General features: G+C 44.9%; 207 protein-coding genes, 2 tRNA genes and 2 rRNA genes (1 of these 211 cut by a window edge). 93 read left to right on the top strand and 118 right to left on the bottom strand.

Annotation, left to right across the window (positions count from 1 at the left end):
* Positions 1 to 102 (top strand): 23S ribosomal RNA (locus G395_RS0108450); the annotation flags it as partial.
* A gap of 96 nt (positions 103 to 198) precedes the next feature.
* Positions 199 to 310, top strand: a 5S ribosomal RNA gene (rrf, locus tag G395_RS0108445).
* Positions 311 to 972: 662 nt separating this feature from the next.
* Here the strand turns inward: rrf and dxs are convergent.
* The 4 genes from dxs to mutL all read right to left on the bottom strand — a co-directional run bounded on the left by dxs (position 973) and on the right by mutL (position 6,644).
* Positions 973 to 2,919: a 1-deoxy-D-xylulose-5-phosphate synthase gene (dxs, locus tag G395_RS0108440; protein WP_026629656.1), complete on the bottom strand. Its 1,947-nt coding sequence runs from the start codon at positions 2,917 to 2,919 to the stop codon at positions 973 to 975.
* Positions 2,920 to 2,995: 76 nt separating this feature from the next.
* On the bottom strand, positions 2,996 to 3,913 hold the full coding sequence (locus tag G395_RS0108435; protein ID WP_026629655.1) for a rhomboid family intramembrane serine protease: 918 nt from the start codon (positions 3,911 to 3,913) through the stop codon (positions 2,996 to 2,998).
* 3 nt (positions 3,914 to 3,916) lie between these two features.
* Positions 3,917 to 4,702: a rhomboid family intramembrane serine protease gene (locus G395_RS0108430; protein ID WP_026629654.1), complete on the bottom strand. Its 786-nt coding sequence runs from the start codon at positions 4,700 to 4,702 to the stop codon at positions 3,917 to 3,919.
* 55 nt (positions 4,703 to 4,757) lie between these two features.
* A complete protein-coding gene (gene mutL, locus G395_RS0108425) occupies positions 4,758 to 6,644 on the bottom strand; it encodes a DNA mismatch repair endonuclease MutL (protein ID WP_026629653.1) in 1,887 nt (628 codons plus the stop codon).
* A gap of 240 nt (positions 6,645 to 6,884) precedes the next feature.
* Between mutL and G395_RS32390 the strand changes: the two genes are divergently transcribed.
* A complete protein-coding gene (locus G395_RS32390; RefSeq protein ID WP_169720018.1) occupies positions 6,885 to 7,049 on the top strand; it encodes a hypothetical protein in 165 nt (54 codons plus the stop codon).
* Between the two features lie 69 nt (positions 7,050 to 7,118).
* Here G395_RS32390 and nagB read toward each other — a convergent pair whose 3' ends face one another.
* A complete protein-coding gene (gene nagB, locus G395_RS0108415; protein ID WP_026629652.1) occupies positions 7,119 to 9,059 on the bottom strand; it encodes a glucosamine-6-phosphate deaminase in 1,941 nt (646 codons plus the stop codon).
* A gap of 213 nt (positions 9,060 to 9,272) precedes the next feature.
* Here nagB and glyA point away from each other — a divergent pair, with 213 nt between their 5' ends.
* The 5 genes from glyA to serS all read left to right on the top strand — a co-directional run bounded on the left by glyA (position 9,273) and on the right by serS (position 14,752).
* Entirely contained in the window at positions 9,273 to 10,577 is a 1,305-nt protein-coding gene (gene glyA, locus G395_RS0108410) for a serine hydroxymethyltransferase (protein WP_026629651.1), read from the top strand.
* A 133-nt stretch (positions 10,578 to 10,710) separates the two neighbouring features.
* The gene (locus tag G395_RS0108405) at positions 10,711 to 11,412 is read left to right on the top strand and encodes a tetratricopeptide repeat protein (protein ID WP_026629650.1); all 702 of its coding nucleotides are present in this window, start codon (positions 10,711 to 10,713) and stop codon (positions 11,410 to 11,412) included.
* A 104-nt stretch (positions 11,413 to 11,516) separates the two neighbouring features.
* Positions 11,517 to 12,023 (top strand): 6,7-dimethyl-8-ribityllumazine synthase, encoded by a 507-nt coding sequence (ribH, locus tag G395_RS0108400; protein ID WP_026629649.1) that lies wholly within the window; start codon positions 11,517 to 11,519, stop codon positions 12,021 to 12,023.
* Positions 12,024 to 12,099: 76 nt separating this feature from the next.
* Entirely contained in the window at positions 12,100 to 13,458 is a 1,359-nt protein-coding gene (locus G395_RS0108395) for an aspartate kinase (protein ID WP_026629648.1), read from the top strand.
* Position 13,459: 1 nt separating this feature from the next.
* Positions 13,460 to 14,752, top strand: a complete 1,293-nt coding sequence (gene serS, locus G395_RS0108390; RefSeq protein ID WP_026629647.1) for a serine--tRNA ligase — start codon at positions 13,460 to 13,462, stop codon at positions 14,750 to 14,752.
* Positions 14,753 to 14,821: 69 nt separating this feature from the next.
* On the opposite strand, the gene G395_RS0108385 is transcribed toward serS, so the two are convergent.
* Both G395_RS0108385 and G395_RS0108380 read right to left on the bottom strand, forming a co-directional pair.
* Positions 14,822 to 16,081, bottom strand: a complete 1,260-nt coding sequence (locus tag G395_RS0108385) for a hypothetical protein (RefSeq protein ID WP_026629646.1) — start codon at positions 16,079 to 16,081, stop codon at positions 14,822 to 14,824.
* Positions 16,078 to 17,346, bottom strand: a complete 1,269-nt coding sequence (locus G395_RS0108380; protein ID WP_026629645.1) for a hypothetical protein — start codon at positions 17,344 to 17,346, stop codon at positions 16,078 to 16,080. The genes G395_RS0108385 and G395_RS0108380 overlap by 4 nt, the downstream gene beginning before the upstream one ends.
* A gap of 72 nt (positions 17,347 to 17,418) precedes the next feature.
* Between G395_RS0108380 and G395_RS0108375 the strand changes: the two genes are divergently transcribed.
* Together G395_RS0108375 and G395_RS0108370 are read left to right on the top strand one after the other, a co-directional pair.
* Positions 17,419 to 18,558: an acyl-CoA dehydrogenase gene (locus tag G395_RS0108375; RefSeq protein ID WP_026629644.1), complete on the top strand. Its 1,140-nt coding sequence runs from the start codon at positions 17,419 to 17,421 to the stop codon at positions 18,556 to 18,558.
* A gap of 173 nt (positions 18,559 to 18,731) precedes the next feature.
* Positions 18,732 to 19,661, top strand: a complete 930-nt coding sequence (locus G395_RS0108370) for a helix-turn-helix domain-containing protein (protein ID WP_026629643.1) — start codon at positions 18,732 to 18,734, stop codon at positions 19,659 to 19,661.
* Positions 19,662 to 19,724: 63 nt separating this feature from the next.
* Here the strand turns inward: G395_RS0108370 and G395_RS0108365 are convergent, their stop codons facing one another.
* On the bottom strand, positions 19,725 to 20,159 hold the full coding sequence (locus G395_RS0108365) for a nuclear transport factor 2 family protein (protein ID WP_026629642.1): 435 nt from the start codon (positions 20,157 to 20,159) through the stop codon (positions 19,725 to 19,727).
* A gap of 110 nt (positions 20,160 to 20,269) precedes the next feature.
* Between G395_RS0108365 and G395_RS0108360 the strand changes: the two genes are divergently transcribed.
* Positions 20,270 to 20,662, top strand: a complete 393-nt coding sequence (locus G395_RS0108360) for a hypothetical protein (protein WP_211237754.1) — start codon at positions 20,270 to 20,272, stop codon at positions 20,660 to 20,662.
* Here the strand turns inward: G395_RS0108360 and nadD are convergent, their stop codons facing one another.
* From nadD to G395_RS0108325, 7 genes are all read right to left on the bottom strand, one after another.
* Positions 20,663 to 21,235 (bottom strand): nicotinate (nicotinamide) nucleotide adenylyltransferase, encoded by a 573-nt coding sequence (gene nadD / locus G395_RS0108355; RefSeq protein ID WP_026629640.1) that lies wholly within the window; start codon positions 21,233 to 21,235, stop codon positions 20,663 to 20,665. It lies immediately after the preceding gene.
* The gene (gene gmk, locus G395_RS0108350; RefSeq protein ID WP_026629639.1) at positions 21,232 to 21,798 is read right to left on the bottom strand and encodes a guanylate kinase; all 567 of its coding nucleotides are present in this window, start codon (positions 21,796 to 21,798) and stop codon (positions 21,232 to 21,234) included. The genes nadD and gmk overlap by 4 nt, the downstream gene beginning before the upstream one ends.
* 10 nt (positions 21,799 to 21,808) lie before the next feature.
* Positions 21,809 to 22,099: a phosphohydrolase gene (locus G395_RS0108345; RefSeq protein WP_051350062.1), complete on the bottom strand. Its 291-nt coding sequence runs from the start codon at positions 22,097 to 22,099 to the stop codon at positions 21,809 to 21,811.
* An 84-nt stretch (positions 22,100 to 22,183) separates the two neighbouring features.
* On the bottom strand, positions 22,184 to 22,771 hold the full coding sequence (locus tag G395_RS0108340) for a sigma-70 family RNA polymerase sigma factor (RefSeq protein ID WP_026629637.1): 588 nt from the start codon (positions 22,769 to 22,771) through the stop codon (positions 22,184 to 22,186).
* Positions 22,772 to 23,005: 234 nt separating this feature from the next.
* Complete coding sequence (locus tag G395_RS0108335; protein ID WP_026629636.1) at positions 23,006 to 23,509, bottom strand: hypothetical protein; 504 nt, start codon at positions 23,507 to 23,509, stop codon at positions 23,006 to 23,008.
* Positions 23,506 to 24,345: a rod shape-determining protein MreC gene (gene mreC, locus G395_RS0108330; RefSeq protein WP_026629635.1), complete on the bottom strand. Its 840-nt coding sequence runs from the start codon at positions 24,343 to 24,345 to the stop codon at positions 23,506 to 23,508. The genes G395_RS0108335 and mreC overlap by 4 nt, the downstream gene beginning before the upstream one ends.
* Before the next feature lie 34 nt (positions 24,346 to 24,379).
* Positions 24,380 to 25,405 carry a rod shape-determining protein gene (locus G395_RS0108325; RefSeq protein WP_019946014.1) on the bottom strand — a complete coding sequence of 342 codons (1,026 nt, stop codon included), beginning with the start codon at positions 25,403 to 25,405 and terminating at the stop codon, positions 24,380 to 24,382.
* A 175-nt stretch (positions 25,406 to 25,580) separates the two neighbouring features.
* Here G395_RS0108325 and G395_RS0108320 point away from each other — a divergent pair, with 175 nt between their 5' ends.
* From G395_RS0108320 to G395_RS0108310, 3 genes are read left to right on the top strand one after another with little or no spacing between them, the layout of a single operon-like run.
* Positions 25,581 to 27,083 (top strand): GH3 auxin-responsive promoter family protein, encoded by a 1,503-nt coding sequence (locus G395_RS0108320; protein ID WP_026629634.1) that lies wholly within the window; start codon positions 25,581 to 25,583, stop codon positions 27,081 to 27,083.
* A gap of 18 nt (positions 27,084 to 27,101) precedes the next feature.
* Positions 27,102 to 28,262 (top strand): 1-deoxy-D-xylulose-5-phosphate reductoisomerase, encoded by a 1,161-nt coding sequence (locus tag G395_RS0108315; protein ID WP_026629633.1) that lies wholly within the window; start codon positions 27,102 to 27,104, stop codon positions 28,260 to 28,262.
* On the top strand, positions 28,263 to 28,712 hold the full coding sequence (locus tag G395_RS0108310) for a hypothetical protein (protein ID WP_026629632.1): 450 nt from the start codon (positions 28,263 to 28,265) through the stop codon (positions 28,710 to 28,712).
* A gap of 72 nt (positions 28,713 to 28,784) precedes the next feature.
* Here G395_RS0108310 and G395_RS0108305 read toward each other — a convergent pair whose 3' ends face one another.
* The 7 genes from G395_RS0108305 to G395_RS0108275 all read right to left on the bottom strand — a co-directional run bounded on the left by G395_RS0108305 (position 28,785) and on the right by G395_RS0108275 (position 33,711).
* Positions 28,785 to 29,549, bottom strand: a complete 765-nt coding sequence (locus G395_RS0108305) for a glycosyltransferase family 2 protein (RefSeq protein ID WP_026629631.1) — start codon at positions 29,547 to 29,549, stop codon at positions 28,785 to 28,787.
* Positions 29,550 to 29,593: 44 nt separating this feature from the next.
* Entirely contained in the window at positions 29,594 to 30,418 is an 825-nt protein-coding gene (locus G395_RS0108300; protein WP_026629630.1) for a glycosyltransferase family 2 protein, read from the bottom strand.
* Between the two features lie 15 nt (positions 30,419 to 30,433).
* The gene (locus tag G395_RS0108295) at positions 30,434 to 30,658 is read right to left on the bottom strand and encodes a DUF2283 domain-containing protein (RefSeq protein WP_026629629.1); all 225 of its coding nucleotides are present in this window, start codon (positions 30,656 to 30,658) and stop codon (positions 30,434 to 30,436) included.
* Positions 30,659 to 30,660: 2 nt separating this feature from the next.
* Positions 30,661 to 30,900, bottom strand: a complete 240-nt coding sequence (locus G395_RS0108290; RefSeq protein ID WP_026629628.1) for a hypothetical protein — start codon at positions 30,898 to 30,900, stop codon at positions 30,661 to 30,663.
* 19 nt (positions 30,901 to 30,919) lie between these two features.
* Positions 30,920 to 31,738, bottom strand: coding sequence for a phytanoyl-CoA dioxygenase family protein (locus G395_RS0108285; protein ID WP_026629627.1), 819 nt, complete (start codon positions 31,736 to 31,738; stop codon positions 30,920 to 30,922).
* 136 nt (positions 31,739 to 31,874) lie between these two features.
* Positions 31,875 to 32,810 carry a glycoside hydrolase family protein gene (locus G395_RS0108280; RefSeq protein WP_026629626.1) on the bottom strand — a complete coding sequence of 312 codons (936 nt, stop codon included), beginning with the start codon at positions 32,808 to 32,810 and terminating at the stop codon, positions 31,875 to 31,877.
* Between the two features lie 19 nt (positions 32,811 to 32,829).
* Positions 32,830 to 33,711, bottom strand: a complete 882-nt coding sequence (locus G395_RS0108275) for a class I SAM-dependent methyltransferase (protein ID WP_026629625.1) — start codon at positions 33,709 to 33,711, stop codon at positions 32,830 to 32,832.
* Positions 33,712 to 33,904: 193 nt separating this feature from the next.
* Here G395_RS0108275 and G395_RS0108270 point away from each other — a divergent pair, with 193 nt between their 5' ends.
* On the top strand, positions 33,905 to 35,113 hold the full coding sequence (locus tag G395_RS0108270; RefSeq protein WP_035360651.1) for a M20 metallopeptidase family protein: 1,209 nt from the start codon (positions 33,905 to 33,907) through the stop codon (positions 35,111 to 35,113).
* Here the strand turns inward: G395_RS0108270 and G395_RS0108265 are convergent.
* Complete coding sequence (locus G395_RS0108265) at positions 35,076 to 35,825, bottom strand: polyprenol monophosphomannose synthase (protein ID WP_026629623.1); 750 nt, start codon at positions 35,823 to 35,825, stop codon at positions 35,076 to 35,078. The two genes, G395_RS0108270 and G395_RS0108265, sit on opposite strands and share 38 nt — an antisense overlap.
* Before the next feature lie 34 nt (positions 35,826 to 35,859).
* Positions 35,860 to 36,234 (bottom strand): DUF4296 domain-containing protein, encoded by a 375-nt coding sequence (locus G395_RS0108260; protein WP_051350061.1) that lies wholly within the window; start codon positions 36,232 to 36,234, stop codon positions 35,860 to 35,862.
* A gap of 69 nt (positions 36,235 to 36,303) precedes the next feature.
* On the opposite strand from G395_RS0108260, the gene G395_RS0108255 reads away from it, so the two are divergent.
* From G395_RS0108255 to rnhB, 4 genes are read left to right on the top strand one after another with little or no spacing between them, the layout of a single operon-like run.
* Entirely contained in the window at positions 36,304 to 37,191 is an 888-nt protein-coding gene (locus G395_RS0108255; protein WP_026629621.1) for a DUF58 domain-containing protein, read from the top strand.
* Position 37,192: 1 nt separating this feature from the next.
* On the top strand, positions 37,193 to 38,107 hold the full coding sequence (locus tag G395_RS0108250) for a hypothetical protein (RefSeq protein ID WP_026629620.1): 915 nt from the start codon (positions 37,193 to 37,195) through the stop codon (positions 38,105 to 38,107).
* Between the two features lie 8 nt (positions 38,108 to 38,115).
* A complete protein-coding gene (locus tag G395_RS0108245; RefSeq protein WP_026629619.1) occupies positions 38,116 to 39,135 on the top strand; it encodes a VWA domain-containing protein in 1,020 nt (339 codons plus the stop codon).
* On the top strand, positions 39,135 to 39,764 hold the full coding sequence (rnhB, locus tag G395_RS0108240) for a ribonuclease HII (protein WP_026629618.1): 630 nt from the start codon (positions 39,135 to 39,137) through the stop codon (positions 39,762 to 39,764). The genes G395_RS0108245 and rnhB overlap by 1 nt, the downstream gene beginning before the upstream one ends.
* On the opposite strand, the gene G395_RS0108235 is transcribed toward rnhB, so the two are convergent.
* The 5 genes from G395_RS0108235 to rpmH form a co-directional block, all read right to left on the bottom strand.
* Entirely contained in the window at positions 39,722 to 40,258 is a 537-nt protein-coding gene (locus tag G395_RS0108235) for a DUF2480 family protein (protein ID WP_026629617.1), read from the bottom strand. The two genes, rnhB and G395_RS0108235, sit on opposite strands and share 43 nt — an antisense overlap.
* A 78-nt stretch (positions 40,259 to 40,336) precedes the next feature.
* Entirely contained in the window at positions 40,337 to 41,029 is a 693-nt protein-coding gene (gene tsaB / locus G395_RS0108230; RefSeq protein WP_026629616.1) for a tRNA (adenosine(37)-N6)-threonylcarbamoyltransferase complex dimerization subunit type 1 TsaB, read from the bottom strand.
* Between the two features lie 182 nt (positions 41,030 to 41,211).
* Positions 41,212 to 42,864, bottom strand: a complete 1,653-nt coding sequence (locus G395_RS0108225; RefSeq protein WP_026629615.1) for a S41 family peptidase — start codon at positions 42,862 to 42,864, stop codon at positions 41,212 to 41,214.
* Between the two features lie 6 nt (positions 42,865 to 42,870).
* Positions 42,871 to 43,284 (bottom strand): ribonuclease P protein component, encoded by a 414-nt coding sequence (gene rnpA / locus G395_RS28910; protein WP_035360648.1) that lies wholly within the window; start codon positions 43,282 to 43,284, stop codon positions 42,871 to 42,873.
* 15 nt (positions 43,285 to 43,299) lie between these two features.
* The gene (rpmH, locus tag G395_RS31620; protein ID WP_015813300.1) at positions 43,300 to 43,458 is read right to left on the bottom strand and encodes a 50S ribosomal protein L34; all 159 of its coding nucleotides are present in this window, start codon (positions 43,456 to 43,458) and stop codon (positions 43,300 to 43,302) included.
* Positions 43,459 to 43,735: 277 nt separating this feature from the next.
* Between rpmH and G395_RS31020 the strand changes: the two genes are divergently transcribed.
* Positions 43,736 to 44,224, top strand: coding sequence for a Panacea domain-containing protein (locus G395_RS31020; RefSeq protein WP_051350060.1), 489 nt, complete (start codon positions 43,736 to 43,738; stop codon positions 44,222 to 44,224).
* Positions 44,187 to 44,657: a hypothetical protein gene (locus tag G395_RS0108210; RefSeq protein WP_026629614.1), complete on the top strand. Its 471-nt coding sequence runs from the start codon at positions 44,187 to 44,189 to the stop codon at positions 44,655 to 44,657. The genes G395_RS31020 and G395_RS0108210 overlap by 38 nt, the downstream gene beginning before the upstream one ends.
* 2 nt (positions 44,658 to 44,659) lie before the next feature.
* Here the strand turns inward: G395_RS0108210 and G395_RS0108205 are convergent, their stop codons facing one another.
* From G395_RS0108205 to G395_RS0108175, 7 genes are all read right to left on the bottom strand, one after another.
* Complete coding sequence (locus G395_RS0108205; RefSeq protein ID WP_035360645.1) at positions 44,660 to 45,256, bottom strand: hypothetical protein; 597 nt, start codon at positions 45,254 to 45,256, stop codon at positions 44,660 to 44,662.
* A 308-nt stretch (positions 45,257 to 45,564) separates the two neighbouring features.
* Entirely contained in the window at positions 45,565 to 47,085 is a 1,521-nt protein-coding gene (locus G395_RS0108200) for a RagB/SusD family nutrient uptake outer membrane protein (RefSeq protein WP_026629612.1), read from the bottom strand.
* 25 nt (positions 47,086 to 47,110) lie between these two features.
* Complete coding sequence (locus G395_RS0108195) at positions 47,111 to 50,449, bottom strand: TonB-dependent receptor (RefSeq protein ID WP_026629611.1); 3,339 nt, start codon at positions 50,447 to 50,449, stop codon at positions 47,111 to 47,113.
* 171 nt (positions 50,450 to 50,620) lie between these two features.
* A complete protein-coding gene (locus G395_RS0108190; protein WP_026629610.1) occupies positions 50,621 to 51,727 on the bottom strand; it encodes a FecR family protein in 1,107 nt (368 codons plus the stop codon).
* 107 nt (positions 51,728 to 51,834) lie between these two features.
* Positions 51,835 to 52,443: an RNA polymerase sigma factor gene (locus tag G395_RS0108185; protein WP_051350059.1), complete on the bottom strand. Its 609-nt coding sequence runs from the start codon at positions 52,441 to 52,443 to the stop codon at positions 51,835 to 51,837.
* Between the two features lie 367 nt (positions 52,444 to 52,810).
* Positions 52,811 to 53,245: a hypothetical protein gene (locus tag G395_RS0108180; RefSeq protein WP_026629608.1), complete on the bottom strand. Its 435-nt coding sequence runs from the start codon at positions 53,243 to 53,245 to the stop codon at positions 52,811 to 52,813.
* Between the two features lie 357 nt (positions 53,246 to 53,602).
* A tRNA-Met gene (locus tag G395_RS0108175) sits at positions 53,603 to 53,675 on the bottom strand.
* Positions 53,676 to 53,835: 160 nt separating this feature from the next.
* Here G395_RS0108175 and era point away from each other — a divergent pair.
* From era to G395_RS0108160, 3 genes are all read left to right on the top strand, one after another.
* Positions 53,836 to 54,759, top strand: a complete 924-nt coding sequence (era, locus tag G395_RS0108170; RefSeq protein WP_026629607.1) for a GTPase Era — start codon at positions 53,836 to 53,838, stop codon at positions 54,757 to 54,759.
* Between the two features lie 64 nt (positions 54,760 to 54,823).
* Complete coding sequence (gene der / locus G395_RS0108165) at positions 54,824 to 56,134, top strand: ribosome biogenesis GTPase Der (RefSeq protein ID WP_026629606.1); 1,311 nt, start codon at positions 54,824 to 54,826, stop codon at positions 56,132 to 56,134.
* A gap of 323 nt (positions 56,135 to 56,457) precedes the next feature.
* Positions 56,458 to 56,841, top strand: a complete 384-nt coding sequence (locus G395_RS0108160; RefSeq protein WP_026629605.1) for a hypothetical protein — start codon at positions 56,458 to 56,460, stop codon at positions 56,839 to 56,841.
* A gap of 65 nt (positions 56,842 to 56,906) precedes the next feature.
* On the opposite strand, the gene G395_RS0108155 is transcribed toward G395_RS0108160, so the two are convergent.
* The 4 genes from G395_RS0108155 to G395_RS0108140 all read right to left on the bottom strand — a co-directional run bounded on the left by G395_RS0108155 (position 56,907) and on the right by G395_RS0108140 (position 62,182).
* Positions 56,907 to 57,743, bottom strand: coding sequence for a fumarylacetoacetate hydrolase family protein (locus G395_RS0108155; protein ID WP_026629604.1), 837 nt, complete (start codon positions 57,741 to 57,743; stop codon positions 56,907 to 56,909).
* Positions 57,744 to 57,834: 91 nt separating this feature from the next.
* Entirely contained in the window at positions 57,835 to 60,699 is a 2,865-nt protein-coding gene (uvrA, locus tag G395_RS0108150) for an excinuclease ABC subunit UvrA (protein WP_035360642.1), read from the bottom strand.
* Positions 60,700 to 60,815: 116 nt separating this feature from the next.
* Positions 60,816 to 61,604, bottom strand: coding sequence for a cysteine hydrolase family protein (locus G395_RS0108145; RefSeq protein ID WP_026629602.1), 789 nt, complete (start codon positions 61,602 to 61,604; stop codon positions 60,816 to 60,818).
* A 26-nt stretch (positions 61,605 to 61,630) separates the two neighbouring features.
* Complete coding sequence (locus tag G395_RS0108140; RefSeq protein ID WP_026629601.1) at positions 61,631 to 62,182, bottom strand: hypothetical protein; 552 nt, start codon at positions 62,180 to 62,182, stop codon at positions 61,631 to 61,633.
* A 95-nt stretch (positions 62,183 to 62,277) separates the two neighbouring features.
* On the opposite strand from G395_RS0108140, the gene G395_RS0108135 reads away from it, so the two are divergent.
* The 4 genes from G395_RS0108135 (at position 62,278) to G395_RS0108120 (ending at position 66,516) form a co-directional block, all read left to right on the top strand.
* Complete coding sequence (locus G395_RS0108135) at positions 62,278 to 63,576, top strand: hypothetical protein (protein WP_026629600.1); 1,299 nt, start codon at positions 62,278 to 62,280, stop codon at positions 63,574 to 63,576.
* Between the two features lie 71 nt (positions 63,577 to 63,647).
* Positions 63,648 to 64,625, top strand: coding sequence for a glycosyltransferase family 2 protein (locus tag G395_RS0108130; protein ID WP_026629599.1), 978 nt, complete (start codon positions 63,648 to 63,650; stop codon positions 64,623 to 64,625).
* Positions 64,626 to 64,638: 13 nt separating this feature from the next.
* Positions 64,639 to 65,397, top strand: coding sequence for a DUF5672 family protein (locus G395_RS0108125; RefSeq protein WP_026629598.1), 759 nt, complete (start codon positions 64,639 to 64,641; stop codon positions 65,395 to 65,397).
* A gap of 87 nt (positions 65,398 to 65,484) precedes the next feature.
* On the top strand, positions 65,485 to 66,516 hold the full coding sequence (locus tag G395_RS0108120; RefSeq protein ID WP_026629597.1) for an OmpA family protein: 1,032 nt from the start codon (positions 65,485 to 65,487) through the stop codon (positions 66,514 to 66,516).
* A gap of 5 nt (positions 66,517 to 66,521) precedes the next feature.
* Here the strand turns inward: G395_RS0108120 and tpiA are convergent, their stop codons facing one another.
* On the bottom strand, positions 66,522 to 67,283 hold the full coding sequence (gene tpiA, locus G395_RS0108115) for a triose-phosphate isomerase (RefSeq protein ID WP_026629596.1): 762 nt from the start codon (positions 67,281 to 67,283) through the stop codon (positions 66,522 to 66,524).
* A gap of 299 nt (positions 67,284 to 67,582) precedes the next feature.
* Here tpiA and G395_RS0108110 point away from each other — a divergent pair, with 299 nt between their 5' ends.
* The 5 genes from G395_RS0108110 (at position 67,583) to G395_RS0108090 (ending at position 74,496) form a co-directional block, all read left to right on the top strand.
* Positions 67,583 to 68,851 carry an aspartyl protease family protein gene (locus tag G395_RS0108110; protein ID WP_026629595.1) on the top strand — a complete coding sequence of 423 codons (1,269 nt, stop codon included), beginning with the start codon at positions 67,583 to 67,585 and terminating at the stop codon, positions 68,849 to 68,851.
* 40 nt (positions 68,852 to 68,891) lie between these two features.
* Positions 68,892 to 69,548: a tRNA (5-methylaminomethyl-2-thiouridine)(34)-methyltransferase MnmC2 gene (mnmC2, locus tag G395_RS0108105; protein WP_026629594.1), complete on the top strand. Its 657-nt coding sequence runs from the start codon at positions 68,892 to 68,894 to the stop codon at positions 69,546 to 69,548.
* 14 nt (positions 69,549 to 69,562) lie between these two features.
* A complete protein-coding gene (lpcA, locus tag G395_RS0108100; RefSeq protein ID WP_026629593.1) occupies positions 69,563 to 70,147 on the top strand; it encodes a D-sedoheptulose 7-phosphate isomerase in 585 nt (194 codons plus the stop codon).
* A gap of 39 nt (positions 70,148 to 70,186) precedes the next feature.
* Positions 70,187 to 70,624, top strand: coding sequence for an NUDIX domain-containing protein (locus G395_RS0108095; RefSeq protein ID WP_026629592.1), 438 nt, complete (start codon positions 70,187 to 70,189; stop codon positions 70,622 to 70,624).
* Positions 70,625 to 70,713: 89 nt separating this feature from the next.
* On the top strand, positions 70,714 to 74,496 hold the full coding sequence (locus G395_RS0108090) for a DEAD/DEAH box helicase (protein WP_026629591.1): 3,783 nt from the start codon (positions 70,714 to 70,716) through the stop codon (positions 74,494 to 74,496).
* Between the two features lie 15 nt (positions 74,497 to 74,511).
* On the opposite strand, the gene G395_RS0108085 is transcribed toward G395_RS0108090, so the two are convergent.
* The 6 genes from G395_RS0108085 to G395_RS0108060 all read right to left on the bottom strand — a co-directional run bounded on the left by G395_RS0108085 (position 74,512) and on the right by G395_RS0108060 (position 82,440).
* Positions 74,512 to 74,829, bottom strand: a complete 318-nt coding sequence (locus G395_RS0108085) for a hypothetical protein (RefSeq protein WP_157486617.1) — start codon at positions 74,827 to 74,829, stop codon at positions 74,512 to 74,514.
* 153 nt (positions 74,830 to 74,982) lie between these two features.
* A complete protein-coding gene (locus G395_RS0108080; protein WP_026629589.1) occupies positions 74,983 to 75,366 on the bottom strand; it encodes a RidA family protein in 384 nt (127 codons plus the stop codon).
* Positions 75,367 to 75,399: 33 nt separating this feature from the next.
* On the bottom strand, positions 75,400 to 77,550 hold the full coding sequence (recQ, locus tag G395_RS0108075) for a DNA helicase RecQ (RefSeq protein WP_026629588.1): 2,151 nt from the start codon (positions 77,548 to 77,550) through the stop codon (positions 75,400 to 75,402).
* A 59-nt stretch (positions 77,551 to 77,609) separates the two neighbouring features.
* Positions 77,610 to 79,727, bottom strand: a complete 2,118-nt coding sequence (locus G395_RS0108070; protein WP_051350058.1) for a helix-hairpin-helix domain-containing protein — start codon at positions 79,725 to 79,727, stop codon at positions 77,610 to 77,612.
* A 23-nt stretch (positions 79,728 to 79,750) separates the two neighbouring features.
* Complete coding sequence (nadC, locus tag G395_RS0108065; RefSeq protein WP_026629586.1) at positions 79,751 to 80,614, bottom strand: carboxylating nicotinate-nucleotide diphosphorylase; 864 nt, start codon at positions 80,612 to 80,614, stop codon at positions 79,751 to 79,753.
* Positions 80,615 to 80,670: 56 nt separating this feature from the next.
* Positions 80,671 to 82,440 carry a hypothetical protein gene (locus tag G395_RS0108060; RefSeq protein ID WP_026629585.1) on the bottom strand — a complete coding sequence of 590 codons (1,770 nt, stop codon included), beginning with the start codon at positions 82,438 to 82,440 and terminating at the stop codon, positions 80,671 to 80,673.
* A 125-nt stretch (positions 82,441 to 82,565) separates the two neighbouring features.
* Between G395_RS0108060 and upp the strand changes: the two genes are divergently transcribed.
* Positions 82,566 to 83,210, top strand: coding sequence for a uracil phosphoribosyltransferase (gene upp / locus G395_RS0108055; RefSeq protein WP_026629584.1), 645 nt, complete (start codon positions 82,566 to 82,568; stop codon positions 83,208 to 83,210).
* 8 nt (positions 83,211 to 83,218) lie between these two features.
* Here the strand turns inward: upp and G395_RS0108050 are convergent, their stop codons facing one another.
* On the bottom strand, positions 83,219 to 86,299 hold the full coding sequence (locus tag G395_RS0108050; protein ID WP_035360639.1) for a carboxypeptidase-like regulatory domain-containing protein: 3,081 nt from the start codon (positions 86,297 to 86,299) through the stop codon (positions 83,219 to 83,221).
* A 302-nt stretch (positions 86,300 to 86,601) separates the two neighbouring features.
* Here G395_RS0108050 and G395_RS0108045 point away from each other — a divergent pair, with 302 nt between their 5' ends.
* The 3 genes from G395_RS0108045 to G395_RS0108040 all read left to right on the top strand — a co-directional run bounded on the left by G395_RS0108045 (position 86,602) and on the right by G395_RS0108040 (position 88,273).
* Positions 86,602 to 87,669, top strand: a complete 1,068-nt coding sequence (locus tag G395_RS0108045) for a mannose-1-phosphate guanylyltransferase (RefSeq protein ID WP_026629582.1) — start codon at positions 86,602 to 86,604, stop codon at positions 87,667 to 87,669.
* Between the two features lie 93 nt (positions 87,670 to 87,762).
* Positions 87,763 to 88,032, top strand: coding sequence for a hypothetical protein (locus G395_RS32025; protein WP_157486615.1), 270 nt, complete (start codon positions 87,763 to 87,765; stop codon positions 88,030 to 88,032).
* Positions 87,992 to 88,273, top strand: a complete 282-nt coding sequence (locus tag G395_RS0108040) for a type II toxin-antitoxin system RelE/ParE family toxin (RefSeq protein ID WP_026629581.1) — start codon at positions 87,992 to 87,994, stop codon at positions 88,271 to 88,273. The genes G395_RS32025 and G395_RS0108040 overlap by 41 nt, the downstream gene beginning before the upstream one ends.
* Here G395_RS0108040 and recF read toward each other — a convergent pair.
* Positions 88,270 to 89,373: a DNA replication/repair protein RecF gene (gene recF / locus G395_RS0108035; RefSeq protein ID WP_026629580.1), complete on the bottom strand. Its 1,104-nt coding sequence runs from the start codon at positions 89,371 to 89,373 to the stop codon at positions 88,270 to 88,272. The genes G395_RS0108040 and recF overlap by 4 nt on opposite strands.
* Before the next feature lie 127 nt (positions 89,374 to 89,500).
* Between recF and pdhA the strand changes: the two genes are divergently transcribed.
* Positions 89,501 to 90,532, top strand: a complete 1,032-nt coding sequence (pdhA, locus tag G395_RS0108030) for a pyruvate dehydrogenase (acetyl-transferring) E1 component subunit alpha (protein WP_026629579.1) — start codon at positions 89,501 to 89,503, stop codon at positions 90,530 to 90,532.
* A gap of 137 nt (positions 90,533 to 90,669) precedes the next feature.
* Entirely contained in the window at positions 90,670 to 91,545 is an 876-nt protein-coding gene (gene tatC / locus G395_RS0108025) for a twin-arginine translocase subunit TatC (RefSeq protein WP_026629578.1), read from the top strand.
* 7 nt (positions 91,546 to 91,552) lie between these two features.
* Here the strand turns inward: tatC and G395_RS0108020 are convergent, their stop codons facing one another.
* From G395_RS0108020 to G395_RS0108000, 5 genes are all read right to left on the bottom strand, one after another.
* Positions 91,553 to 92,647 carry an aminotransferase class I/II-fold pyridoxal phosphate-dependent enzyme gene (locus G395_RS0108020; RefSeq protein WP_026629577.1) on the bottom strand — a complete coding sequence of 365 codons (1,095 nt, stop codon included), beginning with the start codon at positions 92,645 to 92,647 and terminating at the stop codon, positions 91,553 to 91,555.
* A 21-nt stretch (positions 92,648 to 92,668) separates the two neighbouring features.
* Complete coding sequence (locus G395_RS0108015; protein ID WP_026629576.1) at positions 92,669 to 93,682, bottom strand: dipeptide epimerase; 1,014 nt, start codon at positions 93,680 to 93,682, stop codon at positions 92,669 to 92,671.
* 11 nt (positions 93,683 to 93,693) lie between these two features.
* The gene (locus G395_RS0108010) at positions 93,694 to 94,569 is read right to left on the bottom strand and encodes an NAD kinase (protein WP_026629575.1); all 876 of its coding nucleotides are present in this window, start codon (positions 94,567 to 94,569) and stop codon (positions 93,694 to 93,696) included.
* A 90-nt stretch (positions 94,570 to 94,659) separates the two neighbouring features.
* Positions 94,660 to 95,331 (bottom strand): CBS domain-containing protein, encoded by a 672-nt coding sequence (locus tag G395_RS0108005; protein ID WP_026629574.1) that lies wholly within the window; start codon positions 95,329 to 95,331, stop codon positions 94,660 to 94,662.
* A gap of 83 nt (positions 95,332 to 95,414) precedes the next feature.
* Positions 95,415 to 96,188, bottom strand: coding sequence for an alpha/beta fold hydrolase (locus tag G395_RS0108000; protein ID WP_026629573.1), 774 nt, complete (start codon positions 96,186 to 96,188; stop codon positions 95,415 to 95,417).
* A 364-nt stretch (positions 96,189 to 96,552) separates the two neighbouring features.
* On the opposite strand from G395_RS0108000, the gene G395_RS0107990 reads away from it, so the two are divergent.
* Positions 96,553 to 97,476, top strand: a complete 924-nt coding sequence (locus tag G395_RS0107990) for an alpha/beta hydrolase (protein ID WP_035360636.1) — start codon at positions 96,553 to 96,555, stop codon at positions 97,474 to 97,476.
* Positions 97,477 to 97,478: 2 nt separating this feature from the next.
* On the opposite strand, the gene G395_RS0107985 is transcribed toward G395_RS0107990, so the two are convergent.
* The 6 genes from G395_RS0107985 to glpK form a co-directional block, all read right to left on the bottom strand.
* A complete protein-coding gene (locus G395_RS0107985; RefSeq protein WP_026629571.1) occupies positions 97,479 to 98,876 on the bottom strand; it encodes an NADH-quinone oxidoreductase subunit N in 1,398 nt (465 codons plus the stop codon).
* A gap of 7 nt (positions 98,877 to 98,883) precedes the next feature.
* A complete protein-coding gene (locus G395_RS0107980) occupies positions 98,884 to 100,332 on the bottom strand; it encodes a complex I subunit 4 family protein (protein WP_026629570.1) in 1,449 nt (482 codons plus the stop codon).
* A 47-nt stretch (positions 100,333 to 100,379) separates the two neighbouring features.
* Positions 100,380 to 102,296: an NADH-quinone oxidoreductase subunit L gene (gene nuoL / locus G395_RS0107975; RefSeq protein ID WP_026629569.1), complete on the bottom strand. Its 1,917-nt coding sequence runs from the start codon at positions 102,294 to 102,296 to the stop codon at positions 100,380 to 100,382.
* Positions 102,297 to 102,326: 30 nt separating this feature from the next.
* Positions 102,327 to 102,680, bottom strand: a complete 354-nt coding sequence (nuoK, locus tag G395_RS0107970; RefSeq protein ID WP_026629568.1) for an NADH-quinone oxidoreductase subunit NuoK — start codon at positions 102,678 to 102,680, stop codon at positions 102,327 to 102,329.
* A 104-nt stretch (positions 102,681 to 102,784) separates the two neighbouring features.
* Positions 102,785 to 103,594, bottom strand: a complete 810-nt coding sequence (locus tag G395_RS0107965) for a 3'-5' exonuclease (RefSeq protein WP_026629567.1) — start codon at positions 103,592 to 103,594, stop codon at positions 102,785 to 102,787.
* 129 nt (positions 103,595 to 103,723) lie between these two features.
* Positions 103,724 to 105,229, bottom strand: coding sequence for a glycerol kinase GlpK (gene glpK, locus G395_RS0107960; RefSeq protein ID WP_026629566.1), 1,506 nt, complete (start codon positions 105,227 to 105,229; stop codon positions 103,724 to 103,726).
* A 104-nt stretch (positions 105,230 to 105,333) separates the two neighbouring features.
* Here glpK and pbpC point away from each other — a divergent pair, with 104 nt between their 5' ends.
* On the top strand, positions 105,334 to 107,631 hold the full coding sequence (gene pbpC, locus G395_RS0107955) for a penicillin-binding protein 1C (protein WP_051350057.1): 2,298 nt from the start codon (positions 105,334 to 105,336) through the stop codon (positions 107,629 to 107,631).
* A gap of 1 nt (position 107,632) precedes the next feature.
* Here pbpC and G395_RS0107950 read toward each other — a convergent pair whose 3' ends face one another.
* The 3 genes from G395_RS0107950 to G395_RS0107940 are packed head-to-tail and all read right to left on the bottom strand — an operon-like array spanning position 107,633 to position 110,555.
* Positions 107,633 to 108,631, bottom strand: a complete 999-nt coding sequence (locus tag G395_RS0107950; RefSeq protein ID WP_026629564.1) for a M28 family peptidase — start codon at positions 108,629 to 108,631, stop codon at positions 107,633 to 107,635.
* 2 nt (positions 108,632 to 108,633) lie between these two features.
* Positions 108,634 to 110,136: a cysteine--tRNA ligase gene (gene cysS / locus G395_RS0107945; RefSeq protein WP_026629563.1), complete on the bottom strand. Its 1,503-nt coding sequence runs from the start codon at positions 110,134 to 110,136 to the stop codon at positions 108,634 to 108,636.
* Between the two features lie 32 nt (positions 110,137 to 110,168).
* The gene (locus G395_RS0107940; RefSeq protein WP_026629562.1) at positions 110,169 to 110,555 is read right to left on the bottom strand and encodes a DUF5618 family protein; all 387 of its coding nucleotides are present in this window, start codon (positions 110,553 to 110,555) and stop codon (positions 110,169 to 110,171) included.
* A gap of 185 nt (positions 110,556 to 110,740) precedes the next feature.
* Here G395_RS0107940 and G395_RS0107935 point away from each other — a divergent pair, with 185 nt between their 5' ends.
* A complete protein-coding gene (locus G395_RS0107935; RefSeq protein WP_026629561.1) occupies positions 110,741 to 111,658 on the top strand; it encodes a PfkB family carbohydrate kinase in 918 nt (305 codons plus the stop codon).
* A 79-nt stretch (positions 111,659 to 111,737) separates the two neighbouring features.
* A complete protein-coding gene (locus G395_RS0107930) occupies positions 111,738 to 112,541 on the top strand; it encodes a glycerophosphodiester phosphodiesterase family protein (RefSeq protein ID WP_026629560.1) in 804 nt (267 codons plus the stop codon).
* Here G395_RS0107930 and G395_RS0107925 read toward each other — a convergent pair whose 3' ends face one another.
* From G395_RS0107925 to kdsA, 4 genes are all read right to left on the bottom strand, one after another.
* Positions 112,542 to 113,093 carry a DNA-3-methyladenine glycosylase I gene (locus G395_RS0107925; RefSeq protein WP_026629559.1) on the bottom strand — a complete coding sequence of 184 codons (552 nt, stop codon included), beginning with the start codon at positions 113,091 to 113,093 and terminating at the stop codon, positions 112,542 to 112,544.
* Positions 113,094 to 113,117: 24 nt separating this feature from the next.
* Positions 113,118 to 113,576 (bottom strand): GyrI-like domain-containing protein, encoded by a 459-nt coding sequence (locus G395_RS0107920; protein WP_026629558.1) that lies wholly within the window; start codon positions 113,574 to 113,576, stop codon positions 113,118 to 113,120.
* A gap of 84 nt (positions 113,577 to 113,660) precedes the next feature.
* On the bottom strand, positions 113,661 to 114,359 hold the full coding sequence (locus G395_RS28900; protein WP_084439482.1) for a phosphatase PAP2 family protein: 699 nt from the start codon (positions 114,357 to 114,359) through the stop codon (positions 113,661 to 113,663).
* The gene (kdsA, locus tag G395_RS0107910; protein WP_026629557.1) at positions 114,359 to 115,171 is read right to left on the bottom strand and encodes a 3-deoxy-8-phosphooctulonate synthase; all 813 of its coding nucleotides are present in this window, start codon (positions 115,169 to 115,171) and stop codon (positions 114,359 to 114,361) included. Before kdsA ends, G395_RS28900 begins: the two co-directional genes overlap by 1 nt.
* A gap of 231 nt (positions 115,172 to 115,402) precedes the next feature.
* On the opposite strand from kdsA, the gene G395_RS0107900 reads away from it, so the two are divergent.
* The 5 genes from G395_RS0107900 (at position 115,403) to G395_RS0107880 (ending at position 120,183) form a co-directional block, all read left to right on the top strand.
* Positions 115,403 to 115,639 carry an acyl carrier protein gene (locus G395_RS0107900; RefSeq protein ID WP_026629555.1) on the top strand — a complete coding sequence of 79 codons (237 nt, stop codon included), beginning with the start codon at positions 115,403 to 115,405 and terminating at the stop codon, positions 115,637 to 115,639.
* A gap of 43 nt (positions 115,640 to 115,682) precedes the next feature.
* Positions 115,683 to 116,936, top strand: coding sequence for a beta-ketoacyl-ACP synthase II (gene fabF / locus G395_RS0107895; RefSeq protein WP_026629554.1), 1,254 nt, complete (start codon positions 115,683 to 115,685; stop codon positions 116,934 to 116,936).
* A 14-nt stretch (positions 116,937 to 116,950) separates the two neighbouring features.
* The gene (rnc, locus tag G395_RS0107890; protein ID WP_026629553.1) at positions 116,951 to 117,697 is read left to right on the top strand and encodes a ribonuclease III; all 747 of its coding nucleotides are present in this window, start codon (positions 116,951 to 116,953) and stop codon (positions 117,695 to 117,697) included.
* A gap of 295 nt (positions 117,698 to 117,992) precedes the next feature.
* Positions 117,993 to 118,424 (top strand): Hsp20/alpha crystallin family protein, encoded by a 432-nt coding sequence (locus tag G395_RS0107885; protein ID WP_026629552.1) that lies wholly within the window; start codon positions 117,993 to 117,995, stop codon positions 118,422 to 118,424.
* A gap of 223 nt (positions 118,425 to 118,647) precedes the next feature.
* A complete protein-coding gene (locus G395_RS0107880; RefSeq protein ID WP_026629551.1) occupies positions 118,648 to 120,183 on the top strand; it encodes a Do family serine endopeptidase in 1,536 nt (511 codons plus the stop codon).
* 81 nt (positions 120,184 to 120,264) lie between these two features.
* Here the strand turns inward: G395_RS0107880 and G395_RS0107875 are convergent, their stop codons facing one another.
* Positions 120,265 to 121,935 carry a pseudouridine synthase gene (locus G395_RS0107875; RefSeq protein ID WP_026629550.1) on the bottom strand — a complete coding sequence of 557 codons (1,671 nt, stop codon included), beginning with the start codon at positions 121,933 to 121,935 and terminating at the stop codon, positions 120,265 to 120,267.
* A gap of 294 nt (positions 121,936 to 122,229) precedes the next feature.
* Between G395_RS0107875 and G395_RS0107870 the strand changes: the two genes are divergently transcribed.
* The 4 genes from G395_RS0107870 (at position 122,230) to G395_RS0107855 (ending at position 128,051) form a co-directional block, all read left to right on the top strand.
* Positions 122,230 to 124,179, top strand: coding sequence for an acetoacetate--CoA ligase (locus G395_RS0107870; RefSeq protein WP_026629549.1), 1,950 nt, complete (start codon positions 122,230 to 122,232; stop codon positions 124,177 to 124,179).
* A 137-nt stretch (positions 124,180 to 124,316) separates the two neighbouring features.
* Entirely contained in the window at positions 124,317 to 126,020 is a 1,704-nt protein-coding gene (locus tag G395_RS0107865) for a S41 family peptidase (RefSeq protein WP_026629548.1), read from the top strand.
* A gap of 43 nt (positions 126,021 to 126,063) precedes the next feature.
* Entirely contained in the window at positions 126,064 to 126,816 is a 753-nt protein-coding gene (locus G395_RS0107860; protein WP_026629547.1) for an SDR family NAD(P)-dependent oxidoreductase, read from the top strand.
* Positions 126,817 to 126,818: 2 nt separating this feature from the next.
* Positions 126,819 to 128,051: an MFS transporter gene (locus tag G395_RS0107855; protein ID WP_026629546.1), complete on the top strand. Its 1,233-nt coding sequence runs from the start codon at positions 126,819 to 126,821 to the stop codon at positions 128,049 to 128,051.
* On the opposite strand, the gene G395_RS0107850 is transcribed toward G395_RS0107855, so the two are convergent.
* The 3 genes from G395_RS0107850 to G395_RS0107840 form a co-directional block, all read right to left on the bottom strand.
* Positions 128,048 to 128,737 carry a peptidoglycan DD-metalloendopeptidase family protein gene (locus G395_RS0107850; protein ID WP_035360744.1) on the bottom strand — a complete coding sequence of 230 codons (690 nt, stop codon included), beginning with the start codon at positions 128,735 to 128,737 and terminating at the stop codon, positions 128,048 to 128,050. The two genes, G395_RS0107855 and G395_RS0107850, sit on opposite strands and share 4 nt — an antisense overlap.
* 20 nt (positions 128,738 to 128,757) lie before the next feature.
* Positions 128,758 to 131,337 carry a zinc-dependent metalloprotease gene (locus tag G395_RS0107845; RefSeq protein WP_026629544.1) on the bottom strand — a complete coding sequence of 860 codons (2,580 nt, stop codon included), beginning with the start codon at positions 131,335 to 131,337 and terminating at the stop codon, positions 128,758 to 128,760.
* A 96-nt stretch (positions 131,338 to 131,433) separates the two neighbouring features.
* Positions 131,434 to 132,369: a Ppx/GppA phosphatase family protein gene (locus tag G395_RS0107840; protein WP_026629543.1), complete on the bottom strand. Its 936-nt coding sequence runs from the start codon at positions 132,367 to 132,369 to the stop codon at positions 131,434 to 131,436.
* A 156-nt stretch (positions 132,370 to 132,525) separates the two neighbouring features.
* Between G395_RS0107840 and rpsU the strand changes: the two genes are divergently transcribed.
* The 3 genes from rpsU (at position 132,526) to G395_RS0107825 (ending at position 136,349) form a co-directional block, all read left to right on the top strand.
* Entirely contained in the window at positions 132,526 to 132,720 is a 195-nt protein-coding gene (gene rpsU / locus G395_RS28895) for a 30S ribosomal protein S21 (protein ID WP_026629542.1), read from the top strand.
* Between the two features lie 104 nt (positions 132,721 to 132,824).
* Complete coding sequence (locus G395_RS0107830) at positions 132,825 to 133,697, top strand: tyrosine-type recombinase/integrase (RefSeq protein WP_026629541.1); 873 nt, start codon at positions 132,825 to 132,827, stop codon at positions 133,695 to 133,697.
* A 66-nt stretch (positions 133,698 to 133,763) separates the two neighbouring features.
* The gene (locus tag G395_RS0107825) at positions 133,764 to 136,349 is read left to right on the top strand and encodes a phosphoenolpyruvate carboxylase (RefSeq protein ID WP_026629540.1); all 2,586 of its coding nucleotides are present in this window, start codon (positions 133,764 to 133,766) and stop codon (positions 136,347 to 136,349) included.
* A 104-nt stretch (positions 136,350 to 136,453) separates the two neighbouring features.
* On the opposite strand, the gene G395_RS0107820 is transcribed toward G395_RS0107825, so the two are convergent.
* Together G395_RS0107820 and G395_RS0107815 are read right to left on the bottom strand one after the other, a co-directional pair.
* On the bottom strand, positions 136,454 to 137,056 hold the full coding sequence (locus tag G395_RS0107820; RefSeq protein WP_026629539.1) for a hypothetical protein: 603 nt from the start codon (positions 137,054 to 137,056) through the stop codon (positions 136,454 to 136,456).
* 7 nt (positions 137,057 to 137,063) lie between these two features.
* Positions 137,064 to 138,788 (bottom strand): M12 family metallo-peptidase, encoded by a 1,725-nt coding sequence (locus G395_RS0107815; protein ID WP_169720017.1) that lies wholly within the window; start codon positions 138,786 to 138,788, stop codon positions 137,064 to 137,066.
* 370 nt (positions 138,789 to 139,158) lie between these two features.
* Between G395_RS0107815 and G395_RS0107810 the strand changes: the two genes are divergently transcribed.
* The 3 genes from G395_RS0107810 (at position 139,159) to G395_RS0107800 (ending at position 140,970) form a co-directional block, all read left to right on the top strand.
* Entirely contained in the window at positions 139,159 to 139,593 is a 435-nt protein-coding gene (locus tag G395_RS0107810; RefSeq protein ID WP_026629537.1) for a MarR family winged helix-turn-helix transcriptional regulator, read from the top strand.
* A 195-nt stretch (positions 139,594 to 139,788) separates the two neighbouring features.
* Complete coding sequence (locus G395_RS0107805) at positions 139,789 to 140,520, top strand: SIMPL domain-containing protein (RefSeq protein WP_026629536.1); 732 nt, start codon at positions 139,789 to 139,791, stop codon at positions 140,518 to 140,520.
* Positions 140,521 to 140,637: 117 nt separating this feature from the next.
* Positions 140,638 to 140,970, top strand: a complete 333-nt coding sequence (locus tag G395_RS0107800; protein WP_026629535.1) for a YtxH domain-containing protein — start codon at positions 140,638 to 140,640, stop codon at positions 140,968 to 140,970.
* Between the two features lie 34 nt (positions 140,971 to 141,004).
* On the opposite strand, the gene nudK is transcribed toward G395_RS0107800, so the two are convergent.
* Complete coding sequence (gene nudK / locus G395_RS0107795) at positions 141,005 to 141,613, bottom strand: GDP-mannose pyrophosphatase NudK (protein ID WP_026629534.1); 609 nt, start codon at positions 141,611 to 141,613, stop codon at positions 141,005 to 141,007.
* Positions 141,614 to 141,756: 143 nt separating this feature from the next.
* Between nudK and G395_RS0107790 the strand changes: the two genes are divergently transcribed.
* Positions 141,757 to 142,275, top strand: a complete 519-nt coding sequence (locus G395_RS0107790; RefSeq protein ID WP_035360630.1) for a cupin domain-containing protein — start codon at positions 141,757 to 141,759, stop codon at positions 142,273 to 142,275.
* A gap of 15 nt (positions 142,276 to 142,290) precedes the next feature.
* On the opposite strand, the gene G395_RS0107785 is transcribed toward G395_RS0107790, so the two are convergent.
* Positions 142,291 to 143,634 (bottom strand): hypothetical protein, encoded by a 1,344-nt coding sequence (locus G395_RS0107785; RefSeq protein ID WP_026629532.1) that lies wholly within the window; start codon positions 143,632 to 143,634, stop codon positions 142,291 to 142,293.
* A gap of 48 nt (positions 143,635 to 143,682) precedes the next feature.
* Positions 143,683 to 145,449 (bottom strand): gamma-glutamyltransferase, encoded by a 1,767-nt coding sequence (gene ggt / locus G395_RS0107780; protein ID WP_026629531.1) that lies wholly within the window; start codon positions 145,447 to 145,449, stop codon positions 143,683 to 143,685.
* 145 nt (positions 145,450 to 145,594) lie between these two features.
* Between ggt and G395_RS0107775 the strand changes: the two genes are divergently transcribed.
* Together G395_RS0107775 and G395_RS28890 are read left to right on the top strand one after the other, a co-directional pair.
* The gene (locus G395_RS0107775; protein WP_026629530.1) at positions 145,595 to 146,836 is read left to right on the top strand and encodes an ABC transporter permease; all 1,242 of its coding nucleotides are present in this window, start codon (positions 145,595 to 145,597) and stop codon (positions 146,834 to 146,836) included.
* A 66-nt stretch (positions 146,837 to 146,902) separates the two neighbouring features.
* Positions 146,903 to 147,352, top strand: coding sequence for a DUF8785 domain-containing protein (locus G395_RS28890; RefSeq protein WP_035360627.1), 450 nt, complete (start codon positions 146,903 to 146,905; stop codon positions 147,350 to 147,352).
* 73 nt (positions 147,353 to 147,425) lie between these two features.
* On the opposite strand, the gene G395_RS0107760 is transcribed toward G395_RS28890, so the two are convergent.
* Complete coding sequence (locus tag G395_RS0107760) at positions 147,426 to 147,761, bottom strand: translation initiation factor (RefSeq protein ID WP_026629528.1); 336 nt, start codon at positions 147,759 to 147,761, stop codon at positions 147,426 to 147,428.
* A complete protein-coding gene (locus tag G395_RS0107755) occupies positions 147,761 to 148,639 on the bottom strand; it encodes a diacylglycerol/lipid kinase family protein (protein ID WP_026629527.1) in 879 nt (292 codons plus the stop codon). Before G395_RS0107755 ends, G395_RS0107760 begins: the two co-directional genes overlap by 1 nt.
* Positions 148,640 to 148,726: 87 nt before the next feature.
* Here G395_RS0107755 and G395_RS0107750 point away from each other — a divergent pair, with 87 nt between their 5' ends.
* Positions 148,727 to 149,158, top strand: a complete 432-nt coding sequence (locus tag G395_RS0107750) for a YybH family protein (RefSeq protein WP_026629526.1) — start codon at positions 148,727 to 148,729, stop codon at positions 149,156 to 149,158.
* A 53-nt stretch (positions 149,159 to 149,211) separates the two neighbouring features.
* Here G395_RS0107750 and G395_RS0107745 read toward each other — a convergent pair whose 3' ends face one another.
* Positions 149,212 to 149,691, bottom strand: coding sequence for a lipocalin-like domain-containing protein (locus G395_RS0107745; RefSeq protein ID WP_026629525.1), 480 nt, complete (start codon positions 149,689 to 149,691; stop codon positions 149,212 to 149,214).
* A 138-nt stretch (positions 149,692 to 149,829) separates the two neighbouring features.
* A complete protein-coding gene (gene meaB / locus G395_RS0107740) occupies positions 149,830 to 150,816 on the bottom strand; it encodes a methylmalonyl Co-A mutase-associated GTPase MeaB (RefSeq protein ID WP_026629524.1) in 987 nt (328 codons plus the stop codon).
* A gap of 137 nt (positions 150,817 to 150,953) precedes the next feature.
* On the opposite strand from meaB, the gene G395_RS0107735 reads away from it, so the two are divergent.
* A complete protein-coding gene (locus G395_RS0107735) occupies positions 150,954 to 152,948 on the top strand; it encodes a M1 family metallopeptidase (protein WP_026629523.1) in 1,995 nt (664 codons plus the stop codon).
* A gap of 66 nt (positions 152,949 to 153,014) precedes the next feature.
* Here the strand turns inward: G395_RS0107735 and G395_RS0107730 are convergent, their stop codons facing one another.
* From G395_RS0107730 to yihA, 5 genes are all read right to left on the bottom strand, one after another.
* Entirely contained in the window at positions 153,015 to 153,959 is a 945-nt protein-coding gene (locus tag G395_RS0107730; protein ID WP_026629522.1) for a 3-oxoacyl-ACP synthase III family protein, read from the bottom strand.
* Positions 153,960 to 154,103: 144 nt separating this feature from the next.
* Complete coding sequence (locus G395_RS0107725; protein WP_026629521.1) at positions 154,104 to 155,228, bottom strand: glycosyltransferase; 1,125 nt, start codon at positions 155,226 to 155,228, stop codon at positions 154,104 to 154,106.
* Positions 155,225 to 155,881, bottom strand: coding sequence for a deoxyribose-phosphate aldolase (gene deoC / locus G395_RS0107720; protein WP_026629520.1), 657 nt, complete (start codon positions 155,879 to 155,881; stop codon positions 155,225 to 155,227). Before deoC ends, G395_RS0107725 begins: the two co-directional genes overlap by 4 nt.
* A 79-nt stretch (positions 155,882 to 155,960) precedes the next feature.
* A complete protein-coding gene (locus G395_RS0107715) occupies positions 155,961 to 156,485 on the bottom strand; it encodes a DUF5606 family protein (protein ID WP_026629519.1) in 525 nt (174 codons plus the stop codon).
* 124 nt (positions 156,486 to 156,609) lie between these two features.
* On the bottom strand, positions 156,610 to 157,218 hold the full coding sequence (yihA, locus tag G395_RS0107710; protein WP_026629518.1) for a ribosome biogenesis GTP-binding protein YihA/YsxC: 609 nt from the start codon (positions 157,216 to 157,218) through the stop codon (positions 156,610 to 156,612).
* A 154-nt stretch (positions 157,219 to 157,372) separates the two neighbouring features.
* On the opposite strand from yihA, the gene G395_RS0107705 reads away from it, so the two are divergent.
* Positions 157,373 to 157,858: a thioredoxin family protein gene (locus tag G395_RS0107705; protein ID WP_026629517.1), complete on the top strand. Its 486-nt coding sequence runs from the start codon at positions 157,373 to 157,375 to the stop codon at positions 157,856 to 157,858.
* A gap of 92 nt (positions 157,859 to 157,950) precedes the next feature.
* Here the strand turns inward: G395_RS0107705 and gmd are convergent, their stop codons facing one another.
* Together gmd and G395_RS0107695 are read right to left on the bottom strand one after the other, a co-directional pair.
* The gene (gene gmd, locus G395_RS0107700; RefSeq protein WP_026629516.1) at positions 157,951 to 159,063 is read right to left on the bottom strand and encodes a GDP-mannose 4,6-dehydratase; all 1,113 of its coding nucleotides are present in this window, start codon (positions 159,061 to 159,063) and stop codon (positions 157,951 to 157,953) included.
* A gap of 62 nt (positions 159,064 to 159,125) precedes the next feature.
* Entirely contained in the window at positions 159,126 to 159,752 is a 627-nt protein-coding gene (locus G395_RS0107695; RefSeq protein ID WP_026629515.1) for an SPOR domain-containing protein, read from the bottom strand.
* A gap of 55 nt (positions 159,753 to 159,807) precedes the next feature.
* Between G395_RS0107695 and murB the strand changes: the two genes are divergently transcribed.
* Positions 159,808 to 160,824 (top strand): UDP-N-acetylmuramate dehydrogenase, encoded by a 1,017-nt coding sequence (murB, locus tag G395_RS0107690; RefSeq protein ID WP_026629514.1) that lies wholly within the window; start codon positions 159,808 to 159,810, stop codon positions 160,822 to 160,824.
* Between the two features lie 33 nt (positions 160,825 to 160,857).
* Here murB and G395_RS0107685 read toward each other — a convergent pair whose 3' ends face one another.
* The 3 genes from G395_RS0107685 to G395_RS0107675 form a co-directional block, all read right to left on the bottom strand.
* Positions 160,858 to 162,852: a T9SS type A sorting domain-containing protein gene (locus G395_RS0107685; RefSeq protein WP_026629513.1), complete on the bottom strand. Its 1,995-nt coding sequence runs from the start codon at positions 162,850 to 162,852 to the stop codon at positions 160,858 to 160,860.
* A 129-nt stretch (positions 162,853 to 162,981) separates the two neighbouring features.
* Positions 162,982 to 163,890, bottom strand: coding sequence for an ROK family protein (locus G395_RS0107680; RefSeq protein WP_026629512.1), 909 nt, complete (start codon positions 163,888 to 163,890; stop codon positions 162,982 to 162,984).
* 73 nt (positions 163,891 to 163,963) lie between these two features.
* Complete coding sequence (locus G395_RS0107675) at positions 163,964 to 164,674, bottom strand: SDR family oxidoreductase (RefSeq protein WP_026629511.1); 711 nt, start codon at positions 164,672 to 164,674, stop codon at positions 163,964 to 163,966.
* 62 nt (positions 164,675 to 164,736) lie between these two features.
* Between G395_RS0107675 and G395_RS0107670 the strand changes: the two genes are divergently transcribed.
* Entirely contained in the window at positions 164,737 to 165,465 is a 729-nt protein-coding gene (locus G395_RS0107670; RefSeq protein ID WP_026629510.1) for an MlaE family ABC transporter permease, read from the top strand.
* Positions 165,466 to 165,505: 40 nt separating this feature from the next.
* Complete coding sequence (locus tag G395_RS0107665; protein WP_026629509.1) at positions 165,506 to 166,252, top strand: ABC transporter ATP-binding protein; 747 nt, start codon at positions 165,506 to 165,508, stop codon at positions 166,250 to 166,252.
* A gap of 5 nt (positions 166,253 to 166,257) precedes the next feature.
* On the opposite strand, the gene G395_RS0107660 is transcribed toward G395_RS0107665, so the two are convergent.
* A complete protein-coding gene (locus G395_RS0107660) occupies positions 166,258 to 167,760 on the bottom strand; it encodes a lipopolysaccharide biosynthesis protein (RefSeq protein WP_026629508.1) in 1,503 nt (500 codons plus the stop codon).
* 150 nt (positions 167,761 to 167,910) lie between these two features.
* Entirely contained in the window at positions 167,911 to 168,516 is a 606-nt protein-coding gene (locus tag G395_RS0107655) for a TetR/AcrR family transcriptional regulator (RefSeq protein WP_026629507.1), read from the bottom strand.
* A gap of 450 nt (positions 168,517 to 168,966) precedes the next feature.
* Between G395_RS0107655 and G395_RS0107645 the strand changes: the two genes are divergently transcribed.
* The 5 genes from G395_RS0107645 (at position 168,967) to G395_RS0107625 (ending at position 174,338) form a co-directional block, all read left to right on the top strand.
* A complete protein-coding gene (locus tag G395_RS0107645) occupies positions 168,967 to 170,292 on the top strand; it encodes a site-specific integrase (protein ID WP_026629506.1) in 1,326 nt (441 codons plus the stop codon).
* A 20-nt stretch (positions 170,293 to 170,312) separates the two neighbouring features.
* Positions 170,313 to 171,104 carry a hypothetical protein gene (locus tag G395_RS0107640; RefSeq protein ID WP_026629505.1) on the top strand — a complete coding sequence of 264 codons (792 nt, stop codon included), beginning with the start codon at positions 170,313 to 170,315 and terminating at the stop codon, positions 171,102 to 171,104.
* Positions 171,105 to 171,197: 93 nt separating this feature from the next.
* A complete protein-coding gene (locus G395_RS28885) occupies positions 171,198 to 171,497 on the top strand; it encodes a helix-turn-helix domain-containing protein (RefSeq protein WP_035360623.1) in 300 nt (99 codons plus the stop codon).
* Between the two features lie 47 nt (positions 171,498 to 171,544).
* On the top strand, positions 171,545 to 174,064 hold the full coding sequence (locus G395_RS0107630) for a tyrosine-type recombinase/integrase (RefSeq protein WP_026629504.1): 2,520 nt from the start codon (positions 171,545 to 171,547) through the stop codon (positions 174,062 to 174,064).
* A gap of 34 nt (positions 174,065 to 174,098) precedes the next feature.
* Positions 174,099 to 174,338, top strand: a complete 240-nt coding sequence (locus G395_RS0107625) for a hypothetical protein (protein WP_026629503.1) — start codon at positions 174,099 to 174,101, stop codon at positions 174,336 to 174,338.
* A gap of 12 nt (positions 174,339 to 174,350) precedes the next feature.
* On the opposite strand, the gene G395_RS0107620 is transcribed toward G395_RS0107625, so the two are convergent.
* Entirely contained in the window at positions 174,351 to 174,980 is a 630-nt protein-coding gene (locus tag G395_RS0107620) for a hypothetical protein (protein ID WP_026629502.1), read from the bottom strand.
* A 102-nt stretch (positions 174,981 to 175,082) separates the two neighbouring features.
* On the bottom strand, positions 175,083 to 176,180 hold the full coding sequence (locus G395_RS0107615; protein WP_026629501.1) for a hypothetical protein: 1,098 nt from the start codon (positions 176,178 to 176,180) through the stop codon (positions 175,083 to 175,085).
* 314 nt (positions 176,181 to 176,494) lie between these two features.
* Between G395_RS0107615 and G395_RS28880 the strand changes: the two genes are divergently transcribed.
* The 5 genes from G395_RS28880 to G395_RS0107585 all read left to right on the top strand — a co-directional run bounded on the left by G395_RS28880 (position 176,495) and on the right by G395_RS0107585 (position 182,562).
* Positions 176,495 to 176,983, top strand: coding sequence for a hypothetical protein (locus G395_RS28880; RefSeq protein ID WP_051350056.1), 489 nt, complete (start codon positions 176,495 to 176,497; stop codon positions 176,981 to 176,983).
* Positions 176,973 to 177,530: a helix-turn-helix domain-containing protein gene (locus G395_RS28875; RefSeq protein WP_051350055.1), complete on the top strand. Its 558-nt coding sequence runs from the start codon at positions 176,973 to 176,975 to the stop codon at positions 177,528 to 177,530. Before G395_RS28880 ends, G395_RS28875 begins: the two co-directional genes overlap by 11 nt.
* Positions 177,514 to 178,905: a terminase large subunit domain-containing protein gene (locus tag G395_RS0107595; RefSeq protein ID WP_026629500.1), complete on the top strand. Its 1,392-nt coding sequence runs from the start codon at positions 177,514 to 177,516 to the stop codon at positions 178,903 to 178,905. The genes G395_RS28875 and G395_RS0107595 overlap by 17 nt, the downstream gene beginning before the upstream one ends.
* A gap of 17 nt (positions 178,906 to 178,922) precedes the next feature.
* Entirely contained in the window at positions 178,923 to 179,312 is a 390-nt protein-coding gene (locus tag G395_RS0107590) for a hypothetical protein (protein ID WP_026629499.1), read from the top strand.
* A gap of 85 nt (positions 179,313 to 179,397) precedes the next feature.
* The gene (locus G395_RS0107585; RefSeq protein WP_026629498.1) at positions 179,398 to 182,562 is read left to right on the top strand and encodes a sbcc family protein; all 3,165 of its coding nucleotides are present in this window, start codon (positions 179,398 to 179,400) and stop codon (positions 182,560 to 182,562) included.
* 7 nt (positions 182,563 to 182,569) lie between these two features.
* Here G395_RS0107585 and G395_RS0107580 read toward each other — a convergent pair whose 3' ends face one another.
* Positions 182,570 to 182,956 carry a hypothetical protein gene (locus G395_RS0107580; RefSeq protein WP_026629497.1) on the bottom strand — a complete coding sequence of 129 codons (387 nt, stop codon included), beginning with the start codon at positions 182,954 to 182,956 and terminating at the stop codon, positions 182,570 to 182,572.
* A 125-nt stretch (positions 182,957 to 183,081) separates the two neighbouring features.
* Complete coding sequence (locus tag G395_RS0107575) at positions 183,082 to 183,726, bottom strand: hypothetical protein (RefSeq protein ID WP_026629496.1); 645 nt, start codon at positions 183,724 to 183,726, stop codon at positions 183,082 to 183,084.
* 217 nt (positions 183,727 to 183,943) lie between these two features.
* On the opposite strand from G395_RS0107575, the gene G395_RS0107570 reads away from it, so the two are divergent.
* Positions 183,944 to 184,225, top strand: a complete 282-nt coding sequence (locus G395_RS0107570) for a helix-turn-helix domain-containing protein (RefSeq protein WP_084439478.1) — start codon at positions 183,944 to 183,946, stop codon at positions 184,223 to 184,225.
* 156 nt (positions 184,226 to 184,381) lie between these two features.
* On the opposite strand, the gene G395_RS0107560 is transcribed toward G395_RS0107570, so the two are convergent.
* The 3 genes from G395_RS0107560 to G395_RS0107550 all read right to left on the bottom strand — a co-directional run bounded on the left by G395_RS0107560 (position 184,382) and on the right by G395_RS0107550 (position 185,764).
* Positions 184,382 to 184,765 carry a hypothetical protein gene (locus G395_RS0107560; protein WP_026629494.1) on the bottom strand — a complete coding sequence of 128 codons (384 nt, stop codon included), beginning with the start codon at positions 184,763 to 184,765 and terminating at the stop codon, positions 184,382 to 184,384.
* The gene (locus tag G395_RS0107555; RefSeq protein ID WP_026629493.1) at positions 184,750 to 185,424 is read right to left on the bottom strand and encodes a hypothetical protein; all 675 of its coding nucleotides are present in this window, start codon (positions 185,422 to 185,424) and stop codon (positions 184,750 to 184,752) included. Before G395_RS0107555 ends, G395_RS0107560 begins: the two co-directional genes overlap by 16 nt.
* A 130-nt stretch (positions 185,425 to 185,554) precedes the next feature.
* Positions 185,555 to 185,764 carry a hypothetical protein gene (locus G395_RS0107550; RefSeq protein WP_026629492.1) on the bottom strand — a complete coding sequence of 70 codons (210 nt, stop codon included), beginning with the start codon at positions 185,762 to 185,764 and terminating at the stop codon, positions 185,555 to 185,557.
* Between the two features lie 394 nt (positions 185,765 to 186,158).
* On the opposite strand from G395_RS0107550, the gene G395_RS0107545 reads away from it, so the two are divergent.
* The 3 genes from G395_RS0107545 (at position 186,159) to G395_RS0107535 (ending at position 189,312) form a co-directional block, all read left to right on the top strand.
* Positions 186,159 to 188,453, top strand: coding sequence for a phage tail-like protein (locus G395_RS0107545; protein WP_026629491.1), 2,295 nt, complete (start codon positions 186,159 to 186,161; stop codon positions 188,451 to 188,453).
* A gap of 150 nt (positions 188,454 to 188,603) precedes the next feature.
* A complete protein-coding gene (locus G395_RS0107540) occupies positions 188,604 to 188,981 on the top strand; it encodes a hypothetical protein (RefSeq protein ID WP_169720016.1) in 378 nt (125 codons plus the stop codon).
* A gap of 82 nt (positions 188,982 to 189,063) precedes the next feature.
* Positions 189,064 to 189,312 (top strand): hypothetical protein, encoded by a 249-nt coding sequence (locus G395_RS0107535; RefSeq protein ID WP_026629489.1) that lies wholly within the window; start codon positions 189,064 to 189,066, stop codon positions 189,310 to 189,312.
* Here G395_RS0107535 and G395_RS31015 read toward each other — a convergent pair.
* Together G395_RS31015 and G395_RS0107525 are read right to left on the bottom strand one after the other, a co-directional pair.
* Positions 189,294 to 190,151, bottom strand: a complete 858-nt coding sequence (locus G395_RS31015; RefSeq protein ID WP_026629488.1) for an SOS response-associated peptidase — start codon at positions 190,149 to 190,151, stop codon at positions 189,294 to 189,296. The genes G395_RS0107535 and G395_RS31015 overlap by 19 nt on opposite strands.
* Positions 190,152 to 190,153: 2 nt before the next feature.
* Positions 190,154 to 190,408 (bottom strand): hypothetical protein, encoded by a 255-nt coding sequence (locus tag G395_RS0107525; protein ID WP_026629487.1) that lies wholly within the window; start codon positions 190,406 to 190,408, stop codon positions 190,154 to 190,156.
* 112 nt (positions 190,409 to 190,520) lie between these two features.
* Between G395_RS0107525 and G395_RS0107520 the strand changes: the two genes are divergently transcribed.
* A complete protein-coding gene (locus G395_RS0107520) occupies positions 190,521 to 190,772 on the top strand; it encodes a hypothetical protein (RefSeq protein ID WP_026629486.1) in 252 nt (83 codons plus the stop codon).
* A 193-nt stretch (positions 190,773 to 190,965) separates the two neighbouring features.
* Here the strand turns inward: G395_RS0107520 and G395_RS0107515 are convergent, their stop codons facing one another.
* A complete protein-coding gene (locus G395_RS0107515; protein WP_026629485.1) occupies positions 190,966 to 191,154 on the bottom strand; it encodes a hypothetical protein in 189 nt (62 codons plus the stop codon).
* 208 nt (positions 191,155 to 191,362) lie between these two features.
* Between G395_RS0107515 and G395_RS33065 the strand changes: the two genes are divergently transcribed.
* A complete protein-coding gene (locus tag G395_RS33065; protein WP_026629484.1) occupies positions 191,363 to 191,593 on the top strand; it encodes a DUF6965 family protein in 231 nt (76 codons plus the stop codon).
* Positions 191,594 to 191,971: 378 nt separating this feature from the next.
* Here G395_RS33065 and G395_RS0107505 read toward each other — a convergent pair whose 3' ends face one another.
* The 9 genes from G395_RS0107505 to G395_RS0107460 all read right to left on the bottom strand — a co-directional run bounded on the left by G395_RS0107505 (position 191,972) and on the right by G395_RS0107460 (position 203,436).
* On the bottom strand, positions 191,972 to 192,661 hold the full coding sequence (locus G395_RS0107505) for an RloB family protein (protein ID WP_026629483.1): 690 nt from the start codon (positions 192,659 to 192,661) through the stop codon (positions 191,972 to 191,974).
* On the bottom strand, positions 192,636 to 193,964 hold the full coding sequence (locus tag G395_RS28865) for an AAA family ATPase (protein ID WP_035360615.1): 1,329 nt from the start codon (positions 193,962 to 193,964) through the stop codon (positions 192,636 to 192,638). The genes G395_RS0107505 and G395_RS28865 overlap by 26 nt, the downstream gene beginning before the upstream one ends.
* A gap of 330 nt (positions 193,965 to 194,294) precedes the next feature.
* Positions 194,295 to 194,879, bottom strand: coding sequence for a PIN domain-containing protein (locus G395_RS0107495; RefSeq protein WP_026629482.1), 585 nt, complete (start codon positions 194,877 to 194,879; stop codon positions 194,295 to 194,297).
* Positions 194,876 to 195,220, bottom strand: a complete 345-nt coding sequence (locus G395_RS0107490) for an STAS-like domain-containing protein (RefSeq protein ID WP_026629481.1) — start codon at positions 195,218 to 195,220, stop codon at positions 194,876 to 194,878. Before G395_RS0107490 ends, G395_RS0107495 begins: the two co-directional genes overlap by 4 nt.
* A 110-nt stretch (positions 195,221 to 195,330) precedes the next feature.
* A complete protein-coding gene (locus G395_RS0107485) occupies positions 195,331 to 196,194 on the bottom strand; it encodes a hypothetical protein (protein ID WP_026629480.1) in 864 nt (287 codons plus the stop codon).
* Positions 196,195 to 196,341: 147 nt separating this feature from the next.
* Positions 196,342 to 196,412: transfer RNA gene (locus G395_RS0107480), tRNA-Gln, on the bottom strand.
* 66 nt (positions 196,413 to 196,478) lie between these two features.
* On the bottom strand, positions 196,479 to 197,357 hold the full coding sequence (gene fabD / locus G395_RS0107475) for an ACP S-malonyltransferase (RefSeq protein WP_026629479.1): 879 nt from the start codon (positions 197,355 to 197,357) through the stop codon (positions 196,479 to 196,481).
* A 95-nt stretch (positions 197,358 to 197,452) separates the two neighbouring features.
* Positions 197,453 to 200,335, bottom strand: coding sequence for a T9SS C-terminal target domain-containing protein (locus G395_RS0107465; protein WP_026629478.1), 2,883 nt, complete (start codon positions 200,333 to 200,335; stop codon positions 197,453 to 197,455).
* A 215-nt stretch (positions 200,336 to 200,550) separates the two neighbouring features.
* Positions 200,551 to 203,436 (bottom strand): T9SS C-terminal target domain-containing protein, encoded by a 2,886-nt coding sequence (locus G395_RS0107460; RefSeq protein ID WP_026629477.1) that lies wholly within the window; start codon positions 203,434 to 203,436, stop codon positions 200,551 to 200,553.
* Between the two features lie 221 nt (positions 203,437 to 203,657).
* Here G395_RS0107460 and G395_RS0107455 point away from each other — a divergent pair, with 221 nt between their 5' ends.
* From G395_RS0107455 to G395_RS0107445, 3 genes are all read left to right on the top strand, one after another.
* Positions 203,658 to 204,329 (top strand): succinate dehydrogenase cytochrome b subunit, encoded by a 672-nt coding sequence (locus tag G395_RS0107455; RefSeq protein WP_026629476.1) that lies wholly within the window; start codon positions 203,658 to 203,660, stop codon positions 204,327 to 204,329.
* A gap of 59 nt (positions 204,330 to 204,388) precedes the next feature.
* Positions 204,389 to 206,377: a fumarate reductase/succinate dehydrogenase flavoprotein subunit gene (locus G395_RS0107450; protein ID WP_026629475.1), complete on the top strand. Its 1,989-nt coding sequence runs from the start codon at positions 204,389 to 204,391 to the stop codon at positions 206,375 to 206,377.
* Positions 206,378 to 206,492: 115 nt separating this feature from the next.
* Complete coding sequence (locus tag G395_RS0107445; protein ID WP_026629474.1) at positions 206,493 to 207,245, top strand: succinate dehydrogenase/fumarate reductase iron-sulfur subunit; 753 nt, start codon at positions 206,493 to 206,495, stop codon at positions 207,243 to 207,245.
* An 84-nt stretch (positions 207,246 to 207,329) separates the two neighbouring features.
* Here G395_RS0107445 and G395_RS0107440 read toward each other — a convergent pair whose 3' ends face one another.
* From G395_RS0107440 to G395_RS0107425, 4 genes are all read right to left on the bottom strand, one after another.
* Positions 207,330 to 207,950: an OmpH/Skp family outer membrane protein gene (locus tag G395_RS0107440; RefSeq protein WP_026629473.1), complete on the bottom strand. Its 621-nt coding sequence runs from the start codon at positions 207,948 to 207,950 to the stop codon at positions 207,330 to 207,332.
* Positions 207,951 to 208,047: 97 nt separating this feature from the next.
* Positions 208,048 to 208,407, bottom strand: coding sequence for a hypothetical protein (locus G395_RS28860; RefSeq protein WP_035360609.1), 360 nt, complete (start codon positions 208,405 to 208,407; stop codon positions 208,048 to 208,050).
* Positions 208,408 to 208,417: 10 nt separating this feature from the next.
* Positions 208,418 to 210,865: a penicillin acylase family protein gene (locus tag G395_RS0107430; RefSeq protein WP_026629472.1), complete on the bottom strand. Its 2,448-nt coding sequence runs from the start codon at positions 210,863 to 210,865 to the stop codon at positions 208,418 to 208,420.
* Between the two features lie 42 nt (positions 210,866 to 210,907).
* Complete coding sequence (locus G395_RS0107425; RefSeq protein ID WP_026629471.1) at positions 210,908 to 211,636, bottom strand: copper homeostasis protein CutC; 729 nt, start codon at positions 211,634 to 211,636, stop codon at positions 210,908 to 210,910.
* A gap of 277 nt (positions 211,637 to 211,913) precedes the next feature.
* On the opposite strand from G395_RS0107425, the gene G395_RS0107420 reads away from it, so the two are divergent.
* Together G395_RS0107420 and G395_RS0107415 are read left to right on the top strand one after the other, a co-directional pair.
* On the top strand, positions 211,914 to 212,135 hold the full coding sequence (locus G395_RS0107420; protein WP_013927448.1) for a DUF2795 domain-containing protein: 222 nt from the start codon (positions 211,914 to 211,916) through the stop codon (positions 212,133 to 212,135).
* Positions 212,136 to 212,285: 150 nt separating this feature from the next.
* The gene (locus G395_RS0107415) at positions 212,286 to 212,939 is read left to right on the top strand and encodes an AlbA family DNA-binding domain-containing protein (protein WP_026629470.1); all 654 of its coding nucleotides are present in this window, start codon (positions 212,286 to 212,288) and stop codon (positions 212,937 to 212,939) included.
* Between the two features lie 80 nt (positions 212,940 to 213,019).
* Here G395_RS0107415 and G395_RS0107410 read toward each other — a convergent pair whose 3' ends face one another.
* Together G395_RS0107410 and G395_RS0107405 are read right to left on the bottom strand one after the other, a co-directional pair.
* Positions 213,020 to 213,373 (bottom strand): DUF3127 domain-containing protein, encoded by a 354-nt coding sequence (locus G395_RS0107410; RefSeq protein ID WP_026629469.1) that lies wholly within the window; start codon positions 213,371 to 213,373, stop codon positions 213,020 to 213,022.
* An 83-nt stretch (positions 213,374 to 213,456) separates the two neighbouring features.
* Complete coding sequence (locus G395_RS0107405) at positions 213,457 to 214,659, bottom strand: cystathionine gamma-synthase (RefSeq protein WP_084439476.1); 1,203 nt, start codon at positions 214,657 to 214,659, stop codon at positions 213,457 to 213,459.
* Between the two features lie 83 nt (positions 214,660 to 214,742).
* Here G395_RS0107405 and G395_RS0107400 point away from each other — a divergent pair, with 83 nt between their 5' ends.
* From G395_RS0107400 to G395_RS0107380, 5 genes are all read left to right on the top strand, one after another.
* Entirely contained in the window at positions 214,743 to 215,426 is a 684-nt protein-coding gene (locus tag G395_RS0107400; RefSeq protein ID WP_229204069.1) for a TVP38/TMEM64 family protein, read from the top strand.
* 127 nt (positions 215,427 to 215,553) lie between these two features.
* On the top strand, positions 215,554 to 217,137 hold the full coding sequence (locus tag G395_RS0107395; protein ID WP_026629466.1) for a sodium:solute symporter family protein: 1,584 nt from the start codon (positions 215,554 to 215,556) through the stop codon (positions 217,135 to 217,137).
* Between the two features lie 24 nt (positions 217,138 to 217,161).
* Complete coding sequence (locus G395_RS0107390; protein ID WP_026629465.1) at positions 217,162 to 218,133, top strand: dihydrodipicolinate synthase family protein; 972 nt, start codon at positions 217,162 to 217,164, stop codon at positions 218,131 to 218,133.
* 30 nt (positions 218,134 to 218,163) lie between these two features.
* A complete protein-coding gene (locus tag G395_RS28855; protein ID WP_051350053.1) occupies positions 218,164 to 218,514 on the top strand; it encodes an RNA polymerase sigma factor in 351 nt (116 codons plus the stop codon).
* Between the two features lie 137 nt (positions 218,515 to 218,651).
* Positions 218,652 to 219,527: an AraC family transcriptional regulator gene (locus G395_RS0107380; RefSeq protein WP_026629464.1), complete on the top strand. Its 876-nt coding sequence runs from the start codon at positions 218,652 to 218,654 to the stop codon at positions 219,525 to 219,527.
* A gap of 44 nt (positions 219,528 to 219,571) precedes the next feature.
* On the opposite strand, the gene G395_RS0107375 is transcribed toward G395_RS0107380, so the two are convergent.
* Positions 219,572 to 220,078: the 3' end of an MFS transporter gene (locus G395_RS0107375; RefSeq protein ID WP_026629463.1), read on the bottom strand. It continues 783 nt past the right edge of the window; 507 of the gene's 1,290 nt are visible here — the last part of the coding sequence; its start codon lies off the right edge, out of view — the gene reads right to left on this strand; its stop codon occupies positions 219,572 to 219,574.

The raw sequence follows: 220,078 nt of genomic DNA, 5'->3' as shown, positions 1-220,078 counted from the left end.
CCACATAAGGGTCGTTGTAGACTACGACGTTGATAGGCTGCAGGTGCACGTGTAGAAATACATTCAGCTGAGCAGTACTAATTACCCAACAGCTTGCACATTAACATCTTAACACTTTTTGATCTCTTCTACTTCCAATATGACATTGATTATACACTCACCAAAATATTGTTGAAAACAAAGACCAACAACGACCTTGTTGGTGGCTATTGGCCTGGTGTTCACCTCTTCCCATCCCGAACAGAGAAGTTAAGCCCAGAACCGCCGATGATACTTGGATCAAACCTGGTAAAGTAGGTAGCCGCCACAATAACATTAAAACTAAAAGCCTTGCAGGAATGTAAGGCTTTTTTTGTGCCTGAGGGGTTCGCTTCTTGCCCGGCTGTGCGCCCCGTCTCAAACAGAAAAGTTAAGCGGGGCTGCCTAAGCCGGGGCGCCCAGGTTGCTCGCGGCCCCAGCCAGAACGGCCGATGATACTTGGATTAGGCATCCCCGATCAAACCTGCGCGGTCCGACCTGATAAAAGTAGGCTAGACGCGCAGTCCGGGGCGCGTAGCCTAGCCGTCACAATACCACTGAAGACCATCTCATAAGGATAGTATTTTTTTGTACTTTTTAAGGGACCGCCGATGGTACTGCGTTGCGCCAGCTTGACCTACGCGGCTCGGATCAAACCTGCGCGGTCCGACCTGGTTAAAGTACACGGGGCGCCTAGTCCGGGGCGTAGCCTTGCCGCAACTATACCACTCAAAGACCATTTCTTAAGAGCGGTCTTTCAATGCTTAGTAAGCTCCTTATTATAGGGCTCATTCATTACATAAGTCCTGTGAATAGCAATCGTAGAACGCCGGTTTTATAATTCTACACAGCAATCGATGAAAGACGCGGCGGTTTATCTTCCTATTAGATGGTTAAAACAAAAATGGCTGCCTAGTTTCCAAGCAGCCACATTCAAACTTATTAAATCAATCCCTAATTCAATACAACAGTCTTAGCATTAGATCTGGCGTTTAAAAACTCTTGAACCGCCTTGCTAATGCCTTCTGTATCGACTCCGCATTCGCGGTAGAGTTCATTCGGTTCGCCGTGTTCGATGATATGGTCTGGGATGCCTAATCTTTTTATGATCGAAGAATATCCGTTGTCTGCCATGAACTCTATGATAGCACTGCCAAATCCTCCTTGTAAGCAGCCATCTTCTAGTGTGATGATCCTGTCATAGGATTTGAATACTTCGTGCAGCAGAGCCTCATCTAATGGCTTTGTAAAACGCATATCATATAATCCGGCGGAAATGCCGTTTAATTCCAACTGTTCACACGCTTTCAATGCAAAGTTTCCAAGAGGTCCGAATGACAGAATCGCAATGTCTTCACCACTTCTCAGTTTTCTGCCCTTACCAATCTGAATTTCTTCAAACGGCGTTTTCCAGTTAGGCATTACGCCCGAACCACGGGGATATCTAATTGTGAATGCTTGCTTTCCTGACTGGAACGAATCCAGCTGTGCAGTGTACATCAGATTTCTCAACTCCTGTTCATTCATAGGCGACGCTACAACCATGTTGGGAATGCAACGCATAAAAGCGATATCATAAAGCCCGTGGTGAGTTGGTCCATCCGCGCCTACCAGGCCTGCTCTGTCGAGACAGAAGATCACAGGCAGCTCCTGAATGCAGACATCATGAATGACCTGATCATATGCCCGTTGCATAAAGGTTGAATATATATTGCAGTAAACAACTTCGCCCCGCGTGGCCATTCCGGCAGAGAATGTAACAGCATGCTGTTCAGCGATGCCGACATCAAATGCTCTTTTGGGCATGACGTCCATCATAATGTTCAATGATGAACCGGATGGCATGGCCGGCGTTACGCCGACAATCTTAGGATTATGCTCTGCAAGCTCTACAATGGTGTTGCCAAAGACATCCTGATATTTCGGTGCTTGCGGCTGATCGTAAACCTTTATTTTAATTTCTCCTGTAATCTTATCAAAAATACCGGGCGAATGCCATTTCGTTTGGTCTTTTTCAGCAGGACCATAACCTTTACCTTTTACGGTAAGGCAGTGCAACAACTTTGGTCCTGGAATACTTTTAAGGTCTTTTAAAACCTCGGTAAGGTGACTGATATCATTGCCGTCAATAGGACCGAAATATCTTAGCCCTAGTGATTCAAAAAGATTACTCTGCCGAAGAATTGCGGTTTTCATCACCGTTTCTACTTTCGAAACGATCTCCTGAGCGCTCTTACCAAAGTTGCTCATCTTACCGAGCATATTCCAAACCTCGTCCCTGAACTTGTTATAAGTCTGTGAAGTGGTAATGTCAGTCAGATATTCTTTCAATGCGCCCACATTCGGGTCAATAGCCATACAATTATCATTCAAAATGATAAGCAGGTTGGAATCCGTTGCTCCCGCGTGGTTCATGCCTTCAAAGGCCATCCCCGCGGTCATTGCACCGTCTCCTATAATGGCGATATGCTGTCTTTCAAAGTTTTTCTCTAATGCGGATGCAACAGCCATTCCTAGTGCCGACGAAATGGATGTAGACGAATGTCCTACCCCAAAGGCATCATAAATACTTTCGCTGCGTCTGGGGAAACCAGAAAGGCCTCCGTATGTGCGGTTGGAATGAAAATTATCCCGTCTGCCAGTTAAGATTTTATGACCATAAGCCTGGTGGCCCACATCCCAAACTAACTGATCATCCGGTGTATTGAACACGTAATGAAGTGCAACACTTAACTCAACTACGCCCAGGCTCGCACCAAAATGCCCGCCATAGACGGAAACGTTATCAATAATAAACTGACGTAATTCGTTACATACTTGTGGAAGCTGGGAACTGTCTAACTTTCGTAGGTCCTCAGGGGAATCAATCTTAGCTAATAACTTCCCAGGTTTTATAAGCATATTCAAGCTTTTGAAATCAAATTTTTGCGGAATTAATCCAGACAAAATTAAGCAAATAAGGACATTAAGTCTGACTTTATTTTTGCTGGCTTGCCTTGAACAGCTTTTGCTTTTCTTCTCTCGTCAAACTTTCATAGCCCGATTTTGAAATCTTATCCAATATGGAATCAATTTCCGTCTGATCAGGCATTTCAATCGTTCCGGATGACGATGTTGAGGAGTAAACACTTGTGCTTCGGTAAACTTGTCTTTCGCGGTAAGTAACCTGCATAGAGGGACGTTTGCGGAATAATCTGGACCATACATTCATCACAGCATATAACGGCTTACCAAGGTCTGTTCCGCTTTGCAATAATTTGATAAATACATAACCAACAAAAGCACCTCCCAAATGCGCTAAATTGCCTCCGGCGTTCGGGCCAACAGTTTGCGCAAGAGAAAGGATAATGTAAAAAAGGGCAATAAATTTGATCCTGATCGGCCCTAAAAAAATAAGGTTGAATGTGTAGTTGGGAAGCAAAGTAGAAGCTCCTACCGCCACAGAAAATGCTGCTGCCGAAGCGCCAAGCATTCTGGATCCTTCTACGTGAGCCTGAAAGTAAGGTAATGCATTGTAAAGGACAATGTAAATCAATCCACCCGCTATCCCCCCAAGCATATACAGCGCAATAACGCGCTTTGCACCCAAATACTCATCAATAAGCTTTCCAAACCAATAGAGGAACAGCATATTGAAGAGGATATGGAAAATATCATCGTGTGTGAAAAAATAAGTGATCAGCGTCCAGGGTCTGTACAAAAACTCATTGGTTGCTGCGGGAAGTTGCAGCGTATTAATCACTGCAGTGTAAACATTTGCGGATTGAGAAAGAGTCAGAATAATCTTTAATAGCAGCAAAGTCAGGAAGACCGCGACATTAACGAGGATTATCTTTACAAGTGCATTCTCTGATTTGGCAAACTCCCTCTTTACGTCATCAACAATATTGCTCATCTCTCAATAGAAATTTGTTCTTTGCGTATTCCAGTAACGCAATAATATATAGGCAAATAGCATTCCTCCGATGTGCGCGAAATGTGCGACATTGTCTGACTGAGCATTCTGAAATCCAGCGTATAATTCGTACAAACCGTAAAAAGCGACAAAATATTTAGCCTTAATCGGAAACGGAACAAAAAGGAGGAAAAGCTCAGTATTCGGAAACAATAAACCAAACGCCATTAGGATGCCGAAAATTGCTCCCGAAGCACCAACCAGCGGTGTATTGATCAAACTTTGATAATAACTATTTACAAACGCTACACTTTGTTGAATGTAGCCAGAATTTGTTGGATTTTCTTCAAACTTATTTAAAAAATCAAGGTTGGCTTCGTAAATTCTTTCAGCATGTTTGCTCATGAAATCCACGAGTCCGTCCGGCGTCGGATTCTGAGTAAATATTTCAACAGCCTGCCTAACCTGACTGTTTTCAAAATAATCAATCCCGGAGAACAGCATTCCCGCTCCTATGCCCGTAAAAAAGTAAAAAAACAAAAATTTCTTTGGCCCCCAGCCTCGCTCTAGCAATGGTCCGAACATAAATAACCCGAACATATTGCTGAACAAATGCCCAAAGCTTCCGTGCAAGAACATGTACGTTACAAACTGAAATGGCAAAAACGCGGGAGAAAATAAAGACCGCAGCGCAAAGACATTAGTAAGATTAAAAATGTAGGAATCGACTACAAAAAAGAGAATATTAAGAATAAGTAAGTTCTTGACAGTAGGGGTTATGGATAACATATTTTGTGTTTAATCAAGATTTATTCAATAACTGATGACCCTATATTTTTGTTCGTCAGGCTTTAAATATACTGGTAAGTTTATCCATTGTGAGCAAAACGATGATTGCTTCTCCGCTAGGAGTTCTGTTAGGATCGGTGGATGCAAAAAGCTGGTCAATCAATGTGTGAATTTCTACAAATGAAAGTTTCACCGCATAACGAACAGAAAAGCGTCTGGCCAGCGAGCGTGAAAGGCTTTCGGGTTTATTGAGTTTAAGGTCGGAGTAGCTTTGTTTTAGTTGCTCAATCAGTTCTTCAAAAAGATCTTGCTCACTCTCTTCCGGTAAATCCGCCGGAATTCCCCGAATGATCAGCTCATTGGATCCAAACTCATCAAATTCAAATCCCAGGCTCCTGATTTCCTTTTTCGTCTCATTCACAAGCTGCATATCCGAATGCGTCAACCGGATGGTTTTAGGAAAAAGCAATTGCTGGCAAGCCCCATTTCGGTTCGTCAGCATCTTACGATATCGTTCGTAGAGAATCCTTTCATAAGCAGCCTTCTGGTCGATGAGCATAATGCCGTCTTTGACCTGTGAAAGAATGTATCTGTTATGAAGCTGAAAAAGAACCGCATCGCTTTCGGGCGCAGAAATAACCTCGGACGCCATTCTGTTAATCTTGCTGGCAATGGTTTTTGGCTGCTCCTGGAATGATGGCCTCGAAACTGTGCTTGCATTGGTTTCAAATGCAGCCAGCTCACGGTTACGGTCTTCTGTATTCTGTAATCCTTCAAAGAGTTTATTCCAATTGGTCAGATTCGATCTGGACTGCCCGCTTTCTCCTTTTTTCGATTGCGCTGCCCAGTCAGGCATGACCGTTCTGGGAATTAAATTATGGTTTTGATCCGACGATGTTGGGTTCAGAAAATTAATGTTATCGTCAAAATCAATAGATTGGGACAAATTATAAACGCCCACAGCCTTTTTGACCGCAGCCATGACAATGGCATACACCGACTTTTCATCATCAAATTTGATCTCCGTTTTCGTCGGATGAATGTTTATATCAATGTGTGAGGGATCAATTTCAATGAAGAGGACATAAAATGGATGGCTCCCTTCCGGTATAGTGCCGTCAAATGCACTGATAACCGCATGGTGCATGTAACTATGTTTCACATAGCGGTCGTTTACAAAAAAGAACTGCTCGCCGCGTGTTTTTCTGGCAAACTCAGGCTTTCCAATATAACCGCGAACGCTGATGTAGGACGTATCCTCCTGACAAAAAGCAAGTTGCTCCCGATAACTCTTTCCGTAAATGTCAACAATCCTCTTAACCAGCTTGCCCGATTGCAGGTTGAAAACCTCCGTATCATTATGGTGCAATGTAAAAGCAACCTGCGGGTGTGCGAGGGCAACGCGCTGAAATTCATCCAGGACATGACGCATTTCAACCGAGTTGGATTTCAGGAAATTGCGTCGTGCAGGAACATTGAAAAACAGGTTCTTAACCGAAAGGTTCGTCCCTTTCAGGCATGCAATCGCTTCCTGCGCCTTAATCTCCGAACCGTCGATCCGGATCATCGTGCCCAGCTCGTCAAATTCTTGACGCGTCCTCAGCTCAACTTGTGCAATAGCGGCAATGGAAGCAAGCGCCTCGCCCCGAAAGCCCATTGTCCGGATCCTGAACAAATCTTCCGACTGCCGTATCTTCGAAGTAGCATGCCGCTCAAAGCTCATTCGGGCATCGGTTTCAGACATTCCCGAACCGTCGTCAATGATCTGGATCAATGCCCTTCCAGCTTCTTTTAAAATAACTTGCACATGGTTCGCCTTCGCATCAATGGCATTTTCCATAAGTTCCTTCACCACCGATGCAGGCCGCTGAACAACCTCGCCGGCGGCAATTTGATTGGCTATAGAATCTGGTAATAATTGTATGATGTCGGAAGACGGCATGTCGGAATTTTGATTTATTTAACTATAACAAATAAACAAAAATTTTTTAAGAGCGGGTTCAATTTCGGCGGGTAGCAACCTTGTAGCACTTGCTTTTAGTAGAATCTACAATAGAATAATTACATTGTTTATAAAAATTTTCTACAATTTTCGAACGTTTTTGGAGAATTACTTTGTTGGCATTAAATAAAAACGCTAACTTGGGATATCAAACTCCTATGTTAATAACCTGAACCTGATATGAAAACGCCGATTTCAAAACGATTTAACTTTACGATGGCATTGCAGTGGCTGATATTTTTGCCAATTATTCTGCCGCTCTGCATAATCTTCGGCGCTATCGAAGGCGTTGTCAAAATGGTCGAAAAAATGGCCCAGCGAATGTGGATGGATATGGAATTATAAATGCAAAATGATATATAAAGTAAAAGCCCGATGTGACAACACCGGGCTTTTACTTTATATATTAAAATCTTAGAATTTCCACCTTACAAAAGCTTCCATCGCCTCGTATTCCGCCAAGCCAAGCTCATCGTACAAATGTGCAGTTGCGCGGTTGCGCTCTTCCGCGCGTTGCCAGAATTCCCTCGAATCTTCGCCTTGAAACACAACGCCATCCTTTTGCGACTGGTGTTTGAAAATTCCCTGACGTTTTTTCAAAACCTGGTCCGGGCTCATTGGAACAGCCATTTCGATTTCATAAATATCCCATTCAGCCCATGCTCCGCGGTATAGCCATACCCAGCAGTCCTTCATGAAGTTTTTATGTTTCGAGCGCTGTAATGCTGCTTCAATAGCATCCCAGCACACCTTATGCGTTCCGTGCGGATCGGCGAAGTCACCGGCTGCATAAATTTGATGCGGTTTTATTTCTTCGATCAGGTTTTCAATGATCTTGATATCTTCCTCACCGATCGGTTTTTTCTGAACGGTCCCTGTTTCGTAAAAAGGCATGTTGAGGAAGTGCGCCTGGCTTGTAGGGATGCCAACAAAACGACAAGTTGCTTTGGCTTCACCCTGGCGAAGCAATCCTTTCACTTTCCTGATCTCAGGCGTGTCGATTTCGCTGTCTTTCGTATGTTTCAAAAACTCCTTCGCATCCAGGAACATCTGATTCGCTTGCGGGCTGTCAATTCCGAATCCTTTATTGAAGTCAACTACGAAATCGATAAAACGTAATGCTTCATCATCGGCAACGGCAATGTTACCGGAAGTTTGGTAAGCCACATGCACCTCATGTCCCTGATCCACCAATCGCTGGAATGTTCCACCCATGGAGATAATGTCGTCATCCGGGTGCGGACTGAAAATCAACACGCGTTTCTTGGATGGCTGCGCTCTCTCAGGACGGTGGGTGTCGTCTGCATTAGGCTTACCGCCCGGCCATCCGGTAATAGTATGTTGTAATTGATTAAATACATTGATATTGATCTCATAGCCAGAACCATATTGCGCCAGCAAATCGCTCATACCATTATCATTGTAATCTTTATCTGTCAGTTTAAGAATCGGCTTGTTTAGCGAGCTGGATAAATGCGTGATCGCCTTTTTGATCATTTTATTATCCCAAACCACCGAATCAACCGCCCATGGCGTTTTAATCCGCGTCAGTTCAGAAGCCGCGCTTTCATCCACAACGAAAGAAACGTCCGGATGCGCCTGCAAGTAAGATGCTGGGTTCAGTTCCGTAACAGGACCTTCCACTGCACCGCGGATCACCGAAGCTTTTCTTTCACCCCAAGCCAAAAGAACGATGCGGCGGGCATTCAAAATGGGCGCAACACCCAGTGTAATGGCTTTGCGGGGCACATTATGCAATCCGCCAAATTCCATCCCTGCGGCAACCCGCGTTGAATGATCGAGTGTAATCAATCTCGTGCGTGAATTGATTAACGATCCCGGTTCGTTAAAACCAATGTGGCCATTTCCCCCGATCCCTAAAAGCTGGAAATCCAGGCCGCCGACAGCATTTATTTTATTTTCGTAGGATGTGCAGTAATCACGTAATAATGCAGGAGGAACTGTGCCGTCCGGAAGGAAGTAATTCTCTTTCGGAATGTCTACATGATCAAACAGCTGCTCTTTCATGAAGCGGTGGTAACTGTAAATCGATTCCGGCTCCATTTGGTAATATTCATCCAGGTTGAATGAAATTACATTTTTAAAACTCAAACCCTCTTCCCTGTGCATGCGCACGAGAATTGCATAAACCGTTTTTGGTGAAGATCCAGTCGCTAAGCCCAAAACACATTTCTTACCCTCTTTCTGCTTCTGGCGGATCAAGTCTGCAATTTCCTTTGCTACTGCATTGGAAGCCTCTTTGGAATCGGCGAAAATTTGAGTCGGTATTTTTTCGTAGGTGATTGGCTGTCCGATCGTTCCGGGCGTTCCCTTTCCGTTGTTGGAAGCTTGCATCAAAATTGTTTGTGAATTCACCGATTGCTGGCTCATATTATGCTTGAATTTATTTATAAGAGTTTATGAATAGACAGGGTAGGAAATCGAGAGCAAAAATACAACTCAAAACGAATATTATTAAAAAAATTTAAAAAATAAACGCATCCAGAAATATTCTTATTTTTGCACCCAAATCTACGAAATCATCACACCATTTTCCCAATACAACCCATGTCTACACTCACCAGCGTTGAACGTGACACCACCATTTTTGATCTTATTAATAGAGAAAAACATCGTCAGGAATCTGGCATCGAGCTCATCGCGTCTGAGAACTTCACTTCCAGACAGGTTATGGAGGCGTCTGGAAGCGTTTTGACAAACAAATATGCAGAAGGATTGCCAGGTAAGCGTTACTATGGTGGCTGTGAGGTTGTGGATGAGATAGAACAAATTGCAATTGACCGTTTAAAGGAGCTTTTTGGAGCAACCTGGGCAAACGTTCAGCCGCATTCGGGTGCGCAGGCAAATACAGCTGTGTTTCTTGCATGCCTGAATCCGGGCGATAAAATCATGGGTTTCAACCTTTCGCATGGTGGTCACTTGACGCACGGCTCGCCGGTTAACATTTCAGGTAAATATTTTCAGCCTATATTTTACGGTGTAGAAGCTGAAACAGGATTGATAGATTGGGATAAAGTAGAGGAAACGGCTGTAAGAGAGCGTCCAAAACTTTTGATCTGCGGAGCTTCCGCATATAGCCGCGACTGGGATTACGCACGTTTGCGTTCGATCACAGATCAGATTGGTGCATTATTGATGGCGGATATTGCTCACCCTGCCGGCTTGATCGCCAAAGGTTTATTGAATGATCCGTTTGATCATTGCCACATTGTAACAACCACAACGCACAAAACACTTCGCGGCCCTCGCGGCGGTGTGATCATGATGCGTAATGATTTTGAAAACCCATTTGGTATCAAAACGCCAAAAGGCCAGTTGCGCACAATGTCTTCGCTTTTGGATTCGGGTGTATTTCCTGGAACACAGGGCGGACCTTTGGAGCATATCATTGCTGCTAAGGCGATTGCATTCGGGGAAGCATTGAGCGAAGGTTACTACAACTACGCAGTTCAGGTGAAAAAGAATGCGCAGGCAATGGCGAAAGCATTTGTAGATAAAGGTTACGGCATTATCTCCGGCGGAACAGATAACCATTTGATGCTGATCGACCTTCGGACGAAAAATGGTCAGAACCCTGGCTTAACCGGAAAATTGGCAGAAAATACATTGATTAAGGCGGACATTACCATTAATAAGAATATGGTGCCATTCGATGACAAATCACCGATGATCACTTCGGGAATCCGTGTTGGAACGGCTGCGGTAACTACCCGTGGAATGGTCGAAACGGATATGGAGCGCATTGTGGATTTCATTGATACTGTGCTTGTTAATCACGATCAGGATGCCAAGATCGCAGCTGTGAAAGGTGAGATCAATAACTGGATGAAACAATTTCCTTTGTATATCTGATATTTAGCTTTTCAAATAGCGACAGCGCATCGGTTATCCGGTGTGCTGTTTTTTTTGTTTATTCCGATGTTTTTTAGCAATAAAATTTCGTTTAGTTTTCATAACTTTGCACTCCAAAATCGAATTAATTGATATGAGCAAGAAAAACACGGACGAATCCGGGCTTGAAATTATTGAAACTCCGGAAGCATTAGCTGGCCAGATCAATAAAGCGGAGGTTTTTTTTATTAAAAATCGCAAGATAGTTTTAGGGATAGCAGGGGCGGTTGTGCTAGCAGTTGTCGCTTTTGCCGGATATCGTTTTTACATCGATGGTCAAGAAGGCACAGCCCAGGATGCACTTGCAAATGTCGTTTACGATTTTGAAGCTGACTCATTACAAAAAGCATTGAACGGAAGCGGTGGCAATGAAGGACTTTTGTCTATTGCTGATTCTTATAAAGGAACTGACGCTAGTAATTTGGCGAATTTCTATGCCGGTGTGGCATTATTGAAACAAGGAAAATATGATGATGCGATCAAGCATCTTCAATCATTCAGCTCATCTGATCTTTTGGTTCATGCGCGGGCGCAATCTTTGATTGGTGATGCATATCTTGAAAAGAACCAACCAGCTGAGGCAATTTCTTTTTATAAAAAGGCTGCGGATTACGAGAAGAACGAATACTTCACGCCGGTTTATTTAATGAAATTAGCTATCGCACAGGAAAAAGCAAACCAGCCCGCTGACGCAGTGTCCACATATAAACGTGTTATCGACGAGTTTCCTCTTTCATCGGAAGTGGTAAACGCGAAGAAATACATGGGAGTATTAGAGGGACAGGTCGGCAAATAATGGTTAACCATTACTGTTTCTGAAAAGGATAAAGCCGACAAAGGTTTTATCCTTTTTTTATTTGCCCAATCAATCATTTACATCCAATAATCCGCTGATCCATTATGTCGAGTGCTGACAAGAATTTAAGTGTTTTCAAAACGGAAGGCCTGCCGGACATTAGCTCAAAAAAGTTTGGAATCCTCGTCGCCGAATGGAATACCGAGGTGACCGAGAAGCTTTTTGAAGGGGCTTACCAAACATTGATCAATCACGGAGCTTCTCCGGAGAACATTGAAAGGGGCAATGTGCCGGGCAGCTTCGAGCTCACACTAGGCGCACAATGGTTCGCAGAACGCAGGGACATTGACGCCGTAATCGCATTAGGCGTCGTGATCCAGGGCGAAACTAAGCACAACGATTATATCAATCACGCTGTGGCACAAGGCATTACCAATGTAAGTCTGAAATCCGGCAAACCCGTTATTTTTGGAGTCCTGACACCCAACAATATGGAACAAGCCCTAGACCGCGCAGGCGGCGTCCACGGAAACAAAGGCGACGAAGCCGCGATAACGGCGATTAAGATGCTAGGCTTATACAATCAGATCGCTACGGCGGGCGCTTATTAAGTGATTACAGATCGTTAGGTCATTAAGTTTTTAAATCATTCAGTCATTCACTCATTCTCTCATTCAATCATTAAATATGCAAGTCTGGAAATTTGGCGGGACTTCGGTAGGAAAGCCGGAACGCATGCATTCAATCCGCGAACTTCTTAACGGCGATCCCAATCGCAAGATCGTTGTTTTGTCCGCATTATCCGGTTCTACCAATGCGCTTATCGCTATTGGTGAGGCTGCGAAGACTTATGACGATGCAAAAGCGAATTCGTTGACGGAAGATTTGAAATCGCACTATCTGTTGTTCATTAAAGAGTTATATGCAACTGATGCAGGCTTAGAGGAAGGAAAGAACATTGTTGAAACTGAGTTTAGCTTCATTAAGTCTCTGATTGGGATCAAGCCATTTACGATTAAACAGGAAAAAGAACTGGTTGCAGAAGGCGAAATCCTGAGCACCAAAATGTTCCAGGCTTACCTGGAAGAAAAAGGAGAAAACTCCGTATTGCTGCCTGCACTCGATTTCATGCGCATCGACGCAGACGGCGAGCCGGAATTGGCAACTATTGAAGATAAATTGGTAACGATTTTAAATCAATACACAGACAAGCAGACGATCATTACGCAAGGTTTCATTTGCAGAAACCCGCGCGAAGAAGTTGATAACCTAAAAAGGGGAGGCTCTGATTACACAGCATCTCTCATTGGTGGCGCGATCCGTGCCGATGAAATCCAGATCTGGACCGACATTGACGGAATGCATAATAATGATCCGCGCATTGTAAAAAGAACTTTTCCAATTCGCGAGCTGACATTTGAAGAAGCGGCAGAACTGGCTTATTTCGGTGCGAAGATTTTACACCCAAGCACGATCACGCCAGCTAAACTTCGCGGTGTTCCGGTTCGGTTGAAAAACACCATGCAGCCCGAAGCCCCCGGCACATTAATCGCAAATCAGACTTCGGACCGCGACATTAAGGCGATTGCGGCAAAAGACAACATTACCGCGATTTACATTCATTCAACCCGTATGCTGAATGCCTACGGCTTCCTTCGTAGGGTGTTCGAGATTTTTGAAAAATACAAAACACCTGTCGATATGATCACCACTTCCGAAGTCTCGGTTTCGGTGACGATTGACAATTCTGAAAACCTGGAACAGATAACTGCGGAGCTTCGGGAATTTGCTGATTTGGAGGAACATGATCGCGATCAGAATATCATTTGTATCGTAGGAAATTTCAGTGCAGATAAAGAAGGAATTGCTTTAAAAGTGCTGGACGCGATGAAAAACATTCCTATACGAATGATTTCGTATGGTGCATCGGAACATAACCTATCGCTGCTCATCCATTCCAAATACAAGGCAGAAGCACTGAATGTGCTGAATGAGCGCCTGTTTTACTACGAAGATGCAATGAAGGACATTTTTACAGCACCCTGATATGTTACAAACGAATTTCATCCGCGAAAACCGTGACTTCACGATCGCCGGATTAACAAAAAAGCATTTTAAAGACGCAGCTGAAGCTGTGGACCTGATTATAGAATTAGATAAAAAGCGCAGAGGTTTACAGCAGGACCTGGACGAAACATTGGCCCAATCGAATGCAAAAGCTAAGGAAATCGGCGGATTAATGAAAGCCGGAGCAACCGCCGAAGCGGAAGCTGCGAAAGCCGAAACTACGGTGCTGAAAGAGCGTTCCAGGTCATTGGACGAATCACACAAGGAGATTGAAGCCAGGTTGCTTCAAGAGCTCGTTAAGCTGCCTAATTTGCCCCATGAAAGCGTGCCGGAAGGGAGAACGGCAGAAGACAATGTAAATGTGTTAGAGGCAGGCAACAAGCCAGTTTTGCCACAAGGCGCATTGCCCCATTGGGAGCTGATTGAAAAGCTTGGAAAAAACCAGGCGCCGATCATTGATTTTAAATTAGGAAACAAAATTTCGGGTGCCGGATTTCCAGTCTATAAAGGAAAAGCAGCCAGGCTTCAAAGGGCAATGATCGCTTTTTTCCTGGACGAAGCAGGGAAAGCGGGTTATACCGAAGTGCAGCCTCCTATTGTAGTCAATGCAGATTCAGGTTTTGCTACGGGCCAGTTGCCGGATAAGGAAGGCCAGATGTATCACGATGCGCAGGACGACCTTTACCTGATTCCAACAGCAGAAGTGCCGGTTACCAACCTTTATCGCGACGTGATCGTTGCGGAAAGCGAGCTTCCGGTGAAGAATGTTGCTTATACACCATGTTTCCGCAGGGAAGCGGGCAGCTGGGGCGCACACGTGCGGGGTTTGAACCGTTTGCACCAGTTTGATAAAGTCGAAATTGTGCAGATAAATAAGCCGGAGGATTCTTACAAAGCATTGGATGAAATGGTGGAGCACGTGAAAGGTCTTTTGACGAAGCTGGAACTGCCTTACCGCATTTTAAGGCTTTGCGGAGGTGACATGGGCTTTACATCGGCCCTTACTTACGATTTTGAAGTCTGGTCTGCCGGGCAGGAGCGCTGGCTGGAATGCAGTTCTGTTTCCAATTTTGAAACTTACCAGGCCAACCGGTTGAAATTGAGATACAAAACTGCCGACAAGAAAACGCAGCTGCTGCACACATTAAACGGCTCTGCGCTCGCATTGCCGCGCATTGTGGCCGCTTTGCTGGAAAACAATCAGCAAGCCGACGGCACCGTTAAAATCCCCGTCGTGTTGGTTCCCTACTGCGGTTTTGATACGATAGAATAGCATTACTATTCTTTCCAATGCAAAAAGCCTTCGTTCATAGCGAAGGCTTTTTTGTAATGTATAAGAAGCTTATGATTTTGAATGATACAATGCCGCTTCTCTTTTAGGGAATGCTAGCCATATAAAATAACCTGTCAGCAATACAATGCAAACCTGCATAGCGTAATCAACAAACAATTCAAAAGAGGCAAATGTATCAAACGGCGTCATATAACAAGGCATACCAAGCCGCCACCAATACGACGGATGCACCACGCACAGCACATTGAAAATAAGCAATAATGTAACCTGAATCGGGCTTTTCCAATCAATTACATAAAAAACCAGCGGGATCAGGAACAGGAAAATGTAGTTGCTGTAAGCGCTTTGCTGGACGATCATCATGGTCGCATAAAGCACAATCCAGACGCGGGATAACATGATCCTGAAATCTGCTTTTTGAAGCCTTAATGCCGCCAGACAAGCTAATCCAACCGAAATAACAAGTCCGATCCAGTTCCAGAACTTCTCACCAACACCAATGTGATTGAAAAACCAAGGGTTGATGATGGCCGGGATGTTTGGCGCCCGCAAGGTTTTGGCTTCGTCCAGCGGTTGCGTAAATTCCCAACCTACCAGCGGATAAAGAATAGCAAGCGAAATCACGCCCACAATGGCCATGGGAATAAACAGCCTTAATTTATGTTTTTCCAAAATAAACAAAGGCACCAGAATGAGCACGAAAATGGCCTTCGTCATCAGCAATCCCAATGCTAAAATCAATGCATACCATTCCACGCGCAATGTCCGCTCGCGAACAAGATAAGCCAGGATCACAAACAGCCACATCCAAACATCTTCCTGGGCACCGATAATGCAAAGCACCAGTCCGCCCGGTAAAAGATAATACAGCAGCGATTTGAAAAGGAAAATGCCGCGCGACTGAAACGGCCGGAAGAAATGGTAAGAAGCCCACAATGCAACTCCATCCATGATAGCCATGGTTAACACGATCATTTTAGGATGATACCAGATTTTCAGGAACGCGCCTAAAAAGTAAGGATATAATGGCGAGTAAGGCGACCAGAAATCGCGGTAAACGACTTGGCCTAATGATGCTTTGCTGCCTTCGTCCCAGAAGCCGTTGACGTCGGAAGTGGGTTCGAGGCCGGCGATAAGATAGATCAATATAAAAGGAGCAAGCCGAAAAAGTGCCCAGCCAGCGGCTAACATTACATTGACCGGCTTGTTTTCCAGCCATTTTGTAAGCGTATCCTTTTTGAAAAGAACAATCCCAACCAGTAAGATACAAATCAGGCTGATGCCCAGTTTTGCCAGGACGATGCTCATGCAGTTGTCAGTTTTTCAGAAACCACCGCGCGGTAAGTTTCTCGCAGGATCCAGAAAAAGCACAGCACATTGAGGATTTGCAGGCAATATTCGAATAAGTAGGAAACGTTGCTGAACATGCCCAGAGATGTGTAGGCAGGCTGTTTGATATAAACCCAAACAAACGGCTGCACCACCGTAAGCCAGTTCACGGCCAGTAAAACCACAACGTGGAATGTTTTCCGGACATCAATGATCTCAAAAAGAACGGCCATTAAGTAAGCGATCAGATAAGCACCCATGGCACTTGCCTGGAAAATCATCATACACACAAAGCAGGCAATGAAAATGCCTGGAAGCACCTCATTAATGTGCCTATGCCTTGCTTTGTAAGCCATAAATGCTGGAACGAAAACCGTGAACAACAGCCCGATCCAGTTGATCATGGTTGATTTTTTCTCGTTCACCGTATAAAAGAGCTCAACAAATGGCCTTGTTATCGAAAACAGATTAGGTGTCATAAGCTGCTCCGTATGCTGAATCGGCATTAAAAACAGGTCGCCGATCTGCCAGTAAAGAAATCCAATTGCCGGCAGCCCAACCGCTGCCATTACCAAAAGCATTTTGATTGGTTTTTTGACAACCAGCAAAAGTGCAGGCAATAAGAAAATAAAGGTTACCTTGATCGTCAGTAGCGCCAAAGCATATAGCAGCCCGATGCCGACTTCGTAATTAACGGGTTTTTTAATGGTAAAGCGCCAGATAATCAATGCAGCGCCCCAAAACCAAACCTCTTCCTGCCCATCCACAAGAATGTACATAAACCCGGCGGGAAGCATATAATAAATGACAGCCAGTTGTAAAGCATTGTTAATCCGGCTTTTATAGGTGCTGTAAGTAAGCCAGAGTATAAAGCTTTCCATAAGGACCATAAACAGCACAATGGCCCGGGAATTATGCCAGATCCAGACCGGTATGCTTATAATGTAAGCATACAGCGGCGCATGGTAAGACCAGAAATCGCGATACACGAAGCCGCCTGCCTTTGCAGCTTCCGCTTTGTAAAAAAAGAAAGGAATGTCGCCTCTCGGATCTTCATTAACGATCAGGAAAATGCCTATCCAGGGAATGAGTCTAAGCAAAACAAAAGCAATCCCTAAAACCACTTTTTCGTTCTCTTTTTGCCATTTAGCGAAGAGCCCCGACTTGCTGATCGTCCAGATTATTCCAAACGTGAGCAGAAGGTTAAGAAAGAGTTTTGTATAAAAAACGGTAAGAACAGGCATTTTTTGCAGCAAAATTTGAGCAAACTTAACATAAATAATCACGTCATGCCATATCATGCACAGTTATTTGGAATGGATTTCAACCTCAGCGAAGAGCATGTCGCCGTTCAGGAAGCAGCCCGCGATTTTGCTGTAAATCATTTATTCCCTGGCGTGATTGAGCGGGATGATGAGCAAAAATTCGACAAAGTTCTCCTCAGGCAAATGGGCGAGCTGGGGTTTCTGGGCATGATGGTTTCGCCTGAATATGGCGGCGGAGGCATGGACACGCTTTCTTATGTGATCGCTATGGAGGAAATTTCCAAGGTGGATGCGTCCGCCGGCGTGATAATGTCGGTCAACAATTCGCTGGTTTGCTGGGGGCTGCAAATGTTCGGATCGCCTGAACAGAAAGCGAAATATCTCACCAAGCTTGCTACGGGCGAAATGATCGGTGCCTTCTGCTTGTCGGAGCCGGAAGCGGGATCCGATGCCACTTCACAGCATACGACTGCCGTGGATATGGGCGACTATTATTTATTGAACGGCACTAAAAACTGGATCACCAGCGGCAACACTTCGGACGTTTGCCTCGTAATGGCTCAGACACACCCGGAAAAGGGACACAAGGGGATCAATGTGTTGATTGTAGAGAAGGGAATGGAAGGTTTTGTAGTTGGTAAAAAAGAAAACAAAATGGGCATCAGGGCATCCGACACCACTTCATTGCTTTTTACAGACGTTAAAGTGCCTAAACAAAACAGGATCGGGGAGGATGGGTTTGGCTTCAAGTTTGCCATGAGTACATTGAATGGTGGCCGGATCGGTATTGCGGCACAGGCACTTGGCATTGCGGCAGGCGCGTTTGAGCTATCGCTGCAATATTCCAAACAAAGAAAGACTTTCGGCAAACCGATCAGCGAGCACCAGGCCATTCAATTCAAATTGTCGGAAATGGCGACAAGGCTCGAAGCAGCACGCTTACTTGTTTATAAAGCAGCCCGGCTCAAAGACGAAGGAAAAGATTACATTCAAGCCTCGGCAATGGCGAAACTATATGCCTCTGAAACCGCCATGTGGCTGACTACGGAAGCGGTACAGATTCATGGCGGTTATGGTTATGTGAAAGAATATCATGTTGAGCGCCTGATGCGCGACGCAAAAATCACCCAGATTTATGAGGGTACCTCTGAAATCCAAAAACTTATAATCGCCCGTGAGCTCCTGAAATAATTTGATTTAGGGCATCCTGGCCGATTTATTCGAAATCTTGGATTTAAATGATACAGAAATATCACTTTTTTTTAGTTTTTTGTCAATATATACTTGTATTAGTTTTGTACAATTTATTAGATTTGTACAAAATTTGAAACAACGGTCAAAAGGGCCCTTAATTATAAACAAGTATGGAAGACTATAATAAGATTATTGAGTCGCTGGGGGTAAAGTTTGTGAAAGCGCGTCACATCAGAATTTTGCAACCGATAACCATCAAAAACTTTTACGACGTCCAGAATTCGTTAACAATTTTATACGACGGGGAGGTTTCTTTTGGTTCTGAAGAGTCGCAAAGAGTTGAGGAGGGCGATATGCTTTTCATCCCGGGTGGTAAGCACGCAACGGTAACATATGGCAATGGGCAGACTGCCAAGACCGTTTCGAATGAGGAGTTCATGACCAACCGTGATAATTACATTGAGGCGGGCCATGATCCGGCATTGATCGGAAAATTGCCTAACTCATTTGGTTTGATATCTTTTGAAGCCAAGGTTTTTGATACAGTAAACTTTTTCACTTCTCTGGACGTTCCGCCGTTTTTGATCAAAAGAGACGATCAGATCGCGATCACAATTAACCAGATCCTGACAGAAGATATGCTTGATACACCGGGAAAAGGCCGTATCATTAAAATCAAGACAGAAGAGGTTGTGATCGAGATCATTCGCTACATCTTGAAAAACAAATTGTTTGTTGAGCAACTTGTAACAAACAGCACGTATTTCAAAGATCCTCGTTTGATCGACATTTTCGCTTACATCAAGGATAATCTGGGTGGCGATCTTTCTAATAAGGTTTTGGCTAATGTTGCGAACGTGTCCGAAGATTACGTAGGACAATATTTCAAAATGCTTACCGGAATCAACCCACAGGATTATATCGAATATCAGCGCATGGAAAAAGCCGTTGACTTGCTGCGTACATCCAAGAAAAGCATTCGTGCGATCGGCTCGGATGTGGGTTACAAAGACACCGCTTATTTCTGTCGTCGCTTTAAAATGATGTTCGGGATTCCAGCCGGCAAAATGCGCCGCCGTGAATCATTGATGAACGTATAGTAATCAGAGATTTGATAAAATGAGAAAGAGAACCACACCGGTTCTCTTTTTTGTTTCTATTAGTCACTGAACCGGCGTAAACTGCACAGCAACCACTTTCCAGCGCCCGCCGGACTTTACACAAGCCGACATATAGGAAAGCGTTCCCTGAAACCCATTGTTTTCAATGCGCGCGCGCACATCCCACATTCCGTTCACGAGCATTACATCCCCGTATGTACGTGTACGTGCACCGGAAAGCATGCCCGAGTCCACGACGATCATGCCTTGGGAAACAGCCTGTATCAATGCGCGGCCTTCAATGGGCTGTCCCTGCAAACCCACCACGCTGAAATCGTTTGAGACGAGGCTTTCCAATGCTTTGGCATCTTCGTCCAGCAACGCTTGGAAAAACAGATTGGAGCAGTCCATTCCGTCCCGGGGCTGCACAGGGGTTGTCTGTGCTCGTGATAGGAAGGATAAAGAGAGTCCCAGGATGATGAATGTAAATGTTTTCATGCAGCGACGTGTATGGTGTGGTGTATCGCTAAAAGTATCAAAACAAATTTACCTCCTGAAATTATATGATTAGATTCGTCTTTGTTTTGGAATAAAATCAGGATAGTGCAATGAATAAGTTGATTTCCAGGAATTTGGTGTTTGCGATGCTTTTGGGCTTTGCTGCCTGCTCTTCACCACCCGATAAGCTCGGAAGCCTGGACCTCGTAAAATGGCGCGGCGACAGAGGCGGCTGCAATGATGTGCGCGCAGGGCTGGAAAAGGATTTCAAAACCGTTGAACCGCAGCTAAAAGGTAAATTTGCCGACGATATAGGCGATTTGCTGGGCCGTCCGGACATTCACCAGCTTGGCGAAAGAAACCAGAAGTTCTACGTTTATTTTCTTTCCAAAGGCGAGCAATGCGATGACATTAAGGCAAAATCAAATGCGCCGAAAGTGATTCTGAAATTCAATGCAGTAGGATTGCTTAGCGAGATCACTTACCAATCGCGTCCTTTGTGATCAGAGATAGAATTTCTTGATCTTAATAAGCTGTTCCACAGGCTCCGGAACAAGATAACGGATAGATTTGCCATTTTGTAAACTGGCGCGAATGTAGGTGGCCGATATGTCCAGCAAAGGCGCTTCGACGAATTTTACAGCAGGATGATTCCCAAATGCATGTACTTTTGAATTCGGGCGGGGATATACGTAAAGGCCGGTATATTCCAATATTTTATCGTGGTTTTTCCAGTTCGGAAACTGCGCCAGATTGTCTTCTCCCATGATCAGCCTGAATTCATGCTGCGGAAATTTCTCCCGCAAACGGATCAATGTGTCAATGGTGAAGCTGGGCCTGGGCATGTGAAATTCCACATCTGTGGCCCGGAATGCAGCATTATCGGAAATGGCGCGTTGAACAAGATCATAACGGTCAAATTCGTGCAGTAAGCTGCTGTTTTTCTTGAATGGGTTCTGAGGGCTTACTACAAACCAAACCTGCTCCAGATCTGTGGATGTGGCCATGGTGTTGGCAATGATCAGATGCCCGACATGAATAGGATTGAATGATCCGAAAAAGAGTCCGATTTTCATTGAATAAAATCCAGAACCAATGCTTCCGCTTTTTTGAGTGTTTCGTCAAGATCATCATTCACGAGCACAACGTCAAACTTATCTTCGAAGCTTAGCTCGTAACGGACCTTTCCAAGGCGGGTTTCCAGTGATTTTTCGGTTTCTGTGCCGCGTTCGCTGAGGCGGCGGATGATTTCGGCTTCGGAAGAGACTTTTACAAAAACGGCCAATGCATTGTCACGGTAAATTTCTTTCAATTTAAGACCGCCCTTTACATCAACATCAAACAAAACCTGTTTCCCCTCATTCCAAAGCCGCTCAATCTCCGTTTTGAATGTGCCGTAATAATTTCCCGCATAAACCTCTTCCCACTCCGCAAACTCGTTGTTGGCAATGCGCTCCCGAAATTCCTTTTTCGGGATGAAATAATAATCTTTTCCGTTCACCTCATGGTCGCGCTGTTCCCTTGTAGATGCAGAAACAGAGAAAGCAAGAAGGTCGGGATATTTTTTAAGAAGATGCCTTACTATTGTAGTTTTTCCGGAACCGGACGGAGCGGAAAATATGATAAGCTTACCTTTCACACGAACAGCATTAACTGTTTATTTTTGAAATAATTGTCTTTAGAATGCTCTCAGGGCAAGGCTTCTTTTCGATCTTAAAATTAAGGGATTCTTTGATGCATTTTTCCAGTCTGTAAGACTCGATGCAAGGCAGGCATTTATCCATGTTTTCACGAAAATGATCCTTCTCGGCCTCGGTTGCTTCATCGTCAAGAATGGCCTGAATTACCTTCATGCATTCAAGATGATGCTCGCATTTCTGCTTCATGGGTTGTTTTTGCGCTTCTTCAGTTATTGAAGGCGTGGTAGGGGATGCATTCATTATTAAAATGAAAAATAAGGAATAATGGAATATATGTACAGTTGTACCCTATAACCGAAGAGGTTACAAAAAAAGTTTCACAACCTATGAATCATATCCCATCGAGCTTGCGTAACTCTTTAATTTTTCTTTCAATAAGTTACGCGCACGGTGCAGTCTTGACCTTACAGTACCAATCGGAATGTCCAGGATCTTGGCCATTTCTTCGTATGTAAAACCTTCAATATCACATAAAATGATCACCGTACGGAAGTCTACCGGCAGCGCATTTAATGCATTTGCAACCTCATCACCTATTAATTCCTGAACTGCATCCGCCCGAAGATCGACCGTGTAAGTTGTATCAGAAGCTTCCTCAGAGTTGTAAGTAGTTTCAACTTCCTGATAATCTACTTTGGAAGGCTCCTTACTTTTCTTGCGGTAATCATTTATAAAACTATTCTTGAGAATACGGAAAAGCCATGCTTTTGCATTGGTGCCTTGCTCAAAAGAAGAAATAAAACGGAAAGCCTTTAAATATGTGTCCTGAACCAGGTCATTTGCATCGTCTTCGTCCATAGTAAGGCGAAAGGCGAAATTATACATGGAGTCAATGTGTGGCATGAACTCACGGTTAAAAACTTCATAACGAAGGTCATCCGTGTATTCATTAGTCGTGAGCGTTTCTGACATGGCAACTAACATAGGAATGCTGAATTTACAAAGATTAACAACAGCTCCAAATCGTACAAATTAAAATTTGATGAATGGCTTATTGAAGCTACTTAACAGCCATCTTTTCACGATAAAAAATAAATCAACCGGGAACCGCATCCTAAAATATTCCAAATTGAATTGCCTCCTGCCGTATTTAATGTATCAACATCAAATTTCGAGCCACGAAAGTTTCGTGTCAAAATGTCATATTTAACGTTTGGAAAAAAGTTCCAGGAGTATAATTAGAAGGGTAGTAAACAGCACACTGGCGCCAATGCGGATCAGTGTGTAAAGGATCATTCCAAAATGATTGATCTCCATTAAAAAGAGCATGGAATGATGCAGCAGGATAAGCGGTAAAACGTAACCAAGAAATGCGCCCAGACCTTGCGCCCTTATGCCAACCTCTGCACGTTCCGCGCCGCGGGATTTCATCTGGTAATGGATGAGGAAAGGTCTCAGGTAAGCGATCAAAACGGTGGCCGAAGCGTGCATCCCAAATGTGTTGGAAAACACGTCTACGGTGAAGCCAATGCCGAAAGCGATCAGCAATAGATACATTCTGTCCACATCGGCAGGAAGCAACAACACGCCGGCAATGTATATAAAACAGAAAGCGTAGTTGAACAACACGACATTCCGCATGAAGAAGATCTGCAGGAACAGATACAACAGGATCATCAGGGAATATTGTATTGCCTCGCGTAAACTCATTTGGTATTTATCGTACGTAATTTAAGACTATCCTGCTCCCCAAGTTGTTGATTTTGTACCACATAAACGTAAGAGAGGTTCCGGAAATCGGTTGCAAGCCTTAATACAATGTTGTAAAAGGTCTGATTCGGATGCACACTTACCGTCTCCACCCTACCCACCATAATGCCGGGAGGAAACACAGAATTTTGGTCAGAGGTAACCGCCGAGTCTCCCTTAAAGATCTTGGTATACTTCGAAACATCGATCATATCAATAAAATTGGGATCCTTTCCAGGCCATTTCGCATAACCAATTTCCTTGCTCCTGACAAGCTTGGACGACACCATAAACTGCGAATGCAGGATGGAAGTAACCACAGAAAAGTTCTCTGAACAAAACCTGACCTTCCCAACTACGCCGGTCGCTGAAATAACGCCCATCCCGGGCTTGATCCCGTCAGAGCTCCCCTTATCGATCGTCAGCACATTGTTGGTCTTGTTGGTCTCATTATCAACCACTTTCGCCACGGTAAAGGTGAAGCGTGATGCAAATGATGAGTCCGGAACGTAGCCAGCCGGCGAATCGATGGGTTTTGTCTGCGTTAATGCTGTAACAGTGGCACGAAGCCGTGCATTTTCATTCGCTAATGCGGAGTTCACCTCGTCCAGTTTCGTATATTCCTTTGCTGAATTCGAAAAAGCCAATGTTTTGGCGACATAATAGTTCGAAGTGTTGAAATAAGTTGCGCCCCAATAAGTGTTACTGCGCACAATTAACCATACACTGAGAACTTCCAGCAAAATAAATACCAAAAAGAAACGATTCCGGACAACGAAATCAACGAGTTGGAGCATGGGCTAAAGTGTTCACATCGTGAACGATCCAATACTACGAAATCAGTACCGGCTTGTACAATTCAAGATTTTTAAGGACTTCGCCTGTTCCTTTCACTACGGCTTTTAAAGGATCATCCGCAATGTGAACGGGAAGCTTGGTTTTCTGAGCGATGCGTCGGTCGAGGCCGTGAATAAGCGCCCCACCGCCTGTCAGATAAATACCATTCTTAAATATATCCGCAGAAAGTTCGGGAGGAGAAATTTCAAGTGCCTTCATGACACCTTCCTCAATTTTAGAGATTGATTTATCGAGAGAATAAGCAATTTCGCTGTAAGTAACGCGGATTTCCTTTGGAATCCCGGTCATTAAGTCACGTCCGCGGATCTGGTAATCATCCAATGGAATTTCCAATTCCGGAGAAGCAGAGCCGATGGCCATTTTAATCAATTCCGCAGAGCGCTCACCGATCAGCAGGTTGTGCTCACGGCGCATGTAATCAACGATGTCTCTTGTAAATACATCACCCGCAATCCGGACAGACTGCTCACAAACGATCCCTGACAATGCTATAACAGCGATTTCCGTAGTTCCACCGCCAATGTCAACGATCATCACCCCATTTGGCTGCGTAATGTCGATCCCGATCCCGATAGCAGCTGCGATCGGCTCGTGCACCATATATACTTCTTTCGCGCCTGCATGCTCGCATGAGTCTTTTACGGCACGTTTTTCAACTTCTGTAATCCCGGAAGGAATGCAAACCACCATGCGGTGGGAAGGTGTAAAAAAACGGCTGCCCGTATCGATCATTTTGATCATCCCGCGGATCATCATTTCGGCAGCAGTAAAGTCAGCAATTACACCATCTTTAAGTGGGCGGATCGTTTTGATATTCTCGTTGGTCTTCTCATGCATTTGCATAGCTGTGTGTCCGATGGCTAAAACTTTGCCCGTGGTTTTGTCCATGGCAATGATCGAAGGCTCGTCAACAACTACTGTATCTTTATGGATGATCAGGGTATTTGCGGTCCCCAAATCGATCGCTATATCGCTCGTCAAAAAATCAAACAATCCCATATATTTTTTTAAAATTTTCGCTCACTTTGATTTCAGGATGGCAAAATTACAGATAAATAACCACAAACAAAGGCATTTAAAAAATTTCGGCTAATGGCCGTTTTGGCCTCAAAAAAGCCTGTTAGGCGGCCTTGTAGAATAGAATTTACAAAACCTGTGTACCTTTGTTTTTACTATGGGAATCAGAGCACTATTGAGTGAGCCGCTGGCTCGATACATTGTACAGCAGCAACAGGATTGGATCTCGCGGAGCGTCGAAGTTCAGGAAAAATGGAGGGGTAATCTGGTCCGGAAAGCGCTTCATACGGAGTTTGGAAAAGATCATTTTTTTAAGGACATCCACAGCTATTCCGACTTCAAAGAAGCGGTCCCGGTTCATGATTACGAAGACCTTCGCAAATATATTGATAAGGTAAAAAACGGGGACGAAGACATTCTCTGGCCGGGCAAGCCCTTATATTTTGCCAAAACGTCAGGTACAACCTCGGGAACCAAGTACATTCCGATTTCCCGCGACTCGATTTCCAACCACATTGATTCTGCCCGCAATGCCATTTTGACGTATATAGCAGAAACCAAAAAAGCCCAATTTCTTGATAATAAGCTCATTTTCTTATCCGGAAGCCCAGTCCTGACGGAAACAGGCGGTGTACTGACAGGCCGCTTGTCAGGTATTTCCAATCACCACGTTCCGGGTTACCTCAGATCCAACCAAATGCCGAGCTACGAAACGAACTGCATTGAAGATTGGGAAACGAAGCTGGACAAGATCATCGACGAAACGCTCGACCAGCGCATGTCACTGATATCGGGCATTCCGCCGTGGGTACAAATGTATTTTGACAAGATTATCGAAAGGACCGGGAAAAAGATCAAAGACGTCTTTCCGGACTTTTCGCTCTTCATATATGGCGGGGTCAATTTCGAGCCTTACCGCGCCAAACTCTTTGAATCCATCGGAAAGAAGATCGATTCGATTGAGCTATATCCTGCTTCGGAAGGCTTTTTCGCCTATCAGGATTCACAAAATGACGACGGTTTACTGCTGCTTTTGGACACAGGCATCTTTTACGAATTCATTCCCGTTGAAAACTACTTCGACGAAAATCCCCGGCGATTATCCATCGGAGAAGTGCAAGTTGGGCAGAATTATGCGGTGATCGTGAATAATAATGCGGGGTTATGGGGCTATTCCTTGGGCGATACGGTGCGGTTTGTCTCTGTAAATCCGTACAAGATCCTGGTAACGGGCCGGATCAAGCATTTCATATCCGCATTCGGCGAACACGTGATCGGGGAGGAGATAGAAAAAGCATTGCGTTATGCCATGGAACGCCATCCTGAGGTTGAAGTTGTCGAGTTTACGGTTGCGCCAATGGTAAATTCTGAAAATGGCGGACTTCCTTATCATGAATGGTTGGTGGAATTCGCCGTCGAGCCTAATAATAAGGAGCAATTCGTGGCGGATGTCGACAGGAAGCTTACCGAACTCAACATCTATTACAAAGATCTGATCAAAGGCAGCATTTTGAAAACACTGGAACTGGTGCCATTACGCAAGAATTCATTTATCGACTACATGCGCGCGAATGGCAAACTAGGCGGCCAGAACAAAGTGCCCCGATTGTCCAACGACCGGAAAATCGCGGATGAACTGATCAAAATCAACCGGCAGTAATTTAACCTAAGCATCAGAATGAGAAAAAATATAGCAATTCTTGGATCAACGGGTTCGATCGGGACGCAGGCCCTGGAAGTGATTGATGCGAATCCTGAGATTTTTTCAGTATCCGTTCTTACTGCCCAGGACAATGCGGATCTGCTGATCGAGCAGGCAGCGAAATTTCTGCCCAAAGAAGTGGTTATCGGAAATGAAAAGCATTTTGATAAGGTTAAATCAGCCCTTTCTTCATTCAATATAAAGGTTTACAGCGGGATCGAAGCACTGGTTTCCGTCGTAGAATCGGAAGAAATTGACACGGTGCTTACGGCGATGGTGGGTTATGCCGGACTTTTGCCAACCATTCACGCCATTAAGGCTGGAAAAGACATTGCATTAGCGAACAAAGAAACGCTGGTTGTGGCCGGCGAGCTTATTACCGGACTAGCCAAACAATACGGCGTAAACATTTACCCGGTCGATTCCGAGCATTCTGCCATTTTCCAATGTCTGGTTGGGGAACAAGAAAACAAGATTGAAAAGATCATACTAACGGCTTCGGGCGGTCCATTCCGCGGCAAGGATCGGGCGTTTTTGGCTAATGTTACCAAAGCACAAGCATTAAAGCATCCCAATTGGAGCATGGGCGCCAAGATCACGATTGATTCGGCCACGCTCATGAATAAAGGGCTGGAAGTGATCGAGGCCAAATGGTTATTCGATCTCGAAGCTTCACAAATAGACGTCATCGTTCACCCGCAAAGCATTGTGCACTCGCTTGTGCAATTTGAGGATGGCAGCATAAAGGCACAAATGGGCTTGCCGGATATGAAATTGCCGATCCAGTATGCATTGCGTTATCCTGCGCGACTGAAATCGACTTTTCCAAGGTTTAACTTTATGGATTATCCTTCCTTAACCTTTGAAAAACCCGATCTGGACACTTTCAGGAACCTTGCGATTGCTTATGAAGTTTTGGAAAAAGGGGGAAATGCGGCTTGTATTGTCAATGCAGCCAATGAAATTGCGGTAGAAGCGTTTCTTCAGGATAAGATCGGATTTCTGGATATTTCGGACCTGATCATTGAAAGCCTTGCCAAAATGTCCTACATTTCCGCCCCGACGTATTATGACTACGTTCAAACCAATGAGGCGACAAGGCGTTTTGCTTCAGAACTGATACAGGTAAAAGTTTAAATGAAAACCACCCTACTAAAATATTTATCAGTTGCCCTTGCCAGTACGCTCAAATTTTTCGGAGGGCCCATTGCAGGGGTTGTCCTGAAACTAACGTGGCTTGAAACTGCTATTTGCTCGGCTATCGGCATGATGTTCAGCGTGTTCGTACTTACATATGTAGGCGGCGCGATTCAGAATTTTATCAAACAACGCAGAAAAACGCCGCCGAAAAAGTTCAGCCGGACCAATCGCATTGCGGTCAATATCTGGAAACGTTTTGGGATCATCGGCATCGCATTTCTGACGCCACCATTATTTACGCCGCTTTTCGGTCCCATCCTCGCCGTCGCCTTCAAAGCACCGCGTCCGGCTATTTTCCTGTGGATGTCCGCAAGCGCGATCATCTGGGGACTCGCCATTTCCTACATTGCGCACAAAATGACATTCGTCCAGGAATGGATTAAGTAAATGTTCAAGAAAAATTAGTGCTGACGGCCAGCGGATTAAGGTAACCCTGTCAATTCGCAAGTAATGATACTATTAGCGGCTGACTTCCTTTTTAGGCGCAGTGGATTTCTTCATAAAATCGCCTTGCGAGAAGTATTTTTCAATAAGGCAATACATTAAGATAAAGAAGTAACGACTTCCCATTTCCTTAATTTTCAGCTTTGATTCGCCGTATTTCCGGTTTGTCCAGCTATTTGGGACAACGGCATAATTGTAACCGCGCACCATTGCTTTTAATGGAAGTTCAATGGTAAGGTTAAAATGTGGAGCTAAAAATGGCTTAATGCCTTCAATGGTTTCTCTTTTATAAAGCTTAAATGCGTTGGTCGTATCATTGTATTTGATCCCCATCACCACTTTTACAATAAAATTGGCAACGCGGTTGATGACTTTTTTCAATGCAGGATAGTCAATGACCTTTCCACCCTTCTCCCAACGCGATCCAAAAACGCAGTCGTAATCGCCATCGAGCATTTTGTAATAATATTTTACCAAATCTTCCGGATCATCAGACATATCTGCCATGAAAACAGCCACGCAATCTCCCTTAAAACGCTCTAAACCATATCTAACCGCATAACCGAAGCCATTCGGGCCCGGATTTGTGTAGTAAACCAATGTTGGGATTTGAAGCGAAAGCTCGTCCAGCACACGAAGAGTTCCGTCTTTGGAATTATCGTTTGTGACGCATATTTCGTGAGGGATATTGTATTTATTTAATGTTTGGTGCAGCGATGTCAGAGTGTGTGTTATTGATTCCTCCTCATTATATGCTGGTATTACGACGCTTAGCTTCATAGATTGCAATTGTTGAAAACAGTACAAATTAAAGATTATTAATTTTAACTGCCAATTTTTTCAAATAAGGATAGCTGCTCATCGTAGCGAGCTAATGTCTTTGCGATAACCGCATCATATTTGTTGCCCAGCCATTTACCAACATTTTCAAACATATCCCTTCGGTTCTGCCAAAATTTTTGATTCGTGCTCGCATGCACATTGCTCAGCCCCGCGCTATGCTTGCGATACACGCCCATTGGCTCTGGAAAATAACCGATTTTGCCCTGCGCAGCCAATTGAATGATCACCGCCCAGTCGCCCGCAGCAGCTTTCGCGTGCCAATCGGCGAAGTCGATTTCAAGAAAATAATTCCTGTAAACCCAGCTGGCAGTGGCCATAAACCATTTGTCCTCCAAAATATCTTCAATGGTTGAAACAGCTTTCTGGTCCGGCAAATTAAAAAAATGTTCTGGCGACCCGTCTTCGTAGGTCACCAGAACGTTATGGTGGGATATAGCAAAATCCGGATTAGCATCCAAAAAATCGACTTGCTTCTGTAATTTCAGCGGATCGGTCCAGTAATCATCGCCCTCGCACATCGCCACATATTCGCCCTCGCAGGCTTTCAGCAATTGCAGGACGTTATTCCGCCCCGCAAATTCACGCGGCTCCTTGGGCCCCTGGTTCTCTGAATGTAAAAACGCCCGAATTCGTCCCGGATTTTTCTCCTGATATGCTCGAATGATGTCAGGCGTAGCATCCGTAGAAGCATCATCCCCAACCACGATCTCAAACTCAAAATCCGTAACCTGCATCAAAGCCCCATCAAGCATCTGCCCAATGTATCGCTCATGATTATATGTAGGAACGCAAACGGAAAGTTTCAAAGGAAAAGTAGAGAATTAGATATTAACGAGTTGTTTAACAGAACCTTGGCTGATCTGCTGGAAGGATAAGCCATGCACATTTGTCATATGCTGTGCATGTTCAATCGTCAAAGAAACCGGATTGCCATTCGCATCCAAATCGACCAGCATGTTCTCATTTACATCATCAGTAGACACTACCTCATTCTGATTAAAAACCAGTAAAAGCGTATCCGTATCTTGAAAATACCTGATATCCATGTCTAGCTTTCGGTTTTAAATGAGCGGTCGAAAAAGGCGTTGTGGACGGTTTCACCGTCGTCGAGTAGAACAATGCGTAAATATTTTTGGTTCTCCTCGATTTTTGCCCAGCGCCTTATCCGACCGTCTGACTGTATTTCCTCTTTTTCTGGAAAATGAAAGACTTGCTCAATCCATTCATTTTTTATTCCCTGACGATCACTTCGCTCTCTTGTGAACAAGAAATACTGTGTGTGTTTCATGAAGATTCTAGCTAAAATTTCAGCTAAAAACCTCTTTCAATTGCTCTACGCTTGGGAAATTTGGCGTTACTAGTTCCGTTTCCGGTTTGTAAATGTATGCCATTGGGTAGCCTCTTTCGATGAATGTTGGCTCGTCGAGGTTGTTGTAGCGGAGTTGTACAGACCAGCGGATGTTGTTGGTAATGTTGTTGCCGGATTGGTGGATCAGGAAGGCGGAGAAGACGAGGATGTCGCCGACTTTGAATTCGGTTTGGACGAAATCTTCTTCTTTTAATGTGGTTGTGATCCCGCCCTGGTAACCCGATGTGTTTGATTCTTGCAAACCGATTTTGTGGCTGCCTGGAATTACTTGTAAAGCGCCGATATCTGCGCCGGCGTCAACCATTGGGAACCAGATTACAGTGCTGTCCAATGAGCCCTGGCCTGTGCGCCAGTCCTGGTGGGCGTCAAGTTTCCAGTGTTTGCTGCCATCTTTTGACAAGAAACGGCTGTTAAATTGCATCGCAGCGCGTGCGCCAATGATCGGGCTGGAAAGACCAACTTGTTTCAGAATGTCTTCAATTTTTGGATCAAGACCCAGTCGGTGTAGCGAGAATGTATGCTGAACAGTTTTACCCGTGTTCACAAACGCATTGAAGTCTTTTTCAAAAAACTCAAACATTGCATTTTCAAACTCATCACGGTTGTCGATATCCGGCGTTCTGCCAGTGACGTGCTTGATTTGTGTTGCGAATATTTTTCTGGCGTCCGTGTAAATGTTATTGACAACGTCTTTGTCCAAAAAATCTCTTAAAAGGACATAGCCGTCATTATTGAATTGCTCTTGAAGTGTGCTCATTGTATGACACTTTATGTGGTTTGAAAAAAATTGAGAACCTAATCAGTCAGATAATGTAACCGGCTCTGAATAAGTTCTCAAATTTATGTTTCTCTTGAAATCAAATAAATGACTATTGTTGCCTTCTAATAGGATCTTAGTCCTCCCAGACTGCATAAGCAAATCCGGCAGCGCCAAAGCCATTGCCATTATAAAGCAGATATTTCTTGCCGTTATGCTGGTAAAAGTTAGCATAATCGATCATCTGATAATCAAAATCCTCCGGATTCTCAGACTTTGCAATTCCAACCAGATTATCCTTCCGCTCCCAGTTTGTGCCGTCCACTGATTCTGCATAACCCAATCTGTAACTCTGGTTGCGATCCGTGCGATAGTCACGCGTATGGCGGTAAGAATAATACATTTTGTAAATCCCATCTTCCTTAAAAACGCTCGGCCGGCCTACCGCATGCAGAAAATCGTCAAAATCCAATGCTGGAATGTCGCTGATATCCCAATGAATCCCATCCTTACTCGTGGCAGACTGACCTCTGTAAAAAGGCTCAGGATAATCGTGAATGTATTCGCATTTGTGGCCAGAAATATACCACATCCGCCAGGTTCCATCCTCATCGATCATTACCGAAGGCTGCGCGGCCCAAAGCGGGTTTTGAATGCTGCGGTCCATGATTGGTCCAACGAACATTTTTTTGAATGATATGCCGCCGTCTGTGCTGACAGCCAGCCCCATGGAAAGTCTGTACGAATTCCAGGTGCGGTTCCAGCCCGTGTAATAAAGCCAAATGTCACCATTCGGACGGTTTACAAACCAGGAAGGCATGGCACCAGTTTCATCATATTCACCCGGGCCGCCGAGTTCCAAAATTGGCTTGTCATGAATGTAAAGGATCTTTTTAGGATCGTCATAATCTACATCTATGAACGTCGGGCGCGATTGGCCGTCTTTGTCTCTGGACGAAAAATATATGCGTAAAAAATCTTCGTGCTTATATGCAAACGGAACCTGCGCGTGTGACAAACTGTGCGGCAATGTTCCGTCCGGCTTATATATAACTCCTTTTTTAACCCACATGTAATGATAATGTTATTGATTAATCAACCGCCTTTTCGGCGCGTAAACGCCAGTTATCCACGAAATCTTTGCCTGGTATCGGCAGGTCGATGTCCACTTCCGGAGCTTTCGCGGTAACCCTGTATTCCATCACATAAAAAGCATTTCCAAACACATAATGCAGCTTGAAATTCTCAATGTTGGCCGGAACGTCTTCCAGAGGAACTTCGGCACGGAAAAGCGGATTGGCTTTTAATAATGTAGCGTAAGTAGGCGTGTTCCGTAACCAGGGCGCAATGCTCTCGTCACCCACAACCACTTTGCCGCCAGGACGAACTACGCGTGTAAGCTCGTCAAATGCACGTTTTCTTTCAGAGAATGTATTGATTCCGCCAAAATGGAACACCGCATCAAAAGTATCGTCAGGGAATGGCAGATAAGAACCGTTTCCAAGGAAATAATGCACATTAACGTCCTCCGTTGAGAGTTTTTCTTGTGCTAGTTTCAACATATTAGGAGAAAGATCGGACAGAACTGCTGTTCCGCCTGGTCTTACGCGGTCTAAAATCAACGATGAGTCTTTACCAGTTCCAGCGCCCACTTCGAGTGCTTTCATGCCTGGTTTCAATTCCATCAGGTCGATGAAGAATTGTCTGGTCGATGCTTCGTCCGAATGGTTCAATGTTTCAAAAACCCAGGAAACGCCTTTGTCGTAGCGAAGGAACGCTTGGTCATACAAATATTGCTCGCGGGCGTCTTCTGGTAACAACTCTTTGGGATAAAGCATATTAACGATGCCCGTGTCGCCTACTTCATATATTGTTCCGTCTTCACTTTTCAGTGATTTTCCGTCTTCTGCTATTGTTAGTGCGGTTCCTGTAAGCGGACAAACCAACGATTCTAAAAACTCCTTTTGATTCATTTGTGCTTGGCTGATTGATATATATCTGGTCAAAATTACTTTTTTCTTTGGAACAACATTCAATATCAACCCGCTTATTACCAAAAGGGCGGCACATTTGTCTTGTTTCCGGACTGCAGCACGCCAATCTAATTATTCTTACCTTTGAAAGATTTGAATGCTAACAGTCTCTCAGAATAGATTTTCATTGAATATGTCTCAGCTGCAAGAAAAAATAAAAGCCCTCGCCAAAGATCAATCCGCAGACATTATAGCGCACCGCCGCCATTTGCACAGCAATCCCGAGTTGTCTTTTGAAGAATATAAAACAGCGAAATACGTAGCCGGCGAACTTACGGCCATTGGCTTACAACCCGAAGAAGGCATTGCTGGAACGGGCGTTGTAGCGATCATTGAAGGCAGAAATCCAGGAAAACGCGTTGTAGGCTTGCGTGCAGATATGGATGCGCTCCCGATTTTGGAGGCTAATGATGTTCCTTACAAGTCAACCGTTCCGGGCGTTATGCACGCTTGCGGGCATGATGTGCATACTTCTTCTTTGCTGGGAACTGCAAGGATTTTGAATCAATTAAAAGAAGAGTTTGAAGGGACTATAAAACTGGTTTTCCAGCCTGCTGAGGAAAAAGCACCGGGCGGAGCTTCCCTAATGATCAAAGAAGGCGTTTTAGAAAATCCAAGACCAGCCAGCATGGTTGGGCAGCATGTCGCGCCAAACATTCCTGTTGGTAAAATCGGCTTTCGCGAAGGCATGTACATGGCTAGCACTGACGAACTTTACTTAACCGTAAAAGGAAAAGGTGGCCACGCAGCGGCTCCACATCAGTTAGTCGATCCGGTTTTGATGGCGTCACACATTATTGTCGCATTGCAGCAGATCATTAGCCGCAACCGAAATCCTGCTAACCCTGCTGTGCTATCGTTCGGCAGATTTATTGCAGATGGTGTTACCAATGTGATTCCAAATGAAGTGACTATTCAGGGAACATGGCGTTGCATGGATGAAGAATGGCGGGCAGATGGTTTGAAAAAAATGAAAAAAATGGCCGAAGGCATTGCCGAAGCCATGGGCGGAAGCTGCGAATTTGAAATCGTAAAAGGTTATCCTTTCCTCAAAAACCATCCTGAGCTAACCCGACGCACCAGAAGCGCAGCCACAGATTATATGGGTGCAGAAAATGTCATCGACCTCGATCTCTGGATGGCTGGCGAAGATTTCGCATTTTATTCGCAGGTTGTGGATTCTTGCTTTTACAGATTAGGGACCCGCAATGAAGAGCGCGGCATCATTTCCGGCGTGCACACGCCCACATTTGACATTGACGAAAGCGCATTGGAAATTTCAACCGGATTAATGTCCTGGCTGGCTATTTCTGAACTTGCCCATGCGGGATATAACGCTTAAAAAAGCTGTTGACTTTCAATGTAATCACTCCAAGGATCGCTTCTTTAAAAATGCCCTTTGACATTTTGGAAGCACCTTTGGTCCTATCTGTGAAAATGATGGGCACTTCTACAATGTCGAAGCCGTATTTCCAGGAGTTGAATTTCATTTCAATTTGAAACGCATAACCGATGAACCGAATGTTGTCCAGATTGATGGTTTTCAAAACCTTGCTCGTATAGCAGATAAATCCGGCAGTGGGGTCCATGATCTGCATTCCTGTAATCATTCTCACATAATATCCAGCAAAATAGGACATTAACACCCTGTTAATGGGCCAGTTAACGACATTAACTCCCGTAATGTAACGTGAGCCAATGGCCACATCGTGACCCTCCACAGCGCAGGCATGATGCAAGCGGATCAAATCTTCCGGCGGATGGGAGAAATCCGCATCCATTTCAAAAATATACTCATAACCCCGCTCCATGGCCCATTTAAAGCCGTGAATGTAAGCTGTTCCCAATCCTAATTTTCCTTTTCTTTCAACCAGGTGAAGTTGGCCTTCATACGTCTTCATAAGGTCTTTCACAACGGCCGCAGTGCCGTCGGGCGAGCCGTCGTCGATGATAAGCACATGAAATGGCTGACTTAAGCTAAATACTTTGCGTATGATTGCCTCGACATTTTCAATCTCGTTGTAGGTAGGGATTACTACAATACTGTTATTCACAACTGGTGATAGGGTTAAATTAAATGTGTGATGTTCAGAGCTTAATATTATTTGTTTTCTCCCGGATCTCCACATTCTTGTTCACTTTTTCATAGATCCGCGTCATCGTTTCCGGACGGGTCATATAGTAATCGTAGCTTTTGCGGTAAGCCACGGTATCCACTTTATGTTTTTTCCAAATGTCGCTTTTGATCTTGTTGAAGATCATCAGCGACGAATCCAGCGATCTCAGCTGCAAGCGGTTGATCCGCGACTCGGCCAGATGAATGTCTGTCAGGATCTTTGCCATTTCCTCCTCGCTCAATGTGTCCTTAGGCGGCTTTTCGTCGCTAACACAGCTAGCAAAAACCAGCATAGCAAGCAAAAAGTGGATCAATCCGTTCGGGAAATTAACTGTCGGACACCTCATAAAACGCAAAATGTATATCTTTGTTTAGATACGCCGGGTAGCAAAGGTGATAATTTTTTCGCAAAACTAATGTTTGAACAGTTTCTTGGAAAGCTAAGAAAGTATGAAATCCGCATGCGGAAAGCGGTGACCAGCGAGCGTTACGGCAATTTTCACTCCGTTTTCAAAGGCTCGGGACTCGAATTCGACGACCTGCGGCTTTACCAATATGGCGACGACGTGCGCGCTATCGACTGGAATACGTCGGCCAAAGGCCACGGCACATTTGTCAAGATTTTCAAAGAAGACAAAGAGCAGACGGCTTTCTTCATGCTCGACGTAAGTGCCTCACAGCAAGTAGGAGAGCTTAAAAGACTTAAAATTGACATTGCAAAGGAGATTTGCGGTGTTTTAACATTATCCGCGATCCAGGAAGCTTCGCGGGTTGGTCTGCTTTGTTTTTCTGATAAAAATGAGCGTTACATTCGTCCTTCCGATGGGATGAAGCATGGTTATGGCGTGATTTCGGAGCTTTATAAACTCGTTCCCGAATCCGGAAAGACCAACATTGCGGAGGCGATTCTCGTAACGTTAAATGTTGTTAAAAGACGAAGCCTGATATTTCTGATCTCCGATTTCATTGATAATAATTACCAGCATAACCTCAAAGCACTCGCCCGCAAGCACGACCTGATTGTGATCCATTTGTATGATTCGCGGGAAGTGAACCTGCCGGGATTGGGAATTATTCCTTTGTATGATGCCGAAAAGCAGAGCACGGTTTGGGTCAACACGTCGTCCAGGCAATATAAGGAGGAAATGGCGAGCCGGTTTAGCAAGCGAAGCTCCGAACTCGAAAGGCTTTGCCACCAAAACCGCGCGGATTATATTTCCATCAACACGCAGGAAGATTATGTGCCCGCGCTGATCCATTTGTTCAAGGTGAGACGTTATACGAAAAGCAGTTCTTCGTCGTAAAATGGTCAGATCCGTCATAGCGTTTTTCACCCTGTTTTTGCTCCTTAACCTCTTGCCAACAGCAGGTTTTGGTCAAAAAATAAAACCATTAGGCCTCTTCCTGAACGACAGCATTGAAGTAGGTAAGCCCGTCTATTTCTCATTAAGCGTCCGCCACGATCCTAAAACTGAAATCTTTTTCCCGGACACCTTATATGATTTCTCGCCTTTTGAAATCATTTCCAAAAGAGCCTTCACGTCCAGCACAGACGACCGGGGCAGTGTGGACAGCGCGGTTTACCAGCTTATTTCCTTTGATGTAGCGCGGTCGCAGGCACTGAAAATGCCTGTTTATGTCTTCAATAAAAAAGATTGCACGGCTGTTTTTACAAAACCTGATTCTGTTTTTCTGATCAAAAGCAATGTCGTTGAAGCGGTGAAAATGGCGAAGCTTGTGCCAGAAACTTCCCTTTTGCCATTGAGCAGTGAGTTTAACTTTTCTATTTTGCTAGGCAGTATTGCACTCATTATTGGCGTTGTGGGAAGCATTTACTGGGTTTTTGGACAGGATATTTATAAACAATGGCAGCTCATCAAGTTGCAGCGGCGGCATCTGGAATATGTACGCTCGTTCAACCGTCTGATGCGGAATGCCCGAGAAAAAAACAACATTAAGGACGCAGAAAAGGCCATTATTGTCTGGAAAAATTATTTGGAGCGATTGGAAAAAAAGCCTTTTGCAACCTATACAACGCGTGAAATCGTGGACAACATGCCTGACGAAGCACTGGCCGAAGCATTAAAAAACATGGACAGCATTATATACGGACAAGTGATTTCCAAAAACATGGCCGAATCGCTTGAAGTCCTCAAAAGCGGTGCGACGCGGATTTACCGCAACAAAAGAAGATTCATCCTCGACAGCCCCATCGCTTGATCTGACTTATGGAAAAATGGTTTTCATTAAAATGGTTTGGTTATGAGGTCTTTCGGTCTTACGAATGGGTGTATCCGTATTTTTTATATCTGCTGCCCTTCGTTCCGATCCTTTTCTGGCTTCGCAATGCGCTGCATAGGAAGCACAAGCAGCGTTTGGTGATTACTTACAGCCCGGTAAGGGGCACGCGGGACTGGCAAACATTGCTGCGGTTTGTGCAGCCGGTTTCGGTCGGGCTGGGGATTGCACTGATTTTGGTCGCGCTGGCGCGCCCGCAGGTGATTTCCGAAAGAACGGATCAGTACTCGGAAGGCATCGACATTATGCTTTTGCTAGATATTTCGGACTCCATGATGGAAAAAGATCTGAGCCCCAACCGCCTTGAAGCCGCCAAACTCGTTGCGAGGGAGTTTATCAAAGGCCGTTTGCAGGACCGCATAGGACTGATCGTTTTTGCCGGAGAAGCTGTTTCGCTTTGCCCCTTAACAACTGATTATGAATTGCTTTATGGTTTTTTGGATGAAATAAATCCGGCCATGGTGCCCACTGCCGGAACGGCGATCGGGAGTGCGCTTGCGGTGGCGGTGAATCGCATGCGGGAAACGCCGGGCGAAAGCAAAGTGGCAATTCTGATCAGCGATGGCGATAACACGTCCGGGAATTTGGGGCCGGCAACATCGGCGCAGCTGGCGCATGCATTCGGGGTGAAGGTTTATACTATTTCGGTGGGTAAGCAAAAAAAATCGACACGCACCGACAGTGCAGCCGTGTCGAATGCGTTAGTAGATGAAACGGAGCTGAAAAACATTGCAGGTTTGGGAAACGGGAAATATTTTCGTGCGTCCGATAACAGTGCGCTCACGGGGGTTTTCAAGCAAATTGATCAGCTCGAAAAAGTGAAATCCCGCGACGTCGTTTCCCGCGACGTAACCGATTTTTACCGGATCTATTTATATTGGGCAGTGTTGTTCCTGCTAATTGCAATTGGAACAAAAAGTACATTCATGGCAAATATTCTTGAAGATTAATGCTGAAAGCATATTACAATTTTGACGCGATTGAGGCTGGGCTGGACGAGGTGGGCAGAGGTTGTCTGGCTGGACCTGTTGTGGCCGCAGCGGTAATTTTACCAAGAGATTTTACACATTCCTATCTCACCGATTCCAAGCAACTGACCAAAATTCAGCGCCTCGAACTCGAAAAAGACATCATCCGCGAAGCCATTTGCTGGGCCGTCGCGGAGGTTGATAATTTGGAAATTGACAAGATTAATATATTGAAAGCCAGCTTTTTGGCTATGCACCGGGCAGTGGATAAGATGCACACAAAACCCGAACATCTGCTCGTGGACGGCAACCGTTTCACGCCTTACCCAATGATTCCGCACACCTGCATTATTAAAGGCGACTCACATTACTTTTCCATTGCAGCCGCTTCGGTCTTGGCAAAGAATTACAGGGACGAGCTCATGTCCAGACTTTCGGGCCAGTTCCCGCATTACGGCTGGGAAACGAATGTAGGTTACCCGACCATTCACCACCGGAAAGCCATCGGCCTGCACGGCCCATGCCCTTATCATCGCATGACTTTCAAGTTATTGAAGGCTGATTGCGATCAGGCAATGGAGGAAGAAATGGAAGATTTAGGCTTTTTATAAAGAGGAACCGTGCTGCAAGGCTCACCGAACATCAGGCTTTGAACGATTGGTTTGAGCAACCGGCTGATTTCAACGTAAGCCGAAATCGGAACATTAACCTTGCTGCATCCTTTCACAACAACCCTTTTGCCTTCAAATTCGCTAATATCAAGCTTACGGATGGCGTCAGCAAACAATTTGTCTTCCAAAGCATTCAGATCGCCAAAAATAACCGCATTCGCATAAGGCTCCATTTGCACAGCCAGCAACATATAAGCCCAGGTAGGCACAATGGCGTCTTCCGAACAAATGATCGCCACATTCTTACCCTGATATTGGGTCCAGTCATGCGCCTTCAGGAATTCGCGGAAATCCTTTTCTTTCAGGATCATTCCCTGCCACAAATTGTCTTTGATATCGTATAAAACACGCTCGCCGGGATAATACAATTCTTCCAAATCCAGTGAAACAATGCCACTAACCGCAACCCGGTTTACAATTTCTTCAGTTTCCATCTTCATGTTACTTTGCTTAAATGGCTAACACGAAAAAAGCGCAGTTTGTTTATCAGATCAAACAGAAATCGATTTTCACTAAGCTTGCAAGCTGGTTTTTTTCGAAGGTGGAGACATAAAATCCTTCAAATAATACGGCTCAAAGGCAGCCACATCTTCAAACTGCGCATTCTCAAAAGCCTTTACCGCCAATTCACCGATTGTTACCGCAGAAGGTCGAATTTCTCTCTTAGGGAAAACAGCATTAGGATGATCTCCCAGCAACGCTTCACATTTAGCCGCACCATCGCCAAAAAACACAACCTTATGATCAGCAAGCAGCTCCTGAAATGAATTTTCATCCATGATAATGGCCTGCGTTTCTTGTACGAAATTGTTCGTCGAGTCAAAAACAGCCGCATAAACCTCCATCCGCCGCGCATCGATCATCGGACAAAGCAGATGTTCAGGATAAAATGCACTCAACTGCAAAGCCATCGCTTCCAATGTGTTAATGGCAATCATTGGCTTATCCAAGGCATAACAAAGCCCTTTCACAGACGAAACGCCGACGCGTAGCCCTGTATAGGAGCCGGGGCCTTTGGCAACAGCAATAGCGTCAAGATCATTTAATGTAAAACCTGCATGAGTCACGGCACTTTCCATGAGCGTGGTGAGCATGGAAGAGGATGAACGATCTGTATGCAGGTCGGCGCTGGCAAGTAAAACTGAATTCTCGTGAACTGCCACGGAGCAGCCGCGGATGGAGGTGTCGATACTAAGTAGGAGCATATGATTTATTAAAACAAAGAGGAGTAGGACGTCACTAGTCCTATCGCCCGAGCGTGCCGAGGCCCTGTCGCCCTCAGCCTCTATCACTTCAAGCCTCTGTCACCCTGAGCGGAGCCGAAGGGGGCGTTACACCTAGGTAGTAGCGCCCCTTCGGCTCCGCTCAGGGTGACAGGTAGGGTAAGTTACTTCTTTTTCAAAAGATCATTATAACGAGCCGGCTCTTTAAACAAGGCCAACGCCGCTTTCACTTCCGGATCTTCTTTAAACGAGGCTTCTCTCAAACCTTTTTCAAGATAATAATGCTTGATAATTTCTTCTTCCAGGATCTTTTTGATCTCTGGTTTAAAGATTTGCAAATCATTATCCTTGCTGTGTGACAGCTTTGATTTCAATGCTTTAAGCTGATCTTCAATTACTTCTAAAGATTTTTCTTTCTTCGCAGAAGCTTCAAGATCATTCAGATCACGCTCAACCTGCGTGGTGTAATCGTATTCTTTATCACCGAGCCATTTGGTAAATGCAGCGTAATCCGCGTCGGAAAGACTGAATTCTTTGGCTGGTTTAATAGTCGGGTGCTCGAAGTGGAATTTTACTGCGTAATCGAAGAAAAGACGATTGCGGCCCAGGGAAGTGGCCAGTGGCGAGTAAGTTTCTTTTTCAGTTAAAATGTCTGGCAAAATGCCGCCGCCGTCGAAAACAGAACGGCCGTTTTTGGTTTTGAACTCGGTCATGAGCGAATCTGCGATTTTACCAACGCTCCCATCGTCATTTCTGTGGCTGTAATCGATCGCTTGAATGCACCGGCCGCTGGGGATGTAATATTTGGCGGTTGTGATCTTCATTTTGGTATTGAAAGAAAGATCACGCGTGGTCTGCACCAAGCCTTTTCCATAAGTCCGCTGCCCGATCAAAACGCCGCGGTCGTAATCCTGGATCACACCGGAAACGATCTCAGCGGCCGAAGCGCTGCGGTTGTTAGTGAGCACTATGACAGGTATTTCGGTGTCTAGTGCAGGGTTATAAGCGGTGTAAGTTTTGTTCCATTCGCTTACTTTTCCTTTTGTGGAAACGATCTCTTCGCCTTTGGCAATGAAAATATTTGAGATTTCAATCGCCATATTCAGCAAGCCACCCGGATTATCGCGCAAATCCAGCACGACGGATTTCATTCCTTTTCCTTTCAATTCCTGAAATGCATTGCGCACTTCGCGGGAAGCCGTTGCGGTGAAATCTTTCAGATCAATGTAACCCACATCTTCGCTGATCATGCCGTAATAAGGCACATTGGTCACTTTTACAATGTCGCGGTTCAGGGAAACTTCGAGCGGCTTGGTGGTGCCGTAACGCTTCAATGTGAGGGTTACGTTGGATTGAGTTTGTCCTTTCAGCAATTTTCCTGTGTCAAAATCTTCACGCGTTGAAAGGTCCACGCCGTTGATTTTTACAATTTCATCACCGAGTTGCAAACCGGCTTTTTGTGCGGGTGTATCTTCATAAACCATCATCACCGTATGCTTGCCTTCCGCCGAACTAATGATCGCGCCGATGCCGTTGTATTTTCCGGTGGTCATCGTCATGTAATCCTCAATGTCGTCCTCGGCGTAATACACCGTGTAAGGGTCCAGCGAGCGGAGCATATTGTCTATGCTGGTCTTAATAAGCTGATTGGGATTGATCTCGTCCACATAATAAGCATTCAATTCCTTGAACAATGTGGCGTAAATGTCCAGGTTGCGCGCGATTTCGAATAAGCGGTCGTCTTTTTTAAACGAAAAAAAGGCAATCCCTGCCACCACCGGAATGGCCAGCCAGAAGGAGCGAAAATACTTTTTCATGTATGTTCAGGAATTTTGATTTTTTTGAACGGGCCGGGGCAACTTTTCGAGTCTTTTGAGCGATTGCTTCATGGCCGTTTCAATAACGTCGTAAGATGTTATTTCTTTTGCAAGATACAAAAAAGCAATGTAGGAAGGTCTTGATTCCGTGGATAATGCGAGGAGCGACGCCTTGTTCAGGCGGTAAGCTTCACGGCAGCGGCGACGGATGAGATTCCGGTCGACCGCTCGTTTGAAAGACTTTTTGGAAACAGAAAATAAAACCTGCGGAAGGGGGGTAGGCGCCTCTTTTTCAATAATATAAAGCACCCTAAAAGGAAAAAGGTAGAACGTGTTGACTTCCGTGCTACCTCTTTGAAACAGCCGTCCGATTACCCGGGGGCTACATAAGCGTTCATTTTTACCAAATGTATTTTTCAAGTTCTCGAACCTGAATTATTGCTTATGACGTTTTTCGTCTGATACTGTCAGTTTCCAACGGCCTTTCTTGCGGCGGCCAGCTACTACTTTACGCCCATTTGCAGTGGACATTCTTTCACGGAAACCGTGTTTGTTTCTCCTCTTGCGATTCGATGGTTGAAAGGTACGTTTCATCTCATTATCAAATTATTGCGCTATAAATCTCTGTCTACCCCTAATTTGGGCTTGCAAAGGTAAGATAAAAAAATTATATTAGTAAACATTTCATCAAAAACTAAAATTAATGGTTAAGAAAAAGGCACTTTTCCTTGTCGTTTAGATCCAAATAATGACTTAGGGATGTCCGATGCCGGATTTAAATAAACTTTTTTTCTGGTTTTGTACGTTTACTTGTGCTGATACTGTGTACATTGCGTATATTCAATATGATTTTAATAACCTCACATTCACTATGTATTCGTCTGTTTTAATAGCCGGGCAATTTGTAAACCTTGGCGTAAAGGAAAATAATCCTGTGACGCAGATGAAGTTGCAGAAAATGGTCTTTTTCGCGCATGGGCTGCATTTGGCATTGAATAATGGAGATCCGCTGATCCGGGAGAAATTTCTGGCGTGGAAATTCGGGCCGGTTGTGCCGACGATCTATCAGCTTTACAAAAAATGGGGCAATTCGCCTATAATAGAGAAAACTTCGATTACTGTTAACTCGCAGCCACTGGCCAATTTTTCCGAACTGTCGCCTTCGGCCATTGAAGCGATTAACAACACCTGGGAAATTACAAAAGACGTTGATGCCATCACGTTATCAAACTGGTCCCACGCGACGAACTCGCCTTGGGATGTTACTTATAAGAAGGTTGGAGAGAATGGTGTAATTGACGATAACCTGATTAGAAATTATTTTGAGCAGCAAATCAAATCCCCAATCCCGGCTGTCTGAGTCAAAGCTGTCGGTCGACAGAAATACGTTACGCAACTGGGTAACCGCTGCATCGCCGGAATCAACAGAACAAGATATCAGTGAAAAAACCTTCCTTACGCTGCTTCAACAGGTAAGTCTGGAAGGCTTGTCCCAGAATATCCGGGAGCGGAAAAAGTACGCCGAATATATTTTCTGGATGGTCTCCGTGTGGCTAGTAATGGTGATTATGCTTGTGTGGTTGAATGGCCTTGGTGAAGTGTATTGCTATAATTTCCTTGACCCCATCCTGCGCACCGGCGTTAAATACATTAGTTTCAAGTTTCAACTTTCGGATGCCGTCCTTATTGCCTTGATCACGACAGCGACCGTCAACATTACCACATTCTTCCTGGTTGTAACCAAATATCTTTTCCCAAACACGCCCGAAAAAGAAAACCCACCCGTGGAGTAACCTTAGATTTCCGCGTCCTGTTTCGCCCGGACCTTATAATCTGATGAATCTTTATCCGACCATTTGTAAACAACCTTTTTGAAGCGAAGGTCCTGGATAATAGGCTTAATGTTATCTAAAAATGCGTCCTTGCTTTTTTCCGAGCCAAACAATGCACCATTGAAAATCAATGTATCGTTCTTCGGGCCGGAGGTGGCAATTGTAATCTGCTGGGTTCCGAGCACTTCTTTTTTGGAATCGGAATAAGCCTTTCGCATTGACGGAAATTCCTTGGTCTGAATCTGAATGATCTTCGCTTCCAATGTATCCACCTTGGGCTTAATGACCTTGTCCTTACTGCCTTTCACCTCGTTATAAAGCGAAGTGTTCGATTTATGCCATGAAAGCCGGGTCGCAATGTCTGCCTTCGACATGTCGCTTTTCATGTTCCGGTCAATGTCAATGATTTGATTATCAATAAACAAAACTATGTTCTTTCCTTCCGAAACCGTCAGTTTTTTAGGGGTTAAAAAGTATATTCCAAAACCCACCACAGCAGCAGCGATGAGGGCATAAGCGATATATCTGAATATATTTCCTTTACGAGGGGTCTCTTCCATTTTGTGTTCATCAAGTTTCAATACAAAGCTAAAAAAACCCTGTTCCAGGCTTGAATAAGTATCACAAGTTACCCCTCGTGCACCTATTTCCCCAGACTGTATACGTTGTTTTTGCGGGAGTTTAGGACAAATAATATCAAAAACAGGCCAAATCCCGGAGGGATGTAATATTGGTAGCAATGCGGTGAATGAATACATTAAAAAAATCCCGGAGGGATGTAACGATGTGCAGGTCGTTGCATCCCTCCGGGATTTTAATGTATTAAACAATTCTCCTGCTACCGATATTATATCCCTCTGGGATTTAATTAATAACCTGGGTTTTGCGGCCCTAAGTTGGGGTTCACCTGCAACTCAACCCTCGGAATAGGCATCAGATAATCCCTTGCTGGGTTGAAGCTCGTATGCGGTTCCAATGATTTTGGCCCCAAAAATACCGTTTCACCCAATTTCCGGCGCTTAATGTCGAACCAGCGCTTGTATTCAAATGCCAGCTCGATGCGTCTTTCTTCCATGATGAGGTCGATGAGGGCGGCTTTGGATAGACCTGTTGTGACATTAGCTGGGAAGGCGGTTTGTTTGCCGGCCCAGTTTCTGGCTCTTGCGCGAATTTCGTTGATGTAGGTCAGCGCTTCTGCGTTAGGGCCGTTTACTTCTACGGACGCTTCGGCGGCGATTAGCAGAATTTCGGCGTAGCGCATGGCGGCGTAGTTGTGGTCGGAATAGCGGCCTTCGGAATTGGATGTTCCGGCGAAACGGGCGTATTTGGCAATGTGTGGCCTTTTTGTATTTGGGAATTCGGTGTAAGGGACGAACTTGCCGCCAATGAGCAGCGAATCGTCGAAGCTTACTTCTTTGCGGTAATCGCGGTTATCCCAGGTGTTGAACACATTCATCGAAGGAACGAGCACGCTCCATCCGCTGCGTGGGGCGTCACCGCCACGGATTCCTGTCATGGGCGGCATAATGTCGTCATTTGCGCCGCCTTCACCGCTTTTTAAACCCAGGAAATCGATGTCGAAAATGTGCTCCTTCATGTTAGGCGCTTGCGGTGCGACGAACAATGTCTGAAAATCCGCTTCTAATGCATAACCAAACTTGTCTTTGTTGTCGATCACATATTTCGCCTCTGCATAAGCTTTGGCATAATCCGCCAAGGTCAGATGCACCGACGCCAGATACGAAGCTGCCGTTCCTTTTGAAGCGCGACTTCTTACTTCTGAAGGCTGTTTTTCGGGTAACCATTGTTTGGCAAATTCAAGATCGGCAATAATGCTTCCGTAAACCGTCGCGGCGGGTGTTCTGGAAATTTCCTTAACGGCTTCGGGATTGCTGATAAAATAATCAATGTAAGGCACGTCGCCGAAAACCTGCACCAGATTGAAATACGCGAATGCACGCACAAAACGCGCTTCCGCGATCAACGGATTAATTTCCGCCTCAGGCAATCCAAGCTGCTCTCCACCCGAAATGGCAGCATTAGCAGCACTGATTGTCTGATACCAATATGGCCAGAACTGGTTGACCATGTTGTTGTTATCATCCATATTGAAATCATTCACCTGCTGCCGCTCAGCAGGCGTTCCACGGTCGCCAATGTCGACCATATCACTGCGCAACATCAAGGCGGAAACAAATTGCCGCCCGTAAAGCCGCTCTGTCGCAATCCAGCCATAGGCACCAAAAACCGCCGTTTCTACGTCCTTAGCAGTGCGGAACAAGGATTCAGGGGCGAGCAGCCCCACCGGTTTTTCGTCCAGGTCGGCGCAGCCCAGCGAGAAGCTTGCGGTAAGGATAAAAAGGAATAATTTATTTTTTAAATGCTTCATTTTAAGTCGAATTAAGAGTCAGGAATTAAAAACCAACATTCAAGCCAATGGTGTAAGACTTGGCATTCGGATAACTGCCATAATCCAGTCCCAGGTTACGGTTACTATCCGTATTTCCATCCGACGAGTAGTTCACCTCCGGATCAAAACCTTTGTATTTCGTGAAAGTCAGGATATTTTGTGCACTGGCATAAATGCGCAACTTGCTGATATGCAGCTTATCCGTCACCGATTTTGGAATGTTGTAGCCTAATGCTATGTTTTTCAAACGGACAAAACTTCCATCTTCAACCCAGCGCGTTGACACACGTCTAGTGCGACCTGCCATGGCTTTTGGAACATTCGTATCGGTATTGGTTGGCGTCCAGCGGTTCAATGCTTCTGTGGTTGCATTGTTAATTCCTGACAAAAGATTTAGCTCCATGAGCGTATAATTGAGCATATCATTGCCCTGCGATGCCTGGAAAAATATGTTAAGATCGATGCCTTTCCAGCTGAAATCGTTGCTTAATCCCCACGTATATTTCGGATGCGGGTTACCAATGATCGTGCGGTCGTCGCTGTTCAGCGTGCCATCAGGCTGGCCGGTCAGCTGACCATCTTTTTTGCCATCAATATCCCTGAATTTTTCACCACCCGCAGCCGTTTCAAAACCACCACCCGGAACAAAGCTGTCGCCTTCCTGATACACGCCGTCATAAATCCATCCATAAAAAGCGCCCACCGGCTGGCCTTCACGCAGGATTTGTGTTTGACCTAATCCCACCAAATGCCCCGGTCCTGACGCATACAGAATGTCCGTTCCGTTTGGTAAGGACAAAACTTTGTTGCGGTTCAGCGAGAAGTTAATGTCCGTGTTCCACTTGAACTCGCCCACCAGATTTCGCGTGTTCACAGTAAGTTCAAATCCTTTGTTTTCCACCGATCCAATGTTCTGCAACTGGTTGCTGTAACCAGAATACTGCGGCAGTTGAACACTGAAAAGCAGATCCTTGGTCACGCGACGATAGTAATCTGCGGTAATGTTCAGGCGGTTATTCAGCATGCTAAAATCGGTTCCGATGTCGAACTGGTGTGTGGTTTCCCAGGTCAGGTCGTCGTTAGCAACGGTTGTCGGGCGCACGGCATTGACCGGCACGCCATTGATAATGGTGTAAACGTTCGAGAACCGCGACATGGTTTGATAAGGCTCAATGGCCTGATTACCAGTCAATCCATAACTCACACGCCATTTCCACTGACTGATCGCCGTCACATTTTGCATAAATGGCTCGCTGGAAATCTTCCAGGCAAATGCACCCGAAGGGAATGTCGCCCATTTATGATTTTTACTAAAATTCGAAGAACCGTCCTGACGAATGTTGGCCGTGAAAAGATAACGATCCAGCAAACCATAAGTCAACCGCGCATAATAGGAAGCCAGCTGCCATTCGGTAAGGCTGGAAACCGGACTCTGCCACACCGAAGCGCCGCCCAGGTTCCAGTAAGAAACGGCATCCGTAATGAATGACTGGCCCGTTCCGCCCCATCTTTCGCTCGAAGACGTTTGATAGGAATAGCCGAGCATGGCCGAAAGGTCATGGTTCGTGCCGATTTTTTTGGTGTAGGTCAAATAGTTTTCGTTCAGCAGCAATGTGCTTTTTGTGCCGATAACAGATGCCGACCCGCCTACATTACGACCGTCGTTCAATGTTGTAGGCGTGAATTCGCCCGTTCTGCCACTGTTTGTGGTCGCGCCTAATGTGATGCGGAATTTCAAATCATCCCAAAAGCTGTATTCTGCATAAAGGTTGCCCTGCACGCGGTCACTAAGTGATTCGTTCTGCAATTGCGTGGCGATTGCGTAAGGGTTATCGATCGGGTCGTTTAGGCGCGCCACCGTAAAACGGCCGTTAGCACCCATGATCGGCTGATCGGGTTCAAATTTAAATGCAGAGGAAGTTACTCCCGGCGTAAGTCCGCTCGAACCTTCCTGCGTACGCGACTGATTACGTGAAACGCGTTGTGCAAACAGGTTAAGTCCCAGTTTCAAACGCTTGGCAGCCTGAATGTCAATGTTACTCGTGATCGAGAACCGGTTGTAATCCGAATTAAGGATGACGCCTTTCTGATCATAATAAGCCCCAGATACATAATATTTCACAGCCTCGCTTCCGCCCGCCACCGAAAGCTGGTGATTCTGAATGCCGCCGCGACGGAAAACTTCATCCTGCCAATCCGTGTCCGCACCCTGGTCAATCACATTCGGCCGCACTTCTTTTACGTAATCCAGAAACTGGCTCGCATTGAGCAGGTCCAGCCTGTTGATTTCTTTTTGCGTAGAAAATGAAGTGTTAAACTCAATTTTTGGCTTACCCGACTGACCTTTTTTAGTCGTAACCATAATCACCCCATTCGCTCCCCTCGAACCGTAAATAGCTGTGGCAGAAGCATCTTTCAATATTTCAATCGATTCAATGTCTTCCGGAGGCGGAATAGCGCCGCCTACAAAACCGTCGACCACATAGATAGGATCGCTGCTCGCATTGATAGAAGTCCCGCCCCTGATCCGCACTTTGAAATTGGACCCCGGCTCACCATTATTTGACTGGATCTGAACCCCGGCCGCACGTCCCTGCAATGCCTGAACCGTTCCTAATGCGGGATATGCCGTCAATTCCTGGGATTTTACAGAAGAAACAGAACCAGTAACGTCACTTTTCTTCACCGTTCCATAACCCACCACAAGCACTTCTTCCAGCGATTTTTGATCGGTTTTCAGCATAATGTCAATCTCCGTGCGGCTGCCGACTTTCACTTCCTGCGGCTCGTAACCCACAAAACTTAGCACGAGGACCGTATTCGCATCCGGCACAGACAATGTATAACTTCCCGTAGCGTCCGTGGACGTGCCCGATTGCGTGCCTTTGATCAGAATGTTTACACCCGGCAAAGGCTCCTTCGTTTCCGAATCGGTGATCTTTCCCTTAATGGTGATCTCGGCAGGTTTTGAAAATTCCGTTTTCAGCGAGGCTTCGGCGTTATCCGTCGCCGGTTTTGCCGCTTCCGAAGGTCGGATCACAATGTTCTTTCCCGAAACTTCATAAGTAAGTCCCAGCGGAACCAGGAAATCATTCAGCACTTTGGAAAGCTCCTGATTTGATTGCTGAACCGTCACTTTCCTGCTCGACTGAATCACTTTTGAGCTGAAAATAAACCGAACGCCAGCCTGCTTTTCGATGAGGCTGAGCACTTTTTTTACATCCTGCTCCTGCGCTTGCAAACTGATTTTCTTGGTCAGCAACTCCTGGGCGCGCACGTCCACAGCCGTGGCCGTTCCGATGAACCACAGTGAAATCACGAGCTGAACCAAACTTATCCGCATAAGAAACAACAGTTTACGATTGAACTGTACTGGTATTTTCATAGTTTTGAACAGTTTTGTTAATTGATTATTGGCAAAAACTTTCCCCCGCATCTTTCCAAGGATGACAGTCAGCAAAACTTCGGGGGTTACTTACACAGCCGGTAATGTTCCACCATTACCGGTCATTTTTTAATGATCCTTACAACCTTCTCCTTCAATAATAATGCGGCCGTCGATGAGCTCGTAACGCGCGCCAACTGCCTTACATACAAGGTCTAATTTTTCGTATAATGTCATTTCCGTAAGCCGCGCCGTAATGGGGCAGCCGTTCATGACGTTTTTGTCAAAAATGATTTCAATGCCATAGGCCTTCTGCAATTCCGCGAAGACATTGGAAACGGGTGTTTCGTCAAATTCAAAATTATGGGGGCTAACATTGCTATCCACCAATTCCGGGCTGGGAATGAGGCTTTTAGTGATTTTTACCGATTCACGTACCACGACAATCTGCTGATTAGGCTCGATCACCACGCCCGTCAGTTCCCTGGAATCCTTTTTTTCATTGATTTCCGGATCTTTCCGCGTAAAAACCGCCACGCGCCCGGTTTTCACTGCCACCGAAACTTCCTTCTCGTTTGCATAGGACCGCACAGTAAAGCTCGTGCCCAAAACTTTGGTAATCACCTCATTAGCATACACAAAGAACGGCCGGGATGGATCTTTAGCAATGTCAAAAAACGCTTCTCCGGAGAGATAAACCTCTCTTTTTCCTGTTTTAAAATCTGCGGGATAACTCACCTTGCTGCCCGGATCGAGTTGCAGGCTGCTGCCGTCCGCAAGTGAGATTAGCAAAGGCTTTTGGGTCTGATTTGTCTTTTCAATGAGCGGGGCCGCGGCGGTGGAAACGAGTTCGTCGTAATTGATTTGCTGATTGTGGCTGTAAGTCCAGAAAGTGTAACTCAGTCCGGCTACGACAATCAGTAGGGCGGCAATGCTCATTAAGGGCTGGAAAAGGCGAATTCTCCGGGAAGTTTCGACAAATTCGTCTTCGCTTTTCATGTTGCCAATGATCTGGCGAACCGCATTTTCCTTTTCAAAATTTGACAGGGGAGCCGAAGTTGGTGCAATCGCCAGCACCAGATCGCGGGCGCTGCGGACCATTTCCGTTTTGTCGGGATGGGCTGCCAACCAGTTTTGCCAGTTTTCCTCATCTTCTCTGGTCGGTTTCAGCACCCAGTTCCGAAAAGCCGGGTCCCAAAGAAAATCCTCCAAAGTAAAATTATGGTATTGATCCATGTCAAAATGTTGTCATTTAAATAGCATTAGACAACACACAAGATCTGATACTGTATTTTTTTATCTTTTTTTAAAAATTTATTGGGAATGCGAAAGCTTGGGTTCGATTAAACAATAAACCGAAGAAGAAGAAACAGCGATACAACGGACCGCCATTGTGTTTTGAGGAATTTAAAGGCAGTTTGCAGCAGGTTAGACACCGACTGCGGGTGGATTTCCATAATTGCCGCGATCTCATCCCGGTCCATATCTTCAAAAAATTTCAGGTAAACCGCCTCTTTTTGCCTTTTGGGCAATCCGTTGAGCATATGCGTGATTTGGGAAGCAAGCTGCTGGTCGTGCTCGGACTCTATAAATGAATGTTCTGCATAAAAACCAATGTCGAAACCTTCGTCCGGCAGCAAATGGTCAAGAAATAGCATCCGGTTTTTCTGAACCATCCGGTGCAGCCGCCGCCTTAATGAAGCCAGTAGATAGGCTTTGGGCGGAATTTCAGGATTAAGACTTCCCTTTTTCTCCCAAATTTCCAGAAACACATCCTGAATGCAATCCTTAATCAGCTCCCTATCCCGGCAGAATTTATTTCCATATTGAAACAAAAGATCATAGGTAACATCAATCAGCATTTCAAAAGCCGCAACATTCCCAGCCAGCATTTCATGCCACAACAAAACCTCCTTTTCCTCCTGCTGAATGCTACTAGTAACGAACCTCATCGAATGTCACAGAATGGGTTACGAAAATGAAAAAAAACCAACGAAATCATCTTTTATCGTCGATTATTGATAAAAGGCAGTAGTTGTTGGTTTCTGCTTATTTCGTGGAGAAGGTTTTTATTGAAAATTTTTCAAGCTTGTCTCGTTTGATTGCCAGGTGGCATTTTTAGCCAAGTAATTTTCGAACTGAACATTGATTTTACTTAACCGCCTTGATTTTAATTCCCTCGAATTCGGGGGAATTAAAATCAAGGCGGTTATTGTCTTCCTATGTTTCATAAACCCAATTGTGTCAGAATTTTAGCCATCTCCACTAGAAAAAAATGATATGGACATTATCTGCATTGTATGAAGTCTTTTAGCCTGGTTACTTCTTTGTGAATTCAAGATTAGGGCTCCCATGCGTTTGACCCGTACCTTTCTGGGTGGTTTTACAATTGGCAAATAATTTGCCTTGTGATATTGAAAGCGACACATCTATTCCGTAAGCTAAGTCATCAATGGCTTTGTCGAAATGAAATGTTGGATCTTTATCATTGGAAATTCCAACTTTATCGACGGTATAGGTTTTATTGGTTTCAGATTCATAACCCTCAACATTAAACTCTGTATGCTCAAGAATGGAGATCTTAATCTGATTGTTCCCTGTTTTCTCAATTGTCCAGATATGGTCAGTGTTAGCCGTAGCCAAAGGTGCTTCCCAGATACCGACATATTTTGCTGTAAGATCAGAATCAACATCGTCATTTTTACAGCTGATAATGGCAAAGATGGAGAGACAGAATATTAGCAATCGTTTCATGGTTGTTTATAAATTTTAGATTTGTTTCTGTCGACAATTATGCTGATCGTTATGAACACAAAAATTTGCTTGACTAATCGGCAGAGATGGTTTATTTAAAGGTTACCAGTTCGGCTGGATAATGAGGAACGTATCTGTATAAAGGCAGGTTTTCGAGTTAAAGGCCAAGATTTTCGGACGCGAACGTGTAAGTAATAATGAGTGGAGAGATTAGGTGCTGATGGGCCTTAATTTCAGCGCCTTAGGATTAGGACGGGAATCGCGTTCGACCCAGCGATCTTTGGGTTATGGCCAGGCCAGCGAACTACCCCAAAAACGCAAAAAGGCCGCGAACTTTCGTTTGCGACCTTTTTCTTGTAGCGGGAGCTGGACTCGAACCAGCGACCTTTGGGTTATGAGCCCAACGAGCTACCAACTGCTCCATCCCGCGGTGTTGTTGAATTGGAGTGCAAACATACGACTATACTCGATATGACGCAACTTTTGACCGATAAATAATTGAAGTTTTTTTGTAATTACCCTCCTTCACAACCTTTTATAGCAATTTCATGGGCGGAAAACCGTACTTTTGTGTGATTTTTAAGTAACACATGGAAGAAAAGACAGAAATAACAGTTCCTTTTCGCAACCACCGCGCCGGTTTCGTCAGCATTATTGGTAAACCAAATGTTGGTAAATCCACCCTCATGAATGTCCTGGTGGGCGAAAGGATGTCAATCATAACATCGAAGGCCCAGACGACGCGTCACCGCATTATGGGGATTCTGAATGGGAAGCATGAAGATATCCCGTTTCAGCTGGTTTACTCGGATACACCGGGTGTGATCAAGCCGGCTTATAAGCTGCACGATTCGATGATGACGTTTGTAAAAGGCTCATTGGAGGATGCGGACGTGGTTTTGTTCGTGGCGGAAATAGGAGAGAAGGTGGCGGATCATGAGGTTTTGCCTTTGCTGAAACGCGCCGATGCCCCGGTGCTGCTGGTTTTGAATAAAATAGATTTATCGGATCAGGAGCACGTTGACGCGAAAATGGCGGAATGGCAGGCGGCGATTGAACCGGATGCGATCGTGCCGATTTCGGCCTTGCACCAGGCGAACATTGCGACGCTTTTTGATGCCGTAATCACCAGATTACCATTCCATCCGCCGTATTTTGGCGAGGATGAACTTACGGATAAACCCGAGCGTTTCTTTGCTTCTGAAATGATCCGCGAGAAGATCTTTCTGAATTATCGCCAGGAAATTCCATACAGCTCCGAAGTTTTAATTACAGAATTCAAAGAACGGGACGACATGATCGTCATCCGCGCGGAAATCCTTGTGGAACGCAAGAGCCAGAAAGGGATCATTATTGGAGAAAAAGGAGAAATGCTCAAAAAGATCGGGACGCAGGCCAGGATTGATATGGAAGCGTTTTTTGGTAAAAAGGTGTTTTTGGAACAACATGTGCGGGTTGAGCCGGATTGGAGAAGTAAGGAAAACAAGCTGCGACAGTTTGGCTACGACGAATAATTTATAATAAAAGAAAGAAGGGCGGTTGATTGCGAACCGTTTGGACCACATTAATTAATACAAAATGGCAAATATTATTTCAATTGTTGGGCGTCCGAATGTGGGCAAATCCACATTATTTAACCGTCTTACGGAAAGTCGTAAGGCAATTATGGACAACCAGAGTGGCGTTACCCGTGACCGCCATTATGGTTACGGTGAATGGACCGATCAATATTTTACGGTAATCGACACCGGCGGCTATGTCGTTGGTTCAGAAGATATTTTTGAAGGAGCAATCCGTGAGCAGGTTGAGCTTGCATTGGAAGAATCCACGGTTGTTTTGTTCATGGTGGATACAATGACGGGCCTTACGGATCTGGACAAAGATTTTGCAAATGTGCTCAGACGGGTTAATAAGCCGGTTTATCTGGTTGCTAACAAAGCCGAAACGCAGGAACGTTACCAGTCTGCTGCTGAATTTTACGAGTTAGGACTTGGCGATCAGATATTTGCTATTTCTGCACAAACCGGTTTTGGAACGGGTGAATTGCTGGATCAGGTGATCACACATTTTGAAACACCGGGCATTGAAGATCCCGAGGCTGGAATCCCGCGTATTGCGATCATGGGTAGGCCGAATGTGGGTAAATCTTCTTTCCTGAATGTGCTTACAGGCACAGACAGAAGCATTGTGACGGACATCGCAGGCACAACCCGCGACGCCATTCACACGCATTACAATGCATTCGGTATGGAGTTTATCTTAACGGATACTGCCGGACTTCGCCGCAAATCACGCGTTAACGAAGACATTGAGTATTATTCCACATTGCGTTCGGTGAAGGCGATGGAGGAATCCGATGTTTGTATTATTCTTTTGGATGCGACATTGGGCCTTGAAGGTCAGGACATGAACATTATCGGCCAGGCTGATAAGGCGAAGAAGGGCATTGTGATCATGGTCAACAAGTGGGACTTGGTTGAAAAGGATTCCAAAACGGCTGATACATTCAAAAAAGCGCTTCTGGAAAGACTTGCTCCAATGAACTACATGCCGATCATTTTCGCTTCTGTGGTTGAAAAACAGCGCATTCACCAAGTGATGGAGAAGGCAATGGAAGTTTATAAAAACAAAACCAAGAAAATCACGACTTCGAAGCTGAATGAAGTGATGCAGGCTGAAATTGAGAAATATCCGCCGCCGGCAGACAGAGGAAAGTATATCAACATTAAATATATGATCCAGCTGCCTACGCCGTCGCCGACGTTCGTGTTTTTCAGCAGTAATCCGAAGCACGTGAAGGAGCCTTACCTGCGTTACCTGGAAAACAGGATGCGCGAGAACTTTGATTTTTCAGGGGTTCCTATTACGATCTTTTTCAGGGAGAAGTAAGATAATCAATGTTATATGCAAAACGCCGGGCCTTCGAGTCCGGCGTTTTTGTTTTATCGGGTAACTACTACATTTCAGCCGGTAAAATACGCGTTTCGTCTTTTTTTGGTCAGCCGCTGCAACCTTTTGAATTACCTTTACATCTGTTAATACGAAGGATCTGCCGTTCAACATTTTTAGTCTGCAAAAAATATTTGCTAAAAAGTGTTAAAAACAAGGTACTATGTATTGCAAGATACCTAGGAAAACATATATATTTGTACAGTCAATTAGTTACATCGAAATCGCATCCTGATTTTTCTTCTGAACGACCAAACATAGCCATGAAAACACTTAAAATAGTAACACTCTTAGTTCTGTTCAGCTTGCAAGCTGGCGCAACCGGCTACTCGCACAACATGTTTGTAGCCCACAAAAAATTACAGGCAGGGAAAGAGTGCGTGCAACCCAGCGAACGCATTGTTGCGAAAAAAGCAAAACCAACAAATGTCGTGAAGCACCACGCAAGTGTGAAGCGCGTTACAGCAATCACTGCTCAGCTTACAAGCAATTCGGAGCCTATGACATTGAACGAAAGAATTTTGGAAGCGGGTCCTTCTTCATTCTTTTCAAGTGAAGAAAATAGCGATGCTGACGATTCAATTGTTACAAAACTGATCTCATTCGTTCGCTGCGCGATTTACGCATTCATCGGATTGCCAAGCTGATCCGATCCCATATTCACCATGAATTAAAAAGCTGCAACCTTAATAGTTGCAGCTTTTTTCGTTTTTCAGCCGACCACATTCGTCAATGTGCCGATGGGCTCAATGGAAATGTGAATGATATCGCCTTGTTGTAGTGTAAAATCGGATGGGGGAATGATGCCGGTGCCGGTCATCAGGTAAGCGCCGTGCGGGAAAGCCATTTCGAGGAAAAGGTAACGAAGCAGTTCGTCGGGCTTGCGTTTCATCTGGGATAATGTCACTTCGCCGCTGAAAACTTCTTCGCCTGAGCGGACAATGGCAATGTCGATCACCGTGTTCTCGCCAAGCGGAAATTCCGGCACATACAGGCACGGACCAATGGCCGCACTTCCCGTATAGGACTTAGCCTGAGGCAAATACAACGGATTTTCACCTTCAATGCTCCTGGAACTCATATCATTGCCAATGGTGTAACCTACCAATGTTCCGGATGAGGAAGCAAATAATGTGAGTTCCGGTTCGGGCACATCCCAGGTGGAATCTCGGCGGATGCGGACGGTTCCGTGGTTGCCTACAACCCGCCAGGCGGTCGATTTGAAGAAAAGCTCGGGTCTTTCGGCTTCGTAAACGCGATCGTAGAAACTTCCGCCGCCTGCTTTTTCGGATTCTTCCATGCGGGCCGTGCGGCTTCTGAAATAGGTTACGCCCGAAGCCCAAACTTCCTGAGAACCAATGGGCGCCAGGATTTCGGGCATAGGAAGATCATCTGTGAAAGTCATCGGAATTAGGCTTTCAATTTGTATTTCAAGCCAATCGTACAGATCGTCGCGGTTCACAGCAACGTCCCAGTCGGTTTCATGCAAACGATAAAAAAGATCGTCCCTTTCCAGCAGGATGCCGTTTTCTGTTTTATATAACTTCATAAGAATCGCATTTGGTTTCGGTTCAATAAGGCTTTTCCCTATTGTCTTTACTGCATAATCTACGATTCTTCGCTGTAATCAGGCTATTTGATCAGATTTTGTCTTTCAGGAATGTGGCAGTGTAATTGTCGTCGATCTTGGCCATTTCCTCCGGCGTTCCGGCAAATGTAAGGTAACCACCGCCATCGCCGCCTTCAGGACCAAGATCAAGGATCCAGTCGGCGCTTTTGATCACTTCCATATTATGCTCAATAATGATTACACTATCACCCTGGTCTACCAATGCATTAATGGCTTTCAGAAGCTTCTTAATGTCATGAAAATGCAGACCGGTTGTGGGTTCGTCAAAGATAAAAAGGGTTTTTCCTTTGTTGGAAGAGCCTTTTCCCAGGAACGACGCCAGCTTCACACGCTGCGCTTCCCCACCCGATAATGTGTTCGAAGATTGTCCTAACCCTACATAACCCAACCCTACTTCTTGCAAAGGCATTAGCTTTTCAACCAACTTTGGTTCAGTGGGTTTGAAAAACTCAATGGCTTCATCCACGGTCATATCCAGGATTTCGGCTACATCTTTATCATGGTAACGCACTTCCTGGATTTCCTGCTTAAATCTTTTGCCATTACAGCCTTCACATTTAAGGTAAATGTCGGCCATAAACTGCATTTCAATCTTCACCTGGCCTTCGCCCTGGCAAATTTCACAGCGCCCGCCATCCACATTAAAAGAGAAATGGGAAGGTTTATAGCTGCGTGCTTTCGACAATGGCAGATCGGCCATCATCTGGCGGATGTAATCGTAAGCTTTAATGTATGTAACGGGGTTAGAACGGGATGATTTTCCAATCGGATTCTGGTCAATCATTTCCACGGCTTCAATGCGGTCAATGCTGCCCGTGAGCTCGTCGAACTTCCCAACTTCCTCACTAAATTCCCCCTTCATACGCATTAGCGCAGGATAAAGGATTTTTCGGATCAATGTTGATTTTCCCGAACCGCTGACGCCCGTAACGACCGTTAACGTGTTCAGTGGAATGGTAACATCGAGTTCTTTCAGGTTATTTTCCCGTGCGCCTTTGATTTGCAAATGGTGCAGCGACTGACGTCTGATCTTCGGAACCGGAATGGAGTCATTTTCCAGCAGAAAATCCAATGTGTGGGATTGAATGCCGTCTTCGCTGTTTTCGGTATAACCATTGTTTTTCAACTCAGAAATATCTTCCCAATTGCCCTGAAAAACAACGTGTCCGCCGCCTGTTCCGGCTTCCGGACCAATGTCAATGATCTGATCGGCGGCGTGCATAACCTCTTCCTCATGCTCCACAACGATCACTGTATTGCCAAGATCGCGCAAAGATTCGAGTACGCCAACCAAACGTTGCGTGTCTCTCGGATGCAAGCCAATGCTCGGCTCATCCAGAATGTACATCGAGCCCACCAATGCGCTTCCGAGTGAAGTCGCCAGCTTAATCCGCTGAAATTCACCACCGGATAATGTGCTCGTAAGTCGGTTTAATGTTAGATAACCCAAGCCTACGCGGATCATATAATCCAGACGCGTCTCAATTTCGGTCAAAACCCGCCTTGCGATTTGCCGGTCGTGTTCGCTGATTTCCAGGTTTTTGAAGAATGCTGAAACATCTTTGATCGGCATTAAAACCAGATCTGTGATAGAAGCACCGCCCAGTTTTACGAACGAAGCGTCTTTCCGCAAACGCGATCCGCGACAATCCGGGCAGGTTGTGCGTCCGCGGAAACGCGAAAGCATAACCCGATATTGAATTTTATAGGTCTGCGTTTCCAGCTCAGCGACGAAATCATTTAGTCCCTGAAAATATTGGTTACCAGTCCAAAGCAGGTCTTTTTGCTCGTTAGAAAGGTCTTTGTAAGGTCTGTGAATGGGAAAATCAAACTTAGCGGCATTGCGGACGAGCGGTGTAAGCCATTCCCCCATTTTTTCGGTCCGCCAGGGAGCAATCGCCCCTTCATATATAGATAAGCCCTTATCAGGAATGACCAGATCAGGATCAATGCCTAATATTTTACCAAAACCCTCACACCTTTTGCAGGCGCCGTAAGGGTTATTGAAACTAAAAAGATTGACCGTAGGCTCTTCAAACGACATGCCGTCCAGCTCAAACTTATCCGAAAAAACCCGGCGCTCGCCATTCAGCACCTGCACAATGCAAATTCCTTCTCCTTCGAAAAAAGCAGTTTGAACAGAATCTGAAAGCCGATATTGCGTGTCTTCATCGTCGTGCTTTATGCCGGCACGGTCTATTAAGATAAAAACCTGGTTTCCGGCCTGCGGATAATTGTCAGGGTTTTCGAGAATGTCTTCAATAGAAACGACCTCATCATTGAGATAAATTCTATTATAACCTTTTGATAATAAAATTGTTAACTCCTCTTCCTGCGTGCGTCCCTCGCGAATGTGCAATGGTGCCAGGATCATGACGCGCGTTCCCTCCTCATGGCCAAGCATGAAATTGACCACGTCCGTAACCGTATCTTTCCGCACCAGTTCGCCTGAAATCGGTGAATAAGTGTGCCCTATGCGCGCAAAAAGCAATTTGAGATAATCATAAATCTCCGTCGAAGTCCCCACCGTAGAGCGTGGATTCCGTGTGTTCACCTTTTGCTCAATGGCAATGGCAGGCGAAATGCCTTTGATATACTCCACTTCCGGCTTCTCCATCCGGCCCAGAAACTGCCGAGCATAACTGCTCAGACTTTCGACATACATGCGCTGCCCTTCGGCAAACAATGTATCAAAAGCTAGCGAAGACTTGCCCGAACCGGAAAGTCCCGTGATCACCACAAGCTTGTTCCGTGGAATGGCAACATCAAGATTTTTAAGATTATTAACTCGGGCGCCTTTGATCAGAATGTATTGTCTCGGATCCAGATCATCGAATTGGGCAGCTTCAATCCGCGGCACAGGTAATTGCATCATAGGAGAAATCAATGGGATAGCCGGCGCATGTTTGGTCACACACCGATCTTTATATTAACCAAAAGTACATTTATTTAGTTTGGCATTTCAGGGCGGAATCTTCCAATGCGGCCCTGTTACAGCTGGACTGCGTTTGCCTTCAAAAAAGTCATTCCCTTTTGCGCCGCTTCTTCATAAATAGGGTCGGCGACATCTTCGAAATTGGTCACATTGGACATGCAATCCGTCAGAATGGTCACCTTCGGGGCCAATTCAGGGGAATACTTTAAAATTTGATTGATGCTCGTCGCCACACAATGTGAACGCGCTTCGCCCGCTATGAGAATTTCATCAAACGTAGCAAGCTCGTTCAAAAATGCCTGATCCAGTTCTGTTTCGGGCGCATTAGCAACCGGGACCTGTGCACGAAAGACGCCAAAATGCTCGGTTAAGGGGTTTGTTCCTTTGATAACCGCCTTATAATCCCGGCCTGTCCGGTGTGTCCAGGCGAGCAATGCGTCCATGATGGTATCATCCAGTGCAGCGCCTTTGGAGCCGATCAGGCAATGTTCCGGCCAGATGAAATGCATGAATTCGCCTTCGGCTTCCAGCGTTTCCAGATATTGAATCACATAATCGCTTTCGTAGCGCGGCGTCCACTTTCCGGCTTTCACATTGGCAGCCGTAATCCGGGTGAAAGGCGCCACCGTGTTTCCATTCGCATCTTCCCAAAACAGCGGATGCGCAATGTCCAGGACTTTATGCGTATCCAGCGTCGCGAAAATGGCGTCGATCTTTTCGCCTTCCAATGCGATCAGTTTCGCAATCCTTTCCACGTCCTGCTCGGCACCGGGCACAAATAGTGCACCTTTTGGATTACAAAAATCAAACTGTGCGTCGATGAGCAATAGTGCTGTTTTTTTCATTTGGGACGATATGGGATTGAGGCCGTTTAATGTTCCAGTTCTTTCGGGATTTCCATCTGGCGCGCATACATTTTGGAACATAGCGTGTAGAGTGAGGCTAGCATGCGGTTGGTGTCCTTCATGTAGTCCACGCGATAATCTTCGTCGAGCTTATTATATGCATTCAAAATCACCTGCGCTTTTTTGGCCAGATACAGCGCGCAAGTGTCTGCACGGGAAGAATAGGTTTTCAATATATCCGCATATTGCTCCATGAAAGTGTTCATCAGGAACAGATTAAGCTCAATGCTGCCGATTTTATCCTTAGTAACCTTCACATGATAAGAAATATCGCCGCTCAGGTTGCGCATATCCATTAACACCCAGCCAGGCGTATTTTGGTTGGATTTCGAAGTCCTGGTAATGCGGCCGATAATCTCCTCCCGCCGCTCGGGAATAGTGGCGCTGTCTTCGATCAGCTCAAAGTGGAGCCGGTCTGAAAGCGTTTTATCTTTCGTGATCAGCCTTAGCAGCAGCTTATCCTTTTCTTTGGCCGGCATTTGGATAATCGCTTTTTTAAGTTGATCGGGTAATGCCATAAAGTAGATTTAACATACTTAAATTTACAATCCAGGAATACGCGGTTAACTTTATACAACTCAACATTCCTTCGCTTTTGACAAAAATATCAGATATGCCTAAATATCTTTCTATCGGTTTAAGCATTGCTATCTTTTTGGTCTTCTGTGTGACGCTTTTCTCCAACACGCTCAACATGCCGTCTTTCGACGACTACGACACGACCATCGGATTTATCAAACGCATCTTTTTTGACGATTATACTGCCAAAGGAAAAGTTGAAATCCTGTTTGGCAGACACAATGAACACCGGATCATCATAACAAGGCTCGCTGCCGCAGCATATTTCAGCATTTTTCACCAGGTCGATTTTGCTAATCTCGTGTTTTTTCAAAATCTGATGCTCCTTTGTTTCTTCATCTTAATGTTGGTAATTATGGACAATAACAGGCTGCTACATGCTGAAAGCATCCTTTTAGCCTCGGTATTTTTGTTCAGTCTCGGGTTCTGGCAAGTTTCATTTTACTATTGGGCCGGAAGCCAGCATTACGCGGTGTTTCTTTTCTGTTTCCTGAGCCTTTTTTTCCTGAATAAATCACAAACCATTAACAGCAAGCATTTTTTCCTGGCGGTCCTGTTCGTCATTATTGCGGTTTTTTCTTTTGGGAACGGGTTTCTTGGCTTGCTACTGGGTGCATTTATGCTGTTGGTTCAAAAAAAATGGCCACAACTGATTGCCTGGACGGGCTTTTCTGCTGTTTTGCTCTGGATTACATTCGTCCTGGGTACGCAAGTGGTTGTCGGGCGCGACGTTCCTTTCAACTTCAACTGGATGAAAAGCCTGCTGCTGACTTTCCTGGGCAGTTTCGCTTATGTTAACCCAGCCAATTATTCCGACATCAACATTAATTTTTGCATGATCCTGGGAACGACCGTGCTTTTGGTCTGGATATGGCTGTTTTTTAAAGGTTATCCGCGTCAGAATCCGCTGCTATACTGCATGCTTTCCATGCCCATATTCACTGGCTTCGTGATATCTGTTTCAAGGTTCGAGTACCAGGCCTTTGGTGGTGTGGCGCCGCGCTATATGTTTTTCACGGCGACGATTCCGGTAATCCTGATGCTTATTTTTCTTGATCTTAAAATACTGCGCATCCGGCACTTACGGATTTTGGCCTGGGCGGGTGTGCTGCTTTGGGGCGTCGTTTATGTCAATAACCGGAAAGCGTTGAAAGAAATGAATAAGGATCTGGCACAAAGGGTGCTTGCCTGGCAGAGCGATCCCGAAACGCGCCTCATTCATTTCAACGAAGCGAAGCCTTCCTCCGAGGCGCTGCAATGGGCCATTGACAATAATGTGGTGAAGATTCCTGATTTAAATGAATTCCAGGACACAGAAACCGTTCAAAACTGAGGTCGCAGTTGTGGATAGTGTAAATTGACTGCTAACTTGCAGCGTTTTTTAAATTCTTTTGCAGATTTTTTATGATTTCAGTGGCTTTGTGTACTTACAACGGGGCAAAATATTTGTCCGAGCAGTTGAAGAGCATTGCTGATCAGACACTGCCGGTTGATGAGTTGGTTGTTTGTGATGACCGGTCGAAAGATAATACCATTGAAATTATCCAATCATTTGCCGCAGGAAGTGCTTTTCCGGTTCACATTCATATCAACGAAACGAATCTCGGCTCGACTAAAAATTTCGAGAAATGCCTTTCCCTATGCACGGGTGACATTATTTTCCTTTGTGATCAGGACGACAAATGGCGCCCCGACCACGTTCAGAAACAGGCGGATTATCTGAATGCACATCCCGATAAAGATGCCGTTTTCTGTGACGCCATGAAAATGGACGACGATTCAAAGCCAGTCGGCAGCACAATCTGGGAGGAAATTGAATTTGATTCAAAAAAACAGAACAAGTGGAAAGAGGGCAAAGCGCATGAGATCCTTTTCACAGGGTTTATTGTGACGGGGGCAACCTTAGCGATCAGACAATCGTGTCTGGCGCGGTTGATGCCATTTCCAACCAATGTTCCTGACCTCATTCACGACGCCTGGATGGCCATAGTGCTCAGCCTCGAAGGCAAAATTGATTTTATTCCCGAAACACTCATTTATTACCGCATTCACGCCAGCCAGCAGGTTGGTTTCGGAAATAAAGTGGACAAAGTTCAGCTCAAAGACCGGCTGAAACGCGACCGCACCAAGAAATTGATCCCATTGAAGGAAAAAGGGGAAAAGCTGCTCGGAATGTACAGGCTTTTGCAGGCACTCCCTTTTGTGCCGCAAGAAAAACTAGTCAAGCTGGACCTTGCGCAGAAACACTTTTTTAAACGCGCCGCATTGCCCGATAACCGGCTTTTGCGCCTTCCCACGGTTGCCAGCCACGTCATTCAGGGCCATTATCATTTTAGCAGCAAAGATTGGTGGTTGCCTGCCATGGGCGACTTACTCGAATAATGATCCGGTTATAGTGAAATCAAGCAAATCAAAATCTTCCGTTGCAGTTGTTATCCCGGTTTATAAATCGGTGATGAATGAGAATGAAAAACTGTCATTGAAGCAATGCATGAAGGTTTTGGGAAATTATCCTATCAAAATCGTCAAACCGGCAAGCCTGGATTTGAGCGCTGTAACGGGCGCTTACCCAAACATTGAGCTTGTTAGTTTCGAGGATGCATTCTTCAAAGACATTGCAGCCTACAACCGGTTGATGATCTCCATTGATTTTTACAAAACATTTCTTGCCTACGAATACATACTGATCTATCAGCTAGACGCTTACGTTTTTCAGGATTCACTTTTGGCATGGTGTGCAAAAGGTTTTGATTATGTAGGAGCCCCCTCGCTGCATATGCCTGCGCTTGACGCACTGGGAGCAGGGGCTTATCAGCAATTTGCCGATGCGCTTTCCACGCACCGCGTTGTGTTCAATGGTGGATTATCATTAAGGCGCATTCCGGCTATTATTCGCTATTTGAAGATTTATAATGCAGTTTATCCGGCTTGGGTAGGGAATGAGGATATGCTTTTTTCGCAGGAAGCAACGCGGTTAATTCCTATGAAATTGTTTCTTAAACTACCTTCCTGGCATGAGGCGTTGGGTTTTGCATTTGAAAAAAGCCCGGCTGCAACATATGAGATCACGCAGCACAAACTGCCTTTCGGATGCCATGCCTGGGAGCGTTATGATCCGCAATTTTGGTCTGCCTTTATTTCTGACAATCAATAAGTTTCATTGTTTAACAAATTTTAACAAACTATCAGGAATGTTAGGACGTTCTTGCAGTTAGTTTCAAAAAGTTAAAAAAGTAATGTCATGAATTTCAAAGTGCTTTTGGCAGGAGCAGTTGCCATTGTATTTTCATTCAGTCCTGGTTTTGGACAAATCACAAATAACCCCAAAGTTGAGGAGCAGTCTGTGCCATATGTGACGATCAGGCGTGTAGAACTTACAGATCAGCAGACCATTATCCATTTTCAGTTTGTTGAAAAAAAGGCAATGCAGGTCCAGCCGCGCAATCTTCCATTCCCTATTCCCAGGAAACAGCAGCAGCAATTTCAGCAGCCTAATGCCGGTGCCATCTGGCTCGATCCGGAAACCCGGCTTTACAAGCCCGGAGAAATAGGTATAAAGTTCAAGTTTATCAAAGCGGACAACATTCCTACTTCGGGATCAAAAGAGATTATGCCCGGCGACACCGTCAATTTCGTGGCTTATTTTGAGCGACTGGATCCTGGAATTGAGGTTTTTGACTTTTATGAGGGGCGTAGCACGGGTGGAAGCCAGTCGTGGAATTTTTACGGCATCCACATTAAAAACCCGCTGAAAAAGGGAGTGAAAGCGCCGCAGGCAGCTGCAAAAGTAGAAAAGCCAGTTAAAAAGCCCGTTCAGCCCGCACCAAAGCCAAAAGTGGTAGAGAAACAGGAGCCAGCCGAAGAGCCGGTTGCGGTGGAACAGCCAAAAAGTGGTTTGGAAAAAATGAAAGCGGGGAAAATGGCAGTAGGCGAGACGATCAGCTTGCCGAATGTGTATTTTGAAACCTCAAAAGTGGACCTGCTGCCCGAATCATACGAAGAGCTGAATACGCTCGTGGATTTGCTGAAAGAAAGCGAGAGTATGAAAATCCGGGTTGAGGGACACACGGATAATGTGGGGGACTTTGACAAAAACCTGGACCTGTCCCGAAAAAGAGCAGAATCGGTTCGGCGATATTTAATTGAAAAAGGCATCGCTGCCGACCGGATCGAGGCGAAAGGCTACGGAGGCACCCGGCCATTGGCAAAAGGCACCTCCGAAGTCGAACGCAGCAAAAACAGACGGGTAGAATTTGTGGTTACCCAAATGTAACGTGCTTATCTCGCCTTGATAATGTTTGTAAACTCCCTGGATTTCAAGGATGCGCCACCTACCAGGCCGCCGTCGATGTCCGGGGAGCTGAATAATTCGGGAGCGCTTGCTGCTGTAACACTTCCACCGTACAGGATCGAAATTTCTTCCGCAACAGCCGCGCCATATTTAGACGCAATGTGCTGACGCAAAGCCGCATGCATTTCCTGCGCCTGCTCCGCCGAAGCAGTTAAGCCCGTTCCGATCGCCCAGATCGGCTCGTAAGCGATCACAACCGAAAGCAACTGTTCTTCCGAAAGGTGGAAAAGGCTTTCTGTGATCTGGTTTTTTACAAATCCGATATAATCTTCATTCTGACGCTGATCCAGCGATTCACCGCAGCAGAAAATCGGTGAAACGCCATTTGCAAGCGCCGTATTCACTTTTTCAGCCAGAAGCGCATTGTTTTCATTAAAATACTGACGGCGCTCGCTGTGCCCGATCAACACATATTCCACGCCGATCGATTGCAGCATTTGTGCCGAAATCTCTCCCGTATATGCACCCGAGACCTTGTCTGAACAGTTTTGTGCAGCCAGGGCAAAATTCGGGGCGCTCTCCAGATATTTTTTGATAGTAGTAAGATAAATGGAAGGAGGGCAAAGGATCACTTTTACATCACTTTGAACCTCATCATTCGCCATATTAACGAGTTCGGAAGTCAGCGCAACTGCTTCATCCAGAACTTTGTTCATCTTCCAGTTACCTGCAACAATTTTTTTTCGCATGAGAAAATTTTTATTGTGAAAAACGCCTTTTAACGCAACAAAATTACCATAATTTCCTCATTTACATTATTATCTATAAATGTTCTGAAAAATGTCAGAAACTTTGCACATATAAAGAATTTTTTGTGTTTAATTGAGATAAAATGCATTAATTTTACTTAGATAACCGATCGTGCCGTTTTCGGCACTTACTGTTCACCGAGGATAATAAAGACAGAGTTAAGCCATTTATAATCAACGTGTTCTATAATGTTTCTACCGGAGTTCAGAACTTAGCATTTTAAAGAAAGGAGGCCACGATGAAAACGTCTAAGTGGTTATTTGTAGCGATCATACTTTTTACGAGCAGCATAGCATTTGCTAAATCAGAAGATGTGCCCCCCGTTTCCGAGGAGAAGTATGGCTACTTTTTGGATAAAAATCACAAATCCACCCGCATCCCTTTTGAGCTGCATTCAAACCTGATCCTTTTGTATGCAAAAATTAACGACACCGACTCCCTCCGCTTTATTCTGGACACGGGAGTAAGTTCCATCATTATCACAGACCCCCACATTCTCAAACCGGACAAGCTGCGCCTGACCAGGAAAGTAAACCTCACCGGCGCCGGCGAAGGCAACAGCATTTCCGCGCATGTTGCGATCGATAACCGGTTTTCTATGGGCCGCCTCAAAGCCAATCACCAGAACATTGTCGTTTTGGAAGATGATTTTTTAAGACTTTCAGAATATGTCGGCGTGCCTGTGCATGGCATTTTTGGCTACGAAATCTTCAACAACTTTGTGGTCACCATCGACTTTTCGAAGAAAGAACTGATATTAATGCGCCCCGATAAATATCGTTATAGGACAAGAAAAGGCGACAAGCACCCGCTGATCATTGAGGATACCAAGCCATTTACAGATGCGGTAACCCTTTTTGCCGACGGCCGCGAGCACCCGATCCGGGTTTTGATTGATACGGGAGCCGGACATGCATTGCTGCTCAATAACACGCCGAAAGAATCATTCAGGCTTCCCGAAAAGGTCATACGGGCGCAGTTGGGACGTGGTCTGAATGGGGTGATTAATGGCAATCTCGGCAGGATAGACCGGCTGCGGCTGGGCCGTTTTACGATGGACAACATTGTGGCGTCGTTTCCAGACAGCATTGCATTTGGTTCCAAATTGCGCGCCGGGCAGTCGCGGCAGGGAAATATTGGGTGTGAACTGCTGCGCCGTTTTAAGGTAACAATGAACTATTCGCAGAGCTATATGGTGCTCAAACCGGTTAAAAGCCGTTTGCGTGAGAAATTTGAACATGATATGAGCGGAATGGAGATCCGTGCGGAAGGCATCGACCTGCGTTCTTACATTGTCAACCACATTGCCGACGATTCACCGGCTCGTAAAGCGGGGCTTTTGGAAGGCGATCAGCTTTTGTTTATCGATGATCATGCGGCTACGGACTTGAATGTCAGTGAGATTTATAAGCTCTTACAGCGTGGCGACGGGCGGAACATTGATTTGCTGGTAAAACGGAAGGGAGATATTTTCTTTACCCAAATTACCCTCAAAAGAATGATTTAGTTTACTTTTAAGCCAAATTCAATTAAATACGCGGCTTAACTTGGAACGCCTCATCGTAACCGAAGACGGTTCACATTCGCTGTATAGTCCACAGTACAATCAGCAATATCATTCATTACAAGGTGCGCTGGTCGAAGCAGAGCACATTTATGTTAATCTCGGTTTGCGTCCGATCCTTGAAGAGTCGGAATCTACGGTTTATGTTTTTGAAATGGGTTTTGGAACAGGATTAAATGCTTTCCTGACCTGGAAACTGGCCGACTTGCTCAATAAAAATATTTATTACGTCGCAGTAGAAGCCTTTCCCGTTACGCGGGACGAGGCTTTTTCTTTGAATTATGCCGCATTAACCGGCTACTCCGGCTTTATGGACCTGCACGACTGCCTCTGGTCCGCCGATTGCCCGCTTTCCGAAAATTTTACACTGCGGAAAGAACATTCCCGGCTCGAAAATTTTAAGTCAACCGAAAAATTTGATGTTATTTACTACGATGCCTTTGATCCGAGAGCGCAGCCGGAATTGTGGACAGCAGAAATATTTTCACAAGTAGCAGCCCAAACCCGGCAAGGCGGCGTATTGGTAACATATTCTTCTAAAGGAATTGTGAAACGTGCGTTGAGGGCAGCGGGTTTTGAAGTGCAGCGACACAGAGGACCGGGACGGAAAACCCACGTTTTGAAAGCGATAAAAATTTAAAAATCTTAATATAAATGGATTACGCCAGCATTATTAGCCAGGAATTAAAAGAAGCGCAAGCGGTCTTAGATCAGTTTTTGAATGACCCCATCCAAATTGAAAAAATAGAAAAAGCGGCGCGGTTAATGGCCGATGCGATTTTGGCAAACGGAAAGATTATTTCCTGCGGAAACGGTGGCTCACATTGTGACGCTATGCATTTTGCGGAAGAACTAACAGGCCGTTACCGTGATAACCGCCGTTCATTGCCGGCCATAGCCATTTCCGACGTAAGCCATTTGAGTTGCGTAAGCAATGATTATGGTTACGAATACGTGTTTTCAAGGTTTATTGAAGGCTTGGGACAACCCGGCGATGTGCTTTTCGGACTCAGCACCAGCGGGAATTCTGCGAACATTATCAAAGCCACCGAAGCAGCGCGTGCGAAGGGCATGAAAGTGATCATTATGTCAGGAAAAGACGGCGGTAAACTGGCCGGAGCCGCCGACATTGAAATTCGTGTCCCACACTTTGGCTATGCGGACCGCATTCAGGAAATCCACATTAAGGTGATCCATATTTTTATGCTTTTGATTGAAAAAATGGTTTTGCAGGAATAATAGGGCTATATTATCCCCTGCACACCAACTCCCAGACCCATGAATGTTCGTCCTTCTGCCATTATTTTACAAGATGAGCGCGTGCTCACTTTACGCTATTGCTATGGCGATCAGGAGGTTTATGCATTGCCCGGCGGCAATCCTGATCCCGGCGAAAGTCTCCAAGCCGCACTTGACCGCGAATTGAATGAGGAATTGGGCGTTATGTCGGATATCAACGAAATGGTGATCTGCGGGGAAGTGATCTGGAAAGAGATCGAAAAAGAAACCCTGCACATGGTTTTTCATACCAAAATCACAGGAGATCCAAAGTTGAACCCGGTCCATACAACTGCCGAGGAAATGGTTTGGCTTCCTATCCATGAACTGGATAAAAAATTGCTATATCCCAATGTCGGGAAGCAGATTCAGGACTTTGTGACTATGCTCACCAAATCGGGCCACATTGGCGTGATCGACCAGCCTTATATTAAATAGCGGAAATTCAGATTTTCCATATATTTTCTCTTCATTTCTATAAAAGAGAAACATACCGTACTTTTGCATTTTAAATGGCAGCAGGGTAAATGGAAAACGAAAAGAAGGAGAAATTATCCAACTTCTTATTAAGACGGACGGAGAAGGATGTATTGTCAAGAGGGCGTTCCATTTATAGCAGCGGGGGATTAAAGGTTTCCAAGCTTGACTACAATGGTCCGGGTAATGCCGAATTTAAGGTCAAGAGCGACTATTCTATTCAATTTTACCAAATATACATCCGGGATTTTCTTACGCCGCAGATCACCACCGAGTGTTCTTGCCCGGATAAAAATGGCCTTTGCAAGCACCGCGTGGCCAGCATTCTGTACATTCTCGATAAGATGCCGACCATCAAGCAGGTTGTTCATGAAATGAGCAGCACGGTGATCGAGCTGGCAGAGATTAAGGAACTTCAACTAAGAAATCTGGTCCTGGAAGATACCTGGAAAAACAGGGAATCGATCCAGAATGTCATCATTGTTTCGGCCAAAGAAGGTGAAGCTCAATGCATTGTGCGCGAAAATGAACAGGACTTCACAGTTGATTTTCAGCGGATCAAGAGCACCAAGCAGATCCATACTTCCTGCACTTGCAATCAGCAACTGTGGGTCCCCTTGTGTCAGCACAAGCTGGCTGCGTTGCTCAAACTGCGGGAGGAGCTCGGCCATCGCGCATTCGAAGTCATGCGTGATCTTACAGTTGAAAAAAATAATCTGCTGGAGGAATACGGCTATTCGCTGGAAGACGACATTAAGGGGAAGTTTGAATTCAAACTCGATGAAGAAGGCGGCCTATATCTGATTAAAGCCGATCCGGCATTGCAGAAAGTGGGTCCTTACCAGGATTGGCAAACATTAAGGGACCGCATTTTGCCCGCGCAGAACGTTTCTTTTAGTGTGTCGTCGGATAGTCAGCAGGAGGATGAGGACCGGATCTCTATTTTTGTTTTTTGGCCAAAAGGAAAAAATCATTTGCTGGACATTGGTTTCGGTGTTTTTTCGGTTAAATACAGCTCCAAATCGGAGAAGATTACCAACATTAAGAACATTGCAGGCGGTTCGAGCCATTACTATTCCGCGGACGAAATCCCTGTTTTAACAGACGCCGACGCACGCCTCGTTCGCATCGCGAAGCATTGGGAAGAAGGTTTGCAAAAATTTATCCGCAAGCAGGGCTGGGCTTACAATGCATATCTGCATTTTGATGACGTGAGTTCGGAGCAGCGTTATGAAGCCAGGAACTACGTTGGGAAGAACCTGAACAGGATTTTTAACGACCTGGATGCCGAGCGCATTTATCTGGCGGACGGCGATTATGTAACAAGTAACAACCAGCTTACGCAGCTGGAACTACATCGCGAGCCCGTGAAGCTTTTCTTTGTTCTTACTGAGGATAAAGAGTTTATCACATTAAATCCATACGTTGAACTGAAAGCTGGAAGTCCTTTGGAACTACAAAAAGTGGTTTCCCTGGATAGTTTCTGGCTGGGCATTCATAATGAAAAGACACTTTTCCGGTGGGCTGGCATCAGCGAGGCCGAAATGGTCGCTTACCTGGGTCAGACTGGATATAAAATCAGGGTTAGGAAGGAGTTTTCGGAAGAATTTCTGCGGGATTGGATCATTCCGGTTGCCGAGCAGTTCGATGTTATTTTTCAGACGCGGCACGAGGTGCTATCCCGTCCTTTAGCTTTTAGAAAGCCAAGGATTTATCTGAAAGAAGACGATGCTAACCTGTTGATCGTTCCCAATTTTGTTTATCAGGACGAAAACGAGGAAGGCTCCGAGGTTGTCTTCATGCACGACCAGCGTCGGAGCAAAACCGGCTTCGAAGACAATAAGATTACCATGCTGGAACGTGACCTGCCTGCTGAAAATGCAGTATGGGAATGGTTGAAATCCTTGAGCCCGGCTTTTGCGAACCAAACCGGCCAGCCGTTTTTCTATGTTCCCCTGGATCAGGTGATGAAAGGCGGATGGCTTTTTAGCTTCGTAGAGGCAGTCGGCAAAAAAAAATACGAGCTTTTGGGTTTCAAAGACCTGAAAAAAATGCGCTTCAACCCGAATCGCGGAACCGTGAAAGTGAATGCTTCCTCGGGGATCGACTGGTTTGATATGACGGTGGAAATCACATTCGGCGACCAGCGGGTTTCCCTGGCGGATGCGAAAAAAGCATTGTTGAAAAAGCAGAATTACGTTCAGTTACAGGACGGTTCGCTGGGTGTCTTGCCCGACGAATGGATCAGCAAGCTGGAACCATTGCTGCAATTCGGTAGGGTGAACGGAGATAAAATCCATTTGTCGAAAATCCACTTTTCACTTATCGACGAACTTGTTTCGGAAACGGATAATGAAGAGGTGTTCCGGGAACTTCATGAGAAGAAACAAAAACTCCTCAATTTCAAGCAAATCCCTAATGTTGCATTGCCGGAAAATGTGAATGCGACATTGCGGCAATATCAGGAAGAGGGTTATAAATGGATCCATTTTCTGGATGAATTTGGTTGGGGTGGTTGCCTTGCGGATGATATGGGTTTGGGAAAAACCCTGCAAATGCTGACCTTCCTGCAACAGCAGAAAAACCTTAATCCGCATAATACGAATCTCGTCGTAGTCCCTACTACGCTCATTTTCAACTGGCAGGCAGAAGCCTCGAAATTTACACCTGACCTAAGCCTTTACGTGCACAGAGGCATGGCGCGCCGGAAAGACATTGATATTTTCCGTGAATACGACATTATCCTCACCACTTACGGCACTATGCGCAGTGATGTGGAGCTGCTTCGGAAATTCGATTTTAATTACATTGTCCTGGATGAAGCGCAGGCTATCAAAAACCCGGATTCGCTGACCTCGAAGGCTTCCAGACTGCTGCACGCCAAGAATCGTCTGACGATGACGGGAACGCCGGTGGAGAACAATACATTTGACCTTTATTCCCAATTTGAATTCCTGAATCCGGGCATGCTGGGCCATGCAGACTTTTTCCGTAGCGAATACGCGACGCCAATCGACAAATATCAGGATAAAGAGAAAGCTGCTGAATTGCGTAAGCTCGTGTATCCATTCATGCTGAAACGCACGAAGGAGGAGGTTGCGACGGATTTACCTGACAAGACGGAAACCATTCTGTTTTGTGAAATGGGACAGAAGCAGCGAAAAGTATACGATACATTCCGCGAGAAATACAGACTGGAAATTGCCGAAAAACTGGCCACGGAAGGGCTTAATAAAAGCAGTTTCCTGATTCTGGAAGCATTGTTGAAATTAAGACAGATTTGCGATTCACCTTCGATCTTGTCCGGTGACGAAGATTTCGGCAACGAATCGGCTAAGCTTGAAGAAATTGTAAGGGAGATCGAGGAAAATGCTTCGAATCATAAAATTTTGATTTTTAGCCAGTTTCTTGGAATGCTGGATCTGATCCGGCAGCATTTGGAAAAAGTGAACATTCCTTATGAATATCTGGATGGACAAACCGTCGATCGCGCGGGTCGCGTGAACCGTTTCCAGAATGATCAGACTTGCCGGGTATTCCTGATGAGCTTAAAAGCAGGCGGTGTGGGCCTTAATCTCACGGAAGCGGATTACGTTTATCTTGTGGATCCCTGGTGGAACCCGGCGGTAGAAAGGCAAGCCATTGACCGGACGCACCGGATAGGCCAGACGCGCAAAGTGTTTGCCTATAAAATGATTTGCAAGGATACGATTGAAGAGAAAATTCTTTTGCTTCAGCAGCGGAAGCAAGATCTCGCGGAAGACCTGGTTGGCGGGGAATCTGGCTTTATCAAAAAACTTAGTCAGGAAGACATTATGGGCCTTTTTAGTTAAGCGCCCATAGTGTCTTTAATTATTAAGCAGTTTCGTTCCCGACGAAATGTTAAGCAGGCTGTTGTTCATCAATTTTACCGAACTCACCGACTGCGAAGAACTATCTAAGGAAGTAAAATCAAATAAATCGGATTTTGACAGAATAGTCACTTCCTGCGCCTGGCGTGATTTGGATAATTCCTGGTTTGCCAGTTCACCACTTCTATCTATTGAGGGAATATTGTACATTTTTTCCACATTCCCACCCGTCATTGCTTTGTAACGTGCCTCTTTTTGTAATACACAAAGTCCTAGTAAAAAGGTGGCTATGAGCAACGTATGTTTATTTTTCATAATTAAGATGTCTATTTTTTAAGGGTCCTTTTCAGACAACTACTACACAAAGAGCAATTTCCGCTCCAGATGGTTGTAACCGTTAAAAAATTATTTTAGTACAAAAAAGTGCCTTATGATTATGCAAAGGCCTTTTTTAACTATTTCAATATATTACGACACAATGGCCGTGAACTCTATTTCAATTAAATATTCCGGCGCAACGAGTTTGCTGATCTCGTAAAGCCCCGTAACAGGCTTGATATCCCTGAAAAAAGCGCCGTGCGCTCTTGCGATCTCGTCAAACAGGCTTATGTCAGTTGTAAAAATGCGTGTGCGAACAACATCATTTAAACTGGCTCCGGCCTCCTGCAAAACCTTTTCGATTCTTTCAATAATGTTATTCGTCTGGGCAAAAGCATCATCTGCCTTTACCTTTTCTCCATCAACAATGGCAACAGTGCCGGCAACTTCTATAATGTTACCAATGCGCACCGCGCGGCAGTATCCCATTTTGTCTTCCCAGGGAGAACCGGATAGTATATTTTGTCTTGACATGGCATTAATAGTATAATGATGTAAATATAAAACTTAATTCCGTGATTCCTCGAAAAGTGCAAGTGCGAGCCGGATCTGTCCGTAGTCGAATTGCTCATTAAGCAGCTCGAAAAGGGGTTTGAGCGGATCATTTTTTCCAACCTGAATTTCTTGTGCAGCTTGGATTATCGTATTATATGCCTGATTATCAATGAGTGATCGCAAATCAATATTGTGCCCGTCTTCTTTTAGCTTAATTAAATGCGAAATAATGGTGACTGTACTAAGATCACGTTTTTCTGCAATTATTTTTAAAGAGTAACCTTCCAGATACAAATCCAGCGTTTCTACATAGGTCATTCCCTTTACCACGCGTGTTCCGGGCTTCGTATTTTCCCTTGCAAAGGCCAGAATTTCGTTAATGAATGTTTCGCCATAACGACGGAATTTCTCTGCACCAATCCCTGAAACGGCTTTCATCTGCGCCTCAGAAATTGGCTTTTTCTGCGCCATCTCTGAAAGCGTCGCGTCGCTGAAAACGACATAAGGCGGAACGCCCAGCGCGTCGGCCATTTGCTTTCTTAGTATGCGCAGGCGTTCGAACAATGCATCGCGAATGATTTCCTGCTTCGGTTTTTCTTTCGGAACCAGCGCTTCTTCCTTGGCTTTGCGTTCGGAGATTGGAATGAATTTCACGAGCTCCACCTTGCGTTTGCCTTTCAAAACCTGCTTGCTGACCGGATTTAGCTTGAATGAATGTGCTTCGTCGTACGCAATGTCCATCACGCCGGAGTTGAGCAGCTGGCCAATGTATTCCGCCCATTCTTCCCCGCGAAGCTCATTCCCGACGCCAAAGGTGGGAAGCCGGTCGTAGCCGTGTTGCAAAATGTTGCGGTTGCGGCTGCCCCGCAAAATATCGATCAGCATCCCCATCGCTATTTTCTGGTCGGTGCGGGCAATGCCGGAAAGGGCTTTCTGGGCGATAACGGTGGCATCGAACCGCGTTCTTGGGTTTCGGCACACGTCGCAGTTTCCGCAGTCGTAATCCACAGCTTCATTGAAATAGCTGAGTAAGATGCGCCTCCGGCAAATGTCCGCTTCCGCATATTGCTTCATCCGGTTCAGTTTGGCGTGCAAAAGCTCTTTCTGCTCCGCCGACTGATCCGAATTGTTGATCATATCTTGCCTGGTAATGATATCCAGGAAGCTGTAAAAAAGCACGGTGTCCGAAGGAGAGCCGTCGCGCCCGGCACGCCCGATTTCCTGGTAAAAGCTCTCCACATTGGATGGCAAATTATAATGGATCACCCAGCGCACATTGGATTTATCAATCCCCATTCCAAATGCAATGGTGGCTACGATGACCTGAATGTCATCTTTCAGGAACTGTTCCTGCACGCGTGACCGCTTATCGGGAGCTAATCCTGCGTGATAATATTCGGCTTTGAAGCCGGCGTTTTTCAGGCTCGCCGCAACAGTTTCGGTCCCTTTACGGCTCAGACAGTAAATGATGCCGGCTTGTCCTTCGTGTTTTTTCAGAAACTCCTGGATTTGCTGCATGCGTTTTCTACCCGGAAGCACGCTCAGGTTAAGGTTCGGCCGGTCAAAACTGGCGATGAATGTTTCTGCAGATTCAATGTTCAGCTGTTTCAGGATGTCGCGGCGTGTTACCCGGTCGGCGGTTGCTGTTAATGCAATGACCGGAATGTCGGGAAAGCGCATTTTTAAAGTGTTCAGCTGGCGATATTCCGGGCGGAAATCGTGGCCCCAGGACGAAATACAGTGCGATTCGTCCACAGCAAACAACTTCACATTCCACTCGCGTAAAAAATCAAATGTATTTCCCGAAAAAAGGCGTTCGGGTGCAATGTATAGCAATTTCAATTCGCCTGTTTTGGCTTGCCACATCACGCTATCCTGCTCAGCGCCAGACAGGGACGAGTTCAGAAATGCAGCATTCACCCCGTTCCCACGCAATGCTTCCACCTGATCCTTCATCAATGCGATCAGGGGTGAGATAACAATGGTCAGGCCGTCTTTAAGTATGGCGGGAATCTGGAAACAGACTGATTTTCCGCCGCCGGTTGGCATAAGGACGAGGCAATCTTTGCCTGCCATGACGGTGTCAATGATTTCGGCTTGCTGCGGTCTGAAGGAGTCGTAACCAAAATATTTTTTAAGTGCTTCTAGTTTGTTGTCTTGCATTGGATCTTGAAAAAGAGGTCAAATTTTGGGATTAATTACGGGCAATCAAAAACATTTAATCAAAACTGATACATTACCTGGGCCTTCAACTCACTGCGTTTGTCGCCCTGAATTTCATTTAGGCCGGAGCTGATTTTATCTAGTTTAGCATAGCGCGTTTGTGACCACCTGAGCCACAGCTTCATATTTTTGGAAACAGCATAACGCGCCATGAGATAATGCCGGGTGCCGGCGTCGTAATAGGCGGGAATGGAGAAGGCGTAAAGCATATCTTTTTCATACACATATTGTCTGCTGTCGTAATCATCCGTTTTGAAATAGGCCAGGCGGGCACTCAGTTCCAGCCTGGGAAATTGCCAGCTTACGTCTTGTAAAAGGGTAAAACCATTTGATTTTGAAATCTTTATATAGGCCAGATTGCCGCTTTGCAAACGCGTTTTGAGCGATAAGCGAAGTGGTTTCTCATATTCAACAGTGATTGTTGCCGTTTTGCGGATTGTGGAAACGAGCCCGTCGCTATCTGATGGCGAGTTACGCTGTTTTTTCTTGTGGTGATATAAAGCATAAGCATTGAAGCGCTTGTTAGGCTTCCAGAGAATGTGGAAATAATAATCATAACCTTTCGAAGGCGCATCGACCAGATATTTCAGCCATGGAAATTTGAAATAATCATAGTAGGCACTCAGCTTCCAACGGCGGTTTGGCGCGTATCGAAAGCCCGCATAACCGCCCGTTTCATTGATCGGTCGCGTGGATTCAGCAATGGCATTTCCGTAAAATGTGTGAAAATCGCGGTCGTAATGACGGCCTAGCAAGCTGAGATCTAACTTTTTACCAAATGCTGCTACTAAGCCTGCAATGGCGCCGTAACCTCCGCTTTTCGAGCGCGCCGCTTCTCCGAAAAAATGAATGTTTTGCCATCGGTAATCACCATGCAGGCCAACAACAAGATTGTCTTTGCCGGAAAATTCATAGCGATTGTAAGCCGCATTCCGCTTTTGCAGTCTCATGTCATAGCTTGTACTGAGCAGTGTCAGGCCAAGCTGGCCAGCCTTAGAAGGCAATTTGTAAAGCCAATGTGCGCCGATATTTTGTTCTAAGAGATTATTATGCTTGTCCCGCTCGCTGGCTGTGCGATGATAACCTGTCACAGGCAAAGAGCTGGCAATGTGCTCATTATTGTGTGCGGCGTCATTAATGGTTGCATCCCTTTTGGCATAGGAATAAAAAGTTGTAAGCTCCAAATGCTTCGATACGCCAAAAGTCGCCGCGGCTCCGCGAAAAAAGTTGGATTCCGACACGGATGTGTAAGGTTTCAGACCTAATGTGCTTCTGTATGTGGAGCTGATGACCTCTGCACCTTTGCCCAGCGAAAATCCCGCGGCCATTACAAGTCCTTGACCGGCCTGCATTTGATAATCGCCTATAATCAGGTTTTTGATCTTGCCCTGGTTCATAATCTGTACATGAAATGAGGAAAAATCTGAGCCGAGAATTTGGCGTTTTGCATTCCAGTTCCACCACACTTCGCCCGCATCTTTCTCCATAGCGAAGCCGCAACTGTAAACTCCGGCGCGGGAATTCCTGTATTTCAAATATCCGTAAACTGGTTTTCCGTTATATCTTGGAGCCGCAGAACCGGAATCGGCGGGTAGGAAGCCTTTTTGTTTTTCCAACAATTTACCGGACCGGACGATCAGGAAATGTTGCGAAGGGTTTTTCAGCGACTCTGCCAGGGACAATGTGCGCGAATGGACCGTCACAAAAGGCAGTAACCGATAAATGGCGGCCAGATCAAAATCAGGAATGGCTTGTAGTTCGTAAAGGGAAATGAGCGGGCCGAGCTCCTCGCGGTATTTAAAGAAAGAATTCAGCTGCGTTTCCGAAAGCAGCATCAGCGCTGCCAGTTCGTCGCGGGTGGCCTTGTTTATGTCCAGCGGCTCTGCATATAAGACAAAAAGCGATTCATATAATTCGCTGTAATCGGCGTCTTCGGAAGGATCGGCGATTAGGTTTTGGATGAAGGCATCAATGTCAATCTCCCTGCGCGGCGGCTCCTGGGCAAAAAGGTTTTTGGGACTCAATAAAAAAATGAGCGTAAGGACAATGCACGGCAGAACCGCCCGATCCCGGATTTTTGACCTAAAAGCGTATGTTAATGTATTTAGTTTAATCATACGCTTTTGGTTTTAGTGAAAGGTTAAAAGGCTTTTAAACTCAAATCCAGACTCCTTGCCTGGTGTGTTAATGCACCGCTGGAAATGCCGTCAATTCCGGTTTCCGCCACGGCTCGCAATGTTTTTTCAGTAATATTTCCCGATGCTTCCGTTTCATATCGTCCGCCAATGCGTTTTACGGCCTCGCGCAAGTCATCGAGCGAAAAATTATCCAGCATAATAATGTCGACCATCCCCACACGCAGCACTTCGTCGACTTCATTGAGATTCCGGGTTTCAATTTCAATTTTCAGGTTTCTGCCGAGTTCCTGCCTGTAAGCACTCGCGCGCAAAATGGCCGGTTCAATGCCGCCTGCATAATCCACATGATTGTCTTTCAACATGATCATGTCGTACAAGCCCATCCTGTGGTTTACCGCACCGCCGATTTTTACAGCTAATTTTTCAAAAACCCGAAAATTAGGTGTCGTTTTTCTGGTGTCGAGCAGCTTTACGGGCAAGTCTTTGATCAAATCTGTCATTTGGCGGGCATAGGTGGCAATGCCGCTCATGCGCTGCATTGTGTTGAGAACCAGCCGTTCAGCTTTCAGGATTAATCTTGCATTCCCTTCAACCGTAAATACCACATCCTTGCTTTTGACGTAAGTTCCGTCAAGAAGTAACACATTTATTTTTAGTGGTGGATAATTATAGGCAGCGGCAGTCTCGTCAAATATGATCTGGGCAACTTCAACGCCCGCCAAAATTCCATCCTGCTTTACGAGCAATTGTGCGCGCTTGGTCGCATTTTCGGGCACGCAGGAGAGGGAAGAATGATCGCCGTCTCCGATATCTTCCAGCAAAGCAAGTCGGATCAGATCGCGAAGTTCATGGGGGTTCGTTTCCATATTACTTATGGTTATTGATAAAATTTATCGGTGTGAATAAAGGAAGTCGTTGATTACTAGTAAGTCTGCTGGCGGAATGCCATGTTATAGCGCAGTGCCAGAGACCAAACCGTAGATTTGGCGGCTATTGATTCGTCGGGAGAATTAATTCTTCTTTGGAGAAAACGGCCGTCAATAAATAAATTGTGTGCCAAGGAATAGCTTGCCCGCAAGTCCGTGTAAGCAGTGGAAGCTTTAATGCCCTGCCCGATCTTTTGTTTCAGGTCACCATTCCTAAGCTCGTAACTCTTTGTAATGTCGCCGCCGAAGTTTGTGTTTTCATCCGGATCTTTTCCTTGGTTCGCCATCATGACTGTTCCGTAAAAAGACAGTCGCGAAGTAGCTTTATAGCGGATTATGCCCAGATATTCACGGAAATTCGCGCCTAACGGATGTGTTAATGATTGTCCGTAATGCACGTAATTGGCCCCGCCATCCTTGTGTGAGTAAGTGTAGGGACGCACAACATTATATTCTGCCTGCAAATCCAGGTTAGGCACTCCAAAAGCATCCACATACTTCCCCCCAAGCTGAAAACTGTATTTATTCGTCCAGGAACCGCTTCCGTTGAAAAGGAATTTTGTCAAAAACTCATCGAGTACAAACTGGCTGTAAATGGAAGCCTTATTTGCAACCAGCCAGCGAAAATCGAAACCCAAAAGCGCATTGTCCTGGCTTCCAAGGTAAGATTCAACATACCGGTAAAAGATGATAGGGTTCAGATAATTCAGATCATAACCGCCGCCTACGGAATCGCGGTTAAAGACTTCTGCCTCGAAGACGCCAATGTTGATCTTATCCGTTAAGTTGACGCTTAAATGGTGGATTGCTGCAAACTTTTTACCTCTTAGCAATCCGTCATTAGCATTTTTATATGAATTGATCATGCTGGTGTACAAGTTGGTATAATGAAACTTACCAAGCTGTGTATCAAGCCTCAAAAACAAATATGGACTGCTGTTATCAGATAATATAAGCGACCGGTAACCGCTTCCGAAGACGTTATGATCGTGGCCGAATTTAACATTGATACTCTTCAATGGCCTGAAAGTAATGTAACCCCGGGCCGTGAGGAAGTCAATGCCATTGTTGCGGGTTGTCTTAGCAAGCCCTTCGCCAGGAAAGCCGTATTCCGAAGACTTAAAATCAGTCATGTATCGTGGATAACGGCCCTGGCTATCTGTAACATATGTATAGAACCCCAGCTTTTCATTGATCATTCCCCGGATTTCAACGCCACGGCTGGTTCCCCATAATTGGTTTGGCGTTGAATCCTCATTTTTGCCGAAGTTTTTACCGTAGCTGTTATCGCTGCCTATAAAGTTCGTCGTAGTAAAATTAAAATGCAGGTCGAAATCTTTGTTGTGAATGCTGTAAAGGTCGGCGGGGTGATTGAAAAATTTACGTTTCTTACCCGGCGGCGGATCTTTGAAAAGGCCTAATCTGGCCAATTTATCATATTTCAGGGAATCCGTAGCGATCATTCCTTTCGTCCATTCCCAGCTATCTTCCCGTAAATAATCGATGGTTTCCCAGTCGCGGTCGGTCAGGTTTATCGTCCCTTCCTTTAATATGGAGTCTGTTAACGCAACAATTGCTTTACGCTCGAAGGGCTTGACATTAGAATGAAAACCTTCTGTAAATTTGCCCCTTTTGATCTCCAAACGATCAATTAAATGATAATAATCGTCATTGAAAGGAACAAAAGAACTTTGTGCACGTACGTATGACAGGGATATCAGTGATAAAATCAATATTTTGAAAAGCCGGATAATTCCTTGATCCATAGGCAAAAAAAATCTACTGTTCACACCATTCACCGTTTGCGGATGATTTTTCAAATAACTCTTCCAAATTACGTCAATGAATTTGTATTATCTTGCATGGAGTAGTTTAAAAAACTGTCCTTCCTATGTTTTTACTTTCCCAAAAACCTTCCATCGCCGATCATTATCTGGCCGAATTGCGTGACGTAAATTTGCAGAAAGACAGGATGCGATTTCGGCGTAATTTGGAGCGGATAGGAGAGTTGCTGGCCTATGAACTGTCTAAAACGCTCACATTCAAAACGGAAAAAGTGGAGACGCCTCTCGGACAAGCGTCGTCCCGGTCATTGCTACAACCTGTTGTCCTGGCCACGATTCTGCGTGCCGGATTGCCATTGCACGAGGGTTTTTTGAATATGTTTGACAAAGCGGATAATGCATTTATCGGCGCTTACCGCGGTCATCATATCAATGCGGAAGAGGAGTTTGAGGTTGAAATGGACTACATTACCAGCCCGGACCTGACGGGTAAAATATTAATATTAATAGATCCAATGCTTGCCACGGGACGCTCGATGGAGAAAGTATATCACGCTTTGCTCCGCTTCGGCATACCCGCACAAACGCACATTGCATCAGTGATTGCCAGTCCCGAAGGCGTTGAATATCTGCAAAAACGCATTCCGCACTGCCGGTTATGGCTAGGCGCAATCGACCAGAAGCTCAACGAGCACTGGTACATTGTTCCCGGACTCGGCGATGCGGGCGATCTGTCTTACGGCGAAAAGTAAGCCGGTTTCTAGTTCAGCAATTCATCAAATGTAATCGAGACGTAATAAGTTGAGCCTACATTAGGGCTTCCGTAAGCCTGAATGTAAGATTTGCCCAGCAAATTGGTGCCGCCCAGCTTGATAATCGATTTTAATGCATTGACTTTATAACTCACCTGCGCATCCAGCACGCTCACCGCAGGCACACGCGTGTTTGAGAATATCGGCACATTCGTAGTGCTGGGCAAAACGAAGCTTGACTCCCACAAAAATGCCTGCTGATATTTATAGGCAATGTTGAACCCTACCGAATTGTTGCTTGTAATCCGTCTGCCAAATGAGAGGTTATAGCGGTATTTCGGTGTGTTAAACTGTGAATACTGCACTTCCGGCGACGGTTTGAAATCATTCAGCTCGTTATTGGCAACATTACCGGCTACATTAAATCCTTTTGGTAAAGCATAAGTCAGCCCTAATGCAAATCCCCGCGTCGTAATGGTTTCCGTGGTATTCACCGTTCTTGAATAACCATTGAAATTTCCAACGCCAATGCCGGATTCAATCGGCAGGCCAGGAGCCGCAGCAGCGGTTGGCACTACAATGACCGTTCCGCCGATGAAATTTTTGTATTTGCTGATGTAATAATAAGCGTCTATGAAAAGTTTTTTCCCAATAACTGCTTTATAACCAATTTCATAGGATGCTATGCGCTCAGGTTTTAGTTTAGCGGGTTTGTATTTAGGCAGTTTTTCCAATGCATAGGCTTTGGCCAGCGTTGGGACCAAGCCAGGAACCTGCGCTGCCAAAATTCCGGGAAGCTGGGCCGAAAGAACGCCCGGTAAAGCCTGGTTCACACCCGCAGTAATCGCTGCCTGAATGGCGCCCGGATTGTTGGGAATATTTCCGGAAGCGACACCCTGATTCACGGCCGTTGTCACTTGTGCCGTTACGGCTGCGGTGATGGCTACCGTCGCCTGTTGCGTAACAACCGCTTTGGCATAGTTCGTCGCATTTTGTACAATGCCCGGATCGCTTGCAATGACTTGTTTGATAGCATCTTCTGACAAATTTTGCCTTAAAATGCCGCTGGAAAGGTTATATCTGGCATCAAATTCAGGTAGGCCACCGATCAATGTCCCTGATGGTGTTCTTAGGTCAATGTATTGGTTTTGAGTGGTTGGAATCCGGAAACCTGTTTGGTAGGACAAGCGGATGTTGTGTTCGCCGAATGTGGTGACTGCCGAAATCCGGGGCGTAAACTGTCCGTCAAAATTTTCGTTTTTATCATATCGGATAGAACCGGTCAGTTTTAAATGGTCGCTTAACAGGTTCTTCCCTGCCTGTAAAAATGCCCCGAATTCCGAAATCGGGATCTTGCCATTGCGACCTTCCTTGGTGTCTGCAAACAGCGTCCCGGCTGATCTCAGCTCATAAAGCCGGTAATTGGCGCCAGCCAGCAACTCTACGAATTTGACCTGGTTTTTGAAATTATAAAATCCTTCAATGTGGTAAAGGTTCGTTTTATCAGCAAAACCGCCTCCACCGTTTACAATCGCCAAATTTCTGTATTTATCCAATAACTGGTCATAGGCTGCGGTTCCGGGCATAGGCATGCCTTTATCGGCTACGCCGCGAGCTGCTAAATGAGCTTGGTCTTCCGGCATGCCGGCACCGCGTGCAGTTGCAAATGCACCTACATATTCACCAAACCAGGTAGCATGCGGCTTGAAGTCATTCAGCATGGAAACGGCGGCAAGGCCGGCCAAGTAGGATTTTCCCGAACGTTCCTGTGTGGTGTAAGCGCGGACCGTAAAATTATCCGCTTTCAGTTCCAGCTTGGCTTGCGTCAGGTTAAAATCCCGGAGCGAATAGCGGCCTGTTCCGGTGTAAACCGTTGTGCCATAGCCGTAATTGACTTGCGCAATGGCTTCAATCTTCTCATTGAGCCGGTAATGGACGGCCGCGTTTGCTTTAAAACTTTTAGTATTATAATCGACAATGTCTTTTTCCTGGTACCCTGTGCGGCTCACAAAAGTATTCGGAACCAGCGCCACAGCAGCCTGCGGGATCAAACCATTGGCAGCCAGAGTGCTTGCAACAGAATTGATATTGGTCTGGACCTCGTCGCCGTAAACATTTACACCGTCATAATCATTATCTGTTCCTGCGCCACGCCTGGGATCAGATGCGCCGCCTACATTTAAATTGTTGTAATTTGTTGCTTCCCAGTCTTTTGCTGTAATGTAAGAAAGGTTCACTTTGAAGGCCACTTTGTTGTTAAATGCTTTGGCATAACGAATGGTGCCGTCTATAAACGGGGTTGTGGCTTTGGAGCGGTTTGACTCGTGCATCACACCCGATTTAACATTGGCACTTAATCCCTGATATAAAAATGGGCTTTTGCTGTTCATAAGGATCAGCCCGTTGATCGCATTTGGCCCGTAAAGCGCGGAGGCGGCTCCTGGTAAGACTTCTACGTTTTCGACATCCAGCTCAGACATGCCGATGATATTATCCAAAGGAAAGTTCAGACCAGGTGCCTGATTATCCATTCCATCAATCATTTGAACTGTCCTGGGGTTACCCGTGCTGCCAAAACCACGCATGTTTACGGATTTGAACAAAACACCCTGCGTGGTCATATCAATGCCTTTCAGGTTTGCCAATGCATCGTAAAAGTTGGCCGAAGGCGTTTCCCGGATGTTTCTGATGTCCATTTTTTCGATGGCGACAGGCGACTTCATAACGCTTTCTTCTACTCTGGAGGCTGCAACAATTATTTCCTGGCCCAGAATCACTTGCTCGGCAAGCTCAATGTCGAGTTTGGACATGCCGCCGGTCACTTCTATTTCCTGGGTTTGAAATCCAACCGATGAAACGATCAATGTAAAAGGCGGACTGGATGTAGTAGTGAGATTGAACGCGCCTTTATTGTCCGTAATGGTCCCGGTTACTTTTCCCTTAATCTGAATACTTACACCTGCGAGTGGCTCGGCAGTTGTAGATTCTGTAACTTCTCCACGGATTGTAATCTGTCCGTAAGCAGCAGAAACAAGCATTATGAACAAAATAACCGCGTACAATTTTAGGATTGTAGACAAATGTTTCATGGTTTTTAATGGGCTGATGTTGTCTAGCAAGTTATAAGAATATTATATCATCGCATAGCATAATTATACTATTTTTTCTTTAAATCATTTTAAATTTATACATTTTGATCATTCTTTAAATTTGGCCGAAACTTGGATTTCTATGGTTCGGTTAATCAGTGAAAAATGGGGTTATAGTGCGAAAAGCGGGTATCACTCCCAATTTATAAGTCCATTGATTCCTTTACATTGGTCATAAGTGGGCGTTTATCCGTAGCTTTGAGTAGTTTTTCATAGTGTAGATAATAAAATTACCTTTCACAATGCAGGATTCTTATGTTATTATAATGGCCGGTGGAGTTGGTACGAGGTTCTGGCCTTTCAGCAGAACAGACTTTCCTAAACAATTTCACGATGTGCTAGGGACCGGCAGAACACTTTTGCAGCAGACAGTTGAGCGTTTCGATGGGGTTTGTCCGATCGAGAATATTTATATCGTAACCAGTTCGGAATATAAAGATATTGTTAAAGAGCAAATTCCGGTTTTAACGGATGATCAGATCCTTTGTGAGCCTAACCGTCGGAACACTGCGCCGTGCATTGCTTACGCTTGTTACAAAATCGCTGCTAAAAATCCGAATGCGAATGTGGTTGTTGCTCCGGCTGACCATATCATTTTAAAGGAAGAGAATTTCAGGGACACCATCAACATTGCCCTGGGCGCAACGCGCAACGAGGATATTTTGGTAACGCTGGGGATTCAGCCAAGCCGTCCGGATACGGGGTATGGCTATATTCAATACATTCCGGACAAGCTGACCGTTAAGAAAGTAAAGTCCTTTACCGAGAAACCACATCTTGAATTGGCGCTTCAATTCCTCGACAGTGGCGATTTCGTATGGAATGCAGGCATTTTTGTGTGGAATATCAATGCTTTCAAAAAAGCCCTGAAAAAGTTTCAACCCAACATTGCCGAGATTTTTGAAGGTGGCGACAACCACTATTATCTCGAAACCGAAGATGCATTTGTTCAAAGGGCCTACCAGCATTGCGGCAGCATTTCCATCGATAATGGAATTATGGAAAAGGCTGATAACGTGCATGTTGTATTAAGCAACTTTGGCTGGTCCGATCTGGGAACCTGGAAGTCGCTTTACGAAGTTTCAGATAAAGACGAGAACCAGAATGTAATCGACGGAAAGCTGATCCTGCATAACACCACCAATTCCATCATCAAAACGCCAAAAGATAAGTTGGTCGTAGTAAACGGCCTCGACGGCTTCATCGTCGCCGAATACGCCGGTGTTTTGCTAATATGCCGAAAGGAAGACGAGCAGAAAGTAAAAGAATTTGTTGCCGAGGCGAAGGAGTTGGATGTAAAGTATGTGTAAAAAACAGCTTACTTAAAGCCAGATCGAGCGGTCTGGCTTTCTTATTTTTAATGTGTAGATTTGTCATAGTATTGCAATTTAAACAATGCTTCTATGTCTAACCGGGAGTTGAAATCTGAGGTCATCCGACTTGTTAATCAGTTAGATGAAAACCGTATGGAAGACTTACTGCTTTCGATACGTTCTTTTATGGAACATCAAAACGTGGACAACGGCATTGACGCAAATTCCCCAGAATTACTCAAAGAACTCAACCAATCTTTACTTCAAGCAGAATTAGGACAACTGATTTCCAACAACGATGTCTTAACGGAAGTAAAGCGTGGCTTACGAGATAAAATGGACTCTGCTCGCAAAGGATAATTACTTTGAAACGGTATCTTACATTTATGATACCTGGGGAGAAACAAGTGCCGAGAAATTTACAGACAATCTTGAAGCCAGTTTAAAGAACCTGGAACGTTTTCATTTTATAGGCAAACCTTACCCTTTATTGCCATCTGTTCGCCAGTTGGTATTAGGCAAGCACCAAAGCTTGTTTTATACTGTATTTGAGAATACAATTTTGATCCTAAACCTGATCGATTCGAGAAGGAAGATTTAATTTTTGACAGGCAACACCTTTTCAACGTCAAAAAACCTCACATCCGCTTTTACATTCTCTAAAATCTTCTGCGACCGCTCGGGACGGGCGTCGGTGATGAAGACTTGGCCCAGGAAGCCGGTGTCTATTAGTTCGATGAGCTTTTGGATGCGGCGGTCGTCTAGTTTGTCGAAGATGTCGTCGAGGAGCAGGATGGGGGTTTTTTCTTTTTCTTCTTTAAGTAATTCAAATTGCGCCAGCTTTAATGCGATCAGAAAGGACTTTTGCTGACCCTGGGACCCGAATTTTTTTAATGTAACGGCGTCAATTTCAAATGTGTATTCGTCTTTATGAATGCCTTTTCCGGTGCGTTGTGCATGTAAGTCGCGGGCGCGGTTCCTGCGAAATTCAGCGGCAAAATTTTCACTGGCGACTTCGCTTTCGTAAATCACTTCCACCTGTTCATGCCCGCTGCTCAGGAAATCATAGCTTTTGAGAAACAAGGGCACAAACCGCTCCATGAATTTGCTGCGGTGATTGTAAATCCGCTGGGAAAGGATGATCAGCGGCTCGTTATAGGTTTCCAGCAGATCTTCATCCACATAATTACGTTCGGCAAAAAGCTTCAAAAGACCGTTTCGCTGGCTTAGAATCTTATTATATTGAAGGAAATCAGTGAGATAACCCGGAGTGGCCTGGGCCAGGACGCCGTCAAAAAAGCGCCTGCGCTCCTCACTGCCGTCGCGGATCAGGTCGGTGTCGTTGGGTGCAATTAACACGAGGGGGAAAAGGCCGATATGGTCGCTTAGCCGGTCGTAGTTCTTTTTATCGGCCATGAAAATCTTGCGCTGGCCGCGCTGCATACTGCAAGTGATCTGCGTATTTCTGCCAGAATCTTTGAATACACCATCCAGCACAAAGAAATCAGCTGTATGGCGGATGCCCAGCGCATCCTGATTATGAAAGGCGCTTTTGGTAAGACTCAGGAAATAAATGGCGTCCAAAAGGTTCGTTTTTCCACTCCCATTCTCCCCAACCAGACAATTTACATGTTCCCCAAAGGTGAAGGCTTTCTCTTCATAGCTTTTAAAGTATGTAAGATGGAGCTTTTCTAGCCACATGAACTTCTTTGTTATTTAGTTTATGCTTATTTTCGCAAATCATATGCGTGAGTACGGCAAAAACAGACTCTGTTCAAACCTCAAACTTTAAGACAAAGTTCTGTCTTTATAAACGAGAACCAAATACATGGCCACCGTTACTGAAAAAAAGAAAAAATCAGACCCAAAGAGTTTACAGCATCCGAAGGAACAATATATGTTCTGGTTCGAGAATATGCTTTTACAGCGTCGTTTTGAAGAAAAAGCCGGCCAGTTATACGGCCAGCAGAAAATCAGAGGATTTTGTCACTTGTACATTGGCCAGGAAGCCTGCTCTTCCGGAGCCGTTACTGCGCTGAAAGAAGGCGACAAATACATTACTGCTTACCGCGATCACGGCATTCCGCTAGCACTGGGAACATCTCCCAATGCGATCATGGCTGAACTTTATGGAAAAAAGACAGGAACTACCAAAGGAAAAGGTGGTTCAATGCATATTTTCGATAAAGAGAAAGGCTTTGTAGGAGGTCACGGAATCGTAGGTGCGCAAATCCCGCTGGGAGCTGGAATCGCCTTTGCTGAGAAATATAACAAAACCGGAAATCTTTGCATTTGCTATTTCGGTGATGGTGCAATTCGCCAGGGAGCTTTTCACGAAGCATTGAATATGGCCATGAGCTGGAAATTGCCTGTTATTTTCGTTGTTGAAAACAACGGATATGCCATGGGAACTTCGGTGGCAAGGTCGTCCAATGTTACAGAGCTTTACACATTGGGTGAGGCTTATGACATTCCTTCTGAACCAGTTGACGGAATGAGCGTTGAGGCGATTCACGAAGCGGTTGGCCGTGCAGCAGAACGTGCAAGAAGCGGCGAAGGCCCTACATTCCTGGAATTCAGGACCTACCGTTACAGAGGTCACTCGATGTCCGATCCTCAGAAATATCGTTCTAAGGAGGAAGTAGAAGAATACAAACACCGCGACCCGATTGAGCAGATACGCGCTGTAATCCTGGAAAACCAGCTGGCAACGGAAGAAGATCTGGAAAACATTGATAAGAAAGTAAAAGATATCGTTGCAGAATCTGTTCAGTTTGCGGAAGATTCAGAATTCCCTGACGCGAAAGAAGCTTACACAGATGTTTATGTAGAGAATGACTATCCTTTTGTAATGGATTAATCAGTCATAAAGCAATTTAAAAAAAACCCGCCGGATTATTTCGACGGGTTTTTTAAGTAAATTCGGCTTTTATAAATACAGAACAATCTTGTTTTTGCTTTTCAACGTAAATAGAATTTTAGTAATAATATAAGAATATGCCCTTAGACCAGGAACTAGAAAGCGAAGAAGAAGAAGTAGGCAAAGAGATGTCGTTTATCGGGCATCTTGAAGAATTAAGATGGCATGTGATTCGGGCAGGTGGATCTATTCTAGTTTTTGCTATTCTGGCGTTTATATATATTAAAGAGATTTACCATTATGTAATCATCGCGCCTTCACAGCCGGATTTCTGGACTTACCGGATGATGTGTAAGCTGGCAGAAAAAGTACAATACGACGATCTGTGTATCAAGGCATTAAACTTTAAATTGCAGGCTATTGGCGTAGGTGATCAATTCACGATGAGTATGACTTCCGCTGTTATCGCGGGTTTGGTTTTTGCTTTTCCCTATGCTTTCTGGGAGGTTTGGCGATTTATCAAACCAGGGTTGCGGCCGTCAGAAAGGAAGTCGGCGAGAGGAGCTGTATTTTATGTAACATTCCTTTTCTTTTCCGGTGTATTCTTTGGTTATTACATTGTAACGCCATTGGCTATCAACTTCTTAGCTAATTTCACGCTGGATCCTTCGATCATTAACGAATTCAGCTTATCCTCATACATTTCACTCGTTGCGACATTAACATTGGCTTGCGGAATCGCTTTCCAGCTTCCTATCGTAGTTTATGTGCTGGCAAAAGTTGGAGTGCTTACACCTTCATTTATGCGTGAATATCGCAAGCACGCCATGATCGTGATCCTGATCGTAGCAGCGGTTATCACGCCGTCTCCGGACATTTACAGCCAGGTAATTGTGGCTATTCCATTGTTCCTGCTTTATGAATTAAGTATTCTGGTTGCAGGAAAAGTAGAAAGAGAAAAGCTTGCTGAGGAAAAAGCACTGGCTAATTCATCAGGTAACGGAGAAATCTAAAAGGGATTTAAGAAATAAAGTTATTACAGACCTCGGCCAATCGGTCGAGGTCTTCTTTTTGGTGGAGCGTGGTGACGGCGATCCTGGTGACGGGCGCATCGTTGACGCTCGGGTAAGAAAAGCATGATGCCATAATGCCTTTTGCCAGCAATGTTTCAAACAAAGCGGAGCCTTCGCAGCAAAATACAGGATAGCCTGGGATGCTTTGAAACAGGTGAGGAGACTGCAAACGATTCGAGAAATGTTCAACATTTGTGATCAGCAGATCACTTTGGGTCTTGTAATGTTCTATTTCCAAAAGCCTTTTCAAAGCGTAGGCATAAGCGGGGGCGGTTGGGGATGCTCCCGAGAACCAGGCGGAACTGCGAATCGTTTCGGCTGTCCGCGCATCACAGGCGATCACGCCAGCGGGAATGCCTAATGCTTTGTTGAGCGAGGAAACCATAATGACACTGGCCTTTCCAAACGCCACAATTGATTTATACAGGCCATTTGCTGATTCTCCGCATACGCCTAATGTGTGCGACTCGTCCACCACAATCCAGACATTGTCCCGCAATGGCAAGCTTGAAAAAACGGAAAAATCAAACGCTTCAACAAGAGGCGAGCCAACGGCATCTGTACAAATGATGTGAGCAGTATGCTCAGCGCCTTCACGGATTTCCCGGTTAACATTTTGCGCCCAGTCCATCCAGGGACCATCATATACTTTGTGCTCATTTCCCCATAATGCGGGATGCACCTTGGGTGCGTAATGATATTGAATGAATTGAGAGCTGCCCGTTTTATAAATCACCTGGTCAATGATTTTCATCACACATTGCCCTGCCCACATTCCTGCCGAAACCAATAAAGCAGATTCTGATCCTATCCAATCTGCCAGTTTTTCTTCCGTCTCATTATAAACAGACAATCGGAGTGTGTTACTTCGTGAGCTTCCAAAATGCATTCCGTATTGTTCCAAACCTTCATTTAGCAAACTACGAAAAATTTCGTCGTGTCCCATCCCCAGGTAATCTGTTCCGCTGAACCAGAGATATGCCTCGCCATCGCTGGTAAGCACAGTACGGCCGGGAAGATGGTTGGTTTGAAAAGTTTTCACTGAAAACTACAGATCACAAATTTAGGCATTAAGTATTGCGCCGGAGCCCGTGCGGTTAGGAAAGATAATGCGTCCGTAGTCAAAGGTTACACCGGATGCCGGATCATTGTTGATTAACAGTGACCCGTCCATATCTACATAATCCAGTAAGGGCAAGAAGTGTGCGATGGAAGAAATACCAACGCTTGTCTCGGTCATACAGCCGATCATCGTTTTCATTCCTAGACTTTTAGCTTCCATTATCATGCGTTTAGCGGCAGTAGGTCCGCCGCATTTTGTAAGCTTTACATTGATGCCATGAAACAAGCCGTGGCAGGATCTTACATCACTTTCTACAATGCAGCTTTCATCGGCGATGACAGGAAGCACACATTCGGTAAACACTTTTTTCATGCCTTCGATGTCATTCGCAGCCAGCGGTTGTTCGATAAATTCAACGCCAAGCTTCTTCAATTCCGGTGCAAAAGAAATGGTTTGCTCCGCCGTCCAGGCACAATTTGCATCGACGCGGAAAAGTGCACTCGTATGTTTACGTAGTTCAGATACAATACGAAGGTCTTCGTTGGTGCCTAATTTTATCTTATAAACAGGCCAGGGAAGCTCTTTCATTTTGGAAACCATTTTCTCAACCGTATCAATGCCGATCGTGAAATTGGTGAGCGGGATGTTATCAATATTTAACCCCCAACTTTCATAAAGCTTTTGATTTTTCTTTTTGGCGAAGAGATCATGCGCGGCTTCATCCAAGGCGCATTGTGCAAAAGAATTGTTTTTCAAAAATGGATGCACCAGGTTCCAAAGTTCTTCGGCACTTTGATAGGCGCCACTTTCAATAATCGTTTTCGCAGTTTCAAGCGACTCGATCATATTCCGGATCGTAATGCCGTAGTAGGGGTTGCTGGTCGCTTCTCCCAGGCCGCTCAAATTGCCGTCACGGAGTTCCACAATCAATGTTGGTTGTAGATCGCGTGAATCGTGCGCAATGGTGAATGTGTGCCTGAGTTGCAGGTCAAATGTGTGATAGATCAGTTGCATCGGTGAATGTGTTAATTCCGCATATCCAATCCCCAGGAAAGCTTGCTTCTCAATGTATTCAGGAAGCTATCGTCATGCATTTTTATTAATCGTGCGATGAACCCGGCTTTTCTGACGGTTAGTAAGGTGTTTTCATCAACAACCCTTGACCTTGCATCCAGGGAGACCAAAAAATTGTTACTGCGGCTTTTTACTTCCAGTCTGATGACTGCAGTATCTTCCACAACCAAAGGCCGGACATTCAAATTATGCGGGCTGATGGGCGTAATAATGAAATTCTGGGAATGTGGAACGAGCACCGGTCCGCCGCAGCTGAGGGAGTATCCTGTGGAGCCCGTGGGTGTTGAAATGATCAGGCCGTCGGCCCAGTAGGAGTTCAGAAACTCATCATTGAGATAAGTATGAACCGTAATCATGGACGAAGTATCGGTTTTTGTGATCGTGAAATCATTCAAACCGAAGTTCTGACCATCAAATAAATCGATATTGGATTCTATTTCTACTAAGGTCCTTTCGTCGATCCTGTATTGGCTGTTTTCCAGCGCCTGGATCATATCTGTGATCCGCTCGGGAGGAACGGTGGCCAGAAAACCAAGTCTGCCTACATTGATCCCGATGGCCGGAATCTGCCTTTTTCCTACATGCGAAATGGTTTCGAGCAATGTTCCGTCCCCGCCCATGCTTACGATCAGACGTGCGTCAAAAAGTTCGTCGGGTTTTTCGTAAACAAGCTCTGAGTAGTGCGTGATCCCGTTCTGATCCAGAAAATTCCGAAAGGGTTTGGAGAGCTGGACTTCAACTTTCCGGCGAGACAGCTCATTGAACATGTTTTCAATGAACGGGCGGGCGGACTCATTAAAGTTGCGTCCGTGAATTGCTATTTTCATGGAAGAAAAAGTAGATCATCTTGTTTCTTCCGAAAGATACGCGCAAATATGCCGATTCAAAATACCGGCTGTTGAACTAATGTGAAGAAATCAGGTGGCAAGGTATCTCAAAAGCATATCCAATCGCTCCTGATCTACGCTTTCGATCGGGTCATTGGCATGCGCTTCTTCGATTTCATAGCCAAAACGCTCGAGTGTAGCGATAATAGGCGTAATGTGCGTCCGGTTGAGTTTCAATGTAAGCTTCGCTTCGTTCAGCGGATTGTAGCTTTCTCCGGACGAATAATAGCTGCTCAGGACCTTCGTTCCATTGGATTCGATCAAGCGGCTGATTTCAGAAAGGGAATAGCTGCGTTCGGCTATTTTAAGTACGATAACAGCCCCTTTTTCCTGAACACCCAGCTCATTGACGAAATGTTCGATCAAATCATTTACCAAAATACTTCCTGCGAAACTCCGGTCGTCATGCAAAACCGGTATAATCAGCAATCCAAATTGATTTACAAGCCGTAAAAGTTCGTAAGGATGCTGGTCTTCGGAAGCGAAAATATCCTTGTGCTGGATAATGATCTTGGCAAGCGGATCCGAATTATCCGTGACATCATAAAGAATGTCCTCGGACACGATTCCCTGATAAATGCCGGCATCTGCCACGACAAGCTGTTTTACACCAAATTCATCCATCCAGTCCAGTGCCGTGCTAACCGAATCGGTCAGTTTCAGAACTGGGATCATAGGATTAATCAGGGTAGCAGCAAGCATATTCAGATCGTCATTTTTCGAATCTATAAAAAAACTATATATGTAACAACTTTCGTATCAAAAGAAATTCCCTCAGAAAAATGTCAGGCAACAGGCACTGAAATATGTTTTTCCAAAAAGCTTTCCAGTATCACGTTAAATTCATGAGGGCGTTCCATCATGGGCGCATGGCAGCAGTGATCAATAAAATGCAGCTCCGAACCCGCAATAAGCCTGTTAAATTCATAGCCCACATGCGGCGGCGTGATCGTATCATTCAATCCCCAGACCAATAACGTAGGAACATTGATTTCATGCAGATCTTTCGCAAGATTATGTCGCTGCGCAGATTTTGCAATGCCCACAATGCTCATGCATTTAGGAATGCTGGACGTTGTTTCGAAAACTTCGTCAACCAGGTCCTTGGTCGCCACCTTCGGATCGTAGAATGTATATGCAACACGTTCTTTGATGTAGTCATAACTGCCGCGCTTCGGGAAAGAGCCGCCCATTGAGTTTTCAAATAAGCCCGAACTTCCCGTTAGAACCAGTTTGTGAACGTTTTCCTGGTTCTTTAAAGTATACAATAGTCCAATGTGGCCGCCCAGAGAGTTCCCGATCACGGTCACATTCGTCAGGTTTTTAAAAGACACAAAATCTTCCAAAAAAGCTAAAAGCGCTTCCAATCCGGCTTCTCGCGGAGGCAGTTCGTATATAGGAAGCAAAGGAATTATAACGCGGAAGCGACTGGAAAAATGATCTATGATGCCGTCCCAGTTGCTCAACGCACCGAAAAGACCATGCAAAAGCAGTAATGTTTCGCCTTTTCCCTCGTCGATAAACTGAAACCTACCTTCTGCATGTACTGGATATTTCATTCTGTTATTTGTGGATTGATTATGATATGGCTCATTTTATAACACTTCAAAGAAACTAGTGCATGATTTCCATAAGCTACAAAACTAGTTAAATTTTTTTATTGGTAACAGACATAAAGTAACAAAGCAAATTCTATTTTCTTGTAAATATTATATTAATAATGTCAAAATTTGAAGCATAACGTAGAATGGTGCAATTTGGTTTATGTTGAATGCAGATGTGCCTGCGATTCTGCCCACTTTCAGGTCCAGGTAAAAAAATGCCATCTCATGCTTCGTTTCAGGAAAGGCAATGTGTAACCGAAATTTAGTTACATTTTAGACTTATCCTGATTAGAAAAAAATTAAAACACGATTAATTAACATGACGCCCCGAAAAGCATTTTCTACAACTCTCGGATTCTGTATTTTACTCCTCTCATCCGGCACTTTTCAGGCGCTTGCCCAGACAGTCATGCCGCTTTACCCTGACAAAATTCCGAATTCCATTAATGTGCCGGATGAGGAGACGAATGTTGATCAGATCGCTAGGAAAGTGTCCCGGCCGACATTAACGGTTTATCTGCCGCCGGCGTCAGCCGCAACCGGAGCAGCAGTGATCGTTTGTCCGGGCGGTGGTTACGGCGTGCTCGTCATGGAGCGCGAGGGATATCAGGTGGCCAAAGCGCTCAATAAAGCGGGCATTGCGGCGATGGTGCTGAAATACAGGTTGCCGGACGACAAAATTATGCCCGATAAGTCGCTGGGGCCATTGCAGGATGCGCAGCAGGCCATCAAAACGGTCCGGGAGCAGACGGAAAAATGGAAGATTAACCCGGCAAAAATTGGCATTATGGGCTTCTCAGCTGGCGGACATTTAGCCGCGACCGCAGGGACACATTATGACAGCACATTTATCGCTAACCCAAGGAAAACCAGCCTCAGGCCGGATTTTATGATCCTGGTATATCCGGTGATCAGTTTGATGGACATTATCGGGCATAAAGGTTCGAGCAGCAATCTGCTCGGAAAGACGCCCACGAAGGAGAAGCTGAAATATTTTTCCAATGAACTGCAAGTCACCAAAAGCACCCCACCCACGTTTTTGACGCATGCCGGCGATGACACGGTTGTGCCGGTTTCCAACAGCATTCAGTTTTATGAGGCTCTAAATGCGGTGGGCATTCCAGCCGATATGCACATTTATTCCAAAGGCGAGCACGGGTATCTTAAAACGCCTGCTTTCAGCGAGTGGTTTGGTCGTTGCCTGCATTGGATGAAAGCCAACGAATTTTTGCCTTCGAAATAAACTTATAACAGGCCTTCAAACACGCCGGGAGCAAGTCCGAAGAGGATCGTCAGGAATGTGGCAAGCAATAAAATTACCTGATAAAATGGTGCAACGCGGATTTTGATCAAATCTCCTTCTTTTAGATAAGAAGAAATGATCACGCGGAAATAGTAATAAATACCCATCGCAGACATCAACACGGCAATAACGGTGATCCAGATAATTCCTCTGTCTGCCGCGCTCGTGAAGATGAAGAATTTACCCCAGAAACCGGCTGTCAGGGGAATCCCGGCCAATGACAGCATGGAAACCGCGAGCACGAATGCCAGCATAGGATTTTGTTTAGCCAGACCATTGAATGCTTCGTAGCGCTCGTTTGGCTGTCCTTCGAGTGTTTTTTCTCTGGAAACCAACATTAATACGCCAAACGCGCAGATCGTTGATAATGAATAAGCCAGGGAATAAAATACGATTGCATTTTGGGAAGGCTTGGTCAATGCGGTCAAAGCGATAAGCATATAACCCGCATGCGAGATCCCGGAATAGGCCAGCATTCTTTTGAAGCTGTTCTGACTCGTTGCGCCAATGTTCCCGACAAGTAATGTGAGGACTGCAATGGCGGCGATAACAATCCACCAGAAGCCGTAAATTTCACTGAATGAGGTGTTCAACAAGCGGAAAAGTGCAGCAAAACCTGCTGTTTTTACGATAGTTGACATAAATGTTGTAAAAATCGTAGGCGCGCCTTCATACACATCCGGCGTCCAGAAATGGAATGGTGCGGCGGAAACTTTGAACAACATGCCGATCAGCAACAGTAATAATCCGGCATACATTAGGTAAGGCTGTGTTCCTGCCTGAATGTTGGAAGCGAAGCCGTGAATATGGCTTAATTTGAAAGAACCGGTCGCCCCGTAAATCAAGGTCATACCAAAAAGCATAAAACCCGTTGCGAAAGCGCCCATCAGGAAGTATTTCAATGCAGCCTCATTGGAACGAAGATTACGCTTGTTGCTTCCCGTCAGAATATACATGGCAACAGACAAAATTTCCACGCCTATAAAAAGCATGATCATATGCTCAAAGCCGATCATCATTAATGCTCCTACAAGTGAGAAGAGCATTAATCCATAATATTCTGCCGGTTCGGAATCGGGGTTGTCCTGAAAACCTCCTGAAATGGCCACAATCATAAAAGCCGAAAGCAAAACAATGCCGTTAAATGCAAGTGTCAGATTATCAACACGGAGCATGTCATAGAAATAGAGCAAAGGCCCTTTGTTCCACTCCACGAAATTGCTGGCGATGGCAAGAACAAGGAAAAATAATGTGGCAGGAAGCAAAATATTCTTTGATTTCGAAAAGCCCAGAAACAGGGTTACGACGCCAAGAACAGACAACAATATTATGGGATACATATTTTTACTAGTTATTAACCATTTGTAAAAGTTGACTTACAGCTGGCTCTGTTAATTTCAGAAACGTGTTGGGGTAAATGCCAATCCAGAAAACCATGATCACCAACGGCAAAAGCACAGCGCGCTCGCTCATTGTCAGATCCTGAAAACCTTCAACCCATTTGGAACGAGGCCCGAACATGGATTTTTGAAACAGGCGCAGCATATAAACCGACCCTAAAATGATGGTAAGACCAGCGATCGCGCCCAACCAGCCGTCGTATTGGAAAACGCTCGATAACAGCAGGAATTCGCCTACGAACCCATTTGTCAGCGGCAGCGCAACGCTGCCCAGCAGCAATATCATAAAATAGACACTCAAATGCGGCGTGCTTTGCGTAATGCCGCCCAGCTGATCCAGATACCGCGTTTTGGTGCGGGCATAAATAATGTCAATAATGAAGAACAACCCGATTACATTGATTCCGTGGGCAAGCATTTGAATCAGTGCGCCTTGCAGACCATTGATTGAATAAGAAAAAACGCCAGCGGCCATCAAACCCACGTGCGCAAAGGACGAGTAAGCGATCAAACGCTTCATATCGCTTTGCTGAATGGCAATGATAGAACCGTAAATGATGCCGATCACCGAAAGGACCATCGCCATCATGCCCCAGGTTTCCATGCCTCCCGGAACGATCGGCAATAGAAAACGGATCAGACCGTAAACCCCCATTTTCAACATAATCCCGGAAAGCAACATGGTCGCTGGCGTCGGGGATTCCGTGTAAGTGTCTGGTTGCCAGGTATGGAAAGGGAAGAGGGGCATTTTAATCGCGAAGGCAATGAAGAATGCCCAGAAGACAAAGCCCTGAACCTGCTTGCTAAGTTGTAAGGCGTAAAATGCAGTGATTTCAGAAGTATGCGTGCCGGGTGTTTGGTAATACAAATAAACCAGCCCAACCAACATGAGCAAGCTTCCGAAGATGGTGTAAATGAAGAACTTGAATGTTACTTTCAAACGGTTCTCTCCGCCCCAGACAGCTGCAAGGAAATAAACCGGAATCAGCGCAGCTTCAAAGAACAGATAGAACAAAAACGCGTCCGTTGCCGTGAAAACGCCGATCAATGCGGCTTCCATGAATAAAATCAGGGAATAAAACGAAGCCGGCTTTCTGTAATCGTGGTTAAAAGCGGATAGAATTATAAGCGGTGTCAGAAATGTTGTAAGCAGGACCGGAACCAGGCTGATTCCATCGATGCCGGCAGCAAAGGATATGCCTCCCGAAGCCAGCCACGCATATTTGAAACTAAATTGTGTACCCGCAGCCGGATCAAATTGCAGCCAGGTGGCAATGGCAACGCCAAGCACAGCCAAACCGCTCACCAAAGCAACTTGCTTCGCGAGGCGTTCGCCTGAGAGAAGCGTAAGAACACCTGCGGCAATGGGTAAAAGTATTAACAGAAGAGTAAGCATATTTTCAAGTCAACGGTCAGCAACAAATGGTGAACGGATTTTATAGATCAAAGTAAAAGCTTCCAAAACAGGATAACCACAATGCCCAGAACCATGGCAAACACATAATCGCCCGTGGAACCGGTCTGCGTTTTCTTCAAAAGCCCTGCAAAGAATTGTGTAAGTCTTACGAAAGCATTGACTACCAGATCAATAAAGAACTCTCCGAAACTGTAAAGGATATTGGATAAGGTTTTGATAGGCTTGACAAATACATTATCGTAAAGCTCGTCTACATAATATTTATTGTAAACCAAACCTTTCAACGCTGATTTTGGCTGAGAATCCGGTGCCGGAACCGAAGCCTTTTGCACATACATAACATAAGCCACCACTGCCGAAACCAGCGCCACAGCCACCGAAACGCCCATTAGCAAATATTCTTCGGAATGTGAAAGTTCTGTTGGCAGGAACGCCGATGGATTCACCTGACGCGAGGCGTCATACAACGGGCTCATGAATTCAGCCAGATGATGCGTGCCATGCAATGCTTCCGGAACACCAATAAAACCGCCTAACGCAGACAGAACCGCCAAAATAACCAGCGGAATCGTCATAGAAGCAGGCGATTCGTGCAAATGATGCTCCTGCTCATGCGTGCCCCGGAATGTTCCGAAGAATGTTAAGAAAAGCAGGCGAAACATATAAAAGGAAGTCATCAGAGAGCCCAAAACCCCGATTACCCAAAGCAATTTGTTGTGCTCGAAAACGTGCGCCAGGATCTCATCTTTGGAGAAAAATCCTGCAAATGGCGGAATTCCGGAGATGGCAATGGTTGCAATCAGGAATGTCAGGAACGTGATCGGAAGCTTTTTCCGCAAGCCGCCCATCGAACGGATATCCTGCTCATCGGACATGGCGTGAATCACGCTTCCTGCTCCAAGGAACAGCAATGCTTTAAAGAATGCGTGCGTAATAACGTGGAACATCGAAGCGGAATAAGCCATCGCACCCAAGCCCATAAACATATAACCCAGCTGACTCACAGTGGAGTAGGCCAGGACTTTCTTAATGTCATTTTGTAAAAGACCAATCGAAGCCGCAAACAACGCCGTCGCCGCACCGATAATGCCGACGATTTCCAATGTGGAAGGCGCCAGTGAATAGAGGACATTGGAACGGATCACCATGTAAATCCCGGCCGTAACCATCGTAGCCGCGTGGATCAGCGCCGAAACAGGCGTAGGACCCGCCATCGCATCCGGTAACCACGTGTACAACGGAATTTGAGCCGATTTTCCCATAGCCCCGATAAACAGGAACAATGTAATCATAATGATCACGGGATCACCGATTTCAAAATCCGTTGCCTGGCTGAACACCTCAAGATACTCAACCGAACCGAATGTGGAGATGATTGTAAAAATCCCCAGTAAGAAACCTAAATCTCCTACCCGGTTCATAATGAATGCCTTGCGGGCAGCATTGTTGTAATTTGTGTTTTTATTCCAAAATCCGATCAGCAGGTAAGAGCACAAACCAACGCCTTCCCAGCCAATGAACATGATCACATAATTGGAACCCAGAACAAGCAGCAGCATGAAGAACAAAAACAGGTTCAGATAAGCGAAAAACTTACCAAAACCTTCGTCGTGATGCATGTAGCCAATGGAATAAATGTGGATCAGCGAACCGACTCCGGTAATGATCATCAGCATTAAAAGCGAAAGCTGATCGACCTGGAAAGAGAATGGAATGTTGAGGTTGCCAACTGTGATCCAATCGAAAAGCGGCACGATAACCGGCTGACTGCCAGTTGCGATAAAAGCTTGAAAAGTCATCACCGACAGCACGAAACTCGCCACAACAGCCAATGTTCCAATAATGCCGACAGCGCCTTTGGGTATAGTCTTAAATCCGATTCCGTTGATCAGAAAACCAATCAGCGGTAACAATGGAATCAGAATGAGTAATGATGCAGACATGTTAAATATTTAATCTTTACTGGCAAATGCTTACCACTTCAATTTGTTAAGGAATCCAATGTCCGTATTTCTTGTGTTCCGGTAAATCATAACGATAATCGCCAGTCCCACAGCCACTTCCGCCGCGGCGACAGCCATGATAAAAAACACAAAAACCTGCCCGGAAGGGTCAGATCTATAAGAAGAAAACGCGATCAAGAGCAAGTTGGCAGCATTCAGCATCAATTCCACAGACATGAAAATGATGATCGCATTGCGACGTGTAAGTACGCCGATAATGCCGATTACAAAAAGTAAAGTGCTGAGAATTAGATAATGTTGAAGGGGAATATTCTGAATAACCGCCGGTATATTGACCTCTGGAATATTGGGGTTTGGGATCATAGCAGGTTTACCTTGTTGGATATTCGGTTAAAATAGTCAAAAATAGATTTCCGGCAAAAATAGACATAAATACTACTTACTCAAGTGCGTTCGCAACGATTATGTCAGCGCTGGGTCAGTGCGCGCAGTTTAATTTCGGTTAGTTTTCTTTTGGTATCCAAAGGAAAATCGCCCTTCATCATCCAATCGTAAAACGAAGGTTCGGCTTTCAAAACATCCGCAATGCGTTTTCCATTGTGTTTTCCAAAATTGAAAACCTCTTCTCCTTTGTCGTTATAGGTCATCCGGCCTGCAAAATCGATCAGTTTGGAAGCCGTAAGCTCGTGAAGCGCAGCCACATCGTTCTTGATCGGTTCTGTTTCCACGCCGTGGGAATCAACCACTTTAACGCCTTCATAACGAGCAATTTGTCCTTGCAAAACTTCAAAAGTGGCAATTGTGTCTGCCTCCGCGCTATGCGCATTCACAAGCTCTTTTCCGCAATAGAATTTATAAGCAGCGCCCAGGTTACGCGGTTCCATCATGTGGTAAATGCGCTGAGCGTCAACTGTTTTGCGATTTTTTACATCAAATTCAACACCCACCCGCAGGAATTCTTCCACGAGCATGGGAATATCAAAACGATTAGAGTTGAAACCGGCCAGATCGCAGCCTTCCAGGAATGTTGCCAGGTTTTTTGCAATGCCTTTGAAGGTAGGCGCATCCTTAACATCTTCGTCGTAAATGCCGTGTATGAGGCTGCTTTCCAGCGGGATAGGCATTTCCGGGTTGATTTTCCGGGTGCGGATTTCGGTTTCTCCATTCGGAAGCGCTTTCACAACGGACAGCTCGACGATTCGGTCGCGGCAGATATTGACTCCGGTTGTTTCAAGATCAAAAAAAGCAAGCGGCTTCTTCAGACGGAGGGTATGCATAAGGCACTGAAATTTGATTTTCGAGCCGTGAAGTTACGCCTAAACCTAAGATAGCGCAAGAAAGAGGTTAGTTTATATAGATTATAAAAAAGTTAAAACTGCTAAGCCTGGCATACTAATAAATCAATGCTAATCCATCCAGCCGTAAGACTTGGTAACCGCTTTTTGCCAGCCTTTGTAAAACTTTTCTCTTTTCTCGTCATCCATATCCGGGTTCCAGGTGTGGGCGATGGCCCAGTTTTGTTTCAATTCATCCGTATTTTTCCAATAACCGACGGCCAGACCAGCTGCATAGGCGGCGCCTAACGCAGTGGTTTCAGCCACAGCGGGTGACACAACTTGCGTATTCAGAATGTCCGATTGGAATTGCATGAGAAGTTCGTTTAAAACCATTCCGCCATCCACGCGCAGTGAGGCCAGCTTGATGCCTGAGTCCTGTTCCATGGCACGTACGACGTCAACGGTCTGATAAGCAGTTGCTTCCAAAACTGCCCGCGCAATGTGGCCTTTGTTTACGTAACGCGTCAATCCTGCAATCACGCCGCGGGCATCATTGCGCCAGTACGGAGCATAAAGTCCTGAAAATGCAGGCACAAAGTAAGCGCCGCCGTTGTCTTCGACTGTTTTTGCCAATTTTTCGATGTCACTGCTTTTTTTGATCAAACCCAAATTATCCCGCACCCATTGCACCAATGCGCCGGTGACTGCGACGCTGCCTTCCAATGCATATTGAACCGGATTGTCGCCAAATTTATAGGCAATGGTTGTTAGCAAGCCATTTTCCGATGTTTTAAGCTCGTTACCTGTGTTCATCACCAGGAAGCAACCGGTTCCGTATGTGTTTTTGGCCATGCCGGGTTCGAAGCAAGTTTGTCCGACCAATGCGGCATGCTGATCGCCCAAGTCGCCTGCAACGGGCACGCCAGGCAGGATTTCGTTGTTGACATAGCCGTAAATTTCACTGCTGCTTTTGATTTCGGGCAGCATATTGGTTGGAATGTCGTAAGCGGCGAGCATTTCCTGATCCCATTGCAAGGTTTTCAGGTTCATGAGCTGTGTGCGGCTGGCGTTGGTCACGTCCGTTACGTGGATTCCGCCGTCGCCGTGCGTCCCGCCCGTGAGGTGCCAGATCAGGAATGTGTCCATGTTGCCAAAAATAGCCTCACCTTTTTCAGCGTCTTCGCGGATGCCTTCTACATTGTCCAGAAGCCATTTGAGCTTCAAGCCGCTGAAATAGGTGGAAACCGGAAGGCCGGTGATTTCGCGGAATTGGTTGAGGCCGCCTTCGCGCTCGTATTTTGCGACGAGCACCGTCGTGCGCGTATCCTGCCATACTAATGCATTATAATAAGGCTTGCCTGTGCGCTTGTTCCAAACAACCGTTGTTTCCCTTTGATTAGTAATGCCAATCGCCGCAATGTCCGCCGCCGTTGCCGACACATTGATCCGCGCTATTGCGATCACTTCCAATGTATTTTTCCAAATCTCGGTCGGATTGTGCTCCACCCAGCCCGGATGCGGGTAAATTTGTTCGTGTTCCTTTTGTCCTACTGAAACAATATTTCCCTGATGATTGAAAAGAATGCAACGCGTACTCGTGGTTCCCTGGTCAATGGCGGCTACGTATTTCGACATGGTGGTATTTTGATTGGCTTTTTTTGCAATAAAGTCAGTAATTAGAGAAAATTACCTGATAGCGACAAATCAGCGCCAAATGAACCCTCACACACATTCCGGAAATGAAGCGTAAACTCAAAATAACTGGACTGGCTTTGCTGTCTGCCGTTAGCCTGTTTCTGATCCTCGATTTCGCCTTTCCCTTTCGACCCAAAATCCATTACGCCACGCAGGTTACCGACTATAAAGGCAATGTGATTCATGCTTTTTTGAACAAAGAAGATAAATGGCGATTATATGCTGGCGTTTCGGAAATTACGCCGCTGCTGCGTAAGACATTGATTTACAAAGAAGATCAATATTTTTACTATCATCCTGGCGTCAATCCTTTCGCCATTGCTCGCGCTGGCATCCGTAACATTTTTACGGGCCGCAGAACTTCCGGCGCTTCCACCATTACCATGCAGGTGGTGCGGCTTATGGAGCCGCGGCGTCGGACTTATTTTAATAAAATCCTTGAAATTCACCGTGCATTTCAGCTGGAATTGCATTATTCAAAAGCCGATATCCTGCAAATGTATCTTAATCTGGTCCCGTATGGGGGCAACATTGAGGGCATTAAGGCGGCTTCGCTGCTTTATTTCGGAAAACCGCCTCAGCTGCTCAGTTTGTCGGAAATTACGGCGTTGACCATCGTTCCTAACCGGCCATCGAGCCTGCGGCCGGGGACACGTAATGATGCCTTGGTGGTTGCGCGCAATGTGTGGCTGCGCCGGTTTGAGGAAGAGCGGCTTTTTGATAAAAATATTATTCAGGATGCGTTGAATGAGCCTTTGGTGGTGAAGCGCCTGCAAGCGCCGAAGCTGGCGCCGCATTTGGCATTGAGATTAAAAAAAGAGAATCCGGATGAGCCGGTGATCCATAGTCAGCTTAAAATTCAGTTGCAGAGCCAGATCGAGGAGCAGGTTAAAAATTACATTAACCGACGAAAAATGATGAACATTCACAACGCGTCGGTGCTGGTGGTGAATAATGAGACGATGGAAGTGGAGGCTTATGTGGGCTCGGCGGATTTCAATGATGTGTTCGATGGCGGGCAGGTGGACGGCGTCCGGGCGGTGCGTTCGCCGGGAAGCACCCTGAAACCATTGCTCTACGGGGCTGCATTTGATCTGGGATTAATCACACCGAAAAACATTGTGAATGATGTTCCGAGCAATTTCAGCGGTTATGAGCCAGAGAATTTTGATCAGCATTTCAATGGTCCGGTTACTGCGGAATTTGCCTTGGCTAACTCGCTGAACATTCCGGCGGTTAAGATTTTGAAGGAAGTCAGTACGCCCGTTCTGATCTCCAAATTGCGGAAAGCAGGATTTAAAACCATTGACAAACAAGCCAAAGATCTGGGCCTTTCGATGATCCTGGGTGGCTGCGGGGTATCATTGGAAGAGCTAACCCGCTTATTTGCAGCATTTTCCAATGAAGGGGAGTTGAAAAAATTGCGTTACACTTCCGAAACGCCTTTGGACGAAAAAGGAACGCCCGTCATTTCCCGGGAAGCATCCTACTTACTAACCAACATTCTGACCCAGATCACCCGCCCTGACTTGCCCACAAACTTTGATAACACCTATCATTTGCCCAAAATAGCCTGGAAAACAGGCACTTCGTATGGAAAACGGGATGCGTGGAGTATTGGGTATAATCGCCGATATACGATTGGCGTTTGGGTCGGTAACTTCTCGGGGGAAGGCGTTCCCGAGCTGAGTGGCGCAAACACGGCCACGCCTTTGCTGTTTTCCATTTTCAATGCATTGGATTACAACTCACCTAAAGGCTGGTATGAAACGCCTGCTAATGTTTCATTGCGGAAAGTATGCGCAGAGAGCGGTGACATTCCATCCGAGTTTTGTACGCATCAGATTTTGGATCAATACATTACGGGTGTGTCGGCTTATAAAAGATGTCAGCATCTGCGGTGGGTTTTCACAGATAAGCCGGGCAAGATTTCTTACTGCACTTACTGCCTTCCTGAAAATGGTTTTGACAAACGCGCTTACGCCAATCTGGCACCCGAACTGATTGCCTATAACGAGCTCCAAAAGATCCCTTACCAAAAAATCCCACCGCATAATCCTGATTGTGAACGTGTCTTCCATGAAGGACCGCCATTAATCGTGAGTCCGAATGATGGTAGCGAATATTATCTACGCCCCGACGAGCCGCAGCAGATCCAGCTTGCTTGTCAGACGTCCAATGACGTGCAGGAGGTTTTTTGGTATATTAATGATAAGCTCAAACAAAAATCCGCCCCGCATGAAGGCGTTTTTGTGAGCCTTCCGCTGGGGCGGGTTAAAATTTCGTGTAGCGACGACAAGGGCCGGAATTCCAATATCTGGGTGACCGTCAAAAAAATGTAGCCTACAAAGGCTGATCGGCCGCCTCCTGATAAATCACCTGCATCAATGTCTGCCCAACTGCCTTCAATGTCTTAGGATCAATGTGTTCCATAGTGTCATCATTCGTGTGCCATTGGTCAAAGAATGTTTTCGACATGTTATTTGGCTTGGTATGAATGATGTCGATCATCGGGATTTTTGCGATTTTGTTGACAGCCACATGATCGTCTGTAATGGAACCGCCTCTTTCGTTAATAAAGAAATTGCTGTATCCAATTCTGCTTGCAGTGTTCCATACCGTATTTACAAAGCGCTCAGCCATTTGTACAGAATAGCCTTCCTTAAAAAATGTGGCACCTTTCGCACCAGCCATATCGAGCAAAATCCCGAAATAGGCGGTGTAATTTGGAATGTGTTTGTTGGCTGCCCAATATTGGGAACCTAAGCAAAACCCGCTGTATTCATCCGTTGCAGCTTCCGAATTCCCCCAATCCTCTGCATCAAAAAATATAATATCAACGCCAATTTCAGGAGATGGTTTTTGCGTGGAAAGCACGCGGGCAACTTCCAGCAAAATCCCAACGCCGCTTGCGCCATCATTTGCGGCCAGTACGGGTTTGTTTTTAACCAAAGAATCCTGGTCAGAAAAAGGCCGTGAATCCCAGTGCGCGGCTAGCAGAATACGTTTCTGCGCTTTTGGGTTAAAGCTGCCGATAATGTTAGTCGAGTTGAGCGTCTGATTATCGTAAGTCTTCGCTTTAAATTTTTGTTCAATAACATCCAGACCGTAACCTTTAAGTGTTGCTGCCAAATAGGCTGCGCAAGCATCGTGTTGCTTCGTATTAGGAACCCTGGGGCCAAAATCAACTTGCTTCTGCACAAACTTATAAGCCGAATCTTCACTGAACGCTGGGCTTTTCACAAGGGCGGGCGCTTGCTCGGCGGCTTGTTCGGAACTGTCTTTGGTTTTGCAGCCGTAGGCCAGCACGAAGACAAACAATAACAATGTTAACTTTTTCATATTTACTCTTCGTAAGCCCAATCGATCCGTGTTTTGGAATCGCGGATCACCAGTCCCTGGTTTTTGAAATAAGAACGGATTTCGTCTACTTTTTCGTAGTTCATCGATAATTTATATTCCTTATAAAGCTTCAACATGCCCTCCAGAATGGCATAACCTTCGTTCAGCTCTTCTTTCAATCCCAAAACATCTTCAAAGAAAGTGACGAAGTTGTTTTTCAAAGCATTGAATGTTTCTTCCCCAAGCGCCGCCGATTTCAGCTGGCCCATGTTGAGCATATTAATGTATTTCAACATGTTAAACAGGTTCGCAAATGCAACGGCCGTGTTCAGGTCATCATTCATCGCACCATAGAAGCCCTCAATGGCTTTCTCGATCTCAATTTTCTTGATCTCGTCCGTGCTCACGCCTTCTTCCGGCACATAGGAAAGCAGTTTTGCGTTTCTGAGGCCATTAGCAAGCTTTTTGTAACCCTTATGCGCTGCCTTTAATGCTTCATTGGAGAAATCGAGCGTGCTGCGATATTGGCTTTGCAGCATGAAAAACCGCACGGTCATCGGGCTGTAAGCTTGTTCCAGCAAATCGTGGTTTCCCGAAAACAGTTCGGCAGGCAAAAACGAGTTATTGAGCGATTTGGACATTTTTTGTCCGTTCACCGTCAGCATGTTGGTATGCATCCAGTAACGCACCGGCTCTTCATTGGTAAGCGATTTCCCTTGCGCGATCTCGCATTCGTGGTGCGGGAATTTCAAATCCATTCCACCACCGTGAATGTCGAATTGCTTTCCTAAATATTTGGCACTCATGCAAGTACATTCTAAATGCCATCCGGGAAAGCCCATTCCCCAAGGAGAATCCCATTGCATAATGTGCTCAGGGCTGGCCCTTTTCCAAAGTGCGAAATCCAGCGGATTGCGTTTTTCAGACTGCCCGTCCAGCTCACGCGTTTCATTCAAAAGATCCTCAATAATGCGCCCCGAAAGCTTGCCATATTCATTGCCGTCTGCCTGGTATTTATTGATATCAAAATAAACAGAGCCATTCGACTCGTAAGCCGCGCCTTTTTCGATCAAAGTTTTTACCGCCTCAATCTGCTCGATCAAATGTCCCGTTGCAGTAGGCTCAATGCTGGGTGGAATTAAATTGAAAATGGCCGAAACATCGTGAAAATCATTGGTATAGCGTTGCACGATCTCCATCGGTTCAAGCTTTTGGAGCTTGGCCATTTTGCCAATTTTATCTTCACCCGCGTCCCCATCGCCCACCAGGTGGCCGACGTCCGTAATGTTGCGCACATAGCGCACTTTGTAGCCAATATGCGTGAGGTAACGATACAGGATGTCGAAAGACAAAAACGTGCGGATATTTCCTAAGTGTACATTATTATAAACCGTTGGACCACAGACATACATGCCGACATAGGGAGGGGCAATAGGAACAAATACATCCTTTTTACGGGTCAATGTATTAAATATTCTAAGCGGCTGAAAAGTTTGCGCGGTCATCTATGTTTTTACTTACTTAAAAACTGATTGTACTAATGTTGTGTCTTTTCAAGCCGGGTTTCAACCCACTTGATGATTTTTTCTGCTTCTTCAAGTCCTACGGACGCTAGCTTGGCACTTTTGCTTCCTTGATAACCCATATCAATGTGTAAAACCTGATACGCTGTCGTAAACTTGGCAAGTAAGCTTTTGTCTACTTTGCTAAGCTCCATTTGATACCACTCCACGCTTTTCGGAGTTTTCTTGTTTTTCTCTCCTAAAAACTCGTTCAATGCTAACAGGATTCCAGTATAAGCAGTGTGTCCGGCAATCTTGACATACTTTTTGTCCTGATACATTCCATCCTGCTTCTTAGCATTGTTGCTCAAAAAATCCTTTGCATTGTCAATGTGCCTTCTGGCTTCGCTGATCGCTTCCATAGTAATGTGTTAGTGGTGAAAGTGGTGAATTTCACAAAAATAGCAAATAACCTATGATTGAGTTAAACAGTTTGGCATAATAGCGTGGGGCCGGGGCGCTATTCGGGCGTTTTGATTATCTTCGCAGCGCTTTTACATAGAAGGCCCAGTTTGAAACTATCTTAAAATCAATACAATACTTATTTATGAGTTTATTAACCGTAGGATCTGTTGCATTCGATGCGCTTGAAACACCTTTTGGAAAAACAGATAAAATTATTGGCGGGGCGGCCACTTACATCACACTAGCAGCATCATATTTCACCAAAGAAAATAATCTCGTAGCCGTTGTCGGCGGCGACTTCCCGGATGAAATGATCTCCCTTTTGCAAGACCACGGCGTTAATACAGAAGGACTTGAAATTGTAAAAGAAGGAAAAACATTCTTCTGGTCGGGGAAATATCATGAGGATATGAACACGCGTGATACGCTTGTTACGGAACTGAATGTGATGGAACATTTCGATCCGATCATTCCGGACTCTTACCAGGGAACGACATTCTTGATGTTGGGAAACACAGTTCCTGCGACGCAGAAAGTAATTATCGAGCGCATGAAAAGCCGTCCGAAGCTGATTATGCTCGACACGATGAACCTTTGGATGAACATTGCGATGGACGATCTGAAAGCGGTTCTGAAAATGGTGGATCTGATCACGATCAATGACGAGGAAGCGCGCCAGCTTTCAGGAGAATATTCGTTGCGGAAGGCTGCGAAGAAGATCATGGAAATGGGCCCGAAAACATTGATCATCAAAAAAGGCGAGCATGGCGCACTGTTGTTCCAGGGCGACCGCATTTTCTTCGCTCCGGCATTGCCGTTGGAAGAAGTTTTTGACCCTACCGGCGCAGGAGACGTGTTTGCAGGCGGATTTATCGGTTATCTGGCGAGCACAGATGACATTTCATTTGAAAACATGAAACGCGCTGTCATTTACGGATCTGCAATGGCATCATTCTGCGTAGAAAAATTTGGGACAGAGCGACTTGTGAAACTAACGCAGGAAGAAATTAATAACCGCGTGCAGGATTTTGTGAACCTTTCGAGCTTCGAAATTCAATAATTACCATTTGATCATGTACAAGTCTATGAGTTAAGAACTTTTTATTCTTACTTGTAGACTTGTTTTTTGATAAGCCACCATGCCCAGCAAAGCCACAAACCTGTTTTTTCTTTTCATCCTAATGTCTTTGAGTGCCATTGCGCAGCAAGTTTTGCCCGAAGCAAGGCATAAGCTCGTCGTGATTGCGCACCGTGGAAACCACATTAATGTTCCCGAAAATACGCTCGCCGCAGCCCGGGAAGCCATCGCAAGCGGAGCGGATTATGTGGAAGTGGATTTGAGGACTACGAAAGATGGACATTTAGTCGTGCTACACGACGCAACGGTGGACAGGACCACCAATGGAGCCGGAAAAGTGCATGCAATGACGCTGGACGAGGTCAAGCATTTGCAGGTTTTTAACAGAAATAAAAAGACGAATAAAATCCCCGAGTTCCGCGAAATGCTGGCAGTTTGCAAGGGCAAAATCAACATTTACCTCGATTTCAAAGCCGCAGATGCAGCCGAAACGTGGAAGCAGATTAAGGAAGCGGGAATGGAAAAGCAGGTGATCGTTTATTTAAACAAAGAAAGCGATCATAAAGAATGGCAGGAAGTGGCGCCCGAAGTCCCACTAATGTCGAGCTTGCCGAAGGACGTTGATAGCAAAGAAAAATTGACGGCTTTTTTGGAAAACTTACCTTTGAAAATCGTCGATAACCTTCCACATCCGCAACTTTTGGATGCATTGAATGACGCAGGTGTGCAGGTTTGGCTGGATGTGCAGAGTGCGACCGAGGGGCCGGCTTCCTGGAAAGTGGCTTTGGAAAAGGGCATTCAGGGCTTGCAAACCGATCAGCCTGCTGCATTAATTAAATATCTGGAAGATAATGGTGTGCGTTGATTACGCTTTTGCCGTTGCTTCAATCAATTTCACCTTCTGATAAATTGGGCAATCCGGGTCGTGCGCGCCGGGCAGGTAACCTGTGCTCATAAGGAACTCATTTACGATCTCCCCGCCGGTAAATTTGAACGTCTTTTTAAAAAGCTTGATCCATTCTTCCTTCGTCAGCGGATGATGCGCTTCGATCCAGCCCTTGAACGATCCGAAATCTTTTTTCAGTTCCAAGATCTTTTGCGCATTTACAATCGCTGCATTCACTTTCAGCCTGTTACGGACAATGCCTGGATCCAGCAAAAGCCTTTCCCGGTCTGTTTCATCATACTGAGCAATTTTCTCAATTGAAAAATTGTCATAAGCTTTTCTGAAACCATCCTGTTTCCGCAGCATTAACGTCCAGCTCAGTCCGGCCTGATTAATTTCCAAAATCAAACGCCCAAAAAGCTCATCGTCATCATTGATTTCAAAGCCGTATTGATGGTCGTGATAATGCTTGTGAAGCAGATAATCTGCTGTTTCGGTAATGTTGTTGTTGATGAAGCTGCAATATGACATCGCGAATGTGTTTTGAAACTTAATTTAATTAATCCCGATCTGAACTTCTGTAATGTTGTTTTCCGGATTCTGAAAATCCATATTCAAATATATTTCCCGATTCCGGCCAGTCATAACCAGATTTTCCGATGTTAGTTCTGAAATCAGTACACTATATATTTGTCCCAAACCTTCCCAGCTTCCATAAAGCTGCCCTGCAACGCATTTGAATGGTTCCAGATATTTGAGCTTAAATTCAGAATCGGTCAAAGGTGTTTCGGAAACGGAAACAGGCAATGCGATAGTGAGGTGAAACCTTGTTTCGGGATTGCCATCGGCACCTACGTAAATCCAGTAAATAGGACCCGTTATCTCCATTTCTTTCCGGATCGCCTCCCGATATAAACGGTGTGCAACAATGCGCACATAATCCATTAGTTCATTCAGGGAAGTTTCGGTTTCAAAATATAGCACATGGATAGGCTGGATAGTTTTCGTTTGCATATTTGAAAGGGATAAATTGTTTTATGCAAATGAAGCAGCCGACTGTGACAGCCCTATGTCAGCAGGTTATTTAAACTTTCAAAATTAATGTTTCATTCTCCGAACGGTCCGTTGCAGCCAGGGATAACTAATGTAAAGCGCTTTGGTCGCACCTATGCCCACGCCTGCGCCCATGAGCACATCAGCGAGCCAATGTTTGTTGTTTAAAATCCGCAGTCCGCCAACTGCTGTGGCCGTTCCATAACCGCCTATGCTGTACAAAACGCTGCGCTGGCCATATTCTTCGTGCAAAATGGTGGCATTGGCAAATGCGGTTGTCGTGTGGCCGGACGGGAAAGAATAATAATCGGACTGGTCTGGTCGGGGATATTTAATGACCCGTTTCAAACTTTGCGTTACGCCTTGTGCTATAATGTTTGAAAGCAACGCAAGAATAACCTGATCGCCCAGTTTGTGCTTTCCTTTGACACCCGCAGAGGCCAGCCCGAGGCTGATTACGCCCGGCGCATAAGGAAGAAATTCATCGGCTTTCGAATGAAAGTTCGGATATTTGGAGTGCACCTCCCGTTGAAAATGCCTGCTGATCCTTCCCTGCGCCACTAATCCCGCCAAAGCGAGCGTAACGGGTGGAATCACATCGCCAGCCTTAATAACCCAAAGCGTCGAATCCTTTTCAGTTTTATTTTTCTCCTCAAAACTGCCCTGCGCAATGACTTCCGGAGAAACAATTTGAAAACAGAAAATGACGCAAAAGAGCTGCGTTCTCAGGATGCGTGCCACCATTACATTATCGCTTCACGAACCCGCACCAATCTTGCCAAAAGTCCTTCCAACTGATCCAAAGGTAGCATATTCGCCCCATCCGATTTTGCTTCCGACGGATTGAAATGTGTTTCTATAAATAATCCGTCCGCACCAACGGCTATCGCAGCTTTTGCAATGGTTTCAATCAGCTTGGGTTTGCCGCCCGTTACGCCTGAGGCCTGGTTGGGCTGTTGCAGAGAATGTGTGCAATCCATCACAACCGGAACACCGAAGCTGCTCATTTCCGGCAGGTTACGATAATCTACAACCAGATCGCCATAGCCAAAGCTGTTGCCACGGTCTGTGAGAATGACGGGACATTCGGGGTTTACTTCATTGATCTTTTCAACGGCGAATTGCATGGAAGCGCCGGACAGGAACTGTCCTTTTTTGACATTAACGGCCTTTCCGGTCCGTGCAGCGGCGGCCAGCAACTCAGTTTGGCGGCATAGGAAGGCTGGGATCTGCAGCACGTCCACATATTCGGCGGCGAATGCTGCTTCGTGCGATTCGTGAATGTCGGTCACTACGGGCACACCAAAAGTATTTCGAACCTCTTCTAAAATCTTCAATGCCTTTTCGTCCCCAATCCCGGTGAAGGAATCGATCTTGGTGCGGTTGGCTTTGCGGTAAGAACCTTTGAATATATAAGGGATTTTAAGGCGGTCGGTGAGGTTGGTAATGTGCTCGGCAATGCGTAACGCCATGTCCCTGCCTTCAATGGCGCACGGGCCGGCCATGAGGAAAAACAGGGGAGAATCGGCGTTTTTTATATTGGATATGGGAATCATACTATACTTTTTCTGGTGGTCAATAATCAATTTGCGAATGTACGGCTATCCGCTTTGTTCTTTATACAATGGAAAGATTTACTGGGACGCATCCGTGGTAAGCATTTGATTTTCTGGTTTTTTTATTTCAACAACATTAAAAGCAATAATTTGAAAGGACTAAAAAAATTTTGTCAAAGTGAATCGAAATTTCTTTCTTTGTTGCGATTTTAACCAAAAAGTGAATATAAAATGTCAGCAATTGCAGAAAGAGTTAAGCAAATTATCGTCGAAAAACTTGGCGTAGAAGAGTCGGAAGTAACTTCGGAAGCAAACTTCCAGAACGACTTGGGAGCGGACTCTCTAGATACCGTTGAATTAATCATGGAATTTGAAAAAGAATTCAATCTATCTATTCCTGACGATCAGGCAGAGAACATTGGTACAGTTGGTCAGGCTGTTGCATACCTGGAAGAAAACGTGAAGTAATTCGGTTTTTTAGCCAGTATCATTTTATTTCTGTCCCCATTTTATGAGTTTGAAGAGAGTTGTAATTACCGGAATGGGCGCATTAACGCCCGTTGGAAATGATGTTTCTACCTTTTGGAAAAATTTGGTTGCGGGTGTGAGCGGAGCTGCTCCTATCACACGTTTTGATGCTGAAAAGTTTCGCACCAAGTTTGCCTGTGAAGTTAAAGGTCTGGACGTTACTAGTTACATTCCTCGTCAGGAAGCCCGTAAAATGGATCCATTTACCCAATACGCCGTCATTGCAGCAGACGAGGCAATGAAGGACGCCGGCTTTGACGCAGATACGCTTGATCTCGACAAAGCCGGTGTAATTTGGGGAACCGGGATCGGCGGATTGAAAACCTTTGAAGAAGAGGTGATGAATTTCGCGGAAAACGGCAAAACCCCCAGGTTTAACCCATTTTTTATCCCCAAGATGATCGTGGACAGTGCTTCGGGAGTTCTCTCGATCCGCTACGGTTTCCGCGGTCCCAATTTCATCACCGTTTCAGCCTGTGCTTCGGCCACCAATGCCTTGATTGATGCATTTAATTACATCAAGCTCGGGATGATGAACGTTTGTATTTCCGGCGGTTCGGAAGCAGCGGTTACCATTGCCGGTGTGGGTGGTTTTAATGCATTAAAAGCATTATCCGAAAGAAATGATTCTCCTGAAACGGCTTCCCGTCCTTATGATAAGGATCGTGATGGTTTTGTATTGGGAGAAGGCGGCGCGGCGTTGATCCTGGAAGAACTGGAACACGCAAAAGCACGCGGCGCTAAAATTTACGCTGAAATGATCGGTGCGGGCATGTCTTCGGACGCCTACCATATTACAGCTCCCCATCCGGATGGCCTGGGCGCTCATATCGTCATGAAAAATGCGATTGAGAACGCAGGAATCAAGCCGGAAGATGTGGATTATATTAATACGCACGGCACATCTACGCCGATCGGTGATCCACAGGAAATTAAAGCAATTGAAAAATTCTTTGGCGAACACGCTTATGAACTGAACATCAGTTCAACCAAATCCATGACCGGCCATTTGCTGGGTGGCGCTGGTGCGATCGAAGCTGCGGCTTGCATTCTGGCGATCCGTGATCAGGTTGTTCCGCCTACTATTAACCATTTTACCGACGATCCGGAAATCAATCCGAAACTGAACCTGACATTTAACCACGCTCAAAAACGCGAGATCAACATTGCACTCAGCAATACATTTGGCTTTGGCGGACACAATGCATCAGTCGTTTTCAAAAAGTATGAAGACTGATTAACTAATTACACTTGGCAAAGCGAATTCTTATACCGATACTCTCTCTTTTCAGAACCGGAAGTGCTGAGGATAAAAAATTTAAGGAATCGATTGCGCATGTAATTGGCGACCGGCCTTCGAATCTCGGTGTCTATCAACTCGCTTTTCGCCACACTTCTGCTTCCCGGGAAACGGCTATCAAAGGTTTTCGTGAATCCAATGAGCGTTTGGAATATCTGGGCGATGCTGTTTTAGGAATGGTGGTCGCAGAGTTTCTTTTTACCAAATATCCTTACAAAGACGAAGGTTTTCTTACCGAAATCCGCTCCCGCATTGTCAATCGGGAATCCCTTAATCAAATTTCAAAGAAGCTTGGCCTCGATCGCCTGATCGAGTATGATGGCAACCGCCGCGGCATGTCGCCCCGCTCATCCATGTATGGCGATGCGCTGGAAGCGTTTGTTGGTGCCATTTATCTGGATAAAGGCTTCCGTTTTACGCGAACTTTCATCATTAGTAAGCTTATTACGCATTACGATCTGGATAACATTATTCAGAACAATGCCAATTTCAAAAGCCTCATTATCGAATGGGCACAACGCGAAGGCAAGGAAATCCGCTTCGAAATTCTTGAAGAACGCGGCACCCGCCACCATCGCGAATTCATCTCCCAAATTCTGGTCAACGACGAGCCTTTCGCACAAGGCAACGGTTTTACCAAGAAAAAAGCTGAGCAGTCTGCTTCTGAACAGGCCTGCGCAATGTTAGAGCTTCGTTAATTGCCCTTTTAGCTTCATTAATCTTCTTTCAAGCTTCGCTAATAGTCCCGGCGTTTTGCTCATTATCATTTTTGCCCAGTGACTTTTGCAGTGTCAACGGCAAAATATGTCCGTTTGTCTTATAGTTTTTAGCTAAAACAAGACATTATGTCTGCTTTAACAAGACTATAAATTTTTATCGGACATTGTGTCTGCTATTTTTTAGCTTTTCGCCTCAGGAACGAGTATTGATAATTACCCATCATACCGCAGAGGTAAACTGAAAAATAAAATAGACCATTAAAACTTTATAACAATGAGCACTCTAGTAAAAACCCATTTCGCAAATCCTTCTTACTTAAACGGATTTTTTGGCAAAGATTTATTCAACGAAATCGCAGCCCCAGCATTCTCAGGAAGCGTTCCTGCGGTGAATGTCGTTGAAAGCACAGACGGTTTCAGGATCGAAGTGGCGGCTCCCGGCTTGCAGAAATCCGATTTCAAATTGAACCTTGAAAAAAATCAGCTGACCATTTCTGCTCAGAAAGAACAGAATGAAGAAGAGAAAAACGAAAAATATACGCGTCGGGAATTTAAATACACTTCTTTCCAACGCACCTTCACATTGCCTAACACCATTGACGGCGACAGGATTGAAGCCACCTACAATGAAGGCGTGCTGAGCATTGCGTTGCCAAAACGTGAAGAAGCAAAAGAAAAACCAGCTCGTCAGATCGAGATTGCGTAATCAGCATAATATAAGTTTGAAAGGCGTTATTAATTTTGATTAATAGCGCCTTTTGTTGTGAACAAAGATTCGATTAAATTGTTAGTGACATTGGCAGGATATTTTAGTAAAATCGCATTTGGAATAACTGCAGTTAAAATATGTTAAATGCGCGTTGTGTGGGAATAAAATAGTAAATGCTTTGCGTTATTCATTCATAAAAATATAACCCCAACAAATGTATATGAAAACAAATTGGAAAGGTTTAGTGTTGGTTGGGTTGATTTCTAGTGCATCAACTCTTGCCGGCTTCAAACTATTTAGTGATAACGATGGTAAAGATGTAATTTTTAAAGAGGCTCCCGCGGAGTCGATTACGCGTTTCACGTCAACGGGCACACCGGTGGGCGCACCCGGGGATTTTGTTTACGCTGCTGAGGCTACAACGCCCACGGTGGTTCACATTAAATCAACGATGACGCGCCAGGCCTCGCGTGGCGGTGGTCAGCAGATTCCGGATATTTTCAGAGATTTCTTTGGTGACGAATTTGAAGGCGGATCACGCGGTCCTCAGTCACAGGAAGCATCTGGTTCGGGTGTGATCATTTCTGCGGACGGATACATTGTAACTAACAACCACGTAGTGGAAGGCGCTCAGGAACTGGAAGTTACATTACATAACAAAAGCAAGTTCAGAGCAAAAGTGATTGGTACTGACCCGTCTACGGATATCGCGGTGATTAAAGTAGAAGCGAAAGACTTGCCAGCAGTAGTTTTAGGCAACTCGGATGCTGTGAAAGTAGGAGAGTGGGTTGTGGCGGTTGGTAACCCTTTTAATTTGGAATCAACTGTAACAGCCGGTATCGTCAGTGCAAAAGGACGCGGGTTAGGCATCATTGGCCAATCGAGACGAGGTCGCGGTGTTACTCCTGCTTCGGCATCATCTGTGGATTCTCCGCTTGAATCATTTATTCAAACTGATGCGGTTGTGAACCCTGGAAACAGTGGTGGTGCATTAGTGAATCTGAAAGGTGAATTGATTGGTATTAACACTGCCATTGCCAGCCCAACAGGAAGCTTTGCAGGTTATGCATTCGCAGTTCCTTCGAGCATTGTGAAAAAAGTGTCAAGCGATTTGATCAAATTCGGTAATGTGCAACGCGGTTACCTGGGGATTGCCCTGGATGATCTGGATAGCAGAAAAGCCGAAGAATATGGTGTGAAAGTGAACGACGGTGTATATGTTCGTGAATTCACAGAAAACAGCGCAGCGAAGGCAGGCGGAGTAGTGAAAGGCGACGTGATCGTGAAAGTGGACGGTGTGAATGTTCACTCCATTCCTGAATTGCAACAATCAATCGGCTTGCATAAGCCTGGCGACAAAGTGGCAATCACTGTGAACCGTGATGGCAAAGAGAAAGAGCTGGACATCACATTGCGTAACCGCACAGGTGGTTCAGATATCCTGAAACGTGACGAATCTGCTGCGATCATGAATGCTCTGGGTGCACAATTCGGCAATCTTAGCGACCAGGAAAAACAACGTTTGTCCCGTTACAAGCTGGATGGCGGCGTGAAAGTGGTTTCGATCGACGGTGGCAAGTTTGCCCGTTCGCAAGTGGAGGAAGGTTTTATCATTACCAAAGTAAATGGTAAGCCGGTTCGTTCCGTGAAAGAATTCCAGGCCGCTATTACTGGCAAGGAAGAGTCAATGGTGCAGTTTGAAGGGCTTTATCCTGATGCTCCATACGATGTTTATTCTTTCGGATTCAGACTTTAATAAGGAAGTAAGGTTCAAATAAAAAACCGGCTGTTATGTTTATCATAGCAGCCGGTTTCTTTTTGTTTTATTTCAAAAATCTTAGAGCATAAATTTCAGTTTTACAACTTCCTTTTCGCTCAGAAATCTCCACTTTCCTCTCGGAAGATCTTTTTTATTCAATCCGGCAAAAACCGTCCGATCCAGCTTTTGAACTTCGTAACCCAAATGTTCGAACATCCGCCGAACGATCCGGTTGCGGCCGCTGTGGATTTCCAGGCCAACCACCATTGCGTCTGGCGTTACAATCCCAACTTCATCAGGGTGAATAAAACCATCTTCGAGTTCAAGGCCATGTTGCAGCTTTTCGAAATCTTCCGTTGTAATCGGCTTATCCAATTCCGCCTGATAGATTTTCTTGATCCCGCCGGATGGATGCGTCAGCTTTACAGCCAGTTCTCCATCATTGGTCAAAAGCAATAAACCCGTTGTATTCCTATCCAAGCGACCCACCGGGTAAACACGCTCAGCACAAGCACCTTGAATGAGGTCAAGCACGGTTTTGCGCTCTTCCGGATCATCGGTTGTGGTGATGTAATCTTTTGGCTTATTAATTAATATATAAACCATTTTCTCCGGGTTCAATGCCTTTTTGCCATATTTTACAACGTCAGTAGGCAATACTTTGTAACCCATCTCTGTAATCGTTTTACCATTTACAGAAATCTGACCCGAAGCGATAAGATCATCCGCCTCGCGACGCGAGCAGATGCCCGCATTTGAAATGTATCTGTTCAAACGAATCAGCGCTGATTCCTCTTTTTCCTTTCGTTTCGGCGCATTCTTCTTTTCGTAGCTGGACAAATTGTAACGTGGAGCACTTTCAAATCGGCCCACTCTTCTATCTAATCCACTGCGATCTTCTGCTTGCTCTGCGTTTTCATTATGGGCAGACTTTTCGAAATCACGCTCTACATTCGCGGTCTCACCTTTTTTTTTAAATTCTGACTTGCCGTCTCTGCTGGGACGACCAAAAGAACGCTCAGCTGATGGGCGTGAATCACGTCTTTCGCCCTCACGCGCCGGTCTTTCAGCACGAGGCTTGAATTCTCTGTCGCCGGTGGGTCGGTCACCTTCACGTCTTTCAAAACGTGGTTTGAATTCCCTTTCTCCGGAAGATCTTTCTCTTTGTCCGGATTCTTCCCGCGAACGGAATGGGCGGGACTCTCCGGATTGAGCAGGACGGTCATCGCCTCTTCTCTCAAAGCGCGGCCTGTCGCCTTCGCGCGCCGGTCTTTCGAAGCGCGGTTTGAATTCCCTATCGCCGGATGATCGTTCTCTTTGTCCAAAATCCTTTTTATCAGCAGGACTGCGGAAACCGCCTTCTTTTTTAGGGAAGCCAGGCCGGTCATTTCCAGGCTTATCGAAGCCCGGCTTGTCGAAGCCCGATTTGAATGATGGCTTGTCGAAACGCGGTTTGTCAAAGCGTGGCTTACCGAAGCCCGGCTTATCGAAGCCAGGCCTTTCGCCGGGTCCTTTTTCGTGACTGAAGCTTGGACGCGCTTTTTGGCCTGCATTGTCTCCGTTCGCAGAACCAGTCCGTAAACTTGACTTTTTGATGCTTGGTTTACTAAAACGGCTTTCTGCCTCAGGGCGAGCCTTTTTGAATGGATGGCCTGCGCCGTCATTGGATTTGCGGAAGGATTTCTGTCCGCCGGTCGAAGGCTGCGAAGCTTTTGGCGCCTTCGAGGGTGTTGATGTTCTTTTTCTCATTAGGAATGCAGTATCACTACTGGAATTTGTTTCCTCTTACTATTTGCCGTGTACTGACAGCGGTTTTTCGATCTGTATTTCAAAGATGCCACTAAAACCCGCTAATCAACGTATCTGATGATCAGAGTACTAACTGTTTTAATTAAGTCTGCAAAGATACAGGAAATTTTTAAGTAAATATTTTCACTTCGGTTTATGCCATTTTTGGTAACCAAACGTTTATTAGTACTATTGGTTCAATGCACTGAAAAGCGCTTTTTCCATAACCTAACCTTCACCTATAAAGATGTAAATATGCCTACTGATGTCCTGCCGCAACCGCTATGGAAACCAGGAAGAACGCTTCTGGAGCAATCCAATCTCAAAAAATACATGGATTGGCTTTTTGTCAAAAGAGGCCTTTATTTCCGCTCCTACCATGATCTTTGGGATTGGTCGGTGACGGATCTGGAAGATTTCTGGGAGAGTTTGTGGCTTTACTTCAATATAAAATCCCATGACCTTTACCTGGAAGTGTTGCAAAGGCCAAAGCATGGGATGATCGGCACAAAATGGTTTACGCGTTCCAAGCTGAATTATGCCGAGCATGTTTTCAGAAATAAAACGAAGGACCGGCCAGCCATTCTTTTTCAATCAGAACAATCCGGATTAACGGAAATTTCCTGGGAGACGCTTGAAACGGAAGTTGCCGCTGTGGCTGCCTGGCTCAAACAGCGCGGCGTGCGTCCGGGTGACCGCGTGGCAGCCATTTTGCCAAACATTCCGCAGGCCGTTGTGGCTTTTCTCGCGACCAATGCTGTGGGCGCTGTGTGGTCGTCCTGCTCACCTGATTTTGGTAAAAGAGCCATTACAGATCGTTTTTCGCAGATTGAGCCCAAAGTGCTTTTCGTGGCTGATGGTTATGTTTATAATGGTAAAACTTACGACCTTACAGCATTCGCACAAGAGCTATCCTTCACATTACCAAGTGTTAAAGACACGGTTTTAGTGAATAATATCAATGCAGAGAACCGCCCGGAAAGATTAACTTCCTGGGAAGACATTCTGCATCTTGAAAATTTCGGGCTCGATTTTGAGCCGCTTCCCTTCGATCACCCGATCTGGATCCTTTATTCTTCGGGAACCACGGCTAAGCCAAAAGCCATCACACACAGCGTAGGCGGCTGCCTTATCGAACATCATAAGGCATTGATCTTACATCAAAATGTGAAACCGGGCGATCGCTATTTCTGGTATTCGACCACAGGCTGGATGATGTGGAATTATGCATTGGGGTCACTGCTTTGTGGCGCAACGCTTGTGCTATATGACGGAGCGCCTGCTTTTCCATCATCACAAACGCTCTGGACTCTGGCCGAAAAAGCGAAAATAACACATTTCGGAAGTGGCGCAGCTTACTTCAATGCGTCCATGAAAGCAGGTGTGAGCATTACTTCTGAAAGTCTTAATGCATTGGAAACCATCGGTTCAACCGGCTCGCCGTTGCCGCCGGAGGCGTACGAATGGATTTATAAATATGTAAAAAAGGACGTCTGGCTCATTTCGCTAAGCGGTGGAACGGACGTTTGCAGTGCATTCGTGGGCGGCTGCCCGATTTTGCCGGTTTATCCTGGTGAAATTCAATGTCGCATGCTCGGCTGCAGGATCGAGGCTTATAGTGAAGATGGAAAACCGTTGACCGACCAGCTGGGTGAAATGGTGATTACGCAGCCTATGCCTTCCATGCCCATTTATTTTTGGAATGATGAGGATGACGAGAAATACATCAGCAGCTATTTCGAAATGTATCCCAATATCTGGCGTCACGGCGACTGGATCAAGGTTACCGACCGCAATTCCGTCATCATTTATGGCCGCTCGGATGCAACATTAAATAGAGGAGGCGTAAGGATTGGAACTGCCGAAATTTATCGCGCTGTCGAGAGCATTCCGGATGTGAAAGACAGTCTTGCCGTGTATCTTGAAAAGGCGAACGGCGATGGGACAATTTCGCTATTTGTGGTTTTAAGTAAAGACAAAACCTTGACGGAAGAGCTGAAACAGCGCATAAAAGATGTTTTACGAAGTGAATACAGTCCGCGCCATGTCCCGGATACAATAGAACAGGTTAGCGACATTCCCTACACGATCAACGGGAAAAAAATGGAGGCGCCTATGAAGCGGATTCTGATGGGACAGGATCCTGCCAAATGCATCAATCCCGAGACAATGCGCAATCCGGAGTCTTTAAAGGCATTTGTCTGAGGGTAAAAGTTGGACTAATATCTTATAAATCACCTCTGATACACTTGCTTTAGGCAACCAAAATCGCTTACTTCACGTTAGAGAAATGTGCCTACTGCAACAGGCATGTATACAACGCTTTCAAATATTTTATTGGCATGAATCAACAAAAATCTCCTAATCCGATTCATAATTCCCGGTCAGTGGTTCGCCTGCCTATCATTATAGCCATTACATTGGCTGCTGGGGTGCTGCTGGGAAGCACTTTTTTTAGCGGGGGGCGCAAGCTTTCAGACGTAGCGAAGGGTTATGCCAAATATCGCGAAGTGCTCATGCTTGTTGAGAATAATTACGTAGATTCTGTTGATACTGAGGAGCTTGTAGATTTTTCTATCTCAAAAATGCTCGAAAAATTGGACCCCCACACAGCCTACTTTAACACGGAAGAAGCCACTGCGGCCCGTTCGCAGCTGGAATCCGGATTTGACGGGATTGGTGTGGAGTTCAACATATATAATGACACGGTTTATGTGGTCACGCCATTAAGCGGCGGTCCTTCGGAAGCGGCCGGAATACAGAGCGGCGACCGCATTATTTCAGTTAATAAGGAGAATTTGTCTGGTCCCGGCGTTACTAATGCACAGGTTTACAAGCTGTTGCGTGGAAAAAGAGGCACTAAGGTTGATCTGGCCATTGAAAGGGTTGGTTTAGATGAAAAAATGAACTTCGCGGTGGTCCGCGACCGTATTCCGACTTACTCTGTCGACGCGTCTTATATGGTCGATCAGGAGATCGGCTACATTAAGGTGAGCCGTTTCTCGGAAACTACTTATGACGAATTCAAATCAGCATTAAAAACACTGAAAGCCAATGGCTTGAAAAACCTGATCCTTGATTTGCGGGGAAATCCGGGTGGTTACATGGAGCGTGCCACAAGCATGGCCGACGAATTTATTGCAGGCGATAAACTCTTGGTTTATACAGAAGGCAAGGACAGCCGGTTTGACAGAAAAACACGTTCACACGTAGACGGAATGTTCGAGCAAGGACCGTTGATCGTACTGGTGGACGAAGGAAGTGCATCTGCATCCGAAATCCTGGCAGGAGCATTGCAGGATCACGACCGTGCATTGGTCGTTGGAAGGCGTTCTTACGGGAAGGGTTTAGTCCAAATGCCGATCAAGCTTTCGGACGCGTCCGAACTTCGCCTTACTATTTCAAGATATTTTACGCCAAGCGGCCGGAGCATTCAAAAACCTTATGAGCTGGGCAAAGGCGAGGACTACAGCCAGGACCTTTCGCATCGTTATGAAAGCGGCGAGTTGTTCAATGTGGACAGCATTAAATTTGATAAAAGCAAAGTGTATAAAACCGATGGCGGCCGGGTCGTTTACGGCGGCGGCGGCATTACACCTGATATTTTTGTTCCAAAAGACACACTTCAAAACAGCAAATATTTATTTGAGCTTTATTCCAAAAACATTATCCGCGAATATGCATTGCGTTACGCGAATGAAAATCAAAAAAAGCTTGAAAAACAATCGTTTAATGATTTCTTGACGTCATTCCAGATATCTGACGCGATGATTGCCGAAATGGTGAAGGATGCTTCTAAGGCTGGAATTAAACCAAATGAAAAAGAGTTAACACTTTCTAAACCCATTATTACTTCGCAAACCAAGGCGATCATCGGGCGATATGTCTGGGGCAGGAAGCAGAAGAACGGGCTTAATAATGAGATTTTCCAGGTGTTGAATCCGACAGATAATGTTTATCAGCAAGCGGTCCAGCTATTTAGTCAGGCTGCGCAGTTGGAAAAAGGGAAGTTCAGTAGTTTGAATATTCCCAAAAATAAAAAGTGAGCATCCCCGGAAGCGCACATCTTTTGACGAATTTGATTTTATAATGTCTCGAATTGCATTGATTACCGGAGCCACTTCCGGAATTGGAAAGGCCACTGCGGAATTATTTGCAGTCGCCGGAATTGATCTTATCCTCTGCGGCCGCCGCCAGGAACGGTTAGATGAAGTTTCTGCTGAATTATCTTCAAAAGTTAATGTTACCACGCTGGTTTTTGATGTGCGTGACAAAGGCGCGGTGATAGCCATGATCGGTTCCTTGCCAGATGATTGGAAAAACATTGATATCCTGGTTAATAATGCTGGTAATGCACATGGGATGGGTTCCTTGGCCGAGGGTGATACGGAGGATTGGGATGCAATGATCGATGGAAATGTGAAAGGTTTGCTATATGTTTCGAAAGCGGTGATTCCGTTGATGCTCGAAAAAGGGGCGGGGCACATTCTCAATATCAGTTCCATTGCAGGAAAGCAGACTTACGTGAATGGTGCCGTTTATTGTGCTTCTAAGGCTGCGGTGGAGGTTTTGAGTGAAGGAATGCGCCTCGATCTGACGCAGCATGGCATTAAGGTGACCAATGTCGCGCCTGGCGCAGTAGAGACCGAATTTTCGCTGGTTCGTTTCAAAGGAGATGAAAGCCGTGCCGAAAAAGTGTATCAGGGATTTGATCCTTTGCAGGCTGTTGATATTGCCGATGCCATTCTTTACGCAGTGAATGCACGGGGCAGGGTTACAATCGCTGACATTACCATTTTAGCTGCTACGCAATCTGCCGCAACGACGATTCATAGGAAGTAAGCATGAAATCTACTGAACAAAATCCCATTGCTGTTGACTCAACGACAGCAATAAATACTTCGCAAACAGTTTTCCCGATTTTGCTTGCGTTAAGCTTCTGTCATTTGCTGAATGACACGATGCAGTCCTTAATCCCTTCCATTTACCCGATGGTTAAGGAATCTTTTCAATTGAATTTTACCGAAATAGGGCTGATCACATTCACATTTCAAGTGAGCGCTTCTGTACTGCAACCTGTCGTAGGCGCGTACACGGACAAGCGTCCGCAGCCCTTCGCATTGGCTGTGGGAATGTGCTTTACATTGCTGGGACTCATTTCATTATCTCTTGCGAACAGCTTTAATCTTGTTCTGCTTTCAGTTGGGTTGATCGGCGTCGGTTCAGCGGTTTTTCATCCTGAGGCTTCCCGCGTGGCGCGTATGGCTTCGGGCGGTAAGCATGGCATGGCGCAGTCGCTGTTCCAGGTGGGCGGTAACGCGGGGAGCTCGTTGGGGCCTTTGCTGGCAGCATTGATTCTGTTGCCTTATGGACGTTTTCAGGTGATCTGGTTTTCGCTGGTTGCGCTTCTGGCGATTGTTATTTTATCCTGGGTAGGCGGCTGGTATAAGCGGAGCCTGGAAGTGGTTGTTGCTAAGAAATCGGTTGCAAAGTCAGCGAATGCGTCACATCTTTCCAGCGGCAAAATCACGTTTGCCATTGCTATATTACTGCTTTTGATTTTCTCGAAATACATCTATATGGCCAGCATTTCGAGCTATTTTACCTTTTACCTGATCCATAAATTCGGTGTTTCCATTCAAAATTCACAAATATATCTTTTCGCGTTTCTATTCGCCGTCGCAGCGGGAACATTCATCGGCGGGCCGGTTGGGGATAAGATTGGCAGGAAATATGTGATCTGGATATCGATATTGGGCGCAGCGCCATTCGCATTGCTGCTTCCATATGTTAATTTATTCTGGACGGGCGTATTAAGCTGCATTATCGGGCTCATTCTTTCCTCAGCCTTTTCCGCGATCCTGGTCTATGCACAAGAACTTATTCCCGGTAAAGTCGGCATGATTGCAGGGCTGTTCTTCGGCTTCGCTTTCGGCATTGCAGGAATCGGATCGGCCATTCTGGGCAGCGTTGCAGACAAGACCAGCATTGAATATGTTTTCTGGATCTGCTCATTCCTGCCGCTTATTGGATTATTGACAGGGTTTTTGCCGAACTTGGAGCGGAGCAAGAGCTAGTTAGGCTTCTCGTTCTCAGCAATCCTCAAAATCAAATTCGGGTCGGGACAGAGATTTAAATAATGTTCCTTATCCTGAATGCTGCTTACACCTGGGAAGTCGCCTTGATAGTTACCCATGTCTTTGACAATCTGGAAATGCAAATGCGGTGGCCAGTCGCCGTTTTCGGGGTAGGAGCCTATGGCTGCGAATTTTTCGTTGGCTGAAATACTTTTGCCAACATATAATCCTTCCAGTGAATCCAGTGACAGATGCCCATAAAGCGTGTAGAAGACGACATTATTTAATGTATGAGCAAGAATAACTGTTGGGCCGTAATCACCATAATGGTCATTGAATGCAAAACTATGGACGGTTGCGTCTAAGGGTGCATAGATGGGTTCTCCGGCATCCGTCCATATGTCCGTGCCGAGATGAATGCTCCTTGGTTGGTTGTCTTCGGTGTTGAAATGTTTTCGCTGCCGATAGATAATGCGGTTTTCTGCGTAGCCGCCAATGCCAGCAAAGGCGTTTCTTTCCAACATTTCTTGGAAAACAAAATCCGAAAAAGCGGAGGTTTCAGACAAGTCACGTTGCAATAGGGCTTCATTTGTTGCGGAAAAATCAAGCTTTTTAAATGGCTTTGCACTTTTGATAACAGGTGCAAAGCCATCGTATTTTTCGAGAACTTCTTGAAGTGTCAGCATTGACGTGGGCATTCGTTGTCCTATTTTGGATCCAGCGCCATCTTAATGCGCTGCAAAACATCCTGCAAATGATACTTGGTAATTTTATCCGTTGATTTCGTGATAGCAGGTTGTAATGTTGCTTTCAGACTTTCCAAATGCGCCCGGGCAACAGAAGGTAAATCCGTTTTTTCAAGTTCAACCACCCGCGTAGAAAAACCATACGTAATGCCAACCGGAACGGACTGCACGTTGGCTTTGCCAGGTTTCAGCAGATCAACCAATTTTTCGATATAAACTTTTTGAAGATTTCTGCGATGCAGGTCAATGCTTTTGCCCGTTTTTGTTTCGGACCAAATGCCGCTTTCCAGGTCTGTAAACATATCGTCCAGCGTATAATTTTTGCTTGAAATTCCGGTTTCCATCAGCCTGACCGCCCTGTCGCCTGCGAAGAGCGTCGTTAATGCATATTCCTGCAATGCTTTGATCGCTTCGACACCGGTCTCAGGTTTAATTTTACTTAAAATATTCTGGTCCAATAACCAGATCGGCGTTTTGAATAGCTGATTGATGAGGAACACAACTGCTTCTTTCTGAGTCGATTTTGGCACGGTTTCAAAAGTCGATCCCTCCATGTCATATGTGGTAGGGTTATCGTAAATCCCGCCTACATTCTTCATGACGTGGCCAAGATAGCGACGATATTGCTGTATAACATTGTTGTAGATTTCATCCAGCTCCTTATAACTTTCGCCATCCTCACGGCTCCATTCGATCAGGTTAGGAAGAATTCTTTTTAAATTTTTAATGCCATACTCAGAGGCTTTCATCGCATTATCGCTCAGATCTTCGGTTTGATAACGCGGGTCGTACGGGCTAATCTCCGTTCCGAAATGCAGTCGGGAATCTTTGTAAGCCTCTTTGGTCATTTCATTCAAGAGCATTTTCTCAGCCTTCGCGTCTTTAGCGTCCATGAAATTGCTGTAACCCCACTGGATCGCCCATTTATCGTAATCCCCTATTCTCGGGAACAGATTGGTAATGCTGTCCTCGGGCTGGGCCACGTAATTGAAGCGGGCATAATCCATGATAGAAGCCGTATGACCGTGCTTTTCAATCCATTCCTTATCTCGCAGTTTTTCAACAGGTGTAGCAGAACTAGCGCCCATATTATGCCTTAATCCCAATGTATGTCCTATCTCATGCGAAGAAACAAAGCGCACAAGCTGGCCCATGAGCTCATCATCAAACTTTTTGGTGCGCGCTTTGGGATCCACGGCGCCAGCCTGGATAATGTACCAGTTGCGCAGCAAACGCATAACATTGTGATACCAGCCAATGTGGCTTTCCAGAATCTCCCCGCTTCTCGGATCATGCACATTAGGCCCGTAAGCGTTCTGAATATCGGCAGCGAAGTAGCGGATCACAGAATAGCGCGCATCTTCAAGGCTCATGGTCGTGTCGTTTTCAGGCCAGTATTCTCCACGGATGGCATTCTTCCAGCCGGCTTTTTCGAATGCTTCCTGCCAGTCATCAACTCCGGCTTTCAGATATTTCCGCCATTTTTCAGGTGTGGCAGGATCAATGTAATAAACGATCGGTTTTTTAGGTTCAATCAATTCGCCGTCGCGCTGCTTTTTTGCATCTTCTGCATTTTTGGGCTCCAAGCGCCATCTAACGGCAAAAACTTCGGTGTCAGACCGCTGCGATTCTTCTCCGAAAATGGCATATTGGTTTGCAAAATAACCCACCCGACTATCGAAGATCCTTTTCCGCATCGGCTTTTCAGGAAGCAGGATTAACGAAGTGTTCATTTCCATGGTCACAACGCCGGCATCGAGCCCGGAGGGTAAATATTGACCGATGGACGGGGTAGGAGAAGTAGAGAGCAGTTGAGGCGTTACAGAAAATGTTTTAACGGTCCGGATTTCTGTATTAATGGGAAACGCCCGGATTTTCTCAATGTAGGAAGCTTCCTTTTTAAAAGAACTCAATTTTAAAAGCTGCTTACTGACCGAGCTTAATGAAAAAACCTGATTATCAGCATTAAAAAAGTCCGTCACATCAATGACAGACGACTTTGCATGAGGCTCTTTTTTAACGGCTTTTATTTCAAAAACCCCAATAATAGGATCTGAATTTGAATTTTTTACTGCCTGGAAAATCGGTTTGGTGCTGTCAGGACTCGCAACGACCACTGTTACGGAGCGCAACAATAAATTATGGTCCATCCCTTTTTCCCAGCGGATCATTTGCCGGTTAACCTCTTCACCTCCAAAAATTCCCCCGCCGGCGGCTGTTTTAGCATAGCGGGTTACGGCCATAATGTCTTTATCCAACAGGGAATCAGGGATTTCGAAATACCATTTTTCGTCCATTTTGTGAACGGAAATCATGCCTTTCTGGCTCACCGCGCTGGTGTCGATGAGGTCTTTAAAAGCCTTGGGACCCTTTTTTTTGTCGTCTTTGAGTTTCTCTTTTACTGCGGTGGCCACTGCGTCCACCGCTTTGTCGATCTTGACGTCTTCCTGCTTTTCTTTCTTTTTCTTCTTTTGTGCGTAAGTGGTTGTGGTAAACAGAAATGTGATTCCTACCAAGAGGAAATAACGAACTAATCTCATAGAGTTGGTTTATGTTTTTGCTTACTTACAAAAATAAAAGTTTGCCTGATAGGACAGGCAAATAATTCGGGGGAGGTTACAAAAATTCTGATACGGCTATTCGCCCAGCACTTCGGCGAGCACTCCTTCTTTTAATGCATAACTGGAAATCTGAATTTTCTTGATTCCGTAGCTTTTAAGTACATAATCTATGAGGCAAACTGCAACCACGATCATGTCCACACGCAGTTCGATCATGCCCGGGATCTGCATTCGTTCGTCATGATTTCCGGTGAGGATGAGTGCATATGCCCGGTAAAATTCTTCCAGTGCCAATGGGAAATCGGTTTGGTTTTTCGGAGGCCTTTCATTGGTGCGGAAATGGAAATCAATGTCCACTAACGTATCGAATGTCCCGGAAGACCCGACCAGCTTGTCCGGGGAATACTGGTGGACGGCATTGGCCAGAGGGATCAGTTTCTCTTCAAAATAATTGTAAAGATTTTTCCTGTCACCCTGCGAAAGCGGATCATTGCGCATGAATCTTTCCATCAGCCGCTGCCCGCCAATCTCGAAACTTTGCTTCCAGAAAATCTGCGATCGGTTGCCAATAATGAATTCTACGCTGCCACCGCCGATATCCATGATCAGTGACGGTGAATCGCCTAGGTCTGCACCGCGTCGGACTCCTTTATAGATGTATTCGGCTTCGCGGTTGCCGTCGATCACAGTGATCGTAATGCCTGTTTTGGAAAGGATTTCAGCACAAAAATCGGCCTGGTTTTCCGCATTCCGAATTGCGCTGGTGCCAAAGGCAAAGGTTTTCTCGGTGGGAACATTGAACTCGTCCAGCTTTTCCCGAAAATATGTCAGCACAGTCAATGCGCGCTGAACGGCATCCTCCGTAATGATCTTTTTGTTGATTCCTCCCAATCCGATCCTTGCCGGCCTGCTTTCGTGAAATATATTGGCGACGGCATCTCCATTTTTATCTACGATGAGCAGGTGAAAAGTGTTTGTTCCTAAGTCAATAATTCCCAATCGCGAGCTCATATAGGGCGTTTAATCTGTTAAAAGCTTTTTCCTCAATGCAATGATCACAAAAATAACCTAATAATAATGACTTATTTCTTGATTTTCTGTTTGATAAAGCTTTTCTTTGCAGTCCGATTTCAGAAACCAATTCAAAGAACATTACAATTTATAAGCATGCTTATTATAAACATTAAAGACAACGAATCGATTGACCGCGCTCTTAAGCGTTACAAGAAGAAATTTGAAAGAACTGGTACTATGCGCCAGCTTCGTGCTCGTACTGCTTTCGAAAAACCATCTGTAAGACGTCGTTTCGAAGTTTTGCGTGCCGTATACAAAGAAAAAACTTACGGTCATTTAGAAGACTAGTTCCCAGGAATGGTGTTCTGAAAGATTTCGACAGGATTATTATATCCATATCATAAGGAGAAGGGCTGCTTGTTAAAGGCAGCCCTTTTTTGTATGTTGCTGATATGATAACCTCATTTATTGATTTTCTGAAATTTGAAAAACGCGCCAGTGTTCATACCGTAAAGTCTTATCAGACGGATTTGGACCAGTTTCAGAAATATCTTTTGTTTCAATACGAGCTGGACAAGCCCGAAGAGGCAAAGGCACCCATGTTGCGGTCCTGGATTGTGAGTTTGATGGAAGAGGGCATGAACCCATCTTCTATTAATCGTAAAATCGCATCACTCAGAACGTTTTATGGATTTTTGAAACGTAAAAAGGCGGTTGCCCAAGATCCCACCAAAATTCTCTCAGCGCTTAAAACACGCAAAAAACTGCCTGCTTTTGTCGAAGAAAAATCCATGGAAACGCTTTTCCTGCCGGATACTTTTACCGACGATTTTGAGGGAGTCCGCGACCGCACCATTATGGAGCTGTTATATGGAAGCGGGATCCGGCTTTCGGAACTCGTGTCGCTTGAAATAAAAGATCTGAATCTTCCCGCCAGGACCATCCGAGTGTTTGGGAAAAGGGCAAAGGAGCGGGTTGTCCCGATATCTACTTCTCTGGCAAATCTGCTTTTTCAATATCTGGCATTGAGAGCGCCGGAGGAGGACACGCAATGTTTGATCTTAACAAATTCGGGGAAAGCGGTTTACCCTGTTTTTATACAGCGGACTGTTGAAAAATATCTGTCTGCTGTAACCACATTATCTCAAAAAAGCCCTCACGTATTACGCCATACATATGCCACACATTTGCTCAATCGTGGGGCGGATCTTAATGCTATTAAGGAGCTTTTGGGTCACGCTAACCTGGCCGCAACGCAGATTTACACGCATAACTCTATCGAAAAGCTCAAAAAAACGCATCAGCAAGCTCATCCAAAAGCCTGAAACCCATTTTTTAGAAGTATATTTGCCTTAATTGCAGTTTCCAGAATATAATTTTGTCACTCCAGTATGAATAACAGTTTCCAGGACGCGGTTGTAACGAAGTACAATATATTTAATAGTCTTTTTCTGAGTTTGCCCTATCGTGGTATTTTTCAGACGGGATCATTGCTCCCCATACTAACGCAGCAGAGTGAGATCGGATTCCAGGAGGGAAAGACGCCACGGGAGATCATAGAGCACTTTTTTTCAGAATTACTAGAAACTGCTACCCCAAAAGAAAGGACAGATCTGCTCTTTGCTTTTATCCAGTACATAGAAAGGCAAGTTGTACTTTTCGACTCTGTGGAGGATGCTGCATTTGACCAGACCCACGATCTGACAGGCAAAGGATCGGTTAATTATCTGACAGATCGCCTGGATAATGATGAGCTAAAAAAGAAGCTGCTTACCAAGCTCGAAGATTTCAGTGTACGGATCGTGCTTACTGCGCACCCGACACAGTTTTATTCGGGTAAAGTGCTGGGAATCATTAATGATCTGGAAGATGCAATCAAAGAAAACGACTTTACGGAAGTAAACCAGCTGCTCCTGCAATTGGGTAAAACCGCATTCATTAACCACGAAAAACCCACGCCTTTTGATGAAGCGGTGAGTCTCTGCTGGTTTTTGGAAAATGTATATTATGATGCCATTCCATCCATTCTTGAAAAACTGATCAATGGCCTGGGGATGAGCGTCCACGACTGGCCCTACCCCAATGTATATCGACTGGGCTTCTGGCCGGGCGGTGACCGGGATGGCAACCCGTTCGTGAATCCGGAAATTACGCTGCAAGTTGCGGCAAGATTGCGGGAAACGCTTTTGAGAGGTTACTATCGTGATTTGAGACAATTGAAGCGTCGCCTGACTTTCAAAGGTGTGGATGAAGCGATCAGTTTGGCAGAACGCAAGATGAACAGCACCATTTTCGGGCCGTTTGAAGAGGGTTATGCCAATGCGCAGGAATTAATTGATGAATTTCTGAAAGCCCGTGAGGTTTTGGTTTCCAAACATCAGGGTCTGTTTGTGGAATTGCTTGATAATTTTATTCTTAAACTAAACATTTTCGGATTCTTCTTTGCAAGCCTGGATGTGCGTCAGGATAGCCGGAAACATGGAAAAGCCTGGGAAGATATTCTCAAAAGGCTGGAAAAGAAGATTCCGTTGCTGAAATACAGTGACTATGAAGGTTGGGATGAGGCGAAGAAAATAGACCTTTTACTTTCTTTGAACATTCCGTTGCGGGATGAAGATTACGAGGACGAACTGACCAAGGACATTCTAGGTTCGATCCGCGCTATCAAAACGATTCAGGCACAAAATGGTGAAAAAGGCGCTCACCGTTATGTGATCAGTAACAACACCTCTGCATTGAATGTAATGCAGGTTGTTGCGCTTGCTAAAAACCTGATTGCGGATGAAAGCGGAAAGCTTGCGCTGGACGTGGTTCCGCTTTTTGAAACCGTTGATGACCTTGCGAATGCGCCGGAAATCATGCGGACATTGTATAAAAATGAGTTTTACCGCAACCATTTGCAAAACCGGGAAAACCATCAGACTATCATGGTCGGGTTTTCCGATGGAACAAAAGATGGAGGTTATTTGCGCGCGAACTGGTCTATTTACCGCGCGAAAGAGGAACTGACCAAAGTTTCCCGTGAATTTGGTATCAAAGTCACATTCTTTGATGGCCGCGGAGGTCCTCCTGCGCGCGGTGGTGGTAACAACCATAATTTCTATTCTTCCCTCGGAACAGACATTGAGGATAAAGAAATCCAGCTTACGGTTCAGGGACAGACGATTAGCTCTAATTACGGAACAGTAACCACTGCCATGTACAATCTTGAAAGATTGTTTACTGCAGGACTTGAAAATCACTTGTTCAGAGGGAATCGTGTTGAAGATGAGTTGAATGAAGAGGATAAAGTGCTGATCGAAGAGATGGCGTCATTGGCATACGACTCCTATCTCGATCTCAAAAACCATCCGATGTTTGTAAAATATCTAGATAAGAAGACGCCGCTGCGCTTTTATGGACAAACGAATATCGGCAGTCGCCCTACAAAGCGTGGGAACGATGATGAAGGTCTGAAATTTGAAGATTTACGTGCTATTCCCTTCGTAGGATCCTGGGCACAGATGAAGCAGAATGTGCCAGGTTTTTATGGATTCGGAACGGCGATCGAACAGATGTCGAAAGACGGTAAGAAAGAGATTATTTCGCAGTTGTATAAAAAATCATTGTTTTTCAGGACATTGATCGAAAATTCGATGCAGTCATTGTCCAAAGCATTTTTCCCGGCAACCAAATATCTGCGCGATGAGCCCGATTATAAGGAGTTCTGGGATAAAATGTACGACGAGTTTTTGCTGACACGCGATCAGTTACTGGAAGTCTCAGGGCAAAAAGAGCTTTTAGACAGTAATAACGTCACCAAGGTTTCCATCAAAACACGTGAGCGCATTGTCTTACCATTGATCACAATCCAGCAATATGCACTACAAATGCTGGCCGAAGATCCAAAAAATCTCCCGGTAGATGTAGAAACATACAACCAGCTGATTATGCGGGCTATGTTTGGTATCATTAACGCGGCGAGGAATTCGGCGTAGTATGCTTCTAAATATTTAGATCTCCTGAACATGCTCGAATGTTCAGGAGATTTTTTTGCTATCAAATAATAGATTGTCGCGATTCTTTATTGGACATCGACCAGTTAGAGATGTCGGTTTCTTCTCCTGCGCTCTAATATTTTTGTATGGAATGTACCATTTGTAAAACGCAGCGTGTCGGGCAACGGGCTATCGTCTTTTATTCCATACACCACCATTGTAAATTTAAACTCGCCAGAAATTTCGCCAGTAGTCATATTTAACGAATTGATTTGCAAATAGCTATCACTTTTAGGAAGTATTCTAAAAGAGTCCCCAGGCTGATCGTCGTAAATTTGAGAATCGAGCAGGGCACGTACATGACCATTGTCTATGCAGTATTTATTTTCTTCCGATGTCAGCAAAAATCTTCCTTTTCGAAGTGGAATTTGATCAAAATATAAAACCTGCTGTTTAAATCCATTTGAATCGAATGAATTCGAAAACATATATGCGCTTTTAAGGGAACAGAGCGAATCAGTATTTTCCGAGATTCCCGCGTAGACGGACTGGTAAGCATTACCATATAATTTGCTCCATTCTGTTCCACTCATATCAGCTTCAAAATATCCCCATGATATTCCCGCGTTTCTGTACGGAGTATAAATCTCACAAGCATTGCTTCCGATCATTAGAATAAAGAAAGTTAAACTTTTGAATGATTTCATGGGGCAATTATCTTGATATAAGCACTCGCTTTGTTTCAATATTTTTGCCAACCATCAGCCTGATGAAATAAATCCCGGATGGAAACTTCCTAGCGTCCCACTTCCTACTGGTAACCCCATTTGGTTTGCGCATTAAAAAGCTATCAGAAAGTGTTTGGATTACGGAGCCGGATTGATCCAATATGTCAAGTTTGATTTCAGCATCCGATAGTGTTTTGTAATTTATGCGAACCTCATCTAAGGCTGGATTTGGAGTTGCTTCAAGATGTAAAAAGCTTTGAGCAAGAGAATCCGTTTCAACCACGCCAGTCTTGTAGGGATTGGGCATCTGTGATGTAACAGCAATAAATGCAGAAACAGATTTACCATTTCCTGTAACCGTTGCTTTAAACCATACTTTCTGAGTCTGATAGAAATTCCATGTAAAAATGTCCGTGGTAGTATTGGAAGTGAGATAATTAATCCCATCATAGCTATAATGCCAGACGATCGAATATGGTGCAGATCCACAACTATATGTCACCTCATAGTTTTTGCCACCAGGTGCCGTTACAAAAGTTGGCCCGTCAACGTAAGCAACGAAAGGCGGATTGGGATTAGGTCTGAAAGCGCTTACTGTGGGATGTGATTCAGCTATTCGTTTCGCATTGTTTTCATTGTTAGTTCCCGATGGCTTTCCACCGACTTGGATATTTGGGTTTGAGAAATTCAACAAACGATTTTGTGCTTGTTGATCCGAAATATTTTTGCCGGTCATCATTGTCCGATCAGTAACTATGCCGAGCCCATTTTTAATGCAATATGCTTGGGCATATGCAGGCGAACCAGCTGTTTCTTCGTGGCGGCAGCCATAAAGATGCCCAACTTCATGGGCAAACGTCTTTCTCGAAGTTGCACTCCAGATTTCAACAATCGCGAAAGACTTTGAATTAACCAGATCCACCGTTTGTGCCTTTCCACGCGTATCGCCACCTTGGTATTCTGCATCGGTAAACAACACGACCACATCCGCTTGATACTGATTTCTGAGATTCTGGGCTGTCAGGTTCTTTTCCAAATTGTTGAGATCATTCGTGATAAAATCCGTCTCCGGCAGATTGTTTAAGGGAGCAATTCCAGCTAATGTAAGCACTGCCGCGCTTGTAATTCCGCTGTTGTAAATTGTTGTGTTAAATTGTGCCACAGACATATCAGCCATTGTCTGAATTCCCGCAACATCTCCAATCAAAGCGAGCGCCTTCGGTGTGTATAAAATAAGCACCCGTGGACTAACCAACGGCTGACAGGGATTCATCTTTGCATTTGAATGGACAGGTGGGGCCTGCTCGGGTTGTGGCGTGCTTATTCTTTCGGTTGAAGGTTGTTCATCTGGTGCAATACAGCCGACGTCACCGACTTTGGTCATATCATACTCTCGCAAACAATACAGACCACCGGGGGCTGGGAAAATTTCGTAGACTCCATCTGGCGTGGAGAAGTGGGCCGTCACCCGGCCTGCTTTGGAAAGGATAATGATCGTTCCGCGGTTGTCATCCGTTTTGCCAATCCATTCATAATCAGAACTTGAATAATACTTAACCTCGCTTGCATCGGCAATGATCGGCTTTTCTTTTCCTGGCATTTCTAATGTCAGAATGCCTTCTTTTTGAGCAGTTGCGATTGGATTTAATTGGATGAAATGATAATTTGAAATGTCCGGATTGTTTTTCAATCGTGCAATGTAAGCAGCCATTTCAGGATTATCCGGAATGTTGTGGCTGGGAACCATTTTTACAAAATTGAGTGTCTGGCTCGAAGCCGGATTGCTGAGAAAACTTATGGCAAGCATACAAAGTACGCTGCCAAAAATCAGAAGGGTAGATAGTTTTTGCATAGGATGAAGCACATAGTCGAAATTTTTATATGTCAATGTTGGGTTATTTCAAGGTGAAACCAAATAATTCTATGAGCCGGTTATTCTCCGTTGCATCTGGGTTATTTGCCGGTCATTTTGAGCATGGAGATAAAATCGAATAATTTCTCTGCAATTATTAGTAGACGAATAGTTGAAGGGACTTATAATTGGTGATACTCAATTGCCCAAAGCTTCAACGTAACCTATCATGACGCATCATTCTGATCAGCGTGCTTATTTTTTTAAGATAGACACGACAATCAAAAAAATCCGAAATGCTTTACAAAAACAGTTGACGGAGGCTGGTTTTGACCTTACAGTAGATCAGTGGGTGCTTATAGATCATATTTTCAGAAGGCAGGGGATCAGTCAGAATGAGCTTGCTGAGCTCACGTTTAAAGATCCACCAACGGTCACACGCATCATTGATCTGCTGGAAAAAAAGGGGTTGGTGGAACGCGGACCGGCTGCCGGGGACAGAAGAAAATTCAATTTATTCTTGACGAAAACAGGCGAATCGACCTATAATGCGGCTTTTCCAATAGTCGCAGACATCCGCAGAAAAGGGTGGGGAAGCCTGAATGATTCCGATTATCAGCACTTTGTCCGTATTATGGACTCGATTTATCAGAATTTTACCTAAAAAGGCGAAAAATAAAATTTTTTTAGTGGTAAGTGGGAGAATAACAGCTGATTGCGTTATGCTCCCATTTTTGTTTTAAACCTTTGGCAAATCATTGCATCTAAACTACGTTGACGGCAATAATTTCGACGTATTACAACGTTAAGCCTGCCGCCTGCATCTGTATTTTATATTCAATAATTACTAATGAAAGCCATGAAAAAAATTGTTTTGATTTCCTTGCTTGCTATGACCGCTTTGTTCCCTGCTTTTTCGCAAATCAAATATGAACAGCAGGTCGTTGCGCCTAAGATTGAAGTAGCAGGTTTTGCCGAAATGGAAATTGTGCCGGACGAAATTTACTTCAATATTTCCCTGCAAGAATATTTTGAAGACGAAAAAAACCAAAAGAACAAGGTCATCATCAGCACTTTGGAAAAACAGCTTTTGAAAGCAGTTGATGAGGCCGGGCTGCCAAAAGATGCGCTGTCTCTCAGTGGATTAGGGGGTTATCAAAATTATACAGATAAGAAAAAGAAGCCTGCTACATTCCTTGAGAGCAAGCAGTATGAGCTGAAAGTGAGCAGTCCTGAGAAGTTGGACGGCATTTTGTCAAAAGTTGAAAGTCGCGGTGTGCAGTATGCAAATGTGAGCCGGGTGGACCATTCAAAAAGAGAAGAATTAAAGAAGCAGGTTAAAATCGACGCATTGAAGGCAGCCAAAGTAAAAGCGGAATATCTCGTTGCTTCGCTGGATGAAAAGCTTGGTAAAGTGCTTGAAATTAAAGAACTGGACGAAAACCTGTACTTTCCTCAGCCTGTTTTTGCGAAGGCCAATATGAGAACATTGGCGCAAGCGGAATCAGCAGATATGGTGGCGGATAGCCAGGTTCAATATCAGAAAATCAAGATCAGCTATCGTATGCAGGCCGCATTTGAGATTAAGTAAGCATGTGATAGTTAATGTGGGCACAGTTTTTTGTGCAAATGTTCGGTGACTTTAAGTATTCCTTTTGTACAAGACATAATTTTTTAAATTTAATCTTAAACTAAGTAACTGGAAATCATGAGCATTAACTCAAAACACCTTGCCACATTTATTCTTGGAGCAGCCGCAGGAGTGGCCGCACATAAGTATCTTCAGAGCGAAGAAGGCGAAAAGCTTTTGGAAGATTTGAAAACCAAGGCTAACAATTTGAAAGCCGAAGCGGAAGGTGCAATCGATAAAGCTCCGGAGTATTTTGATGAGCTCAAAACAAAAGGTGCCGATACGCTTAAAAGCAGCTTCCCGGATGCTGAAAGCTTCTTCAAAGATCTTTATGAGAAATTCGTAGGCGGAAAGAGCAGTCCCGAAACGGCAACACCTCAAAACACGCCTACGCCTGATCCCATATCATAGCTAATAGAAAATTAATGTTAATGGCCGAAGAGAGTTAATTTGACTCTGTTTGGCCATTTTTTGCAAGTAATTGAGTCAGTTGCGCATGTTGCAGCAGCATAATGGTTTTGGCATCCTTAATCTCCCCGGACTTAACCATATCCAGCGCTTTTCCGAATGGTAATTCCATCACCTCAATGTTCTCTTGTTCCTGCGCGCTGCCACCTCCGTCACTCACTTTCATATCTTCGCTATATTCTGCAACAAAAAAGTAGAGGATCTCGGTAACCGAACCAGGTGACATATAAGCTTCAAATATCTTCTCAACAGAATTGATTTTATAGCCCGTTTCTTCTTCTGTCTCCCGCCTAATGCAATCTTCGGGATTATCACGATCCAGCAGTCCGGCACAGGCTTCGATCAGCATGCCGGTTTCATTTCCATTGACATAAGTTGGGATTCTGAATTGGCGGGTTAGGAGAACCGTTTGCTTTTCGCGGTTATAGAGCAGGATAACGGCCCCATTTCCGCGGTCGTAAGCCTCTCTGGATTGCTGTTCCCATTGCCCGTCAGCGCGCTGGTAGTCGAATGTGTATTTTTTTAATGTATACCAATTATTTGACAGCACTTCGTCGGACGTGATACGGACACGGCTATTTTTCATGTTGATTAATATTGATCGTTTATGATTAATTATGATCAAAAGTAAGCAAATGATTCAATATGCCAAAACCCGGATTGTATTTTGAAGAATAAAAAGCTTGAAATCCGGCGTGATTTATTAAACGGGCGTGCTAAATTGTCTGCATGATAGAAAACCTGAAACCAGCGCATTACTGGATCGAGAAGTATGCATTAAGTCCGCATCCTGAGGGCGGTTATTATACAGAGACTTACCGGGCAGCAGAAAGCATTCCCAAGGAAGTATTACCCAAACGATTCAATGACGACAGGGCTTTTTCGACCGGCATTTTTTTCCTGCTGGAAAGCCATAATTTTTCAGCATTCCACAGGATTCAGGCCGATGAAATGTGGCATTTCTATGCGGGCGAAGCGTTGGATGTTTTTGTAATCGATGAGAAGAAAAGGGAAATGCAGGTAATCAGGCTAGGCAATAACCCCGACAATGGAGAAACATTTCAGGCAGTCGTGCCCGCAGGAGCGTGGTTTGCTTCGCGTCCTGCAAAAGGAAGCACGTATGCATTGGTTGGGTGCACAGTGGCGCCGGGATTTGATTTTGCAGATTTTGAAATGGCCGAAAGGGCCGCATTACAAATGCAGTTTCCTGAATTTAAACAAACTATCCAGGAACTGACAAGAGTTTAAATGTTGCCGAAACGATTAATTGACGCGTAGTTTCGCCCAATATGGCTTGGTAACAGTCTTATCCGGAAACACAGCATAGACTTCATATTGACCAGCCGCAAGGTTCGCCGGAACAACATATCGGCCAACCGGATAACTTACACCGGCAGTGGCCCAATTCACAACCGCCAGGGCAGGTTTCAGATCCACTGTTGTCGCACCGCTTTTCAAACGCAATGCGGGCAATTTGGCAACATCGAAGCTTGTATTTGATGAGCCGTATTCTACCGGCGACGGTTTTGCATAAAATGTGTCACCCTTTTTGAATGTCAATGGTTCCACATTTCTGGTAAGCGCCAGTGTCAGATCCCCTTTCCAGATCGATTCTATGCCTTTGGTTGTGGCCACATTGGAAACATTGATGGCACCTTTGCCAATCTGCTTTTCTCCTTCATGGAAGGTAAGCAGGTAAGAGCCGTCAGGTATATTAGCCGGGAATTTTTCCAGATTCAGGTTTGTGGCGCTTACATATTTCAATGCTGCTGTTGCCGGCGTCTTTACGAAATCGCTGGTAAATTTGACCGTGTATTTGGTCGACGGAAGGAAATATCCACCGCTTATAAACACCGAATCTTTGGTAGAGTAAACAAATTTCGAGTCAGAAATCCTGGAAATAGGCTCGCCACGCGTGAACGTAACACCTTCGAATTTGATAGGATTTTTATCCGCAAAAAGGATTTCCATCGTAACAGGGTCCGGACCCACAAGCTTATCTATTGATTCAAAAACGATATTATCCTGATTCTGGTTATAAGTTGTTTGGTCGGTGAAGCCGGTTTTGGGATTGGTCAACTTAATGATCGGTGCGGCCTGCCCGGGACGCGCAGGAATGGTCCCAACGCCGGAAACGAATTTGAAGGGTGTTTTGAAGCCGTTTGTATTGACAGTAATAGTCTTTGTCAGCAGCTCAACCTTAGGTTCGCCGCCGATTTCGAAATATACTGTGAACGTACCGGCAAACTTGTCTTCCTTATCGCGTAATGTAAATGACAGCGGCGGGTTTCCTTTGAAATTATAGGTAATTGTGCTGTCTGTTGTGGCTTTTCCAAGGCTGTCTATCAGCACCACATTCTTGTTTAAAGACATTTTTAACTCTGCCGAATTGCTCAGATATGATTCAGGCATGCTAATCTGATAGTTCTTCGTTACTGAATCAAATGTCACTTTTTCAGAGTCAGTAACGTCAAATGATCTTAAAAACTGTATCGGTGCGAATGGCTTGCCGGTGTCCGGATCAGGCCCAAGTTCGTTCGAATCTTTTTTACAGTTTGATAAGCACGCAGCAGATATAAATAGTAACAGGAATGTAAGTGTTTTCATAACAGGATAAAGCAATGCTTAAGAGTAACGCTCAAAAGCGCTGAAATATTAGTATCCCAAACTGGTGTCATCACCCCTCGGATCCGATCCTCCTTCGAGCGAACCATCCGGGCGTACCAGTATACAATCCATACGCCCGATTGTATTGCGTTGCTGTTCAAGGTTATAACCTTTGTTCTGCAACTTTTTTATAGTATTTTCTGAAAATGCATTTGCCTCAAAAGTGGTAATATCGGGCAGCCATTGATGGTGAAATTTTAATGCGTTAACCGACTGCTGCATGGTCATACCGTGTTCCAGAACGTTCAGAATGGTTTGGTAAACGGATGTAATAATGGTCGATCCACCTGGTGTTCCAACGACCATCAGGAGCTTTCCATCCTTTTCTATAATAGTTGGCGTCATGGATGAAAGCATTCTTTTACCCGGCGCAATGGCATTTGCCTTGTTACCGATCAGCCCGTACATGTTGGGCGCGCCAGCCTTTATACTGAAATCGTCCATTTCATTATTCATCAGAAATCCGCCGCCTTTGATCACAACCCGGCTTCCATATCCGCCATTCAGCGTTGTAGTGAGGGAAACAGCATTGCCTTCTTTGTCAACAATAGAAAAATGAGTCGTTTCAAGACTTTCATAACCGGGGAAAACGCCACCGCTGATGTCCTTGCTATCCGTTGCTTTGTCCCAGTTGAAGTCATTCCACCGCTTACTCAGGTAATCTTTACTGATCAGGGTTTCTACCGGCACTTTCACGAAGTCAGGATCGCCCAGGAACTTAGCCCGGTCAGCATAAACCCTGCGCTCGGCTTCGATCATGACTTGAATGGTGGAATCGCTATGCCAGCCCCATTTTCGCAAAGGATGCTGCTCGGTCAGGCGCATAAGTTGAAGCAATGCTACGCCGCCGCTGGAAGGAGGCGCCATGGTGATTACTTTGTATTCTTTATAATTTTCGGTAATCGTTTCGCGCCATTGGGCTTTGTAGTCGGCGAGGTCTTTTTTACTGATAATCCCTTCTTTATTTTTATTGATATCCTTTACCAAAAGCCTCGCAGTCTTGCCCTTATAGAACCCATCATGGCCCTTTTTTTGAATGCGGCGTAAAACTTTACCCAGATCTTTCTGCACCAGCACATCACCCGCCACCCAGTCTTTCCCGGTTGGATTAATAAAATATTTTGTGCCCGGATTTAGTGATAGCACGGCTTTTTTGACCGCATTAAGCCCGCGTGCTTCTCTTTCTGTTTGTATTACACCATTCTCCGCAAGGTCGATAGCCGGCTGAATGAGTTGTTTCCAGGGCAGTTTGCCATGTTTTGCATGTGCTTCGGCCATGCCAGCCACTGAGCCGGGAACGCCAGACGCAAGTCTGCCAAGGACGCTGGATTGGGGGATAACATTGCCGTCTTTATCAAGATACATGTCTGCATGACCTTTTGCAGGCGCTTTTTCACGGAAATCAATGCTAAAACTCTTACCGGTTTTATCTCTCAACACCAAAAATCCGCCACCGCCCAGATTCCCCGCAGACGGATGCACAACAGCCAAGGCAAATTGCACAGCCACCGCCGCGTCAACCGCATTGCCTCCTGCCTTCAATATCTCAACACCTACTTTTGAGGCTTCCGGATGTGCAGAGGCAACCATGCCATTTTTCGCAATCACTCCCGGCCTGTCGCTGAAAAATGGTTTCTGATTAGGGTCGTCGGAAAGAAACTGATAGAATCCGGTGAACTCCTTAACAGGTGCTTGGGCAATAAGAAATCCCGGCAAAATACAGCAAACAAGTGCAAGATTGTAGCGTAATGTCATTGTAAGCGTGTTATAATTCAGTTTGTAATTTATTAAATCAATCACTTTATCTTGCCTTTTGTAACAATTTATTTCTGCCCCTGCCACTTTACAGTTAACTTTTGGTTTGAAAGAATTTTGAAAAAACATTATATCCGACGGCGCTATGAAATTTTTACGGCAGGTTTTAGAAAGTTTCCGTTTTGCCTGGCAGGCGCTCAAATCCAACATCACCCGGACCATTTTATCATTGCTGGGCGTAACTGTGGGCATCTTCGCCATTGTGGCCGTTTTTACCATTGTCGATTCCCTCGAACGCAGCATTAAGGACAGTATGAGCTTCATCGGCGATAAAGTGATATATGTTCAAAAATGGCCCTGGGGCTTCGGCGGGGAATATCAATGGTGGAAATACTTTCAATGGCCGGAGCCGACTTTTGCTGAATATAAATTCCTTTACGATAACCTGGAAAGCGCCAGCGCTGTTGCCGTGATGGATTTCCGGGGCAGCACTACATTAAAGAACGGCTCCAACAGCATTGTAGCGCAGATTCAAGGCGTTTCTTATGAATACAATCAGATTTCAGATATTCCCATCCAGGACGGGCGCTATTTTATCCCGCTTGAAACAAATAATGCACGAAATGTGGCCATAGTAGGCGCAGATATAGCCGCCGCGCTTTTTCCCGGACAAGATGCAGTAGGGAAGGCATTTAAGCTGGCCGGAAATAAGTTTACAATTGTAGGCGTTCAGGTCCGGAAGGGTGAAAGCCTCGTGGATTTTGGCGGAAGTCCTGATAAAAACTGTATAATTCCGTTTGCCTCATTTTCAAAGCTTTTTCAATCGGGGCGCCGCAGTGCTGACATTGTTGTAAAAGGATTTCCCGAAGACGAAGGAATGAAAGAAGTGGAAGCCGAAATTACAGGTTTAATGCGAACCAAAAGAGGCATTAAGCCGCGGGATGGCAGTAATTTTTCCCTAAACCGCCCCGAAGCCGCTGCGGAAGCAATCGGTCAGCTCTTTGCCGTGCTAACCATTGCCGGCTGGGTAATCGGGAGCTTTTCGATCTTGGTAGGAGGGTTTGGGATCGCCAACATTATGTTTGTTTCGGTTAAAGAAAGAACAAACCTCATAGGCATCCAAAAATCCCTGGGCGCAAAAAACTATTCGATCCTGTTCCAATTTCTCTTCGAAGCGGTTATGCTGAGCTTAGTGGGCGGACTGGTTGGCATATTTTTAGTATTTCTCCTATCGTTCATGCCGATGGGCTCATTGCAGATCCTGCTGACGCCCGGTAACATTATACTTGGGCTGGGCGTTTCGAGTATCATAGGTGTGTTGTCGGGAATTGTGCCCGCAATGCTCGCCGCGCGCATGGACCCGGTTATTGCCATTCGGGCAAAATAATAACTAGGAATAGTCAAACTGTTTTGCGAAGTTCGCTGATATCAATAAACTCAGAAAATTACTATTATGCGTAAATGGGTCATATTTGCCATATTTCTGGCCGTCATTTTTGGAATCCTCTATTACCTGACATTCGGCTATTACAGCGAAGGAAAACGCGGAGGTTTCATCACCAAGCTGAGCAACAAAGGATATTTATTTAAAACATACGAAGGCGAGCTGAGAATGGGCGGCCTGTGCGAAGGCGACGGCACCATGAATTCTTCGGAATGGGTGTTTTCTGTAAGCGCAAAAAATAAAGATGCGATCGCTAAGCTTGAAGAGGCTATCAAAAACGGGCAGCGCGTTTCACTTACCTACGAAGAAAAGTTCTTTACACTGCCCTGGAATGGTGATACCAAATATTTCGTAACCAATGTGGAAGTGCTGGAAAATGTGCGCTCAAACCAGTTGCCGCAACCGCCACCATCCAATTTGCCTGCTCCGACGGAGATAGATACAAATAAAGTCCTTTAGCCCCTAAATCCCCTAAAGGGGACTTTTCATATGAGATGGGAAAGTCCCCTTTAGGGGATTTAGGGGAAAAAAGCTACCCTCCCGCTTTCTTAGCCTTATAACCCTTCCCAACCAGCCAGTTAATCACCTTATCGCGGTGGTCGCCCTGGATCTGGACTTCCTGGTCTTTAACAGTTCCGCCGCTTCCGCAAAGGGCTTTTAGTTGTTTGCCCAAGGCTTCCATATCGGCAGTGGTGCCGATGAATCCTTTTATAATCGTGATCACTTTTCCACCGCCTTTGCGATCCAGCCAGATCCTCAGATCCTGCTGTGCAGCGGGTAACGTATCCGGTTCGTCGGCTCCGGAATCGTTGTATTCGAAGTCAGGGTTTGTGGAATAAATGACTCCTGTGCGGTTCTTTTTTGACATCAGACAATTACTCGCAGGCTCTGCGGTTTAATTTTAACTTCAATTCTCGTTGTATCAAGCTGAAACGGCTCTCCGTCGTAATGTATCATTGGCGGCACTTCTGTCTCCACCACAGCCTCGGTCATATGCGCGTAATCAATGTAACGCGAAGCCTTCATCTGTTTGGTGAAAAGCTGATATGCCAGAGATGTGCCATACCATTTCGGGAATGGCTTAATGGTGCAAATGTCGAGCAAACCATCCTGCAAGCTGGCTTGCGGAGCCACCCAGGCATTATTTCCAAACTGACCTGCATTGGCAAATGACAGAGAGAAAGCATGGGTCTCCACACCATTCAACCGGAAACTCTGGGGCTTATAACTCCAATAAGACTGAAACGAAACATTAATGTACGTAGACAGTCCACGCTGGTGCTGCTGGCTGAACAAATGCCCTACATAAGCGTCAAAACCCATTCCGGCGGTGCAGAAGAAGGGAATGTCATTAATTTGTGCACTGTCGATTGTGATTACTTTATTCTCAAAAAGCCTTTTCAGGGAAGCTTCCAATGTAAGCGGAATGCCCAAGTGACGCGCGAGGCCATTGCCCGAGCCAAGTGGAATTATGCCGATTGGCTGCTCCGTATGCACAAGAGGCTGCGCGATTTCATTCACAGTTCCATCGCCTCCTACGGCAACAATGGCATTCCAGGGCTGTAAACCCAGGTTTTCTTTTACTAATGTTGTTGCATGCGCCCTTTCTTCTGTAAAAAGTATTTTAGCCTCCGCTCCATTTTTTTGCGCAAATGTTTCAATAGCCCGTTTCACCTCACCGGCGTTTTTACCAATCGAAGTGCCGGAGTTGGGATTCAGAATAAACAGATAGGAAGGCTTGTTCATTTGGTTTTTTTGTCTTGCAACCGCTTCCCTTGTTTCTTTCGTGTATATTTAAAATCAGGAAACGATTTACAAAAATCCGCAAAAATTATGAGAAACCGGCTCTTCACCCTCATCCTGATCACGATTTCAATGTTTGCAAAAGCACAGACTTCGAAAGACAAGGAAACCATTTACGGAACCATGAACCGCCAAATGGCGGACTGGAACCGCGGCGACATTGATTCGTTCATGAACGGTTACTGGGAATCGGACTCGCTCATGTTCGTTGGAAAGGCTGGCATAACTTATGGCTACAAAGCCACGCACGAAGGTTATTTGAAGCGCTATCCGGATCGCGCGACGATGGGAACATTAAAATTTACGTATATCAATCTCACATTCCCAGGCGATGGAGTGGCATTTCTGGTAGGGAAATTTCACCTGACGCGCCCAGAAAAAGGCGATCTGGAAGGACATTACACATTGCTATGGAAAAAGATAAACGGCAAATGGGTAGTAATCTGCGACCACACCAGCTAACAAAAAAATTGCCCTGCCTTTAAAGGCAGGGCAATTTTTTTGTATGGAGTTTATTATAGCTTTTTGAATTTCAGAAGAGCATTTACCGCAGGTTTAGTTGCATCTGTCTGAGTATTTGCAACAACTGTCAATTCAGTTGATGTTTGTGACATTTTAAAATCCTTACTCGTTGACCCGCTTTTAAGGTTTAGAACATCTCCATTCACTTTCCATGTCGAACCATCTCCTACTGGTGCTAGCTGACTGATTGCTAAAACAGCAGCCGGACAATCAGCTGTGGTTAAGGTATTGTCTGATTTAAAAGTCATTTTGAGTTCAAGATAGCAAGACGCTACGGTCGGCAAAAGGGCCAATTGTGGAAGTGTTCCGGGTGTTTCCGCTGTTACGGACACCAATTGCCACGTTCCGACAATCGGATTGTTATCTACTTGCGGATCGGGTTCTTTTTCATCATCCTTACAAGCCGTGAAGACGAAGGACATAATCATGAAAGTCAAGAGGGTGAATTTGCTTAATGCTGCGTAAATCTTCATAGCTGACCGAATCGTTGTTTAGTTTCGTATAATGTTAAGTCTAACGTCCAAACTTACTGGAAAAATGTTTTCTCCGGAAATATTTATGTGTTAACGCGACGAATTGATACTTGAAGCTGAAAATGAGGCATTAACGATTTATTTGGTCAAAAAAACACGCAGCAGATCTTCCGCAGCAGCGTCAGGAAGTTCTCTTCCCTCACGAACCGCAGTCTCCAATGATGCCAGCGTCGCTTTTACAGCGGCATCATTGAAAAACTGATTTTCCAATGATTGCCTGATGCGGTCGTGCATCCAGGTCAGATTTTGTTTTTGTCTGTTTTGGTCAAAAAAACCATTTGCCTTCGTCGTTTTTTCAAATTCTTGGATCAGGTTCCAGATCTCTTCCATTCCATTTTCCTGTAATGCAGAGCATGTGAGCACTTCTGTTGGGAAACCTGACTCCGCTTTTGGGAATAAATGCAATGCATTCTGATAAGCCGAAACCGCCAGAGCCGCAGCTTGCGCATTATCCCCATCTGCTTTGTTGATAGCAATCGAATCTGCCATTTCCATGATCCCTTTTTTAATCCCCTGCAATTCATCGCCCGCGCCAGCCAGCATAAGCAGCAGGAAAAAGTCCGTAATGCCTTTAACCAATGTTTCAGATTGGCCAACGCCTACGGTTTCGATCAGAATAATATCATAACCGGCCGCTTCACAAAGCAACATTATCTCGCGCGTGCTCCGGGCTATTCCACCGAGAAACAAACCCGTCGCCGAAGGGCGAATGTAGGCCGAGGGATTATGAGAGAGCCTTTCCATGCGCGTTTTGTCGCCCAGAATGCTGCCCCGGGATTTTTGGCTGCTGGGATCAACTGCTAAAACGGCCACCCTCTTTCCTAAGGAAGTCAGATATGTGCCGAAAGATTCGATAAATGTGCTTTTCCCAACGCCCGGAACGCCCGTTATCCCGATTCGAAATGCATTGCCGGAATGGGGCAGCATCTCTTTCAGAATAGCAGCAGCAAGTTCTTTGTCTGCCGGTAATCTGCTTTCCGTGACCGTAATGGCCTGGCTCAGCATGATCCGATCTCCTGAGAGGATTCCGGCTGTGTAGTCTTCAACGGAGAGACGCTTGCGCATGGCCTTTTTTACGATGTAACCGGTAATATTTCAAAGTAACTACCGGTTAGCAAAAATGAAACTTTTTATATTAAAAAAGGCGAAAAGCCGTATATTGCTCGTTTACAAACACATATTTTTCAAATTTTATCAATAGAATGAAAATATCCATATTTCGTCTGAGCTTGTTCTTGATGGCAGGTCTTGGATTTTTTAACGCCCACGCACAAGAGCAGGAAAAAGTGAAATACGATTCACACGTGCTTTTTCACCCCTTATTTAATTTTCAGCCCGGTAATGAATACCGGACAGGCAGCGGCTCTCCCGGTCCGAAATACTGGCAAAACCGTGCCGATTACAAGATCAATGTTGCGCTCGACGAGGCAAAGGGAATGGTGAGCGGCGATGTTGAGCTTACTTACAAGAACAATAGCCCGGAGTCACTTGAATTCATCTGGCTTCAACTGGATCAGAATGCATTCAATGATCAGTCGCGTGGAGGAAAAACGACTCCGGTAACCGGCGGCAGATTTGGTAACACAGGTTTCAGTGGAGGAGATTCTATCAAAGCGGTTACTGTTCAGCAGGGAAAAGGAGGTTTTGTGGAAGCCACTTATAAAATCAGCGATACCCGCATGCAGATCAGGCTTGCAACGCCTGTAAAGCCGAATGGTGATGTGATCAAAATAAAGATCGCTTATTCGTTCAAAATCCCTGAATACGGCTCAGACCGGATGGGAACATTGGAAACAAAAAACGGGATTGTTTACGAAATGGCGCAGTGGTATCCGCGCGTGGCCGTGTTTGACGACATTGAAGGCTGGAATTTGCTTCCCTACCTGGGTGCAGGCGAGTTTTACCTGGAATATGGTGATTTTGAATACAATGTTACTGTGCCCTGGGACCACATTGTAGTCGGTTCCGGAGAATTGCTAAACCCAAATGACGTGCTTACTGCAGAACAGCGGAAAAGATTGGCTGATGCTGCAAAAAGCGACCAGACTGTTATGATACGCAGTGCGGAAGAAGTTACCAACCCTGCATCAAGGCCGAAACAGTCGGGCACCCTTACCTGGCGTTTCCGTTGCTTGCAGGCGCGTGATATTGCCTGGGCAACTTCCAAAGCATTTGTTTGGGATGCAGCAAAAATGAATTTGCCAAAAGGTAAAACAGCCCTTGCACAGTCGGTTTATCCGGCAGAAGATGGCGGATTGGACGGCTGGGGCCGCTCGACGGAATATGTGAAAGGTTGCATTGAATTTTATTCAGGTTATGTGCATGAATACACTTACCCGGTTGCAACCAATGTTGCGGGAATTGTAGGTGGGATGGAGTATCCGGGAATTGTTTTTTGCAGCAGCAAAAGCCGCAAGGATGATCTTTGGGGCGTGACGGACCACGAGTTTGGCCATAACTGGTTCCCGATGATCGTGGGTAACAATGAGCGTAAATATGCTTGGATGGACGAAGGATTTAACACATTTATCAACTTCCTGTCCGCAGACAATTTTAACAATGGGGAGTATAAAAGCTCGCAAATGAATGATATGCAGCGTCTTGCGCCAATCATTTTCCGCCAGAAAGCCGATCCGATCATGACGATCCCGGATGTGGTGCAGGCGGTGAACCTGGGTTGGGAAGCTTATTACAAACCCGCGCTTGGTCTGAAAATGTTGCGTGAGCAGGTTTTGGGCAAAGAGCGTTTCGACTATGCATTCAAAATATATGTGCAGCGCTGGGCTTTCAAGCATCCGACTCCCTACGATTTCTTCCGTACGATGGAAGATGCAGCCGGTGAGGATCTGGGCTGGTTCTGGAAAGGATGGTTCTTTGAAAATTATAAGCTCGACCAAGGCGTCAAAGGCGTGACTTATGTTGAGCAAAACCCACAAAAAGGTTCTTTCATCACCATTGAAAACCTGGATCAATGGGCAATGCCGGCTAAAATCGACATTGAAGAAATAAGCGGTAAAAAAACGCGCATTGAATTGCCGGTTGAAATCTGGCAGCGTGGAGGAAGCTGGACGTTTAAGGCAGCTACACAGCAGCCGATCCGGTCGGTTACCATTGACCCGGAGCACAGTCTTCCTGACATTAATCCTGAAAACAATGTATGGAAGCCAGCCATGTTCTCGGAACCGCAAGTGAATTAAGGATTTGAATAGATACGAAAATGCCCGCATTGATGAGATGCGGGCATTTTTTTGTTTTAATAGATATTAGACCGTAATCAGCATGGCCCCGTAAGAATAGCCGCCGCCAAAAACGGTAATTACAATGTTATCGCCTTTTTTGAATTTATCCTTATTCTCCGACAATGCTATCGCACAACCGGCGCAGCCTGTGTTTCCTAAATATTGAATGTTGGAAATCAGCTTCTCCACGGGAATGCCTAATGTATTGATCACATTAAGGCTGATGCGGTGGTTTGCCTGATGCGGAATGAGGTAATCCAGGTCATCGATCGTTAGTCCGCAAGCCTGTAAAACCTGCTGGCTGACCTTTGGCATATACTGGCAGGCATTCTGGAACACGTCCCGACCGTAAGGCATGATCACGCCGCGATCGTTAGGCCGCAAAACAACTGCTTCAATGGCTTTTCCGCTTGTAGCAGCGCCGCCAGTGATCAGTTTCTTGATCTCCATGTCGGAATCCGTCTGGCGTTCTTTTGAAATCAGCAGGGCCGAAGCGCCGTCTCCCCATAAGTGACCGGAAACGGTGTCCATTTCATTATAGTAAGCCGTGTTATGATCTGAAACCACCACCACTGCTTTGGAAGCTTTGCCTAATGCAAAATAACCTTCTACGATCTCAATCGCATTTAATAATGACGAACACGCAGAAGAGATGCTGACAACCGGGATGTCGGGGATTTGAAGCTGATGCTGAACCGCGTGCGCTAACGTAACGATGGTGTCATATGGTGTATAAGTAGCGCCTATAATCAGGTCAATTTCGTTTTTGCTGTAAGGGATATTTTCAAGTAAGGCCTCAACCGCTTTCATAGCCATTGTGGAAGTATTTTCTTCCGGAGAACACTTACGTCTTTCTGAAATTCCTGTGCGTTCTACAATCCACTCGTGGGACAGATTGTTAATATTTGTAAAATATTCATTACCAATAACTTCGCTTGGTAAATAGTGACTAACTGTATTAATATACATGATTGAGAAGTTGACTTCGCAAGCTACGATTCTTTTTAATTCCGAAAGTTAAATATTTCGTAGAAATCGTAGTACTTAATATTTGAACAATTCAATAATAAGTTTATAAAATTATACTCAATGGTAAGCGCTGACGAATAAATGCTAATTTCTATGCAAAGCGCTGTAAAATGTCAGCAATGTACTTTCTTCCGATGCCCAGTTATACATTCTTTCCACCGATTTGCGACCATTACTTCCCATTTGCCTGCCTTGATCCGGATTTTCAATAAACCACTGCAGCTTTTCACACAACAGCAGGGCGTTATATGGTGAAATACAAAAACCGCATCCCGATTGTTCGACGACATCTCGGTATAAGGGAAAATCGGACGTAATAACCGGCAATTTTAAAGACATATATTCAAACAACTTTGTCGTGTAAGAATCCGGGTAATCCGCAACAGGCTTCAACAATGCAATTCCGGCCACCGCCCGGCGTGCATATGGAAACATTGTCTTCTGATCGGCATATCCGTAAAAAGTCAGATTATCCGCAATCTCCCGATAGCCTGGGAGTTTTTCGACTTCGTTTTGAGAAATCCGAACACTGCCGAATAAATGCATTTTGAAGTCAGGATAAACTTTCTTCAATGCTGCCAAAGCTGTTACAATTATATCAAAAGATCGTTCCAGCGAAATGACACCCATGTAAATGATCTCCGGACCTTTGCTTTCAACAAATGCTTCGGTTCCGTATTGATCTGTAAATGAGAGTAGTGCATAATTTCGCACTATTGCTGCGGGATAGGTCAGTTTGTCATATTCGTTCAAATAGGCGTCTTCGGTCAGGATAAGGGCAAAATGCTTCCGGGCATAATGATCGAAAATTCGAAATAGCTTTTGGAACAGGAAGCTGTTGTTGAAGGTTTTGATGCTAAACTTTTTGTAAAGATTTTCCTGCACCTCATAAATGACATTGGCGCCCAGCCATTTGAATAACACCGCAATCGGGATCAGTTCCGGAACAAAAATATGCACGAGCTGCGGCCGCAGACGCAGACATTTCCATAAAAGTAATGGGTGCGAGAAAAGCAGCCGCATGTAAAGACGCTGAAATGAAGGAAGCCACAGCATGGTGATGGCGCCGTCGGCAACATTTGGCATGGCATGCGGCAGCGCGCAAAACACCTCGTATTCTTTTGCAAGCGAAGGCGCAATTTTATATACAATCCTGGGATCTGTGGCCGGATGGACGGTGCTTAACAACAAAACGCGTCGCCTCGTCATGCGCTTACAATGGCAATACCCGATGAAGTCCCGATACGCTCCGCTCCGGCTTCAATCATGGCAATGGCCTGCCCTTTTGTCTTTATTCCGCCGGAAGCCTTGATTTTAACATGTGCAGGAAGGATTGACCGCATTTTTTTAACCACTTCCACATCAGCACCTTGCGCGGCAAAACCGCTGGAAGTTTTTACAAAATCAGCATTGGCTTCGGCACATATTTCACAAGCCGTGTAAAGGTCAAAGGAATCCAGGTAAGCGGTTTCAATGATTACTTTAATGATGCCCTTTTGCGCGTGTGCAATTTCCGCAAGCTGGGTGAGTTCCTCCCGCACACTGAGATACGCCATGGATTTGAACTGCGAAATGTTCATGACCACATCCAGCTCCGTAGCGCCGTTTTGCAAGGCATTAGTTGCTTCAAAAACTTTGGTCGGCGTTGTTGAATAGCCGAAAGGAAACCCGATCACCGTGGCTATCTCTATTTTAACAGGACAAAATTCCAACATTTCCGTTGTATAGGGCACATAAGCAGGCGCCACGCAGACTGCCTTAAATTGATGTATCCACGCCTCCTCACACAATTTCCGAATGTCCGTTTCACTTGCATTGGCAGTGAGCAAAGTATGATCAATGTAAGCGGAAAGCGATGTCATAAGGTGGGCCGGCGGTAATGTTAAAAAGTAAAAACCCCGTCGGATCGACAGGGTTCAAACAATGATTTATACAAGGAAATTATTTTTTGCTTTTCTTTTCCTGCTCAGGAGCGTCTTCCGCAACCACTTCCGAAGTTTCTTCTACCTGCGCTTCTTCGCCAGGTTCCTCAGTGGAAGCAACGAACAGCTCGGGCGTATATTTTGACAATAAATTATACCAGGAAATGATTTTCTTAATGTCAGAAACATAAACTTTTGACCGGTCGAAATCAGGAAGGATTTTGTTCAAAAACTCGATCAGTTCTTTGTCAGATGCAGTTTTAGGCTGCAATGTTACTTCTTCGCCATGCTCTTCGCGGATTTTCAAAAAAACGTCTGCCAATGGCGCGGATTCTTCTTCACCGTCCGTAAAAATAGAAACGTCTTTCAAAACAGAAACACGTGCAGTTGGTCCTATCAGCGTTTTTTCACGCTTTTCATCCAGGCTTTCCACGATCACACCTGCACGGCTAGGCTTAAGAATACGGAACAATCCGCCTTTTCCTGAAACATTTGCTATTTCTTTCAACAAATCCATTCCTGTTGACTCTACTTTTTCACTCATCCTTTCTTACTAATTAGTTATATCTTAATAATGATTATGTTGAATGCGATGACCACCTCAATTTTGCGCAAAATAACGGAAAGCGCAAAATAACGGAAAGATTGAGCGCGAAACAACCTCCCGCTTACTTTGTCCTTTCAAACGACTGATTATAAGTTTCTATTGCCTCCAGAATCGGGTCGCGGCCTTCGTTTTTTTCTGCCGATGTAATGAACATAGGCGGCACTTCCTCCCACACTTCGGCCAGTTTCTGCCTGTAAGCCTCCATTTGATTTATCGCCTGATTGGGTTTCAGTTTGTCGGCTTTTGTAAAAATAATATGGAACGGAATTCCGGCTTCGCCCAGCCCCGCCATAAATTCAAGGTCCACCGCCAGCGCGCTATGCCGGATATCGATCAGGACGAATGTGCAGATCAGATTTTCGCGGTTGTGCAGGTAATCGCCGATCATTTTCTCCCATTTCTCACGCTCAACTTTGCTCACTTTGGCATAACCATAACCCGGCAAATCCACCAGATACCAGGATTCGTTGATGAAATAATGGTTAATAAGCTGCGTCTTACCTGGTTGCTGAGAAGTTTTCGCAAGCGATTTCTTTCCGGTCAGCATATTGATAAGCGAGGATTTTCCAACATTTGAGCGCCCTATGAAAGCATATTCGGGCAAAACCGGATCAGGACATTTCTCATAATCCGAATTGCTCATTACGTATCTTGCTTCCTGAACTTTCATGCTTTTTTGACGTTAATATTAATGCGAAGTTACTTTTTCTTTTTTTACCAACCTCAAATGTCCTGGTGGCATGTTCCCGGAAGGATAATTGGATAAAATAAAACAATAGGGTATTTTCGTTTAAGAGGAATTAAAACCATAACTAAATCAAAAGATGAAAGGTCTTAAAAAACTGTCTCTTCTCGTTGCCATCGTGACCATGACATTTGCAGTTACTATTGCGGCAGAAGGAAATAAAGCGGATAAGAATAGCAAGGAAGTAAAGGCGGAGGAAAAAGGGATCCAGTTTACAGAAGCCAAATGGGCTGAAATCCTGAAAAAAGCCAAAGCTGAGAATAAAATCATTTTCTTTGACGCTTACACCACCTGGTGCGGCCCATGCAAAATGATGCAAAAGAATGTTTTCACACGCGACGATGTTGCAGCTGTTTTTAATAAAGATTTTATCAATGTAAAATATGATATGGAAAGCGGTGAAGGCTTGAAACTTGCCAGCAAATACCCGTTGGAAGCTTATCCTACATTGTTTTTTATTGATGCAAAAGGAAAAGTCATCAAGCAGGTGATCGGGTATCAAACGCCTGAGAAACTAATTGATCTTGGAAAATCTGTTCAGAAAAAATCTCCTAAGGCGATCTGATCCTGAACATTATAATATAAGATAAAAACCCCGGAGGATGTCCTTCGGGGTTTTTATCTTATTGGCACTGCTATCAAAAACAAGGCTGAATTTTATTCGTAATAATTAGGAACGCGGTGTCCGCTGCTTTCCAGAAGCCTGTCTTTCTTGAAGAGCAGAAGGTCGGCTGTTACCATATCATTAACCAATGCTTTCAAATCGTATTTTGGTTTCCAGCCCAGTTTTGTCATTGATTTGGTAGGATCACCGATCAAAAGCTCAACTTCCGTCGGGCGGAAATATCTTGGATCAACGGCTACAACTTCTTTTCCTATTTCAATCTGGAAGTCAGGGTTATTGCATTTTGTCACCTTAGCGATTTCGCCGGCACCTTCCCCACTGAATTCAAGCTCGATTCCAACTTCTGCAAAGGCCATTCTCACGAAATCACGAATGCGTGTTGTGATTCCTGTTGCGATCACGAAATCCTCTGCAACTTCCTGCTGGAGGATCAGCCACATTGCTTCCACGAAGTCTTTCGCGTGGCCCCAGTCGCGCTGCGCGTCCAGGTTACCCAGGTAAACTTTATCCTGCAATCCCAAGGCAATCCGTGCCACTGCGCGGGTAATCTTGCGGGTTACGAAAGTTTCGCCCCTCAATGGTGATTCATGGTTGAAAAGTATCCCGTTCACCGCAAACATATCGTAAGCTTCACGATAATTGACTGTGATCCAGTAACCATAAAGCTTTGCAACCGCGTAAGGTGAGCGCGGATAAAATGGCGTCGTTTCAGACTGAGGAACCTGCTGCACCAAACCGTAAAGTTCTGATGTAGAGGCCTGATAAATTTTTGTTTTTTTAGTCAAACCCAAAAGGCGAACTGCTTCCAGGATGCGCAATGTCCCTATTCCGTCTACATTGGCAGTGTACTCGGGCTCTTCGAAGCTCACCTGCACATGTGACATTGCGCCCAGGTTGTATATTTCGTCGGGCCGTACTTCCTGGATGATGCGGATAATGTTGGTAGAGTCGCTCAGGTCGCCGTAATGCAGTTTGAACCTTATATTTTTCTCGTGCGGATCTTCATAAATATGGTCGATCCGCTGCGTATTGAATAATGAGCTGCGACGCTTGATCCCGTGCACTTCATATCCCTTGCTCAAAAGAAGCTCAGCTAAATAAGCACCATCCTGCCCGGTAATACCGGTAATTAAGGCTATTTTCATTATCTATGGGTATGTATAAGTGGATAAAATAATATCCTGCTAAAAATTGAAAATACTAAATCCTAGTTGCTCTCGGCAGTAGGGTTGATCATCAGGCTTCGTTTGATGTCCACGCGGTCGGACAGGATTACTGCGGAAGAATATCGTTCCCTGATCAGTTCCAGATATTGCTCTGCGTCGGCACGATACATGAAATCGCCCACTTTCACGCGATATGTCGGCTGTGTATAAGAAACGTAGGGAATAAGGTCCGGAAAAGCCTGATATACATAACTTTTGGCGTCGTCTGCCTCTTGTCTCACATTACCCACATACATCTGGATCCGAAAGCCGTTTACATAACGAATGGATTTGTTGTGTTTTGCCAGCGTGTCCAGTACAGTTTCCAATCGCTTGTTGACATACAATGGCTTGTCAACATCCGGCCTTGGCGCCGTACTGGTTTTGGGTGTGGCTACCGGTGCTGGTTTTGAAGTAACCGACGGTTCAACATACTCGAAACGAGGCCTTACCGACGACAGATCTTCCCTGTATTCCGAGCTGGAAGAGCTGACAACAGTCTTTTTGCTGCAACCCGAAAGGATGATAATGAAGAGCTGAATCGCCCATAAAAAATTCTTTTTCAGCATCATATCCTTAGCCGTTATTACTGAGCCTGCAAACTTAATCAAAAATGGATGAATCACCATAACATGCTATTTTGAATCTAATAGCTAACTTTACCTGGACTTATTTATTAGTTCAATGCAAATCCAATCAAACTTTTCGCTTCGCAATTTCAATACTTTCGGCCTCGAATCCACGGCTTCCTTTTTCGCCGAAGTCGGTTCGGTTGAAGAACTAACTGAAATATTGCTCGATCCCGTATGGCAGCAGAAGCCTAAATTTATTCTTGGCGGCGGAAGCAATGTGCTTTTCACGCAGAATGTCAATGCTTTGGTAATTCATCCTGTCATTAAAGGAATTGAGAAAATAAAAGAAGATCAGGACCATGTGTGGCTGAAAGCAGGCGCGGGGGAAGGTTGGCATGAGTTTGTGATGCATTGTGTCTCGCATAACTTCGGAGGCGTAGAAAATCTATCACTCATTCCGGGCACAGTAGGAGCGGCGCCTATGCAGAATATCGGTGCTTACGGGGTGGAAATCAAGGATGTCGTTGAGTCCGTGGAGGCAGTTTCCATTGAAAGCGGTCGGAAAAGGATTTTTTCGAAGGAAGAATGTGAGTTTGGTTACCGGGAAAGTGTTTTCAAAAAGGCGCTTAAAAATCAATATGTGGTAACCGGGGTAACATTTGTTTTGGACAAAAAACCTGTGCTGAACATTGGTTACGGGGATGTTCAAAAAACATTGCTGGAAATGAATGTGACCAGCCCCACGATCCTGGACGTAAGCCAGGCTGTGATTGCCATCCGACGGAGTAAATTGCCAGATCCTGCTCAGATCGGGAATGCAGGGAGCTTCTTCAAAAATCCGGAAATCCCATCGGAACAATACAATGCGCTTAAAAACACCTTCCCCGAAATGCCGGGTTATGTTGTAAGTGAAACAATGGTAAAAGTGCCTGCGGGGTGGCTCATTGAACAAGCTGGTTGGAAAGGATATCGCCAGGGTGCGATTGGTGTGCACCAGAAACAAGCATTGGTGCTTGTGAATTACGGTGGCGGCAACGGCAACGAAATTCGTGCGCTGGCAGGCACCATTCAGGACTCTGTGGAAGCCAAATACGGCATTCGCTTATCGCCGGAAGTAAATTTCATTTAGTTCGGTGAAATTCATTTCAAAACAAACCTTCGCTTACCGCACAAGGACCATTTTACGGGTGCTGATTTTATCACCATAATGAACCCGGAGAATGTACTGCCCGCTGCTGAGATCATTCACCGGGATCGTTGCCCAGTCCTTGTTCTCGAAGGAAACATTTTTCACCTTCTTACCATTCACGGTATACAATTCCACCAGACTGATGGCAGAAGTGGTGGAGGCAATGTTGATTACGTCCGTAACAGGGTTCGGATACACATTAATGCTCAGTTCCTGAACGGGGTCCTCGCCCAGTATAACGTCAATGTCCTCTCCCTGCTTCGTAATGGCCGTGAATGCGAGTTTCGATTCCGACTGGTCGGTGTAACCTCTGATCCGGTATATATAGGTAACGCCCTGTTTGGCTGACGGATCGGTATATTCGAGCTGACTTGCGGGGAAGCGCATCGTTTCGTGGGAGGCCAGCGTGTCATTGGCTTCCAAACGTTCCAGCAGATAGCCGGTAACATTTGGTAATTTATTCCAGCTCAGCACCACTTGTTTGTCCTTTTCGGCAGCGGTAAGGGTTAATGTGCCCAGATTTGTGTACGGGAAAATCTTGTTGTGATGAAAAGCAAAGGCGCGCAATCCCTTCGTATTCTTTAAAAATGGGCCGATATACACCCAGGCAGCACTCAAAAGCCCCGAATAATGGTATTTTGAAGGCAAATATTTGATCGTGGAATCGTTGCCCACTTCTTTCAGCTTGACAATTATCTTATTAGCCTCAGCCCGGCCCGAAGCAAGTTTTTTCCATTCCGCATTCAGGTAAAAAAAGTCTTTTACTGAAAAGACCGAAGTAGGTTCCAGGCTTCCTTCAATGTTAACAGCTACGGTGTCTTTGGGATAAACCATTTGTTGATGGTCCTCAAAAACCATTGTTATTTCATCCTTTTCAGGCGTAGAATAGAATGCTTTTTGCAAGCTGGGAGAAGAAATTTTTTCTTTTTCGCCATAGTGATTATATCCCGCCAGATCCGCGAGGTCCCTGCCCAGTTGCAGATAACCCTCCAACCCATAGTGGAACCCGTTCCATCCTACGGCACCCAATGCTGCGTATGGCTGGATAATGGGATATTTGCGGTCCAATGTTCGCTGCTGTTCGCGTAAAACACCAATCCGGTCGTCATATGCACCGCCACCAAAAAGCGGCAGCTGGAAAACATAAATTTTGTCAACCATCGGGTAATCTTCCTTCCACATTTGTACCAGCTTGTCAAACCGTGGAGCCCAGGTCAGGGGATCGTTGGAAGAGGACTCTGTTTCGCCTTGCCAAAAAAATATGGCTTTCAATGAGGGCAACAATCCGGTGTTTTTGGCAGCATTCAGCAGAAAGCCGTAAAAACTGGACCGGTCCGTCAGGTCAAGGAGCGAAGCACCGGCCGCAGAGCCGTTAAGAATACAGGTCGGAACCTGATATCTTTCCGCTATGACTCTTTGGAATTCAATTCCAAATATGCCCACGCGCTGACCTATGGCATTAGCAAGCCCCCATTCGGCCGCGCCTCCGGATGATCCGTATGTCCGGGCGTATTCGTTCCGGTAAGCATAGTCAACTTCCCAGGCAACCGCATTCGACTGTCCGTAAATGAGATAGAAATCACCAGCCACAACATTATCGCTTTTCGAAATAAGTGTGGAATCGGACTTGGATTTGCAAGCGTAAACTTCATATCCATATTCAGCAAGTTCCGCCTTGATCCTGAATGTGAAGTTGAAAGGAGCTTGTGAGCCGTTGTATTCGAGGTTTTTCCGCTGGTAAGCATTTGGCGTTTTATTCCTGGTTTGCACCACGGAAATGTAAGCATATCCGGCCGTCTGGACCCTTCCTAAAAATTCCACATCAGCCATTCCGGTGCTGTCCCTTGCAAACAGCTGCATATTTGCCGGAGATTTGTCCAGGATGGCAATGCCGGATTGCTGCGCATGAACATTAGATATAAAGGCTCCTACAAATGATATGAAAACCAGAAGTATAAATTTTTTCATGCAATAAGTTTGCGTTTACCAGCGGCCCGAACCATACCCTAAAATACAAAAATTCGCTGAACAATCATTGACTGGTAAAGACTGTTCAGCGAGAAGCGTATGATTCTATTTAATCAAAAAATATAAAGATCAATCAAAACACAAAGAAGCCGCGCCAAGCAGACCTGCGTCGTTCGCCAGTGTGGCTCTCTTTATGATAATGGTTTTCAGGTAATAAGGCGTTAACCAGTATTCAAAACGCTCGTTAATGGCAGGCAGAATGTATTCAAACGAAGCAGAAATCCCGCCGCCGATCAGAATGGTCGTAATGTCCAGGATGCGGACCATCGAAACCAACCCTTCGCCCAGCAGGTAACCCATTTCGTGGAACACTTGCTTGGCAAGCTCGTCGCCTTTGGAAGCAGCTGCAACAAGTCCGGTCGTTGAAATGGTCCCGTCGGATGGAAGTTGTGTTTGACCCGTGTAATTGGCACGCATGGTGATTGCAAGGTCCAGAAGCTCTTTTTTACCAATGTTCCTTTCCAGCACCTTGCCGTTTTTAGAAGGCACGTGGCCAGGCTCCATGGCATTTCCGCCGCCGCCTTTGAAAACTTTCTTGTCAATAATGGCCGCACCGCCTATGCCTGTGCCCAGCGTTACAAAAATGTAGTCTTCGGGAAGCTTGTCTTCGCCAAAGTAATATTCGCCCAATGCAGCAGCATTAGCGTCATTTTCAAGATAAAAATCGTGTTCAGGAAAGCGGGCTTTCAAATCGGGGACAATGGCGATTCCATCGATCTCAGGAATGGCTGTGATTTCAATTAATGTAGTCCTGTCGCGGGTTGTGAGCCCCGGAACGCCGATTCCTACTCTTTTAACCTCGGGATATTCAACAAGCTGGAGCGCTATTGCATCACCTAAACGTTCGATAAAATGCCCTGAACTGCGCCAGCTGGCGGTATCGTGACTGTAAAAATTTGAAATTCTGCCATCCGTAGCGTCAACGATCCCCATTTTTACGTTAGTACCGCCCACGTCTATACCGAGGTATTGTTCCATGAAATGAAATATGGGTTTAATAAATAATTTTAAAAATGCGGCAATTTAGTAAAAATGCTCTATTGTACATCAATCAATCTAAATCTCCCAGCTGCGGCCTGATCAATATTTCTTCCATAACCGCTCTCGGTGATAATGTGTACGCCGCCCAAATCGTATCCGCAATGTCTTTAGACTCCATAAAGCGGTCTTCCGGCAGGCCTGAGCCTTTCCAGCTGTCGGTATAAGTTGCTCCCGGCAAAACGGCGGTTACTTTAACATGATGCGGCTTCATTTCTTCACGCAACACTTTGGTCATTCCGTAAAGCGCAAATTTTGAAATACAATAGGAGCCGCCATTGGGATAAGCCATAATACTGGCTGTGGAGCACATGGTGAAGATGTGTCCTTTCTGATTTTCAATCATTCCCGGAAGGATTCCGCGGGTAAGGTGATAGGCGCTGTAAAGATTTGTCTCCATTGTTTTTTCCAATGTTCCCTCCGTTTCGTTGTGGATCTGGCCTGGAATAAATGTGCCTGTGTTGTTGATCAGGACCGATACAAATCTGGTTTTTGAAACAATAAAATCTATAAATGCAAGCAGGTCATCTTTTACGGAGAGGTCCGAAGTTTGGCAATATAATTTGGCGCTGCCAAACCGGTCACTCATTTCCTTTTCCAGCGCTTGGAGGTCGTTAGCGTTTCTTGCACAAGTGATTACATCAAACCCCTCTTCCAAAAACCGCTCAACGCACGCTTTTCCGATCCCTTTCGTCCCTCCGGTGATAACCGCTAATGGATTCATTTTTCTGATTGCTTCTTTTTTTGCCTAATTTTCCCGAAAATATTGAATACAATTAAGATATCATGTCTGTAATCGGGAAATACTTCATTTTTTTAGGAACACTATTCGGAAAGGGTGAAAAACTATCGGTATACTGGCGGCGGCTCATGGAGGAATGTGTGGGGATAGGAGTGAGCTCTATATTCATTGTTGCCATTGTTTCCACGTTCATTGGCGCCGTTTCCTGCATTCAAACGGCCTATAACCTCGTTAGTCCTATCATTCCCATTTCAACCGTTGCGCTCATCGTGCGGGACATGGAAATTCTTGAACTCGCGCCTACGATCACTTGCATTGTACTCGCCGGTAAAGTCGGTTCCAACATTGCCAGTGAGCTGGGCACCATGCGCATTACCGAGCAGATTGACGCCCTGGAAGTGATGGGCATCAATTCATCGTCTTATCTCGTCTTGCCCAAGGTCGTGGCAGCCATGCTGACGTTCCCTATGCTGGTTATTTTTTCTGCATTTCTGGGGATTTTGGGGGGTTATTTGGCTGGGACGTTAACAGGCGTCATTACCGAGCGGGATTATTTATACGGGATCAGGGATTCGTTTGTGCCGTACAACATTTTCTTCATGTGTATAAAACCTTTTGTTTTTGGCTTCCTGATTGCAACAATATCTTCTTTTAAGGGGTTTTTTACAACAGGCGGCGCATTGGAAGTAGGAAAGTCGAGCACAGAAGCCGTGACCAACAGCTGTATTTCGATCCTGGTGGCCGATTATCTTTTAGCCCAGCTTTTATTGTAAAAGCGTATAAGCCATGAATTAAGAATAACTGAATCAGCAAATGATTGAAGTAAGCAATATCTACAAAGCATTTAATGGCAAAGAGGTTTTAAAAGGCATTAGTGCATCATTTAAAAAAGGGGAGACCAATCTCATCATCGGCGGCAGCGGAACCGGAAAAAGTGTTTTGCTGAAATGCATGATCGGACTGGTGAAGCCCGACCAGGGCAATGTGCTTTACAATGGCCGCGACTTCTATAATTGTGATAAAGAAACGCAACAGTCCATCCGGCGCGAAATGGGCGTGTTATTCCAGGGTGGGGCACTTTTTGATTCCAAAACAGTGGAAGAAAATGTGCGTTTTCCGCTGGATATGCTTACAGACCAGTCTGTTCAGGAAAAGCAGGAGCGGGTAGCATTTTGTTTGCAAAGGGTAGGCCTGGAAGCCGCGGCCAAAAGAATGCCTTCCGAGATCAGCGGCGGGATGAAAAAGCGTGTTGGGATTGCCCGGGCCATTGTAATGAACCCGATGTATTTATTCTGCGATGAACCCAACTCCGGTCTGGACCCGCTTACTTCCGTCAAAATTGATGAGTTGATCAAGGAAATTACAGAAGAATTTCAGATCACAACGATCATTATTACGCATGATATGAATTCCGTCATGGAAATTGGACAGAACATTATGTTCCTCTACGAAGGCTCAAAACTTTGGGAAGGCGTTAGTTCTGAGATTATCAGGACAGATGTTCCTGAATTAAAGGAATTCCTTTTTTCCAATAAGCTGCTTCGGGAAATGGAAAAATAGCTTTCCTATCTTTTATTTAAGAAGGGAATATTCTTCCGCTCAATTAAAAATACAGCCACAGCAAAAATCGCAAGGATAAGCATATGCACCGGAACTGCAACGTACAGATCCGGGATCTTGACGAATGTGGATGCGATGATGACCAGCCCGCCCAAGCCAATATAGCCCACGGCAGAAAGAACATCATAAGGAACAGGATAATACTTTTGACCAAAATAATAACACAACGCGACCATGATAAAAGACGAGGTCGCAAATGCAATTGCAAAGCCCAGATAGCCGATTTGCGGCACCAGAATGAAGCTGGTTGCAATGGTTATAACCGCGCCCATTAATGTAAGCCAGGTTCCGTATTCTGTTTTATCTGTAAGTTTAAACCACGTAGCGAGGTTATAGTAAACGCCAAGGAACAGATAGCCAGCCAGTAACCAGGGCACCACCGGCAATCCTTCGTGATAGATCTTTTGTTTCAAAAACAACTCCGCCAGCAGATCCAGATTCAGACAAATTCCCACCCACATCAGCACGCAGATAATGATGAAATACTTGGTGACCTTAGCGAACACCGGCGGCGCATTCTTGTCTTCACCTTTCGAAAAGAAAAATGGCTCAGCAGCGTATTTGAACGATTGGATCGCCAGGTTCATAAAAATCGACAGCTTGTAACACTGCACATAAATCCCGATGGCCTGCTTGGAAGTCCGGCCGGGATAGAAATTTTCAGGTAATAAAAACTGGATAAATGCTCTGTCAAACAGCATATTCAGCACGCCACCCGCATTCATGATCATGATCGGATAGGCGTAAATCCACACCGGGCGGAACAAGGTTTTGTTGAATACAAATTTGAAATCGGCAAATTCCTTTCTCAACATCCAGAAAAACAGCAGGTTGGCGACCAGGTTAGCGGTAACAATGTAATCCGGCGCGCGTAATGGATCGTAAATCGCATCAACAGCCGGTTGCAGGAAAAGCAGATATTTTCCGGCATGTATATCGCGGCAAAGGATCAGGAAAAACAGGTTTAGAAAAATATTGATCGCAATATTGGTCACGCGCAGGATCACGAATTTCTTCCCTTTCCCTTCCAGCCTCAGCCGTGCAAACGGGATCGAAACAATGCCGTCAATCGCCATAATTACAGCGAACATTCTGACGAGGGAAACGCTTTCCGGGTATTTAATAAATGCTGCGGCGTGGCCTGCGAAGATGAACAGCAACCCGGAAAAAAACACACTGATAATGATAACTGCGCTGAGAATCAGGTTATAGTAAGCCTTTCGGTCGGTTTCCTGTCGTGCGAAACGGAAAAAAGCAGTTTCCATTCCAAAGGTGTAAAGCACCATCGCCAGGCCTGCATAGGCATAAAGCTGGCCTTGGGCGGCAATTTGTTCGGGTTCAAATAACTTGGTGTGGAGGGCAACCAGCAGGTAATTTAAGAACCGCCCCAGCATTGTGCTGATACCATAAATAGCGGTTTCGCTGGCTAATTTTTTTAGAACGCTCATTGCATGTTAACCTGCGGCAAGTCTTTGCAGGGAACCGCAAATATAGAACAAGGAGTGTACAATATTTCAAATGAAATAGCTGCACACTCCCTGGCAGGCTTCTGATTGAGCCTTAAAATCTTTTTAGCAGGTTAATTTCTGATCACCAGTTTAATTTCTGATGTCTGTAATGATGCGTTCAATCACTTTTTCAATTCGTTTCCAGCCTTCGTCGGAATGGAGGTCAACGTCGATCATTTTTTCGCGGTAGTCCGTAGAAATGGTCATGAAATAGATGCCGGCTGAAAGGAATGATACAAGCGCGCTGGTGTCGCTGTAATTAGGGAGGTTGCCGATCTTGTCCAGGATCCGCGTTGCAACTTGGTTACGGGCATCGGAAAGCATGGATTTGCCTGTCCCGATTTCCCAGCGGAGCAGATCGCGCGTAGCCTTTCTTTCCCGCAAATCATTCATAAAAGTGTGCATGAGGCTTGTAAGTGCTTTGCTGCGTTCCTCGGGGGCCAGTGTAGGAATGTTGTCAATGTATTCCGTCGCCGTGGTGGAAGTGTACTCGCCGGATCTGACATATTGCTCCATTAATCCGTCAACACTTTCAAAATAGCGATAGATCAAAACCTTGTTCACGCCCGCTGTGCGTGCAATGAGGTTAACGCCTACCTTTTCTGTTCCGTGTTGTTCGATAACTTCCCCTACTGCTTTGAGGATCTTACTTTTTGTCCGCTCTCGGTCGCGCTTTTTAACTTTCTCAACTTTCATGTGGGTGCCGTTTAGGTTAATAACATAGTAAATTTAATATTTCATATCGAAATATTATATGGTCAAAATGTGCGAAGTAACCTATATTGAAAATTTGTTGATAAAAGGGGCGTTTATCGATAAAATCGCCCAATTCATAGATAATAAAGGCCAGTTCGTCGACTAATTTGTACAGATTCTTAAAAAGGAAGGGGAGAGAGAAAGGCACAAAAAAAGAGCTCACCGGAATGAGCTCTTTAACTTTACTGTTGGCCGACAAGGACTCGAACTTAATTTCTTTGATACTTTTCGTTTTGGTTAATCAGTTTGCCTGCCAGTGATTTATAAATTAGTTCTTGGTTTATCTTTTTTCCTAATAACAAACATAGATAAAAAAGAAACGTCCCCTAATGTGTCCCCTTTCTCAATTTGTTGTAATTTTATCGATAAGTCGGTTTTAAGATAAAAATTGTGAAAAGGACATTAAATGAAGTACGCTTTGTGCTCAAAGATACCAAGGCGGAGGACACTACTTTGGTTTACATGCTGTATCGATTTAACGGTCAGAGGTTGAAATATTCGACAGGCGAAAAAGTGCGCCCGCAGGATTGGGATGTGGACGGACAGCGGTTTAATGTACTAAGTCAATCCAGGGAGAATAGGCAGAAATTTAAAGATGCAAATACTCAACTCGACCGCTACGGCGCAAAGGTTATTGAATTACGTCGGAGCTTCGATCTATCCGGCATTGAGTTGACTCCGGAATTATTCAAGGAGCATTTGGACAAGGAATTTAAAAAGGACTCCCGCCTACAGAAGAAGGTTTCTCAAAAGGAAAGTCTGTTGAACTTTGCTCAGCGATTCATTGACGAATCCAAGTCGGGGGACCGCTTGATCAGACGAAAAAATAAGAAATATGTCCCAGTAACTTTGAAAACACATCAGACTACGCTCACTAATTTGAAGGAATTTCAAAGTTTCCTCGGCGGACCTATCGATTTTGAAGACATCGACCTTAATTTCCACAGGGAGTTTATTAAATGGCTGACAAACGTCAAAAAATATGCAAGCAATAGTATTGGTAATCAGATAAAACACCTTAAAGCCTGGCTGAGGGCTGCTCAAAATGAGGGACTACACGAGAATCGAGTCTTTGAAAGTGATGAGTTTAATAAGCCGAAAGAGGAGACTGGCGCTATTTATCTTACTGATGCTGAATTGAACAAGTTGTATAATGTGGATTTATCGAAAAGTAAGAAGCTGGACAATGTTCGCGACCTATTTTTGATCGGCTGCTATACTGGATTAAGATTCTCTGATTTCACTCAGTTAAGGCCTGAGAATGTCATGGGTGAAGGAAAACTGCTGGTCGTAAACACGCAAAAAACTCAATCAAAGGTCGTTATTCCCATCAATCCTCGGGTATCGGCTATTTTGCACAAGCACAAACATTCCATTCCGAGAGCAATCAGCAATCAAAAAATGAATGAATATCTAAAAGATGTTGGCAAGGAAGCAGAATTAAACAGTAAGGTTGAAGTTGCGATGACGAAGGGGGGCCAGCGAATCACGAAGTATGTAGAAAAATATAAAGTTATCTCTACGCATACTGCCCGACGATCATTTGCTACTAATGCTTATTTGGCTGGAGTGTCAAGCATAGACATAATGAAGATAACTGGACATAAAACCGAAACGTCATTTATGAAATATATCAAAGTCTCAGGTGAAGAAACAGCGCTTCGAATGTTAGAGCATGATCACTTCAAAGGGGCGACAATAAAGATAGTGGGCTGATTACTCAAAACTTATAAAACATGCATTTTGAAACCTTGAATAATAAGTGGGAGGAAATCCTCTTCCGTTTTTTTACCCATTCTAGCCTCTGGTCAGTCGGGAGGTTTTGCATTGACGTCTTGGAAGACGGGTCTTCGGTGTCATATGGGAGAATTCTTCCGAGTGAAGAAACCAAGGGCTATTTAGAGGACTTGGCGGAAAAATTTAATATTTCGTCCTCGGACATAGTATTGGAATTTGGGTCAGAGGTTAGTTCTCGGCTTTCTGCTCTTACAAATGCCACGGAACGCTTTCAATATGCTGCCGGGCTTAAATATAAATTTGCGTCAATTACAAACAGAATACCTGCTTACGAACGAATTTTGCTCAAGATAGTGTCTGAGATGAAGGAGAATGGACAAAAGATTGATTTTGAAACGGGTCTTTTTTCGCTCATTCATTACGTCCTCAATAAATTGCGTGCAGTTGACGAAATAATATCCAGTGTTGTTACGGTGAACAAGACCGTGATGTTGGAAATGGAAGAATTAAGGGCAGACGGCGGCGCCGGTTCAGTAAATAAGCTGAAGTGGCTCTGCAATACTAATGTCGCAGGATTTGTCATTCGGGAGTTGATGGCGAAGGGATACATTGAAATGCCGCTTAGGAAAGGAGATTTGAATTTGAAAGCTGCGGCAAAAATGTGTATGAGCGTTTTCGACTTCGAAACCGACTCTCAGGCAAATTTGGAGCGCGAAATGTCAGAGACGACAAATACGCTCGAAGAATTTAGAAGGCAAAAGATTAAAATACCAAAGGTTAATTCAATATAAAATTGCTGCTAGTTTTCTCGCGAGATCCTCGCGACGGGATATAATTGTTCTATTCTTTTACTTTGATACCAAGAACAACAAAAACTTGGTACCATGTCACAAACTTATCAAATCACATCCATCAGCGGCGAAGAGCTGGATGTAATCATTCAAAATTCGGTAGTGAGGGCCCTGCAGGAGTGGAAACTACCAGAGCCAAAAATTGCCGTGCCGGAATATACGACACGCAAAGAAGTGGCTAAGCTGCTTAAGGTAAGCCTTCCAACGTTAGACGACTATATCAAGCGCGGCCTCATAACTGCTGTAAGGATTGGAGGTCGTGTGCGTATAAAAAGGGAGGAAGTTGAAAGGTCAATGATTGAGGTTAAAAGCTTAAAGTACAAGCGTAGTTAACAACTGTGCTCACTCATTTTTCTGTTCATCTCAAAAATTAAACAAACATGTTTGATGGATTAAAAGGAGGTCCGGTTAACGTGGATTACCTTGCATTGGTGAAAAAGCTTCCTTTCGAGGGGAGGTACAGCCAGGAAACCGGAGAGGACACCACCGGCAAAGCAGCGATAGCCCATCACAAAGGCTTTACCTTTTCTGCGTATACCGCAAAGGGTTCGACTAATCTTCTGTTAGCTGGAAGTATCCACAAGTTTTTCAATGACGGCAAACATAATTACAATAATTTTAGTGTTAAGGATCTTTTGGTGACACTCACGGACTTTTGGTCTATACTTGATGTTGCTCCGCAGTCTGTGAGCCTCCACAACTTAGAATTTGGTGTAAATATAGTTTTGCCTTTTGACGTCAATATTCTGCTCACCAGCCTGCTTACCTATAAGGGCATTCCCTTTGAACGGCCGATTGAAAACAGATATTATTATCAATGCCAAACTGCGGAATTTATCATTAAAATTTATGATAAGGGCCGACAATACTCTCTGCCGCAAAACCTTGTTCGAGTAGAAATTAAAGTAGTTAAGATGAGATTCCTTCAAACCAAGGGGATTAATATTAAAAACACTGCTGATTTACTGTGTACAGAAAACTACCCCAAACTTGGAAGTTTACTGGTTGAATATGTTTCCGAGATCTTATTTCGAAATAGGCTACTAGAGACAGAGTCGTTTGGTCCCAAGGACAGGGAACTTGTATTGAACGGAAACAATAAAGAGTACTGGCTTCGGCCGAAGCTAAATTCGGAAAATAAACGAGACCATGAAGCAGCAAGGAAAAAGCAGCAAAGAGAGGAGGCGCGATACCGGCAACTGAATCAGCAGGATTGGATAAATGATTTTCTGATTAAGGGGATCATTGATAAGTGGCAAGACCTCACAAATGTAGATGAAGGCACCCTGTCCCAAATTCACCAAGTGTTGCGCGAGTGTCCCAAATTCACTGAAAGTGACGAAAGCGAATGTCCCAAATTCACGGCGAAACAAAAATCAGAATGTCCCAAAATTACCAAGCCGAAAACTGAGCAAATGTCCCAAATCCACACTTTATATGTAGAGGCAATTTGCGACAAAACCAAAACAGATCTAACGCCGGCCAGATATGAACCATTTGAAGAAATGCGGGGAATTGAAGATTTGCCGAAAGAAAGATTAGATAAACCGGATTCAGACACCGCGGCTCATAAGAGATCACCAAAGGCAAGTCGACCGAGAACAATTCTCCCGGGTGCGGCAAGACGACCTGCAACTTTCAATGTAGAGATAAACAGTCGCGCGAACCATGACGGGCTTCACTCTATCTTTGTCCGAATAACCCAAAACAGGAAAAGCCAAAAAGTGATGATGGAATTTCGAATCCCATTCGAACAGTTTAACAAACAAGCTCGGCAGGGCAAATGGATCAGGTCGTCATTCAGCAAACATGCTGTGTACAATGCTGCGATTGAGCAGAAGATAGCAGACCTCAAGGAGGCCAGGGTCACCGCTAGCGAGGGATTACCAGGAGCCGAAAGTTTTGAGAAGTCACCTAATGGTGAAATTACTGTGAAAGAATATTTCGACAAACATTTCGCAAAAATAAAATCAGACTCGTCAATTGGATATCAGCGTCATGTTAAATCCAAAATGGACCGGTTCGTAAATTATTTTGATGACAAAATCAAAATGAATGAGATAGCGCCGGTTCACATTTCCGAGTATAAGATTTTTTTACTTTCAAAAGGCCTGAAAGGAACGACACTGAATGATAATATGAAGAGGGTATGCTCAGTTTTTAGATCTGCTATTGCTGACGACACAATAGTGAAAGATCCATTCCGGGCGCATACCCGCGCAAAGTCGGTACTGCCAGACCGCATCAAGCTGAACGACGAGCAAATTAAAGTTATGGTTGAGTTAGATTTAATTGCTGCTGGCGGGTCTGATTGGACTCATCACTGCCGGAACTTTTACTTATTTTCCTACTATAACGCTGGAATACGGATAGCGGACCTCATTCAGCTCAGGCAATGTAACGTCACATCAGACGGGCGTTTAGAGTATGAAATGGACAAGACTGGCCACAAGAAAAGCATAGCGTTGAATTCCGGTTCCTGGAAGATATTGACAAGTTACTATCGTCCCGAGGGTGGGTGTGATGAATATTTATTTCCGATTCTTCAAGATTCTGAGCCCTATGCAAAATACGTGACCTACTTAGCAAAAAGGACAATGGCGGAGGCACTTAGAAACAGACTGTTCAATCATATTTCCTCCCAGACCGCATTGATCAATAAAGAACTTAAAGTCATTGGAGAGCTCAGTGGTATTACTCGTCCGCTCTCGTTTCACACCGCCAGGCACTCCTTCGCGGACAAGGCACGCAGGGCAATGAAAAAAACAAATAAAATAACGCTTGTTGACATCATGAACTCACTTGGGCACAAACACTTGTCAACAACGCAGGCTTACTTCAACAGTTTCGATAAGGAGAGCCTAGATGAAGCTATGGATGCCGTATTTAGCCAACAATAGCATAACTATTCTTAAAACATATAATCTTCAATCAATGGATATTCAAATTAACATCTCCGAAAAAATAGGACAAGGTAGAACGGAATTAGAGCTGATTTGTGATGCAATGACAGCACTTGCAGCTAAGCAGCGTGCGTTAACAGAAGAGTACATTCAAGAACTGGAAAAGGCACGGGCCGGGAATGTTTCTTTTGAGCTGAGTAAGAAAATTGAAGTCCTTCTTGCGGAGGGTAAAACGCTGACAGTGATTTTGCAGAAAATTATGAATGCATAATGTCATAAAGGATCACAAACCCACATTCCAACGCAGCTTCTTACGAACCGGCGAGCTGGTTTTAAATTCAGCCAATACGTTTTCGCCAATCAACATTTCAATGTTTAACGTATTGTCTACCAATGTAGTACTGAAATTATTAAAGACATCCTGATACACTAAGCACTTGATTGGTGAATCAGTATTGAAATGTTGCATCCAATTGATCTTTGCGGAATCGCCCGCCATTAAAGGAGGGATTGCCACAGGTTGCAAATATTCTCCACTATCTGTCTTTATGGAAGCCTTTATGTTTAATGCTGGCCCTATGCCGATGTTTTTTACAATATGGTAGTGAGCGGAGTCAGTATCACAGATCAATATTGGGCGATTTCGCATGTTGTCAAGTTCTCTCAGTTCTTCATATCTCCGCTCTTCGATCTTACTTATGTAATAGGTTAACGAAAAAATCAGAATTAAGCTCACTAGACTCACCCAAAGGTTGAAGAAATCGCTAAAATGTGACCATGTTTCCAAATTGTCGCTAAGTTCAAAACTTCCGAATTTGTACCAATAAAAAAGTAAAGGGACAATACCAGTCAAGATTGAAACAATCAAAGCCCATTTTATGATTCGATACTTTTCTCCGCGTCTTCTTGTCATTTGATGAGCAGAAATATGTTGGATTTGTCGCCTATAAATGGGCAGATGAAATGCAATACTGCGTTACTATGCATAATCAGATTTACCATGACGAATGTGTCATCATTCCAACTCGTTAGGAATTAAGAACTGAGACACTCCTTGGAAGGGAATTACTTCAACCCTCTTAGCGCCTCGTCTATTTACTCGTTGACAAAGTTCCTGGACAGGTTGCACTAAGCTCTCAGCATTTGGGTCTTGGATGTAGACTTTCGACAGCCCATACATTTTGTCAAAAATTTTTCGATCAACATTCCTATTAAAATATGGAAAAGAATATCCTATTACGACAACAACTTCGGTGTCGGAGGTAGCTTCCACCGCTTTTTGAATAATGTCTGAACGTCTTGAACCCTCCCAAGCAAAGGAAATTAGCGATTCCGATTCACCTTTTGTAAAACTTTCGAAGGCAGTTACATAAGCATTAACGTCATGCATATTTAATAATCTCTTCAAACTTGGGCTTCTTGGGGTTAGATATCCAAAAGTATCATCAACCTTAGAGATGCTCCCCAAAGATCCATTCAACTTTACGATATTAAATTCTTTGAGGTTTACGGAATCAGAGTAAGAATTGTTCTTAAAAACCAGCCCCAAGCTGTCAGTAGCGCCACTCATACTATACTGTCCCGAATAGCCAGCATATGCAGTTTCGAACTGCGTATCATAGTTCCAGGAAACTACGTTTACATTTTTAGGGAAATCCTTCACGTTTTCTTTCAGTATCGACGCAAAAAAAGTGTCGTAACGTTGATCAGGGCCCCGAGAGATCTGCGCATAATCTAAAAATATAGAAAGACACAATTTATATCTTTCGTAATCATCAAAATTCTTTTGAAGGTAGAGTTTTTTGGCATATGTGTCTATGCTTGAATGATTCGCGATATGGTCAACAAATGATCTCAGTCTACCATGAAGAGCGTAATGGATACTGTCATAACTCTCAAAAGGGATCGGTGGAATCGAGTGACTGTCACTTTTTAAGACGTTATTGAAGATTTCCAAGAACTTTTCGTACTCCTTTGGGATTTCGTCAACTGTTGGCAAAGCTGTGTGACTAGCTCCGGCGCCGAATAGGTAAGTGATCTTCATTTTTAAGAAAATTTCTTTTATTAATAAATACGTCCATACTAAAACAAATATCTCCTCAACTTTTAACACCCACGGCAAGGCGGTAAATAATCTCTGCCTCTATTGGGCATTTTACTTTTTGCCTCCTTTTTCTTTGAATTTCCCAAAGCGGCAACAAATGCTCGAAAGTTAATTGTGCCGGCATTGCATATTCATAGGCTAGATTTTGAGCCTTTCAATTTCATACCCTTAGGAATCATTAAAAAATCTTCTTCCCAGACCTGATCATTTAATTTGCAATACAGATTACAAAGTATCTGATAATCAGTTGTTTAACTGATTGAAAAACAACTTTTTGGATAATTGTATAAAAAAAATTTCCTTCATCCAAATTACTATGAACCATGGACAAAACAAATAAGCAATTGCAACGCAAAAGGGGAAGGCCTGGTGAGTATGAGCGAAACTATCACTCAATATTAGCATTCAAGCTGTGTTGTCTGGGAATTACTGATGCCGAGCTAGGCTTTGTCTTTGATGTAAGTGAGCAAACTATCAATTTTTGGAAGACTCAGGATGAGGAATTTGCAAATTCTGTCCGAAGGGGGAAGACAATTGCGGATTCAAAAGTTGCTCATAGTCTTTTCAAAAGAGCCATGGGCTATGATCAAATTGAAAAGGCGACTTTCGAAATCCAAATTGATATCAACAAGCGGGAGCTACGTACAGTTGATACAGTCCGTCACATTCCCGGAGATGTCAGGGCTTGTGAAATCTGGTTAAGGAATCGAACCGATTTTTTTAGTCAGCAAAGAAATCACATTGACATTGACGAGATAGTGAAGAGGCCAAGGAATATTGCCGCGGAAACCGAAATAGTAAATGCACAATGAAATGCCGGCGCCAAAGGGAAATAGTTTCGCAAAAGGAAAGAGCACAGGAAGAATCCCTGAATACGACCCGAATTTCCATCCAAATGAGGTTTATGAGCTTTGTTTGTTGGGTTCGACGGACAAGGAAATTTCTGAGGATTTTGGAATTTCTAAGTCAACACTTAACAGGTGGAAAAAAGAACACGAAGAATTTTGGGACTCACTCACACGCGGGAAGCGGAGAGCAGATGCAAAGGTAGCCCGGGGAATGTTTGAAAGAGCCACAGGTTATGAGCATCCGGAAACGAAGTTCTTTGTGGTGAAGGATGGAAAGGACAGCGAGAAGGTGGTGAAAGAAGAAACAATCGCCCGTTACCCGCCCGACACAAAAGCCGCTGCGATCTGGCTAAGCAACAGAACCAGGAATTGGCGGGAACGAGCAGGAGACAATCCGAAAGCGCCAGACACCCCAAATAATGCAGGGCAAAGCCGATCAACGCCTTTTACAGTGATTGACCCAATTACAAATCAAATCAAAACATTAGAAATCGGTGCAGCTCACGAATAAACAACTCGAGGCAATTGAGGTGCTGTCATCAACAGATGTGAGCTTCCTACTTTATGGCGGAGCTATCCGCGGTGCGAAAACGATCTGGCTGGCAATAGTGTTTGCTGAGCTTGCGATGATTTATCCAAACAGCCGTTGGGCAATCATGCGGGCTGACCGTCCCAAAATCACCAATAACTTAGTGCCTTCAGTAAACTATATCTATTCGCAAGACCGGTATAAGAGCCGGATCGTTTCTCGGAATAAAGCAGATTTAACATACACGTTTGATAATGGCTCAGTAGTTCAGCTATTCCCTGAAAGTTTTACCCAGGATAAGGATATGACCCGTTTTCACGGCTTGGAGGTAAATGGCTTCGGATTGGATGAGCTTTCGGAGTTCCAGGAACAGACATTAGATAAATGCTTTGAAAGGGCTGGATCCTGGTTAAATGCTGAGGCGAACAGCTTTGGTCACAAACCTCGGCCACTGGTGCTAGGCACATGCAATCCAACAAAGAATTGGGTTAAGACTCGCATCTATGATCGGTTCATTGAAGGTACGTTACCGGAAACGTGGCGCTACATACAAGCAAAAGTGACAGACAATCCATTTGTCCCTAAGTCATATTTGACATCTCTAAAAACAAATATGACTGCAATTAATTACCAGCGTTTTGTGGATGGTGATTGGGAATATGTCGAGTCAAACGGGCATGAATGGATATATAATTTTAATTATACCCAGCATGTACGCTCGGTTCCTTATCTACCTGGCATCCCGTCATTCCTTACGTTTGACTTCAATGTTTGGCCTTATATGACGCTTTTATGCTTTCAGTTGGAACCAAAAGTAATCAATGGTCACCAGGGATATGTAGTTCGGTTCTACGATGAATTTTGCCTGCCTCATCCACGCAACACAGCTGAGGCCGTCTGTCAAGAATGGATTAAGAAGTATCCAGCAGTTTACGGGCCAGCGCCAGTAAGCTATTGTGGTGATGCTTCTGGTGAAAACAGAATACCAGGATTTGGTGATCGCAAGGCATTCAATTCAGTTCGGCGGACCCTTGAACCTTACTTACATTCAGGATCTGACCGTGTTTACAAAAAGCAGTTTTTCAATGAGTTCCTTAGGCAGTTTCTGAATGACATATTTGCTGGGTATCAACCAGCTGAGATATGGATTGACGAAGTGAGGTGTCCAAAATTCATTAAAGACCTTCAGGAAACGATTGAAAGTCCAACTGGTGGATTTCTCAAAGAAAAAACTGTGGACCCAAAAACAAAAGTGTCTTATGAGCGAAATGGACACTGTGTTGACGCCGGAAAATATGGACTGCTGTCTGTTTTTTCGCAATTGTATGAGAATAATTACCATCGAGTTTCTTATTAAATCTAAAAATTACCGCCATGAAAAATTCGCTTGAATCAAAGCCAAACAGCTTACCCCAAGCCGATCCGGAAGAGTCATTACGGGAATCAAATGCCCAACTCGCAAATCTGCCATCCGACGAGGAACCCGATTTTTGGACATTTATTGATCCGGACACTGGAGAAAAGACTTGCTTACGGCCGCATATGTTCAAACCTGGCGAACAAGTGTTCAATGATGCGGGAGAACTAATATGGACTGCGCCATTAGACGATACTCTTGATCACGATGAGCATTTTAAAGTGTTAAGTTACGCAGAGCTGAGACAATCTAATCCGACTCTTCCTCTCATCCATGAAGATATCGTGACGATCAATTTAGGTGATTTGAATATCGGTGGAATGGCAACCAATGATTCCGAAATATAAACCGGTTGCTGCAAGAGGAGTTTGTTGGAACAATTGCGAAAAGACCACCGCACACATAATAAAATAGCGAAAAATAATATTAGCCATGTCAGAAATCAATACAACTTACCAACTTGATGTCAGCGAAGTCTTAAAAGCCCTCGACGCCATAGATTCTCGCTTTGAAAAGCACGAGGAAGCCATTATACGCATGTCCAGGTCAGACCCTTTCAAGCTCGCGGCCCAGGGCGCGGCAGACCTGGATAAAGAGCTCTCAGTTAACACCAAACACATGGTGGAAATGGAAGCAACGCTCGCAGCATATCGTGAACAAATTAAACAGCTAACCGCTGAACAGGGGAAGTTTGTTAAAAAGCTCGACGAAGTAAACGCGGCCGGAAAACATGATGAGCTTAAAAAGGAGCTGGAAGCGGTTCAGGAGAAGCTGAGAAAGGTAAACGAGTCGCTTGGGCAAACCGAGGTAAAAGCTGGGAGCGTTCGTGGGATGATCCAAAGCCTTACCGGCAAGTTTAAAGAAATGACTACCAACGCAGGTACGTCTGGCAAAATTCTTAGCCAGGTGATGACCAGTGCAACTCGTTTCGCAGGCCTTTTAGGAGCCGCTGTTGTAGCTGGGACTGTCGCGATATATAGAATGAGGGAGGGCTATTTAAGGATGAACGACAGCCTTCTAGCTATTTCTGGCAATCAGAAGGACGTTACTGATAACATGGACGTGCTTGATCAAATTGCGAGTGACCTTGATGTTACATTGAGGCAAACTACAGCTTCCTTTGGATTGCTCTCATCAAGCGGTATCAAACCGACAAAAGCTCAACTTATCAGCCTCGGCATATTAGCCAAAGAATTAAAGGCGGATTTCGTTCAATTTTCAGAAGCTATTGTCTCAGCAGATAAAGGACAAACAGACGCCTTGGCGAAGCTGGGTGTTCAGGCGCAAGTTCAAGGTAACAAGGTGCAGTTGTCATTTCGCGGGGTAACGACAGAGTTTAAAAAGGGATCTGGTGAATCGGTTGCTGCGCTTGAACGGATCGTTAAACAAATTGACCTAACTGAAAATAGCCTATCTGCTGGTGCTGGCCGATTTGATTTTATGGACCGGTTGGCGAAAGGCTTCGTTGACGCGGAAAAATCAATCGACGACGCATCAATAACAGTTGACAACAAAGCTTATCCGGCGTTTGAGCGATTGAATAAACTGTTGATCATAAGTAAAAACAATGTTTTAGACTGGGCCGAGTCTTTTGGAGTCTGGATAGGGGTGGGGTGGGAGCACTTAAAAAATGACGCAATGCTTTTGATTGCTGGGTTTGAATACCTGGGCGACTTGGCAATGACAAGAAGCCTTTCAATTGCTAATCGCAACTTTTCAAAGTCGAAGGAAGCATTTGATGCTAACAGAAAAAAAATCCTGGAAGAAGAGGCGCGGTTGCAGGCAAATGTTGGCAAGAAGAGCACCGCTGAGCTGACATCTAATGCAACCAAACTTATCCCGGAAGATAGAGAGGCGCTTGCAGCAGCAAAGGCCCAAAGGACAGCACTTTTAAAAGCTGAAAAAGACTTGCAGGATGCGCTGTTGAAACTTGAGAAAGACTACGGGAAGGAAAAAGTCGAAGCATTTAAGGACGACTTTCTGAAATACCTGGAGGAGAAGAAAAAACTTCAGCTTCAAGAAATTGACTTGGAGGAAAAGGCAATTCTGAAATTAAAACAAATACTTGCCGGCGCCAGAAAGGGCCAGTTTGATAAAGACAATCGAATAATTCCGGACAAATCGGTTTCATTAAATGAGCAGGAGAAGGCTCCATTTAACTTTCAACGCGACCTCATCAATGAAGAGGAGTATAGGGAGCGGGCCAAATTTATATCAGATAATGAGCGGTCAATAACTGGCATCATCTCGACAGAATACCAAAAACAGCTGCAGGAAACGGAGTATAAATACGAGCAGCTTTTTAAGCTAGCTAAGCAGTCTGGGATTGATATAACGAAGCTAGAAAAACAGAAAGCTAAGGAGCTTGAAAAGATTGATATGGAGCACAAGTTATCCAAATTGGACAACCGAGCTAACCAAGAAATGCAAACAGCTGAACTTGCTGTCATTCGAGCGCAAATCGACGGTCGAATGTCGCTTGAAATAAAAGCTCGTCAACAGCTGTTAGAGGTGGAAAGGAGTCATATTAAAGAGAGAATCAAGATCATTGAGGCGTCATCCGATCCCGAAGCTAAGGCAAGGTTAGCAGGATTGTATTTGGCACTGGCACAAATTGATGCAGCTCAAGAAGATTTGTCAAAAAAAGAAAAGAAGACAACGTTATTTGAAAAATTTTTGGACAAAATTGGGCTGGATAAGGAGCAGTCCGAGGCAGCAATAGAATTTGCTCAGTATGCAGCCCAGTCCATTAAGCAATCAATGACTGACCTTTATAACACACTTAACCAGCTTTCTCAGCAGCGTATTCAACGAATAGATAATGAGATAGATAAAAAGAAACAGCAGGTGGAAGCCGAGCTTGATCTGAACAAACAAGGGTTGGCAAATAATTTAGATTTGCGTCAAAAAGAACTGGAGGAGCTTAAGCAAACGCGTAAGCGCGCATTAGACGATCAAAAAAGGACGCAAAAAGCTCAAATGATAATAGAATCGGCAACTCAATTAAGTTCCTTGGCAACAGCAAGTGCTAAGATCTTTGCCACCCTCGCTGGGACGGGACCGTGGGGAGTCGCATTAGCTGCGGGGGCCGTGGCTGCAATGTTTGCTGCTTTCGGATTTGCGAAAGTGAAAGCGTTTCAATTAGTTAATCAACAGCAACCGGAAGAATACGAATTTGGTGGAGAAGTGGGCGGACGCAGACACCGTGATGGCGGAACATTGATTGAAGCTGAAAAGGGAGAATATGTTACAAACAGGAAATCAACCCAAAAGTACTATGATCTAATTGAAGCCATCAATAAGGACAATCAACCAGGCATTTTGGATTATCTCTTAACCAATGTTTTGGACGGCACCGGAGTTTCCCGCGCCGAGGATGAAAGAAAGGAGGCGGTTGCATTCATGCAGACATATCAATCTGGGGTTGCAAAAAAAGACGACACTAGCTTGAATGAGTTGAAAGCAATTCGCGCGGAGCTGGCGGAAATTAAAGCCAGTAACGAGCGTATACCAAAGGTTCAACTAGTCAATGTCGGCCCTAACAAGTATGCGGAGGTTTCGCCAAATGGGACGATTGTAAGAGAATTGCCGTACTAGCTATTCGTTATTTTGGAGAAAGTGGCAAGTCCTTTTGATTTTCCATTTTTCTTAAAAGGTAGTGATAAACCGTTTGTCCGTTGTCCACGGCAAAGGCGTATGCCTGAACGAACTCATATCCATTGGCGACCATGAAATTCAAAGCGTCAATCATAGAGTTGAGAACCAATTGTTTCCCGTTCTCATCTTTTACGTAAGTGTCTTTGTTGCTGAATATCCGATTTCTTTGTCCGAAATCTATTTCAATATATACCTGCTTGGACAACAACTTCTTTGTTCCGATAATCTGAACATACTCGACATCAATATCCCTGATCAGGACATCGTTTACCGACTGCGCACTCGAAGCCAGGGAAATTGAAAGGAATACGAAAGTGAGGATAAGCTGTTTCATTTTCAAATTATGGGTTTATCAATGTTAGGGAATAATAATACATAAAAACAACCTTTTTCACAGTCGGTAAAAAATCGCGTTTTTGATTTAATTCAAATGGAATATTTTGTGATTTATTGCCGAACTTAGATTATCTCCGAGTCGGTCGGTGAATCAATTTGGTAAATTGTGTTTTTCACGTCATATTCATACCATTTAAATATGACCTTTTTAAACCTCAATTTATGTACCGTTTCGTTAATCGCTTCCATAAACTGCTTCTTCCTTTTATTGGGAGCAAATGACCCACCGGTCAAAACAAGGATGTCACTTTTCCTGCCTTGCGCTTGGATTTCAATATCTTCTTCCCAAAGAATATCTTTTTTTGAAGTGACAAACATTTTACGCAGCTGGGGGAACTGCTTGATTTGAAAGCGCGTAATTTTTTGACCTAAATCCTTTCCTTTCTTCCGAATAGTCGGCTCTCTTGATTGATTTTGCGATTTGAAATAAATGGCAGAAACCGACTTTAACAAATTAAGGCGCTTCGTCGCATCGTCAAACTCATTGTTCGTTAGCAATAGGCTATCCAGCATCTTTGAGTTTGCTTTTACCTCCAAAGGAAGCATCCGGATGTCATTAATTGAATCCCTGGCTGCTTGTTCTCTGATCTCTTGGGGGGATCGATTAGAAGAATGAACAAACATCTTGTCAAGCAACGTGAGTACCACCACTGTGGAAGCGATGTATATAATGATTTTTGACCAGTTGAGTTTCCGAGGTTGTTCCATATTGGGGAGTAAAATTTCACTAAGATTGCAATTTTGGGCCACGCTAAAAAGTAATTTTATCTCTTTTTCTTAAACGGTGCTATTGCTAATCACAAAACATTTCATTTGATATAATTTGCGGATTATGAGGTTGTTAACAAAAGTTATTTAAGGAGTTGACACTTGGCAAGTAATAATAAATTAGTGTAACTATGCTCAAAAATTTAAAGCAACCGATATGAGCACATTAATAACCATGGACGGCAAGCAAGCCGAACTAATCACCCAGGAACTGAGCCGACTCACGAAGTTCATAATGAGCCAGCAGAAGGAAGACATCTACAACGAAATTCTTGATGCCAAAGAAGCGGCGCGGTATCTGAAAGTTTGCACCAGACAAGTGGAGAATCTACGGAAGCAGAAAAGGTTAAGCTTTATTCAGGATGGAAAAATGATCAGGTATAAGCGGTCAGATCTTCAAAAATACATCGCTGAACATTACGTGAAGGGGTCTATTTAAAAGGCCGTTACTTACTGCTAAGTAACGGCCTTTTTCTATTGAGCGATTGGCTTTAAACGTGTCCTATCTACGAATTCTATAAGGCTTTCAAAACTACCCTGATAAGTCCTGTTTTTAATCGCCTCGGCAATATCAGCGGCTGACGCTTTTTTGATTTCAGATCTTTTCATTTTCCGGGTTGTTTGCGTTTTTAGTTAAATGCCTCATCGTTTCCCAGCGCCGGTTGATCTTTGTCACAAACGCCATCAGCTCCGTTGCTATCATTATATCGGACTGAGCCTTCCTCGGTTCACGGACTTCCAGATCTTCGGTGTAGGCCCCAACGAAATCGCAGAGGGTCCGACAAATTGAAGCGCTGTCTATTTTATCAAACACCTCGTCCAAATCTCTTAGAAGCCATTTTTGATGGATTACAGCCGGATTCGATAGATTATTGTACCATTTTAAGCGCTCCTTTTCAGAATTGTTCGTGATCCTTTGCAGTTCGGCCTCAGTGATGTCTTCATCTTCTTCTAACCGGCTTGTCAGTTTTGTTTCCATGGCAACCTTGTTTTAGAATCTGGTGAGTAAAATATTGAGCGCTTGCACCATGGTTCCATTTCTGACTCGACAAACTGAAAGTGTAAATCAAGTTTTAAGAGAAAGGATGATAGCTCAGCCGTTTTCCTGCACATTTGAATTGCATCCTTATCTAAGTCCGGTTCCTTTCTGCTTAACACATTGATTAAGATGGTATTCAGGAGCTGAGCAGTGTTCGCAACAGGTTCGTCCGTCAAGTATTCCGCCATGAAATTGTATAGTGAAAGCAAATCCTTGTCCGCCGCATGTAGCCCTTGTGCGCCCTTCTTCCCGGTTGAAAGTATTTTGTATTCAATTGACCGATATTTTTCATCATATGCTTGTCCCCAGTTAACGAAGTGGCCAGGAAGGACGAATTCATTGAAGTCGGCAGACAGTTCCGTCTCGGCCAGGAAGCACGCCATTTTATGCTTAAAGACCTCTAAGTCATGCATCTTTGATTTCAGCTCACGAATTTCTGCTTTGCATTTGTCAACATCGGATGGTGATGGAGTGCTGGTAATGAGCGGTTGTGAATCAATTTGATCAAAATTCAAACCTGCCGCCCCAATATTTTGAGCGTTTACCTGTGCATTTGAACCGATGGGCCCATTTTCTTTACTTTCTTGCAATGTGTTCATACTTTTGCATTGTTAAAATGAGAAATTGATTTAACCACCCGGATCGCATTGTTTTCGACGACTGCTGCTTTCCGGGTTTTTCTTGCATCTGTTTTGTGTGGTTATCACACAAAACGAGGATAAAAAAATATTATTCAGGCTTGTAGGTTACCATCAACTTGACGTCAAACCCATAGCGCTTCAAAATCGATTGCATTCTTTTTTGAGAGATACCCTTTTTGTGGGTGAAGTTTCTCCAAGCATTGGTTAACTCTCCTTTTTTTTCATCCGGCGGTAAGTTTTTATAAATGTTTTCCAAAAACCAGGCAAACGCCTCTTCAATGGTATTGAATGTTTTCATATGTCAAATATAGCTTGTGTGAAATTCACACACAACACTTGTTCAATAATTATTTTTTTTATTTAATTCTTGAAATTGTATAATATTATTGTGCGGTGCAGGTGGGTGGTACAAATATATGTCAGCCTCATTATCTGAGAAGGCGTTCATACGTCCGGATTCGCCAAAAACTTGTAAACATGTCCACCTATTCTATTGACAATTACTATCTGGTAGGCGATTTGCAGGAACTTATCTGTAAGTTACCTGCTCACCCAATATCTATTCTATGCGGAAGCAATCTGTTATTCTTACCTTTCTCTATCTGACATTAGTTCATACAATTCTGTACGGCAAAAGTCCAAAGATCGATCCTATTAGGTTTAGTTTGTCGACTAACGCCACTCACCTAAACTTGAACGAGGAATTTGAAATCACCATTACTGCTGAATACTTAAGTGTATCGCCGAGTATTGCATTTGTTTTGAAGGATGCAAATAGCTTCAAGCTCAAAATGGTACTGCCTGATGAATTTGTCAAAACCGGGGGTAATTATTATGACTTTATTGGAACTGAGCTCAGTAGCTCAAAGGCCAAAGCAGTATATACAATAAAGGGAAAGTTTACGAAACTCGGTGGGACGGGGACATTCGAACTACTAAGGAGCCACAAGAACGCAGATACCCAGAGCACGTTTATAGCAGTGGGGAGGCTTTCGTTTAGGCCTAAGTCGGAAAATGCGGAAGGAGTAAATGAGAAAGATCTTCGTATTTTTGCAACTGGATTTGTTCCATATTTGACGATAGCAGAGCTCAGGACAGGAAGCGCAGCAGACGCTGTTTATATCGTTGATGGAGTCAAGTCAGGAATATTTAGGTTTCAGCCTGGCAGCGCTGCACTGGACGATTCAAGCATGGTGATCCAGTCAGGAAGTCGTGTTTACGAAAGGGAGTTTGAAACCTTACGGCCTGAGTATTTCGGAGGTGTCCGAAATGCCGCTGACAATACAGCACCTCTTCAAAAAATGTTCGACTTCGCACACGCGAAGCGAAAACTTGACCTTTATATTCCGTCTGGTACTTGGATTGCAACGAATTTAGTAATCTATTCCGGCCTACGTATTCGTGGTGATGGGCAGGGCTCTGTTGGCTTGGGCAACAGTTACGGCAGCGACTACAATGGGACAATCTTGCGGCAAAAAGTCGGCGCTACGGGACACTTTATAACATTTTTCGCCTTACCAGACGCGGATGGTTATGACCGAATCGGACCATTCCTAATAGAAAATTTAGAGCTTTTAGGAAATGGGAATGTAAATTCCGGCGATGGTCTCCGCTTTCAGAGTGAGGCAAATGCCGCGTCTGCATTGCGTAATGCGAATGCGACCCGCAAAACAGTCATGCAATCTCTTACTGTTGTGCGAAACTTGGTGATTCGTGGTTTTGGTGGAAATGGGATGTGGATGCCTGCGCAACATGGAGGCGTTCGTGTCGAAAATGTCCACCCTTTATTCAATAGAGGATATGGCATTTTTAACGACTTGTCTTTTGGTAGCATGGAAGCCACAGCCTTTATCAACTATGATTCCGACGCGAATTTAAAGGGTGGTCTGTGCATTTTCGGTTTGGCAAATTTCAGGCCCAATGCACGGAACTCCAATACGATTGTAATAAATGGTTTGCGCAGTGAGCGCAGGACTAACCCGACATTCGGCGGCGTAGGGAACCGGGAAGTAGTAGTGTTGGATTCTTGCTTTTCAGGCACGTTGCAGATTACAGGGGCTTTCACGCAAAGTACGGTAATGCAGGAAAAGCCCGCAAACCTTGTCACGCTAAAACGGCAACCGGTGAGCCGCAGTATGCGAGTTATAGTTACCGGCGCAGATACTTATCTTGATCCGAACCGGGGGCAGGATATATTGAGCACACCCGACCCTTCAATCGTTGCTGACTCAGTAAACGGGCGTTATGTTTCTTTCAATAACTCTCATGTGATCTATGGCGATGAACCACAAGCAAGTATTTTTTCTAATCGGGAAACGTCGGATGCATGGCAGATTGTCGGCGGAAATAAAATTATTGGAGGCTCTCCAAAACAGGGTTTTCAGGCGGTCGGTAATCAGCCAGGAATCATCTTCAAAGAAACTGACGCGCCGGCCAATTCGGGCGGCTATGGCATCGATGTCAGCGCGGGAAAGCTATACTTTAGAGGGATAAACGACGCGGGCACAAGTACGATTCTTGCCGGCATGAATTCAAATGAATGGGAATTTTTGCAAAGCGCAAAAGTTAACGGAGTACTCAAAACAAATTCACTTGCGGCGATCACGCCCGGCAGTAACATCGGCAATACTACTAATTCTTATGGTATTGGGTACATTCATACGATCAGCGCCGTAACCGGTCAATCATTGAAGCTTGGTAGCTTAGGCCCGAATTCTGTTCAGATATCAGCGAACGGCGTACAGAATTTCCAAATGTTTCCGGCTACCGGAAATGTTATCATCCAGAATGGCGGCACTTTTACTGATGTTCAGAGTTCAGTATTTACGCTCAATTCAACAACAAAAGGGTTCAGACCACCGGTATTAACAACTGCAGAGCGAGACGCAATACCCAGTCCGGTAAAGGGGCTCATTATCATCAACGACACGACTGCTACAATCGACTTTTTCAATGGGTCCGTTTGGAAAACGGTTGTAACCAACTGATATGGATCCAGCGATCATTGCTTGGAAATGAGGGGTGGGTAATGGGGTTTTTATTTCATACAACCGTTTAATAAATAGATATCACCGAACAATCAACGGATTTCACCGACTGGAGTAGCCTCCCTTTCTTGATGCATGAACACGCGGAAAATGGAAATCTTTGTCGATAAACTGATCATCAGCTTGCACACGCTTTCCCTACTTACTCTTATGTCGGGAGTTGTCTTTGTGATTGCCTGCTATGCATTATGGCTTCACCCTACCTGGTGGCACCGATTCAAAGCAGGACAAATGGCCGAAGCCACAATTCTAAAAGCCGACCAGTACATTTCTGCCGATGGCAAAACAATCATTGCGAAGCTGATTCTGTTGGTGCGACCGGCCGCCATGCGATGCTTTGTCGCTGAGATCAAATATCGGTGCCGTTTTGATCAGCAGCTCATGTACACAACTGGCGTCTCTGTTCTTGTAAAATTCAACCCGAAAAATAAAGGTCAGGTAATCATAATTGAGAAAGCAAATCATTAGCCTTATACCGCTGAATTAATGGCGGATTAAGTGTAAATGTGATTCATCTTTTTAATTTTGCTTAAAACCAGTGAAAAAAGAAATGGCACAAGTACTAAGGAACAAACTTAAATCCACAGATCTGATTCCAGTATTCGGATCGATTGAGCTCAGCGAAGGAGAAGGTTACTATCTCGCAGAATTCGACCGTTTACCCTCCCTCCCTCATCTGCCACAGACCTATGAGTTTTTCGATGAGAACGAGGACGTACCAATGCTGGAAGCCAAGTATCAAGTAGACCTGTCAGATTATGAGCTTGTTCATCATGATTATCAAAACAACGACATTTGAGCCGGTTGAATACCACCAGGATTATTCAAATCAGCCAATTCTGGATAAGTTACTGGATATGGATCTTCTCCGGTAAACTGGAATTTTTGATTGATCGAGAATGCTTCCATATGAGATTCCGGAAACTGAAAGCTGGCTAATTCAGTAATTCTTTCTTGTGGCAAATCCGTCATCATCCATTCCCAGGCTAGTTCGTCAGGAAGGATAGTCGGCATTCGCTTTTTTGAATTGTGAATCTTTGCGGCCAGAGGGTTCGCATCGGTTGTCACCATCGCCAAAGTATCGAATGACTCTCCCGTATCTTTATCGGTCCAGGTGTTCCAAAGTCCGGCCATGTAGAAATAATCCCGGCCTTTTACTTTTATTGCAAACGGATATTTGTCAGGTGTTTTCAAGAGCTCGCCCGTACGTTTGTTGGTCCGGTACATGTGGTGCCATTCATAATACTGGTGCGAAATAATCAGGCATCGATTTTCGAGGGCTGAGTCCCGGAAAATTTTCGGCTTGTTCGTTTTCGGGTTGATCCAAAACAGTTCCTCTCCACGAGCATTCTCTGTGTCGTAACCAGTTTGGAACGTTCCATCATCTTTCTTGTAGCCATTCTCGAATCTTTTCACCTGCTCCAAATTGGCAAGACCTTTGGGAATATATCCCCATCTCATTGTTGAGACGTCGAAGTCCCTATGATCGGCATTCGGCTTTAAGACCACCATCTGCGGTGATTCGGGTCCGAGGACAGTTGGGCGTTTTAGTTCCGGAATATTCGCAATGTACTTTTCAAGCTGCATGAGCTCAATATATTCAGCTTTCGTTACTTTCTGGCCGTTGTAGTAGCACATGATTATTGTTGGTTTTGCTGTTGTTGGAAGTACTTGACGATGAGTTTGCCTATGGGTAAAGCTTCAATCTGCCTGCCTTCTGGTATTGACATCCATACTTTCTCGCCGCTGGCAATGACCGACCGGCTCATAAATAACCTAGGCCTTCCGTCAGCAAAGAGTACTTCAAATACCTTCCTCTCACTTTTCGTGTGGATTCTGATATCGAGCTTCATTGTGCCCCATTCCAATTGAAAATCATCTGGCAGTGTTATCATACCTTAAAACCTTGTACCTAAAGTATAACATTATTCAAATTTATCCTTCAAAGTTCTCTGGGTCAATGATGACCCGCAGCCTTTCAATATTTGTTTCGTGCGAAACACCTTGATGAAAACATACATCAAGTTTAGGTCGGCGGTCACTTGGCTTATAGGTTGTGCAGGTAACAACCTGGCCGCGCAGATACTTACTCATGCCGCTGATAATGTACAAGCCCTGGGGAACACAAAACGGCGACTCATTGAAGTCCGGAACCTGGTATCGGATATAACGCCGGGCAAGATCATGATCCAATGGAACCTTAAAAAAATCGAAAGAAGATTTGACAGTTATAAATATGCCACTTCTTATGTCTTCTAGCTTTATCTGTCGATCATAATTTTCACCTATTCTAACTCGAACAGTTCGCTTCGCAGTGGAATAAGGGCTTTCATATCTTAGGACGTAAGACGGGCAATTCAGGCAATCCACTACCATCCCGTTTTCCAGAAACACTATATCGTCAACCCGCAATTCACTGTCTCCAAAGTAATTCCTTTCCCAATGTGCCATATCACCTCATCCATTTTACACAGGTATTAACCTCCCATTGATCTGTATATTTAAAGGTGATGGCATAACTGAACCCGTCAACATAAGCCAGGTAAAATGTGCCCAAGTTTCGGCGGCTAGCCGAGCTCACCTGATTTAGATAGGGCTTAGCCTCTTCTAGAAAGAATTCGCTTTTTTGGACGTCTGACATAAATTTTCCGTTTGATGATGTTTTCAGTATCTTAAATTTGGCATCAATAGTATCAAATTAAATAATAGAAGTCAAGTCCCCACAACAAGGCCAAATAAGGAAACGACCTCCAGCTGTCGTTTTTGCGCCAAAAAAAACTTGAAATTTTAGAAGTTAAGTGAGCGGTCGGAAAATTTTGAAGACCTTCGCGCCCTAACAATATCAAATTATGAGCGTCGAAGAGTTGGAGGGATATTTCAAAGATCGGCAGCTACCCGCAGGCCCTGTCAAAATAAACAAGTTTAGTACGATCATAGACCCTAAGGCGTTTGTGGAATCCGAATTATACATCCTTAGCTGTTATCCACCGGGAACTAAATTAGTTGATTCATGCCGGCTGCGCTTACTGGAATTTAAGGAGTGGCTTGATGCGCACGTTGAAAGCCGTTTAGCCATCTGATCTGGCACATTTTTTGCAATTTATGCGTTGAAAATCTGGCCAATTAAGGGTAAGATACGTATAGGCAAGACAGGAGCGAATATGCGTTCTAAACTCGTGAATGTCGTTAATCAATGTCGTCATGGAGCCAAAAATCTTTGTCGGCGTTGATTTCGTGAAGCTCACAATGGAGCCAGTCCCAAGCACCCCATCAAACAACCATCAAATAAGATTTTGTTTGTAATTAGTAAGCTAAGACTGACAATGATTTTGTGTGACAAATTGCAGCTTAATCTTTTGGAAATGGTTAGCCAAGAATCACTAGCACAGAGGATTAACTAGATTCAAAATTGCGTTCATTCCTAATTTTGAATTGCAAGACGGAATAAAAAAGCAGTGTTACGAACGGCCCGTTAGGTTCTCATTCAGGAATTCAACAAGCTCATAGACAACTGTGACAGGATTCTGCTCGTGATAGGGCAGATGTTCAGAAGTTTCGTGCAGCGTTCGTGCTCGTTTAATTGCAAGTTCTTGGGAAGCTGCAGGGTCGTTTTCAAGCAATTTATATAAACCTTGGCAAAACTCCTTTTTCTTACCTTCTTTAACATAATCAATGTTAAGTGGTCCACTCAATTTGTCATATAAGTAATCCCGTCGACAATTGACTTCTAAGTTTTGATAGTGAAGGTAAAGCCACAACTCAAACGAGTCATTGGAGTAAGCCACGGAAAATTTCATCTGTTTTGCGCTGTGAATTGCATTGTCGAATTGTGAAAATTCGATTTCACCATGATTGATGTCCATATCAAACACACACCACACAAAATCGCAATTCTCTTCTCTTTGCAATTTCTTTGTGCGTGCAACAAGAGTAAGCTTTGATTGTCCCTCCAGATTGATCACCTTAGTGGTGATGCCAAGCTTGGGAAAGCCCTCAAAGTAATATTTTTCTGTTTGGCCTTCACAGACAATTAATATAGTTTTGTTGCGCTCAACTCTTTCAATCACATACTTTGATCCCGTTCGCTTCAACCAGGGCTTTTGTTCTTTAATATCCCCGATTTTAATGGCCTTTGTTCTTTTTCCCACCTTTAATCTCCTCGTTGATTGAAGTTAAATCACCTAGAAAAGGAACTGCTCCATATTTCCCTTGCATATAATCCTTTTCGAATGAAGCATTATTTCGAATTCCCTTGAATTGAACAAGGCTATAAACGTGACTTTCGCCATAAACATCCTTTTCCACAAAATCAACTTGATCACGCCTTATTAGATCTGCCGATAGCAGATTAGTATCGTGAGTCGTAAAAATTAATTGAGCAGTCGCCGCCGTAACTTGATTAAAGATTTCGACAATCTTACGGGTCAAAAGTGGATGTAACCGTGCGTCAAACTCATCAATTACTAGAATGCCCCCGCTACTTAATACCTTGTAAATGTGGGGGCTTAGTTCAATAATTTTTTTCGTACCCTCAGACTCTTGCGTCCTGGTGTGGAAAATAGTTGGACCTGCCAATTCTCTGTTTTCATCGTAAACGTTCCTAATTGATAGGAGTGCTGATAGCTTAGGCTTTTTTACAGAAGCTTTTGTTTCATTTGTGGAAGCCTCGTTAGACGATTCTGAAAATTCAAACAGATCAAGATCTTTAATTCCAAAATCTGCATGTTTTAAAAAGGATATAATAAAACTTTTTGCAGAATTATCCTTCATAGCCCGCTCAGCCTCGTTCATTAGACTAAGATCTCCTAATCCACTGATTATATTGATCGAAGATATTGCTTGAACAATTAATCTAGCCGTTGCTGCAAAACCGAAGGATGCAAGATTTGTTAAGAATAAGGAATTTCCTTCAAATGCACTTTCCTGTTTTTTGCCGACGTTTCCTAACAATGCCAAAAAAATGTCTGCCTCTTCAAATTGTGTTTTGTTGAGACCTGAAATTGAACTTTTATCGCGGATAAACAGAGAGGTTTCTCTAACATTACTTCGAGCAAACAGCCATTCACTAAGAACCCGATCACGGTTGGCTTCAAAACCATACCTATAGCGTACATTTTCGTGATGAAAAATTAGCTGGAAGAAGCTTGGCCGAGACTCCATTTCACGGGAGAGGGCGAATGGTTCAACCTGCTTGAAGACTGTTTCATCCTTGACAGAATTTTTTACAATGTTTATGAATGTCGCTAGTGCAGTAATCACATTGCTTTTGCCACTAGCGTTAGCACCATAGATAGCTTTTGACCTGAGTACATCTAGTGTCTCAGTAAGAGGAATTACATTGTTAGTGTCAAGCTCAGGTTCTTTCGACTTAATATTCGCCGCCGCCATATTCAAAGTGTTTACATCTTTGAATGATCTGAAGTTGCCGAAACTAAATTCTTCAATCAGCATGATAAATTATGTTTTTGCAGATTTTAAGCAAATATAGATATAAGGTCGCCAAAAGAATACCATTTAACATAAAACATCTAAGATAATACTGAGTTTTAGTGCTATAAACCTGTTTGCCAAATCTCAGTACCTGGTTTTCTGAGCATGTGAACGACGGGTGCCATTCATCTCAAATGGAATTGGGATAATTATCTGAAATCGGAGTGGCCAAGATAGCTCGATCGGATTAGAGTAAAATTGCAGATCTTATCTAAACAATTGAAAGTGAAGTAATTATGTGCACTTTGTGAAATACGATGCTTTCAAAAATCAAGTAAGATCAGGATAGTGCTATTTGAAGAATTTTCCATTTGCTGAGATAACGACAACATCATGATCTATAAAGTCGGCATCATTGCTTACCACCATATAACCATATTTTTTTGCTATCCGAATAATCAAATAATCAGTAAAGTCTACGCTGGCGGGCCCTTCGGCAATCATTTCTCCAATTGAAAGATCCTCAAAGCTATCTGAAACGAATTCTAAAACGGAGCTATAAGCATCAAAGTCAGCAAGAATCAACTTTACGTCTTCTTGATATTGAGGGTGGGAGCGGTAGTCTTCTTTGAATTCTAAAAATGCCCTATTGGGTGGTCGCTTTTGAATAAGATGAGGAAAGCCTCGCTTGAAATCCCTAAAATTGGCTTGAATCATCTTATTTATCACTTCTGACATTACCGCAGCGGGTAATATTATTTTTGGCGGGTTTTCACCGCGAAACTTTCCCAGCTTTTCGAAGAGATTGAGGTATTCAAGTCGGTAGTCCCCCTCTTCTAGTGTTCCAGCTAAGAGGTAAAGCCAGACATTCGCATCGAATAGGTATTTTTCTCCCGGACCTGGAAAAAGACTTTTTATCTTGCGAGCTGTTATCATTGCACAGTTTCAAATACCTCATCCATAATCTGTTGAAAAGGCTTTGGATTTAATGCCCTTTCAATTACGCGAGCTACTGCTCTTTCAATAATCTTATTCTGCTCCGAAATGCCACCTATATTAAGCAAAGAAGATAATTTGTCTTGACCAAATTTCCTGTACAGCCTTCCTATGCTTGCATTTAAGAACAAGGTTGAGCACATATCAATACCTTCAAAAGACAGCTCAAATGAGATTCCAGAGGCTACCTCATCAGCCATTAAGTTAAACACGCGCTCTCCTTCTTCCTGAAAAGCAGCAGTGTTACTTTGAATTATGTCAAAGATTACTAATTTATTCATGTTAAAGGTCAATGAGTTGTGAATGCAATATGATAGAAATTTATCTCTTTTAATTTTAACAACAAGGGAATTCTCATCCTTGTTGTTAAGAATTGTTAACAAATGTTATGCTAGCAAGCAAAATCAATATTGACTGTTGTACCAATTATTGGTGTTGGAAACATACGACCATCTTTAAAGAATATTGTTTTGTCTTGTTCGCTATTCCAATAGCCGCGCCCGGAAGCTATTTGCATGGCTACACGCCCGGCCAGACAATATTCATTGATCCCAGATAACCCCAATCCGGCAGGCATATCAACCGCAGGTTGTTTGGTTGAATTGCCGTCAACAGCCCATTTTATTGCCTGCAAATCTGATACGATACCGTTTTTAGTGAACTCTCTTATCGGAGGCAAAAAACCAATACCCAAATCTACCATTGTAAAGAAAAGTCGCTTTCTACCTGGATAAAACTGTCCGCAAACGAAAAAAGGAAAGTCAGAGCGAGAATGGATACAGTAATTGTTGAATATTTCTAGTAAGTCTGTTGCCACAGCCTTCATCAATGTCACAGGAACTGTGGCAAACGCTCTGTGGCCAATTAAGTCGTTGTCCAAATAGTGTTTAAAATCGTGCCCACGGACAGAGGTGAAGTTTTCACATGCGACGGTAGTAAGTCGGTCGTCTGCTGGTATGCCATTGGCTTTGATCAGACCATTGCGAATTAGAACATGAAATTTTTCTTTTATCTGGGGCAAGTTGACTGTAAACGTCAAACCATTTTCATGATTAAGTTTATAAATCAAGGCCTGCAATAAAGCTGACATATTCGCCTCAAAGAAGTCGAGCCAGGAAAAGTCCAACGAAACTTCCGTGTTGTACAGTGTACGTAACTGATCGTAGAAAGAATGAAGGTTTTTAACGCCACTGAAATCGCTTCTAATTTCAGATGGGAAAATATATACAGCTGTATCTGAATCCTGACGGAACAATGGAATCTCAATTGATATGATTAGGGCAAAAGATCAATATGAAATGTTATTTGGAGGTTATTAAGAAGAAAAATGACCCCTAAGCTGACCCCTAAAAAAATTAGCCGCTGTAATCACCTCAATTACAGCGGCTAAATTCTAAAACTGTTGGCCGACAAGGACTCGAACCCTGAATAAGACAACCAAAATGTCCTGTGTTACCATTACACCATCGGCCAAAACCGTAAACAGTGGTGCAAAAGTAATGCGGCTAATTCATGTTGTCAAGCTTTTCTAGAAAAAAATTAAATGCTTTTTATTTCAACACCCGACGCGATTTTCTTCACAAGGCCTTGAAGCACCTTTCCCGGGCCACATTCGATAAACGTTTCTACGCCGTCATTTACCATCTGCTCAATGGATTGCGTCCATCTTACGGGTGCGGTTAGCTGTGAAATGAGGTTCTCTTTAATGACATTTACTTCGGTTGCCGGCATGGCATTTACATTTTGGTAAATCGCACAAATAGGCGCTTCAAATTCTGCCGCGTGGATGGCTGAGGCCAATTCTTCCCGCGCAGGCTCCATCAAAGGCGAGTGAAATGCCCCGCCGACTGGCAAAATCAATGCTCTTTTAGCCCCAGCCGCCTTCAAAAGCTCACATGCTTTCTCAACGCCTTCAAACGTGCCTGAGATCACAACTTGTCCGGGACAGTTATAATTAGCCGGAACTACGATTTCGTCCGTTATGCCTGCACAAACTTCCTCGATAATGTTATCTGCCAGCCCCAGGATCGCCGCCATGGTCGAAGGACGTATTTCGCAGGCTTTCTGCATGGCATCTGCCCGCTTTGCTACCAGTTTTAATCCATCTTCAAATGACAGTGCGCCTGCGGCAACCAGTGCGGAAAATTCGCCGAGTGAATGACCAGCCACCATATTGGGAGTAAAATCAGGGCTGATCTTTGCCAGGATCACGGAATGTATGAAAATGGCAGGCTGCGTCACATTCGTTTGTTTCAGCTCCTCGTCAGAACCTTCGAACATGATTTTGGTTATATCAAAACCAAGAATGCTGTTGGCCTGATCAAATAGTGTTTTAGCCGAATCTGACGATTGATATAGATCGAGTCCCATTCCTTTGAACTGAGAACCCTGTCCCGGGAAAATGTATGCACTTTTCATAATGATCGTTTCGTTTGGGGATTTGATAAAAAAAGCCCGGTCTGAACGACCGGGCTACAAAGGAAATACTTCGATGGCAAAGAAAAAAGACGTGCCTATCTGATGATCTGCACCCAGCCTTTGAGTGTTGTGGGCGTGCTTTCTCTTTTTGAGGATTCAAAGAAGATGGTTACTTCATAATAATATTGTCCGGCAGCCAGGTCTTTTCCGCCATTGGTTTTACCATTCCAGTTGATGTTGACGTCCTTGGTGGTAAACACCTGCGCACCCCATCTGTTGAAGGCTTTGAATTCAAGCGACTGTACAAAAGCAGGGCATTCGTAAGGTTCAAAAACATCATTTTTGCCATCTGCATTCGGTGTAAAGACATTAGGCAGCACATACATCGGGCAGTTGTCCTTGCATACAATGTTGCTGGGGGCACTTTCGGCACCAAACCGGTTCACAGCAGTCACATAGTAACATCCTGCAAAAGAAGTAAGGCCCTCGTGCGCAAATGTGGTTGCCAAAGGCGATGGTGGCGTGGTTACGGTCGCAATCAATGTTGGCGTCTCGCCTTCGTAGCGGGCATAGTAAATGCGGTAAGCTGAAACATTCGGGTCACAGTCTTTTCCATTCACCGATTGCGGGTAAGTCCAGGACAGATGATTGGTCAGGCCGGTCGGACTGCAGAATGCTTCCGGATGTGCCTGCAATGAATCACAATTCAGCAGATCTATGGCCAGAACAGGCGGACAAGGCTTGGTTGTATCGGATGAAGAAACACACAGGATCTGTGAGAAGTTATATAGCAGAGCAGGTTTAATTTGCCTGTTGTTATAGGAACCAACCGTTTCCACTTTGTAACAATAAGTCGAGTCGCTGACAATGGTTGTGTTAACCGTTCCATCTGCTGCATATTTATCCGAACCATCATCTACAAAATTAAATGTCTGCGGACCTTGCACGGTCACATCGGCAATGCGGTTGAATGTTCCGGGGCGCCTTTTGTCTTCGCGGTAAACCCGGTGCGTTTGGTTACCATTCTCCCAAGGCACCAGCGCCGACCAGTTCAGGCGGATGCGGTTAGGCTCAGCGGCACCTTGCTCCAGTCTTACCGAACTGGCTGTTTTAATGTCATCCATTTTAACCAGCTGCCCACTTTGTGTAGCGTAATATTCGAGCTTATAGTTATAGGCATTTGCCAATGTGTTCAGGTTTCTATCCACGAACGTCGTTTCATCACCTGGATTAAGGTTTGTATTGATGGTCGCGATCTGAGTAAATGCCGTTCCGTTTTGTCCTACTGCCCTGAACAAACGATATTGTGCAGGAAGTCCGGAAGAAGCCGCAGGTTTTGTCCATTTTACTGTAATAACCCCTTTTGTTTCGCTGGTAGAATCAACAGTAACATTGGTGATCACAGGTGCCAGCATAGGCAAATTCAAGCAGAACTCGTCTGAGGCGATGCTCTCGCCGCCGCCGATCAGGCTTCCGGGCTCATTCACATTGGTGCCCGGACGAGGGAATTCAACAACGATCCTGTAACTGTAAGAAATGCCGGCACGAAGTCCTTCACCATTGTTGTTGTCCAGGAAAGTGGTTTGGTTCACTGCAACCCTGCCCACCTCTTCATAACCTGATCCGGCCGGAATACCTGTAATACAAACATCTTCCGGAATATCGGCACAACCTTCTCTTCTGTAAACGACAATTCTGGCGCCTGCCACCTGGCATTTGTAAGAAGTCCAGTTGAGGCGGTAAGCCGTCCCGGCTGGATCTGTGGTTGCTACGGCTCTTAGTCCGAGCGGTTTTGGGCCGTAAACTTTAATGCTGAGCGTGGTCATATCCACCAGTTTTCGGAACAAATTCGGATTGGTGTTAGCCCCTGGTGCGTCTTCCACTTTAAACAACACATCATAAGGCTCCAGACGAATGTGGTTACACGAGGTTTGCCAGGTGAATTGTCCGGTAATACTGCCAATGCCCGATTGCTGCGGCACTGTAAAGCGGGCCAGTTCCGGGCTTACCAATGTTCTTTCGTACACGCCGCCAGTGGATGTAAGGTTCAGCTTATCTCCGTTTTTATCCGTCGCCTTGATTTGCTGGTTGATAAGCGTTCCGGCTTCCACACAAATATCCGGGAGCGGTTCTGCGCGCGGCCGGTCGTTTCGGGCATCCTCCACAATGATCTGCATATCGCGCACGATCTCGCCTATGAGCACGCCATCACGCCATTCTTCCACCACAAATGCAACATTATAATATCCTTTTGTAACCGGGGCATCCCAAGTTAAATCACCCGTAAGCCGGTTAATGCCGAAAGTTGCCGGGGAAGCACCATTTTCAGTTTGTCCCGGAGCACCGATCTGGTTTGGGTTAACATATTGTAAATTAACACCCGCGCCATTGGAAGTTCCTCTTTGCGGCGTGTACAAGCGATACGCCAGACTATCACCATCCGCATCAAATGCATTCGGATTGTGAATATAACGCTGTCCTACGGCAGCCAGGTCAATGGGCGCGTTAAGGAGCACGGGAGTCTGGTTCAAACCGAAACTTGCGTTGATTTCCAGAATGGTGCTCACGTAAAAGTTAAGATTTTGCGTAGGCGGCGGACCAATGTTCAGGATGCCGTTGTTCCGGTTGTCTTCTTCAAATGATATCCGGAATTTTCCCGCCGAAGGAAAGGTGTACCTGACTATGTAAACGTTCTGGGTTGTGTTGTTTCCAATGTTAATGATTGGCAAAATCCGCGGTGCTTCTATCGGACCGTTGCTGCCCACATAGAACTGCACGAAGTTCTGCGCATTGGCAGCGCCTTCCCCGTTTTGCATATCGAAATATGCAGTCAGTTTGATTTCGTAGGTCAGGGAAGTTGCAGAAACCCGTTTTGCTGTAATCTCACCCGCGCGAATGTGTGTCGCATTGGCCTCGAAGCCAATTCCCAGCAAAATCAGAAAAAGAGAGAATAATAATAACCGTAAAGCAGATCGCATAAATATATCAGAGTCGAACTTTTTAAGATAGAGGTCCAGGCAGAAATACATCTGCCAAGCTATTGATTCAACGAAATTTTAAATAAAAATGTGTGCAGCCGAAGTTAATAAAACAGGCGTTATTGTAAACTTACAAAACAAGTTTATAAAACATATATGTATTGCCATAAACTAGCGCTATGGCAATACAATAGGAAGAAGTAAGGAATTTCGGCTTATCTGATGATCTGCACCCAGCCTTTAAGCGTTGTGGGCGTGCTTTCTCTTTTTGAAGATTCAAAGAAGATGGTTACTTCATAATAATATTGTCCGGCAGCCAGGTCTTTTCCGCCATTGGTTTTACCGTTCCAGTTGATGTTGACGTCCTTGGTGTTAAACACTTGCGCACCCCATCTGTTGAATGCTTTGAATTCAAGTGACTGCACAAAAGCAGGGCATTCGTAAGGTTCAAAGACATCGTTTTTGCCATCTGCATTGGGCGTAAACACATTGGGCAGCACGTACATCGGGCAGTTGTCCTTACATACAATGTTGCTGGGGGCACTTTCCGCACCAAACCGGTTTACAGCCGTTACATAATAACATCCTGCAAAAGAAGTAAGGCCTTCGTGTGCAAATGTGGTTGCCAGCGGCGATGGTGGCGTGGTTACGGTCGCAATCAATGTTGGCGTCTCGCCTTCGTAGCGGGCATAGTAAATGCGGTAAGCTGAAACATTCGGGTCACAGTCTTTTCCATTAACCGATTGCGGGTAAGTCCAGGACAGATGATTGTTCAGGCCGGTCGGGCTGCAGAATGCTTCCGGATGTGCCTGCAATGAATCGCAATTCAGCAGATCTATGGCCAGAACTGGCGGACAAGGCTTGGTTGTGTCCGATGAAGAGACACACAGGATTTGTGAAAAATTATATAACAAAGATGGTTTGATCTGACTGTTGTTATATGAGCCTACGGTTTCCACTTTGTAGCAATAAGTCGAGTCGCTGACAATGGTGGTGTTAACGGTTCCATCGGCCGCATATTTATCCGAACCATCGTCTGTAAAAGTGAATGTTTGCGGGCCTTGCACAGTCACATCGGCAATGCGGTTGAATGTTCCGGGGCGTCTTTTGTCTTCGCGGTAAACCCTGTGTGTCTGGTTGCCATTTTCCCAGGGAACCAGCGCGGACCAGTTCAGGCGGATGCGGTTAGGCTCAGCGGCACCTTGCTCCAGTCTTACCGAACTGGCCGTTTTAATGTCATCCATTTTAACCAGCTGCCCACTTTGTGTAGCGTAATATTCGAGCTTATAGTTATAGGCATTTGCTAATGTGTTCAGGTTTCTGTCTACGAACGTCGTTTCATCACCCGGACCAAGGTTTGTGTTGATGGTCGCGATCTGAGTAAATGCCGTTCCGTTTTGTCCTACTGCCCTAAACAGGCGATATTGTGCAGGAAGTCCGGATGAAGCCGCAGGTTTTGTCCATTTTACTGTAATAACCCCTTTTGTTTCGCTGGTAGAATCAACAGTAACATTGGTAATCACAGGGGCCAGGAGAGGCAAATTCAGGCAGAATTCGTCTGAGGCAATGCTCTCGCCGCCGCCTACCAAGCTGCCCGGCTCATTAATGTTCGTTCCGGGGCGGGGGAATTCAACAACAAGCCTGTAACTGTAAGAAATGCCTGCACGAAGCCCGTCGCCATTGTTATTATCCAGGAATGTCGTTTGATCTACCGCAACCCTGCCCACTTCTTCATAACCCGATCCGGCAGGAATGCCTGTCAAACAAGGTTGAACAGGGATATTCGAACAACCTTCTTTTCTGTAAATAACAATCCTTGCACCCGGCACAGGACATTTATAAGAAGTCCAGTTGAGGCGGTAAGCAGTTCCGGCCGGGTCTGTGGCTGCTACTGCTCTTAATCCAAGCGGTTTTGGCCCGTAAACTTTAATGCTGAGCGTGGTCATATCCACCAGCTTGCGGAAAAGGCTCGGATTCGTTCCGGGGGATGGCGCGTCCTCCACTTTGAAAAGCACGTCGTAAGGTTCCAGACGGATATGGTCGCAGCCTGTTTGCCACACAAATTGTCCGGTCACCTGACCAGCCGTATTTTGCCCGGGCACATTAAACGAAGCCAATGCGGGTTTGATCAGCGAACCCTGATAAACGCCGCCTGTACTGGTCAGAATCAATGGGTTGCCATCTTTGTCAACTGCTTTTATCTGCTGATTAATTCGTGTTCCCGCCTCCACGCAAATCACAGGAAGTGGATCAATGGCCGGTCTTGCATTGCGGGCATCTTCCACCAGGATCTGCATATCGCGCACAATCTGGCCGATCCGCACGCCATCGCGCCATTCTTCCACCACGAAAGCAACATTATACTGGCCTTTGGTCACCGGCGCATCCCAGACCAGATCGCCTGTTATGGCATCGATACTGAATGTGGCAGGAGAACCCCCGGCTTCCGTTCTGCCCGGAGGGGTTACCATGTTGGGGTCTTCGTACGGAATGTCGAGTCCGTTTCCTCTTCCATCGCCGCTTTGGGGCGTGAATAATTTGAAAGATAAGCTGTCGCCGTCGGCGTCGAATGCATTGGGATTGTGAATATATCGTTGACCCACAGCTGCCAGGTCAATGGGTGCATTTAGTAAAACCGGTGTTTGGTTTGTGCCAATGGCCGTGTTGATTTCCAGTGTCGTATGCACATAAAAATTGATTCCGTCAGTCTGCACGCCGTCTCTTAAATTCAGCGTGTTGGCGTTTCGATTGTCCATTTCCGCCGAGATCTCATAGGTTCCGGCAGCCGGGAAAGTGAACGTGGTAACATATTCGTTGAAAGTTGTATTGTTTCCAATATTACGTATCGTGGCCCTGATCCGATCCACTTTTCTGGGGCCTTCGCTTCCAAAATAGAAATTGATGTCGTTGGCTGATTCGGCAGCTTTTATACCGCGCTCAGAAACGTCGAAATAGGCGGATAAGCGTATTTCGTAGGTGAGTGAGGAAATCCTTCTGGCTGTAATCTCTCCCGCCCGAAAGTGCGTCGCATGCGCATTGAAAGCGGCAAAAAACAAGAGTAACAAACAAAGTATCGGGAGGAATCGTAGAGAAGGACGCATACGAGTAAATTAATGGATCGCCGTTATAGAAAGGTGAACGAAAAATATCGTTAAAAATGTGTATGACTTTGGCATACTAAGTAATTCTTAATAATGATTATAAATAATCGGCTGCTATACAAAAATGGAAAGGTTTTTTTGCCTTGCTTAGGTTTGTGATATACCTTTGAAAGGTTCTAAATATACCTAATTTTTTTGCACTAAAACGATTCGTTTTTCATATGTCGTGGTTTTCACAAACGTTAACGAGCTCCATTGGTAAGAAACTTCTGATGGCTCTTACCGGATTATTTTTGATAAGCTTTCTGGTGATTCATGCCACAATAAATGCTATGATTTTTTACAATGACGGAGGGGAAACCTTTACGCATTGGGGGCATTTTATGGGTACAAACCCCATCGTACGAACGCTTGAGATCGGCCTGGTTGCCGGGTTCCTGATCCACATTGTGGATGGACTGATTCTCTGGAAAAACAATGCATCGGCCCGTCCGGTTAAGTATGCTGTAAACAATCCATCTGCAAACAGCACCTGGTATTCCAGAAGCATGGGTTTGCTAGGCACATTGCTGTTGATATTTTTGGTGATCCATACCGCACATTTCTGGATTCCTAACCGTACCAACCAGTTCACCACAGGCGAGGAGCTGAATCTTTACCAAATGATGCTGGATATCTTCCAAAATCCACTCGTTGTACTTATTTATGTCCTGGGTTGCATTTCGCTATTCTGGCATTTGCTCCACGGCTTTAAAAGTGCGTTTCAGACTTTGGGACTGAATCACATCAAGTATAATGGTGCGATCAACTTTCTGGGAACGGCTTTTTCTATTGTTGTCCCGATCCTGTTTGCTTTGATGCCGATTTCCATTTACCTGGGATGGGTTTATTAATAGGCTGCCGACAATGCAGCTGTTTTCAATTAACTTTTTGATTAAATAACATTCAATATATGGCAACTTCATCTAGTCTGGATGCCAAAATACCACAGGGGCCGATTGAAACGAAATGGAGTAAATACAAGTCTTCGGTTCCTCTCGTAAACCCTGCCAATAAGCGTAATCTCGAAATTATTGTAGTAGGAACAGGTTTAGCGGGAGCTTCGGCCGCTGCTACGCTTGCGGAAATGGGCTATAAGGTAAAAGCATTCTGTTTTCAGGATTCCCCACGTCGCGCGCACTCCATTGCTGCACAAGGCGGGATCAATGCTGCTAAAAATTATCAGAACGATGGTGACTCGGTTTACCGTCTTTTTTACGATACGATTAAAGGAGGTGACTACCGTTCGAGAGAAGGGAATGTGCATCGCCTGGCCGAGGTTTCGGGAAATATTATTGACCAATGCGTTGCAGCAGGGGTTCCTTTTGCACGTGAATATGGTGGTTTGCTTTCCAACCGTTCTTTCGGTGGAACACAGGTTCAGCGGACATTCTATGCCGCAGGACAAACCGGGCAGCAGTTGTTATTAGGTGCATACTCAGGTTTACAGCGCCAGGTGGGCATGGGAACCGTGAAAATGTACAACCGCCACGAAATGCTGGATGTGGTGAATATCGATGGCAAATGCCGTGGTATCATCGCAAGAAACCTCATTACGGGCGAAATTGAGCGTCACGGCGGCCATGCGGTGTTGCTTTGCACAGGAGGTTACGGAAACGTATTTTACTTGTCGACCAATGCTATGGGCAGTAATGTTACTGCTGCGTGGAAGGCGCATAAAAAAGGGGCTTATTTCGGTAACCCTTGCTTTACACAAATTCACCCGACTTGTATCCCGGTTTCAGGAGAGCATCAGTCGAAGCTTACATTGATGTCTGAATCCCTTCGTAATGACGGAAGGATCTGGGTGCCAAAAGCAAAAGGAGATGCCCGTCCCGGAAATGAGATTCCGGAAGAAGAAAGAGATTATTACCTGGAACGTCGTTACCCTGCATTCGGTAACCTGGTTCCGCGTGATATCGCTTCCCGCGCTGCCAAAGAAAGATGTGATGCCGGATATGGTGTAGGAACATCCAAACTGGCTGTTTTCCTTGATTTTGCTGCTGCTGTTGAGCGTTATGGAAGAGGAGAAGCGAACAAAAACAACATTGTAAACGCATCCAAGGAAGACATTCTGACATGGGGTAAGGCTGTTGTAAAAGAAAAATACGGCAACCTGTTCGATATGTATAAGCAAATTACGGGTGAAGATCCATATGAAGTGCCTATGCGTATCTATCCTGCAGTGCATTACACAATGGGAGGACTTTGGGTGGATTATAACCTGATGACCACAGTGCCTGGTTTGTATGCGTTGGGAGAAGCTAATTTCTCCGATCACGGTGCAAACCGCTTGGGGGCTTCGGCGCTGATGCAGGGACTTGCGGATGGGTATTTTGTAATTCCTTATACAATTGGTGCTTACCTGGCGAAGGAAATTGGAACAGGTAAAATTCCAACGGACCACCCGGAATTTATTAAGGTCGAAAAAGAAGTAACAGATCGGATTGACACATTGTTGTCGATCCAGGGAAAAACTTCTCCTGAGTTATTCCACCGCCGTCTCGGCAAGATTATGTGGGACAAATGTGGTATGGCCCGTAACGAGCAGGGTTTGAAGCAGGCGATCATTGAAATCCGGGAGCTTCGCAAAGAATTCTGGAGGGATGTGAAAGTAATGGGAGGCAAAAATGAATTCAATCCTGAACTGGATAAGGCCGGCCGCGTTGCTGACTTTATTGAATTGGGTGAGTTGATGTGCATTGATGCTTTAACACGTGAAGAATCTTGTGGCGGTCACTTCCGCGAAGAGCACCAGACGGAAGAAGGAGAAGCGATGCGTGATGATGACAACTTCATGTTTGTGTCGGCCTGGGAGCATAAAGCGCAAGAGGAGTGGGAGTTGCATAAAGAGGAGTTGATTTACGAGAATATTAAGATTGCCCAAAGGAGTTATAAATAGGAGCCGTTTGGCTGTCGGCATTCGATCAGAGTCGTTTGCAGCCGGCTATCAGCTTGTTTCAATATTATTGGTTAATTACTAACCGTTAACTATTACAACAATGAGTGCAGGTAACATGCATATTAAGCTTAAAGTCTGGAGACAAAGCAATAGCAATACAAAAGGAGATTTTGAAAATTACAGTCTGGACCATGTATCCCCGGATATGTCTTTTCTGGAAATGTTTGACGTCCTCAATGAACAACTGATTGAAGAGGGCAAAGAGCCGGTAGCATTTGACCACGATTGCCGCGAGGGAATTTGTGGAATGTGTTCCATGTACATCAACGGAAGGGCCCATGGACCATTGAAAGGCGTAACAACCTGCCAGTTGCACATGCGCTCGTTCAATGATGGAGATACCATCGTGGTTGAGCCGTGGAGAGCACAAGCATTCCCTGTCATTAAGGACCTTGTTGTAGACCGCGATGCGTTCGACAGAGTGATTTCTGCGGGAGGCTTTGTTTCGGTAAACACAGGTAACGCACAGGATGCCAACAGCCTGCCTATCCCCAAAGTGGCTGCGGATGAAGCGTTTGCAGCAGCAGCTTGTATCGCTTGCGGTGCTTGTGTAGCAGCTTGTAAAAATGCGTCTGCCATGCTTTTTGTTTCCGCAAAAATTTCTCAATTGGCATTACTTCCGCAGGGACAGGCAGAAAGAAGCATTCGCGCAGAGAAAATGGTAGCGCAAATGGATGCGGAAGGGTTCGGGAATTGTACGAACACAGGCGCATGCTCTGCGGAATGTCCTAAGGAGATCGGACAGGAAAACATTGCCCGTATGAACCGCGAATATATTGGTGCTAAACTTTCATCTTCGGCAGTTTAACTCCGAGATATTTAATACAGCGCATAAAAAAGCAGGCCGCTAATTCATTTTAGCGGCCTGCTTTCGTTTTATACTTTATGTTGCTTACTTCTTTTTAGTAGAATCAGCTTTTGAAGCATTGCTTCCTTTGTATTCTTTGTTCAAGCCGTCAAGGATCTTTTGTGTTACATCCAGTGATGGATTAGCAAACAAAATACCACCGCCTAACGAGTAACCCAAAACGTATTCGAAACCATTCTCTTTGTTGTATTTCTCGATGTAAGAACGGATGTTTTTGTAAAGCTCTTCGTTTTTCTTAGCCTCTTCCTGGCCAAGAGCTTGTGCGGATTGGTCACGGTAAGCAACCAGGTCCTGCTGTTTTTTCATCAATTGCGCCTCTGTCGAGCGTGCTTGCTCAGGCGTCATGGTTTGTGCTCTTTGCTGAAAAAACTGAACTTCATTCTGCAACGAACGGCCTTTTGTATTCAATTCATTTTCAAGCTGGAAGTTCTTATTTTCCAGTTCTTTTCTTGTATCCTTAAAGAATTCGTAGTTTTTCAATAAAGAATCAACCTGAACATACACAGTTTTACGACCTGCTACTACACCACCATCTGCTGCTGCACCTGCATCTCCCGAAGGCTTACTTGAAAAATGTAAAAAGAATAACACCGCCACAGCCAGGGAAAGCACGATGTTCCAAATCAATGAAGTATTGTTGTTCACGTTTTTTGAGTTTTGTTTTTTTGAACGAGCCGCAAAGATAATAATTTGTGTTTAAGTACAATGAATATCAGGCCCTGTGTAACATTTACTCCAGGTTTTATAAAGATATGCTTTTGGAAGGCGCAGAAATGAAGATCCGGCGGACGAGCTGTCCTGATAACCCGGCTAATCCGCCCGTTAATCCGCCTATTAATGCTGAAACTAGCAGGAGCACAATGCCATTGGGCAAAGAAAAAATTCCTGCAATCCGGTCGGACATGGCGCCGTCGGAAATGAAATGTAAATAAAACCCATAGGCTATCCACAATAATGCGACAGCCGCAAAACCAGTCCAGAAGGCGTTAGCCGCAGTACTTTGTCTGATTAGGAAAACCAAAAACGGCACAACCGCTACAACCCACCACGGGGCAAAAATTTGTAACAATGCAGTTACCAATAATATGATCAGGAAATTCATTTCGCCAGGATTAAGGTTTTTGAAGCTTCACACTGGAAGTCATACGCGGATGCTTTTGGGCTGGTTCAAGCAGGAAAATGAGCTCATTAAGCTCCCCGCTTTCCCATTTTTTTAACAAATTCAAATAATAGGGACTTCCCGGGTTCCCGGATTGCCCGCCCGGATAAATGCCATAAGCCCGTGGCACAGGCCCCAGCTCCACCACCATTCGCCATGAGGGTCCGTTCCGTTTTGTAATGGCATTCACAATGCTCCGGCCTCCACCCACTTTCAGCGGTGGCGCATTAAATGGTTTGAGACTTCTGCTCAAATGCCTGATTTCCGTCCCTTTCACCTTCGCCCACTGCCATGATTGACTCATCGGGCCGTGGTGTTTGGTTAAGGTGTCGAGTGCCGCTTTAAAGCTGGTTACCGTCAGATCGGCCATAGTTTCCTTTTCAGGGGTTGTAATGTTGTCGAACCATTTTTTATCCGGCTCATGGATTATCATATATAGTGTTCGGTCGCGCGTGGGATATTCCAGGTTTTCACCGAATTCATCATTCCATATGCTGGCTTGCAGTAATGGCATCCATTCTTCAAAAATAGAGGTAGCAACCGATTCAGGTGCGTTTTGATAGTTCCAGTTAGCCAGTGTTATGGCTGCGGCTTTCTGAGAGGGGGTTAATGTTTTTGGTTTTAATATTTCCAATAGTTTCGGTAAAATGTTTCTTGCCAAAACACTGAAATTGTCGTTTTGTAACATTCTCAAACTATCTGCATTTGCGCGTGTCATGGACGTCAGTCGCTCGTTAATACGCACGCCGCGTTCTGTGGGAGCGAAAATCCAGTTGATAAAATAAGGATAGGAGGGATCGGTGGAGGATTGGTTTGCACTGCTGACGAAACCTCTTTTCGGATTTTTCACATAAGGATTCTGTGCTGCCGGGATCCAGCCCTGCCAGTCTTCCGATGCATTCGTGCCATCAAGCACAAATTTCCCTTGTTCCTTGTATTTTAAAGGCAACTTGCCGTTCACAGTAAGCGCAATGTTCTTGCTGTTGTCCGCAAAAACAAAATTTTGCGCGGGGCCCACATAATGGGTCAGTGCCTTGCGATAGTCGTCATAATTTTTGGCCTTATTCAGCTCATAAAATGTCAGAAAGCTATTTCCGGCCTCGTGTCCAATCCATTTGATGGCTAATTCCGGATGTTTTCCCGAGCTGTTGTCCGTTTCTGTAACCGGTCCGTGATGGGTGTATATGACTTCCTCTTCATAAGGTTGCACTTGTCCTTTCACATGGATTTGCTCCTTGCGTTTCTTGGTGGGTTTCCATTGGTTATCATGCCAGTATTGCGCCCGGGACTCATCTTTGAATTTAATTTTATATAAATCAAAAACATCAGCATCCGTATTGGTAACGCCCCAGGCCACATGCTGGTTGAAACCGATAATCACACTCGGAATACCTGGAAGCGACACGCCATAAACATTCATCGACGGTGAATGCAGTTGAACCTGATACCAAATAGACGGCAATGTGAGTTCCAGATGCGGATCATTAGCGAGGATAGGATAGCCGGTGATCGATTTCTCTGCGCTAACCGCCCAGTTATTACTGCCAATTCCCTCCGGTTTCGCTTCCCGTTGCGTTAATGCACCGGGAATTTTCTTAAACTGGGCTAGACTGTCGCTGTTGGCAAGAGTACCAGGCTTTCCAGGAATAGGAAGCGGCTCGAAATCCCACTTCGTCCCTGAAGGAATAATAGGGCTTTCCTGGAACATAGGGTAATCCGGGAACAGATCGTTGACCACTTTCTCGCCGTACTTCTTCAAGACATTGCTCATATTGAGCTCATTGGACCTCCCGGCCAATGTTAATGTCATCTGTTCCAGCATATACATCGTATTGATCGGCTTCCATGCTTCGGGCTTGTAACCCAGTAATTTGAACTCGATCGGATAGTCTTTTGGCGCGAGCTGATTAATGTACGCATTAACGCCTGCGGTGTAACCAAGTAATGCTTCCCTTGATTGCGGGTCTTTCATAGCCACCTGAATGTTGGCTTCGGCACCATAACCCATACCCAGTCGCCGGCTTTGCTGGTCCATTTCCAATGTTGCCTTGCCCAGCACTTCTGAAAGTCGCCCGGAGGCAGCGCGGATCTGCAAATCCATTTGCCACAGCCGGTCTTTGGCCGTTACAAAACCTTGTGCGTAGAAAAGATCAAAGTCGTTTTTAGCAAAAATATGCGCAACACCCGTGTCGTCGTAACGAATTGTTACCTCGTCTTTCAGTCCGCTTAGTTTCAGCGTTTTTTCACCTCCCTTATCAATGACCTTGTCGCCATTTTGCCCAAATCCTGTAAACGGACTCAAAAACGGGCCTAATGCGGGAGCCGGGCCGAGGGGCCTGTTCAGGAAATAAACAAGGCAAATTGTCGCAGCGAGTGAAACAAAAGCTTTCAAATACTTCATAGAGGGAGAATTGGGTAGCGCACTTTTAAAAGTCGCGCGGCATCAGGAAACTACTTGCACAATAGCCTCAACGAGAGCCAGATCGGCATACATAACCGAATGTTCGTCAGGAACGCTTCCTGCCATTGAAATGTCTGCGGGGAAGTACTTTTGTCGGCCCGGACGGAATGCTTTGGCCGTCAGATGCAGCGAATGTACACCAGCTGTGGCCAATTGGGCTGCGTTATTATGGTTGACGCCAGCTCCCGCCATGATTTCAATGGAATTCCCGGCTTCCTTTGAAAGTTGTTCCAGCAGCGCAATGCCTTCCACTGCGGTTGGTTTCTGACCGGATGTAAGAATGCGCTCAGCGCCTGTTTCAATCACTGCTTTCAATGCTTTGATCGGGTCTGGTGTAAGGTCAAATGCACGATGGAACGTTACTTTCATAGGTTTTGCATGCTCTACGAGTGACTTCGTACGTGTAACATCCACCTGTCCGTCACTGGTTAAAATGCCTAATACGACACCATTTGCTCCTAATTTCTTAGCCAGGTCAATATCCTTCCGCATGATCTCTTCCTCGAAAATATCATAGACGAAATCGCCGCCACGGGGCCGGATCATGACAAAAATATCAATATCAATGTGTTGTCTTACGAGTTCTATCAAGCCTGCGCTGGGCGTTGTCCCGCCTTCGCCCAGTCCGCCGCACAATTCAATCCTCCCTGCGCCGCCAGCCTGTGCATTGATACAAGATTCCAAAGAATAAGCGCAAACTTCAATAGTCATAATATTGCTTTTATAATGATTGGGAAAATTACAAAAAGGTTTTCAGGATTGAAGACAGTGCCTGGGAATTGTACACAAAGGTTTAGGCATATCTGCTGCGACTTTATTGGCTTCTTGAATATTGTAACTGGCTGGTAAATAGAAGATTAATAATTGTGGGAAAATTAAATTTTGAGGGAAGCAATTATTTTTGTTTTTTTTCGCTTTAAGCTTTTAAAAGATGTCAAATTTTTTACTTTTGCAGAAAAGTAAGTAACTATTAATAGGCGAAAATATTATGTACTGGACTCTCGAACTCGCGTCATATCTTGAAGATGCTCCCTGGCCAGCTACCAAAGACGAGCTAATTGACTTTGCAATCAGAACAGGCGCTCCGTTAGAAGTAGTTGAAAACCTACAGGAGCTTGAAGATGACGGTCAGCCTTATGAAAGCATTGAAGAGATTTGGCCCGATTATCCCACCAAAGACGATTTCTTTTTCAACGAAGATGAATACTAGATAGAGAAGACGGCACTAACCAGTGCCGTTTTTTTTGTCCTAATGCCCGAAAACTTTTACAGAATCCGCTGCGCATTTTTTTTTTAATTTGACAAAAGGAATGTAAATTGTTAGCGTTATCATAGTTCAGATATCTATCCATTCCAACCGATGGAGCTTCGATTGTTGAAAGAGTTGGTTAAGAAAGGTGAGGGTGAACATTTGGAATTCAAGTTGAAGTCCAATCACCCGGAAAAGATCGTCCGTGAGGTTGTCGCATTTGCCAACTCCGGTGGTGGGAAACTCTTCGTCGGGGTGGGAGACGACAAAACGATAAAAGGCCTGAAAGATGCGGAGGAAGATGAGTACACGCTCACGAAGGCCATCGACAAATTTATCTATCCCAAAATCAGCTACAAAAAAGAAAGGATCCCGGTAAGTTCGGACCGCGATGTGCTCGTGCTGACCATTCCCAAAAGCATCGATAAGCCGCATTATGTGGTGGACAACACGGGAAACAGGCAGGCTTATATCCGCGTTGACGACAAATCGATCCAAGCTAGCCGGGAAATGAAAGAAATCATGCGCAGAGGAAGAGGCGAGCGCGATATCCGTTTTCAGTATGGCGATAAGGAGGAAAAGCTGATGAAGCTTCTGGACGAAAAGGAATCTGTTACGGTGGATCTGTTTGCTGCCTTCGCCGGAATTCCGCGAAAGATTGCTTCCAACACGTTGGTCGTGATGGTGCTGGCGCGGATCCTGGAAGTGCATCCTCACGAAATGATCGATAAGTTTACGATGTCAATGGCTTATCAATCCAATTAGCATCAAAAAAATAAAAATCCCGGCTCTGCATCATCTGCTGTCAATAGCAATGTGCGGAGCCGGGATTTTATATGGCTGGTTTAGAAAGGAAGATCGTCCGATTCGTCTTCATTGAATGTGGTTACGGGTGGCAATGGCTGACCACCTGAGTTCGAGCCTGAGTTTCCGCTTCCTCCTTTGTCCACTTTCCATGCCTTAACCTCGGTATACCAGCGTGAATTGTATTCGCGGCTTTCCACGTCGATAGACGCAGTCACCTGGTCGTTGATCTGCAAGTTGGCCTGGTCAATTTTATCTCCCCACAGCGCAATGCATACTTTTTTAGGATATTGAGAAGGGATTTCCAGAATGAATTCCTGCTTGCGCCAAGCTCCGTTTTTTCCCTGTCCTGTTACTTCGGGAAGCAAAGCGATGACCGTTCCTGTTAATTCCATTATGATTATATTTTTTAGTGCCTGAAAAAAATGTGATGCCAAAAGTAAGGTTTTTGAACTTTGATTGCAAAGCAAACAACAACCTAGCCGATGGCCTGTTCCAGATCGGCTATCAGATCTCCAACATCTTCAATTCCGACACTAAGGCGGATTAATGTGTCTTTTAAGCCTGTTTTGAGCCTTTCTTCTTTGGGAATGCTGGCGTGCGTCATACTAGCCGGATGCGTGCAGAGGGATTCGACGCCGCCTAACGATTCGCCCAAGGAAAAAACTTCCAGGTTTTCCATCACGCGCACGGCTTCTTCATACACATCGCTTTTTAACTCAAATGACAACATGCCGCCATAACCGCGCATTTGCCTGCTGGCCAGGTCATAAGAAGGGTGCGTGGGCAGGCCGGGATAGTAAACCTTGCCAACTTTGGGATGCGCTTCGAGCCATTTGGCCACTTCCAAAGCGTTTTCACAATGCCGTTGCATGCGGATATGCAATGTTTTTATTCCTCTCAAAACCAAAAAACAATCCTGCGGACCCGGAACCGCCCCGCTGGCATTTTGAATGAACGCCAATTGCTTGGCCAGTTCGTCATCATTTGTAATTAGGGCACCTATAACGGTGTCTGAATGCCCGCCGAGGTATTTGGTTACCGAATGCATGACGATATCAGCGTCCATATCCAGCGGATTCTGCAAATAGGGCGAGGCAAATGTATTGTCGACAACGCTGTGAAACCCTTTTTCCCGGCAGAGACTGGTTATGGCTTTAATGTCCACGATTTTAAGCAGCGGATTGGTGGGCGTTTCAATCCATATCATTTTAGTTTTCTCAGAAACCGCGTTCTCCACATTTGTGACATTGCTCATATCCACAAATTTGAAAACCATTCCGAATGGCTCGAAAATGCGTTTCATAATTCGGTAAGTGCCTCCGTAAATGTCGTTGGTGGCGATAATTTCGTCGCCGGGCTTGTATAATTTCAGCACCGCGTCGGTGGCAGCGAGTCCGGAGGCGTAGCAAATGCCATGTTTCCCGTTCTCCAATGCGGCCAGTGCATTTTGCAATGCGGTTCGCGTGGGATTATGGGTTCGGGAATATTCATAGCCTTTGTGCTTGCCCGGACTTTCCTGCACGTAGGTGGACGTCTGGTAAATGGGCGTCATAATAGCGCCCGTGGTCGGGTCCGGCTCCACGCCGGCATGTATGGCTTTTGTTGCGAATTTCATTTTTGTGATTTTGTTTGCCACGGTCCGCCGCTGCCGTGCATCCGCGGCATAACATTGAGGCATAAAGTCAAGATTAGGAAAAACCTTTTAATCAAACAAGTGGTTATCATATACGCGGAACGAACTAAAAGTTAAACGGAAAAGCATTGGAGACTTCCTCCCCAAAAAAGTTGTCATTACCCGTCATCATAAGCATCTTGCTGACGGTGGTTCCGCTTGTTACAACCTCCATAGCAACTGCCTGGGCCGTTGGTCATGAGAGTCAGCTGCGCAGCTGGCCTTTTGAATGGTGGATAATCGCCACTCTTATATTAACATTGGCATCCTCAGTCGCACTTACTCCGCCCACGTTTCTGGCATTGGTTTACGGATATTTCCTGGGATGGACCGCATTACCATTGCTCTTCGGCTTGAATTTGGGCGCAATCGCCATCATTTACGCTTCTGCTAATTTCCTGCACGCATCTTCCATCCGCGGCTATCTGATCCAGGTTTACCCGCAAGTGAACTCGCTGCTCCGCAGGTTTTATCAAAACGAATTAAGGCTGATATTTTTTGCCAAACTTTCCCCTGTTCTGCCTTTCGCCATCACCAATCTTTTTTTCGCTATGGCTGGCGCCCGGTTCAAGCAAGTGCTCGCTGGCGGGACGCTGGGAATGATTCCGCGGACAGTTCTGGCGGTTTGGGCAGGGCGTGAAGCGCGTGACATTCGTTATCTGCTGGAACATCCCAATGAGGGTTTAGCGACAAAAATTATATTGATCCTCCTCATCGTCGTCTCGACAATTGGCATCGGCTATTTCTTTAAAGACAAGAAGATAGCAGAATAATCACATTGTGCTTTTTAAAGCAGCTCTCCTTTGGTAATATCGTACAATAAATAGGCATAAAACCATATAAATCCAGTGGTTCGATCCTGTTTCTTTGTCATAAAGTTATAATTGTCCGAAAAGTTTAATGAAATCCTTACCATTCGTCGATCTCGTCATCGTTATTGCCTACCTGGTTGGGATGGTTGGTGTCGGCATTTATTTTTCGCGTAACAATAACAGCACGGACCAGTTTACGAAAGCTTCGGGCAAAATTCCCGGCTGGGCAATCGGAATCTCCATTTATGCTACTTTTTTAAGCAGCAATACATTTTTAGGCGTTCCGGGTAAAGCTTATGGGAGCAACTGGAATTCGTTTGTTTTCAGCTTATCCATGCCATTTGCTGCCTGGGTTGCCACTAAGTTTTTCATTCCATTTTATAGAAATACAGGAGCGGTTTCTGCTTATACGCATCTGGAAGAGCGATTTGGTCCCTGGGCAAGAACTTATGCCGTAGTCTGCTTTTTGCTTACTCAACTGGCTAGAATGGGTTCTATCTTTTTTGGAATTGCATTAAGTCTTCAGGCGCTTACAGGTTACCCCATGTCTACGATCATGATCGTAGTGGGTATTTGCATTGTGCTTTACACGGTAATGGGCGGCATGGAAGCGGTGATCTGGACGGAGGTTGTGCAAGGGGTGATCAAAACGGTGGGCGCATTTGTAATTCTTTACCTGGTGGTTTCAGGAATGGACGGAGGTTTTCCAAAGATCGTGGAGATTGGTAAGGCCAATGACAAATTCAGTCTGGGCAGTTTCGCGCCCGATTTTACGCAAGCATCGTTTTGGGTGGTGCTGCTATATGGGTTTTTCATGAACCTGAACAATTTCGGCATGGACCAGAATTACGTCCAACGCTATCATACGACCTCGTCGATTAAAGAGGCAGCCAGTTCGGTTTGGCTTTGTGTTTATCTTTATTTGCCCGTTTCGCTGATATTCTTTTTACTCGGATCTTGTCTATACGCGTACTACCAAAGCAATCCTGAGCTGCTCAACATTGTACGCATGCAAGTGGCAACAGAACGATTGCCGAACGGCTCTTCCCAGGCCATTGCCCAATTGGCTTCCACATTGACCCCAGCCGATTATGGCGATAAGGTAATGCCGCATTTTATGGTTAACAAAGTGCCCGTGGGCTTACTAGGACTCATTATTGCTGCAATTATGTCTGCTGCAATGAGCACGATCAGCTCTGGCATGAATGCATCGGCAACCGTTTTCTCTGTGGATATTTATCAAAAATATATCAAATCAAATCTCACACAAAAAGAGTCGTTGCGCCTGCTATACATTTCTACGACGGTTTTCGGACTGCTGGGAATGATTACGGGGATTGCGATGATCGGGGTGAAAAGTGTGCTGGATGTGTGGTGGATGCTTTCGGGGATTTTCGCCGGTGGAATGCTGGGGTTATTCTTGCTGGGCATTGTGTCAAGATCAGCTAAAAACACAGAAGCGCTGACTGCCACATTAATAGGCATTGCAGTTATTATCTGGATGACATTTTCTACACAACTTCCCGACCAGTACGAATATCTGCGTAACCCGCTGCATCAGAATATGATCATGGTAGTGGGCACGCTCACCATATTCTTAACCGGCATGCTGCTGACGAGGCTGAAAGACAAAACGCAGCCGGAAGAAGAAGTTTTTGCAGACAAACACTAACACAATACATTCGACATCAATATCATGAACTACGCAACACCCTCCTCTGACTCATTGCCCCAAGGATTCATCCCTGTTATGTTGACCCCGTTTCTTAAATCAGGAGCGGTGGATTATGTTGGATTAAGAGCATTAACAGACTTGTATCTGGAAGCCGGTGCAACAGGCTTGTTTGCCAATTGCTTGTCCAGTGAAATGTTTGAATTGTCGGAGCAGGAGCGCCTGGATGTGACGCAGACTGTTGTGGATCAGGTGGATGGCCGGGTGCCGGTGGTTGCAACGGGCACATTTCCTGGAAGTGTAGCCGAGCAGGCGGCATTTACAAAACGTATATATGCGACCGGTGTGCAGGCTGTAATTATCATTACAGGGCTTATGGCCGAAGAAACAGAATCAGATGAAGTATTTACCAACCGTGTCCTTGAACTGATCTCGCTTACAGATAGCATTCCTCTTGGGCTGTATGAATGCCCCGTTCCTTACAAACGATTGATTAACAGTGAAATACTGAAAACGCTCATGTCGACGGGCCGCATCATTTACCATAAAGATACCAGTCTGGATCTGGGTGAAGTAAAGCGGCGGATAGCGGTTGCGGATGGACATAAGTTTGGTCTTTACGATGCCTATATGGTGAATGCAGTGGCATCGCTCCGGGCGGGCGCTGCGGGATTATCCTGCATTCAGGGTAATATTTTTCCGGAGCTTGTCGTCTGGATATGTGAGCATTACAATGATCCGGCGGCAGCAAATGCGCTTGCAGAAGTGCAGCAGTTTCTGGAAGATTCCATGGACGTTGTCCACTCCGCTTATCCTACGATTGCCAAGTACAGCCTGAAACGCCGCGGCTTCCCGATCTCCACTTACACAAGAAGGGAAGTGGATGCATTAACGCCCGCATTACAGTTACAAATGGACGAACTGCTGGAAGAAGTGGAGCATTTACAGGCATCATTAGGCATTACCAGCATTTTTAAAAAGAACCTGGTTAAATAAAAACCATTTCTACCCTTAATTCTTAAAGCTATGGATTTCCCAAATCAACACATTCTTTATCAGATCAAACAAGGGGATGAGGCTGCTTTCACGCAACTTTGCTCATACTTTTACTTTCCTGCGGTGAAATTCTGCACAGTGATTTTAAAAGATCCAAAAGAGGCTGAAACGATTACGGAAAGCGTTTTTGCAAAAATTTGGGACCAGCGTGTTGACATTAAAGCAGAGGAAAATTTTCAGGCTTATCTTTTTTTAAATTTAAAGAGTGAAATCTTTTGCCAGATGAACCGCTACAACGATCCGGCGGCTAAGGAAAGATTTTTGAACAAGATCCATTCTTTCAGCGGCAATCAGCAATTTTCTGCCAGCCATAAGAAGTAACCTTAGTAAATTAAAATAATTGCCGGATTTGATATAACTATTTTAAAGTTTTTACAATAAACGTAGATAGATATTCCAAAAAATATCTTTTTAGATTGAATGTTGGCAACATAATGTTGTCAAGAAGATATTTTAAAATGAAACCGCACTTTCATAAAGTTCCGATTGCGTCCCGGACTTCTTTCAGCATCCGCCACGACAAAGATTCCGGCTTCGGCACAGTATGGCATTACCATCCTGAATTGGAGCTTCATTACCTGATTAAAGGAACCGGTGTGCGGTTCATTGGAGATAATATCAGCAATTTTTCAGACGGAGAGCTTATTCTGCTGGGCGAAAACCTGCCGCACACCTGGCGTGTTGAAGAGGGTTCGAGCAATACAGCTGTGGAAGTGATCATTGTTCACTTTTTGCCTAATTGCTTGGGAAGTGAATTGCTGCAATTGCCCGAAGCTTATCAGATTCCCAAACTTTACGAAAAAGCGAGGCGGGGGCTTTTAATTAAAGGCAAAGCAAAGGAAGGCATTATTCCATTGATGAAGGCGGCTGTTAATGCGCAAAACCTGGACAGGCTGATCGCATTGCTCTCTATCTTGAAGATTCTCGCGGAAGCGACCGATTTGGAAACCATTGCATCGGCACACGCATTTTACAAATCCAATGATTCGGAAACGCTGCGGCTGAATAAAATATACGCCTATACGCTCTCAAACTATCGAAACGACATTTCCCTGCAGGACGTCGCGTCCATTGCGAACCTGGGAATTACTTCCTTTTGCCGTTATTTCAAATTGATGACCAAGAAGACTTACAATGATTTTCTGGTAGAAATCCGCATCAGCCAGGCTTGCCGGTTTTTAATTGAGGATAAATTGGCGACAGAGGTGATTTGCTTTGAATGCGGCTTTAACAATGTTTCTAACTTCTACCGGCATTTCAAGAAAGTGACGGACATGACGCCATTGGAATACAAAAGAAAATATTTGTATAAAACCGCACCTGAGCTGATCTGACGGCTATCAATCGTGATTTTCATCATTTCGACATTTCAAAGATGCTAGTCAATCAGCGATGTGTGCTTCGTATCCTTCATTTTAAAATAAATAACCAGGGAGATAAAAATGCAGGCGGTTACATACCAGTAATAGTAACTCTCATGGCCCAGGTTTTTGGCCCAAAGCGCCAAATATTCAGCCGTCCCGCCGAAAACTGCAACGGTAATCGAGTAAGGGAGCCCCACGCCCAGCGCCCGCACTTCCACGGGAAAAAGCTCTGCCTTTACAACTGCGTTAATGGAAGTATAGCCGCTCACAATGATGAGAGCCGCCATAAGCAGGCCAAATGCCGACCACATATCAGTCGTGTGGCTTAATGTGCTCAGTAACGGATAAGTGAAGATCGTCCCCAGCACACCAAATGAAATCAGCAGCGGACGACGGCCTATTTTATCGCTCAAAGCTCCGAAAACGGGCTGCAAAAGCGCAAAGATCAACAAAGAGCAGAATGTCAGGATCGTCGATTGATATTTGGTCAGGCCAACGGTGTTGACCAGAAACTTCTGCAT

Source organism: Dyadobacter alkalitolerans DSM 23607, from assembly GCF_000428845.1.
Taxonomy (GTDB): Bacteria; Bacteroidota; Bacteroidia; order Cytophagales; family Spirosomataceae; genus Dyadobacter; species Dyadobacter alkalitolerans.
The sequence above is the reverse complement of the archived record's forward strand: the minus strand, read 5'-3'. Positions and strand labels throughout refer to the sequence as shown.

What these genes read in the sequence shown, in the direction of transcription:
- dxs (WP_026629656.1), bottom strand. Translation starts at nt 2,919, where the DNA reads ATGCTTATAAAACCTGGGAAGTTATTAGCTAAGATTGATTCCCCTGAG.
- G395_RS0108435 (WP_026629655.1), bottom strand. Translation starts at nt 3,913, where the DNA reads ATGAGCAATATTGTTGATGACGTAAAGAGGGAGTTTGCCAAATCAGAG.
- G395_RS0108430 (WP_026629654.1), bottom strand. Translation starts at nt 4,702, where the DNA reads ATGTTATCCATAACCCCTACTGTCAAGAACTTACTTATTCTTAATATT.
- mutL (WP_026629653.1), bottom strand. Translation starts at nt 6,644, where the DNA reads ATGCCGTCTTCCGACATCATACAATTATTACCAGATTCTATAGCCAAT.
- G395_RS32390 (WP_169720018.1), top strand. Translation starts at nt 6,885, where the DNA reads ATGAAAACGCCGATTTCAAAACGATTTAACTTTACGATGGCATTGCAG.
- nagB (WP_026629652.1), bottom strand. Translation starts at nt 9,059, where the DNA reads ATGCAAGCTTCCAACAACGGAAAGGGAACGCCCGGAACGATCGGACAG.
- glyA (WP_026629651.1), top strand. Translation starts at nt 9,273, where the DNA reads ATGTCTACACTCACCAGCGTTGAACGTGACACCACCATTTTTGATCTT.
- G395_RS0108405 (WP_026629650.1), top strand. Translation starts at nt 10,711, where the DNA reads ATGAGCAAGAAAAACACGGACGAATCCGGGCTTGAAATTATTGAAACT.
- ribH (WP_026629649.1), top strand. Translation starts at nt 11,517, where the DNA reads ATGTCGAGTGCTGACAAGAATTTAAGTGTTTTCAAAACGGAAGGCCTG.
- G395_RS0108395 (WP_026629648.1), top strand. Translation starts at nt 12,100, where the DNA reads ATGCAAGTCTGGAAATTTGGCGGGACTTCGGTAGGAAAGCCGGAACGC.
- serS (WP_026629647.1), top strand. Translation starts at nt 13,460, where the DNA reads ATGTTACAAACGAATTTCATCCGCGAAAACCGTGACTTCACGATCGCC.
- G395_RS0108385 (WP_026629646.1), bottom strand. Translation starts at nt 16,081, where the DNA reads ATGAGCATCGTCCTGGCAAAACTGGGCATCAGCCTGATTTGTATCTTA.
- G395_RS0108380 (WP_026629645.1), bottom strand. Translation starts at nt 17,346, where the DNA reads ATGCCTGTTCTTACCGTTTTTTATACAAAACTCTTTCTTAACCTTCTG.
- G395_RS0108375 (WP_026629644.1), top strand. Translation starts at nt 17,419, where the DNA reads ATGGATTTCAACCTCAGCGAAGAGCATGTCGCCGTTCAGGAAGCAGCC.
- G395_RS0108370 (WP_026629643.1), top strand. Translation starts at nt 18,732, where the DNA reads ATGGAAGACTATAATAAGATTATTGAGTCGCTGGGGGTAAAGTTTGTG.
- G395_RS0108365 (WP_026629642.1), bottom strand. Translation starts at nt 20,159, where the DNA reads ATGAAAACATTTACATTCATCATCCTGGGACTCTCTTTATCCTTCCTA.
- G395_RS0108360 (WP_211237754.1), top strand. Translation starts at nt 20,270, where the DNA reads ATGAATAAGTTGATTTCCAGGAATTTGGTGTTTGCGATGCTTTTGGGC.
- nadD (WP_026629640.1), bottom strand. Translation starts at nt 21,235, where the DNA reads ATGAAAATCGGACTCTTTTTCGGATCATTCAATCCTATTCATGTCGGG.
- G395_RS0108345 (WP_051350062.1), bottom strand. Translation starts at nt 22,099, where the DNA reads ATGAATGCATCCCCTACCACGCCTTCAATAACTGAAGAAGCGCAAAAA.
- G395_RS0108340 (WP_026629637.1), bottom strand. Translation starts at nt 22,771, where the DNA reads ATGTCAGAAACGCTCACGACTAATGAATACACGGATGACCTTCGTTAT.
- G395_RS0108335 (WP_026629636.1), bottom strand. Translation starts at nt 23,509, where the DNA reads ATGAGTTTACGCGAGGCAATACAATATTCCCTGATGATCCTGTTGTAT.
- mreC (WP_026629635.1), bottom strand. Translation starts at nt 24,345, where the DNA reads ATGCTCCAACTCGTTGATTTCGTTGTCCGGAATCGTTTCTTTTTGGTA.
- G395_RS0108325 (WP_019946014.1), bottom strand. Translation starts at nt 25,405, where the DNA reads ATGGGATTGTTTGATTTTTTGACGAGCGATATAGCGATCGATTTGGGG.
- G395_RS0108320 (WP_026629634.1), top strand. Translation starts at nt 25,581, where the DNA reads ATGGGAATCAGAGCACTATTGAGTGAGCCGCTGGCTCGATACATTGTA.
- G395_RS0108315 (WP_026629633.1), top strand. Translation starts at nt 27,102, where the DNA reads ATGAGAAAAAATATAGCAATTCTTGGATCAACGGGTTCGATCGGGACG.
- G395_RS0108310 (WP_026629632.1), top strand. Translation starts at nt 28,263, where the DNA reads ATGAAAACCACCCTACTAAAATATTTATCAGTTGCCCTTGCCAGTACG.
- G395_RS0108305 (WP_026629631.1), bottom strand. Translation starts at nt 29,549, where the DNA reads ATGAAGCTAAGCGTCGTAATACCAGCATATAATGAGGAGGAATCAATA.
- G395_RS0108295 (WP_026629629.1), bottom strand. Translation starts at nt 30,658, where the DNA reads ATGGATATCAGGTATTTTCAAGATACGGATACGCTTTTACTGGTTTTT.
- G395_RS0108290 (WP_026629628.1), bottom strand. Translation starts at nt 30,900, where the DNA reads ATGAAACACACACAGTATTTCTTGTTCACAAGAGAGCGAAGTGATCGT.
- G395_RS0108285 (WP_026629627.1), bottom strand. Translation starts at nt 31,738, where the DNA reads ATGAGCACACTTCAAGAGCAATTCAATAATGACGGCTATGTCCTTTTA.
- G395_RS0108280 (WP_026629626.1), bottom strand. Translation starts at nt 32,810, where the DNA reads ATGTGGGTTAAAAAAGGAGTTATATATAAGCCGGACGGAACATTGCCG.
- G395_RS0108275 (WP_026629625.1), bottom strand. Translation starts at nt 33,711, where the DNA reads ATGAATCAAAAGGAGTTTTTAGAATCGTTGGTTTGTCCGCTTACAGGA.
- G395_RS0108270 (WP_035360651.1), top strand. Translation starts at nt 33,905, where the DNA reads ATGTCTCAGCTGCAAGAAAAAATAAAAGCCCTCGCCAAAGATCAATCC.
- G395_RS0108260 (WP_051350061.1), bottom strand. Translation starts at nt 36,234, where the DNA reads ATGAGGTGTCCGACAGTTAATTTCCCGAACGGATTGATCCACTTTTTG.
- G395_RS0108255 (WP_026629621.1), top strand. Translation starts at nt 36,304, where the DNA reads ATGTTTGAACAGTTTCTTGGAAAGCTAAGAAAGTATGAAATCCGCATG.
- G395_RS0108250 (WP_026629620.1), top strand. Translation starts at nt 37,193, where the DNA reads ATGGTCAGATCCGTCATAGCGTTTTTCACCCTGTTTTTGCTCCTTAAC.
- G395_RS0108245 (WP_026629619.1), top strand. Translation starts at nt 38,116, where the DNA reads ATGGAAAAATGGTTTTCATTAAAATGGTTTGGTTATGAGGTCTTTCGG.
- rnhB (WP_026629618.1), top strand. Translation starts at nt 39,135, where the DNA reads ATGCTGAAAGCATATTACAATTTTGACGCGATTGAGGCTGGGCTGGAC.
- G395_RS0108235 (WP_026629617.1), bottom strand. Translation starts at nt 40,258, where the DNA reads ATGGAAACTGAAGAAATTGTAAACCGGGTTGCGGTTAGTGGCATTGTT.
- tsaB (WP_026629616.1), bottom strand. Translation starts at nt 41,029, where the DNA reads ATGCTCCTACTTAGTATCGACACCTCCATCCGCGGCTGCTCCGTGGCA.
- G395_RS0108225 (WP_026629615.1), bottom strand. Translation starts at nt 42,864, where the DNA reads ATGAAAAAGTATTTTCGCTCCTTCTGGCTGGCCATTCCGGTGGTGGCA.
- rpmH (WP_015813300.1), bottom strand. Translation starts at nt 43,458, where the DNA reads ATGAAACGTACCTTTCAACCATCGAATCGCAAGAGGAGAAACAAACAC.
- G395_RS31020 (WP_051350060.1), top strand. Translation starts at nt 43,736, where the DNA reads ATGTATTCGTCTGTTTTAATAGCCGGGCAATTTGTAAACCTTGGCGTA.
- G395_RS0108205 (WP_035360645.1), bottom strand. Translation starts at nt 45,256, where the DNA reads ATGGAAGAGACCCCTCGTAAAGGAAATATATTCAGATATATCGCTTAT.
- G395_RS0108200 (WP_026629612.1), bottom strand. Translation starts at nt 47,085, where the DNA reads ATGAAGCATTTAAAAAATAAATTATTCCTTTTTATCCTTACCGCAAGC.
- G395_RS0108195 (WP_026629611.1), bottom strand. Translation starts at nt 50,449, where the DNA reads ATGCGGATAAGTTTGGTTCAGCTCGTGATTTCACTGTGGTTCATCGGA.
- G395_RS0108190 (WP_026629610.1), bottom strand. Translation starts at nt 51,727, where the DNA reads ATGGATCAATACCATAATTTTACTTTGGAGGATTTTCTTTGGGACCCG.
- G395_RS0108185 (WP_051350059.1), bottom strand. Translation starts at nt 52,443, where the DNA reads ATGAGGTTCGTTACTAGTAGCATTCAGCAGGAGGAAAAGGAGGTTTTG.
- G395_RS0108180 (WP_026629608.1), bottom strand. Translation starts at nt 53,245, where the DNA reads ATGAAACGATTGCTAATATTCTGTCTCTCCATCTTTGCCATTATCAGC.
- era (WP_026629607.1), top strand. Translation starts at nt 53,836, where the DNA reads ATGGAAGAAAAGACAGAAATAACAGTTCCTTTTCGCAACCACCGCGCC.
- der (WP_026629606.1), top strand. Translation starts at nt 54,824, where the DNA reads ATGGCAAATATTATTTCAATTGTTGGGCGTCCGAATGTGGGCAAATCC.
- G395_RS0108160 (WP_026629605.1), top strand. Translation starts at nt 56,458, where the DNA reads ATGAAAACACTTAAAATAGTAACACTCTTAGTTCTGTTCAGCTTGCAA.
- G395_RS0108155 (WP_026629604.1), bottom strand. Translation starts at nt 57,743, where the DNA reads ATGAAGTTATATAAAACAGAAAACGGCATCCTGCTGGAAAGGGACGAT.
- uvrA (WP_035360642.1), bottom strand. Translation starts at nt 60,699, where the DNA reads ATGATGCAATTACCTGTGCCGCGGATTGAAGCTGCCCAATTCGATGAT.
- G395_RS0108145 (WP_026629602.1), bottom strand. Translation starts at nt 61,604, where the DNA reads ATGAAAAAAACAGCACTATTGCTCATCGACGCACAGTTTGATTTTTGT.
- G395_RS0108140 (WP_026629601.1), bottom strand. Translation starts at nt 62,182, where the DNA reads ATGGCATTACCCGATCAACTTAAAAAAGCGATTATCCAAATGCCGGCC.
- G395_RS0108135 (WP_026629600.1), top strand. Translation starts at nt 62,278, where the DNA reads ATGCCTAAATATCTTTCTATCGGTTTAAGCATTGCTATCTTTTTGGTC.
- G395_RS0108130 (WP_026629599.1), top strand. Translation starts at nt 63,648, where the DNA reads ATGATTTCAGTGGCTTTGTGTACTTACAACGGGGCAAAATATTTGTCC.
- G395_RS0108120 (WP_026629597.1), top strand. Translation starts at nt 65,485, where the DNA reads ATGAATTTCAAAGTGCTTTTGGCAGGAGCAGTTGCCATTGTATTTTCA.
- tpiA (WP_026629596.1), bottom strand. Translation starts at nt 67,283, where the DNA reads ATGCGAAAAAAAATTGTTGCAGGTAACTGGAAGATGAACAAAGTTCTG.
- G395_RS0108110 (WP_026629595.1), top strand. Translation starts at nt 67,583, where the DNA reads ATGAAAACGTCTAAGTGGTTATTTGTAGCGATCATACTTTTTACGAGC.
- lpcA (WP_026629593.1), top strand. Translation starts at nt 69,563, where the DNA reads ATGGATTACGCCAGCATTATTAGCCAGGAATTAAAAGAAGCGCAAGCG.
- G395_RS0108095 (WP_026629592.1), top strand. Translation starts at nt 70,187, where the DNA reads ATGAATGTTCGTCCTTCTGCCATTATTTTACAAGATGAGCGCGTGCTC.
- G395_RS0108090 (WP_026629591.1), top strand. Translation starts at nt 70,714, where the DNA reads ATGGAAAACGAAAAGAAGGAGAAATTATCCAACTTCTTATTAAGACGG.
- G395_RS0108085 (WP_157486617.1), bottom strand. Translation starts at nt 74,829, where the DNA reads ATGAAAAATAAACATACGTTGCTCATAGCCACCTTTTTACTAGGACTT.
- G395_RS0108080 (WP_026629589.1), bottom strand. Translation starts at nt 75,366, where the DNA reads ATGTCAAGACAAAATATACTATCCGGTTCTCCCTGGGAAGACAAAATG.
- recQ (WP_026629588.1), bottom strand. Translation starts at nt 77,550, where the DNA reads ATGCAAGACAACAAACTAGAAGCACTTAAAAAATATTTTGGTTACGAC.
- G395_RS0108070 (WP_051350058.1), bottom strand. Translation starts at nt 79,727, where the DNA reads ATGATTAAACTAAATACATTAACATACGCTTTTAGGTCAAAAATCCGG.
- nadC (WP_026629586.1), bottom strand. Translation starts at nt 80,614, where the DNA reads ATGGAAACGAACCCCCATGAACTTCGCGATCTGATCCGACTTGCTTTG.
- G395_RS0108060 (WP_026629585.1), bottom strand. Translation starts at nt 82,440, where the DNA reads ATGGATCAAGGAATTATCCGGCTTTTCAAAATATTGATTTTATCACTG.
- upp (WP_026629584.1), top strand. Translation starts at nt 82,566, where the DNA reads ATGTTTTTACTTTCCCAAAAACCTTCCATCGCCGATCATTATCTGGCC.
- G395_RS0108050 (WP_035360639.1), bottom strand. Translation starts at nt 86,299, where the DNA reads ATGAAACATTTGTCTACAATCCTAAAATTGTACGCGGTTATTTTGTTC.
- G395_RS0108045 (WP_026629582.1), top strand. Translation starts at nt 86,602, where the DNA reads ATGCAGGATTCTTATGTTATTATAATGGCCGGTGGAGTTGGTACGAGG.
- G395_RS32025 (WP_157486615.1), top strand. Translation starts at nt 87,763, where the DNA reads ATGTCTAACCGGGAGTTGAAATCTGAGGTCATCCGACTTGTTAATCAG.
- recF (WP_026629580.1), bottom strand. Translation starts at nt 89,373, where the DNA reads ATGTGGCTAGAAAAGCTCCATCTTACATACTTTAAAAGCTATGAAGAG.
- pdhA (WP_026629579.1), top strand. Translation starts at nt 89,501, where the DNA reads ATGGCCACCGTTACTGAAAAAAAGAAAAAATCAGACCCAAAGAGTTTA.
- tatC (WP_026629578.1), top strand. Translation starts at nt 90,670, where the DNA reads ATGCCCTTAGACCAGGAACTAGAAAGCGAAGAAGAAGAAGTAGGCAAA.
- G395_RS0108015 (WP_026629576.1), bottom strand. Translation starts at nt 93,682, where the DNA reads ATGCAACTGATCTATCACACATTTGACCTGCAACTCAGGCACACATTC.
- G395_RS0108010 (WP_026629575.1), bottom strand. Translation starts at nt 94,569, where the DNA reads ATGAAAATAGCAATTCACGGACGCAACTTTAATGAGTCCGCCCGCCCG.
- G395_RS0108005 (WP_026629574.1), bottom strand. Translation starts at nt 95,331, where the DNA reads ATGCTTGCTGCTACCCTGATTAATCCTATGATCCCAGTTCTGAAACTG.
- G395_RS0108000 (WP_026629573.1), bottom strand. Translation starts at nt 96,188, where the DNA reads ATGAAATATCCAGTACATGCAGAAGGTAGGTTTCAGTTTATCGACGAG.
- G395_RS0107990 (WP_035360636.1), top strand. Translation starts at nt 96,553, where the DNA reads ATGACGCCCCGAAAAGCATTTTCTACAACTCTCGGATTCTGTATTTTA.
- G395_RS0107985 (WP_026629571.1), bottom strand. Translation starts at nt 98,876, where the DNA reads ATGTATCCCATAATATTGTTGTCTGTTCTTGGCGTCGTAACCCTGTTT.
- G395_RS0107980 (WP_026629570.1), bottom strand. Translation starts at nt 100,332, where the DNA reads ATGCTTACTCTTCTGTTAATACTTTTACCCATTGCCGCAGGTGTTCTT.
- nuoL (WP_026629569.1), bottom strand. Translation starts at nt 102,296, where the DNA reads ATGTCTGCATCATTACTCATTCTGATTCCATTGTTACCGCTGATTGGT.
- nuoK (WP_026629568.1), bottom strand. Translation starts at nt 102,680, where the DNA reads ATGATCCCAAACCCCAATATTCCAGAGGTCAATATACCGGCGGTTATT.
- G395_RS0107965 (WP_026629567.1), bottom strand. Translation starts at nt 103,594, where the DNA reads ATGCATACCCTCCGTCTGAAGAAGCCGCTTGCTTTTTTTGATCTTGAA.
- glpK (WP_026629566.1), bottom strand. Translation starts at nt 105,229, where the DNA reads ATGTCGAAATACGTAGCCGCCATTGACCAGGGAACCACGAGTACGCGT.
- pbpC (WP_051350057.1), top strand. Translation starts at nt 105,334, where the DNA reads ATGAAGCGTAAACTCAAAATAACTGGACTGGCTTTGCTGTCTGCCGTT.
- G395_RS0107950 (WP_026629564.1), bottom strand. Translation starts at nt 108,631, where the DNA reads ATGAAAAAGTTAACATTGTTATTGTTTGTCTTCGTGCTGGCCTACGGC.
- cysS (WP_026629563.1), bottom strand. Translation starts at nt 110,136, where the DNA reads ATGACCGCGCAAACTTTTCAGCCGCTTAGAATATTTAATACATTGACC.
- G395_RS0107940 (WP_026629562.1), bottom strand. Translation starts at nt 110,555, where the DNA reads ATGGAAGCGATCAGCGAAGCCAGAAGGCACATTGACAATGCAAAGGAT.
- G395_RS0107935 (WP_026629561.1), top strand. Translation starts at nt 110,741, where the DNA reads ATGAGTTTATTAACCGTAGGATCTGTTGCATTCGATGCGCTTGAAACA.
- G395_RS0107930 (WP_026629560.1), top strand. Translation starts at nt 111,738, where the DNA reads ATGCCCAGCAAAGCCACAAACCTGTTTTTTCTTTTCATCCTAATGTCT.
- G395_RS0107925 (WP_026629559.1), bottom strand. Translation starts at nt 113,093, where the DNA reads ATGTCATATTGCAGCTTCATCAACAACAACATTACCGAAACAGCAGAT.
- G395_RS0107920 (WP_026629558.1), bottom strand. Translation starts at nt 113,576, where the DNA reads ATGCAAACGAAAACTATCCAGCCTATCCATGTGCTATATTTTGAAACC.
- G395_RS28900 (WP_084439482.1), bottom strand. Translation starts at nt 114,359, where the DNA reads ATGGTGGCACGCATCCTGAGAACGCAGCTCTTTTGCGTCATTTTCTGT.
- kdsA (WP_026629557.1), bottom strand. Translation starts at nt 115,171, where the DNA reads ATGATTCCCATATCCAATATAAAAAACGCCGATTCTCCCCTGTTTTTC.
- G395_RS0107900 (WP_026629555.1), top strand. Translation starts at nt 115,403, where the DNA reads ATGTCAGCAATTGCAGAAAGAGTTAAGCAAATTATCGTCGAAAAACTT.
- fabF (WP_026629554.1), top strand. Translation starts at nt 115,683, where the DNA reads ATGAGTTTGAAGAGAGTTGTAATTACCGGAATGGGCGCATTAACGCCC.
- G395_RS0107885 (WP_026629552.1), top strand. Translation starts at nt 117,993, where the DNA reads ATGAGCACTCTAGTAAAAACCCATTTCGCAAATCCTTCTTACTTAAAC.
- G395_RS0107880 (WP_026629551.1), top strand. Translation starts at nt 118,648, where the DNA reads ATGAAAACAAATTGGAAAGGTTTAGTGTTGGTTGGGTTGATTTCTAGT.
- G395_RS0107875 (WP_026629550.1), bottom strand. Translation starts at nt 121,935, where the DNA reads ATGAGAAAAAGAACATCAACACCCTCGAAGGCGCCAAAAGCTTCGCAG.
- G395_RS0107870 (WP_026629549.1), top strand. Translation starts at nt 122,230, where the DNA reads ATGCCTACTGATGTCCTGCCGCAACCGCTATGGAAACCAGGAAGAACG.
- G395_RS0107865 (WP_026629548.1), top strand. Translation starts at nt 124,317, where the DNA reads ATGAATCAACAAAAATCTCCTAATCCGATTCATAATTCCCGGTCAGTG.
- G395_RS0107860 (WP_026629547.1), top strand. Translation starts at nt 126,064, where the DNA reads ATGTCTCGAATTGCATTGATTACCGGAGCCACTTCCGGAATTGGAAAG.
- G395_RS0107855 (WP_026629546.1), top strand. Translation starts at nt 126,819, where the DNA reads ATGAAATCTACTGAACAAAATCCCATTGCTGTTGACTCAACGACAGCA.
- G395_RS0107850 (WP_035360744.1), bottom strand. Translation starts at nt 128,737, where the DNA reads ATGCTGACACTTCAAGAAGTTCTCGAAAAATACGATGGCTTTGCACCT.
- G395_RS0107845 (WP_026629544.1), bottom strand. Translation starts at nt 131,337, where the DNA reads ATGAGATTAGTTCGTTATTTCCTCTTGGTAGGAATCACATTTCTGTTT.
- G395_RS0107840 (WP_026629543.1), bottom strand. Translation starts at nt 132,369, where the DNA reads ATGAGCTCGCGATTGGGAATTATTGACTTAGGAACAAACACTTTTCAC.
- rpsU (WP_026629542.1), top strand. Translation starts at nt 132,526, where the DNA reads ATGCTTATTATAAACATTAAAGACAACGAATCGATTGACCGCGCTCTT.
- G395_RS0107830 (WP_026629541.1), top strand. Translation starts at nt 132,825, where the DNA reads ATGATAACCTCATTTATTGATTTTCTGAAATTTGAAAAACGCGCCAGT.
- G395_RS0107825 (WP_026629540.1), top strand. Translation starts at nt 133,764, where the DNA reads ATGAATAACAGTTTCCAGGACGCGGTTGTAACGAAGTACAATATATTT.
- G395_RS0107820 (WP_026629539.1), bottom strand. Translation starts at nt 137,056, where the DNA reads ATGAAATCATTCAAAAGTTTAACTTTCTTTATTCTAATGATCGGAAGC.
- G395_RS0107815 (WP_169720017.1), bottom strand. Translation starts at nt 138,788, where the DNA reads ATGGCTGCTTACATTGCACGATTGAAAAACAATCCGGACATTTCAAAT.
- G395_RS0107810 (WP_026629537.1), top strand. Translation starts at nt 139,159, where the DNA reads ATGACGCATCATTCTGATCAGCGTGCTTATTTTTTTAAGATAGACACG.
- G395_RS0107805 (WP_026629536.1), top strand. Translation starts at nt 139,789, where the DNA reads ATGAAAAAAATTGTTTTGATTTCCTTGCTTGCTATGACCGCTTTGTTC.
- G395_RS0107800 (WP_026629535.1), top strand. Translation starts at nt 140,638, where the DNA reads ATGAGCATTAACTCAAAACACCTTGCCACATTTATTCTTGGAGCAGCC.
- nudK (WP_026629534.1), bottom strand. Translation starts at nt 141,613, where the DNA reads ATGAAAAATAGCCGTGTCCGTATCACGTCCGACGAAGTGCTGTCAAAT.
- G395_RS0107790 (WP_035360630.1), top strand. Translation starts at nt 141,757, where the DNA reads ATGATAGAAAACCTGAAACCAGCGCATTACTGGATCGAGAAGTATGCA.
- G395_RS0107785 (WP_026629532.1), bottom strand. Translation starts at nt 143,634, where the DNA reads ATGAAAACACTTACATTCCTGTTACTATTTATATCTGCTGCGTGCTTA.
- ggt (WP_026629531.1), bottom strand. Translation starts at nt 145,449, where the DNA reads ATGACATTACGCTACAATCTTGCACTTGTTTGCTGTATTTTGCCGGGA.
- G395_RS0107775 (WP_026629530.1), top strand. Translation starts at nt 145,595, where the DNA reads ATGAAATTTTTACGGCAGGTTTTAGAAAGTTTCCGTTTTGCCTGGCAG.
- G395_RS28890 (WP_035360627.1), top strand. Translation starts at nt 146,903, where the DNA reads ATGCGTAAATGGGTCATATTTGCCATATTTCTGGCCGTCATTTTTGGA.
- G395_RS0107760 (WP_026629528.1), bottom strand. Translation starts at nt 147,761, where the DNA reads ATGTCAAAAAAGAACCGCACAGGAGTCATTTATTCCACAAACCCTGAC.
- G395_RS0107755 (WP_026629527.1), bottom strand. Translation starts at nt 148,639, where the DNA reads ATGAACAAGCCTTCCTATCTGTTTATTCTGAATCCCAACTCCGGCACT.
- G395_RS0107750 (WP_026629526.1), top strand. Translation starts at nt 148,727, where the DNA reads ATGAGAAACCGGCTCTTCACCCTCATCCTGATCACGATTTCAATGTTT.
- G395_RS0107745 (WP_026629525.1), bottom strand. Translation starts at nt 149,691, where the DNA reads ATGAAGATTTACGCAGCATTAAGCAAATTCACCCTCTTGACTTTCATG.
- meaB (WP_026629524.1), bottom strand. Translation starts at nt 150,816, where the DNA reads ATGCGCAAGCGTCTCTCCGTTGAAGACTACACAGCCGGAATCCTCTCA.
- G395_RS0107735 (WP_026629523.1), top strand. Translation starts at nt 150,954, where the DNA reads ATGAAAATATCCATATTTCGTCTGAGCTTGTTCTTGATGGCAGGTCTT.
- G395_RS0107730 (WP_026629522.1), bottom strand. Translation starts at nt 153,959, where the DNA reads ATGTATATTAATACAGTTAGTCACTATTTACCAAGCGAAGTTATTGGT.
- G395_RS0107725 (WP_026629521.1), bottom strand. Translation starts at nt 155,228, where the DNA reads ATGACGAGGCGACGCGTTTTGTTGTTAAGCACCGTCCATCCGGCCACA.
- deoC (WP_026629520.1), bottom strand. Translation starts at nt 155,881, where the DNA reads ATGACATCGCTTTCCGCTTACATTGATCATACTTTGCTCACTGCCAAT.
- G395_RS0107715 (WP_026629519.1), bottom strand. Translation starts at nt 156,485, where the DNA reads ATGAGTGAAAAAGTAGAGTCAACAGGAATGGATTTGTTGAAAGAAATA.
- yihA (WP_026629518.1), bottom strand. Translation starts at nt 157,218, where the DNA reads ATGAAAGTTCAGGAAGCAAGATACGTAATGAGCAATTCGGATTATGAG.
- G395_RS0107705 (WP_026629517.1), top strand. Translation starts at nt 157,373, where the DNA reads ATGAAAGGTCTTAAAAAACTGTCTCTTCTCGTTGCCATCGTGACCATG.
- gmd (WP_026629516.1), bottom strand. Translation starts at nt 159,063, where the DNA reads ATGAAAATAGCCTTAATTACCGGTATTACCGGGCAGGATGGTGCTTAT.
- G395_RS0107695 (WP_026629515.1), bottom strand. Translation starts at nt 159,752, where the DNA reads ATGGTGATTCATCCATTTTTGATTAAGTTTGCAGGCTCAGTAATAACG.
- murB (WP_026629514.1), top strand. Translation starts at nt 159,808, where the DNA reads ATGCAAATCCAATCAAACTTTTCGCTTCGCAATTTCAATACTTTCGGC.
- G395_RS0107685 (WP_026629513.1), bottom strand. Translation starts at nt 162,852, where the DNA reads ATGAAAAAATTTATACTTCTGGTTTTCATATCATTTGTAGGAGCCTTT.
- G395_RS0107680 (WP_026629512.1), bottom strand. Translation starts at nt 163,890, where the DNA reads ATGGAACAATACCTCGGTATAGACGTGGGCGGTACTAACGTAAAAATG.
- G395_RS0107675 (WP_026629511.1), bottom strand. Translation starts at nt 164,674, where the DNA reads ATGAATCCATTAGCGGTTATCACCGGAGGGACGAAAGGGATCGGAAAA.
- G395_RS0107670 (WP_026629510.1), top strand. Translation starts at nt 164,737, where the DNA reads ATGTCTGTAATCGGGAAATACTTCATTTTTTTAGGAACACTATTCGGA.
- G395_RS0107665 (WP_026629509.1), top strand. Translation starts at nt 165,506, where the DNA reads ATGATTGAAGTAAGCAATATCTACAAAGCATTTAATGGCAAAGAGGTT.
- G395_RS0107660 (WP_026629508.1), bottom strand. Translation starts at nt 167,760, where the DNA reads ATGAGCGTTCTAAAAAAATTAGCCAGCGAAACCGCTATTTATGGTATC.
- G395_RS0107655 (WP_026629507.1), bottom strand. Translation starts at nt 168,516, where the DNA reads ATGAAAGTTGAGAAAGTTAAAAAGCGCGACCGAGAGCGGACAAAAAGT.
- G395_RS0107640 (WP_026629505.1), top strand. Translation starts at nt 170,313, where the DNA reads ATGCATTTTGAAACCTTGAATAATAAGTGGGAGGAAATCCTCTTCCGT.
- G395_RS28885 (WP_035360623.1), top strand. Translation starts at nt 171,198, where the DNA reads ATGTCACAAACTTATCAAATCACATCCATCAGCGGCGAAGAGCTGGAT.
- G395_RS0107630 (WP_026629504.1), top strand. Translation starts at nt 171,545, where the DNA reads ATGTTTGATGGATTAAAAGGAGGTCCGGTTAACGTGGATTACCTTGCA.
- G395_RS0107625 (WP_026629503.1), top strand. Translation starts at nt 174,099, where the DNA reads ATGGATATTCAAATTAACATCTCCGAAAAAATAGGACAAGGTAGAACG.
- G395_RS0107620 (WP_026629502.1), bottom strand. Translation starts at nt 174,980, where the DNA reads ATGACAAGAAGACGCGGAGAAAAGTATCGAATCATAAAATGGGCTTTG.
- G395_RS28880 (WP_051350056.1), top strand. Translation starts at nt 176,495, where the DNA reads ATGGACAAAACAAATAAGCAATTGCAACGCAAAAGGGGAAGGCCTGGT.
- G395_RS28875 (WP_051350055.1), top strand. Translation starts at nt 176,973, where the DNA reads ATGCACAATGAAATGCCGGCGCCAAAGGGAAATAGTTTCGCAAAAGGA.
- G395_RS0107590 (WP_026629499.1), top strand. Translation starts at nt 178,923, where the DNA reads ATGAAAAATTCGCTTGAATCAAAGCCAAACAGCTTACCCCAAGCCGAT.
- G395_RS0107585 (WP_026629498.1), top strand. Translation starts at nt 179,398, where the DNA reads ATGTCAGAAATCAATACAACTTACCAACTTGATGTCAGCGAAGTCTTA.
- G395_RS0107580 (WP_026629497.1), bottom strand. Translation starts at nt 182,956, where the DNA reads ATGAAACAGCTTATCCTCACTTTCGTATTCCTTTCAATTTCCCTGGCT.
- G395_RS0107575 (WP_026629496.1), bottom strand. Translation starts at nt 183,726, where the DNA reads ATGGAACAACCTCGGAAACTCAACTGGTCAAAAATCATTATATACATC.
- G395_RS0107570 (WP_084439478.1), top strand. Translation starts at nt 183,944, where the DNA reads ATGAGCACATTAATAACCATGGACGGCAAGCAAGCCGAACTAATCACC.
- G395_RS0107560 (WP_026629494.1), bottom strand. Translation starts at nt 184,765, where the DNA reads ATGGAAACAAAACTGACAAGCCGGTTAGAAGAAGATGAAGACATCACT.
- G395_RS0107555 (WP_026629493.1), bottom strand. Translation starts at nt 185,424, where the DNA reads ATGAACACATTGCAAGAAAGTAAAGAAAATGGGCCCATCGGTTCAAAT.
- G395_RS0107550 (WP_026629492.1), bottom strand. Translation starts at nt 185,764, where the DNA reads ATGAAAACATTCAATACCATTGAAGAGGCGTTTGCCTGGTTTTTGGAA.
- G395_RS0107540 (WP_169720016.1), top strand. Translation starts at nt 188,604, where the DNA reads ATGGAAATCTTTGTCGATAAACTGATCATCAGCTTGCACACGCTTTCC.
- G395_RS0107535 (WP_026629489.1), top strand. Translation starts at nt 189,064, where the DNA reads ATGGCACAAGTACTAAGGAACAAACTTAAATCCACAGATCTGATTCCA.
- G395_RS31015 (WP_026629488.1), bottom strand. Translation starts at nt 190,151, where the DNA reads ATGTGCTACTACAACGGCCAGAAAGTAACGAAAGCTGAATATATTGAG.
- G395_RS0107525 (WP_026629487.1), bottom strand. Translation starts at nt 190,408, where the DNA reads ATGATAACACTGCCAGATGATTTTCAATTGGAATGGGGCACAATGAAG.
- G395_RS0107520 (WP_026629486.1), top strand. Translation starts at nt 190,521, where the DNA reads ATGAAAACATACATCAAGTTTAGGTCGGCGGTCACTTGGCTTATAGGT.
- G395_RS0107515 (WP_026629485.1), bottom strand. Translation starts at nt 191,154, where the DNA reads ATGTCAGACGTCCAAAAAAGCGAATTCTTTCTAGAAGAGGCTAAGCCC.
- G395_RS33065 (WP_026629484.1), top strand. Translation starts at nt 191,363, where the DNA reads ATGAGCGTCGAAGAGTTGGAGGGATATTTCAAAGATCGGCAGCTACCC.
- G395_RS28865 (WP_035360615.1), bottom strand. Translation starts at nt 193,964, where the DNA reads ATGCTGATTGAAGAATTTAGTTTCGGCAACTTCAGATCATTCAAAGAT.
- G395_RS0107495 (WP_026629482.1), bottom strand. Translation starts at nt 194,879, where the DNA reads ATGATAACAGCTCGCAAGATAAAAAGTCTTTTTCCAGGTCCGGGAGAA.
- G395_RS0107490 (WP_026629481.1), bottom strand. Translation starts at nt 195,220, where the DNA reads ATGAATAAATTAGTAATCTTTGACATAATTCAAAGTAACACTGCTGCT.
- fabD (WP_026629479.1), bottom strand. Translation starts at nt 197,357, where the DNA reads ATGAAAAGTGCATACATTTTCCCGGGACAGGGTTCTCAGTTCAAAGGA.
- G395_RS0107465 (WP_026629478.1), bottom strand. Translation starts at nt 200,335, where the DNA reads ATGCGATCTGCTTTACGGTTATTATTATTCTCTCTTTTTCTGATTTTG.
- G395_RS0107460 (WP_026629477.1), bottom strand. Translation starts at nt 203,436, where the DNA reads ATGCGTCCTTCTCTACGATTCCTCCCGATACTTTGTTTGTTACTCTTG.
- G395_RS0107455 (WP_026629476.1), top strand. Translation starts at nt 203,658, where the DNA reads ATGTCGTGGTTTTCACAAACGTTAACGAGCTCCATTGGTAAGAAACTT.
- G395_RS0107450 (WP_026629475.1), top strand. Translation starts at nt 204,389, where the DNA reads ATGGCAACTTCATCTAGTCTGGATGCCAAAATACCACAGGGGCCGATT.
- G395_RS0107445 (WP_026629474.1), top strand. Translation starts at nt 206,493, where the DNA reads ATGCATATTAAGCTTAAAGTCTGGAGACAAAGCAATAGCAATACAAAA.
- G395_RS28860 (WP_035360609.1), bottom strand. Translation starts at nt 208,407, where the DNA reads ATGAATTTCCTGATCATATTATTGGTAACTGCATTGTTACAAATTTTT.
- G395_RS0107430 (WP_026629472.1), bottom strand. Translation starts at nt 210,865, where the DNA reads ATGAAGTATTTGAAAGCTTTTGTTTCACTCGCTGCGACAATTTGCCTT.
- G395_RS0107425 (WP_026629471.1), bottom strand. Translation starts at nt 211,636, where the DNA reads ATGACTATTGAAGTTTGCGCTTATTCTTTGGAATCTTGTATCAATGCA.
- G395_RS0107420 (WP_013927448.1), top strand. Translation starts at nt 211,914, where the DNA reads ATGTACTGGACTCTCGAACTCGCGTCATATCTTGAAGATGCTCCCTGG.
- G395_RS0107415 (WP_026629470.1), top strand. Translation starts at nt 212,286, where the DNA reads ATGGAGCTTCGATTGTTGAAAGAGTTGGTTAAGAAAGGTGAGGGTGAA.
- G395_RS0107410 (WP_026629469.1), bottom strand. Translation starts at nt 213,373, where the DNA reads ATGGAATTAACAGGAACGGTCATCGCTTTGCTTCCCGAAGTAACAGGA.
- G395_RS0107405 (WP_084439476.1), bottom strand. Translation starts at nt 214,659, where the DNA reads ATGCCTCAATGTTATGCCGCGGATGCACGGCAGCGGCGGACCGTGGCA.
- G395_RS0107395 (WP_026629466.1), top strand. Translation starts at nt 215,554, where the DNA reads ATGAAATCCTTACCATTCGTCGATCTCGTCATCGTTATTGCCTACCTG.
- G395_RS0107390 (WP_026629465.1), top strand. Translation starts at nt 217,162, where the DNA reads ATGAACTACGCAACACCCTCCTCTGACTCATTGCCCCAAGGATTCATC.
- G395_RS28855 (WP_051350053.1), top strand. Translation starts at nt 218,164, where the DNA reads ATGGATTTCCCAAATCAACACATTCTTTATCAGATCAAACAAGGGGAT.
- G395_RS0107380 (WP_026629464.1), top strand. Translation starts at nt 218,652, where the DNA reads ATGAAACCGCACTTTCATAAAGTTCCGATTGCGTCCCGGACTTCTTTC.